Source organism: Pseudomonas alcaligenes (genome assembly GCF_014490745.1).
In the GTDB taxonomy this organism is placed as follows: Bacteria; Pseudomonadota; Gammaproteobacteria; order Pseudomonadales; family Pseudomonadaceae; genus Aquipseudomonas; species Aquipseudomonas alcaligenes_C.
On sequence record NZ_LZEU01000001.1, the window covers coordinates 1,304,832 to 1,527,223 of the forward strand.

A 222,392-nucleotide genomic window follows, 5' to 3' on the forward strand; every position below is an offset into this window, starting at 1 on the left:
CCGCCCTCGCGGCGCACGCCGAGCAATACGTGGCCCTTGGCGTAGCGGAAGGCATTGGTGAGGAAGTTCTGCAGCACCCGGCGCAGCAGGCGCGGGTCGCTTTCGATGCGCAGGCGGCTGCCGCGCAGGCGGAAGTCGACGCCCTGTTCCTGGGCCAGCACCTTGAATTCGGCACCGAGGGCGTCGAACAGGCTGCCGAGAGCAAAGGCGCTGATATCCGGGGCGATACGGCCGTTTTCCAGGCGCGAGATATCCAGCAGGTCGGTAATCAGGTCTTCGGCCGAACGCAGCGAGCTGTCCAGGTGGCGCACCAGTTCCTGGGCCTCGCGCGGCAGGGCTTCCTGCTGGTGGGAGAGGGCGGCGGAGAACAGCCGCGCAGCGTTCAGTGGCTGCATCAGGTCGTGGCTGACGGCGGCGAGGAAGCGGCTCTTCGACTGGTTGGCGCTTTCCGCCACGCCCTTGGCCTCGCCCAGTTCCTGGTTGAGCTGGGACAGCTCGCGAGTGCGCTCGTCGACCCGCTGTTCGAGGCCTTCGTTGGCTTCCTTGAGGTCGTGCTCAGCGCGGCGGAAGGCGGTGATGTCGGTGAAGCTCATGACGAAACCGCCGCCGGGCATGGGGTTGCCGATCAGCTCGATGACCCGGCCATTGGGAAACAGCCGCTCGGAGGTGTGCGCCTTGCCCTGGCGCATCCAGTACAGGCGCTTGCTGACGTGCGCCTCGACATCGCCGGGGCCACACAGGCCGCGCTCGGCGTTGTAGCGGATGATGTCGGCGATCGGCCGGCCGACGCCGATCAGCCCTTCGGGGTACTCGAACAACTCCTGGTAGCGGCGGTTCCAGGCCACCAGGCGCAGCGACTGGTCGACCACGCTGATGCCCTGGGTGATGTTCTCGATCGCCCCCTGCAGCAGGGCGCGGTTGAACTGCAGCACCTCGCTGGCCTCGTCGACGATGCGCACCACATCCTCGACCTGCATCTCGCGGCCTTCGATGGCCGCGCGCACCACGGCGCGAGTGCTGGAGGCACCGAGCACGCCGGCGAGCAGGCGCTCGGTGTGGGCGATCCATTCGCTGTCGGCGTTCTGGCTGGGGTTGAAGGGCCTGTCCTGCTGGTAGGCGAAGCGCACGAAGCTCTGCCGCGTGCGGTCTTCACCGACGAAGCGCGCGGCCAGCTGCATCAGGTCGGCCACCTGCACGGCCAGCAGGTTGCGCGAGCTGGGCTTGGCCGCCAGTTCCTGGCCGATGAAGCGCCCGGCCTGCCAGTGCTCGGAAACCCGCGAGCGGGTGAACCAGGACACCCAGGCGAACAGCAGGAAGTTGCCGGTCAGCGACAGCACCACGCCGCGGGTCAGCGGGTCGATGTCGAAGCCGACCGGGTAATACAGCAGCTCCGGCAGCAGCGGGAAGCTGTCCAGCGACCAGCGCAGGCCGCCGGCCACCAGCGGCAGCACCAGGGTGTAGAACCACAGCGCGCAGCCGGCGGCCAGGCCGGCGAACACGCCGCGGCGGTTGGCCTGCTTCCACAGCAGGGCGCCGAGCATGGCCGGGGCCAGCTGGCTGATGGCGGCGAACGACAGCTGGCCGATGGTGGCCAGGCTGGCGTTGGTGCCGAGCAGGCGGTAGCACACGTAGGCCAGCAGCAGGATCACCACGATGCTCACCCGCCGCGCACTGAGCATCCAGTGGCGGAAGGCCTCGAACGGCCGCTCGGCGCTCTGCCGGCGCAGCAGCACCGGCAGCAGCATGTCGTTGGAGACCATGGTCGACAGCGCCACCGCCTCGACGATGACCATGCCGGTGGCCGCCGAGGCACCGCCGATAAAGGCCAGCAGGGCCAGGGCCGGATGCGCTTCGGCCAGCGGCAGGCTGATGACGAAGGAGTCCGGCGCCACGCCAGCCGGCAGCAACAGTTGGCCGGCCAGGGCGATGGGAATGACGAACAACGCGGCCAGCAGCAGGTACGTCGGGAACACCCAGCGTGCCAGGCGCAGATCCTTGGACTCGATGTTTTCCACCACGGCGACGTGGAACTGGCGTGGCAGGCAGACGATGGCGGTCATCGCCAGGCCGGTCTGCACCAGCATCGCCGGCCAGCTCAGGGTCTGCTGCCAGAAGTCCTGCAGGGCGGGAGCCTGGCGGGCCTGGCCAAGCAGGTCGTCGAAGCCGTCGAACAGGCCCCAGGTGACGAAGGCGCCGACGGCGAGGAAGGCCAGCAGCTTGACCAGCGATTCGAAGGCGATGGCCAGCACCATGCCACGGTGGTGCTCGGTGACATCCAGGCTGCGGGTGCCGAACAGCACGGTGAACAGGGCCAGCACCAGCGACACGATCAGCGCGGTGTCCTGGGCGCGGGTCGGGCTCGGCGTGGCGCCGATCAGCAGGTTGACGCCGAGCACGATGCCCTTCAGCTGCAGGGCGATGTAGGGCAGCACGCCGACCAGGCAGATCAGCGCCACCACCACCGCCAGGGCCTGCGACTTGCCGTAGCGGGCGGCGATGAAGTCGGCGATCGAGGTGATGTTCTCCTGCTTGCTGATCATCACCATCTTCTGCACCACCCAGGGGGCGAACAGCAGCAGCAGGATCGGCCCCAGGTAGATCGGCAGGAACGACCACAGCTCGCCGGCGGACTGGCCGACCGCGCCGAAGAAGGTCCAGCTGGTGCAGTACACCGCCAGCGACAGGCTGTAGACCCAGGCGCGCATGCGCGGCGGCAGGGGCGTGCGGCGGCGGTCGCCATAGAAGGCGATACTGAACAGGGTGGCCATGTAGGTCATGGCGACCAGGGCGATCAATCCGCCGGACAGCGACATGCGAACTCCACGGGCAGGGCGCAGGCAACCGACGGGCGCAGTGGCCGGCCGGTTCGGCAAAGGGGCCGGAGGCTTCCGGCTTTTATCCAGTCTCGCACGTCATGGCCATGGCGTCAGGACGACCAAGGTCGCACTGGCCTTGAGCGGCCTGCCGCGGCCTGTTAGCGTGCGCGATCCTGGCCTGTCGGCCAGCATTTGTCCCGCGATCTTTTTGCCGTCAGCCTGTCTGATGTTGTTTTACGGAGCCTGACGATGTTCAACCCGCATCCCATTACCTTGCAGCAGGGCGCCTTGCGCCTAGAGCCGCTGCGCGAAGCCGATCTGCCGGGCTTGCTGGCGCTGGCCGAGGCCAACCGCGAGGCCCTGCAGTTCATCAGTGGCGCCTCGCGCCCGGATTGGTACCGCGATGCACTGGCTGGGCAGCGTGCTCAGCGCGCCGTGGTCTTCACCATTCGCCTGGCCGGCCAGCTGGTTGGCACCACGCGCTTCTGCGCCTTCGACGCCACCCTGCCGGCTGCCGAGCTGGGCTACACCTGGCTGGACAGCCGCGAGCACGGCCGCGGCCTCAACGCCATGATCAAGTACCTGTTGCTGCGCTACGCCTTCGAGGAGTGGCAACTGGTGCGGGTGCAGCTGCAGACGGCGGCGAGCAATGGCCGCGCCCAGGCGGCTCTGGACAAGCTCGGTGCCAGCCGCGAAGGCGTGCTGCGCAATCACTGCCGGCTGGCCGACGGCCGCCTCGACGACAGCCTGCTGTACAGCATCACCGACCGCGAGTGGCCGCAGGTCAAACGTCAGCTGGAGGCGCGCTTCGGCGCCTGAACATGGCCGCGACGCGCGAGCAGACCCGTTTCTGGCAGGCCGAGGGCGTGACCGGCGTCGAGCTGTTGCACGCCCACTATGTGCAGCAGCGCTTCGCCCCGCATGTGCACGAGGGCTTCGTATTCACCGTGATCGAGGCCGGTGCCCAGCGCTTTCGCCATCGTGGCAGCGACCACCTGGCGCCGGTGGGCAGCATGGTGCTGATCAACCCGGATGAGTTGCACACCGGTTCCAAGGCCCATGACGAAGGCTGGCGCTACCGCGCCTTCTACCCGGACAACCGCCAGGTGCTGGGCGTGCTCGACGAACTGGGCCTGGCCGCTGGCGGCATGCCGGCATTCGCCGCCAGCGTGCTGCAGGATCCCGAACTGCATGCCTGTTTCGCCGGCCTGCACCGTCTGCTGGATGGCGGCGCCAGTGTGTTGCAGCAGCAGACCGCCTGGCGCGAGGCGATCCTGCTGCTGTTCCAGCGCCATGCGCGCATTGCCACGCCGGCAGCGGCGGGGCGCGAGCCGCAGGCGGTGGCCTTGGCCAAGGAGCTGCTGGGCAGCTGCCTGGCCGAGCCGCCGTCGCTGGAGGAGCTGGCGACGGCGGTCAATCTGTCGCCGTTCCACTTCGCCCGGGTGTTCCGCCGTGCCACCGGCCTGCCGCCGCACGCCTGGCTCAAGCAGCGCCGCCTGGAGCAGGCGCGCGCGCTGCTCAAGTCCGGCTGCGCGCCGTTGGCGGTGGCCATGCAGCTGGGCTTTGCCGACCAGAGCCACCTGAACCGCCAGTTCAAGCAGGCCTATGGCGTTGCCCCGGGCGAGTACCGCAAGGCCTGCCTCGGCTGAGCACACGCTGCGCAAGATTGTTCAATACCGCGACTGCTGCGGCGGGCTAGCCTTCTTCGCTCAAGGAGGTTCCATGTCCCGTCACCACGAATTCTTCCAGGCCATGCGCGATATGCTGCCGATGCTGCTCGGCGCCATGCCGTTCGGCATCATCTATGGCAGCCTGGCCGGCGCCGCCGGGCTCACGCCCTGGCAGACCCTCGGCATGTCGGTGCTGGTGTTCGCCGGCTCGGCGCAGTTCATCGCCATCAGCCTGCTCGGCGGCGGCGCCACCCTGGCCGTGCTGTGGCTGACCACCCTGGTGGTCAACCTGCGCCACGCCCTGTACAGCGCCAGCCTGCAGCCCTTCGTGCGCCACCTGCCCAAGCGCTGGCGGGTGCCGCTGGCCTTCTGGCTGACCGACGAGGCCTTCGCCGTGGTGCAGCAGCGCTATGCCGAGAGCGATACCTCGCCGCACAAGCACTGGTATTTCCTCGGAGCGGCGCTGGCGATGTACATCAACTGGCTGGCCTGCACTCTGATCGGCCTGGTATTCGGCCAGGCGGTGCCGAACATCGCTGCCTGGGGCCTGGACTTCGCCATGCTCGCCACCTTCATCGGCATCGTCGTGCCGGTGCTGCGCAACCGCCCGCAGGTGGCGGCGGCGCTGGTGGCTGGCGGCGTGGCCCTGGCCTGCCACGCGCTGCCCTACAAACTCGGCCTGATGGCCGCCGCCTGCGCCGGCATTGTCGTCGGCGTGGTGCTGGAGCGTCGTTACCGTCTGCTGCAGGATGAGGTGTTCTGATGGACAACTGGCTACTGATCTTCGGCATGCTGGCGATCACCTTCGCCACCCGCTACAGCCTGTTCGCCTTCCCCGACCTGCGCTTCCCGCCGCTGGTGCGCCAGGGCCTGCATTACGTGCCCACCGCCGTGCTCACCGCCATCGTGGTGCCCGGCATGCTGCTGCCGGATGGCAAGACCTTGGCCCTGACGCTGGACAACGCCTACCTGCTGGCCGGCCTGGTGACCATCGCCATCGCCGCCCTGAGCCGCAATCTGCTGGCGACCATCGGCGGCGGTTTGTTGGTGTTCTTCCTGCTGCGCTGGGCGCTGGGGCAGATGCCGCTCTAGTCCTTTGGCAGGCACTGCCGAAAGCCGCACGCGGGTGTGGCTTTGTCAGGGGCAGATGCTGTCCAATGCAGGACGGTGTTTGCCTCTCTGACACAGGTACAAGGACGATGACCCAACACTCGCAATTCGCCCTGCTCGGCACTCGGCGTTTCCTGCCGTTCTTCGTGACCCAGCTGCTCGGCGCCTTCAACGACAACGTGTTCAAGCAGGGCCTGATCTTCGTCGTGCTGTTCGGCATGGCGTTCTCCGACAAGCAGGGCAGCCTGCTGGTGAACTTCTGCCACCTGCTGTTCATCCTGCCGTTCTTCCTGTTCTCCGCCCTGGGCGGGCAGTTCGGCGAGAAGTTCGCCAAGGACGCGCTGATCCGCATGATCAAGCTGGCCGAGATCGGCATCATGCTGGTCGGCGCCCTGGGCTTCTTCTACAACAACCTCTACCTGCTGTTGCTGGCGCTGTTCGGCATGGGTACCCACTCGGCGCTGTTCGGCCCGGTGAAGTACTCGATCCTGCCGGCGACCCTGCGTGAAGAGGAGCTGGTGGGCGGCAACGCCCTGGTGGAGATGGGCACCTTCCTGGCCATCCTGGCTGGCACCATCAGTGCCGGGCTGATCATGTCCGACAGCCATTCCGCCGGCCTGGTGTCGACCGCCATCGTGCTGGTGGCCGGCCTCGGCTACGCCGCCAGCCGGCAGATCCCGCGGGCAGCGGCGGCCATGCCGGAGCTGCCGCTGGACTGGAACATCTTCCGCCAGACCTGGGCTACCGTGCGCCTGGGCCTCGGCCAGCGTCCGGCGGTGTCGCGCTCGCTGCTGGGCAACTCCTGGTTCTGGTTCCTTGGCTCGATCTACCTGGCGCAGATCCCGGCCTACGCCAAGGAGCTGCTGCACGGCGACAAGAGCGTGATCACCCTGATCCTCACCGTGTTCTCGGTGGGTATAGCCCTAGGTTCGGTGCTGTGCGAGAAGCTCTCCGGACGCAAGGTGGAGATCGGCCTGGTGCCGTTCGGCTCGATCGGCATGACCCTGTTCGGCGTGCTGCTGTGGTGGCACTCCAGCGGCTTCCCGGCAGCCGAGGCGGCTCATGACTGGCTGGGCCTGCTGGGCATTGGTCAGGCCTGGTGGATTCTCGCCGACATCTTCGGCATCGGCGTGTTCGGCGGCTTCTACATCGTGCCGCTGTATGCGCTGATCCAGTCGCGCACGGCGGAGACCGAGCGAGCCCGGGTGATCGCCGCCAACAACATCCTCAACGCGCTGTTCATGGTGGTCTCGGCGCTGGTTGCCATGCTCCTGCTGAGCGTGGCCGGGCTGAGCATCCCCGAGCTGTTCCTGGTGGTGTCGCTGATGAACCTGGCGGTCAACACCTACATCTTCAAGATCGTTCCCGAGTTCACCATGCGCTTCCTCATCTGGATGCTCAGCCACTCGATGTACCGGGTGCGCCACGAGGGCCTGGAGGCGATCCCCGACGAGGGCGCGGCGGTACTGGTGTGTAACCACGTGTCCTTCGTCGATGCGTTGCTGATCGGCGGGGCAGTGCGCCGCCCGGTGCGTTTCGTCATGTACTACAAGATCTACCAGCTGCCGGTGCTCAACTTCATCTTCCGTACCGCCGGCACCGTGCCGATCGCCGGACGCAGCGAGGACGAGCAGATCTACGAGCAGGCTTTCGCGCGCATCGCCGAATATCTGGCGGCAGGCGAGGTGGTGTGCATCTTCCCCGAAGGCAAGCTGACCACCAGCGGCGAGATCGACGAGTTCAAGGCCGGGGTGGAGCGCATCCTCGCGGCCAACCCGGTGCCGGTGATTCCCATGGCGCTGCAGGGCTTGTGGGGCAGCTTCTTCAGCCGCGACCCGAGCAAGGGGCTGTTCCGCCGTTTCTGGTCGCGCGTCACCCTGGTGGCGGGCCAGCCGCTACCGGCGGACACTGGCCGACTGGTGCTGCAGGAGCAGGTCAGCCAGCTGCGTGGTGCTGTTCGTTGATCATGCCGGCATGAAAAAGCCCGCCAATCGGCGGGCTTTTTTGTGCCTGACTCAATGGCTGAGCTTGAGGCCGAGTAGCCCGGCGACGATCAGGCCGACGCTGAGCAGGCGCATGAGCGCCATGGACTCGCCGAACAGGATGATCCCGGCGATCACCGTGCCGATGGCGCCGACGCCGGTCCAGATCGCATAGGCGGTGCCCAGCGGCAGTTCCTTCATGGCTAGGCCGAGCAGGGCCAGGCTGAGGATCATGGCGCCCACGGTGAGCAGGGTAGGGATGGGGCGAGTGAAACCGTCGGTGTATTTCAGGCCGACGGCCCAGCCGACTTCGAACAGGCCGGCGAGAAACAGGATGATCCAGGACATAAGGTGCTCCGCGTACTGCTAAGGGATAGCGGGCCGTCCCGGATGAATACTCGAAAGGAGTCGCAGGGTCGTCCCTGCTCTGTGCGTTATTTTGCACAAGCCCCTGCACAGGGCAAGCTCAGTGGGATGAGCGGGCCCTGGCAGGTGTTGCCAAAGGTCTCCGCAGACCCCGTCTACGGCCTCCTGACTGTCGGCCAGGCAGCGTTAAAAGCAGCCTCGGAATGCTCATTTACAGCTCGTAAACTGCGCTTCCTCGGCCGCTTTTTCCTTGCCTGGCTTTAATTCAGAAGGCCGTAAACAGGTTCTGGGTCAGATACCCTCGGGGATTTCCTCGCCGCCCAGGGCCTCGAACAGCGCCGGCAGGAAGTCGCAGAAGGTCAGCATCATCAGGGTGAAGCTGGCATCCAGTTGGCCGAGGTTGTCGTCGCCGCCATCCTGGGCCGCCTGATCCTGCAGCAGGTCTTCGAAGCGCAGGCGCTTGACCACCAGCTTGTCGTCGAGGACGAAGGACAGCTTGTCCTGCCAGGCCAGGGACAGCTGGGTAACCAGCTTGCCGGCCGACAGGTGCAGCTGGATTTCCTCGCTGGTCAGATCCTGGCGCTTGCAGCGCACCACGCCGCCATCTTCGTTGACGTCGCGCAGTTCGCACTCGTCGAGCACGAAGAAGTCCGCGGCGGCCTGCTGCGCCTTGACCCAGTCGGTCATGGTGGCGGTCGGTGCCATCTTCACGCTCAGCGGGCGCACCGGCAGCGAGCCCATGACTTCACGCAGGGTCGACAGCAGGTCTTCGGCACGCTTGGCGCTGGCCGAGTCGACCAGAATCAGGCCGAGCTTGGGGGCGATGGCGGCGAAGGTGGCCGAGCGGCGCACGAAGGCGCGTGGCAGGAAGGACATGACGATCTCGTCCTTGAGCTGATCGCGCTCCTTCTTGTAGACCTTGCGCATCTGCTCGGCTTCGATCTGCTCGACCTTTTCCTTCAGGGCATCGCGCACCACGCTACCGGGGAGGATGCGTTCTTCCTTGCGCGCGGCCACCAGCAGGAAGTCGCCACTGACATGCACCAGCGGGGCGTCACCGCCCTTGCCGAAGGGCGCGATAAAGCCGTAGGTGGTCAGCTCCTGGCTGGCGCAGGAACGGGCCAGTTTGGTGGCCAAGGCCGCCTCGAGCGCTTCGGCGTCGAACGGCACGTCCTGGGTCAGGCGATAGACAAGCAGGTTGCGGAACCACATGGGGGCGACACTCCAATTACGCAAAGCGCGCATTATTCTCTGCCGGGGGCGATTGGCCAACCCATCGCTAAGCCTTTGGAACGCCTGCAAAATTTTTTTAAAAAAGAGCTTGCCAAGGTTCGGGTCGCTCTCTAGAATGCGCCCCACTTCGAGAGTGAAGGGTGATTAGCTCAGCCGGGAGAGCATCTGCCTTACAAGCAGAGGGTCGGCGGTTCGATCCCGTCATCACCCACCATCTCGCAGTTACGCGCAGCGGTAGTTCAGTCGGTTAGAATACCGGCCTGTCACGCCGGGGGTCGCGGGTTCGAGTCCCGTCCGCTGCGCCATATATAAGCCTTGGTTAGACTGAAGACCAAGACTGGAAGAAACGACCGAAAGGTCGTTTTTTTTTGCCTGCGATTTTTCCCCGCCATCAGGCCGCCGACTTTCGTCGTCGCCGGCTGAACTAATCCGTTTGCCAGGGTTCCTAAAGTGCCGTAGCCAGTGCTTGGCGCAGACTGCTAAGCTCGCGCTTTCTCTCCGGCCCTCGCGGCTATAACAAGGATCAAGCATGAAACAACATCGTCTGGCGGCTGCGGTTGCCCTGGTGGGCCTGGTACTGGCTGGTTGCGACTCGCAGACCAGCAATGTGGAACTCAAGACCCCGGCGCAGAAAGCCTCCTACGGCATCGGCCTGAATATGGGCAAGAGCCTGTCCCGCGAAGGCATGGACGATCTGGATCCCAAGGCTGTGGCCCTGGGCATCGAAGATGCCATCGGCAAGAAAGACGCGAAGATCAAGGATGAGGAGCTGGCCGAGGCCTTCGCCTTCCTGCAGAAGCGTTCCGAAGAACGCATGGCCAAGCTCAACGAGGAGTCGGCCCAGGCTGGCAAGAAGTTCCTCGAAGAAAACGGCAAGAAAGAGGGCGTGGTAACCACCAAGTCCGGCCTGCAGTATGAAGTCGTGAAGAAAGCCGACGGCGCCCAGCCGAAAGCCACCGACGTGGTGACCGTTCACTACGAAGGCAAGCTGACTGACGGTACCGTGTTCGACAGCTCCATCGAGCGTGGCAGCCCGATCGACCTGCCGGTCAGCGGCGTGATCCCGGGTTGGGTCGAAGGCTTGCAACTGATGCACGTTGGCGAGAAGTACAAGCTGTACATCCCCAGCGAACTGGCCTACGGCGCCCAGAGCCCGAGTCCGCAGATTCCGGCCAACTCGGTACTGGTCTTCGACCTCGAGCTGATCGCGATCAAGGATCCGGCCGCTGCCCCGGCTGCCCAGTAAGCCTTAGCATGCTGTTTTGCCAGCGCCCCGCTTAGTCGGGGCGTTGTCGTTTATGGGGTTCGGCAAAGGCTGGGGGCGCTCGACCTAGCAGTCGAAAAAGGGGGCTTATGCTGTGTGGGTGTTACGCTTATGCACATTGTGCCGGTTACCTGCCTTGTCACGACTGTTACAGTTTTCCCGAGCAATGCTCGGTCAGTAACCATTTGATTTTAATGATTTTTTTAGAGTGAGCAAAAAGTATCCGATCTGTCGTAAGGCCGCGTGGCGTGGGCATTTGCCAGGCGTGTTAGTGTTCTGTGCACAGGGTTATCCACAGCATTGGTGGATAACCAGGGCGGGCCCTTAAGGCATGCGGTTTGGCGGAGTGTGGGCATGAATATTGGCGAAAACCTGACGCGTTACCTGGCACCGGCCTCCCGCCTGCTAGCGGGGCGGCGGCTGCCCGTTTTGCTCTTGGCGGTGGCGCGCAAGGCGCGGGATGCGGGGCAGTTGCGTAGCGATCTGCAGCGTCTGTTGGGGCTGTGCATGGCCTGGTGGCGAGGCGAGTATCGCGCGATCAATGCGCAGGCCTTGCTCAGCGTGGTGGCCGGCCTGGTGTATTTCCTCACGCCGCTGGATGCCGTGCCGGACTGGCTGCTGGGTGCCGGGCTGCTCGACGATCTCGCCGTGCTGGCCTGGATCATGCGCACCTGGGCGGCAGAGCTGCAGGCCTATGAGGACTGGCGTGCGCAGCAGGACGCCACGCAGCTGCAACGTATCGAGCGTCTGCCGGCTGCGGGATAAGGGCGGCGGCCGAGGAGCGTGGCATGGCTCGCACGGCTGCACGGCAGGGCTGACCCAAGCCGGGGCAGGACTGTTAAGATGGCCTCTAGCAAGGGAGTGCCGGGTCAATCGGCACTGCTGTCCACGGAGAGTGGTAATGAGTGTGCAAGTGATCACCCGCAACGGTGAGCCCGAATATGCGGTATTACCCTGGAGCGAGTACCAGGCCCTGTTACAAGCTGCCGATCAAGGCCAGTGCGAGGTCGCAGAGCTGACAGACAGCGTGGCGGCCTTCAGTGAGCTGGCCAACCTGCGCGAAGCGCGGGGCATGTCCCAGGCCGACCTGGCGCGTGCGGTAGGGATCAGCCCGCACTACCTCAATCTGTTCGAGAGCGGCGAGCGTGTCCCCGACGGCGCTGTGCTGCGCGCCCTGGGACGAGTGCTCGGCGTGGCATCCTGGGAGCAGGCTTCTTGAGCGTGCGCATCCACCGCCAGCATTGGCAGGCGCTGCTGGGTGAGCTCGAGGATGCCCGTCGCCAGCGCCATCTGCTGACCTACCGTGCCCTGGTCGAGCGCCTGCAGCTGCCGACCCCGGCGATGCAGACCCTGACTGCCGCCCTCGAACACCTGGCGGCCCTGGATGCCAAGGCCGAGCGCCCGCTGCGCAGTGCCCTGGTAATCAGTCAGGGGGCCAGTCGCCTGCCGCGTACCGGCTTCTTCGAATGTGCCGCCCGCCTCGGGCGCTTTGCCGGGCCGTCCGACGGCATCGCCGCCGCCTCCTGGCATGCGGCCGAAGTGGCGCGGGTCTTCGAGTTCAGTTACCCCGAGGAAGCCTGATGCTCTGGCGTATCCGGGCCCGCTGCGGCTACTGGCTGGCACGGCGCCTGCTGGGCTGGGGCTGGCTGGTGCGCCAGCCGCGGGCCTGGGCCTGGATGCAGGGGCAGTACGCGCGCATGGCTGCCTTGGGTGATGTGCCGGCGCAAAGTTTCTACGGTCATCTGCTGCTGTTTCGCGGCCACGGCCTGGGGGCTCGCGAGGAAGGCCTGCGCCTGCTGCGTGAGGCGGCCAAGGCTGGCGATGGCAAGGCCGCTTACCAGGTCGGGCAGTCTGCCCTGGTCGGGGACACCCGCCAGGCAGCGGATGCCGCCGAAGCGGCGCGCTGGTGGCAGCTGGCCGCCGCGGCTGGCCATCCCCTGGCGGCACAAAGACTGGCCCGGCTCTACCGCGAAGGTGGCCCTGGCCTGGCAGCTGACGCACAACTGGCCGAGCAGTTCGCCCGCCAGGCCAGCGCCCTGGGGCTGTGAACTCAGGCCGACAGACTGAGGCTGTCGAGAATATGCAGGCTGTAGCCGGGAATCGCCTTGGCGTGGCGCTTGGCTTCCGAGGCCAGGCCGGCCAGTTGGCTGGCATCGAGCTGCGCACAGCTCTGCGGATGCAGGTGCACCACGCCGATCGACAGTGACAGCAGCGGGAACTCCTCGCGCCGGCCCTGGCGGTTGTGGGCGACAAAGCAGCCGGCCTGCAGATGTTCGTCACGGTAGAAGCGCCGGCACTGGCCCTGGAAGTCTTCCAGCAGGTGGTTGAGGCGCTTGCGCCAGTCCGCCGAGCCCAGTACCAGCAGGAAGTCGTCGCCGCCGATATGGCCGACGAAGTCGCGGCTGGGGTCGACCCGTTCGCTCAGGCACTGCGCCAGGCACAGCAGCACCTCGTCGCCCTTGGCGTAGCCGTAGAGGTCATTGAACGGCTTGAAGCTGTCGATATCCACGTAGCACACCACCGCCTCGCGCCCCTGCTGCAACAGGCGGCTAAGGCACTGCTGGATCGGCACGTTGCCCGGTAGCAGGGTCAGCGGATTGGCGTGGCGGGCCTGCTGGATCTTGCGCTCGGTGATCAGCTTGAGCACGTCGATCACCCGGCCGAGGCCACGGTAACGGCCGTGCTGGGTGATGATGAAGTCTTCCTCCATGCGTTGCCGGGCGCGGCTGGTGAGCAGGCGGCTGACCTGCTGCAGTGACTGGCCGATATCCACGGCGAGGAAGTCGCTGCTCATCAGTCGGCTGATCGGCTTGCGCGCGAACAGGTCGGTGGCGAAGGGCTTGAGCAGCGCCTCGGAGAGCGAGTGGCGGTGCACGATGCCGACCGGCTGATCCTGTTCGTCGAGCACCGCCAGGGAGTTGAGGTTGGCCTGGGCGCGGAAGGCTTCCAGCACCTCGGCGGTGGCGGTGGCCTGGCTCACTGCCAGTTGCTCGTTGAGCAGGGCACTGAGGTCGGTGTTGTCTTCGCTGAGCGCCGTAGCAGTGCTTTCCAGGCGCGGCAGCAGCTTGTGCGCATCGCGCGGCGGCTGCTCCAGCGGGCGGCTGAGCAGGTAGCCCTGCACCAGATCCACGCCCATCTCGGTGAGCACGGCCAGCTCTTCCACCAGTTCGATGCCTTCGGCGATCACCTGGGCGCGCGAGGCCTTGGCCATCTTCAGGATCGAGCCGACGAACTCGCGCTTGACCGCATCCAGGTGAATGCCGTCGATGAAGTGGCGGTCGATCTTCACATAGTCCGGGCGCAGCTCCGACCACAGGCGCAGGCTGGAGTAGCCGGCGCCGAGGTCGTCGAGGGCGATGGAGAAGCCCATGGCGCGATAGTGGTGCAGGGCCGTGTCGAGCAGGCTGAAGTCATCGATCGGCGCCTGTTCGGTCAGCTCGATCACCACCTGATCCGGGCTGATGCCGAGATCCTGCAGCAGGCGCAGGGTGCGCCCCGGCTGGTGGCTGGGTTCCAGTAGGGATTCCGGCGAGACGTTGAGGAACAGCTTGCCGTCCAGTTGCAGCTCGCGGAAACGCCGGCAGGCGCTCTTGCGCGCGGCCAGTTCCAGCTCGCTCAGGCGCCCGGCATTGCGCGCCACGCTGAACAGGGCGATGGGAGCGTGCAGCGGGCTGTTGGACGGGCCGCGGGTCAGGGCCTCGTAGCCGAGGATGCGTCGCTCGGAGAGCGAGACTATGGGTTGGAACAGGCTGTGCAAGTCGCCGTGAGCGAGGATCAGACCCAGTGCGCTCAACTGCTCGGTGACGGTCATGGTGATTTCCGCTGAAAACAAAAGGGCCGGTATCGCTACCGGCCCTTCATTTCACGACAACGCTGTGACGCTTTGATGACCGTCAGTGCTTGGCCACCGAAGTGTGCAGGCCGAGGAAGTCGAGCAGGATATGGCCGCTCTCGGTGAGGTAGGCGTCGTCTTCCGGTTTGGTCTTCACCGGTTCCACGGGCGTGTCCTCGTCGGTCTCTTCCTTGATCTCCTTGAGCAGCTCCTTGCCCTTGGCCTTGCGGTTGGCATTCTCCAGGGCCAGCTGACGGGCTTCGATGTCGGCGTGCTGGGCACGGCGCTTCTGCTCGTTGAGGCTGACGCTGGTCTGCTTCAGCAGCTCCTGGGCCAGGGCCATGCGCTCGCGGGTCAGGACGAAGTCCGGATCGGTCTGGGTGCGGGCCTCATGGCGGTTCTGCAGTTCGGTGAGGAACGGCTTGTACGGATTGCTCTCCGGGCCGATGGCTGGCTTGATGCTGTCCCAGGGCATGGCCTCGGGCAGGGCGCTCTCGCCAATTTCCTTGGTGTCGACGGTGTTCGGGTAGGCGATGTCCGGCAGTACGCCCTGGTGCTGGGTGCTCTGCCCGGAAACCCGGTAGAACTTGGCCAGGGTCAGTTTCAGCTCGCCATGGTTGAGCGGCTGGATGGTCTGCACGGTGCCCTTGCCGAAGGTCTGGCCACCGAGGATCAGCGCGCGGTGGTAGTCCTGCATGGCGCCGGCGAAGATTTCCGAGGCGGAGGCGGACAGGCGATCGACCAGCACGGCCATCGGGCCGTCGTAGAACACGCCGGGTTCTTCGTCGGCCAGCACGTCGACCTCGCCGTCGCTGTTGCGTACCAGCACGGTCGGGCCCTGGTCGATGAACAGGCCGGTCAGTTCGGTGGCTTCCTGCAGGGAACCGCCGCCGTTGTCGCGCAGGTCGATGACCACGCCGTCGACCTGCTCCTTCTTCAGCTCGCCGAGCAGGCGCTTCACGTCGCGGGTGGTGCTCTTGTAGTTGGGATCCTGGGCGCGGTACGCCTTGAAGTCCAGGTAGAAGGCCGGGATGTGGATGATGCCGAGCTTGTAGTCGCGGCCTTCATGCTTGAGGGTGAGCACCGACTTCTGTGCGGCCTGGTCTTCCAGCTTGACCTCTTCGCGTACCAGCGAGACCACCTTGCTGGTCATGTCGTTGGGCGCGTTGCTGGCCGGGATCACTTCCACCCGTACCTTGGAGCCTTTCGGCCCGCGGATCAGCTTGACCACTTCGCCCAGGCGCCAGCCGATCACGTCAACCATTTCGCCATCGCCCTGGGCCACGCCGATGATCTTGTCGGCCGGGGCCAGCTGCTTGCTCTTCTCGGCCGGGCTGGCCGGGATCAGGCGGGCAATCTTGACGTACTCGTTGCCGCCTTCGAGGGCCGCGCCGATGCCCTGCACCGACAGGCTCATGTTGATGTCGAAGTTCTCCGCGCTTTCCGGAGACAGGTAGTTGGTGTGCGGGTCGTAGGTTTCCGAGAAGGCGTTGATATAAGCCTGGAACACGTCCTCGCTGTTGCTCTGGTCGAGGCGCTTGCGCTGGTTCTGGTAGCGCTTGAGCAGCAGCTCCTGGATGGCCTTGGGTTCCTTGCCGGCAATCTTCAGGCGCAGCACTTCGTCTTTCACGCGCTTGCGCCAGAGGTCGTCGAGTTCGGCGTTGTCCTTGGCCCAGGGCGCTTTCTCGCGGTCGACCAGCAGGTCTTCGTCGATGCTGAAGTCGAAATGCTCGACGCCGCTCTCGAGCAGGGCGATCGAATAGTCCAGGCGCTCCTGGGCACGCTGCAGGTAGCGCCGGTAGATGGTGAAACCGGGCTTCAGGTTGCCGCTCTTGAGGAAGTCGTCGAACTTGGTCTGCCACAGGTCGAATTCGGCGATGTCGGCGGCGTTGAAGTAGCTGCGCGCGGGGTCGAGCATCTTCAGGTAGCCGGCGTAGATCTTGGCCGAGCGGGCGTCATCCAGCGGCGGCTTGCTGTAGTGGTGCAGGCGCAGCAGCTCCACGACGTTCTGGCTGGCCCGTACCTGTTCGGCGGTGGGCTGCAGGTATTCCCAGTTTTCCGGGCCGGTCTTGGCCACCGCTGGCAGGGCCTGCAGGCCGATGAACAGGGCGAGTGCGCTGGTAGGAAGAAGACGCAGCATGGTGATTCGACGCGATGGCAGTTGATAACGCATATTAGGCCGTATGTTCGGGCGCCGGTTCCATTCGAGCCTGGCGGCGCTAATGCAGAAACCCGGCGGCCAGCGAACTCCGGGAAGACCGCGGCAAGTGGGGGCGGGAACGAGGGAAAACTCTTGTCTCGACCCGGCCAATCCTGCTGCGACAGTCTTCCCCGGGCCTTGGCGTGCCGGGGGCTCAACTCACTATGGAGGCAGCATGAAGGCATTGCAAGGCGTTGAAGGGCACTTGGAGTGGGGTAACAGGCCGAGTCCTGCGTGTGATGTGGGCCAAGTCCGTATTCGGGTGGCCGCCGCCGGGCTGAACCGCGCTGATCTGCTGCAGCGCGCCGGTCTGTATCCGCCGCCGCCGGGGGCCAGCGACATTCTCGGCCTGGAGTGCTCCGGGGTGATCAGCGAGGTCGGCGCGGGCAGTGCCTGGAAGGTTGGCGACCGGGTCTGCAGCCTGCTCGCCGGCGGTGGTATGGCCGAGGAAGTGGTGGTCGATGCCAGCCATGTGCTGCCGGTGCCGGAAGGGTTGTCGCTGGCCGAGGCGGCGGCGCTGCCGGAGGTCTACGCCACCGCCTGGCTCAACCTGTACCAGTTGGCTGGGCTGAAGCCCGGCGAGAGGGTGCTGTTGCACGCCGGTGCCAGCGGCGTCGGCTCGGCGGCGATCCAGCTGTGCAAGGCCTTTGGCAATCCGTGCTGGGTCAGCGTCGGTTCGGCCGAGCGCCTGGCCTACTGCGAGGCGCTCGGTGCCCAGGGTGGTGCGTTGCGCGGCGAAAGCCTGGAGAGCCTGCGCGACCTGGGGCCATTCGACGTGATCCTCGACCCGGTCGGTGCCAACTACGCCGAGCTCAACCTGCAGTTGCTGGCGCGCGACGGACGCTGGGTGAATATCGGCCTGATGGGCGGCAGCAAGGCGCAGCTGGACATGGCGCTGCTGCTGGGCAAGCGCATCCAGCTGATCGGCTCGACCCTGCGCAACCGCGACGAGCAGTTCAAGGCCGACCTGCTGGCCGACCTGGGGCGCCAGGTCTGGCCGCTGTTCACCGAGGGTCGGCTCAAGCCGCAGCTGGAGCAGAGCTTCGCTGCCAGCGATGCCGAGGCCGCGTTTGCCGCGCTGGCGAGCAACCAGGTATCCGGCAAGCTGGTGCTGCTGCTCGACGAAAGCCTGGCGTAGCCGGCGCTGTAACGCACAAGGCCCGCTTTTGCGGGCCTTGTGCGTTATGCCGGGTTCATTTCCAGGCGAGGATTTCCCACCCCGCCTGCTCGGCATGGGCGCGCAGGGTCGGATCCGGGTTGACCGCGTGCGGGTGCGGCACCAGGGCTAGCAGCGGCAGGTCGTTGCGCGAGTCGGAGTAGAAGTGCGCGCCGTCCAGGCTTTCACCCTCGGCCGCCAGCCACTCGTGCAGGCGGGTCACCTTGCCTTCGCGGTAGGTCAGCACGCCACGGGTCTTGCCGCTGTAGCAGCCGTGCTGCTGTTCGGTGTCGATGGCCAGCACTTCCTCTATCCCGAGGCGCTCGGCGATGGCGCTGACCAGGAAGTGCGCCGAGGCGGAGATTACCAGCAGGCGATCGCCTGCCGCGCGATGTTGGGCCAGGCAGCGCATGGCGTCGCTGTAGATGATCGGCTCGATGACATCCTCGACGAAGGGGCCGACGACGAACTCGATTTCCTCCTCGGTGCGCCCCACCAGTGGTGACAGGGTGTAGGCCATGTAGTCTTCCATAGCCAGCTTGCCTTGGGAGTAAAGCGCCATCAGCTCCTGCTCGCGCTGCAGGAACGACTCGCCGTCGACCCACTGGATGTCGGCCATGTGCTGCGCCCAGAGTGAGGCACAGTCGCCGTGGATCAGGGTTTCATCAAGATCGAATATCGCCAGGGGCATCAAGCCACCTCCCGGATTGCGCTGCTGTCGATGCTCAGGCCGATGCGTTGGCCCTTGCCGTGCAGATTGTCGCCGCAGCGGTTGAGCACATCCACCACCAGTTCCACACCGTGGGCCTCAACGCGGTAGCGGATGACATTGCCGAGCAGGCTGTGGCCGCGTACCTCGGCCTCGATGCCACCCTGGGCGCCGAGCTGGATGGCTTCCGGGCGGATGGCGATACGGCCCTGCACCGGGCGTTGCAGCAGGCGGCTGGCGGCGTCGGCGTCGAGCAGGTTGTAGTTGCCGATGAAGCCGGCGGCAAAGGCATCCACCGGAGCGGTGTAGAGGGTTTCGGCATCGCCGCTCTGGACGATCTTGCCGGCGTTCATCAGGAAGATGCGGTCGCTCATGGTCAGCGCCTCTTCCTGATCGTGGGTGACGAAGATGGTGGTCAGGCCAAGGGTTTGCTGGATGCTGCGGATCTGCTCGCGCAGGAGTTTGCGGATGCGCGCATCCAGCGCCGACAGCGGCTCGTCGAGCAGCAGCAGGCGCGGGCGGGTGACCAGCGAGCGGGCCAGGGCCACGCGCTGGCACTGGCCGCCGGACAGCTGGTGCGGGTAGCGTGCGGCGAAGTCGCCCAGTTCGACCATGGCCAGGGCGTCCTGCACACGCTGGGCGCTTTCTTCCTTGCTGACCTTCTGCATGCGCAGGCCGAAGGCGACGTTCTGTGCAGCGGTCATGTTGGGGAATAGCGCGTAGCTCTGGAACACCATGCCGATGTCGCGCTTCTGCGGCGACAGCGGCACCAGATCCTGGCCGTCGAGGAGGATCTGCCCGCCGTCGACTTCGGTGAGGCCGGCGATGCAGCGCAGCAGGGTGGATTTGCCGCAGCCGGAAGGGCCGAGCAGGGTGACGAACTCGCCCTTGCCGATCTCGCAGTTGATGTCGCTGAAGATCGGTGTGTCGCCGTAGCTTTTGTGCAGGCCGCGGATACTCAGGTAACTCATGCTTTGTCCTTGTTCAGGCGGCTGGCCGCCCAGGTGAAGACCAGTACGAAGAAGAAGTAGGAAATCACCAGCGCGCTGTTGAAGTGGCCGCTGCTGTTTTTCATGTTGTTCAGGTACACCTGCAGGGTCTCGTAGCGCGTGCCGACCAGCAGGTTGGCGAAGACGAACTCGCCGAACAGGAAGCTGAAGGAGAGGAACAGCGAGACCATCAGGCCCTTGCGCAGGTTGGGCAGCACCACCAGGAAGGCCGCCTGCCAGGTGCTGGCGCCGAGCAGGTGGGCGGCGTCCATCAGGTCGCGCAGGTTGATCGCCTGCAGGTTGTTGGTGATGGCCCGGTACATGAACGGCAGGGCCACGGTGAAGTAGCAGCCGATCAGAATCCACGGCGTGCCGACCATCGCCAGCGGGCCCGAGCCGTAGACCTGCAGCAGGCCGACAGAGGACACCACCGGCGGCACGGCGAACGGCAGCAGGATGAGGATGTTCATCAGCCCGTCCAGGCGCGGGAAGTGGTAATGCACCACGAACAGCAGCGGCAGGATCAGCACGCTGGCCAGCAGCAGGGCGCCGAAGCACACCAGCAGCGACTGGCCGAAGGCAGCGAGGAAACGGACGTCGCTCCATAGCGCCAGGTACCACTTGAGGGTCAGACCGTCCGGCAGGATGGTCGCCGACCAACTGGTGGACAGCGAGTAGACCAGGGTGCCGGCCAGCGGCAGCAGCAGGATCAGGAACAGCAGCCAGACCACCACGCGGTGATACAGCGCCGCCGGCTTGGCTTCAGTGCGCGACATGGTAGCTCCTCTTCAGCAGCCACTGGTGCACGGCGGTGATCACCACCATCAGGCCGACCAGCAGCATGGCCAGGGCGCTGGCCATGTCCGGGTTGAGGCTGATGTCGCCGGCGACCATGGCGGCGATGCGGATCGGCAGCACGTTGAAGTTGCCGGTGGTCAGCGCATACACCGTGGCGTAGGCGCCCAGGGCATTGGCCAGCAGGATGACGAAGGTGCCGAGCAGCGCCGGGGTCAGTACCGGCAGGCCGATATGCCGCCAGAACTCCCAGGTGCCGGCACCGAGCAGCGCGGCGGACTCGCGCCAGTCCTCGCGCAGGGCGTCGAAGGCCGGGTAGAGCAACAGCACGCCGAGGGGGATCTGGAAGTAGGTGTAGAGCACGATCAGCCCGGTCTTGGAGTACAGGTTGAAGTCCTCGATCAGTCCGGCCTGCTTGAGCAGCAGGGTCAGCGCGCCGTTGAAACCGAGGATGATGATGAAGGCGAAGGCCAGCGGCACCCCGGCGAAGTTGCTGGTCATGTTGGAAAAGGCCATGACGAAGTCGCGCAGCTTCGAGTCCACCTGGCGCAGCGAGTAGCTGCCAAGCACGGCGATGAGGATGCCGAACAGGCTCGACCAGAAGGCGATCTGCAGGCTGTGCTCGATGGCCTGCAGGTAGAACTTGGAGCCGAAGGCCTTGGCGAAATTGCCCAGGCCCCAGCTGTCGCCGACGCGCAGGCTGTGCACGGCGACCCACACCAGCGGGGCGATCTGGAAGGCGATGAAGAAGACGGCGAATGGCAGCAGGCACAACAGGGCCAGCCATTTGCCGCGCAGTACGCCGGGTTTGCCAGCTGTCACTTGAGCAGTTCCTTGCACCAGGGTTTGTCGTGGGCCGCGCCGAGCAGGGTGCAGACGGTGCCGCACAGCTCGGTCTGCCGCGGCAGGGCGGCGGGATTGCGGCTGAAGGCATCGCCGACCACGAACAGCGGCACTTCGCGCTCTTCGGGTAGCAGGCCGTTGTGCGAGCGGTCGTTGTTCATGCCGTGGTCGGCGGTCACCAGTACCTGGTAGCCGGCGTCGAGCCAGCGTTGCAGGTATTCGGCCAGCAACAGGTCGGCGACGCGTGCGCTGTTGCGGTATTGCGGCGAGTCGAGGCCGTGCTTGTGCCCGGCGTCGTCGATGTTCATCGGGTGCACCAGGAGGAAGTCCGGGTTGTGCCGCTGGCGCAGGTGCTCCGCGTCGGCGAACAGGTGCGAGTCCGGGTAGTGGTCGGCGTAGTAGAAGTGACCATGCTGGATCGGCAGGGTCGGGTTGCTGGTGTGACGGTCGCGGGCGGCATCGAAGGGCGCGTGGTTATACAGCTCGCTCATCCAGTGATAGGCCGCGGCAGCGGTGGTCAGGCCAGCCGTGCGGGCGTAGTGGAAGATGCTGCGCTGGTTGGACAGGCGCACCACGTCGTTGTGCACGATGCCGCTGTCGATCGGCGCCACGCCGGTCATGATGCATTCGTAGAGCGGCCGCGACAGGGCCGGCAGCTCGCAGTCGAGCTGGTACAGCGCGGCGCGTCCGGCTCCGCAGTAGGCCTGCAGATGGCCGAGGGCGTGCCGGGCCACCTGATAGTTGAGGCCGTCGAGCACCACCAGGATGACTTTGTGCTTCATCACGCGGATTCCTGAATGAAGAATGCGGGGCCTGGCGGCTGCCAGACCCCGCAAGGTCGATCACTGCATCTCGATGATCACGTTTTCCTGCCACAGCTGTGGCAGCGCTTTCGAGGTGGCTTCCCAGGCGGCGGCATCCTTGATCGGCTGCACCTTGGCGTACTGCGCGTTCGGCAGCAGCTTGGCCTGCACTTCGGCCGGCAGGGTCAGGTGCTCGGCGCGGATCGGGCGGGCGTTGCCTTTGGCCAGGTTGATCTGCCCGGCGTCGCTCAGAATGTACTCGCGGGCCAGCTTGGCGGCGTTCGGGTTCTTGGCGTACTTGTTGATCACCGTGGTGTAGCCGGAGATCACCGAACCATCGGACGGGATCAGCACCTCGAAGCGGCTCGGGTCGATCTGGTCGCGGTAGGAGAGACCGTTGAAGTCCCAGACCACGCCGACTTCCACTTCGCCTTTTTCCAGGGTCTGGATGGTCGGGTTGGACAGGCCCAGGCGGCCCTGCTTGGCGATCTCGGCGAAGAAGTCCAGGCCCGGCTGGATGTTCTTCTCGTCACCGCCGTTGGCGATGGCGGCAGCCAGCACGCCGTTGACCGCCTGGGCGGCGGCGCTGACGTCACCGATGGCGACCTTGTACTTGCCCTTCTTCAGGTCGGCCCAGGAGTGCGGCACGTCCTTGACCAGCTGCTTGTTGACGATAAAGGCGATGGAACCGGTGTAGGCCAGCATCCAGTGGCCGTCCTGATCCTTGGCCCAGGCCGGGATCTGCTCCCAGGTGGTCGGTTTGTAAGGCTGGGTCACGCCCTGCTGCACGGCGATGGGGCCGAAGGCGGCGCCGACGTCACCGATATCGGCGGTGGCGTTGTCTTTCTCGGCGGCGAACTTGGCGATTTCCTGCGCCGAGCTCATGTCGGTGTCCATGTGCTTGAGGCCGTAGAGCTTGCCCAGGTCGACCCAGGTGTCCTTCCAGTTGGCCCAGCTGTCCGGCATGCCGACGCTGTTGACGGCGCCTTCCTTGCGGGCGGCTTGTTCCAGGCTCTTAACATCCTCGTTGGCCATGGCCTGGTTACCCAGAATAATGGCCGATCCCATCAGTGAAGCCAGCAGCAGGCGTTTCATGTGAAGCTCCTTAGCGTGGTTAGAGATTGGTCTAGATCAGCAAGACCCAGGCCAAATCTAGAGGCTTTGTATGACGCTTTTATGGCGAGGCTGCGACCCGATCCACTGTGCCGCTCCGCGCCAGCAAGCGTAGACCATGGCTAAGTAGCTGATTTGTCTGATATGTCGAAAGCCTTGTGGCATGCGCTATGCAGGCGTTTGGGCAGGCGTTCTGGCTGTCACCGAACAGTCATCTAGGCTGCCTAGCATGGCCGCACTGCCGAACTGACTTGCACCCTGTTGGTGCTGGTCTAGGCCAGATTGGAGAAAAGCATGCGCGACGAAGCGCCCCGTACCGTCACGGCCATCTGCCGCGCCCTGCTCGAACAGATCGAGCACGGCCTGCTGCCCCAGGGCGGCAAGCTGCCGGCCGAGCGCAAGCTCAGTGAGCTGTTCGAGACCACCCGCATCACCCTGCGCGAGGCGCTGGGCCAGCTGGAGGCCGAAGGGCTGATCTACCGCGAGGAACGGCGTGGCTGGTTCGTCTCGCCGCTGCGGCTGAACTACAACCCGCTGGTGCGCAGCCACTTCCACGCCATGGTGCGCGAGCAGGGGCGGCAGCCATCCACCGAAGTGCTGAGCGCGCGGCTGATGCCGGCGTCGCCGCAGATCTGCGAGAAGCTGGAGCTGCCGGCGCTGTCGGCGGTGCTGCAGATCAGGCGGGCGCGGCGCATCGACGGGCGCCTGGTGCTGTACGTCGAGCATTACCTCAACCCGGCGTATTTCCCGGGCCTGCTGGACTTCGACCTGACCGCCTCGCTGACCGAGCTGTATGCCAGCGAATACGGCATCCGCTATGGCCGGGTGGGTTTCGACATCCTGCCTACGGCACTGCCGGTGGAGGCGGCGTTGAGCCTCAAGGCCGCGCCGGGCAGCCCGGCGCTTTGTATCACCCGGGTCAACCGCGACCAGCACGGGCGGATCATCGACTGCGATCTGGAGTACTGGCGCCATGACGCCGTGCGGGTCAGCGTCGAAGTGCCGGATTGAGGAGGGGGTAGGACGCTTGATTCCCCTCTCCCCTTGGGAGAGGGGCTAGGGGTGAGGGGGCTGTAGGCAACTCACCCGCTTTCCCTCACCCCAGCCCTCTCCCGGAGGGAGAGGGAGTAGTCAAAAGCCGGGCGGGCAGATAGACCGGCTCACGCCAGCTCGGCGCTGGCGTAGAAGGCAGTCAGCACCCGTACCAGGTGAGCCAGATCATGGCTGCCGGCCAGTTCGCGGATCGAGTGCATGGCGAAGGTCGGCAGGCCGATATCCACGGTGCGTACGCCCAGCTGGCTGGCGGTGATCGGGCCGATGGTCGAGCCGCAACCCATGTCGCTGCGCACCACGAAGCTCTGCACCGGCACTTCCTCGGCCAGGCACAGGTGGCGGAAGAAACCGGCGGTTTCGCTGTTGGTGGCGTAGCGCTGGTTGCTGTTGACCTTGATCACCGGGCCGGCGTTGAGCTTGGGGCCGTGGTTGGCGTCGTGCTTGGCCTCGTAGTTGGGGTGCACGCCGTGGGCGTTGTCGGCCGATACCAGCAGCGACTTCTGGATGGTACGGACGAAGGCGTCGCCATCCGGCAGCACGCGGCGCAGCACCTGCTCAAGGAACGGGCCGTCGGCGCCGCAGGCCGAGCAGGAGCCGATTTCCTCGTGGTCGGTGCATACCAGCACGCAGCTTTCATCGCCCTCGGCTGCGAGCAGGGCCTGCAGGCCGGCATAGCAGGACAGCAGGTTGTCCAGGCGCGCACCGGCGATGAAGTCCTGGTTGAGGCCGATCACCGCGGCGCCCTGGGTGTCGTAGAAGCTCAGTTCGTAGTCCAGCACCGCGTCGGCGCTGATGCCGTGTTCCTCGGCCAGGCGCTCGGCCAGCACGGCGCGGAAGTCGGCGCGTTCTTCCCCGGCGAACTGGGCGAGGATCGGCGGCAGCTCGTTCTGCGCGTTGATCGCCCAGCCCTGGTTGGCCTCGCGGTTGAGGTGGATGGCCAGGTTGGGAATCACTGCGATCGGCTGTTCGAAGTCGATCAGCAGGCTCTGCACCTTGCCGCCTTCACGAAAGGTCACGCGGCCGGCCAGCGACAGGTCGCGGTCGAACCAGGGCGCGAGCAGGGCGCCGCCGTAGACTTCCACGCCGAGCTGGAAGAAGCCCTGGCGTTGCAGCTCCGGCTGCGGCTTGACGCGCAGGCAGGGGCTGTCGGTGTGCGCGCCGACCAGGCGCAGGCCGCCGTCCAGCGGGGCACGGTGGCCGAGGCGGAAGGCAATGATCGAGGAGTCGTTGCGGGTCACGTAGTAGCGTCCGCCCGGCTCGGTGTGCCAGGGCTCGCGCTCGTCCAGGGCCTTGAAGCCGGCGGCCTGCAGGCGCTGGGCCAGGCTACGGGTAGCGTGGAAGGGGGTGGGCGAGGCCTTGAGAAACTCGATCAGGCCTTGGTTCAGCTCTGCGCGCATAACGGACTCCGGACGACAATAAGCGCAGTTTATCGGATTCCGCGTGGCGTTTGGCAGGCGCTAGAACGGGGCCGGACACTCGAAGCGCAGGCGCTCGCCGGTTTGCGGGTGGGTCAGGCTGAGCATGCTGGCGTGCAGGCACAGGCGTGGCCAGGCGGCCAGGGCCTGTTCGTGGGCGTACAGGCCGTCGCCGAGCAGCGGGTGGCCGATCGACAGCATATGCACACGCAGCTGGTGCGAACGGCCGGTGATCGGCGTCAGCTCCACGCGGGCCCAGTCGCCACAGCGCTCCAGCACGCGCCAGAAGGTCAAGGCGTGCTTGCCGTGCTCAAAGTCGACCACGTGGCGTGGCTTGGTCGGTGGGTCGTAGCGCAGCGGCAGGTCGATGCTGCCGCTGTCCAGTTCCGGCTGGCCCCAGCACAGGGCGGTGTAGGCCTTCTCGGTCTCGCGGTCGTGGAACTGGCGCGACAGCTCGCGGTGGCTGTCGGCGTCGCGGGCGAGGACGATGATGCCGCTGGTTTCCCAGTCCAGGCGATGCACGATGCGCGCTTCCGGGTAGCCGTTTTCCTGCAGGCGAGTCACCAGGCAGTCGCGGTTGTCTTCCGCGCGGCCGGGCACCGAGAGCAGCAGGGTGGGCTTGTTGATCACCAGCAGGGCGGCGTCCTGGTGGAGGATCTGGATGTTCGACAGCGGCATGGGGAGACCCAAAATGAAATGGCGGCCATTAAGGCCGCCATGGTTCAACATCAGTGCAGTGAAAACGTAGCGAGCGAAGGTCAGGCAAGGCGAAATCAGGCGAAGAAGCGGAGTTTACATGCCGTAAATGAGCATTCTGAGCCTGATTTCAACGCTGCATCACCGAGCGCAGTAGTTTTCACCGATCCGGCAGGGTGATGTTGAGTTCCAGAATGGAGCAGCTGCCCTGGTTTTCCAGCGCCACGTGCACCTGATCCTGCTCGATCTTGACGTACTTGCGGATCACCTCGACCAGTTCTTTCTGCAGGGCCGGCAGGTAGTCCGGCTGACTGCGCTGGCCGCGCTCGTGGGCGACGATGATCGACAGACGCTCTTTCGCGATCGAGGCAGGGGTTTCCTTCTTGCGCTCACGAAAGAAATCGAAAATGTTCATTAGCGCGCTCCAAACAGGCGTTGCATGAGTCCTTTCTTCTGCACGTCGAGGAAGCGGTGGGGCACTTCCTTGCCCAGCAGACGATCGACGGCATCGCCGTAGGCCTGGCCGGCATCGCTCTGCTCGTCGAGGATCACCGGTACGCCCTGGTTGGAGGCTTTCAGCACGGCCTGGGATTCCGGGATCACGCCGAGCAGGTTGATGGCGAGGATTTCCTCGACGTCTTCCACGCCGAGCATTTCGCCCTTGGTCACGCGCTCCGGGTTGTAGCGGGTCAGCAGCAGGCGCTCCTTGATCGGCTCCAGGCCCTGTTCGGCGCGGCGCGACTTGCTGGCCAGCAGGCCGAGCATGCGGTCGGAGTCGCGTACCGAGGACACTTCCGGGTTGGTCACGACGATGGCTTCGTCGGCGAAGTACATGGCCAGGTGGGCACCGGTTTCGATACCGGCCGGCGAGTCGCAGATGACGTATTCGAAGTTCTGCGACAGCTCGTCGATGACCTTGCCGACGCCTTCCTTGGTCAGCGCGTCCTTGTCACGGGTCTGGCTGGCGGCCAGCACGTACAGGTTCTCCAGGCGTTTGTCCTTGATCAGGGCCTGGGTCAGGGTCGCTTCGTTGTTGATCACGTTGACGAAGTCATACACCACGCGGCGCTCGCAGCCCATGATCAGGTCGAGGTTACGCAGGCCGACGTCGAAGTCGACGATCACGGTTTTGTGGCCGCGCAGGGCGAGGCCGGTGCCGATGGCGGCGCTGGTGGTGGTTTTACCCACGCCGCCCTTGCCGGAAGTGACTACGAGGATCTTGGCCAAGGTGATTCACCCCAAATATATGAAAAATCGGGCAATCCGAGCCGCTAATACTGGCTTCCGGATGCCTTTTTGGTCCCTGAAAATTGGCCGCAGTATCCGTTAAAGGCGGGTGATGTTCAACACATCACCCGACAGGCTGACATGCACCGATTGGCCCCATAACGGATCGCGGCGCAGGTCTTCGGCGGTCTTGTACTGGCCGGCCACGGAAAGCAGCTCGGCGCCCATCTGCTGGCAGAAAATCCGCGCCTTGGCGTCACCTTTGACGCCGGCCAGGGCGCGTCCGCGCAGGGGGGCGTACACATGGATATTGCCGTCGGCGAGAAGTTCCGCCCCGGCGCTGACCGGCGCCAGCACTACCAGGTCCCCGCCCTGGGCGTAGATCTGCTGGCCGCCCCGCACCGGGGTGGTGATGATCTTGGTCGGCTTGACCGCCGGTTCGGCCGGTTTTTCCGGCTTTTTGCGCGCTTCCACCGGCTCGACCAGCTTTTCCCGCGCGCCGGACGGCGGCAGTACCGGCAGGTCGAGGGCGTTGGCCGTGGCGATGTCGTCCTCGCGATTGGCGCGGATGGCCAGGGTGCGCAGGCCGTGGTTGCGGCACAGCTCCATCAGCTTGGCCAGGTCGAGGCTGCCTTCGCCTTCCGGCAGCTTGTCGAGGGCCAGCACCAGCGGGATGTTCTGGAAGAAATTGGGGGCCTGGGCGACTTTCTCGGCCAGTTGCCGATCCAGGCGCTCCAGGTCGTTGTGCGCCAGTTCCAGCACGGTGATGGCGAGCATGCTGCCCTTGAGCTGGAACACGGGATCTTGGTCGAGGAGGTCGGCTTGGCTCATGGTCTACCCATTACTCTGAATCGGCACGACTTATAACGAGAAGGCCGCAGCGCCGCAAGCCGCGGCGGCGGCCTGTACGCGAGCCCGCCGACTTTGCCCGTGGTTTCTGTAGAATGCGGGGCTTTGTCGCCTGTCCGGAACCTTTCATGGAACGCCCGCAATTTCGCGCCTCTTTCCTTCATCCGCGCTTCTGGCTGCTGTGGCTGGGCCTGGGCCTGCTGTGGCTGCTGGTGCAGCTGCCCTATCGCTGGCTGCTCGGCCTGGGACGCGGGCTGGGCGGGCTGATGTACCGCGTGGCCGGCTCGCGTCGGCACATTGCCCGGCGCAACCTCGAGCTGTGCTTCCCGCAGCTGGACGCCGCCCAGCGCGAGCGCCTGCTCAAGGACAACTTCGCTTCGACCGGCATCGCCTTCTTCGAGATGGCCATGAGCTGGTGGTGGCCCAGGGCGCGACTGGCCAAGCTGGCCCATATCGAAGGGCTGGAGCATCTGCAGCAGGCCCATGCCCAGGGGCAGGGGGTGATCCTCATGGCCCTGCATTTCACCACCCTGGAGATCGGCGCGGCGCTGCTCGGCCAGCGCCAGACCATCGACGGCATGTACCGTGAGCACAGCAACCCGCTGTTCGACTTCATCCAGCGCCGTGGTCGCGAGCGCCACAACCTGGACGCCACGGCGATCGAGCGCGAGGACATCCGTGCCATGCTCAAGGTGCTGCGCGCCGGCCGCGCGATCTGGTACGCGCCGGATCAGGACTACGGCCCCAAGCAGAGCATCTTCGTGCCGCTGTTCGGCGTCCAGGCTGCCACCGTCACCGCTACCACCAAGTTCGCCCGCCTGGGCCGCGCCCAGGTGGTGCCCTTCACCCAGGAACGCCTGGCGGACGGCAGCGGCTATCGCCTGGTCATCCACCCACCGCTGCAGGATTTCCCTGGCGACAGCGAAGAGGCCGATTGCCTGCGCATCAACCAGTGGATCGAGCAGGCGGTCGGTGCGCTGCCCGCGCAGTACCTGTGGGCCCATCGACGCTTCAAGACCCGTCCCGAGGGCGAGGCTGCGCTATACCGCAAGCGGCGCTGAGAACCTGCTTACAATCTCCTGACTCGCGGCCATACCGCGTTTAAAGCGGCCTCAACAAGTGGCTTGCCGCTAACGCGCTTTAGCGCGGCCCGTAGGGCGAGTGCAACGAGTCATGCTCATTTACACCTCGTAAACTGCGCTTTTTCGGCCGTTTGATTCGCTGGCGCTCTCCCTTCGGGTCAGCCTTTGGCTGTTACTCCCGTTGGTCGTTGCGCCTTGTCTGGCTCTAATTCAGAAGATCGTAAACAGGTTCTGGGCGGCCCCCCTATACTGGCGCAAAGACCTGCGGGGATAGTCGATGAATCAAGCAGTACGCTCCGAAGTACCGACCACCGGGCTGATTCTTTCCGGTGGCGGGGCCAGGGCGGCCTACCAGGTGGGGGTGCTCAGCGCCATCGCCGATCTGCTGCCGGATGCAGCGCACAATCCCTTCCCGGTCATAGTCGGCACCTCGGCCGGCGCCATCAATGCCGTCGGCCTGGCCTGCGGTGCGCTGCACTTCAGCGAGGCGGCGCGGCGCCTGACCACGGTCTGGCAGAACTTCCATTCGCACCAGGTGTACCGCACCGACTGGCCCGGCGTGCTGCGCCAGGCCGGGCGCTTCATCGGCCACAGCCTGCTGGGCATGGGCGCCGATCTGCCGGTGGCGCTGCTCGACAGCTCGCCGCTGCGCAGCATGCTGGAACGCGAGCTGGATTTCTCCGGGATCGCCGCGGCGGTGCGCCTGCGCCGCCTGCGTGCAGTGGCGGTGACCGCCTTCGGCTACGAGAGCGGCCAGGCGGTGACCTTCTACCAGGGCCGCGCGGCCATCGATCCCTGGTTTCGTCATCGCCGTGTCGGCGTGCCGACCCGCCTGAGCCTGGACCACCTGCTGGCCAGCGCGGCGATCCCGCTGATCTTCCCGCCGGTCAAGGTCAACCGCGAGTACTTCGGCGACGGTGCGGTGCGCCAGTCGGCACCGATCAGCCCGGCCCTGCACCTGGGCGCCAGTCGCGTGCTGGTGGTCGGGGTCAGCGGCAATCCGCTGGGCAAGGGCGCCAACCAGCAGGTGGTGCGCCCGCGCAGCGGCAAGCCGCCAACCCTGGCGCAGATCAGCGGGCACATGCTCAACAGCACCTTCATCGACAGTCTGGAAGGTGACATCGAACTGCTCGAGCGGCTCAACCACATGAGCAGCCTGGTGCCGTCCGGCCTGCATCCGCGCGGCCTGGGATTGAAACCGGTGGAGGTGCTGGTGATCTCGCCGAGCCAGCCGCTGGATCAGATCGCCGCCCGCCACCGCCACGAGCTGGCCAAGTCCATGCGTCTGTTCCTGCGCGGCTCCGGGGCGACCAGGGCCAGTGGTGCCGGGGTGCTCAGCTACCTGCTGTTCGAACCGGGTTACTGCAACGAGCTGATCGAGCTGGGCTACCAGGACGCCATGGCACAGAAGGAGGCGCTGAGCCGCTTCCTCGGCCTGGCAACGCCGGTGGCTGCCGCCGACGAGATGCTGCTGCCACCTTCCAGTCGCTGAGGTTGTTCAGGCCTCGGTCAGCACGCCGTCGCGAAAATCGCGCAGGGCCTGCTCGATTTCCTCGCGGCTGTTCATCACGAAAGGCCCGTACTGCACGATCGGCTCGTGCAGCGGGGTGCCGGCGATCAGCAGTACCCGCGCGCCGCTGACGCTACCCATCTCGATGGCGCCTTTATCACTCAGACGCGCCAGGCGACTGCTGGCCACGCTGTGGCCGTTGACCGCCAGCTCGCCCTCGTAGACATACAGCATGACCCGCTGGCCATCGGCCAGGCGCGGGGCCAGGCGGCTGCCGGCCGGCAGCTGCAGGTCGAACAGCTGCGGCTGGGTGTGCGGACGCTGCACGGCACCGGCCTGCTGCACCTGGCCATCGTCGAAGTGGCCGGCGATCACCGTCACCGCCACGCCGTCTGCCGTGGTCAGCCGTGGAATTTCCGTGGGCGCGTAGTCGCGGTAGCCGGGTGTGCCCAGCTTGTCCTGCGCCGGCAGGTTGAGCCACAACTGGAAGCCACGCATCACGCCTTCCTGCTGCTCGGGCATCTCGCTGTGGATGATGCCGCGGGCGGCGGTCATCCACTGCACGCCGCCGCTTTCCAGCAGGCCGACATTGCCCAGGTGATCCTCGTGGCGCATGCGCCCTTCGAGCATGTAGGTGATGGTCTCGAAGCCGCGATGCGGGTGCGGCGGGAAGCCGGCGATGTAGTCGTCGGGGTTGTCCGAGCCGAACTCGTCGAGCATCAGGAAGGGATCGAAGCGTTCCAGGCCGGCGCCGCCGATCACCCGGGTCAGGCGCACGCCGGCGCCGTCGGAAGCGGCCTGGCCGATATGCTGGGAAACGACTTGGCGGAACTGGGTCATGGGGTACCTCCGGGGCGAGCGGCACCTGCTGGCCTGCTCGCGGTTAGGGAATGGTGCCCATGCTAGCGGGGTTGTTTGGATGGATGGTTGCTGTTTGTGCGCCATTCATATCGATTTAATCGATGTTTTTGTCCTTCACTCGGCAATCTGCAGCTTGCGTGCCTCGCGGTAGACGTAGCGCACCTTCTCGTACTCGAACGGGGTGTTGAGCTGGCCATAACGGAAACTGGTGCTGTAGCGCAGGTCGACCACCTTGAGGGCGGTGATCTCCGGATGGTCGTTGCTGACTTCGGCGACGTTCAGGTAATTGATCTGGTTTTCGGCGACGAAGTCGAACAGCTTGCCGCCGGTGTCGCGCAGGTTGGCCGGGCCGAGCAGTGGCAGCATGACGTAGGGGCCGTCCGGCACGCCGTAGAAGCCCAGGGTCTGGCCGAAATCCTCGTTCTGCTTGGGCAGGCCCATGCGCGTGGCCGGATCCCACAGCCCGGCCACGCCCAGGGTGGTGTTGAGCAGCAGGCGCCCGGTGGTGTTCAGCGAGCGTTTGCCCTTGAGCTGCAGCAGGCTGTTGAGCAGGTTGGGCACATCGCCCAGGTTGCTGAAGAAGTTGCTCACCCCAGTGCGCACGAAGCCCGGGGTGACGTAGCGGTAGCCATCGACCACCGGCAGGAACACCCACTCGTCGAAGCGATAGTTGAAGTGATAGACCCGCCGGTTCCAGGACTCCCAGGGGTCGTAGACCTGCAGGGCGTCGAGGCTGGCGCGCTCGAACTCGCGCTGGTCGAGATCGGGGTTGAAGTTGAGCTGGTCGAGCGGGTTGGTGAAGCCGTCCGCGTCGGCGGTCGGTTCGGCCTGGGCGACGCTGCAGCCCAGCAGCAAGGCGAGCAGGAGGAATTTCTTAGCCACGGAAGAACTCCAGCATGGCGTCGCTGTTGACGCGGTAGTTGAGGTTGCCGCAGTGCCCGCCATGCGGGTAGAGGATCAGACGCGGGCCGAAGGTGCGCCGCAGGAAGCCGAGGTCGCCGGGGCCGAGGATCAGGTCGTCGGCATTGTGCATCACGGCAATCTTGTCGCTGTCCCTGAGGTAGTCCTCGAGGGCGTACAGGCTGACTTGCTGCACCAGCTGCTCGAAGCTGCCGCCGTCGAACTTGCGCTGCCAGTGCGGGATCAGCTGCTGGTTCATGTAGCACTCGAAGTTGCAGCGCAGGGCACGTTTGAAGAACTGCGTGAGGCTGGTGCCCTCGCTGATCGGGTACTGGGTCGGGGTGATCAGGCCGCGGCGGTTGATCAGGTCGGAGGTGAAGGCGATGTCCGCCGAGGAGAAGCGGAACGAGCTGCCCACCAGCATGGCCATCTGCTCGTTGGACAGGCGCTGCTTGGACTGCTGGAAGTCGAACAGCAGGGCGTCGTCCATCTGCACATGGCCCTTCTGCTGGAAGTAGCGGGTCAGCTTGCCCAGCAGCAGCTCGAAATAGGTGGTCTTGTCGGTCACGCCCTTGGCCTGGGCCTGCACCAGGCGGTCGAGGTTGCTCACCGAGGTGTACAGGTTGACCGGCGGGTTGAGCAGCAGCACATGCTTGAAGTTGAAGCTGCGCAGGCTCTCGTCGAGCTTGCTGACGAAGGCCGCGTGCAGGCCGCCGAGGCTGTAGCCGGTGAGGTTGTAGTCAGTCACCTCGAGCTCGGGATGCTGGGCGCGCACGGCCATCATCACCCGGTACAGGTCTTCTGCGTCCTCGCTGGAGATGCCCGGGGTGGCGGTGCGCGAAGCGGCGCTCATGAAGTCGTAGCTGGTCGGCGAGGACAGTTGCACCACGTGGTAGCCGGCGCCGTAGAACAGGCGCTTGAGGTCTTCGGTCTTGCCGCTGGCGTAGTTGGCGCCGGTGCCGGAGATGATGAAGATCAGCGGCGCGGCGCCATCCTGGCGGGCCAGGCGGTAGCGCAGCTTGGTCACCGGCCAGAAGTTGTCCGGCAGCTCGAATTCGCGCTCGGGGCGCAGCTTGAGGTCGTAGTCGGCCTGGTCGATGGCGTCGTCGTTAGGCAGCACCGGGCGCAGCTCGGGCGGGGTGCCGGCGATGGTGGCTTCGAACGGGTTGCTGATCGGGTAGCTGTAGTGGCTGCCATTCGCGGCGGCGGCTGGCGCCTGCGTAGCGAACAGCAGGCCGCCCAGCAGGGCGAGGAGGGCGGTCAGGCGGGGCATGGCCATATCCCTTGGTCAGGAGGTTGCTGGGAGTGAATATCGCCGATGGGACAAGTGCAAGTGGCAAGAGTGCAATCAGCGCACGATCTGCAGGCTTTCCACCCAGATCAGCTCGCAGGCGCCGTCGCCGACGTCCTCGCGGCTCAGCGAGCTGAGCCAGTGGAAGCCGTCGTCGCCGTCCACGCGCACCAGTTGGCCGCGCAGGGCAATCTGCTGGCCGGCTTCGACCGTGGCCAGGGCCGTGGCCACTTCGGCAGTGGCCGGAATCATGTGCATGTTGGCGCTGTGGGTCTCGATGGCGCGGCGCTCGATGGGGAACTCGTCGACATGCCAGCGGTACCAGCGGTTGCCCTGGCTGATGTCGATGCGCGCCAGCACCTGTGGATCGGCCATCGGCCCCCAGCCGAGGGCCAGGTCGGTGGGTGAAACCGCCGCACCGCGGTCGTGGCGGTAGTCCTCGCGGCCCAGCACGAGCGCCTCGAGGGCGAAGGGTTGCAGTGGCGTGATGGTGTTGCGACCCAGGCGGTAGCTGCCATTGCTCAGCGGCTGGGCTGGCTCGGGCGGCGGGCGCAGCTGATCCCAGCCGAACCACAGGGCGGCGAGCAGGGCACAGGCGAGCAGCAGTCGGGAGCGGCGCATGCACAGGATTCTAGGTTCTGTACGAAAAGTCGTTGAGCGAAGGTCAGGCAAGGCAAAAGCCGGTGAGGAAGCGCAGTTTACGAGCGGTAAATGAGCATTCCGAACCGGTTTTTAACGCAGCATGGCCGAGCGCAGACACTTTTCGTATAGAACCTAGCGGGCCCGGCTTGCATTCATGTACCGGCGGATTAAGCTGGGCGCCGCTTTTTGCCCTCTGGAGTTGGCCCATGTCCCGTCCCGTATCGCTTTTCCTGCTGTTGCTGGCCCTGTCGCTGTGGCTGGCGGCCTGCTATGGCGTGCGTTTCGCCCTGATGGAGGATGGCCAGTGGGTTGGTCTGTGCGTGGAGCAGGCGCAGCGCTGGGAATGCCAGGCGCGGGCCGGCCTCGGCTGGCTGGTGCACTTCCGGGTGATCGCCTGGTCGGCGCTGCTGCTGGCCGTCCTGGGCTTCCTGCTGCCTGCCCGTGGTGGCCGCCTGCTGGCGCTGCTCGGGCTGTTCCTCGCCTTGCCGGCGCTGGTGCTGTACAGCGCCAGCCTGGCGGTGTTCGCTGCGGTACTGGCCGGCCTGCGCCTGGTGCGGGCCCCGGCCTGAACCACCCGGCAATAAAAAAGGGACGCCGCGGCGTCCCTTTTTCATGCCCGGCGTTTAGCCGCGTCTGACCCGCAGGCTGCGCCACAGGGCGGCCAGCAGCAGGCTGCTGGTCAGCGCCCAGCCGATGGCCTGCTGGTTGCTCAGGGTTTCCTGATACAGCTGGGGCACGATGCCGGCGCCGACCAGCACGGCCAGCAAGGCGATCTCGCGGCGCGGCCCGGCGACCGGGCGGCACAGGTAGACCAGTGCCGGCAGCAGGAGGGCGACGCTGGGGAAGCTGCGGTAGCGCGAGTCGAACACCAGCGCCAGCATCAGCACCGCACCGGCGAAGCCGGCAGCGGCCAGCCACCAGCCGGCGCGGGCCTGCAGCCAGGTGTACAGGCGCTCGCGCACGCCGCCACGGGCGGACAGGGCCAGTACCGCGTGGGCCAGTACCACCAGGTTCAGCCCCAGCAGGGCGGCGGCCCACAGCCATTCGCCGACGAAACGGCTGGTAACCCCGGCCAGTTCGGCCCAGCCCAGGGTGCAGGCGGCGCCCAGGGCGGCGGTCAGCGGCAGCAGCAGGGCGGCGCGGGGCGAGGCCGGGCGGCCACCAAGGAGCAGGGCGCCGGCGCCGAGCAGCAGGCTGGCGGCCAGCCACCAGGGCCAGTGCGGCAGGTTGGACACCGGCCCGGCGAGGATGCCTTTCTCCTGGCGGTCGGCGTCGAACAGGCCCCAGTAGCCGCCGACCGCGCCTTCGCTGTCGCGCTTCCACGGCTGGTCGAAGGCTTCGATCAGGTTGTAGTGCCAGCCGTTTTCCTCGGCCATCTTGACGAAGCCACGGATGAACAGCGCTTCGTTGACCCGGCTCGGCACGGCGGTTTCACGCTGGCGGCCCTCGCTCGGCCAGCCGGTTTCGCCGATCAGGATGTCCTTCGGCGCATAGGCCATGCCGAAGCTGCGGCGCACCTTGGCGACCTGCTCCAGGGCCTGCTCGATACCGCTCGGATCATCTTCCCAGTAGGGCAGCAGGTGGATGGTGATGAAGTCCACCGCCGGCGCGACTTCCTTGTGCTTGAGCCAGAACTCCCAGACGTCGGCATAGGTGACCGGCTGTTTGACCTGGGCCTTGACCTGGCCGATCAGCTTGGCCAGCTGAGCGCCGGTGACTTCCTTGCGCAGCAGGGTCTCGTTGCCGACGATCACCGCCTGCACCACGTCCGGGTTGGCGTTGGCGGCCTTGATCAGGGCGCTGATTTCCTTCTCGGTATCCACCGGGTTGGCGTTGACCCAGGCGCCCAGCAGCAGCTTGAGGCCGTGCTTGCGGGCCATCTCCGGGAGCATTTCCAGGCCGGTCATGGAGTAGGTGCGCACGCACTCGAAGCGCTTGGCCAGCTGGGTGAAATCGGTTTCCACCTGCTCCGGGTGGATGCTGAAGGGCTGGTCGAAGGGCGACTGATCCTTGCCGAACGGCGTGTAGGAGGCGCATTGCAGCTTGTGTTCGGCAGTGGCGGCATCGGCCAGTTGCACCGGGCGGCCGATGGCGTACCAGGTGGCGGCGAGTGCCGCGATGGCGAGCAGGCTGGCAAACAGGTAGGGAACGAGAGGAAAACGCGGGTTGTGGCTCATGGCGTGGCGCATCGTGGCGGCAAAGCCGCGCATCTTAGCGGATCGCGGCCCGCCACGGACAGTTCAGCGCAGTTTCACGCGTGATGGTGCAACCAGGCATGCCGGGGAATCGCCTCGGCAGCCCCGACCTGGCGGTTCTGCACCCTGGCCCAGGCCTTCTCGTGCAGGTAGAAGCCCACCGAGTTGCACAGCGGCTCGACCACGGCCACCAGGCCGCCCACGGTCAGGCTGCCGGTCAGGGCGTAGGCCACGCTGAAGGCGATGCAGAAGTGCATGAGGGTGAAGGTGATGGTCTTGAGCATGCTGGCGGTCTCCAACGAGAATCGTTCTTCGTTGGATGCAGGCTAGCCAGGCCGGTTGGCGCCGGGAAATGGCGGCTGTGCATGGCTCTCATAGCTTCAGACAATCGTAATTGGTCGGCTGATTGAGAGTGTGCGGTTATCAGCCTTCGCGCAGCTTGATCACATTGCTCGCCGCGCTGGGCTGGAATTCGCTGAGAAAACGTCCCAGCTCCTCCAGGGGCAGGGGTTTGCTGAACAGGAAACCCTGGATGAAGTCGCACTCCAGGCCGCGCAGGAAGTCCAGCTGCGCCTGGTTCTCCACCCCTTCGGCGACCACCTTGAGGTGCAGGGTGTGGGCCATGCCGACGATGGCCTGGACGATCTGCTGGTCGGCGTTGCTCTGCGACAGTTCCTGCATGAACGAGCGGTCGATCTTCAGGGTGTCCAGGGGCAGGCGGCGCAGGTAGGCCAGCGACGAGTAGCCGGTGCCGAAGTCGTCGATGGAGATGCTCACACCCTGCTCACGGATGCGCTGCAGCAGGCCCAGGGCCTGGGTCACGTTGCTCATCAGGGCGTTCTCGGTGACTTCCAGCTCCAGGCGCTGCGGGCGCAGGCCGGCACTCTGCAGGGCACGGGCGATCTCCCGGGGCAGGTCGTCGTGGCTGAGGTTGAGCGCCGAGCAGTTCACCGTTACGCGCAGTTCGGGCAACTGCTGCAGGTCGAGCTGGCGCAGATCCTGGCAGGCGCGGCGCATGACCCAGGTATCCAGCTCGGTGATGAAGCCGTTGGCTTCGGCGATGCCGATGAAGCGATCCGGAGCGAGCAGGCCCAGGCTGGGGTGCTGCCAGCGGATCAGCGCCTCCAGCTTGGCCACCTGGCCGCTGGCCATGTCGATGATCGGCTGGTAGTACAGCAACAGGCCGCGATCCTTTTTCAGCGCCTGGCGCAGCTCGCCTTCCAGTTCCAGCTCCATGGTTGCCTTGTTCTTCAGGTGTTCGCTGAAGAAGTGCACGCTGTTGCGTCCGCTGCCCTTGGACTGGTACAGCGCCAGGTCGGCATGCTTGAGCAGTTCGTCGCAGCTCTCGCCGTCGCGCGGGTAGACGCTGATGCCGATGCTGGTGGTCATCACCATCTGCCGGCCGGCCAGGGTGAGCGGCTTCTTCATCCGTTGCATGATGCGCTGGGCCAGGTTGCGGGCCTCTTCCAGGCGGTTGAGGCTGATCAGGATGCAGAACTCGTCGCCGCCGAAGCGGGCGATCACGTCCTTGTCGCGCAGGGCGCTGCGGATGCGCTCGGCCATGGATTTGAGCAGCTCGTCGCCGGCGTCGTGGCCGAGGCTGTCGTTGATCCGCTTGAAGTGATCGATGTCGAGAAACATCACCGCCAGTGCCTGCTGGCGCTGGGCATGCAGCTGCAACTGCTCGGCGAATACCTCGTTGAAGGCGCGGCGATTGAGCAGGTTGGTCAGTGGGTCGTAATGGGCCACCTTCTGCAGCGAGGCGCGGGCCTGGTCGAGCTGGCTAAGCAGGGAGCTGACCCGCAGCAGGTCGTGCTCCTTGCTCTGCAGGCGGCGGTCGGCCCAGGCCGCGCCGAGGCCGCTGCCGATGCTGAGCAAGGCGATCAGGGCGATGCTCAGACCCAGCTGCAGGCTGTTCTCGGTGCCCTGCAGCGCCAGCGGCGTGCCTTCGGGCACCACCATGTGCAGCGCCCACATACCGGTGAAGTGCATGGAGACGATGGCCCCGCCCATGATCAGGCTGGCCAGCAGCTTGAGCACCTCGTGCACGGCGCCGCTGCGGTCGCGGAAGAACAGCGCCAGCTGCAGGGCGGCCAGGCTGGCGGAAAAGGCGATCACCAGCGACAGCACGAACAGCGCCGGCTGGTAGTAGAGGGTGGCCTGCGAGCGGATCGCCGCCATGCCGATGTAGTGCATCAGGCTGATGCCCAGGCCAATGCACAGGGCCGCCTGCAGGCATTGGCGCAGATTCGGCTTGCTGTGCCCCAGCGGCTGCATGGCCAGTGCCGAGGCCAGCAGCACCAGAAGCAGAGAAACCAGGGTCGTAGGCAGGTCGTAGCGGATGGCGATGGGGGTCTGGAAGGCCAGCATGGCGACGAAGTGCATCGACCAGATGCCGCCGCCCAGGCACAGGGCACCGACCACCGACCAGTTGCGCCGGGCCTCCAGGCGCTCGGCGTGGGCCACCCGGTCGGCGATGCTAAGGGTGGCGTAGCCGGCCGCACAGGCCACCACGTAGGCCAGTATCACCAGCCCCGGCGAATGGCTGCAGTCGAGGATGAGCAGGCCGCCCTGCGGCGAGCCGATGAGAAAACGCAGTCCCAGCCATTCCATAGCGCTAAATCCTCTGGCACAGCCTACGGGGGGGGAAATCTGTGTTTCGAACTCAACCAGTATAGCCAGCGTCCAACCAAGGCCAGGGTTGGCGCGGCCTAAGACTTTGGTCGCGAGTGCGCGGCGGCTACGACTAAGGTCGTCTGTCGCCGCTCGGGCGTCGGCCTAGAGTGGACTCACCAGCAACCCGTGCTGCGGAGGACAACAACAATGAACGACAGCATCTACCAGCGGATTGAGCAGAATCCGCGCTTCCAGGAGTTGGTCGCCAAGCGCGAGCGCTTCGCCTGGATACTTTCCGCCATCATGCTCGGCCTGTACGTGGCCTTCATCCTGCTGATCGCCTTCGAGCCGCAGGTGCTCGGCACGCGCATCAGCGCGGACTCGCCGGTGACCTGGGGCATCCCCATGGGCGTCGGCCTGATCCTTTCCGCCTTCGTCCTGACCGGCATCTACGTCAAGCGCGCCAACGGCGAGTTCGACAGCCTCAACCAGGCCATTCTCGACGAGGTGCAGAAATGATCGCGCGTATTCTTTCCGCCATCGGCCTGCTGGCCGCGTCTCCGGCCCTGTGGGCGGCCGGTGCCATCGAGGGCGAGGTGCAGCGCCAGCCGCTGAACATTGCTGCCATCCTGATGTTCGTGATCTTCGTCGGCGCCACCCTGTGCATCACCTACTGGGCGTCCAAGCGCAGCAAGTCGGCGTCCGACTTCTACACCGCCGGCGGCGGCATCACCGGCTTCCAGAACGGCCTGGCGATTGCCGGCGACTACATGTCGGCGGCGTCCTTCCTGGGCATTTCCGCGCTGGTGTTCGCTTCCGGTTATGACGGCCTGATCTACTCGATCGGTTTCCTGGTCGGCTGGCCGATCATCCTGTTCCTGATCGCCGAGCGCCTGCGCAACCTGGGCAAGTACACCTTTGCCGACGTCGCCTCGTTCCGCCTCGGGCAGAAAGAGATCCGCACCCTGTCCGCCTGCGGTTCGCTGGTGGTGGTGGCCTTCTACCTGATCGCGCAGATGGTCGGCGCCGGCAAGCTGATCGAGCTGCTGTTCGGCCTCGACTACCACGTCGCGGTGGTGCTGGTCGGCATCCTGATGGTCTGCTACGTGCTGTTCGGCGGCATGCTGGCGACCACCTGGGTACAGATCATCAAGGCCGTGCTGCTGCTCTCCGGCGCCTCGTTCATGGCGCTGATGGTGATGAAGCACGTCGGTTTCGACTTCGCCACCCTGTTCAGCGAAGCGATCAAGGCCCACCCCAAAGGCGAGGCCATCATGAGCCCCGGCGGCCTGGTGAAAGACCCGATCTCGGCGATGTCCCTCGGCCTGGCGCTGATGTTCGGCACCGCCGGCCTGCCGCATATCCTGATGCGCTTCTTCACCGTCAGCGATGCCAAGGAAGCCCGCAAGTCGGTGTTCTACGCCACCGGTTTCATCGGCTACTTCTACATCCTGACCTTCATCATCGGCTTCGGCGCGATCCTGCTGGTCGGCACCAACCCGGACTTCAAGGACGCCACCGGCGCACTGCTCGGCGGCAACAACATGGCGGCCGTGCACCTGGCCAACGCGGTGGGCGGCAGCTGGTTCCTCGGCTTCATCTCGGCCGTGGCCTTCGCCACCATCCTCGCCGTGGTGTCCGGGCTGACCCTGTCCGGCGCCTCGGCAGTGTCCCACGACCTGTACGCCAGCGTGTTCAAGAAGGGCAAGGCCACCGAGAAGGATGAGCTGCGCGTATCGAAGATCACCACCGTGGTGCTCGGCGTGCTGGCCATCGGTCTGGGCATCCTGTTCGAGAAGCAGAACATCGCCTTCATGGTCGGCCTGGCGTTCTCCATCGCCGCCAGCTGCAACTTCCCGGTGCTGATCCTCTCCATGTACTGGAAGAAGCTGACCACCCGAGGCGCCATGATCGGCGGCTGGCTGGGCCTGCTCACTGCCGTCGGCCTGATGATCCTCGGCCCGACCATCTGGGTGCAGATCCTCGGCAACGCCACGCCGATCTACCCCTACGAGTACCCGGCGCTGTTCTCCATCGCCGTGGCCTTCGTCGGCATCTGGTTCTTCTCGATCACCGACAAGTCGGTTTCGGCCAGCGAAGAGCGGGCGCGCTTCTACCCGCAGTTCGTACGTTCGCAGACCGGCCTGGGGGCCAGCGGCGCCGCCGCGCACTGATCGGGTTTTCTCCGTGTGACTGGGCAGCCTGCGGGCTGCCCTTTTTTATGGGCGCGATTTGCCCGGCGGGACGACGTGCATCACTGCAAAACCTGCAGGCACCCCGTATCATCGCGGGCTGTTCAACCCGGACGAATGCAGAGGATTTTCACGGATGAAGACGTACCTGAAACACTGGGCCGGCCTGGCCCTGCTGGCCACCCTGGTCGTATTGGGCGGCTGTTCCTCCAAAGGCGGCGAAGCCTACGGTGGTGCACCCGCAGCTGAGGCGGCGCTCAGTGCGCCGCTGCAGAGCAAGACGGCCGGCCGCCTGCTGGTCTGGACGGCCGACTTCTCCCTGGAAGTGGCCGATGTGGCCAAGGCCCGCCAGCAGCTGAGCGAGCGCATCATCGGCCTCGGCGGCTATGTCGAGGAAACCAGCGAGTACGGCAGTGACCGCCAGAGCTTCGTCTTCCGTGTGCCCAAGGATCGTTTCGAGGCGGCCCTGAGCAGCGTGGAACAGAGTGGCAAGGTGCTGGCCCGCCACGTCAAGGGCGAGGATGTCACCGAGCAGTACGTCGACGTGGAAACCCGCCTGAACAACAACAAGGGGCTGCGTGACCGCCTGCGGGCGCTGCTGGCCCAGGCCAAGGACGTCAAGGACATCCTGCAGATCGAGAGCGAGCTGAACCGCGTGCAGTCCGAGATCGATTCCATGGAAGCGCGCATGCGCATCCTCAAGGATCAGATCCAGATGTCCACCCTCAAGGTCAGCCTGAGCCAGACCGAACCGCCCAAGCCGGCCACCATCTACGGGCCGCTGGGTTACCTGTACAAGGGTGCGGAATGGTTCGTCACCAAGCTGTTTATCATCCGCGAGTGAAGCGGCGCCTGCTGTGGGCCGGTGGCCTGTTGCTGGTGCCGCTGCTGGCCGGCGGCGGCTGGCTGTGGCTCAAGGCCGAGTACCGCAACGAGGCGGCCATCGAGGTGGCCAGCACTTTTCTCCGCCTGCTGCAGGAAGAGCGTCCGGACGAAGCCTTCGAGCTGGCCCTGGCCCGCGGCGGCCTGCTCAGCCGGGATCGCCAGCAGTTCAGCAAAAGCATGGATTACCAGCTGTGCAGCCGCCGGCCACTGGAGATGGTCTGGACTCATCCGCCACAGTCGCGCGGCAACCGCCTGCGCCGCTGGCTGGCCGGCACCGAGGTGGAGATGCCCAGCTTTACCGTGCATTTCGACGGCGCCTGTCCGATCTCCGTCGAGCTGCGCCGCGATGCCCAGGGGCGTTGGCGGGTATTCAACTTCCAGTCCACCGCCGGCTAGCCCTGGGCCGTTTGGCGGCCTCGCCCGTAGGGTGCGCATGGCGCAGCCTACGGAGAACAGATACTCGGGTTTTGGCTTGAGCGGCCGCGCCCGCTCGGGCATGGTTGACCCAGGTTCAGCACAAGGCAGTCCGTCATGACGACATTTCTGATCATCCCCGGCTATGGCGACTCCGGCCCCGAGCACTGGCAGAGCCTATGGCAGCAGAGCGATCCGCGCATGCAGCGGGTCGCCCAGCGCGACTGGTGGAACCCGGTGTGCAGCGAATGGGTGAGCAACCTGGAACAGGCGGTGGCCGCCAGTGGGCCGGATACCGTGCTGGTGGCCCACAGCCTGGGCTGCGGTCTGGTGGCGCACTGGGCGGCGCAGACCCGCCAACGCATCCGCGCGGCCATGCTGGTGGCACCGCCGGATCCGGAAGGCCCGGCCGCCGAGCTGAATATCGTCGGTTTCGTGCCGGTGCCCGACCTACCGCTGGCCTTTCCCAGCCTGCTGGTGGCCAGCAGCGACGACCCCTACAGCAGCCTGGAGCACGCCCGCGCCGCCGCCACCCGCTGGGGCAGCCGCTGGCACAACCTGGGCGCCTGCGGCCATATCAACGGCGACAGCGGCCTGGGCGACTGGCCCGAGGGCCGGGCGTTGCTGCAGTCGTTGCTGGCGTAAGCCGTCGCCCCGTTGTGCGAAACGGCTGACGCCGTGCCGCGATATTGCTAAGTTGGCGCCCCCGTCTTCGACTGCGCAGAACCACCGTGACCGAACAAGCCAAGAACCCGCTGCATGGCATCACCCTGGAGAAGCTGCTCACCGAGCTGGTTGCCCAGTACGGCTGGGAGGGGCTGGCCAAGCGCGTGGATATCCGCTGCTTCAAGAACGACCCGAGCATCAAGTCGAGCCTGACCTTCCTGCGCAAGACGCCCTGGGCGCGCAGCGAGGTCGAGGCGCTGTACGTGGCGCTGCGCAGCAAGGGCTGAGCCCCGCGCCACCTGGCGCTGTGCGGCCTGGTCAGCCCGGGCCTGCAGCGCTGTCTCCCAACCTTTCTCTATAACTGCCGGGCGCTAGCTGCTGCGCGCCTGCACGGCCGTCAGCGGGGCGCGGCACAGGCTGCTGGTGCCTGGCTCCAGGTAGGGCGTGAGGATCGGCGCCATGCCCTTGAGTACCTGCACCGGCAGCGCCGAGGTGAAGCGGAAGCCTTCCGCCGCCTGGCCGGGGACGAAGGCGGTGAGGGTGCCGAAGTGGTTGGCGCCCAGGTAGAAGACGAAGGTGGCGGTGCGGTTGATCGCCCGTGAGCTGAGCACCTGGCCGCCGCGGGTGGTGCTTTCAATGCGGTTGTCGCCGGTGCCGGTCTTGCCGCCCATGGTCAGCTTGCTGCCGTCGGCCAGCACGAAGGTGCCGGCCAGGCGCCGCGCGGTGCCGGCTTCCACCACTTGCGAGAGGGCTTCGCGCAGCGCCGCGGCGACCTCGCTTGGCAGCACCCGCTCGCCGCCCTGGTTGTCGTGGCTGAGCAGGGTTTCATAGGGGGTCTGCGCGGCGAAGTGCAGCTGGTCGATGCGCACGCTGGCCTGGCGCACGCCGTCGTTCTGGATGATCCCCATCAGCTCGGCCAGCGCCGCCGGGCGGTCGCCGGAGCTGCCGATGGCAGTGGCCAGCGACGGCACCAGGTGGTCGAACGGGTAGCCCAGGCGCTGCCAGCGCTGGTGGATGTCGAGGAAGGCCTCGACTTCCAGCAGGGTGCGGATGCGGCTGTCGCGGGCGCTCTTGTGGCGGGTCTTGAACAGCCAGCCGTAGACCTCCTGACGTTCCTCGGCGCTGGCCGCCACGGCGTCCTTGAAGCTGGCCTGCGGCTGTTCGATCAGGTAGCCCAGCAACCACAGTTCCAGCGGGTGCACGCGGGCGATGTAGCCCTGGTCGGGCAGGCTCCAGGCACCGGGGCCGTAGTCCAGGTAGAGGCTGTGGATCTTCTTGTCGGTGAGTTTCTCCTGCGGCACGTGGGCCTTGAGGAAGGCGGCGAAGGTGGCCTCGTCGACTTCCGGCATCAGGTAGCGGTGCACCGCGGCCAGGCGCACGGCGGTGTGGCGCAGGCCGTCGAGGAAGGTGTCGAGGCGCTCCTGGGCCGTCTTGCCCTGGTACTTGCGCCAGAAGCGCAGGAGGAAGGTGGTGCCCTCGCGGTCGGCGAAGCGCTTGAGGTAGTCGGCGCGTAGCGGATGCTGGTCGTCGCGCAGCAGCTCGGCGCTATTGGTCGCACCGTGGTAGGTGCTGTAGCGCACCAGGTCGCGTAGCAGGCGGATGAAGGGCAGGTTGATCGATTCGCGCAGGGCCTCGCGCAGGGTCGGGATACGGCCGTTGTCCTCGCGCTTGAAGTTGCTGAAAGTGTGCGCGCCGCCGCCGGTGAAGAAGGTTTCGTAGGGGCTGGCCGAGTATTTGCGATCGAGGGCCGCGCCGAGCATGGCGGCGAGCCCGGCCTGCGGGTTGCCGAGCAGGTAGTCGAGGGCCCAGCGGGTCAGGTGATCCTGCTCGGCCACCGTGATGCTGCGCAGCGCCTCGGCGCTCTGCCCGGTGTAACGCTGGTGCAGCTCGGCGATCACCTGCAGGTAAGTGGTGAGCACCCGCAGCTTGGCGGTGGAGCCCAGTTCCAGCTTGCTGCCCTCGTTGATGTCGAAGGGCTGGTCGGTGCTGTCGGTCTGTACCCGCACGCGGGCGCCGTCGGCGGTGCGTTCGAACAGGGTGAAGCTGTAGCGCACGTCGGCGGTTTTCTCCGGCGACAGCAGGCGCTCGCCGTACAGGCCGATCTGCTCGGCGAAGGCCGGGTCGGCCAGTTGGCGCAGGTAGACGCTGACCTGCTGCTGCAACTCGGCATTGAGGGTGCTGCTGGCGCTCAGGTCGAGGCGGTCGAGGTCGTACAGCGGCAGGTTGAGCAGGCTCGACAGGCGCGAGCGGGCCACGCTGATGCCCTTGTTGCTTTCCACTGCCTGCACCGCCGGCTGCTGGGCCAGGTCGCGAAAGTGCAGGCGCTGGGCCAGGGCTGCGTCGCGCAGGCGCCAGTCGATCACGCCGCCGCTGGCCAGCACGCGGATATGGCTGTCGGTCAGGCTTTCCAGTTCCTTGCGCCCCTGGGCCAGGTAATAGGAGGGGCGGCGCTGGGCGATCATCAGGGCCAGCACCTGGCGCAGCGCCAGGCCGCGCTCGGCGCTGCTGGCCAGCGGTGTGCGGGCCGGGTCGAGCAGGCTGTTGACCCGCTGGAAGTCGGCGCCGAACCACACCCGCAGGCCGTCGGCCAGGCCGTGCACCTCGCCGTAGCCGGGGGCGGCGGAGAGCGGCACGCTGTTCAGGTAGTCACGCACGATGCTTTGCCGTGCGGGGAGGGTGTCCGGCCCTTGCTGATAGGCGCGTACGCTGGCGGAAACCATCTGTCGCAGCTTTTCCATGGCCGACAGGGTCAGGCCGTCCGGCGAGTGGCGGTATTTCTCCAGCTGGGTGGCCAGGGTGCTGCCGCCGGCCGACTGCTCCTGCAGGGCGAAATTCTTGCCCACTTGCGACAGCGCCGCCCGGGCGAAGCGCGGCCAGTCCACTGCCGGGTTGGCCTGGGGCGGGTCGGGGTCGAGCAGGTGGCGGTTCTCGATGAACAGCAGGCTGCCGGCGATCAGCGGCGGGATATCGCTGAACTGGTGGTAGAGCTGCTGCGGGCTGCGGAACTGGTACAGCGGCAGGCCGCGGCAGTCCTCGATGTTCAGCCCGGCCTGGGTTTTCTCGCGAAACGGCGGGAAGTAGCCGCGCTGGCTGTAGTCGAGCAGGGCGGGGGAGAAGTTCGCCTGGGCGCTGATCAGGTAATGCCGCTGCTGCAGGCGCTCCAGCAGCAGCGGCAAGTGGGCGTAGCCCAGGCGCTTGTCGAACGGGCCGTCGATGGGGAAACGGATGGTTTCGCTCGGCCCGGGTTGCACGGCGTATGTCAGGCGCGCGGCGTACTGGCTGAACTCGCGGGCCTGCAGCTCTGCGGTACGCAGCTCGCGGGCGATAGCCAGGCCGAGGGCGATCAGGCCGGCCAGCAGGAACAGCCAGAAGGCAAGCTTCAGCTTGCGCCGTGGTGCGGGCTTTTTCGACGAATAAAGCGGCTCAGGAGCGCCCTCGGCGAGCGCGTTCTGCGGTGCATCGGATTGCCATAAAGCGCCCATAGTGAGATGGCCTGGCTACACACGAAGCTTGCTCTTGCTGCAAGCTTAGTCGGCCGTCACGCAGGCTGTTCAGCATCTTGCGGGCAGCCGATGGCGACGAACGGGAACAGCCGGCGACCAGTCTGCTTCACTGGTGCTGGGGCCGCAGCGGCCCGCACCTGACGACACTGGAGGAAAACGAGATGGAAAGGGGTTCCAGTCTGATTCCCTGCGTGCTTTACCGCGACGCCCCGGCCGCCATCGCCTGGCTGTGCCAGGTGTTCGGCCTGCGCGAACATCTACGCGTTTCGGCCGGCAACGGCCTGATCGAGCATGCCCAGCTGCTGCACGAGCACGGCATGCTGATGCTCGGTTCGCTGAAAGATGGCGACTACGGCAAGCAGATGCGCGAGCCGCGCGCGGTGGGCGGCAACACCCAGGGCATCTACCTGGTGTTGGCCGACCCCGATGCCGCCTATGCCCGCGCGCAGCAGGCCGGGGCGGAGATAGTGATTGCCATCAAGGATGAGGAGTATGGCGGTCGCGGTTTCACCTGCCGTGATCTGGAGGGGCACCTGTGGAGCCTGGGCAGTTATGACCCCTGGAGCGAATAGCGCGCCACTCAGAAGCGGCGCGCGCGATCCTTGGCATAGCGGCGCAGCACCCACTGGCCGGCGGGGCGGGCGTTGAGCTGGTCGAGGAAGCGCTGGGTCTCGCCATCGTGCCCGGCAATGCCTTCCCAGGGCGTGCCGGTCGGGGTGAACAGCGGGGCATAGAGCGCCGCGGCGGCGACATCGGCCAGGCTCAGGCGGTCACCGACCAGGTAGCGGCTCGGGTCACCGCCGATGCGCTGCTCGATCAGCTCGAGCCCGGCCAGCAGCTCGTCCCGGGATTTGGCCACCCGCTCCGGCGTCACGCCATAGAGGCGCTGTACGCCGTTGATCAGCAGCGGCTTCATCAGGTCGCGCAGGCCGAACCAGGGGCGGTAGACCTTGAGCATGGCGTGCATCACCGTGCTCCAGTCCTTGATCTGGCCATACAGCCAGCGCCGCACATGCACGCCGAGGCGGTCGAAGTGTTCTTCCAGTTCGAGCACCTGGGCGCGCAGTTCGGCATTCTTCGGCAGCAGCGGCAGGGCCGGGTAGTGTTCTTCCAGATGCAGGGCGATGCGCGTGGAGTCGCCGACCACCTGGGCGCCGTCCTGCAGGATCGGCAGGGTGGCGATGCCGGCCAGGCGCCGGCTGCGCATGCGATGCAGGGCCGGGAAGAGGTTGTCCACCCGGTAATCGAGGCCCTTGTGATCCAGGTGCCAGCGGGTTTTCTCGCAGTAGTGGGAGATCGGGAACTGATACAGGGTGCGCATCAATGGTGGCCTTGTGCCATTCAAGACAGGCCAGTGTAATCAATGATTAGCTGACTACCTAGTCGCTTTGATGGGCATTCTAGAGCGTGGCGGCCTCGAAGCTGTCGGCCTGCGCCATGCGCCACATGCGTGAGTAGAACTCGCCGGAGGGGCTGTCGCCGAGCAGCTCGCCGGGCTTGAGGAACACATGCAGCTGCGAGTACAGCTTGATCTCGCTGGCCGACATGCGCCGCACCAGGTGTTTGGCCTCGATCTGCGACGGGTGGCTGAGGCCGGCGGCGGCGATCATCTCGGCCAGGGCCTTGAGCGTGTTGCGGTGGAAGTTGTGCACCCGCTCAGCCTTGTCCGGCACCACCAGGGCGCGCTGGCGCAGCTTGTCCTGGGTGGCCACGCCGGTCGGGCACTTGTTGGTGTGGCAGCTCTGCGACTGGATGCAGCCGATGGCGAACATGAAGCCGCGTGCGGAGTTGACCCAGTCGGCGCCCAGGGCCATGACGCTGGCGATGTCGAAGGCGCTGACCATCTTGCCGCTGGCGCCGAGGCGGATCTTGTCGCGCAGGTTGAGGCCGACCAGGGTGTTGTGGACGAACAGCAGGCCCTCGCGCAGTGGTACGCCGATATGGTCGGTGAACTCCAGGGGCGCCGCGCCGGTGCCGCCTTCCTTGCCGTCGATGACGATGAAGTCGGGGAGGATGCCGGTCGCCAGCATGGCCTTGGCGATGCCCATGAATTCCCACGGATGGCCCAGGCAGAACTTGAAGCCCACCGGCTTGCCGCCGCTCAATTCACGCAGCTGGCTGATGAACTGGAGCATCTCCAGCGGGGTGGCGAAGGCACTGTGGCGCGCCGGCGAGATGCAGTCCTGGCCCATCGGCACGCCACGGGTCTGGGAGATTTCCGCGGTCACCTTGTGCTTGGGCAGGATGCCGCCATGGCCGGGCTTGGCGCCCTGGCTGAGCTTGATCTCGATCATCTTCACCTGGGCGCTGGTGGCCTGCTCGGCGAAGCGCTGCGGGTCGAAACGGCCCTGCTCGTCGCGACAGCCGAAGTAGCCGCTGCCCAGCTCCCACACCAGGTCGCCGCCATGTTCGCGGTGGTAGGGGCTGATGCTGCCTTCGCCGGTGTCGTGGTAGAAACCGCCGAGGCGGGCGCCCTGGTTCAGCGCGCGGATGGCGTTGGCGCTGAGCGAGCCGAAGCTCATGGCCGAGATGTTGAATACCGAGGCCGAATACGGCTGGCTGCACTGCGGCCCGCCGATGCTGACGCGGAAAGTGGCGGGGTCGCAGTGCTCGGCCGGCAGCATGGAGTGGCCGATGAACTCGAAATCGCTGCGGTAGACGTCGCTCAGGGTGCCGAACGGCTTGTCGGCGCTCTGGTTCTTCGCCCGCGCGTAGACCAGCGAACGCTGTGCCCGCGAGAACGGCAGCTTGTCGCCGTCGGCCTCCAGCAGGTACTGGCGGATTTCCGGGCGGATGGCTTCCACCAGGTAGCGGATATTGCCCAGGATCGGGTAGTTGCGGCGTACCGCCTGGCGGGTCTGCAACAGGTCGTTGATGCCCACCAGGCTGAGCGCGGCAGCGAGCAGGGTCAGCGGCCACAGCCAGCCATGGGCGCCGAGAAAGGGCAGGCTGAGCAGGGTGAACAGCACGCAGAAGGCGAAGAAGGCATAGCGGTTCAGCAGCGACAGGCTCATGCGAAGCTCCAGGGGCAAGGTGCAGCTAGAGCCTAGGTTCTGTACGAAAAGTCGTCGAGCGAAGGTCAGGCAAGGCAAAGATCGGTGAGGAGGCGCAGTTTACGAGCTGTAAATGAGCATGACTCGTTTCACTCGCCCTTCGGGTCGCGCTAAAGCGCGTTAGCTGCAAGCAGCTTGCCGAGCCGGTTTTTAACGCAGCATGGCCGAGCGCAGACACTTTTCGTACAGAACCTAAACCCTGGCACGACGAACTGCTAACACAGGGGCGCGGATATGGCGGGCGGGTGGGCTGCAACAGGCGGCATTCCGTTGCCTGTGGCCGGGAGTCGAGCGGCGGGGCTTACTTGCAGAGCACGATCATGCTGCGGCTGGAGAAACCGGCGGGGTTGAGGCCGAAGGCGAAATCGGCTGGATCGTCCTCGTCGCCCTGGTCTTCACCGGCGCGGGCGATCACCTTGTAGCCCTTGGGGCCACAGGCGCGGATGGCTTTCTCTTCGCATTTCTCCCAGCTTGAGGTGAGCCCGGAGCAATTGATATTGAGGCCCTTGCGGCCCTTCTTCTCGTACGTCTTGGCAGTCGCGGAACAGCCGGCCAGCGCCAGCACAACGATCAGCAGCACAAGCCTTTTCATTTCTTTCCCCAGCTGGCTTGTCTGTTTCCGGCAGGGCTATATGCCTGCCGCCCCCTTAAATCAACGGCTGCGCCGCGGCTCTTTTCTATTCGGTTGCCGCTGACGCCCTGGCAGGCCAGGGAAGCCGATGTGCTTGAGAAATATCACAAAGGCCGGGGGCAGGCGAGACAAAAAAAGTTTCAGATCAACTACAGGTTTTGCCCGTTTCATTCGTCATAAGGAGAAGGACGAAATTTTCACGCGAGAGCCACGATCATGTTCCCAGCCGAAAGGCTGCACAGGTCTGCGCAGGGGCGTTGGACAGGGAAGGCAGCCGCCGTTCGGTGGTGCTCAAGGCAGGGAGAAAGCATGGATACCAATCAGCGTCAGCAGTTGAAGATTCTGTTGCAGGAGGCCGGGTTGAAAGTCAGCCTGGTGCGCCTGAAGGTGCTCGAAGTGCTCCTGCGGGCCGAGCAGGACAGCCGTTCCCTGTCGTCACGGGCCCTGTTCACCGAGCTGCAGCAGGCCAGCGAGCAGATTTCCCTGATGACCGTGCGCCAGGTACTCTGCCGCTTGAACGCCTGTGGCCTGGTCGTGCGTCAGCGCGACGCCGGCTATCGCCTGAGCGCTCCGGCAGTGGCGGCTTGATGACTTTTGAGATCACTTGATCTCGCGCTCGCGTAGCATTGCCGGGGCGGTATGGCGATAGGCCGTGCCGCTCATCCCTGCAGTACCCCGGCGGAACCCGGGGTGTCGTCGAGTCAGCAGCGCGGGCGTGGCCAGGAAGGCAGCGGTTCGCGAGTCAGAAAGCCAAGAATCCATGCGTCAGCACAGCCGAGTCGTATTCCGTCCCGCCAACCGTCTGCAACTGCTCGAGCGCGCCAGTGGCGAACCGCTGGGGTTGATCGCCGACCTGTCGCTGGGCGGCCTGCGGCTGATCGCCGAGGGCGAGCTGGTCAGCGGCGCCTGCCTCCAGGCCAGCATCGAAGTGCCGGTACGCGAAGGCCGCTACCGCCTAGTGGAGGTGGATCTGGTCTGCCAGTGGTCGCGCCGCGCCGGGCGAGCCGGGCGTTACGAACAGGGCTTTGCCCTGGCCGCGCCGGCACCGGCGTTCGTCGAGCTGGTGGCCTCGCTCAAGGCCACCCAGAGCCTGTCGCGCAGCCTCAAGGTGTGAGGCTGGCGTAACCCGGGCTGTGCCTGAAGCCGGGGCTTAGCCCAGGCTGCCGAGAATGTTCACCGCCACCTTTTCCGGAATCTCGTTTTGCGACAGCACGTGCAGGCCGGGGCTGAACACCCGCGCGTAACGGGCCAGCAGCGGACGCAGCTGCGGCATCACGGTGAGGATCGGCGGATGGCCGTCCTTGCGCAGCTTCTCCTTCACCACCGGCATGGCGTTCTGCAACTGGTTGAGCAGGTGCGGCTCCACCGGGATGTTGTCCAGGCTCACCGGGCCGGCCTGCTGGGCGATGGACAGGGCGCTGAGCAGGGTGTTCTCCAGGGCATTGTCGAGGATGAACACGGTCAGCTCGCGGCGCTCGCCGGCAATGCCACTAACGATGCTGCGGCGCAGCGCGTAGCGCACATCGGAGGCCAGCAGCACCGGATCCTTGGTGGTTTCGCTGCCTTCGAGCAGGGTGGTGGCGATGGTCACTATGTCCTTGAGCGGCACTTCTTCCTGCAGCAGCTGGCGATACACGCGGTGCTGCTGGGTGAAGCTCAGCGCCGCCTTGAGGTGGTCGGCCAGCTTCGGCGCCTGCACCGTCAGGCGCTGCATCAGGTGTTCCACATCGTCGTGCTTGAAGATCTCCGGCAGGTGTTCGCGCACCACCTTGTTCAGGTGGGTGGCGATCACGCTGGCGCAGTCGATCACCTGGTAGCCGAGGTTGAGGGCGCGCGCCTTGTCCGGCGGCAGAATCCACACCACCTGCATGCGGTAGGCCGGGTCGGTGCCGAGGATGCCGTCGATCTCGCCGTACAGTTCGGGGCCGGGAATGGCCATCAGGCGGTCGGCGTGCAGCTCGGCACCGTCGATCCGCTCACCGTTGATATGGATGTTGTACTGCGCCGCCTTGAGCCTGAGGCTGTCGCGGATCTGCACTTCCGGGAGGAGGAAGCCGAGGCTTTCCGAGAGGGTCTGGCGTACTCCACGCACCCGCTGCGGCAGGGGCGCGCCGGAGGCCTCGTTGACCAGCCCGACCAGCTTGTAGCCGAGCGAGATGGACAGCCGCTCGACCAGCGGGATGTCTTCCCAGGCCAGGTTCTGCGCGCGCTCCTGATCCATCGCCTTGCTGATCGCTTCGGCCTGCTCGAGGGTCGCCGCTTCGCTCGGCGGCTCGGCCTGGGCCACGCGCCAGGCGATAAAGGCGATCAGCGCGGCAAAGCCGATAAAGGCCAGGTGCGGCATGCCCGGCACCAGGCCGAGCACCAGCACGATGCTGGCCACGGTGTACAGCAGCGTCGGCGAGGCGAGCATCTGCTTGTGCACCAGGCTGGTGATTTCCGCCGATTCGTTGACCCGGGTGACGATGATCGCCGCCGCGGTGGACAGCAGCAGCGCCGGAATCTGCGCCACCAGGCCGTCGCCGATGGTCAGCAGGGCGTACTGGCGGAAGGCTTCGCCGGCCGGCAGGTCGTACATCAGCACGCCGATGGCCAGGCCGCCGAACAGGTTGATCATGAGGATCAGGATGCCGGCGATGGCATCGCCACGGACGAACTTGCTGGCGCCGTCCATGGCCCCGTAGAAGTCGGCTTCCTTGGCCACTTCGGCACGGCGCTGCTTGGCTTCGTCCTGGCTGATCAGGCCGGCGTTGAGGTCGGCGTCGATGGCCATCTGTTTGCCGGGCAGGGCGTCCAGGGTGAAGCGCGCGGTCACCTCGGAGATGCGCTCGCCACCCTTGGTGATGACCATGAAGTTGATGATCATCAGGATCACGAAGACGATCATGCCGACGATGAAGTTGCCGCCGATCACCACTTCGCCGAAGGCCTCGATCACCTTGCCCGCGGCGTCCGTGCCGGTATGGCCGTGGAGCAGCACCACGCGGGTGGAGGCCACGTTCAGGCACAGGCGCAGCAGGGTGGTGACCAGCACCACGGTGGGCAGCAGGGAGAAGTCCAGCGGCCGCCGCGACGACACGCTGACCAGCAGCACCAGGATTGCCAGACCGATGTTGAAGGTGAACAGCACATCCAGCAGCAGCGGCGGCAGCGGCAGGATGATCATCGCCAGCACCGCCAGAACCAGCAGCGGGATGGCAATGCGCCCGCTGCGCAGGGTGAGGGTCAATTGCTGGAGTAGGGTCATGGTTGGGCTCGGCTCAGCAGTTCATCGGGGATTTCAAGGTTGCGTGCCAGCACGGCCGGCTGGCTCCTGCGCCCCTGGCGGAAGGCCTTGAGCTGCAGGATGTAGGTCAGGACATGGGCCACGGCCTTGTACAACTGGGCCGGGATCTGCTGGTTGACCTGGGTGGTGAAGTAGATGGCGCGCGCCAGCGGCGGCACCTCGAGGACTTCCAGGCTGTGGGCCTGGGCCATCTTGCGGATGTACAGGGCGGTCTCGTCGACGCCCCTGGCGATCACGTAGGGGGCCTGGGCCTTCTTCGGGTCGTAGCGCAGCGCCACGGCGAAGTGCACCGGGTTGACGATGACCACGTCGGCCTGCTTGATCACCCGGTTGATCTGCCGCTGCAGCAGCTGGCGCTGTACCTGGCGGATGCGCGCCTTGACCTCCGGGCGGCCCTCCTGGTTCTTGTGCTCTTCCTTGCGTTCCTGCTTGGTCATGCGCAGCTTCTTGCGGAAGAAGAAGTGCTGCAGCGGAATGTCGATCAGGGCGAACAGCACGAACACCAGCAGCAGGGTCTGCAGCAGGTCGTAGGTCAGGGCGAAGGCGCTGCCGATGGCCTCGCTCAGGTTGTCGCGCTGCAGGGCGATCAGCTTGGGCGTGGCCTGCAGGATCTGCAGGCAGGCCACCGTCACCAGCACGCCGATCTTCAGCAGCGACTTACCCAGCTCCACCCAGTTCTGCGTGCCGAACATGCGGCCCAGGCCGGTCAGCGGATTGAGCTTGGAGAACTGCGGGCTGAAATTCTTCGCGGCGAACACCCAGCCGCCCGGCACCAGGCCGAAGATCACCACCAGCAGCGGGGTGATCAGCAGCGGGGCGAGCATCTGGATGAACAGCAGCAGGTTGTGAGTGAGGATCAGGTCGAGGTCGTCGAGGCCGATCTCGCCGCGGTCGAGGTAGGCGAGCCGGAAACTCTGCTGCAGACCCTGGTAGAAGTGCAGGGCGCTGAACTTGAGGACATACAGGGTGACCAGCAGCGAGACGGTGGTGGCGAGATCCTTGGAGCGCGCCGTCTGGCCGTCCTCGCGGCTCTTCTTGAGTTTCTGCTGGGAGGCCTCTTCGGTCTTTTCCTGGGCACTGTGTGCATCAGCCACGGCCACCTCCGCGCAGCATCAGGCCGAGGTTGTCGAGCAGTTCGCGGCTCAGGTGCAGGTAGCTTTCCGGCAGGTGCGGCAGGGTCAGGTGGATGCACAGCAGGCCGGCCAGGATGGCCATGGGAAAACCCAGGGAGAACAGGTTGAGCGCCGGCGAGATTCGGTTGAGCAGGCCGAAGCAGAACTGCACCAGGGTCATGCAGAAGACGACCGGTAGGGTGATCAGCACGGCGGCGGCGAGCACCCAGGACAGTGCGTGGATCAGCGTCTCGAAACCCTCGTAGCGCAGGCCACTGCCCACCGGCCAGTAGACGAAGCTCTGGTACAGCACGCTGACCGCCAGCAGGTGGCCGTCGATGGCGAAGAACAGGAACACCAGCAGCACGAAGTACAGCTGGAACAGGATCGAGGACGACGACACCCCGTTGATCGGGTCGTTGTACACCGCCATGCTCAGGCCGAGCTGGGTCGAGACCACGTCGCCGACCAGGGTGAACACGGTGAACACCAGCTGCAGCGACAGGCCCAGCAGCAGGCCGATGGCGATCTGTTCCAGGGCGGTGAGCAGGCCGTGCAGCGACAGCGGGTCGATCTGCGCCGGCGCCGGCAGGGCGGCGGCCAGGGCCAGGGTCACGGCCAGCGCGAGCAGCAGGCGCACCTGCTTGGGCACGGCCTTGTGGCTGAACAGCGGGGCGAAGCTGAACAGCGCGAGGATGCGGCAGAACGGCCACCAGTAGCCCTGCAGCTGCTGCAGGTAGTGCCCGGCCTGAAAGATCGGTTCCCCGTGCATGGCATCAGCCGACCAGGTGCCCGGCCTGCTTGAAGGTCTCGATGAACAGATCGCTCAGGGTGCGCAGGATCCAGTGCCCGGCGAACACCAGCATGCCCAGGGTGATCAGCAGGCGCGGCAGGAAGCTGAGCATCTGCTCGTTGATCTGGGTGGCGGCCTGGAACACGCTCACCAGCAGGCCGCCGATCAGGCTTGGCACGATCAGCACGCAGACGATCAGGGTGGTGATGTGCACGGCGTTGGAGACGATTTCGACAGCGCTGTCCGGAGTGAGCATGGCGGGTACCTAGAACGGCTGCACGCTGGAGGTGAGGGTGCCCATCATCAGCGCCCAGCCATCGACCAGAACGAAGATCATCAGCTTGAACGGCAGCGAGATCATCATCGGCGACAGCATCATCATGCCCATCGCCATCAGCACACTGGCCACCACCAGGTCGATCACCAGAAACGGAATGAAGATCATGAAGCCGAGCTGGAAGGCGGTTTTCAGCTCGCTGAGGACGAAGGCCGGCAGCAGCAGGCTGAAGTCCAGCTCCTGCAGTTTTTCCGGCACCTTCTCGCCGGCCAGAGCGACCATGGTTTCCAGCGAGGTCTTGCTGGTCTGCGCCAGCATGAAGCGCGACAGGGTGTCCTTGGCCCGGCCCAGGCCCTGTTCCAGGGTGATCTGGTCGGCTTCGAACGGCTGGTAGGCGGTGCTGTACATCTCCTGCCAGACCGGGCGCATCACCAGCATGGTCAGGCACAGGGCGATGCCGATCAGCACGTTGTTCGGCGGGCTCTGCTGCAGGCCGATGGCCTGGCGCAGGATGGCCAGCACGATGATGAAGCGGGTGAAACAGGTCATCATCATCAGCATCGCCGGCAGGAAGCCGAGCAGGGTCATGACGATGAGGATCTGCAGCTTGACGCTGAGCTCCTGGCCGTTCGCCGTGTCGTTCAGGCTGAACAGCGAGACTTCGCCCCCTGCCGCCTGGGCCAGCAGCGGGCACAGGCCCGCCAGCAGCAGGCCCGTGCGGGCAAGGGTGCGTGCGCGGATCATGCGCGCAGGTCGCTCAGGCCGCTGCCGGACAGCTCGACGATGCGCAGGCCGTAGCTGCCATTCATCACCACCACTTCGGCCTTGGCGAACAGGGCGCCGTTGACCTTCACATCGAGCGGCTCGCCGGCCAGCTTGTCGAGCACGATCACGCTGCTGGCATCGACTTCCATCAGCTCCTTGAGGGAGATCTCGGTGGAGGCGACCTCCAGGGTGACGTTGACCGGGATCTTGCCGAAGAAGCTCAGATCCTGCTGCGGCAGGCTGGCGTCCGGCACGGACTCCTCGCTGACGGGGGTGGCCAGGGCCAGGTCGCCGTCGCCGATCAGGGCGTCGAAATCGTTATCGGAAAGGGAGCCGTTCATGGGTTTTTCACGCTCTCAAGGGAGGTTAGAAAGAGGGAGCCGTCGTCTTCGAAAATGCTGCCGCGGAACAGCCGCTGCTGGTTGACCCGCACTTCGCTGCGCTCCAGCAGGCGCACCATGAGGATGTCGCCCAGGCGCAGTTCGAGCACCTGTGCCAGCGGCATCTGCAGGGCGGCCACCACGCACTCCAGGCGCACCGGCAGGTGCTGGATATGGTGGGCCGGATTGCCACTCAGGCTACTGCCGGCCGGGCCGGTCAGGCGGGTGGTCAGCTCGTCGACCAGCTGGTTGTCCAGGTACAGGTAGATCGACGACTGGGTGCCGCTCAGGTGGCTGGTGTAGGTGAACTCGGCCACGTACTCCCAGACCGCCTGATCGAAATCGTTGTCGTGGTTGCTCAGCGGGCCGAAGGTCGAACCGGACAGCAGGCTGCGGGCGAAGATCTGCGTGATGTCCATACCCAGGCGCTGGCGCATGCGCTGCTCGGAGGTGCTGATCGGCGTCTGCTCGTGGCTGGGCAGCCCGGTGCCACCGTAGTAGCACTCCAGGGCTTCGGTCAGCAGCGGCCGGTCGATGGCGAAACCGACTTTGCCGAGGCTGGCCTTATAGATGCACTCGGGAGCACTTTCGCGCTCTTCGTGAACATCCACTTTATGCAGTTCGAGATTGATCCGGTAATTGCGCAGGAAATAGTCGCTGATTGCCCGCGGGTATTTGCTGGCAATTTCCCGAATGAATTGCGGAATCTTGTGATAGTGCCGGCCCAACTTCTGCGGTTTTAACCGGGTCAGACTTTCCGCGGGCACGCGATGATAGACTTTGGAGTGACCAGTCATGGTGCTGAGCCGTAATTCCTGATTTGCCCTGCAGGACATTCAATCGTCGCCGGACGATCTCTGCAGGAGACCCCGACAACACTGATACGCTGCTGCCGCATGGCAGGGGAAGCGCCTGTAGCCCTCGCTGGCCCTGGCTGGGCGCGGCTACTGGCATGGGCGAAGTCTAGGCGCGGAAGGGCTGAAAATTTAAATCAATAAATCTCAAATGGTGTCTTTGAGAACGCCTGCGGCGGCTTGATTTAATTTAAGCAGAAGTAATTTCGTGAATTTCGTCACTTTTGCTAGGTTGCCCTGCGTGTGACGGATTGGGGGCTTTGAAGTTCCCCGGAAGTTGTTCGCACAAGGCACTAAGGCGACCCTGTGTGGAGCCATATTAAATGCCAATGAAGAATTTTTTGCGCAGTAGCAGTTCACATTGCGCAGCCATGCATCCTTGATTGCCGAGTGTCGGCAGCGCGAACAGGTAATTGCCGTTGAAGTCTCTCAGCCAAGCAGTGAGTTATATGTCGCCGATGCCGGAGAACAACTCTGCCATTGTGGTCGGCACGCCGGCGCACGACAGTTATGCCTTGCTGGTGGACGGCCTGCGTCGCCAGGGTTGCCGGGTGCACAGCTGTGCCGCCCTGGCTGAACTGGACGGCCGCCTGCTGGCGGACGCCGGCCTAGTGTTCGTGTTCGCCAGTGGCCTGGCCACCGCCGAGCTGTATGCCCAGGTCGGCACCGTGGTGCGCCAGGCCGGGCAGGTCAGCCTGGTGCCGATCGTCGAGTACGTCGACCAGGAAAAAGCTGCCGCGCTGCTCGAACTGGGCTGTGTCGACTACCTGCTGTCGCCGTTCAGCGAGGCCCAGCTGGCCGCCCTGTTGCACCGTCACGAACAGGCTGCCGCGGCCCAGGAAGGCTTCGTCTCCTGCTCCCAGGCCGGCCGCCGCCTGCTGGCCATGGCCCAGCGCGTGGCGATGACCCGCGCGCCGATTCTGATCACCGGCGAAACCGGTACCGGCAAGGAGCTGATGGCGCGCTACATCCACCGTTTTTCCGCCGAGGGCGATGCGCCCTTTATTGCCGTCAACTGCGCGGCGATTCCCGAGCAGATGCTCGAGTCCATTCTGTTCGGCCACGAGAAGGGCGCCTTCACCGGCGCGGTGACCGCCCAGCCCGGCAAGTTCGAACTGGCCAATGGCGGCACCCTGCTGCTCGACGAGATCGGCGAGTTGCCCTTGGCGCTGCAGGCCAAGCTGCTGCGCGTGCTGCAGGAGCAGCGGGTGGAGCGCCTGGGCGGGCGCAAGGAGATTGCGCTCAATGTGCGCATCATCGCCGCCACCAACCGCGACCTGCAGGACGAGGTGAGTGCCGGGCGTTTCCGCGCCGACCTGATGTTCCGCCTCGACGTGCTGCCGCTGCATATCAGCCCGCTGCGCGAGCGCAAGGAAGATGTGCTGCCGCTGGCGCGGCGCTTCATCTGCCAGTACGCGCCGCAGGAACAGCAGCACGACCTGCTCACCGCCGAAGCCTGCCGTGCGCTGCTCGCTCACGACTGGCCGGGCAACGTGCGCGAGCTGGAAAACACCCTGCAGCGCGCCCTGGTGCTGCGCAACGGTTTGTTCATCCAGCCGCGCGACCTCGGTCTGCAAGGCGTGGCGCTGCCCGCCCAGGAGCCCGAGCGCAGTCCGCTGGCACTGGCCGAAGGCGGCAAGGCGGCGCTGCGGGCCAGCGGCAAGTGGGCCGAGTACCAGCATGTGATCGACACCATTCGCCGCTGCGGCGGGCACAAGACCCGTGCTGCGGAAAGCCTCGGCATGACCACCCGCGCCCTGCGCTATCGCCTCAACGCCATGCGCGAGCAGGGCGTCCAGCTTCCTCTTTAACCTTGCCCGGAGCACAAGCATGACCGCCATCTCGCAGATTCAGCAGGGCCTGCTCGGCCAGCTGGAGCAGTTCAGTCACATCGCCGAAGGCGCGGCGATCAGCCCGGCCCAGCTGCAGGGCAGCCCGGCCGCCGCAACCGGTATCGCGGACAGCTTCGAGCAGGCGCTGCGTGCGGTGGATGCCGACCAGCAGCAGGCCGGGGCAGCCATGGCCGCGGTGGACAGCGGCAAGAGCGAGGATCTGGTCGGCGCGATGATCGACAGCCAGAAGGCCAGCCTGTCCTTCACCGCTCTGCTGCAGGTGCGCAACAAGCTCGCCGGCGCCTTCGACGACATCATGAGAATGCCCCTCTGACGGGCCCGGGTAAGCCAACGTGCTGCAACTGATCAAGAGCAAACTGCCCGCCAGCGGCTTCAAGCTGGATCCGCGCCTGGGCCTGCTAGGCATGGCCGCGCTGGCCGCCGTGATGGCCATCGGCGTGGTCTTCTACCTGTGGCGCGACAACGAGTCGTTCCGTCCGCTGTACGGCGCTGGCGAGGCCTTCCCGGCCGCCGAAGCCATGCAGGTGCTGGATGCCGAAGCGCTGCCCTATCACCTGCACCCGCAGAGCGGGCAGATCCTGGTGCGCGAGGCCGATATGGCGCGTGCGCGCATGCTGCTCGCCGCCAAGGGCGTGAAGGTGGCGGTGCCGGCCGGCTACGAGCTGTTCGACAAGGAGGAGCCGCTGGGTACCAGCCAGTTCGTTCAGGACGTGCGCCTCAAGCGCAGCCTGGAAGGTGAGCTGGCGCGCACCGTGATGGCCCTCAAGGGCATCGAGCAGGCCCGCGTGCACCTGGCCCTGGAGGAGAACAGCTCCTTCGTGGTCAGCCGCCGCGACCCGGCCAAGGCCTCGGTGATGCTGCGCCTCAACCCCGGCTACAAGCTCAAGCCCGAGCAGGTGGCGGCCATCGTCAACCTGGTGGCCGGCAGCGTGCCGCAGCTCAAGCCCGAGGACGTCAGCGTGGTCGACCAGCATGGTGCGCTGCTCTCGCGCGGCATCGGCGCCTGGGGCGGGCCGTCGCAGAACTGGGAAGTGGTTGATGACTACCAGCAGAAGGCGGTGGCCAATATCGAACAGGTGCTGGCGCCGATCCTCGGCAACGGCAACTACCGCATCAGCGTCTCCGCCGATATCGACTTCAGCCAGAAGGAAGAAACCTTCCAGGCCTATGGCGAGGCACCGCGCCTGCGCAGCGAAGTGCTGCGCAACGAGAGCACCCTGGATCAGCTGGCCCTTGGCGTGCCCGGCTCGCTGAGCAATCGCCCGGCCCCGACGCCTGCGCCGGCACCGGCCGATCCGAATGCGCCGCCGACCGCCGAGGGGCTGAAGACCAGCAACCCGGCGGCCACCTCGACGCGCAACGAGACCACCCGCAACAACGATTTCGACCAGAGCGTCACCCACATCAAGTACCCGGCCTTTGCCCTGCGCCAGCAGAGCGTGGCGGTGGTACTGAATGCCGCCAACGCCCCCGAAGGCGGTTGGAACGACAAGGCGCGCGCCGACCTGGAAGCGATGATCAAGAGCGCCGTGGGCTTCAGCGACAAGCGCGGCGATGTGATCACCCTCAGCGTGTTCCCCTTCACCCAGGGCGATCTGCCGTTGGATGAGGCGTTGCCCTGGTGGGAGAAGGACTCGGTGCTCGGCCTGGTCAAGTTCGCCGTACTCGGCCTGATCAGCCTGCTGCTGGTGCTGCTGGTGGTACGCCCGGCGCTGCGCAACCTGACCCAGCGCAGCACCGTCACGGCGCTGCCGGCCGGGGAGCAGGAATACGCCCTGCCCAAGGAGGCCGAGCGGCGCCTGCAGTTCGCCAATGAGGAACTGGGCGGGGTGAACATTCTTGGCGAGCTCAACCCGCTGTCGGAAATCCGTCTGCCGGCGCCGGGCTCCGGTCTGGAACTGCAGGTCGAGCACCTGCAGATGCTGGCGAAAAACGATCCCGAGCGCGTCTCGGAAGTGATCAAGCACTGGATAGGGCGCAATGAAAGAGACCTCAAACCAGCCTAACGACGGGCGCGAGCTGAAACCGCGCGCCCCGGCGCGTGCGGTCGGCTCCATGGAGCAGGCGGCGATCCTCATGCTGAGCATGGGCGACGACATCTCCGCCGGCGTGCTCAAGCATTTCTCCCGCGAGGAAATCATCGGCATCAGCCAGGCCATGGCGCGCCTGTCCAACGTCAAGCAACCGATGGTCTCCGACGTGATCGGCCGCTTCTTCGAGGACTACAAGGAGCAGAGCAGCATCAAGGGCGCCTCGCGTGGCTACCTTGCCGGCATGCTCGGCAAGGCGCTCGGCGGCGAGATCACCCGCAACCTGCTGGACAGCATCTACGGCGAGGAAATCCGCGCCAAGATGGCCAAGCTGGAATGGATCGACCCGCGCCAGTTCGCCGCGCTGATCGCCAAGGAGCACGCGCAGATGCAGGCGGTGTTCCTTGCCTTCCTGCCGCCGGGCATGGCCACTGACGTGCTCGAGTGCATGCCGGTGGAGCGCCAGGACGAGCTGCTCTATCGCATCGCCAACCTCAGTGAAGTGAACAGCGACGTGATCGCCGAGCTGGAGCAGCTGATCGACCGCAGCCTCAGCGTGCTCTCCACCCAGGGCTCACAGGTGCGCGGGGTGAAGCAGGCGGCCGACATCATGAACCGCTTCAAGGGCGACCGGAACCAGATGTTCGAGTTGCTGCGCGCACACAACGAAGACCTGGTGACGCGCATCGAAGACGAGATGTACGACTTCTTCATCCTCTCGCGGCAGAACCCGGATGTGCTGCAGACCCTGCTCGAAGCCATCCCGCTGGAAGAGTGGGTGGTCGCCCTCAAGGGCGCCGAGCCGGCGCTGGTCAAGGCCATCCAGGGCGCGTTGCCCAAGCGCCAGGCGCAGCAGATGGAATCCATCAGCCGGCGTCAGGGCCCGGTGCCGCTGAGCCGCGTCGAGCAGGTGCGCAAGGACATCATGGCGGTGGTACGCGAGATGTCCGCCGAGGGTGAATTGCAGATCCAGCTGTTCCGCGAACAGACGGTGGAATGACGATGACGGTCAAGGTGATCAAGGGTGTCGGGCGCAACTGGCGGCCGTACCGCTTCCCGCCACGCGCCAGCGGCATGCCCGGCGGCGACTGGGGCGGCGATCCGGCGCAGTTGCAGCGAGCAGTGGCCGATGGCTTCCAGGAAGGTCTCGACAAGGGCTACGCCGAAGGCCTGCAGCAGGGCCGCGAGGCCGGCCAGCGCGAGGGCTACGACCAGGGCCGCCAGGAGGGCCAGCGCCGCGGTCGCGACGAGGGTCGCGGCGAAGGCCGCCAGGCCTTCGAGGATGCCGCACGGCCGCTGGAACAGGTGGCCGCGGAGTTCCGCCGTTTCGCCCAGGACTTCGAGCTGGCGCGCCAGGAACAGCTGCTGGAACTGGTGAAGAAGGTCGCCAAGCAGGTCATCCGCTGCGAACTGACCCTGCATCCGACCCAGTTGCTGAGCCTGGCCGAAGAGGCCCTGGCGGCCATGCCGGGCGAGCCGGGCGAGGTGCAGATCCTGCTCAACCCGGAAGAGTGTGCGCGTATCCGCGAGCTGGCGCCGGAACGCGCGGCGGCCTGGAAACTGATCGCCGATGAACGTCTGGGCCTTGGCGAATGCCGGGTGATCACCGCCCAGGCGGAGGCCGACATCGGCTGCCAGCAGCGTCTGGATAGCTGCATGGATGCCCTCGGCGACCACGTGCGGGCCGAGGCCTGACGATGGCCCTGGGCGAAGCCTTCCGCCTCGACGAGGCGCTGCGCACCCTCGATGCGGTGCCGCTGGCCAAGGTCAGCGGGCGCCTGGTGCGGGTTTCCGGGCTGCTCCTGGAAAGCCTCGGCTGCCGGCGCATGACCGGCCAGCGCTGCCTGGTCGAACAGGCCGACGGCAGCCTGCTGGAGGCCCAGGTGGTCGGCTTCAACCGCGACATCACCTACCTCATGCCGTTCAAGAAACCCATGGGCCTGACCGCCGGTTCGCGGGTGTTCCCGGCCGAGGAAGCGACGGCCTTGCGCATCGACGAATCCTGGCTGGGGCGGGTGGTCAACGGCCTCGGCGAGCCGCTCGACGAACTGGGCAAACTCAACGGGCGCGATGTGCTGCCGGCCGAGCTGCCGGCGGTCAACCCGCTCAAGCGCCGCCCGGTCGGCGAGGCGCTAGATGTCGGCGTGCGCGCGATCAATGCCCTGCTCACCGTCGGCAAGGGCCAGCGCGTTGGCCTGTTCGCCGGCAGCGGGGTGGGCAAGAGCGTGCTGCTCGGCATGATCACCCGGCAGACCAAGGCCGACGTGGTGGTGGTCGGCCTGATTGGCGAGCGCGGCCGCGAGGTGCAGGAGTTCATTCTCCATTCCCTCGGCGAAGAAGGGCTGCGCAAGGCCGTGGTGGTGGTGGCGCCGGCCAACGAATCGCCACTGATGCGACTCAAGGCTGCCGAGCTGTGCCACAGCATCGCCGCCTATTTCCGCGACCAGGGCCACGACGTTCTGCTGCTGGTCGATTCGCTGACCCGTTACGCCATGGCCCAGCGCGAGATCGCCCTGGCCCTCGGCGAGCCGCCGGCGACCAAGGGTTACCCGCCGTCGGTGTTCGGCATGCTCCCCGAGCTGGTGGAGAGTGCCGGCAACGGTGCCAGCGAGCGCGGCAGCCTGAGTGCGCTGTACACCGTGCTGGCCGAAGGCGACGACCAGCAGGATCCGATCGTCGACTGCGCCCGTGCCATCCTCGACGGTCACATCGTGCTGTCACGCCGCCTGGCCGATGTCGGCCACTACCCGGCCATCGATATCGCCGCCTCGGTCAGCCGCTGCATGAGCCAGGTCAGCGCCGCGCCGCAGCAGCGCGCGGCCCGCCAGTTCAAGGAGTTCTACAGCCTGTTCGAGAAGATCAAGGAACTGATCCCGCTCGGCGGCTACACCCCCGGCATGGATGCCAAGACCGACCGCGCGGTGCAGCTGGCCCCGGCCCTGGAGCGCTTCCTGCGCCAGGAAGTGGGCGAGGGCAGCGAGCTGGCCACCAGCATTGCCACCTTGCAGGGCATCCTCAAATAACATGAAAGAGCAGATCGAGACGCTGGCGCGCCTGGCCAGCCTGCGTGGCAGCCGGGTGCAGGAGATGCTGGGGCGGGTCAACTACCAGCGCAACCTGTGCCAGCGCTACCGCAACAACATCACCGGCCTGACCCGCCTGTGCGGCTTCTCGCTGCCGGTCAACACCTCGCTGCAGCGCAGCAACCAGCAGCAGTACAAGGTCACCCTGTACAAGATGCTGGAATTGCAGCGCCGCGAACTGGGGGTGGCCGAGCAGATGCTGGCGCGCATCCAGGGCGAGTTGCTGCAGGCGATGCGCAACGAGAAGGTCATCACCCAACTGATCGACAGCAAGATGGGCCAGTGGCAGGAGTTGCTGGCGCGCCAGGAACAGAAGATTCAGGATGGCCTGGCCGCCCAGGCCTGGTGGCGCGCCCAGGTGAGTTGAGCGGGCGTGGAAAAATCGATTTAAGTTTTCTCGCGAACGGGTCGCCTGTTTGCCTGTAACCACCTTTGTTGGACGTCATCATGGAAATCACCCGGCAATTCAAGCCCGCTTTCACCGCTCAGACCGAGAGCGCCAGTACGACCCGCCAGGCGCCGGCCAGTGCGGCGGCGAAGGCCGTCAGCCAGCCGGCCAGCGAGGGCCTGCCCCTGGAGCAGCTGCAGGAGGCCCTGGGCAGCCTGCCGGAAATCGACCTGAGCAAGGTCGAGGCGATCAAGCAGGCCCTGCAGCGCGGCGAGATCAGCGTCGATGTCGGCGCGCTGTCGCGCAGCATGCTGGCCTACCACAACGGCAGCGATGCGTGATCGAGCGGCGTGACCAGCTGCTGGCGGTGGTCGAGCGCGACATCCAGCACGACTGCACCGACTACCTCAGTCTGCGCGGCCTGATGCAGGAGCTGTACAGCCACCTAATGAGTCGCGACTGCCCGCGCATCGACCTGATCAATCACCAGGTCGAGGGGCTGGTCGAGGCCATCCGCCAGCGCGCCGAGCGGCGCAGCAAGGCGCTCGGCGCCTTTCGCCTGGAGATGGACGGCGAGGGCATGCAGTGCCTGCTCGACAGCTACCCGCCGGCGCGGCGCAATGCCCTGCAGCAGAACTGGCAGCAGCTCGGCCAACTGGCCGGCCAGTGCCAGCGCCTGAACGAGCGCAACGGCCAGCTGCTGGCCATGCACCACGACATCCTCAGCCAGCTCCTCGCCGCCCAGTCCGACGGCGGCCTGTACGTCCAGCACTAGCGCGTCCTGCCCGGCGCCGCTATGGCGGTGTCCCTCTATAGGTTTTTCCACCCTTTTCCCGAGTACGCCCTGGCTCTTGTGGCGCGGCCGTTGCCCTGTGCCTGCAGGGTTCGCCGGCGCTTAACAAAGGCGGCGCCAGGGTCGCCTTTATAGATCACCAGTCCGTTGTCCGGCGCAGGCGGAAGCAGGCCTTCCTGCTGTCTGTTCCAGCGCCGCTGGCGGAAGTTTTTCTTCTCCATTGCTCGATGCTATTTCCATGTAAATCAATGGCTTATGGCGTTGGCACCGATATTGCTCAATACAGCGCAAAGAGGTATTCGACATGGCAATTGATTCCGACTACGTCCAGCAGATGGCCACGCAACTGGCCCAGTACGACATCCAGGCCGCTCAGGCTCGGGCGACGCGCAGCCAGACGAAATACAACACCGAGTTGAAAGCGGTCAGCGATCTGAAGTCGGCATTGAGCACCTTCACCTCGGCGGTCAAGGGGCTCAAGAGCACCACCGGCAAGACCGACAGCATGCTGATCAACAGCGCCACGTTCAGCAGCGAGGGCTATGCCACCGCCAGTGTCGGCGCCAGTGCGGTCAGCGGCAGTTACGATTTCTTCGTCAAGCAGCTGGCCAGCAAGGATCAGATGGCGCTGCAGGGCCTTACCGACGCCGACCTGGGCAGCGGCAGCCTGACCATCGGCCAGGGCAGCGACTCGTTCAGCATCGACATGAGCAGCATTACCAGCCTCGACGGCCTGGCCAAGGCGATCAATGACGCCACGGACAACAGCGGGGTCAAGGCCACCCTGGTGCGCAGCAACGGCCAGGTCAACCTGGTACTGACCAGCGAGGAAACCGGCGCCGACCAGGCGATCAGCATCGGCAGCACCAACAGCACCGTGCAGACCGCCATCGACGGGCGCAAGCAGCTGTCCAGCGCCAAGGACGCCATCGTCTACCTGGGCGGCCAGAGCGGGGTCGAGCTGACCAACAGCAGCAACACCTTCGACGATGCCATCGCCGGCGTCAGCCTGACCTTCACCAAGGTCACCGGCCCCGACGACGAGCTGCTGACCCTGGATGTCGGTCAGGACACCAGCGCGACCAAGGACAAACTGCAGAAGTTCATCGATGCCTTCAACACCCTGATGACCAGCATCGGCTCGCTGACCAGCAGCGGCAGCGACACCACTGCGCGTGGCGTGCTGGCCGGCGATGCCGGGGTGATGGCGATCAAGTCGGTGGTCAACAACCTGATACGCACCGAGTTCGGCGGCACCTCGCTGATCAACTTCGGCGTCAGTGCCAGCAGCAGCGGCAAGCTGACCCTCGACACCACGGCGTTCGAGAAGGCCATCGGCAATGACCCGGATGGCTTCGAAACGCTGTTCACCGGCAAGGGCAACCTGATCGACAGCCTGGACAGCTCGCTGAAGATCTACACCAGTGCCAGCACCGGCATGCTCACCACGCGGGTCAATAGCCTCAACGAGCGCCTGAGCAAGATCAACGAAGACTTCGAGACCCTGCAGCTGCGCTACGACAGCTCCTACAGCCGCTACCTCAAGCAGTACACCAACCTCATGCAGGTCATGACCTCCATGGAACAAACCACCGGCCTGTTCGTATGAATCCCTACAACCTGAATGACGGTTTTGACAGCTACCGCTCGGTCGACCTGGAGGCCAAGGCGGCTTCTTCCTCGCCCTACCAGCTGGTGCTGATGCTGTTCGACGGCCTGCTCGACGAGCTGGCCCGCGCCCGCGGCCACATCGAGGGCAAGCGCTACCAGCAGAAGGGCCGTTCCCTGGAGAAGTGCCTGAACATCCTCAACGGCCTCAGCAGCGCTCTCGATTACGAGGGTGGCGGCGAGGTGGTGCAGGGCCTGGCGCGGCTCTACGACTACTGCATCTACCGCATCTCCGAGGTCAGCGTGAGCCTGTCGCTCGCCGACCTGGACGAAGTGGTACGCCTGCTCGGTGTGCTGCGCGAGGGCTGGGAGGGCGTCAGTGCCGCCCGTTGATGAAGACTGCCGGCAACTGCTCGAGCTGTATCGCCAGCTCGAGCAGGTGTTCGGACGCAAGGATTGGGCGGCGCTGGCCAGCACCGACCTGGCGATCCGTCGGCAACTGCAGGCACTGGTCGGGCGCGGGCAACTGAGCCCGGAAGCCAGCTCGGTGCGTCAGCGCCTGCAGCAGCTACATGCCCAGGCCTATGCGGCCTGTGCCGATGAATGTGAACGACTGCGGCGTCTGCTGCTGTCGCACCTGGATTACGCCGAAGGGCGCTCGGCCTACCTGCAGGTCGATTCACTGCGCAGCAGGAGCTGAACGTGTTGCAACTGATGACGAGCCCGGCCCAGCCGGCCGCGGCCCAGGCCGCTGACGCACTGCCGATGCCGAACCCGGCCGGCCAGGCCAACCAGGATGGTGCGCTAGCGCCTGCCCAGGCCTTTGCCGTGCTGGCCGAGATTCCGGCCGAGCCGGCGGTGGACGCAGCGCCGCTGCTACCGGCGCTCTTGGCCGAGGGCGCTGTGCTGCCCGCGGAGCTGGTGGACGCCGCGCAGCCGGCCGAGCGCGTGCCAGCGGATGCGGCGCTCGAGCAGCCGCCCGGCGCGCAGCAGGAGCTGACGGCCGAACAGTGGCTGCTGAGCATGCTCGGTCAGCAGCAGATCCAGGTCGCCGCCCGTGAGAGCGCGGCACCGACGAACCCTGGCGCGGTGGCCAGCATGCGTCTGCCGGCCGAGGGCGGCCTCAGTCGCCAGACGCAGGTAGCCGCGCCGGCGGCGGATGCGGCGAGCCAGCAGCCGGCCACTCAGCTGCCGCCGGCTACCACCAAACACGCCGGGGACGAGGCACTGGCCGCATTGCTGGCCCGACTGCCGGCCCAGGCCGGCGAGGCGCCAGCCGCCGCGCCGGCGACTGGCGATGCCGCCAGTGCCGCGCTCGGCAGCAGCCTGCTGAGCCAGGCCACGCTGGCCAGTCCGGCGCAGGTCGGCGAGCCGGTTGGCAACGCGGCGGCGCCGAGCCACCTCAATCAGCAGCTCAAGCTGGAGTCGCCGCAGGCCAAGTGGGGCGAGCAGATGCTCGGCGCCCTGCGCGACAACGTCGAGCTGCAGCTGCAGCAGAAGGTGCAGAGCGCCACCATTCGCCTCGATCCGCCGGAGCTGGGCAGCCTGGAGATTCTCCTCAGCCACGAGTCAGGCCGCCTCAACGTGCAGATCGCCGCCGGCAACGGCGACGTCGCCCGCCTGCTGCAGCAGACCAGCGAGCGCCTGCGCCAGGAACTGGTGGGGCAGAACTTCCTGCAGGTCAACGTGCAGGTGTCCGCCGACAGCCAGTCCGGCCAGTCCGGGCAGCAGCAGGCGCGCACTCGCTGGCAGGCCGAGGAGCCGGTGCTGGCGGCTGCGCCGCAGGCCGCCGAGCCGGCTGCTACGGCGCGCACGGAACGGGCAGGCCGCGACGTGCTGGTCACGGTGTAAGGCCATTCATCAACGGCGTCCGCCACGGGCGGGGGCGATTTTTCAGCAGATCTGGACAGCGAGTTTCTTATGGCAATGCCGCGGGTCATTCTTCTCATGCTCTTCCTCAACATGGCCGTGGTGCTGGGTGGGGTAGTGACCAACTACCTGCTGCTCAAGCCGCTGCTGCATGGCGGCCCGGCACCGGCTGCGGCCGCTCCGGCGGCTCCGGGTGGCGAGGCGCAGGCGGGTACCGATGGCGCCATCGCCGAGGTGGCGGCGGGGGCGGAGGGCGCCGAGGAACCGGGCGAGTACACCTTTTTCCCGGTGCAGAAGGTCATCGTCAGCCTGCGCGGCGAGCAGGGCGAGCACTACTTCGTGCTTGACCTGGTGCTGCAGGCCGAGGCCGAGGCCGACAAGAAGAAGCTCGAGCAGGCCGACCCGATGGTGCGCAGTTCGGCGGTGGCCTATCTGTCGTCGCTGAAGTTCGAGGAGCTGCGCGCCCTGCCGATTCCCGAGTTGCAGGGGCGCCTGGAGACGGCCCTGCTGGCCGACTTCGCCGGGCGCAAGGTGCTGGCGCCGTTCCAGCACGTGCTGGTCAGCAAGATGCTGGTGCAGTAAGCCGCCATGCATGCCGTCGACTACGACTATGCCGCGAGTGCCGCGCCGCGTGCCCTGTTCGCACCGGGTGCCGAGCAGCGCTGGGTGCGCCAGTACCTGCCGCTGGTCAAGCGCATCGTCAGTCAGCTGTCGCTGCAGGCCAGCCAGGTGCTGGATTGCGAGGACATGGAGCAGATCGGCCTGATGGGCCTGCTCGAATGCCTGCGCCGCTACGGCGAACCGGATGAGCAGTTCGGTCGCTTCGCTGCCCTGCGCATCCGCGGCGCCATTCTCGACGAGCTGCGCCGCCAGGACTGGCGTCCGCGTCAGTTGCGCCAGCAGGTGCACAAGGTGCGCGACAGCATCCGCAGCCTGAGCCGCCAGCTCGGCCGCGCGCCGCTGGAAGAGGAAATCCTCGCCCATACCGGGCTGGAGGCGAAGGACTACCAGGAGTTTCTCTGGGCCGATTCCTCGGAGGCCATCGAGAGCCTCGACGAGCTGTTGCAGAACGGCCATGAAAGTTTTCCCGAGGCCGGCGACGGCCTGGAAGAGCGGCTGATCAAGGAGCGCCTGCTGGAGCAGGCGCTGAGTCAGTTGAACGAGCGCGAGCGGTTGATCCTCACGCTGTATTACCAGCACGAGCTGAGCCTCAAGGAGATCGCCCTGGTGCTGGATCTGACCGATGCGCGGGTGTGCCAGCTGAGCAAGCAGGCGCTGACCAAGGCCTGCCGTTTTTTAACCGATAAAACCTAGTTGTGATGCCATGCAGAAACTAATCGGAGCGTTGATCATTGTCGCCTGTGTGCTGGGCGGCTACACCATGGCCCACGGCGAGCTGGCGATGCTCTGGCAGCCGGCCGAGATGCTGATCATCCTGGGGGCCGGCATCGGCACCCTGGTGGTGGCCAACCCCAGGGAGGTGCTGCACGAGATGTGCGTGCAGCTCAAGGGCGTGTTCGTCTACAAGCGCCGCGGCGAGGAGTTCCAGCGCCAGTTGCTGATGATGCTCTACGAGCTGCTGGAGATGGTCGATGCCGGTGGCCTCAAGGTGCTCGACGAGCATATCGAGAACCCGGAGCAGAGCGAGCTGTTCGCCAAGTACCCGCTGATCCTTCAGGAAAACAACCTGATGGCCTTCGTCGCCGACAACTTCCGCCTGATGGCCATGGGCAAGATCAGCGCCCATGAGCTGGAAGGTTTCCTCGAGCAGGAACTAGAGGCCATGGAGCACGCCCTGCTGCAGCCGGCGCGCTCGCTGCACAAGGTAGGTGAGGCGATGCCGGGCTTCGGTATCCTTGCCGCGATCATGGGTATCGTCATCACCATGGGCAACATCGGCGGCTCGGTGGCCGAAGTCGGCGCCCATGTGGCGGCGGCCCTGGTCGGTACCTTCCTCGGCATCTTCTGCTGCTACTGCCTGATGGATCCGCTGTCCAACGCCATGACCCAGCGGATCAAGACCGAGCTGTCGGCCCTCGAATGCGTACGCACCACTCTGGTCGCCCATGTGGCCGGCAAGCCCACCCTGCTGGCGGTGGACGCCGGGCGCAAGCTGATCGAGCAGGACGTCAAACCGGCCTTCAAACTGCTGGAAACCTGGGTGACCCAGTACGAAGAAGAGCGGGACGCGGCAGCATGAGCATGAGGGGCAAGGCGGCCAGCAAGGATCGCGAGATCATCATCAAGCGGCGCCGCAAGGGTGGTCATGAAGAGGCCCACGGCGGAGCCTGGAAGGTAGCGTTCGCCGACTTCACCATGGCCATGATGGCGCTGTTCATGGTGCTGTGGATCGTCCAGCCGCAGAGTCACATGGAGAACCCGGCGTCCGGAGAGCTGCAGAGCAACCCGCTGGTCGACGGCGGTGCCGGGGTGTTCGACGGCTCCAGCAAGAATCCCATCGAGCTGGACGGCCTGCCCATGCCGGTGCGCCCGCAGCTCCTGGCCCAGGGCGCCGGCAGCGAGCACGAGGCCGTGCCGGCCAAGCCCGCCGCAGCCCAGGCCGATCCTGCGCAAGCAGAGGCCGGCAAGGACGAGCAGGAACCGCGGCACTACCGCTCGAATGCCGACCTGGAAGAGCTGGCGGCGCTGATCCGCCAGGTCTCCGGCAAGGTCGATGCGCTGGCCAATATCGAGGTGAACGTGGTGCCCCAGGGCCTGCGCATCCTGATCAAGGATGACCAGCAGCGCTTCATGTTCGAGCGCGGCAGCGCCAACCTCGATCCGCATTTCAAGACCCTGCTGGGGGCGCTGGCCGGGGTGCTGGCCAAGGTCGACAACAAGCTGATTCTCAGTGGTCACACCGATGCTGCGCAGTACCGCGGCAAGGCCGGCTACAACAACTGGAACCTGTCTGGCGACCGCGCCCTGCGTGCGCGCAACGTGCTGGTGGACACCGGCCTGCCAGCGGCCAATGTGCTGCAGGTGACCGCCCAGGCCGATGGCATGCCGCTGCGCCCGGACGACCCACTGAACGGCGCCAACCGGCGCATCGAGGTGCTGCTGCTGACCGACAGCGCGGAGAGCCTGTACCGCCAGCTGTTCGGCGAGGGTTATGCCCAGGTGCAGTATTCGCAGCAGGGTGCCACCTTCGTGGCCGGCTCCAGCGCGGCGCCGGCCCAGCCGGTGGCACCCGCCGAGCCCGCTGCCGCCGCGCCGGCGGCCAAGCTCTGAGGCCTTACAGGCGCGGCGTGCTGGCGTTGCTCGGGCAGTACACCTGGCGGGTTTCCACGGCCAGGTAGCAGTGGCCGATCGGCCGCAGATTGAGGGTGGAGTTCTGCTCGCTGGCGTACAGCAGGTTGAACAGCAGGTCGTTGTCCAGGCTGCTGGACTTCTCCAGCTCGGTCACTTCACCTTTTTCCACCCGCAGGCGCAGGCGGTCGAAGAAGCCTGATTCGACGCTGCCCGAGGTACGCAGGATGGTCTGCCCCTGGCGGGTCATGGCGTAGAAGTGGCCATCCTTGATCAGCAGGCTGTGGATGACTTCCAGCACCGTGCCATCGCTCTGCACCACGTTGCCGGCCGACTGGTAGCGGCCATTGAACTCGCTGCTGGACTGGAAGTTCAGCCACAGGCTGGCCAGGGCGGCGAGCAGGCCGGCCAGCAGCAGCGAGCCGCCGAGCAGCCAGCGGCAGGCGCCCTTGGCGAACAGGCGCTTCATTGCACGCAACTCCGTAGCTGGCTATCGCTGAGGGTGGACAGCTGCGACTCGTGGATCATCATCCAGCGCGTCCTGCCGTCGGCCCGCTCGCAAAGCATCTCGTAGAACCCGGACATCTTGCCCAGGCGAAAACGCGTGGGCTGGGTGCTGAGCGCAGCCAGGCGCTGCGCCAGTTCGGCGGTTTCCACCTGCAGGGCCTGCACGCCGACGCGACTGGGGTTGGCATAGACAAAATGCTGGCTGCCGATTTCGTGCTCCTCGACCTGCACTTCGGTCTGGAACAGCGAGTAGTAGATATAGCCGGCGGTGATCAGGGCCAGAGCGCCGAGGGCCAGGGCGAGCAGCAGCAGGCGCTGGCCATGACGTGGCGCGGCGGGCAGTTGCAGGCTGGCGACGACGGCTGTGGCGGCTGCCTCGGGGGAGAAGTTGGCGGCGCCGGCCGGTTCGGCCGGCACCTGGCTGACCAGGAATTTGGGGTTGAGCATGTAGCCGCGGCGCGGCAGGGTCTGGATGATCTCGCGCTTCTTTTCGTCGCCGAGCAATTGCCGCAGGGTGTAGATCTGCTGGTTGAGACTGCCTTGGCCCACCACCCGGTCGCTCCAGGCGTGGGCCAGCAGCTCGTCGCGCGGCACCACTTCCCCGGGAAAACGCAGCAGGCGCTCGAGCAGGCGGCTGCCGGAATAGCCCAGGTCGACCTTTTCCGCATGGTTCTCGCGCTGCAGTACCAGTTGGTACAGCGCGGGGTCGAAGAGCGCATGGCAGTCGTCCGCCCGCCCGGTCTTGATCACCAGGGCCGGGCTGGGCTCGTGCGTCGCGAGTCGCGGCATGAAAAGGCTCTTTGTAGTGGGATTGTGTCGAACATGGCACGCCATGTGGGACGTTAGTTTCAAAAAGGCGACATTTTGGCGTCAGCAAAATGTTGCTGCAAGTAGTGTTTCCCTATTCGATGCGTTCACAGCTTGGGTAATTGGCTAATTGCGCGCACGCCGATTTTTCGCTAGGCACAGCCTAACGAGCAGCGTCAGAGATAGGTAAAGCACAACGACAGAAACCCCGCACGAGGGCGGGGCTTCTGTATCGTCTTGCTGACAAGGCGGGCCGAGGCCCGCGGCGTGATCAGCCCAGCAGGGACATGACCATGCCCGGCATCTGGCCGGCTTGTTTCAGCATGGAGATGCCGGACTGCAGCAGCATGCTGTTCTTGGTCATGGTGGCGGACTCGGAAGCGAAGTCGGCATCCATGATGGTGCCGCGGGCCACGTCGGTGTTGTCCTTCATGTTGGCCAGGTTGTTGGCGGTGTGGTTCAGGCGGTTGATGCTGGCACCGAACTGGGCGCGCAGCTCGCCGACGGCGTCCAGAGCGTCCTTGACCAGGTCGATGGTGGCGTTGGCGGCACCGGTGATCTCGGTACCGGCGGTGGCGGCGCTACCAGCGGTGTAGACGGTTGACATGCCGTCCAGAGCGTCAGTCAGGGTCTGTACCGAGTCGGTACCGGCAGCGGTCAGATCCAGGGTCATGGTTTCGGCAGCGGTGGCGCCGATCTGGAAGTCAACGGCAGCGGCGAATTTACCGGCGCTGTTGTCCTTGCTGAACAGGGCTTCGCCAGCGTAGCTGGTGTTGTCCATGACGTTGGCCAGTTCTTCGCCCAGCTGGTCGTATTCGGCCTGCAGGGAGTCCAGGTCGTCGGCGCTGTTGGTGCCGTTGGCGCCCTGGGTGGCCAGGTCTTTCATGCGCTGCAGGATGTCGGTCATTTCGCTGAAGGCGCCTTCTGCGGTCTGCAGCAGGGCAACGGCGTCGTTGGTGTTGCGCATGGCAACGCCCATGCCGCGGGACTGAGCGTTCAGACGGGTAGCGATCTGCAGACCGGCGGCGTCGTCGGCGGCGCTGTTGACGCGGTAGCCGGTGCCCAGGCGCTGCTGGTTGGTGGACAGTGCGCTGTTGGTCTTGGTCAGGTTGGTTTGGGTGACCAGAGCGGAGTAGTTGGTGTGGATCGACAGAGCCATGGTGGTAATCCTTCGTGCAAGTGGGCTTGTGTGAAGCTGGCTTTGATCGCCTGCTGAAGGAGTAAGGCGACAAGCCGTGCACGGGGATTAAATGGATTTCGATAAATTCTTGGCGTCTGTGCTTTGACCGGCTCTAACGCGGGCCTGGCGACCCGCGCAGCGGCTCACTGGAAGGTGCTGCTGACCACGCCTTCTTCTATCACCTTGGCATCGATGACCTTCTCGCTGCCGAGGTTGCGCACGCGAATCACATCACCCAGCTGACCATTGCTCAGGGCCTCGCCGCTGGCGCTGGCCTGGATGCCGTCCTGGCTGGCGCGGATGGTCACGCGCTGGCCGCGTTTGACCAGCAGGGCACTGCTCAACAGGTTGGGGCTGAGCAACTGGCCGGCGCGGATGCGGCGCTTGGCGCTCATCCCGGCCACCTGGTCGGGGCGGGTGAAGAAACCGCGCGGCGCCTTGGCGATATTCAGTGGCTGCAGCTTGAGGTCGGCGGCGCTGATGGTCTGGCCGCGTTCGAGGATGCCGCTGGCATGCACGGCCGGCAGGAACACCGTGGCCTGGCTGTACACCGTCAGCTGCCAGCCCGGCGCCTGGGCGCAACGCACCAGGAAACGCTGGCGCGCCAGGGGCGAGGGATCGTCGCCCTGGCGCTCGACCTGCAGGGCCTGAGGGCAGGCCGCGGCTGGCAGGTTGCCGACCAGTTCATGGCTGATCTGCTGCTGCATGCCCTGCCAACCTTCGCGCTGCGCCTGCTCGTCGAGCAGTTGCTGCAGTGCCGCGCCGGCGGCCTGTTCGATCTGCTCGCGGGGCGTCTCGGCGGCCAGCACGGCATTGCCGAGCAGGAGCAGGAAGAGGGCGGAAGCAGCCTTTCCGCATGCCCGCGCGGGGCACCCGGAAAGCGGAAGAGACGCTCCTTTCCGGTTTTTGTGATTCTTGAAATTTATCAATGAAATCAAATACATATTTTTAAATTCAAGGTCGGCATGGTTTGTGCTCAAGAGCCTGTCTGCAACGATTTGCCGAGAGGTGAGATGTCATGAGTATACGGGTAGAGGAAGCGCTGGGCGTTCACGTGCGCGCCCTCGATCTGCGCATGCAGCGCAGTGAAATTCTCGCCGCCAACCTGGCCAACGAGGATACCCCCGGCTTCCAGGCGCGGGATATCGACTTCGCCGGCGAGATGCAGCGCCTGGACAGCGATGCGGCCCTGCAGATCGCCAGTGCCGACGATGGCGCGGCGCTGAAGTACCGCCTGCCCGGCCAGCCGGCCCAGGACGGCAACACCGTCGAGCTGAGCGTCGAGCAGGCCGAGTTCTCGCGCAACTCGATGGATTTCCAGACCGGCCTGACCTTTATCGGCATGCAGTTCCGCGGCCTCAAGCAAGCCATCGAAGGACGTTAAGCACATGGCATTCGATTCCATCTATCGCATCGCCGGTTCGGCGATGAACGCGCAGACCGTGCGCCTCAACACCGTGGCCAGCAACCTGGCCAACGCCGACTCGGCCGCTGCCAGCGCCGAAGACGTGTACCAGGCGCGCAAGCCGCTGTTCGCCGCGGTGTACGAGAACGGCGAGCTGAGCCGCAACGCCGGCATGGGCGGTGCCCATGTGCAGGTGCTCGACGTGGTCGCTTCCGGCAACGATCCACAGCGCCGTTACGAGCCGGCCAACCCGCTGGCCGATCGCGACGGCTACGTGTTCTACCCGGACGTCAACGAGATCGAGGAAATGACCGACATGATGTCGGCCTCGCGCAGCTTCGAGACCAACGTCGAAGTGCTCAACCGGGTGAAAAGCATGCAGCAGGGTCTGCTCAAGCTGGGAGAAGGCTGATGGCCAGCGTCAACGCAACCGGTACCAGCGGCAGCAGCCTGAGCAACGACAACGCCCTGCCGACGCAGGCGGTCAACCTCGGCGAAGTGTCCGAACTGGAGAACAACTTCATCAGCCTGATGGTGGCCGAGATCCAGTACCAGGATCCGACCAACCCGGTCGACAGCACCCAGTTCATCAACCAGTACTCGCAGCTGTCGCAGGTGCAGAGCCTGGAGAACCTCAACACCATCCAGAAGAACAACCTGGTGCTGGCGGACAACCTGCAGAACCTCACCGCCGCCGGCCTGGTCGGCCAGCAGGTGATGGTCGCGACCGACCGCGTGGAGCTGGACGGGCAGACCCTGAATGGCCAGGTCAACCTGGAGCACGCCTCGTCCACCACCACCCTGCAGCTCACCGATGCCAGCGGCAAGGTCAGCGAAATCCAGCTCGGCCCGCAGCCGAGTGGCCTGCTCAGTTTCAGCGTCGATCCGGCCGCCCTGGGCCTGGCCAAGGGCAGCTACCAGCTGGCGGTGAAGACCAGCAGCGGCGAGACCCCGCAGGTGGAAGTCAGCGGCACGGTCGGCAACGTGCGGGTCAGCAGCGATGGCCCGGTGCTGGATATCGCAGGCATCGGTGCGGTGCCGTTCTACAACCTGGTCGAGTTCGGCGCCACCAGCCGTTCCGCCTGATCCCATTCGTTCCGGAGACCTCAGTCCATGAGTTTCAACATTGCCCTGACCGGCCTGAATGCCGTCAGCGAACAACTCGACACCGTCAGCCACAACATCGCCAACGTCGGCACCGTCGGCTTCAAGTCCTCGCGCACCGAGTTCGGCAGCGTCTACGCCGACAGCCAGGCGATGGGCGTGGAAGTGCTCGGCAACACCCAGAGCATCAGCCTCGGCGGCTCGCTGACTTCGACCAGCCGCAGCCTCGACCTGGCCATCTCCGGTGGCGGCTTCTTCGTGGTCAAGAACACCACCGGCGAGCAGCAGTACACCCGCGCCGGGGTGTTCGGCACCGACACCAGCAACTACGTGGTCAACAGCTCCGGCCAGCGCCTGCAGGGCTACCCGACCGACGCCAATGGCAACCTGCAGACCGGCACCATCAGCGACCTGCAGCTGAAGACCGGCAGCCTGCCGGCCAAGGCCACCGACAGCCTGAGCTTCGTCGCCAACCTGGATGCCGACGAGACGGTGCCGGCCGCCGCCTTCGATCCGACCGACGCCAGCACCTACAACTCCACCTACACCACCAAGGTCTACGACTCCCAGGGCAAGGAACACACCCTGACCCAGTACTTCGTCAAGACCGCCGACAACGCCTGGACCAGCCGCAACTACGTCGATGGCACGGCATCCGGCAACACCAACCTGACCTTCGACTCGGCCGGCATGCTGGTCACCCCGGCGGCGCCGGTCACGGTCAACGCCGCCGGTCTGCCGGGCGGGGTTAACCCGCTGGCGATCGCTGTCGACTTCAGCGGCACCACCCAGTACGGCTCCGACTTCGCCGTCACCACCAACAAGGCTTCCGGCTACGCCTCCGGCGAGCAGACCGGCCTGGCGGTGGACGAGGGCGGGATGATCTACGTCAACTACAGCAATGGCGAGCGCCTGCTGCAGGGCCAGGTGGTGCTGGCCAACTTCGCCAACGCCGAAGGCCTGAAGAACGTCAGCGGCACCGCCTGGACCGAGACCAGCGGCTCCGGTGCGCCGCTGATCGGCGCCCCCGGTGTCGGCCAGTTCGGCGCGGTGATCACCGGCGCCCTGGAAAGCTCCAACGTCGACCTGACCGCGCAGCTGGTCACCCTTATGGAAGGCCAGCGCAACTACCAGGCCAACACCAAGGTGCTGACCACCGACAAGGAACTCAACCAAGTGCTGTTCAGCGCAATCTGAGGCTGACCCATGGATCGTCTGGGCTACACCGCGATGACCGCCGCCAGCCGCACCATGAGTGCCCTGGGCGTGCGCGCCAACAACCTGGCCAACGTCAACACCCCGGGCTTTCGCGCCGACATGGAGCGAGCCAAGGAAGTCGACGTGCAGGGCTTCGGCTATGACAGCCGGCACCTGGCCGTGCCGGAAGGCAGCGGGGTCAACCTGACCCCCGGCACCCTGATGGCCACCGGCCGCGACCTCGACTTCGCCATCCGCGGCCAGGGCCTGATCGCCCTGCAGGATGGCAACGGCGAGGCCTATACCCGTCAGGGCAACATGCTCATCGATGGCGAAGGACGGCTGACCATCGGCGGCCGCCAGGTGCTCGGCGAGGGCGGCCCGATCGTTCTGCCGGAGTACGACAGCGTGACCATCGGCAACGATGGCACGGTGTCCATCGTGCCGCGCGGCGACTTCGTCAGCGCCGAGGTCGATCGCATCAAGCTGGTCGATGCCGGCGCCAGCGAGCTGCTGAAGAACCAGGCCGGCCTGCTGGTGCGCAAGGACGGCCAGCCGGCCCAGCCCAGCGAGGACGTGCGCCTGGTCAGCGGTCATCTGGAGAGCAGCAACGTCTCGGCCATCGACCAGCTGACCGCGACCATGAGCCTGAACCGTCTGTTCGAGACCCAGGTAAAGATGATGAAGGCCGCCGAGGATCTGTCCGAGGCCGGCAACCGCATGATTCGCGGTTAAGGAGAGCAGCATGAGTTCCGCCCTTTGGGTCAGTAAGACCGGCCTGGCCGCCCAGGACACCGCCCTGTCCACCGTTGCCAACAACCTGGCCAACGTCAACACCACCGGTTTCAAGAGCGACCGCGCGGTGTTCGAGGATCTGTTCTATTCCATCGACCTGCAGCCCGGTGCCCAGGCCGACGAGGTCAACACCGTGCCTTCGGGCATCCAGCTCGGCAGCGGTGTGCGGGTGGTCGGCACGCAGAAGGTGTTCACCGAAGGCAGTATGCAGACCACCGGCCAGCCGCTGGATCTGGCCATCGTCGGCCGCGGCTTCCTCCAGGTCGAGGCGCCCAACGGCGACACCTACTACACCGAGAACGGCCAGCTGCAGCTGAATGCCGAAGGCATGGTGGTCAACAGCCAGGGTCTGCCGCTGGTGCCGGCCATCGAAGTGCCGACCGGCAGCAGCAGCTTCACCGTCGGCAGCGACGGCATCGTCACCGCCATCCTGCCGGGCGACACCACGCCCAGCGAGCTGGGCCAGATCACCCTGGTCAACTTCACCAACCCGGCCGGCCTCGAGGCCCTCGGCGGCAACCTGTACAAGGAAACCGTGGCCAGCGGCGAGCCGGTGGAAGGCGTGCCGGGCGAGGAAGGCCTGGGCACCCTCAAGCAGGGCGTGCTGGAAGGCTCCAACGTGCAGGTGGTCGAGGCCATGGTCAACATGATTGCCATCCAGCGTGCCTACGAGGCCAATGCCAAGGTGCTGGACGCCGCGTCCGGCATGCAGCAGTTCCTCAACCAGACCGTCTGATCGCCATGAAAGCTTCCCTGATCCTGTGCGGCGCACTGCTGCTGAGCGGCTGCGCCAGCTTCAACGAAATGCTCCCGGACGAAGACTCCAGCGCCTACCAGCCGCTGGATCTGGACTACAGCCTGCCGCCGACCACCGGCGGCGGCCTGTACCGCTCCGGCTACGGCGGCTCGCTGATCCAGGATCAGCGCGCCCTGCGCGTCGGCGACATCCTCACCGTGGTGCTGGAGGAGGAGACCCAGTCGAGCAAGAGCGCCGGTACCAGCTTCGGCAAGGAATCCAGCCTGGCGGTGGGCATTCCCACCGTGCTCGGCCACGACTACGACCAGCTGGAAAGCTCGGCCGAGGCTTCGCGCGATTTCGACGGCTCGGCCAAGAGCTCGCAGCAAAACTCCCTGCGCGGCTCGATCGCCGTCACCGTGCACCGCGTGCTGCCCAACGGCGCCTTGCTGGTCAAGGGCGAGAAGTCCCTGCGCCTGAACCAGGGCGAAGAGTTCATTCGCCTCACCGGCCTGGTGCGGGTCGACGACATCAACCGCTTCAACCAGGTGTCTTCGCAGAATATCGCCAACGCGCGCATCTCCTACGCCGGCCGCGGCGTGCTCAACGACAGCAACTCGGCCGGCTGGCTGACGCGCTTCTTCACCAGCCCCATCTTTCCGCTCTGAGGCGACGCCGTTCATGCGCCCGATCTATTTCTTCCTCACCTCGCTGCTGCTGTGCTGGCCGCTGGCGGCGCGCGCCGTGCCGCTGCTCGACCTGGCGGACGTCGAGGGCATCCGTGGCAACCAGCTGATCGGCTACGGCCTGGTGGTCGGCCTGGACGGCACTGGCGACAAGAACCAGGTGAAGTTCACCAGCCAGTCGGTGGCCAACATGATCAAGCAGTTCGGCGTGAACCTGCCGGCCAACGTCGACCCCAAGCTGAAGAACGTCGCCGCGGTGATGGTCACCGCCGAGGTGCCGCCGTCCTACAGCCCGGGGCAGACGGTGGACATCACCGTCGCCTCGCTGGGCGATGCCAAGAGCCTGCGTGGCGGCCAGCTGCTGATGACCCCGCTGCGTGGCGTCGACGGCGAGACCTACGCCCTGGCCCAGGGCAACCTGGTAGTCGGCGGCCTCAACGCCACTGGCCAGAGCGGTTCCAGCGTGGCGATCAACAGCGCCAACGGCGGCCGCATCCCCAATGGCGCGACCGTCGAGCGGATGATCCCCAGCGACTTCGCGACCCGCCCGGACATCATGCTCAACCTGCGTCAGCCGAGCTTCCAGACCGCGGCCAAGGTGGTCACCGCCCTCGAGCGGGTATTCGGCCCCGGCGTGGCCCAGGCCCTCGACGGCACCAAGGTCAGCGTGCGCGCACCGCAGGCGAGCAACCAGCGCACCAGTTTCATGGCCCTGCTGGAAACCGTGGAGGTGGAGGAGGGCCGCGAGCGTCCGCGCGTGGTGTTCAACAGCCGCACCGGCACCGTGGTGGTCGGCCAGGGCGTACGGGTGAAGGCCGCGGCCGTGGCCCACGGCACCCTCACCGTGACCATCAGCGAGAACCCCCAGGTCAGCCAGCCGAATGCCTTTTCCCAGGGCCAGACGGCGGTGGTGCCGAAGTCCGACGTGGAAGTCAGCCAGGACAAGAACGCCATGTTCAAGTGGCCGGACGGTGCCAGCCTGGAAAGCATCATCAACACGGTCAACAGCCTGGGCGCCACCCCGGACGATGTGATGAGCATCCTCCAGGCGCTGGAACAGGCCGGCGCCCTGAATGCCGAACTGATAGTGATCTGAGCCATGAGCATCGTTTCCCTCACGCCGGCGATCAATGCCGCGCGTACCCAGCAGGCTCAGGGCGGCGACCCGCGCGAGCAGCTGCAGGCCGCCTCCGAGCAGTTCGAGGCGTTGTTCCTGCAGCAGATCCTCAAGCAGATGCGCAAGGCTGGCGACGTGCTGTCGGCCGGCAACCCGATGCGCAGCCGCGAGCTGGACACCATGCGCGACTTCTATGACGAAGCCCTGGCCGAGCACCTGGCCACCAGCAAGCAGACCGGCATCGCCAACCTGCTGGTCAAGCAGCTGTCCACCGCCGGCGCCGATCCCGAGCAGCTCGCCGCGGCCACCGAGGCGGCCCGCTCGGCCCCTCTGGCGCGCAGCTCGATCAGCGCCCGCCAGCCGCTGGCCAGTACCTGGCAGCGCAGCGTCGAGGTGGTCAGCCAGGCCTGGCAGCGCGGCAGCGAGGCGCTCGGGCAACTGGTCGACAGCCTGATCCAGCACGAGTCGTCCGGCGATATCGCCGCCGTCTCGGCCAAGGGCGCCCGCGGCCTGATGCAGCTGATGCCGGACACCGCGCGGGAGATGGCGGCCAAGCTCGGCCTGGAGTTCGACGAGCAGCGCTTGACCCGCGACGGCGCCTACAACAAGCAGCTCGGCGTGGCCTACCTGAACGAGATGCTGGAGCGCTACGACGGCCACCAGGCGCTGGCCGTGGCGGCCTACAACGCCGGCCCGGGCAAGGTCGACGAGTGGCTGCAGAGCAACGGCGATCCGCGCAGCGGGCAGATCGGCACCGAGGCCTGGGTGCAGCGGATTCCCTATGAGGAAACCCGCAACTACACCCGCAGCATCCTCCAGGATCTGCGCCGCGACGCGGCGGTCGGCACCCCGGCGCCGGCGGTGCAACCGCTGCGCCTGCCGGCAGGCATCGAAGCCCGCGAGGAGCGCCTGCGCGCCGGCGAGCTGCTGGGGCTGGCGGCCAGTCGCCGCCCCGACCTGGGCGAGCCGACAGCGCGCGCCGGCGAGCAAGGATTTAAGCCGCAGGCCGATTCCGTCGCCTATCTGCAGAGAACGGCGGATTCGGCGCCGACGCTGCAGCATCAGTCGCGTTCCGCAGCCTTCGCCCAGCCGATCCGCATAGAGCCTAAAGGGAGCCTGTCGTGACCAATTTGACCCAGATCGCCTACAGCGGCGTGCGTGCCTCGCAGATCGCCCTGTCGGTTACCGGGCAGAACACCGCCAACGTCAATACTCCCGGTTTCAGCCGCCTGAGCACGGTGATGAGCTCCGTCTCCGGGCAGGGCAGCCGCAGCGGTGGTGGGGTCGAGGTGACCAGCATCCGGCGCATCTCCGACGACTTCCTCAACCAGCAGTTGTGGCGCGCCAGCACCTCGCAGAACTACTACAGCACCTCGCAGCAGTACCTGACGGCGCTGGAGGAGCTGATGGCCGGCGACGGTTCGAGCATCAGCAACGGCCTGGACAACTTCTTCGCCGCCCTCAGCGAGGCCAGCGCCACCCCGGATTCGGTGGCCCTGCGCCAGCAAATCATCGGCGAGGCCGGCAACCTGGCCCAGCGCTTCAACACCCTGGGCAGCAACATCTATACCCAGCTGCGTTCGCTGCAGGAGCAGCGCAGCGCAATGGTCAGCGAGATCAACGGCCTGACCAGCAACATCGCCCTGCTGAACAAGAAGATCGTCGCCACCGAGGCCGCCGGCGCCGACACCTCGGCCCTGCAGGATCAGCGCGAGAGCCTGGTTACCCAGCTCAGCAAGTTCGCCAGCATCCGCACCAACAGCGCCGCCGACGGCTCGCTGTCGGTGTCCCTGGCCAACGGTCAGCCGCTGGTGGCGACCGCCTCGGCGGCGCAGCTGAGTGTCAGCCTGACCGCCACCGGCGAGCAGGAGATCGGCCTGTCGTTCGCCGGCACCACCTTCTCCCTCAGCCAGGACAACCTCGGCGGCTCCCTCGGCGCGCTGTACGACACCGAGTACCAGGTGCTGCGTCCCAACCAGGACGCCTTGAGCGAAATGGCCGAGCAGCTGGCGCAGATGGTCAACGACACCCTGGCCACCGGCTATGACCTGAACGGCAACCCCGGCCAGCCCCTGCTGCTGTTCAGCCCCGGCAGCAGCGCCAACATGCTCAGCCTCAGCGGCCTGCAGCCCAGCGAGCTGGCGCTGTCCGACACTGCCGGCGAGACCGGCAACAACGGCACCCTGCTCGAGCTGCTGGAGCTGCGCAACCAGAGCATCACCGTTAGCGGCAACCTGGTCAGCGTCAACGACGCCTATGCCGGGCTGATCGGCCAGGTGGCCAGCGTCAGCCGGCAGAACGATGCCGACCTGACCACCGCCACCACCGTGGCCAGCCAGGCCCAGGCCCAGCGCGACAGCGTCAGCGCGGTGAACCTGGACGAGGAGGCGGTCAACCTGATGACCTACCAGCAGGCCTACCAGGCCAACATGAAGGTCATCAGCACCGCCAAGGATCTGTTCGACACCATGCTCGCGGCCTTCTGAACCGCGCCCCTGGTCTAACCCCCTTTACCGAGAACAGCCATGCGCATCAGCAACTCCCAGACCACCTCCGTCATGCTCAGCTCGATGAACCGCAACTCGTCCGAGCTGGCCGAGCTGATGCAGCAGATGTCGAGCAGCGAGCGCATTCTCAAGCCCTCGGATGACCCGATCGCCAGCGTGCGCCTGCTACGCATCCAGCGTGCCGAGGCGAGCCTGACCCAGTACGGCAAGAACATCACCAACGTCTCCGGCAACCTGTCGATCCAGGAAGCCAACCTGCAATCGAGCTCCGACACCATGCTGGAGGTGCGCGACCTGCTGCTGTGGGCGGCCAACGGCGCGAACGCTGCCGCGGATCTGAGCGCCATGGCCGGCGAGCTGTCGAGCCTGGAAGGCACCCTGCTGAGCTACCTCAATGTGCGCGACGAGGAGGGCCGCTACCTGTTCTCCGGCACCCTCACTGACCGCCCGGCGGTGGTCTACGACAGCGTCACCGGCACCTACAGCGCCAATGGCAACGACAAGACCCGCCAGGCGGCGGTGGCCAACGGCGTGCTGGTCGAGGAGAACGTCGCGGTCAGCGCCATCTTCGGTTCCAGCATGGACTTCCTCAATGAGCTGCACGGCGTGGTCGCCCTGCTGCAGGATCCGGCCCTGGATCCGACCGATCCGGCGACCAAGCAGCAGATCCGCGATGCCATCGACCTGCTCGACAGCACCCACGGCAGCGTGCTCGGCAGCATCACCGAACTCGGTGGCCGGCAGAACACCCTGACCCTGCTCAACACCAGCAACCAGGATGTCTCGCTGGTCAACCAGCAGATCGAGGGCGAGCTGTCGGAACTGGACTATGCCGGTGCCAGCATCGACCTGAACAACTACCAGCTGGCGATTCAGGCGACGCAGAAGACCTACCTGAAGATCAATGACCTGTCCCTGTTCGATCTCCTCTAAGGACGCGCCATGAAGGTTGAGAAGCCGCTCTCGGCGATTGCCGCCCTCGATCCCCAGGAACGCCGCCAGGCGGTACTGCGCGACGCGCCGGTGCCGCGTGCGCGCCAGGCCGAGAGCAGCCAGAACGAGGTGCCGCAGGGCGAGCGCACGCGCAGCAAGGGTGCCGGTTTCAATCTGCAGCTCAACCAGCAGTTGTCGTCCATGCAGTCGGCGCAGAGCTACCTGGACGACCTCAGCGGGCGCCTGCGTCAGCTCAAGCTCAGCCTCAGCCGCGAGCTGACCACGGCCCAGTCCGGCGGCGACAAGGAAGCCCTGCAGCAGGCCATGCAGCAGGTCAACCAGCTGCTCGAACAGCGCAGCCAGCGTTCGGCCAACACCCTCGACGCCAACCTCAAGCTGCGCCTCAACGAACCGGTGCGCAGCCGCTTCAGCCTGCAGGGCCTGGAGTCGCTGCAGAACGTTCAGGAATCCGGGCGCGAGACCCTGCTGTTCAGCGCCGGGCGGCAGTCGTCCGAGCCGATTGCGGTGGTGCTCGATGACAACCTGAGCCCCGAACAGGTGCTCCGCCGCTTCAACGCCGGACTCGGCCAGCTCGGCATTCGCGCCGAGCTGGAGCAGGGCGGGGCGCTGAAGTTCTCCGCCCGCGAGAGCGACTGGCAGGAACTCAAGGGCCAGCTGAGCGTGCAGGGCGAGGACAAGCTGTTCACCAAGACCGCCAGCCAGCGGGTGCAGAGCACGGAGGAGCAACTGCTGAGCTTCCCCGCCGAACTGAATGCCGAGACCTACCGCGAGCTGCGGCGCATGCTCGACTCGGTGGTGGCGGCGCTGGACAAGGTCGGCGCGGTGCGCGACCAGCTCAACCACCGCCAGCAGGAAATCCGCGAGTTCCTCGCCCGCCAGGCCGACAGCGACGAGCGCCAGTGGGCGGCGGACTATGCCAATTCGGTGTTCAATCTGATGAACCGCGCGCCGTCCAGCTACTCGGCGGTGACCCAGACCGTGGTGGCGCAGGCCAACATCAGCCGTTTTGCCGTGGTCAGCCTGTTGTCATAGGGCGGCTGGCCACGCGTTTTATTCACCCGGTTCTAAAGAACTATTGCGTCAGTCCGGGGGCGCGCCGATGCTCGGGGTGAGCTAGCCCGGCCTGCGCCCATGCACCCAACATCCCCGCTCTGTCCGCCGTCCCTGTCGGTGCCCCTGTGGCACCGGCAGGCCAACGGCTGCCTGGTCGGCGCCGTGCAGCAGCCCGGTGCGGCGCGGGCCGCGCTGATCGTCGAGGTGGCGGCTGGCAGTCACGACGAGCCGCCGGCCTGGCCGGGGCTGGCGCACTTGCTCGAGCACCTGCTGTTTCTCGGTGGCGCCGGCTACCTGGCAGAGCAGCGCCTGCTGCCCTTCGTCCAGGCCTGCGCCGGGCGGGTCAACGCCAGCACTCGGGCGCGCCACAGCGAATATCACTGCGAAGTGCCGGCGGCCCTGCTCGAGGAAGCCGGCCTGCGTTTGCTGGATATGATGGTTCGGCCGCGCCTGGCGGCAGACGAGCTGGTCGGCGAGAGCCAGGTGCTCGAGGCCGAATACCAGGCGCGGGCTGCCGACCCCCAGCAGCAGGGCCTCAGCGCCCTGCTTGCGGGCCTGGCCGATAGCCACCCATGCCGGGCCTTTGTCGCCGGCAACGCGGCCAGCCTGGCGCCCCGGCCGGCGGAGCTGCAGCAGGCGTTGAGCGACTTTCACCGGCGCTTCTACCGGGCTGGTGCCTGCCGTCTGCTGCTGGTCGGCCCGCAGGGCGCGGCGGATCTGCTGGCGCTGGGAGAGCGTCTGGCGCAGCAGCTGGACGGAGCGGCGGCCCCCGCATGCGAGGCTGTGCCGGCCCTGTTGCCGCTGCGCGCGGCGCATTGGCAGCTGGGCCAGTCCGGCGGGCCGCCGCGGATCTGGCTGGGGCTGGTGTTCGAGAAGCGGGATGCGGACTTGCGTGCGCACCTGCAGCTGCTGGGCGAACGCCTGGCCAGCGCGCTGCCTGGCGGCCTGCTGCATGGCTTGCGCCAGGCCGGGCTGGCCGATGAGCTGCGGGTGCTGCCGGCCTACCAGCATGCCGGGCAGGCGCTGCTGGCCCTGGAGCTGTTGCCGGGCGTGAGCGGTGCGCAGCGCTGTGCCCGGGTGCGTGGCGCCGTGCTGGACTGGCTGCGCCAGGGCGCCGCCGCAGAGTCCTGGAGCGCCTGGCTGAGCGCTCGCGCCCAGGCCTTGCCCTGGCGCCTGGCCAGCCTGGCGCCGCTGGAGCTGGGGCGCTTCTGGCTGACCGAAGAGAGGGGGGCGTTGGCGCCCGATGCGGCGGGCATGGCTGCACTGCTGCAAGGCTTCACCCCGCAACAGTTGCTCAGCGTGCAGGCCGAGACCGGCCTGCAGCTGGATTCGAGCGAGGCCTGCGGTTTCCACCTGCCGCTGCAGGCGGCGACCCTGGCTGAACAGACCGGCGCGCTGCCGCTGCTGCCCTGTGGCGGCAATCCGCTGCTGGCGCCGGTCAGCTTCAACGCCGTGGCGCCCGCGCCGGCGCTGCAGCAGGTGAGCTGTGCAGGCACGCAGGCGGTGCTGCTGCTGCGCTGGCAGTTCCGCGCTGCGGCGCCAGGACTGGCGGCCCAATTGCTGCTGCGCGAGACCCAGGAGGCGGCCCGCGAGCTCGGCCTGCAGCTGGCCGGTCAGCCTTGCGCCACGGCCTGGCAACTGCGCATCCAGGGCGCCGCGGCGCTGTTGCCGCAGGCCCTGCAGCAGTCCCTGCAGAGCCTGCGCGCCAGCGTGCCGGCAGCCGAACTGGCGCGCCTGCAGACGCAACAGGCGCTGCGCACGGCGGGCGAGATGCCGATCCGTCGCCTGCTGCAGTGGCTGCCGCAGATATTGCTGGCGGATGCGGCGGACACTGGTGCGTTACCGGCGGACTGGGATACGGCACGCTGGCAGGGTCTGCTGGTGGGGCCGCAGTCGATCGGCCCGGCCTTGCCGGCGCTGCCAGGAGTGCCTGAACCCGGTACGCCGCGTGCGCTGCTTGCCAGCGGCCGCCACTGGCACCAGTTGCCGGCCACGGCGGGCGACTCGGCGCTGCTGCTGTTCTGCCCACTGCCGAGCCCCCAGGTGGCGGACGAGGCCTGCTGGCGCCTGCTCGGGCGCCTGCTGGCGCCGGCCTTTCACCAGCGCCTGCGGGTCGAGCTGCAGCTGGGCTACGGGCTGTTCTGCGGTTACCACGAAGTCGATGGGCAGGGCGGGTTGCTGTTCGCCGTGCAATCGGCCAAAGCGGTACCTGCGGAGCTGCTGGCGCAGATCGAGGCGTTTCTCGCCTCCCAGTGCGTGCGCCTGGCACTGTTGTCGCTGGATCAGCTGCACAGTGTTAGCCGGCAGCTGCAGCAGGATCTGCAGGCCCAGGGCGCCGTCGAGTTGGCGGCGCTGCTCTGGCCGCACTGCCTGGCCGGCCACGGCCCGGCACGCCTGGCCGCCTTGTGCGCGGCACTGCCGGCACTGACAGCGACAGCCCTGGCTGAGGCCCTCGCGGCCCTGATCCAGGAGCAGTCGCCCTGGCTGCTGCTGGCCTGCCCAACGATCTGAGCTGCTGTTGCGGCGGCTCATTGCACCCCGCGCCTTGACCCTTCTCCCTCCCTACGCTGCGCCCCGGCGGGCCCGCGGTCGGGCACTTTGCGTCTGCCGCTCTACGACTTCGGTGCTGCCCCTGTCTGGAGGTCTTACGACCGAGGCCTTGGCCGTTCCGGCCGGGTGGGAGCGGGTCGCAATGCGCGCGCCCCCGCGACCCTGCCAAAGCACGAGATAACCGCGGCCATGGCAGCCTGTGGCCGCTGCCGGGCGCTTTCGATAATCGCCTCCGCCACGACTCACAGAAGTCGTCCCCACACTGCGGAGAGCGATATGAACAACAACAAGACAGCCCCAACCCGATTCCTGCCCCTGGCGTTGGGTGCCGCCGTTGCCCTGGGCCTGGCCCAGCAGGCAGCCGCCGATATCATGCTGTACGACAAGGACGACACCACCTTCTCCACCGACGGCTATATCAACGCCTTCTACGTCAACAGCGACGTGGATCGTGACGACGATGTCTTCGATCGTCGCCAGTCGCGGGTGAAGATGGGCTTCCTGCCCAACTGGATCGGCTTCAACTTCGGCAAGCAGGTCGACGACCTCAAGCTGGGCGGGCGCTCCTCGTTCTGGGTAACCATCAACGATGGCGAGCAGAACGGCACCGACACCGCCATCGACGTGCGCCAGTTCTACGGCACCGTGGCCAACCCTGAGTGGGGTGAAGTGCTGATCGGCAAGGACTTCGGCCTGTTCTCGCGCTCCAACATCTTCCTCGACGAGCTGCTCGCCGGCTTCGGCAACTCCAGCGACACCCTCGGCCTGGTGGATGGCAGTGGCGTGTCCTTCGGCAACATCGGCACCGGCTACCCCTATCCGTTCCCCACCTCGCAGATCACCTACCGCAACAACAATCTGGTGGAAGGGCTGCGGGTGGCGGTTGGCATCATGGATCCGATCGACTCCAACCAGATCGACCAGGACGCCAGCGACGGTCTGGACGACAAGGCCTACCAGGACAACCCGCGCTACGAGTCGGAAGTCAGCTATCAGTTCGATGTCGGCGACGCCAAGATCTACTCCTGGGTCAACGGTGGCTACCAGACCTCGGAAAACACCAACGACGAGGTCGACAGCGTTACCTCCAAGGGCCTCGGCTACGGCGTGCAGGCCAAGCTCGGCGGCCTCTCGCTGACCGGCTCCGGCTTCCAGGCCAAGGGCATCAACCCGTTCTTCACCAACAACGCCGGCGAGGCGGTGCTGCGCGAGATCGACAGCGACGGCTACCTGCTGCAGGGCTCCTACACCTTCGGCAAGAACCGCGTGGCGCTGTCCTACGGCAAGACCGAGGACGACGGCAACGGCCTGGGTACCGCCGCCGACTACGAGACCCGCGGCATCGCCTATTTCCGCACCATCAACGACAACCTCAAGCTGGTCGCCGAGTACAACCAGTACGAGATCGACGCCAGCGAGGGCAGCGGGCTGAACGAAGACACCGACACCTTCGCCGTGGGTGCGGTGCTCAACTGGTAAGCGCCAGACCAGCATTGTGATGTTCCGTTTGGGAGGACTCGATCCTCCCTTTTTTGTCGGGAGACAACCCATGCTTGGACTCTGGAGTGCCTACAGCCAGACCTTTCTGTTCTGGCTGTGCCTGGGCACCACGCTGGTCTTCGCCCTGCCGATCTTCTGCTGGCCGCTGCACTGGGCCCGCCTGATGGGCTGGACGATTCCGCAACACACCCACCTGGCGATCTACTTCGGACGCTGTCTGGGAGCCTTCATTCTGATCGTGGAAGCGCTGATGCTGCGCGCGGCGCTGACGGGGGAAGCCATGAATGTCGTGTTCGAGATGCTGGCGGCGGTAGCCGTGCTGATGATCGCGGTGCACCTGTATGGCGCCATCCGCCGTATCCAGCCGCTCAGCGAGACGCTGGAGATAGGTTTCTACAGCGGCATGCTGGTGCTGGTTCTGCTGTGCTGGCCGCTGGCGACGCACATCTGAGTGGTGAGGTAGGGGGCGTACCGGCCGGCGCCGCTACTTTCGGACGAGGCGCCTCGCTACCCAAGTAGCATGGGGGCGGGTGCCCGGCCTTTCTAGAATGACCCCGTCGACAATAGGTGTATGGGGTAGCCCGATGCAGCAACTGCAATCTGCCGGCGTGGTCACGGCCGTGTCCCATGCCCGTGATGCGGAAACGGTGGCCCAGGAGCTGGCGCGGCAACTGATCCACCCGCACCTCGGCTTCGTGCTGTTCTTCTGCTCCGCCGAGTACGACCTGGCCAGCCTGGGCCTGGCGCTGCAGCAGTATTTCGGCGGCATCCGCGTGGTCGGCTGCACCACGGCCGGCGAGATCACCGTGCAGGGCTACGGCCAGGGCTGCATCAGCGCGGTGGGTTTCGATCACCGCAATTTCTCCATTGCCAGCGCACTGATCGACGAGATGGATCGCTTCAACCTGATCGATGCCCAGCAGCTGGTCGAACAGCTGGTGGGCGACTGCCGCGGCAATGCCCTGGCGCCGATCAAGGATCACAGCTTCGCCCTGACCCTGCTCGACGGCCTGTCCAGTCGCGAGGAAGTGGTGTTAGCCGCGCTCAGCGCGGCGCTCGGCGATATTCCGCACTTCGGCGGCTCGGCCGGCGACGACAATCATCTGACCTGCACCCACGTGTACTACGACGGCGCCTTCCACAGCGGCGCGGCGGTGGTGGTGCTGGTCAATACCTGGCTGGACTTCGAGGTATTCACTACCCACCACGTCGAGCCGCGCGGCGAGAAGCTGGTGGTGACCCGCGCCGACTCCGAGTCGCGGCGGGTGCTGGAGCTCAACGCCGCGCCGGCTGCCGAGGAGTACGCGCGGCTGATCGGCGTGCCGCTGGCCGAGCTGGACATGCGCACCTTCGCCGCTCATCCGCTGGCCGTGCGGATCAAGGATCAGTACTACATACGCTCGATCCAGCAGGTCAACGCGGATCGCAGCCTGACCTTCTACTGCGCGGTGGAGAACGGCATCGTCCTCACCGCGATGGAACCGGGCGCGCTGCTGCCCAACCTGCAGCAGCAGTTCCAGCGCCTGCGTGCGCGCCTCGGCCCGCCGCTGCTGACCATCGGCTGCGATTGCGTGCTGCGCCGTCTGGAGCTGACAGGTGGCAGCGGCCTGCAGGAGGTCTCCGCGTTCCTCTGCGAGCAGCGGGTGATCGGCTTCAACACCTACGGGGAGCAGTTCAATGGCATGCATATCAACCAGACCTTTACCGGGGTCGCCATTGGACGTCCCGACCATGGCCAGGGAAGCTGAACTGGAGGCGCGCATCGCCGAGCTGGAGGCGCAGAACGCCCGCCTGCGCACGATCAACGCGGCGCTGATCGAGCGGGTCGAGTCCGGCCATTCGCTGCGCTCCGACGGCTACGCGGCGTTCCAGTATTCGGTGGTACTGGCCGAGCAGGTGCGCGAGCGCACCGACGCGCTGAACCAGACCCTGACCGAGCTGAAGTCCAGCAACCAGCTGCTCAGCGCCGCACGCCAGCGGGCCGAGACGGCGCACCAGCACCTGATCGATGCCATCGAGAGCATTTCCGATGCCTTCGTGCTGTTCGACAAGGAGCAGCGCATCGTCCTGTTCAATAGCCGCTTCAAGGAGTTCTGGTCGCGCACTCGCGCGCGCATCGGCAGCGGTACCCGCCTCAGCGAGATCAAGCGCCTGGCGCAGAGCACCGGGCTGATAGTCGAGGAACAGCGCGGCCGCGGCGACGGGCACATGGTCTACCGCCTGATCAACGGGCGCTGGGTACAGGTCAGCGAGCGCGCCACCCGCGAGGGCGGCCTGGTGATCCTCTACACCGACATCACCGAGCTCAAGCAGAGCGAGACCCAGCGTCGCGAGCAGGCCCTGGCGCAGAAGTCGCGGCTGCTGCAGCGGGCGGTGGACAACCTGTCCCAGGGCGTGGCGATGGTCAACGACGAGGGCCAGCTGGAGCTGTGGAACCATCGCTTCCTGCAGCTTTGCGGCCTGGCGCCGATCGAGGCGCACCGGCCCTTCGCCGAGGTGATGGCCGACAGCGAGCTGCGCCTGCTCACCCCGGACAGCCGCGACGAGCAGGGCGCGCCACTGCACGAGTGCGAGCAGCGCCTGTTCGACGGGCGCATGCTCGAAGTGCGCACCCATCCGCTTCCGGCCGGCGGCTTCGTCAACACCTTCACCGACATCACCGAGCGCTGCCGCCAGGCCGAGGCATTGAGCGAGAGCGAGCGCTGGGTGCGCCTGATCACCGACCAGGTACCGGCGCTGATCGCCTACCTGACCGCCGACCTGGTCTACGAATTCACCAACAAGGTCTACGAGGAGTGGTACCACTGGCCGCGCGGCAGCCTGCTCGGGCGCAACCTGCGCGAGGTGCACAGCGAGGAGCACTGCCGGCGCCTGCAGCCCTACATCGACCGCGCCCTGGACGGCGAGAGCGTCAGCTTCGAGGTCACCGAAACCAACCTCAGCGGCCAGGAGCGCGGCATGCTGCGCTCCTACGTGCCCAACCGCCTGGCCAGTGGCGAGGTGGTCGGCATCTTCGTGCTGATCCGCGATATCACCGAGCGCCGGCGCACCTCCGAGGCCCTGCACCAGGCCTACCAGAACCTCGAGCAGCGGGTGCGTGAGCGCACCGCCGAACTGACCGCGCTGAACAGCCAGCTGCGCCGCGAGATCGATGAACGCAGCCAGGCCGAGGCACGCCTGCGCGAGGCCAAGCGCGAGGCCGAACTGGCCAACCTGTCGAAGACCAAGTTCCTTGCCGCCGTCAGCCACGACCTGCTGCAGCCACTCAACGCCGCGCGGCTGTTCACCAGCGCCCTGCTGGAGCAACAGCAGGCCTCGGGCGGCGGGCTGATCCGCAATATCAGCAATTCGCTGGAAGACGTGGAGAACCTGCTCGGCACCCTGGTGGACATCTCCAAGCTGGACGCCGGGGTGGTCAAGCCGGATATCTCCAGCTTCGCCGTCGGCGACCTGCTCGGCAACCTGGCCGCCGAGTTCCGCCAGCTGGCCGGCAGCGAGGGCCTGGAGTTGCGCTTCGTGCCCAGCTCGGCCTGCGTGCGCAGCGATATCCAGCTGCTTGCGCGGATCCTGCGCAACCTGCTGACCAATGCCATTCGCTACACCGCCAGCGGACGCATCCTGCTCGGTTGCCGGCGCCGCGGGCAGAGCCTGTCGATCGAAGTGTGGGACACCGGCATGGGCATCGCCGAGGACAAGCTCGGCGAGATCTTCCAGGAGTTCAAACGTGGCGATAACCAGTGCCACCAGGATCGCGGCCTGGGCCTGGGCCTGGCCATAGTCGACAAGATCGCGCGCATGCTCGGCCACCGCGTGCGGGTGGCCTCGCGCCTGGGGCAGGGCACCCTGTTCGCCCTCGAGGTGCCGCTGACCCGCCGGGTCAGCCTGCTGCAGCAGCGCCAGGAGGTATTGCCGCTGGCCGGCGAGGCGCTGCAGGGCGCACGTATCTGGGTGCTGGATAACGATGCGGCGATCTGCGCCGGCATGCGCACCCTGCTCGAAGGCTGGGGCTGCCAGGTGGTCACCGCGCTGTCCGAAGACGACCTGGCGCGCCAGGTCGACAACTACCACGCCGGCGCCGACCTGCTGATCGCCGACTACCACCTCGACGACGGCCGCGATGGCGTGCAGGCGGTGACCGCCATCAACGCCCGCCGCGGCGAACCGCTGCCGGCGCTGATGGTCACCGCCAACTACAGCAACGAGCTCAAGCAGAGCCTGCGCGAGCTGGGACATACCCTGCTGCACAAGCCGGTCAAGCCGCTGAAGCTGAAGACCACCCTGAGCCACCTGCTGCTGCAGGGGCGGCGCTAGAGCTGGTTCAGGCCCTGGCCTTGGCCAGCAGGATCAGGGCAATCCCACCCAATACCGCCACTGAGGCGAGCAGCAGGCGCAGGCTGAAGGCTTCGCCCAGCAGCAGGTTGCCGGCCACGGCGGCGATGATGGGGACGCTGAGCTGCACGCTGGCCGCCTGCATGGCGCGCAGATGGGGCAGGGCGGCATACCAGATGGCGTAGCCGATGCCCGAGGCCAGCGCACCGGAGAGGATGGCGTAGAGCGCGCCGAGTCCGTCCCAGCCGAGCTGGTGCCGGTACAGCGCGATGAGGGGCAGCAGGGCCGGCAGGCTGCGCAGGAAGTTGCCGGCGGTGGCGGCCAGTGGGTCGGCGTTGCCGCGCCCGAGCAGCGAGTAGAAGGCCCAGGCCACGCCGGCCAGCACCATCAGGCCGGCAGCCTGGGGTGAAGGTGCGCTGGCGCCGGGCAGCAGGAGAAACAGCAGGCCGCCGAGGGCGCTGGTCAGGCCGAGCAGTTGCAGCGGACGCAGCCGTTCGCCGTGCAGCCAGCCATAGCCGAGCATGCTGGCCTGCACCGCGCCGAACAGGATCAGTGCGCCGCTGCCGGCATCCAGCTCGACGTAGGCAAAGGAGAAACCGGCGGCGTAGCCGAACAGCGCCAGGGCCGAGCGCCAGTCGCCACGCAGCGGCCCCTGGCGGCGCAGCAGAACCAGCAGGGCCAGCACCAGGGCGCCGGAGCACAGGCGGATGGCGGTGAAGCTGGCCGGGTCGAGGGCGCTGTCACGCAGGGCCGCGCGGCACAGCAGGGAGTTGCCGGCAAAGGCCAGCATGGCCAGTGCCGTGAGCACTACGACACGCAGCATCAGCGGCGCAGGTAGGCAGCGAAGTCGATGTCACCGGCGCTGAGGATCGCCTGCACCCGGTTGTGCACATTGAGTTTGCGCAGGATTGCCGAGACATGCGCCTTGACCGTGGTCTCGGCGATATCCAGGTTGTAGGCGATCTGCTTGTTCGACTCGCCCTTGGTCATCCGCTCCAGCACCAACAGCTGCTTGCGGGTCAGCGCCTGCAGCAGTTCCGGGGGGATGCTCGGCTCGTCGTGGCCGTGGCGGCGCGGGCTGCTCTTCTGCGTGCGGATGATGTCGGAAGGCAGGTAGACGTTGCCGTTGAGGATCTGCTCGATGGCCTCGGTCATCTGCGCGCGCGGCGAGGACTTGGTGATGAAGCCGACGGCGCCGTAAGTGATGGCCTGCAGCACGATCTGCTTGTCCTGCTCGGCTGAGACGATCACCACCGGGATGGTCGGCGCCTCGTTGCGCAGGTTGATCAGGCCGTTGAGGCCGTGCATGCCGGGCATGTTCAGGTCGAGCAGAATCAGGTCGAGGTCGTCATGCTCCTGGGTCAGTTCCAGGGTGCTGTCGAGATCGGCGGTCTCCATCACCGCGCTGCCGGGGAAACCATCGCTGACCACGTTGTGGATGGCCTCGCGAAACAGCGGGTGATCGTCGGCGATGAGGATCTTGTACATGGCCTTTAGACCTCGTTCTTATGATGGTTGTGCAGGCTGCCCGAGGGCGTCTGCTCACGGCAGTGCAACAGGCTCGGCGGGGTTTAGCGGCAGGCCGGCCTGTTGCCAGGCATCGATACCGTCACGGTACCAGTAGAGGTTGCTGTAGCCCAGCGCACGGGCGCGTTTGACCGCGTTCCACGATAGCCAGCAGTCGGATTTGCAGTAGAACACCAGGGCGAGGTTGCTGCGCTGGTCGCTGGCGCGCGCCAGGTTGTCGGCGAAGTAATCCCGCCACAGCGGCTCCAGGTTGCCGTCGCCGGTGTTGGCCAGCCAGATACTGCCGGGCAGGTTGGCGTGTGGCGGCTGGTCGGGGACAAAGCGCTGGTTGAGCCATTGCTGGCGGAACACATCGACCAGCACGGCTTCCGGGTGCTCGTGCAGCAGACGCAGCAGGGCGGCGGTATCCAACGTGCGGGCACCCTCGGCGCTGGCCGGGGTGGGGCTGCGGTACTGGCTCTGGCGATAGCCCTCGGCGTTGAACAACGCTTCCGGTTCGGCCATGGCCGGGCCGTGCAGCAGGCACAGGGCGAGCAGGGGTGGGGGCAGCAAGGTGGTGAGGATCGACTTCCGCATGGCAGGCTCCCGGGTCGATTTTATTGCCTCATTAGAGCCACAGCGCCCTACTTGTGGGAATGCTACGTTGGGGAGGGAAAACTAAGACCTAAGTACTGGTTTTGCCTCCCGCAGCCTGTTGCGGATTGCCCGTAGAGCGTATGGCGCAGCCTAGGCAGCCTAGGCAGCGTTGCGGCGCAGGGCGGCATGCTGTGGGTTGAAACTGAGCACGGCGAGCACGCCGAACAGCAGGGTCAGGCCCAGGCAGACCGCAGCGGCCAGCAGATTGCAGCGCAGGTAGAGGGCGTAGCGCACCAGCTCCACGGCATGGCTGAACGGGTTGAGCGCACACAGCCAGTACAGCCACTCGCTGGCCTCGCGCATCTTCCACAGCGGGTAGAGCGCCGAGGACAGGAAGAACAGCGGGAAGATCACGAAATTCATCACCCCGGCGAAGTTCTCCAGCTGGCGGATGCCGTTGGACAGCAGCAGGCCCAGGGCCGCCAGCAGCAGCGCCACCAGCAGCAACGCCGGTAGTGCGGCGAGCAGGCCCCAGGCCGGCGGCTGCACGCCATAGAGCCAGGCCACGGCGAGGAAGGCATACACCTGCAGCAGGGCGACCAGCGCCGTGGCCAGCAGCTTGCAGGCCAGCAGGAAGGCGCGTGGCAGCGGGCTGGTCAGCAGCACGCGCATGCTGCCCATCTCGCGGTCGTAGACCATCGCCAGCGAGCCCTGCATGCCGCTGAACAGCAGGATCATGCAGGCCAGGCCGGGGACTATGTAGGTCTCATAGGTGATGTAGGTGTCGTAGGGGGCGATGATGGCGATGCCCAGGGCGGCGCGGAAACCGGCGGCAAATACCAGCAGCCACAGCAACGGGCGCACCAGGGCGCTGAACAGGCGGGTGCGCTGCTGGATGAAGCGCAGCCACTCGCGCAGCAGGATGCCGCGCAGGCATTCGCCGTAGGCGCTGTTCATGCGCTGGCTCCCGTACCGGTAAGGCGGGCGAAGGTCGCGGCCAGGTCATGTTCGCTGGCGCTCAGCTGGGCGGCATTGCCCTGGGCCACCAGGCGCCCGCGGCTGAGGATCAGCAGGTCGTCGTCGGCCGCCACTTCGTCGAGCAGGTGGGTAGTCCACAGCACCGCCAGACCGTCGTCGCGGCACAATTGGCGCACGTGGCTGTTTAGCGCCGCGCGGCTGGCCGGGTCGAGGCCGCTGCTGGCCTCGTCGAGCAGCAGCAGGCGCGGGCGATGGAGCAGGGCGCGGGCGATCTCCACGCGCCGGCGATGGCCGCCGTTGAGCAGGCGCACCTTGTCATGGCGGCGCTCGCTGAGCTCCTGGCGGGCCAGTTCCTGCTCGATCCGCGTTTGCGCCAGTTGCCGCGGCAAGCCGTGCAGGGCGGCGTGGTAGCGCAGGTTCTGCTCGACGCTGAGGTCGAGATCCAGGGTGCTCTGCTGGAACACCACGCCGAGCTGGCGCAGTACCTCGCGCGGCTGGCGGCGCAGGCTGTGGCCGTGTACCCGGATATCGCCGCGCTGCAGGTGGTAGAGGCGGGTAAGCAGGGCGATCAGGGTCGACTTGCCGGCGCCGTTGGGGCCGAGCAGGGCGGTAAAGCGCCCGGCACCGCAGGCGAAACCGATGCCGTCGAGGGCCTGGCGCGGGCCGTAGGCAAAGGCCAGGTCGGCGACTTCCAGGGCGGCGCTCATGGCGTGACCACCACGCCCCAGGGGTAGCGGCCGACCTTGATCGACTTGCTGACCTTGAGGCTGTCGACGTCGATCACCGAGACATCGCCGCTGATCCCGTTGGTGGCCAGCAGCAGTTTCTCGTCGGGACTGAAGGCCAGGTGCCAGACACGGCGGCCCACCAGCAGGTAGGCGAGCACCTCGTAGCTGTGGGCATCGACCACCGCCACATGGTTGGCCGGGCCTAGGGCGACGAAGGCGTACTTGCCATCGCGGCTCAGCTTGACCCCGACCGGCTGCACCTTGTCCGGGTGCACGCCCTTGATCTTGAAGCCGATCACCTTGAGCGGCTGGCGCGTGGCGACATCCACCACGGTGACGGTGCCGCCGATTTCCGCGCTGGCCCACAGCTGCTTGCCGTCCTGGCTGAACTCGACATGGCGCGGGCGCTGGTCGACCAGGGTGCTGTCCACCAGGCTCTGCGTGGCGGTGTCGATCCAGTGCAGCATGTTGGTGGTTTCGCTGGTGTTGACCGCCCAGCGGCCGTCCGGGCTGACGGCCATGCCTTCGGGCTCGACGCCAACGTCGATCTGGCCGAGCACCTTGTCGTCCACTGTGTCGACCACGGTGACCAGCGCATCGTCCTCGTTGGAGATGTACAGCCAGCGGTCGTTGGGGTGCAGGGCGAACTGCTCGGGGTCGGCGCCGGAGGGCAGGTTCTTGATGATCCGCCGGCTGGCCAGATCCATCACCTGCACGGTGTTGGAGTCGCTGGCGCAGATGTACAGCAGCTGGTTGTCGCGCGACAGCGCCAGGCCGCGCGGGCGCTCGCCGACCGCCAGGGTCTCGGTGACCTGCAGGGTGGCCAGGTCGATCACGCTGATGCTGTTGTCCTTCTCGTTGGAGACGTAGGCAGTGGCGGCGTGAACCGGGCCGGCGAGCAGGGCGCTGGCGAACAGGGTGGCAAGCGGGAAACGGGGCATGGCGGCAATCCTTCGGGTCATGGGCGGGAGGGCGGAGTGCCCGGTTCAGCGGCGCTGCGCGCCAGCAGTTGCGCGGCTTGCCGGTCATTCCAGGCATTGGCGCAGTCCTCCAGGCGCGCCTGGCGATCCTCGCCCCGCGCAGCGGCCAGGCGGGCGTACAGGCAGGGCAGGCGCTGGCTGCTGACCAGGTAGGCGCTGCGCAGGGGCTGCTCCGGCGGCGGCAGGCTGACCGCCACGCCGCCGCCGAGCAGGGCCGGCAGCAGGCCGGCGAGAAGCAGTTTCACAGCGCCGCCTCGGCCAGGTGGCAGCGGCTTTCCGGCTGGTCGTAGCCGAGGGTGTCGAGTTCGCTGAACGGGTGCAGGAAGCCATCCTGGGGCGAGGTGGTGACCAGTGCGCGCGGCTGCACCACGGGAATCGGCTGGCGCAGCTGGCCGTCCCAGCTGCGGTAGCTCAGCTTGCGACCCTTGAAACCGTCGATCGGCAGGTCGGCGGACAGCGCCAGGTTGCGGATTTGCGCGGCATCGCCGTTGCGCAGGCGGGTGACCGCCGTGGCGATGCTGCGCACGGCGATCCAGGCGGCGAAGTCGCGGTCGTTCATCCAGCGCCCGGCCAGGGCCTCGAAGCGCTTCTGCAGCTGCGCCGCGCCGTAGGTTTCCACCGTCTTGTGCCAGCCGGTGGGCACCAGGCCCTGGGTGCCGGCCACCGGGCGCGGGTACCAGGTCTGGTAGGGCACGTACTCGCCGAAGTCGCCACGCTCATCGGCCACCAGCACCACGTCGTATTCCTCGGTCTGGGTGAACAGCGGCATCTCGGCCTGGGCGCTGCGGCGCTGGTCATTGTCGAAGCTCCACGGCTTCTCGGCGACGATGCGCAGGTCAAAGCGCTTGGCCGCGCGGCGCAGGGCGGCGGCGTACAGCTGGTCGTCCGGCGTCTGGCCGACGATCAGCAGCAGGCGCGACCACTGGCGCAGGGCGAGGAACTGCAGCAGGGCGTCGGCCAGCATGGCGCGGTTGGGCAGGCTGTGCAGCACATTGGCCAGGCAGGCCTCGCTGCGCAGGCTGTCGTCGGCGCTGCCGGCATTGAACAGCAGGCTGTCCGGCAGGGCGGCGGAAAGAGCACGCAACTGCTCGGCCGGGGTGTTGACCACGAACAGGCGCAGCCCTTGCTGGTGCAGGCGCTGCGCCTCGGCCAGCAACTGCTCGGGGCTGGCGGCCGCGACGCTCTGCAGGCTGTAGCTGTGCTGGAGGAAACGCCCGGTGCTGTTGCTGTCGATGATCGCCAGCTCGGCGCCGCGCCGGCCGGCATCCTCCGGTTCGGGGATGACGTTGGACAGCAGCGGGCCACGCGCCTGTTGCCAGCTCAGGTAGGCGATCTGCACCTGCAACGCCTGCGCCTCGGCGGCCTGGCTCTGGGTGGCGACCAGGGCGGCGCTGGCGAGGGCGCACAGGTAGACCAGGGCATAGGTGACGAGCTGGCGCATGGCAGGGACTCCGCGAGGGGTGTCGCCAGCATAGGAACAGAGCCTCAGGCCGCGAAATATGCAGAAAGTAGCGAGCGGGCGGTACCAAGGTAGTAGGTCGCGCGGCGGGGCGAGCCCCTAGCATGGCGGGCGAGCCTACCCCTGCCGGAGCTGCATCGCCGCCATGCGCACCCTCAAGACCCTGGTTCTGCCGCTGCTGCTGATCGCCAGCATGATCGGTTTCGACAGCCTGCGCCTGGCCGGCGAACGGCTGCTCGGCGCAGTGGCCGGGGTGGCGGTGTTCGACCGCCGCTAGGCCGCCAGGGCCCGTGGCGCGCGGTGCGCACCGCAAGAGCTAGTACCAAGGGAGGAGGGGCTGGCCACCAAAGCAGCATTCTGCGGGGCATGGCTGCTTCCTACCATGGGGCCAAGGCGCTCGTAGCGGGTGCCTGCCTTGCTCAGCAACTCGAAGAGGTTGGAAGTCATGAACAACAAGAACGCATTGCATGCCCTGCTGGTCTGGGCCGGTTTGGGCTTTTCCGCCCTGGCCATGGCCCATGGCGATGTCACCCCGCAAGCGGTCAATACCGAAGGTCTGGAGCAACTGGGCAAGGAGTGGCGTGACGAGAACCCCTACCGCGCGCCGTATGCCAACAACAAGCAGGCGATCGAGATCGGCACCTCGGCCTACACCCAGAACTGCGCCCGCTGCCACGGCCTGGAGGCGATCTCCGGCGGTATCGCACCGGATCTGCGCATGCTCGATCCGGGCATCGAGGGTGACGAGTGGTTCAAGGAGCGGGTAATCAACGGTGCGGTACGCGACGGTGCGGTGTACATGCCGAAAATGGCTGACTACATCAGCCAGGAAGGCCTCTGGGCGATCCGTACCTACCTGGAAAGCCTGCACGTGGAAGAGTGACCGCCATGCGCCTGCTCACGCTGTTGTGTGCCCTGCTGCTGTGCTGCGCCCAGAGCCAGGCGCAGGTGCGCACCTACGATGACATGCTCGCCTCGGGCGTGCTCAAGGTGGCGGTCTACGAGAACTTTCCGCCCTACAGCTTCGTGCGGGATGGTGAGGCGCGCGGCGTCGATGTCGACCTGGCGCGGCGTCTGGCCGAAGGGCTGGGGCTCAAGGCCGAGCTGCTCTGGGTCAGCCCCGGCGAGAAGCTCGACGATGACCTGCGCAACTTCATCTGGAAGGGCCATTACCTGCGCCCCGGGGTGCTTGCCGACGTGATGCTGCGGGTGCCTTACGACCGCGAGTACTCCAACCGGCGCAACGATGTCGGCGAGCTGGCCAACGAGCAGGTGGTGATGTTCGGCCCCTATCAGCGCGAGCGCTGGCAGGTGGTGCACGACACCCGCCGGCTGCCGCAGGTCGACACCATCGGCGTGTTCCAGTACCACCGCATCGGCGTGGAGCTGGACAGCGTGCCGTCGTTCTACCTGACCTCGGTGCTGGGTGGCCGCCTGAGCGCGAAGACCGAGCATTTCCCCAGCACCCTGGCGGCCTTTGCCGCGATGCAGGCGGGGCAGGTGGATGCGGTGATGGCCCTGCGCGGCGAGCTGGACTGGCTGTGCTTCGAGGCCGGAGATGCGCAGCTGCACAAGGCCGACAACGCCTACCCCAACCTCGGCCAGCCGGCCTGGGATATCGGCATGGCGGTACACGAGAGCAATCGCCAGCTGTCCAACGCGCTCGACGGCCAGCTCGAGGAGCTGATCCGCGGTGGCGAGATGGCAGCGCTGTATGGCCGCTACGGCCTGCACTACGAGTTGCCGGGGTTGTACCAGGACGTGGAGTAGGCGGCCGGCATACCGGCAGGGAGGCGTGATGCACAGACGTGGAGTGCTCGGTGGCCTGTTCGGCCTGCCGCTGCTGGCCTGGGGCGCAACGCGCGACCCGATGCCTTCGGTGATGTGGGATTACCACCGGCTGCGCCTGCTCGGCGACGGGCCCTTCGTGTTCGACGAGCGGGTGCGGGTCAACGTGCCGCCCTTCGCCGAAGATTCGCGACAGGTGCCGGTGGAAGTCGATGCGCGGGCCTTGCCCGGCGGCTTCAGTCGCCTGCTGCTGTGGGCCGAACTGAACCCCATTCCTCATGTGCTCAGCCTGTACCCGAGCGCCGAGCTGCTACCCGTGCTGGCGGTGCGTATCCGCATCGAACAGGCCACGCCGATCCGTGCTGCGCTGCTCGGCGAGGATGGCGTCTGGCATGTCGGCTCGGCCTGGATCGACGCTGCCGGTGGTGGCTGCACCGCGCCCAGCGTGGTGCGCGCCCAGCCCGGCTGGGAGGAGCGCCTGGGGCAGATCCATGCCGGCCGTTTCGAGCGTGCCGGCAACCAGCGCCTGCGCCTGCAGGTGGCGCACCCGATGGACAATGGCCTGATCGGCGGCGTGCCCGAGTTCTACCTCGACCGTGCCGAATTGCGCAGCGCGGACGGCGAGGTACTGGCGCGCCTCGATCTGTTCCCGGCGGTCAGCGAGAACCCCACCCTGACCCTGGAGGTGCATGGCCATCGCGACCTGCAGCTGTGGCTGCACGACAACAACGGCAACGAATTCCTGGCGGCGCTATGACTTCTCGCGAACTGTTCGGCCCGTCGCGCCTGGGCGGCTGTCTCGCCCTGCTGCTGGTGCTCGTCGCCCCACTGGCGCGCGCCGAGCTCGCCTATCACCTGCAGCCGCGACAGATCGCCCGCGACACCTGGCTGGTGGAGGGCAGCACGGAAAACTTCGCGCAGAGCAACGGCGGCAATATCGTCAACGTCGCCTTTATCGCCACCAGCGCTGGCGTGCTGGTGATCGACAGTGGCCCCTCCAAACGCTATGGCGAGGCCCTGCGCCAGGCGATTGCCGCCACCACCCAGCAGCCGGTCAAGCTGCTGATGCTGACCCACCACCATCCGGATCATGTGCTGGGCAACCAGGCCTTCGCCGATGTGCCTATCGCTGCCCTGGCTGGCACCCGCCAGTTGCTCGAGGAGCAGGGCAACGCCATGGCGGAGAACATGTACCGCCTGGTTGGCGACTGGATGCGCGGCACCGAAGTGCTGCTGCCCAACCAGACCCTGGAGGACGGCAGTTTGCAGTTTGGCGATCACCACCTGCGCCTGCTGGCCCTGCGCGGCCATACCGGCGCCGACCTGGCGATCTACGACGAGAGCAGCGGGGTGCTGTTCGCCGGCGACCTGGTGTTCTACCAGCGCGCCCTGACCACGCCGAACAGTCCAGGGCTGGATGTGTGGCAGGCCGATATCGAGCAGCTGCAGGCGCTGCCCTGGACGCTGATCGTCCCCGGCCACGGCCCGCTCGCCCGCGACCGCCAGCCCTTGATGCAGATGCGCGACTACCTCGGCTGGCTCGACCAGCTGCTGCGCGATGGGGCGGCACAGGGCGCGGACATGAACGACCTGCTGCGCGCGCCGATCCCCGAGCGCTTCAGCAGTATCAGCCTGACCCGCTACGAGCTGACCCGCAGCATCAGCCACCTGTATCCCAAGTACGAGCAGCAGGGCTGGCGGCGGGTGGATCAGCAGAAGTAGGTTGCTTCAGACCGGCTCGTCGGCTTCTGGCGATACCTGGGATTTGTCCTTGAGCAGTAGCAGGATAAGCAGGCCAATGATGCTGAGGAACGGTAGCAGCACGCCGAGCCAGCCGGAGCGGCCCTTGGACTTGGCATAGGCCCAGAACATCAGCAGTACCGACAGGCTGGTCAGGTACATCAATGCATGCGGCGCACCGCCGGGGCCCCAGACATTGCCGTTGAGTGAGCCTTGTCCCAGGTAGGTGATGGCCGCGAAGGACAGGAGGGTGCCGCACAGGGCGGCGTTGGCGATATTGCGGTAGGCGCGGATCATGCAGGACTTCCTTGCTCGGGCTGAAGGGGGTTAGTGCAGTGCGTAGGGCGGGTGAAACCCGCGTGTCGATGCGCGGGTTGTTCTCTCCCTGAATGGCACGATCAGCGGGCCGCCGCTTTGGCCCGAGCTGCGTGCAGCTTCTTGTAGCTGTCGATCAGGCGCAGGTGCTTGTCGAGGCCTTCCAGTTTCATGCTGGTCGGCGTCAGGCCATGGAAGCGCACGCTGCCGTCCACCGAGCCGATCGCCGCGTCCATCCGCTCGTTGCCGAACATGCGGCGGAAGTTGGTCTCGTAGTCGGCCAGCTCCAGCTCGTCGTCCAGTTGCACTTCCAGCACCGCGTTCACTGCCTGGTAGAACAGGCCGCGCTCGACGGTGTTGTCGTTGTACTGCAGGAACATCTCCACCAGCTCCTTGGACTCGTCGTATTTCTTCAGCGCCAGGTGGATCAGCAGCTTCAGCTCGAGAATGGTCAACTGGCCCCACACCGTGTTGTCGTCGAACTCGATGCCGATCAGCGTGGCGATAGTGGTGTAGTCATCGACCTCGCTGTTCTCCAGGTTGCGCAGCAGGGATTTCAGACCGCGGTTGTCCAGGCTGTGCAGGTTGAGGATGTCGGCGCGGAACAGCAGGGCCTTGTTGGTGTTGTCCCAGACCAGGTCTTCCACCGGATAGATCTCCGAGTAACCGGGCACCAGGATGCGGCAGGCATTGGCACCGAGGTCGTCGTAGGTCGCTACGTACACTTCCTTGCCGAGATCCTCGAGGATGCCGAACAGGGTGGCGGCTTCCTGGCTGTTGGAGTCTTCACCCTGGCCGGAGAAGTCCCACTCGACGAATTCGTAGTCGGCCTTGGCGCTGAAGAAGCGCCACGACACCACGCCGCTGGAGTCGATGAAGTGCTCGACGAAGTTGTTCGGTTCGGTCAGCGCCAGGCTGTCGAAGGTCGGCTGCGGCAAGTCGTTGAGGCCCTCGAAGCTGCGGCCCTGGAGCAGCTCGGTGAGGCTGCGCTCCAGCGCCACCTCGAAGCTGGGGTGCGCGCCGAACGAGGCGAACACGCCGCCGGTGCGCGGGTTCATCAGGGTCACGCACATCACCGGGAATTCGCCGCCCAGCGAGGCATCCTTGACCAGCACCGGGAAGCCCTGGGCTTCCAGACCCTGGATGCCGGCGACGATGCCGGGGTACTTGGCCAGCACCTCCTGCGGCACGTCCGGTAGGGCCAGTTCCTCTTCGAGAATCTCGCGCTTGACCGCGCGCTCGAAGATTTCCGACAGGCACTGCACCTGCGCTTCGGCCAGGGTGTTGCCGGCGCTCATGCCGTTACTGAGGTAGAGGTTTTCGATCAGGTTGCTGGGGAAGTACACCACCTCGCCGTCGGACTGGCGCACGAACGGCAGCGAGCAGATGCCGCGCGCCTTGTTGCCGGAGTTGGTGTCGTACAGGTGCGAGCCGCGCAGCTCGCCCTCCGGGTTGTAGATGGCCAGGCAATGCTCGTCGAGGATTTCCTCCGGCAGCGCGTCCTTCGGCCCCGGCTTGAACCACTGCTCGTTGGGGTAGTGGACGAAGTCGGCATTGGCGATCTCCTCGCCCCAGAACTGGTCGTTGTAGAAGAAGTTGCAGTTCAGTCGCTCGATGAACTCGCCCAGCGCCGAGGCCAGCGCACTTTCCTTGGTCGCGCCCTTGCCGTTGGTGAAGCACAGCGGCGACTGCGCATCGCGGATATGCAGCGACCAGACGTTGGGCACGATATTGCGCCAGGAGGCGATCTCGATCTTCATGCCCAGGCCGGCGAGGATGGCCGACATGTTGGCGATGGTTTCTTCGAGGGGCAGATCCTTGCCGAGGATGCGCGTGCCTTCGCCTTCGGTCAGCGCCGGCATCAGCAGGGCCTGGGCATCGGCGTCGAGGTTGTCGACCTCCTCGATGATGAAGTCGGGGCCGGTCTGCACCACCTTCTTCACCGTGCAGCGGTCGATGGAGCGCAGGATGCCCAGGCGATCCTTGTCGGAGATGTCCGCCGGCAGCTCGACCTGGATCTTGAAGATCTGCTTGTAGCGGTCTTCCGGGTCGACGATGTTGTTCTGCGACAGGCGGATGTTTTCCGTGGGGATATTGCGCGTTTGGCAGTACAGCTTGACGAAGTAGGCCGCACACAGCGCCGAGGACGCCAGGAAATAGTCGAACGGCCCCGGTGCCGAGCCATCGCCCTTGTAGCGGATGGGCTGGTCGGCGATCACCGTGAAGTCATCGAACTTGGCTTCGAGACGGAGGTTGTCGAGAAAGTTGACCTTGATTTCCATGGGGCAGTACCGGCGCGCGAAACAAAATGGCCGCCATTATCCGGGTTTTCCGGGGAAAGTCCTGCCCGAACCTGCGAGCGGTCATGTGGCTGGTGGCAAGGTACGGGCGCGAGGGTGGGTGGCAATCGGGCGCCAGAGCTCTGCGTAGGGCGCGCACGGCGCACCCTACAAAGGCGGGGCGAGACTATTGCAGGGTCAGGTTGTCGCCGCGTTCCTGCTGCCAGTCGTCCAGGCTCGGCGCGGCCTGTTCGCCGGCCATGCGGTGGATGACTTCGAAGTAGTCCTGCTTGTAGGGATCGCGCATCACTTCGGCGCGGCTGCGCACACGCACGGCATAGATGCTCTGCACGTTCTGGTGGTCGAAGGCGCGCCACTGCTGTTCGTCCTTGAGCAGGCTGTAGCTGTGATCCTCCAGGGCGCCGATCAGCTGTTCGCTGTTCAGGCTGCGGCTGCGGCTGCGCTGCACGGCGTCGGCCCACTGGCGGACGATGGCGTAGGCCGAGGCGGTGGTGCTGCCGGGGTACTCCTGGTACTCGGCGATGTAGCGCTCGACGAAGTCCTGGCCGATAGGGTTGTTGTCCTGCCGGGGCAGATCCCAGGTCCAGGCCAGGGTGCCGATCACGCCTTCCATCACGACCGGGCCGGCCTGCTGCACCACGCTCTTGGTCAGGTTGGGCACTATCACCTGTACCTGCTTGTGCAGCTGCATGTTGTGCAGCATGCGCATGCTGCGCTGCAGGTTGTCGCCGAGCAGAACCAGCACCAGGACGTCGGCCTTGCTGGCGGCGGCCTTTTCCAGGGCCTGGCGGTACTGCTCGTGGCGCACCAGGCCGCTGGGCAGGTTGCTGTGGCCGTGGCGGGCGCGGTCGGTGCTGCCGGTGGCGCGGCGCAGGGCGTCTTCCATGCTGCGGCCCCAGGCGTCGTCGATGCTGATGTAGTAGTAGTGCCGGCGCGGCATGTGCCAGCTGAGGTATTCGCCGAGTACGCGGGCGCTCATCCAGGCACTGTTGGATTCGCGGAACAGGTAGCGGTGGCCGTTGAGGCCGGTGACGTCGTTGGCATAGCTGAGGGTGGCGAAGTACAGCAGACCCAGCTCGCGGGCGCGCTGGCCGGCGGCGATGGCCTCTTCGCTGGTGGCGCCGCCAAACACCATGCGCGCGCCCTGGGCGACCAGGCGATCGACGTTGTCACGAGCCTGCTCGGCACGCGAGGCGGTATTGGCGCTGAGCAGTTCCAGCGGCTGGCCGAGCACGCCGCCGCTGCGGTTGATATCGGCGACGGCGAGCAGGGCACCGCGGCGCAGCTCCAGGCCCTCGTCCTTGTAGTTGCCGGTGCGCGGGTAGTTGAGGCCGATCTTCAGGCTGGGGGCGGCGTGGGCCGGCAGGCCGCAGAGGGCGGCGAGCAGCAGGCAGGCAAGCGGGCGAAGCATGGGGCACTCCTTGTGCGTGGGGGAGTGCCGTTGTACGGAGGTGCGCCGCCTGTCGCCATGCGCCCTTGGGGGCGGCTGGCCGGCACTTAGGTCTTCGGTCACGCGGTGGAGGCGCATGCCGGGTGGCATGTTGCGCGGCGGGGTATTGCTACCAAGGGAGTATGGAATTCGGCACTGCGGTCAATTGTTGAGCAGGCGCGGCGAACCAAGAATCTGCGGCAGACCGGGAAAATTTCCCGGGCACAACAACAAGCCCGTAGAGGTAGCCGCAATGAAACACAACGGTCTCACCCAGCCTTTCGTTTGCACGGCGCTGTTTGCCGCGATGAGCCTGGCCAGCCTGTCGGCCCATGCCGCGGTCAGCGATGAAGACATCAGCGCCAGTGGCAAGCGCACCGATCAGGTGGTGGTCAACGGTATCAACCAGCAGGGCCAGCGCTACAGCACCCTGGATACCCTGAACAGCAGCAACGTGCAGGAACTGCGGCCGGTCTGGGCGCTGTCCTTCGGTGGCGAGAAGCAGCGCGGCCAGCAGGCCCAGCCGATGATCAAGGATGGCGTGATCTATGTCACCGCCTCCTACTCGCGGGTGTTCGCGGCCGATGCGCGTACCGGCAAGAAACTCTGGCAATACGATGCGCGCCTGCCCGACGGCATCATGCCGTGCTGCGACGTGATCAACCGCGGCGTGGCCCTCTACGGCGACCTGGTGATCTTCGGCACCCTCGACGCCAAGCTAGTGGCACTGAACAAGGACACCGGCAAGGTGGTGTGGAAGAAGACCGTGGCCGACTACAAGGCTGGTTACTCCATCTCCGCGGCGCCGCTGATCGCCAAGGGCAAACTGATCACCGGCGTGGCCGGCGGCGAGTTCGGCGTGGTCGGCAAGATCGAGGCCTACGACCCGCAGAATGGCGAGCTGCTGTGGACCCGGCCGACCGTGGAAGGCCACATGGGCTATGTCTACAAGGATGGCAAGGCCGTGGAGAACGGCATCTCCGGCGGCGCCCCGGGCAAGACCTGGCCGGGCGATCTGTGGAAAACCGGCGGCGCGGCACCCTGGCTGGGCGGCTTCTATGACCCGACCACCGATTCGCTGTTCTTCGGCACCGGCAACCCGTCGCCGTGGAACTCGCACCTGCGTCCCGGCGACAACCTGTTCTCCTCCTCGCGCCTGGCGCTGAATCCGGAAGACGGCTCGATCAAGTGGCACTTCCAGACCACCCCGCACGACGGCTGGGACTACGACGGCGTCAACGAACTGGTGTCGTTCGACTACCAGGACGGCGGCAAGACCGTGCAGGCCGCGGCCACTGCCGATCGTAACGGCTTCTTCTACGTGCTCGACCGCACCAACGGCAAGTTCATCCGTGGCTTCCCCTTCGTCGACAAGATCACCTGGGCCAAGGGCCTGGACAAGGACGGCCGGCCGATCTACGACCCGACCCATCGTCCTGGCGCACCGGGCGCCGAGAAGAAGGGCAGCTCGGTGTTCGTCGCACCGTCCTTCCTCGGTGGCAAGAACTGGATGCCCATGGCCTACAGCCAGGACACCGGGCTGTTCTACGTGCCGTCCAACGAGTGGGGCATGGACATGTGGAACGAGGGCGTGGCCTACAAGAAGGGCGCGGCCTACCTCGGCGCCGGCTTCACCATCAAGCCGCTGAACGAGGACTACATCGGCGTGTTGCGCGCCATCGATCCGAAGAGCGGCAAGGAAGTCTGGCGCTACAAGAACTACGCACCGCTGTGGGGTGGAGTGCTGGCGACCAAGGGCAACCTGGTATTCACCGGCAACCCGGAAGGCTACCTGATGGCCTTCGACGCCAAGAGCGGCAAGAAGCTCTACCAGTTCAACACCGGCTCGGGCGTGATCGCCTCGCCGATCACCTGGGAAATGGACGGCGAGCAGTACGTCACCGTGCTGTCCGGCTGGGGTGGTGCGGTACCGCTGTGGGGCGGCGAAGTGGCCAAGCGGATCAAGGATCTGGATCAGGGCGGGATGATCTGGACCTTCAAGCTGCCCAAGGCAGATGCCATCGCCAAGCGCTGATCGCACCTGACACGCACAAGCCGGCCACGCGCCGGCTTGTTCGTTTGTGCCCCGGCCAAAGCGGCCGTCTACGACCAAGGCACCATGGCCCGCCGCTGCGGCGCGGCGCCTAATGCTGCGACAACCAGAACAGGGCCGACGTCTGCAGTGGCCCGATGCGAGGTGCGCGATGTTCGCCCAACGATGGCTTTCCCTGCTGCCCGGCCTGCTCCAGTTGCTCGGGCTGCTTCTGCTGCTGTACTGGCAACCGCGTGGCTGGCTGGCGCTGGCCGCCTGCGTGCCGCTGCTGATCCTGTTGCTCGGCCTGCCGGCGCTGCTTCGTGGGCGGCGCTCGCCGGAGCCGGCAAGCACGGCCGACGAGGCGCTGGCCGGGCTCAGCCGCGAGCTGTCGCAGACCACCACGCACAATGCCCTGTCGGCCGCCGAGGTGGCCTATGCGGTGAAGCAGCTGGCCGCGCGCCAGGCCTCGCAACTGCAGGGTGCGGCCAGCATAGTGGCCAGCGCCGAAGTGATGATCGCCACCGAGGAGCAGACCCGCGTGCTCGGCCAGCAGGCCCTGGCGGCTGCCTGCGCGGTGCGCCACAGCAGCGACGACGGGCGCCAGGTGGTGCAGCAGAGCATCCAGCGCATGCACCAGCTGAGCGAGCGGGCCAGTGCCAGCCGCGAGCTGATCGAGGCCCTCAGTCAGCGCAGCGAGGATATCCAGCGGGTTACCCAGGTGATCCAGGCGATTGCCAGCCAGACCAATCTGCTGGCGCTCAACGCGGCCATCGAGGCGGCGCGGGCCGGCGAGTACGGGCGCGGTTTCGCGGTGGTCGCCGACGAGGTGCGCGGGCTGGCCGGGCGCACCGCCAGCGCCACCGAGGAGGTCGGCCAGATGGTCGGCGAGATCCAGCGCCAGACCGCCGCCGTGGTCGAGCAGATCCGCCAGCTGGCCGTGGATCTGACGGCCGGGGTCGGCACCGCCGAGCAGGCCGGCAGCAGCCTGGAGCATATCGCCGGGCTGGCGCAGGGGGTGGAAAGCCAGCTCGGCGAAATCGCCCGTGGCACCGAGGTCAATCGCGAGCAGCTGGGCAGCCTGTTCGCCGCCGTCGAGCAGATGCGCGTCGAACTGCTCGACAGCGAGGCCGACACCCGCCGCCTGGGCGCCGCGGCCGAGCGCCTGGAAGGGCAGGCCGAGCAGATCAGCGAACGACTCAGCAGCGTGGCCCTGGACGACTACCACCAGCGCGCCTATGACCTGGCCCGCGATGGTGCCGCAGCGATTGCCGCGCAGTTCGAGAAGGATCTCGATAGCGGGAAGGTCAGCCTCGACGATCTGTTCGACCGCCACTACCAGGAGCAGCCCGGCACCTTCCCGAGCAAGTACCGCACACGCTTCGATGCCTACACCGACCGCGTCCTGCCGGCCATCCAGGAGCCCCTGCTGAGCGGCCACGAGGGCCTGGTGTTCGCCATCGCCTGCACCGCCGAAGGCTATGTGCCGACCCACAACCAGGCGTTCAGCGCGCCGCCCACGGGCGACCGCCAGCGCGACATGGCGGCCAGTCGCAGCAAGCGCCTGTTCAACGATCGCACTGGCATCCGCTGCGGCAGCCACCAGCAGCCGCTGCTGCTGCAGACCTACACCCGCGACACCGGCGAGCTGATGCACGACCTGTCGGTGCCGATCCATATCCGCGGCCGCCACTGGGGCGGCTTGCGCCTGGGCTACAAGCCGCAGCAGGCGCTGCGCGGCGAGCCAGTGCGGGATGGGCTAGGGTCAACGGCGCGACCGCCGGCGCACCGCTTCCAAACATCTACTACCAAATGAGGAGCGCTTCTGGCCCTTGGGCGCATACCCGCGCCGCAGAGCGGCTGCAAAGATTCGACCATGACCTGTCCCATGCCCGGTGCAGGCTCCAACAGTAGAAGAGAGGCCCATCATGATCTATGCACAACCCGGAACCCCAGGTGCTGTGGTGTCCTTCAAACCGCGCTATGGCAACTTCATCGGCGGCGAATTCGTGGCGCCGCTCAAGGGCGAATATTTCACCAACACCTCGCCGGTCAACGGCCAGGTGATCGCCGAGTTCCCGCGCTCCACGGCCGAAGATGTCGAGAAGGCCCTGGATGCCGCCCATGCTGCCGCCGATGCCTGGGGTCGCACTTCGGTGCAGGCTCGCTCGCTGGTGCTGCTGAAGATTGCCGACCGCATCGAGGCCAACCTCGAAGCCCTGGCCGTGGCCGAGACCTGGGACAACGGCAAGGCCGTGCGCGAGACGCTGAACGCCGACGTGCCGCTGGCCGCCGACCACTTCCGCTACTTCGCCGGCTGCATCCGTGCCCAGGAAGGCAGCGCCGCGGAGATCGACGACAACACCGCTGCCTACCACTTCCACGAGCCGCTGGGCGTGGTCGGGCAGATCATCCCGTGGAACTTCCCGCTGCTGATGGCCGCCTGGAAGCTGGCCCCGGCCCTGGCCGCCGGCAACTGCGTGGTACTCAAGCCGGCCGAGCAGACCCCGCTGTCGATCATGGTGCTGGCCGAGCTGATCGGCGACCTGCTGCCGCCGGGTGTACTCAACATCGTCCAGGGCTTCGGCCGCGAAGCCGGCCAGGCCCTGGCCACCAGCACGCGCATCGCCAAGATCGCCTTCACCGGCTCCACCCCGGTGGGCTCGCACATCATGCGTTGCGCGGCCGAGAACATCATCCCGAGCACGGTCGAGCTGGGCGGCAAGAGCCCCAACATCTTCTTCGAGGACATCATGCGCGCCGAGCCGGCGTTCATCGAGAAAGCCGCCGAAGGCCTGGTGCTGGCCTTCTTCAACCAGGGCGAGGTGTGCACCTGCCCGTCGCGCGCACTGGTGCAGGAGTCGATCTTCGAACCCTTCATGCTCGAGGTGCAGAAGAAGATCAAGGCGATCAAGCGCGGCAACCCGCTGGACACCGAAACCATGGTCGGTGCCCAGGCGTCCCAGCAGCAGTACGAGAAGATCCTCTCCTACCTCGACATCGCCCAGCAGGAAGGCGCACAGCTGCTCGCCGGCGGCAACTCCGAGCGCCTGGCCGGCGATCTGGCCAGCGGCTATTACATCCAGCCGACCCTGCTCAAGGGCCACAACAAGATGCGCGTGTTCCAGGAAGAGATCTTCGGCCCGGTGGTCGGCGTCACCACCTTCAAGGACGAGGCCGAGGCCCTGGCCATCGCCAACGACACCGAGTTCGGCCTGGGCGCCGGCGTGTGGACCCGCGACATCAACCGTGCCTACCGCATGGGCCGCGGGATCAAGGCCGGCCGCGTGTGGACCAACTGCTACCACCTGTACCCGGCGCACGCCGCGTTCGGCGGCTACAAGAAGTCCGGTGTCGGTCGCGAGACCCACAAGATGATGCTCGACCACTACCAGCAGACCAAGAACCTGCTGATCAGCTACGACATCAACCCGCTCGGCTTCTTCTGATCGACCTTGGCTGCGGTCGGTGCCTGGCACTGTCCGCAGCCTTTTTTTCATCGTGCACAGGGACTGTGCGGATCGGTCGGCAGGCTGCACTGGGCGGCCGGCGAGCGGCGCATGCGCGGTTCGCTGGCAGCGTTTACCCGTCGACGGATCGTCATCGGCGCGGCCCATGGGTCGCGCTTTTTTTTACCCGGAATTCCCCTGGGGGCAGCGCGCGCAGCGGCTTCTGCTGTCCGGATGCGCACGGCGTACAGAAGCCTGCGGGCCTACCAAGGTCAGCGCAATCTACTCCCAAAGTACCATTTGGCCGCCTGCCGTCCGGGGGCTTAATGGAGTTGCCGGAATGCCCCGGCGGCATAACAAGAGGAAGTTGCGATGTGGACTAAACCCGCCTTCACCGACCTGCGCATTGGTTTCGAAGTGACCCTCTACTTCGCCAATCGCTGAGCCCCGTGCCCCGGTTCTGCCGGGGCCTTCCGTCGGTACCTCGCCATGTACATACAGATTCTCGGCTCCGCCGCTGGCGGCGGTTTCCCCCAGTGGAACTGCAATTGCCGCAACTGCCACGGGCTGCGCAGCGGCAGCCTGAAGGCGCGGCCGCGCACCCAGTCGTCGATTGCCCTGTCCGATGACGGCGTGCACTGGATCCTGTGCAACGCCTCGCCGGATATCCGCGCGCAGATCGATGGCTTCGCCCCCCTGCAGCCGGCCCGCGCCGTGCGTGACAGCGGCATCGCCGCGGTGATCCTGCTGGACAGCCAGATCGACCACACCACCGGCCTGCTCAGCCTGCGCGAAGGCTGCCCGCACCAGGTCTGGTGCACGCAGATGGTCTACCAGGATCTGAGCAGCGGCTTTCCGCTGTTCAACATGCTACGCCACTGGCCGGGCGGCGGCCTGCACTGGCAGCCGATCGACCTGACCGGCAGCTTCATCGTCCCGGCCTGTCCGAACCTGCTGTTCACCCCGCTGCCGCTGGACAGCGCGGCGCCGCCCTATTCGCCGCACCGCAACGACCCGCGCCCCGGCGACAACATCGGCCTGCTGGTGCGCGACCTCAACACTGGCGGCACGCTGTTCTACGCCCCCGGCCTGGGCCGGGTAGACGAGGCGCTGCGGGCACGCATGGCCAGCGCCGACTGCCTGCTGGTGGACGGTACCTTCTGGCAGGACGACGAAATGATCCGCTGCGAAGTCGGCAGCCAGCTCGGCAGCGCCCTCGGCCACCTGCCGCAGAGCGGCGCCGGCGGCATGCTCGCGGTGCTCGACGGCCTGCCGGCGCGCAAGGTGCTGATCCACATCAACAACACCAACCCGATCCTCGACGAGAACTCGGCCGAGCGCGCCGAGCTGAGTGCGCGTGGCATCGAGGTCGCCTTCGATGGCATGAGCATCGAGTTGTAGGGCATGCGGGGCCGCACTGGCCGCGCGCAGCAGAACCTAGACCGGATGAGCCAGGCGCAAGCCCGGTACCCGGCGGAGAAGACGATGAACCAGACAGCCATGAGCCCCAGCGAATTCGAGCAGGCCCTGCGTGCCAAGGGCGCCTGCTATCACATTCACCACCCGTTCCATGTCGCCATGTACCAGGGCCGCGCCAGCCGCGAGCAGATCCAGGGCTGGGTGGCTAACCGCTTCTACTACCAGGTGAACATCCCGCTCAAGGATGCTGCGATCCTGGCCAACTGCCCTGATCGCGACACCCGCCGCGAGTGGATCCAGCGCATCCAGGATCACGATGGCGCCCCAGGTGAGGAGGGCGGCATCGAGGCCTGGCTGCGCCTGGCCGAGGCAGTCGGCCTGCAGCGTGAGCAGGTGCTGTCGCAGGAGCTGGTGCTGCCCGGGGTGCGCTTCGCCGTGGATGCCTACGTCAACTTCGCCCGCCGCGCCAGCTGGCAGGAAGCGGCCAGCAGCTCGCTGACCGAGCTGTTCGCCCCGCAGATCCACCAGTCGCGCCTGGACAGCTGGCCGCAGCACTACCCGTGGATCGATCCGGCCGGCTACGACTACTTCCGCAAGCGCCTCAAGGAAGCGCGCCGCGATGTCGAGCATGGCCTGCGCATCACCCTCGAGCACTACCGCACCCGCGAGGCCCAGGAACGCATGCTGGAAATCCTGCAATTCAAGCTCGACGTACTGTGGAGCATGCTCGACGCCATGAGCATGGCCTACGAGCTGGAACGCCCGCCCTACCACACAGTGACCCGCGAACGGGTCTGGCACCGGGGGATCGCGCTATGACTGCCGTGCTCGCCGACACCACTCGCCGCCCGCTGCCCGGGCCTGCCGAGGCACCGCCGCGTGCCGCTGACGGAGACTCGACCTTGAACGATTGCATCCTGCTCAAAGTGCCGAGCATCCGCCGCGGCTTCCGTCTGCAGTTCGAGCCGGTGCAGGGCTGCCACGTGCTGCTCTACCCGGAGGGCATGATCAAGCTCAACGACAGCGCCGGCGAGATCCTGCGCGAAGTGGACGGCCGGCGCTGCGTGGCGACCATCATCGCCGACCTGCAGGGACGCTTCCCGGAAATCCCGGGTATCGACGAAGACATCCTGGCGTTTCTCGAGGTGGCCCATGCACAGTTCTGGATCGAGCTTCAGTAAGCCCGGGCATGAGCCCGGCCCGCCGTTCTGGCTGCTGGCCGAGCTGACCTACCGTTGCCCGCTGCAGTGCCCGTACTGCTCCAACCCGCTGGACTTCGCCCGCCAGGGCGAGGAGCTGTCCACGGCCGAATGGATCGAGGTATTTCGCCAGGCCCGAGAACTGGGCGCCGCCCAGCTGGGCTTTTCCGGTGGCGAGCCGCTGGTGCGCCAGGACTTGCCGGAGCTGATCCACGCGGCCCGCGAGCTGGGCTACTACACCAACCTGATCACCTCCGGCATCGGCCTCACCGAAGCCAAGGTGGCGGCCTTTGCCGAGGCCGGGCTGGATCATATCCAGATCAGCTTCCAGGCCGCCGACGAGGAGCTCAACAACCTGCTCGCCGGCAGCGGCAAGGCCTATGCGCAGAAGGTCGCCATGGCCCGTGCGGTGAAGGCCCACGGCTACCCGATGGTGCTCAACTTCGTCACCCACCGGCACAACATCGACCGCATCGAGCAGATCATCGAGCTGTGCCTGGAGCTAGAAGCCGACTTCGTCGAGCTGGCCACCTGTCAGTTCTACGGCTGGGCCCAGCTCAACCGCGCCGGCCTGCTGCCGAGCAAGGCGCAGCTGGAGCGTGCCGAACGCATCACCAACGAGTATCGGGCCAGGCTGGCGGCGCAGAATCATCCGTGCAAGCTGATCTTCGTCACCCCCGACTACTACGAGGAGCGCCCCAAGGCCTGCATGAACGGCTGGGGCAACCTGTTCCTCGACGTCACCCCGGATGGCACCGCGCTGCCGTGCCACAGCGCGCGCCAGCTGCCGGTGCAGTTCCCCAATGTGCGCGAGCACGACCTGCGCCATATCTGGTACGACTCCTTCGGCTTCAACCGCTTCCGTGGCGATGACTGGATGCCCGAGCCCTGCCGCAGCTGCGACGAGAAGGCCAAGGACTTCGGCGGCTGCCGCTGCCAGGCCTTCCTGCTCACCGGCGATGCCAGCAACGCCGACCCGGTGTGCAGCAAGTCGGCGCACCACGGCCAGATTCTCGCCGCGCGCGAGGAGGCCGAGCACGCACCGCTGGGGCTGGAGAGCCTGACGTTCCGCAATGAAAAAGCCTCGCGGATCATCTGCAAGGCCTGATGCCGGCATGGGTAGCCATGACGCGCTCGAGCCATCCTGGTCGGCTTCCCAGGCCGCCGCGGCTGCGCGTGATTTCGCCGAGCTGCATGCCGCCCATGGCGGCCTGCTGTGGGTCGAGTTCGATCCCGTTCAGGCGCGCTGTGCGCTGCTGTGGTGGCACGTCGGCCAGCGCCGCGAGCTGACGCCGCCCGGCTTCTCGGTGCGCAGCAAGGTCTACGAGTACGGCGGTGGCGCCTGTTGCCCGACCGCCACGGGCGTGGCTTTCGTCAACGAGGCGGATCAGCAGGTCTACCACCTCGAACTGGCGCCCGGCAGTAGCCCGCAGGCGCTCGGCGGGCGCCCCGGTTGCCGCTATGGCGACCTGGCTTTCGTCGCTGCCTGGCAGGCGCTGCTGGCCGTGGAGGAAAGCCGCGAGGAAGGCGCAGTGCTGCACCGCATCGTGCGCCTGGGCCTGGATGGGCGCCGCCGGGTGCTGGTGGAGGGCGCCGACTTCTATGCCGCACCGACTGTCGATGCACAGGCCAGGCGCCTGGTGTGGATCGAGTGGCAACGCCCGCACCTGCCGTGGACGACCACCCGCCTGTACCAGCGCCAGTTCGACGGGCAGGACTGGGGGCGTAGCGAATGCCTGGCCGGCAGTGCGGGCGGCGAATCCCTGCAGCAGCCGCGCTTCGATGCTCAGGGCCGGCTGTGGGTGATTTCCGATCGCCAGGGCTGGTGGCAGCCCTGGCTGTGCGAGCCGGGCGCCAGTAGCCCGCTGATGCCACCCCACGACCATGCACCGGCACCCTGGCAGCTGGGCGGGCGCAGCTTCCTTGCACTGGAGTCGGGCGGCTTGCTGGCCAGCCGCAGCGAGCAGGGCGACGCTGTGCTGGTGGAATACCTGCCCGATGGTGGCGAGCGCCGCCTGGCCGGCGAGTTCCGCCGCTTCCGCGCCCTGGCGGCGGATGCCGGGCATTTCTACTGCATCGCCGGTTCGCCGCAGCGCTTGCCGGCGGTACTGGCGATAGCCCGGGATAGCGGCCAGGTGCAGGTTCTTGCCGGCGGCGAGGAGCCGCTGGCGCCCGCGCAGCTGTCGTTGCCCGCGGCCTTCAGCTACCCCAGCGGTGCCGGCGAAACTGCCCATGGCTACTTCTACGCCGCCCAGGGCGGCGAGCCCAACCCGCCGCTGCTGGTGTTCCTGCATGGCGGGCCGACGTCGGCCTGCTACCCGGTGTTCGATGCACGCATCCCGTTCTGGACGCAGCGCGGTTTTGCCGTGGCCGACCTCAACTACCGTGGCAGCAGTGGCTTCGGCCGGGCCTACCGGCTGCGCCTGCAGGAAAGCTGGGGGCAGATCGAGGTGGAGGATATCCGCGCCGCCATCGCGCACCTGGCGGCAGCCGGGCACATCGACCCGGCGCGGGTGTTCGTGCGCGGCGCCAGTGCCGGTGGCTACAGCGCGCTGTGCGCCCTGGCCCGGCTACCCGGCCTGCGCGGCGGCGCCAGCCTGTACGGGGTCAGCGACCCGCTGGCGCTGCGCCGGGTTACCCACAAGTTCGAGGCGGACTACCTCGACTGGCTGCTTGGCGACCCGCAACGGCACCCCGCTCGCTACCGCGAGCGCACACCGCTGCAGCAGGCCGGGCGTATCCGCGTGCCGGTGATCTTCTTCCAGGGCGGGCGCGATGCCGTGGTGGTGCCGCAGCAGACCGAAGCCATGGTGGCGGCCCTGCGCGACAACGGCGTGGCGGTGGAGTACTGCCTGTTCGCCGACGAAGGTCACGGCTTTCGCCAGGCCGTGCACCTGGCCGAGGCGCTGCAGCGCGAGTGGCATTTCTACTGCGCGCTGCTGGCCTCGACCTGAGCGCGGCAGCCCAGGCCGGACGCCGCTTCCCCATGGGGCCAAGGTCGCATTGCAAAGGTGGGGGATTTCAGTAGGCTGGAATCATCGCCAATAACAACAATGCAGGCTGTGGTCATGAGCCAACCCCTGAGCGCTCTGCGCAAATTCGTCTCCCCGGAGATCATCTTCGGCGCCGGCAGTCGGCATAGCGTCGGCAACTACGCCAGCAACTTCGGCGCGCGCAAGGTGCTGGTGGTGTCCGACCCCGGTGTGCAGGCCGCCGGTTGGGTGGCCGATGTCGAGGCCAGCCTGCAGGCCAATGATCTGGACTACTGCCTGTATACCCAGGTCTCGCCCAACCCGCGGGTGGAGGAGGTGATGCAGGGCGCCGAGCTGTACCGCAGCGAGGGTTGCAACGTGATAGTCGCGGTCGGCGGCGGCAGCCCGATGGATTGCGCCAAGGGCATCGGCATCGTGGTTGCCCACGGCCGCAGTATCCTCGAGTTCGAGGGCGTGGACACCATCCGCGTGCCCAGCCCGCCGCTGATCCTGATTCCCACTACCGCCGGTACCTCGGCGGATGTCTCGCAGTTCGTGATCATCTCCAACCAGCAGGAGCGCATGAAGTTCTCCATCGTCAGCAAGGCGGTGGTGCCCGATGTGTCGCTGATCGACCCGGAAACCACCCTGAGCATGGATCCGTTCCTCTCCGCCTGTACCGGCATCGACGCCCTGGTGCATGCCATTGAGGCCTTCGTTTCCACCGGCAGCGGGCCGCTCACCGACAGCCATGCGCTGGAGGCCATGCGCCTGATCAACGGCAACCTGGTGCAGATGATCGCCAACCCGACGGACATCGTCCTGCGCGAGAAGATCATGCTCGGTAGCATGCAGGCCGGGCTGGCCTTCTCCAATGCCATTCTCGGCGCCGTGCATGCCATGAGCCACAGCCTCGGCGGCTTCCTCGACCTGCCCCACGGCCTGTGCAACGCGGCGCTGGTCGAACACGTGGTGGCGTTCAACTACAGCGCCGCGCCGGAGCGCTTCAAGGTGATTGCCGAGACGTTCGGCATCGATTGTCGCGGCCTCACCAGCAACCAGATGCGCGAGCGCCTGGTGCAGCACCTGATCGGCTTCAAGCGCGCAGTCGGTTTCACCGAACACCTGGGCGGGCAGGGCGTCAGCCTGGCCGATATCCCGTTCCTCTCGCGCCACGCCATGGAAGACCCCTGCATCCTCACCAACCCGCGGCAATCCAGCCAGCGGGATGTCGAGGTGGTGTATGCCGAAGCCCTCTGACAGCCGCAACGAGGCCCTGGCCGGCCTGCTCGGCCTGGGCAGCCAGTCGGTACGCAAGAGCCACTACCCGGAACTGCTGGCGCGCCTGGAAGAGCTGGAAACCGAGCGCAACCGCTACAAATGGCTGTTCGAGAACGCCGTGCACGGCATCTTCCAGGCCAGCCTGGGCGAGGGCCTGCAGGCCGCCAACCCGGCGCTGGCGCGCATGCTCGGCTATGCCGATGCGCAGCAGATGCCATGGAGCCTGAGCGACCTGGCCGAGCAGCTGTTCGTTGCCGGCCGCGCCGAGATGCAGCAGATCCGCGCCACCCTGGAGCGTCAGGGCAGCCTGCTGGGCTACGAGACCTGCCTACGGCGGCGCGACGGCAGCACCATCACGGTGATCATGAACCTGCTGGTCAAGCCGGACGAGCCGGGGCTGTTCGAGGGTTTCGTCGCCGATATCAGCGAGCGCAAGCAGGCCCAGCAGCGCCTGCAACAGCTCAACGACGAGCTGGAACAACGGGTGGTCGGCCGCACCGAGGAGTTGCGCCAGGCCCGCGATGCGGCGCAGGAGGCCAACCACAGTAAGGACAAGTTCCTCGCCGCTGCCAGCCACGACCTGCTGCAGCCGCTGAATGCCGCGCGCCTGCTGATCTCCACCCTGCGCGAGCGGTGCCTGCCCGACGCCGAACTGACCCTGGTGGAGCGCGCGCACCATGCCCTGGAAGGCGCCGAGGAGCTGCTGGCCGACCTGCTGGATATTTCCCGTCTGGATCAGGCCGCCGTACGCCCCGATCCGGCGGTATACCGCCTCGATGAACTGCTGGCGCCGCTGGCCTCGGAGTTCCAGCCGGTGGCCGAGGCTGCCGGCCTGCGTCTGCGTCTGCGCCTGCACGCTCCGGCGCTGGCGGTGCGCACCGACCTGCGCCTGCTCTCACGCATCCTGCGCAACCTCTTGAGCAATGCCTGTCGCTACACCCGCGAGGGCGGCGTGCTGCTGGCCGCCCGCCGGCGCGGCGAGCATGTGCGCCTGGAGGTGTGGGACAGCGGCCAGGGCATTCCGGCCGACCAGCTGCAGGCGATCTTCCAGGAGTTCAAGCAGCTGGAGCTGGCGCGCGGCCAGGAGCGCAAGGGCGTGGGACTGGGCCTGGCGATTGTCGAGCGCATCGCTACCATCCTCGGCTGCCGGGTCGAGGTGCGCTCGCGACCGGGGCGCGGCTCGGTGTTCGCCCTCGAGGTGCCGCTGGCCGCCACCAGCGAGCTGCCGGTCAAGACCGAGCGGGCCGAGCCGAGTCTTGGCGATCCGCTGCCGGGGCGGCGTCTGCTGGTGCTGGACAACGAGCCGAGCATTCTCGAGAGCATGGCCGCGCTGCTCGGCCAGTGGGGCTGCCAGGTGCTCACTGCGCAGGATCAGACCCAGGCCCTGGCCGTGCTGCAAGGCCAGGCGCCGGAGGTGATACTCGCCGACTACCACCTGGACGACGGGGTGACCGGCTGCGAAGTGGTGCAGGGGCTGTGTCAGCACTTCAGCCGCGACATTCCGGTGGTGATGATCACCGCCGACCGCAGCGAGCGCTGCCTCAGCGAGCTGCAGCACCGCAACATCCCGTTGCTCAACAAACCGCTCAAGCCAGGCAAGCTGCGCGCGGTACTCAGCCAGTTGCTGGGCTGAGGGCCGTCTTCGCTCAGTCCACCCGGTGCAGGGTGTTGAGATGGTAGAAGGTCACGCGGCCGCCTTCGCTGGCCGCGCCGTAGTTGTCCTGCACATAGGCGCCGGCCTTGAAGTACAGCTGCTGCCGGCCCCAGCTGCTGCTCAGCTGGCGGTAGTAGGAGCCGTTGTCATCGTCGCTGTCGATACGGATGCCCAGGCGTCCGCTGCGGGTGATGCGCAGCTGGTAGCTGAAGCGCTCGTCGAGCGTGACGTTCTCGACCAGGGTGATGTTCTGCACATCACTGTCGCCCGGCTGCTTGCGCAGCAGCGCCTCGATCCGGCCCGTGCCGTTCACATAGTGATACTGCAGCTTGAGCAGGGGATCGTTGGCACTGCCCGGTTCGTCCTTGCTGTGGATCTGGCCGATCACCAGCTTGTTCTTGCTCGGCACCTGCTGCACCGACAGCACGGCGCTGAGGATGTTGTCGGCGTCGTCGTAGTACCAGTTGTGCAGCGTGCCGTCGCGGTGAGTCTCGCGCAGTTCGCTACGCGGGTAGCGGGCGCTGGCGGTACGCGAGCCGTTGACCGGCACCCAGAAGACCACGCTGCTGCCCTGGGGGCGGAAGTACTGGCTGCTGTAGCCGGCATTGAGACGTTCGGTGCTGATCAGGGTGGCCGAGGAAGTGGCGGGAACGCTGAGGTTCCAGGTCGTCAGGTCGAGCATGGTGGGCGCTTGCCTTGTCTGTCGAAAGTGATTCCGACCGCTCTAGTCCGGCAAGTTCAGGCGTTGTGCAGATTCTGGACGAATGGTGCCGCTGCTGCGCCAGAAAGCAGAAGCCCTGCAGGGCAGGGCTTCGGGACGTTCGTTTGGAGTGGCGGGCGGCTAGGCGGCGGCCGAATTGCCGATCAGCATGCCGTGCTGCACGCGGAACAGGTGCCCGCTGATGCGCAGGGTGAACGGCTCACGGGCGACTATCACCGCTCCGTCCTGCAGCAGCCCTTCGATGTGTTGACGCAGCGCGAGAAACTTCCGTTGTTCCTTCATCGGAAACCTCCTGTGTGGGTTTAGATGAGCGTACCAAGCTTTGTGACGGATTCGACATATGTTGCCCGGCTAAAGCGTGATTTGTTTCACGTTTCTGGCTGGCTATCGGCCATCTTCTGGGCTAGCAGCCGTGTAGGCGGTCGAGCGGGGGGCCGAAGAGGTAGGCGTGGCGGCCAGATTTTTCGCTGGACTAGATAGGGGCAGAAAGCAAAAAGCCCTGCAGGTGCAGGGCTTTTTGCTTTGGGATTCTGGAGCGGGTGAAGGGAATCGAACCCTCGTTATCAGCTTGGGAAGCTGGAGTAATGCCATTATACGACACCCGCTTTTGCGGGGGACTTTGTACCAGAATCGCCTGTGCAGGTGAAGCCGCAGCGCAAGAAAAAGCCGCTGTGCCTGGCGAGCGCCAGCCGGCAGCAGCGGGGCGGGCCGCTGCCGGTGCGCCGGTTCAACCGACCAGGGCGCTGTCTTCCAGAACCGCGGCCTGGCGCTGGCGGCTGCCGAGCGGTGGCAGCAGGAAGGCCAGCAGGGCGTCGCGGGTTTGCAGCCAGGCGGCCTTGTGTTCCATGTCGAGGAAGTGGCCGGCCTGGCCGATGGTGCGAAATTCGCAGTGCTGTACATGCTGGGTGAACATGCGGGCATCCTGCGCGGTGGTGTATTCGTCCCACTCGCCGTTGACGAATAGCAGCGGAATTTCAATCTGCCCGGCGAAGCTGATGCACGAACGGCCGCCGTTGTTCAGCACGTTTTCCACGTGGAAGCTCATCTGGTCGTATTCGTAGCGCTCCAGCCCGGTGACATGCCGGTGGTTGTAGCGTTTGAACAGTGACGGCAGGTGTTTGCCAATAGTGCCGTTGAGCACCATGCCGATGCTTTCACGGTCGTACTCGCGCATGACGATCAGGCCGCTGCGCAGGTAGCCGAGCATGGCCGAGTTGACGATGGGCGAGAACGAGTTGATCACCGCGCGTTTGATTCGCCGCGGTTTACGGGCCAGGGCTTGCAGGGTCGCGATGCCGCCCCAGGAGAACGACAGCACGATGTCGCAGGCGAAGTGCTCGACCAGCTCGAGGAGGATGTCGGCTTCCTCTTCGCGGCTCATGAAGCGGGTGTGTTGATTGTGTTCGCGCGACTGCCCGGCATAGGGCAGGTCGAACAGCACCACGTTGAAGTGGGGGTGGAGATAACGCACCGTCTGCGCGAAGGATGCCGTGGTCGACAGCGAGCCATTGACCAGGATGATGGTCTGCTCGGCGCTGTCGGCGCGATAGAACTCCGTATAAACGCGGTATTGCCCCTGAATATCCAGCACAGCGGTTTCTGCTTTCATCTTGCATGCCCCTGAGTACGGCGTTGCGGGCGCGCAGCCGCAATGGTTCGGCTGCGCGAGCGTAGACAGGTAGGCATATGCCTGGATAACGGGGCCTTGGTCGGCGGGTACTGGCTGGCCGACGATTGTTGTTAGCGGCGGGGTGTTTTTCCGATCCGGGGCATCGACCAGTCAGGCTCGATGTGGGCAGACCCGTTTGCGGCGCCGTGGCGCCTTCGATCTGGAAAAAAGCTTCTTAGATGTTTTGTGAGACTTATCGGTCACATAAAGACCGTTGAGTGGATTCAAGCAGGCTTGTGTTACCGATGCAAGTCAGTCGTGCGGCTGCGCGCCGATCTTCTGCCGGACGGTCTATGCCTCAGACCAGAGCGATTTCCGCGGTGCTGAGCGGGCGGTATTCGCCGGGGCGCAGGGCGGGGTCGAGAGCCAGCGGGCCCATGCGTTCGCGGTGCAGGCCGATGACCTTGTTCTGGAAGTGGCCGAACATGCGCTTGACCTGGTGGTAGCGGCCCTCGTGCAGGGTCAGCAGGGCGCAGTGGTCATCCAGTATCTGCAGCTCGGCGGGCAGGGTGGTGAGGTTCTCGTAGGCGAAGTACAGGCCGCGGGCGAATACCTCGGCGTACTCGGCGGTGATCGGCTGTTCGGTGCTGACCCGGTAGACCTTGCCCAGGCGGCTGCGTGGTTCGGTGAGGCGGCGCGACCACAGGCCGTCGTTGGTGATGAGCAGCAGGCCGGTGGTGGTCAGGTCGAGGCGCCCGCCGATATGCAGCTCGTGCTTGTCCGGCTCGTCGAGCAGGTCGAGCACGGTGCGGTGCTCGGGGTGTTCGGTGGCGCTGACCACGCCGGCCGGCTTGTTGAGCATGAAGTAGCGTGCCGGCTTGCCGGCCTGCAGCAGTTCGTCGTCCAGTTCGATGCGGCTGAACTCGCGCACCTCGAAGCGAGCATCGCTGACCGTCTGGCCATCCACCCGCAGGCGCCCGGCGGCCAGCAACAGGCGCGCATCGGCGCGGCTGAAGCGCGGCAGGTTGCTGAGGAAACGGTCGAGGCGCATGACTACTCGGGCTGGCCGTGCTCGGCCAGGGCGCGCAGGCAGTTGGGGCAGAGGCAGCTCTGTTCGCGCCACTCGGCGGGCAGCTCGTCGAGGGCGCCGGGCGCGAGCGGGGTATGGAAGCACCAGCAGTCCTGCACCGGTGCGTCCTGCCCGGCCTGGGCGCAGTGGTTCAGCTGGCCGCAGCGCGGGCAGCGTGTCGCATCGCTCATTGCGCCAGCCCGAAGGGCTCTTCGCAGACGCGGTTGCGTCCGGACTGCTTGGCCCGGTACAGGGCGCGGTCGGCGCGGGCGATCAGGCGGTCGAGGCTGTCCTCGCCATGCACTTCGGTCAGGCCGATGCTGGTGGTGATGCGCAGGTTGACGCCGTTGAACTGGAACACGGCCTGCTCGGTCTGCTGGCGGATCTTCTCGGCCAACTGGCGGGCGGTACTGGCGCCGGTGTCCTTGAGCAGCAGGATGAATTCCTCGCCACCCCAGCGGCAGATGATGTCGGACTGCCGCAGGTTGTCCTGCAGGGCCACCGCGAAGCCGCGCAGCACCTGGTCGCCGGCCAGGTGACCGTGGGTGTCGTTGAGCTGCTTGAACAGGTCGAGGTCGATCAGCAGGGCACTCAGCGGGTGCTGGTTGCGCTGCGCCTCGTGCAGGGCCTGGCTGGCCAGCAGGTCGAAGCCGCGGCGGTTGGGCAGGCCGGTGAGCACGTCGGTGGTGGCCAGGGCGGCGATGCGCTGCTGATAGCGGCGGGTGGCCAGGTAGACCAGGGCCAGCACCACGTTGCTGATCAGGGCGCAGATCAGCAGGTTGAGGTAGAGGCTGTGGCGGATGCCGGCGAGGGCGCCTTCCTCGTGCTTGTCGACGAACAGGTACCAGTCCAGCTCGGGGATATAGCGTACGTTGAGGAAGTGGCTGCGATCATGTTCCTGGTAGCTGAAGCTGCCGCTCTGCGGCTTGGGCAGCAGGCTGTCCAGGCCGGTAATCTCGCTCAGCGCCTGGCCGCGGCGGGCCCCCTGCGGGCCGCCCTGGGCACCGGTCAGCACCAGGCGGCCATTGGCGTCGGCGAAGTACACGCTGCGCCCGTAGCGCTGCTGATAGTCGTCCACCAGCTTGACCACCGCGTCCACGGTCAGGCCGACCCCGGCCACGCCAATGAAGTTGTTCTGGTAGTCGAACACCTTGAAGTTGATGAAGAAGGTCAGGCGGTCGCCGTTGGCCATGTCCGGGTCGACGCTGATCTCGTAGGGCTCGCTCATGCTGCGCACACGGAAGTACCAGGCATCGCGCAGCACGTCTTCGTGCACCTGCTTGAGCACGCCCTTGGCCTGGTAGTAGGTGTGGGTCTGTTCCGAGATAAAGAAGCTGGTGAAGGTGCCGTAGTGATCCTGGATCTCGCGCAGATAGCGGGTCATGGGCTCGGCATTCTGCTCGCCGGCCAGGGCCCAGTCGCGCAGGAAGGTGTCGCGCGACATCATCGAGGCGATCAGTGTCGGGCGGATCAGATCCTTCTGGATCTCCGAGTAGATATTGTCCGAGGTCAGCGGCAGCTCGGTGTTGACGATGTTGTGGCGGATGCTGTCGCGCGAGGCGTAGTAGCTGACCAGGCTGGTGGCGAGAAAACCGCCCAGCAGCAGAAACATCAGCAACAGAAGCAGCGTGACTTGAGCCTTGCGGGACGTGCTGAGCGGCATGAAGGAGGTGCCCTGGTGGGAGTGCGCCATGCTAGCGTGCCGCGCGGGCCGGCGTCACCGACCGGCGCGGAATTTCCTGCTGGCAAATGGTCGCGGCCAGCGCCTCAGGCCTTGCTCTGCAGGTAGGCCTTCCAACCGCCGAAGCGAGTGATGTCCTCGGCACCGGCCAGTCCATACGGCTCGCAGATAAAGCCGCTTTCCCAGCTGCCATCGGCCAGCTGCACCTTGCCCAGGCCCAGCGGTGCGGGGATGCCGGTGAGGAACGAGCCCAGCTCGGCGCTCGGCAGTTCCCAGACCTCCACGGCGATGGCCACGCCGCCCTCGGCGACGCGCACCATGCCTGGACGCAAGGGCGGGCCGCCGGCCAGGGCGTACAGCTGGTAATCCGGCGAGCTGTGGGTGGCCTGCAGCAGGCGGCCGCCGCGTTGCTTGAGTTGCCAGTTCAGCGGCAGGCCATCGAGGTGCGCACCGCACACCACCACGCGGGCGCGATCGTTGCGGGCGACGGTGGCCGGGGCTGGCGCATCCAGCGTGCGCGCGCCGGCCAGCGGCAGGCCGTGCTGGCGCTGCAGGCCGGCGGCCAGGCTGAGCAGGTACTGGTCGGTGAAGGCGCGGCCGAACAGGGTCACGCCCCACGGCAGGCCGTTGCCCATAAAGCCGGCCGGCACCGCGACTGCGGCGTAGTCGAGCATGTTCATGAAGTTGGTGTAGTAGCCCAGATCCGAGTTGCGCTTGACCGGCTCGGCGTGCAGTTCGTCCAGCGTCACCGGGCGCGGGTAGGCCGGGGTGAGGATGCAGTCGACGTCGGCAAGGATGCGGTCGCAGATGGCCTTGAGTGCCTGCAGGCGGTACTGGGCGCGGAAGGTGTCGACGCCGCTGACGCTTGGCGCCTTTTCCAGCACGGCCTTGATCACCGGCAGCACGGCGTCCGGCTGCTGCTCGATCAGCGCGCCGGCGACGCTGTAGCGCTCGGCGACCCAGGGGCCTTCATAAAGCAGGCGCGCGGCTTCGAGGAAGGGCGCGAAGTCGATTTCCACTGCTTCGCCGCCGAGGGCCTTGAGCTGCTCGATGCTCTGCGCGAACAGCGCCGGGCTTTCGTTGCAGCCGAGGAACTCCAGCTGCGCCGGTACGCCGAAGCGGAAACCGGTGCGCGGCTTGCCGAAGGCGCTGGCATCGTTCCACAGCGGGTTGGTACGGCTGTATTCATCGCGGGCATCCCGCTTGGCGGTCAGCGCCAGCAACTGGCTGGCCTCAAGAGCTGTGGCGGTGAAGTAGGTGACGCAGTCCAGGGTGCGGCATGCCGGCACCACGCCGGCGGTGGAGAGCAGGCCCTTGGTGGCCTTGAGACCGACCAGGTTGTTCAGCGCCGCCGGCACGCGGCCGCTGCCGGCGGTGTCGGTGCCGAGGGCGAAGCTGGCTACGCCGAGGGCCACGGCCAGCGAGGAGCCGGCGCTGGAACCGCCGGACGGGTAGTCCGGGTGCACGCTGTTGCGGCATTCGCCATAGGGCGAGCGGGTGCCGTTAAGGCCGGTGGCGAACTGGTCGAGGTTGGTCTTGCCCATGGGCACGGCGCCGAGGGCGATCAGCTGGGCGACCAGGGTGGCGCTGGTTTCGGGCACATAGGCAAAGGCTGGGCAGGCGGCGGTGGTCGGCACGCCGGCCAGGTCGATGTTGTCCTTGATGGCGAAGGGCACGCCGAACAGCGGCAGCTCGGCCGGCGACTTGCCGTCCAGCGCAGCCAGGTAGGGTTCCAGTTCGGCCACGCTGAGCAGGTGGATGAATAGCTTGAATTCCGGGTTGAGCGCAGCGGCCTTGGCGTGCAGGGCGAGGATCAGCTGGCGCGGGGTCAGGCTGCTGTCGGTGTAGGCGGCTTTCAGGGCGCCGAGGCGCAGATCGAATTCGTGTTTCATCGGGCTTCCTCGTGTCTTGCGAGTTCGTGCTGGATCGAGAGAGCGTGACCCAGCCTAGGGTTCGTTCCCTCTCCCTTTGGGAGAGGGTTAGGGGGAGGGGCCTGCGTCGCCGTCAACGGCCCCTCACCCCGGCCCTCTCCCGGAGGGAGAGGGGGTAGTCCGTGTAGGCGGATGGTGTTCTTCCGTCCACCACTCGGCTCAGCTTCAGGCTTCTTCCAGCACCACCACGCGCTGGCCGGCGCGCACCGGCGAGCCGGGTTGCACGCGCACCTCGCGCACCACGCCGTCGCGCGGGGCGGTGAGGGGGATTTCCATCTTCATCGACTCGAGGATCACCAGCACATCGCCGGCCTTCACCGAGTGGCCTGCCTCGACCTGTACCTGCCAGAGGTTGCCGGCGATATGGCTGTCGATGCTGTGCTGGCCGGCGGTGAGCGGGGCGTCATCGCCCAGATCGGCGGCTACTTCCTCGCTCTCGTAATGGGCCTGGCCGGAGGCGATCCAGCGCTGGCGTTCGGCGTCGAAGGCGGCGCGTTGCTGGCTGCGGAAGGCGTCGATGCCTTCGGCTTCCTCGGCGAGGAAGTCCTGGTAGTCGGCCAGGGCCAGTTCGCTGTCTTCGATGCGCAGTTCATAGCGGCCGAGGGGGAAGTCGCGGCGGATCTGCAGCAGCTCTTCGGCCCCCACCGGGTAGAAGCGGATCTGGTCGAAGAAGCGCAGCAGCCAGGGCTTGCCGTGGAAGGCGGCGACTTCGCGGTAGCGGTTCCACATCTGCAGGGTGCGGCCGACGAACTGGTAACCACCGGGGCCTTCCATGCCGTACACGCACATGTAGGCGCCGCCGATGCCCACCGAGTTCTCGGCGGTCCAGGTGCGCGCCGGGTTGTACTTGGTGGTGACCAGGCGGTGGCGCGGATCCAGCGGCGTGGCCACCGGCGCACCGAGGTAGACATCGCCCAGGCCCATCACCAGGTAACTGGCGTCGAACACGGTCTTGTAGACCTCGTCGAGGTTGGGCAGGTCGTTGATCCGGCGGATAAATTCCAGGTTGCTCGGGCACCAAGGCGCGTCCTTGCGCACCGTGGTCATGTACTTGTCGATGGCCAGCTGGCAGGCCGGGTCGTCCCAGGACAGCGGCAGGTGGACGATGCGCGACGGCACCTTGAGGTCCTGGGCGTTGCACACTGCGTCCCACTCGCCGATCACCACCGCCAGCAGGTTGGCCAGCGACAGGGTTTCCGGCTGGTAGTGCACCTGCAGTGAGCGGATGCCCGGGGTCAGGTCGATCACGCCCTTGAGGTTCTTGGCTTCCAGTGCCTGCATCAGCGCATGGCCGCGGAAGCGCAGCACCAGATCCAGCTCGGCCTGGCCGATTTCCAGCAGCAGGTGGGTGTCGCCGGAGAGGCGGGCGACCAGGCGCTTGTCCTGGCTGCCGATATCGAGAATCACCGGCGGCTCCAGCGGGATCGGCTTCCAGTTCACTGCCACCGCTTCCAGTCCGGCGACTTCCGCCTTGCGTGCCTTGGCCAGTTGGCGCGCGGTGTCGATGTTGACGGGTACGAAGCGCAGCTTGTCGCCTGCCTTGAGCTGGCCGAGTTGCCAGAGGTCGGCCTCGATGATGGTCACCGGGCAGACGAAGCCGCCCAGGCTCGGGCCGTCCGGGCCGAGGATCACCGGCATATCGCCGGTAAAATCGACGGCACCAATCGCATACGGGTTGTCGTGGATATTCGACGGGTGCAGGCCGGCTTCGCCGCCGCTGTCGCGCACCCACTCCGGTTTCGGGCCGATCAGGCGCACGCCGGTGCGGCTGGAGTTGAAGTGCACTTCCCAGTCGGTGGCGAGGAAGGTGTCGATATAGGTCGGGGTGAAGTATTCCGGCGCGCCGTGCGGGCCGTAGATCACGCGGATTTCGCGGACGGCGGGCAGGGCGGTGCACAGCTCTTCGGGCAGCTGCGCGCCGTTGTCCGCATCGCTCAAGGCCGGGATATGCAGTACGTCGCCGGCACGCAGGGCGCGGCCGCCGTGGCCGCCGAACTGACCGAGGGTGAAAGTGCTTTTCGAGCCCAGGTATTCCGGCACCTGCAGGCCGCCGCGCAGAGTCAGATAAGACCGTGCGCCGCTACCGGCGATGGTGCCGAGGCTCAGGGTGCTGCCGGCCTTGATCAGCAGCGCGGTGTTCAGCGGTTGCGCCACACCATCCACACTCAGCGGGATTTGCGCACCGGTCACCGCCACCACCGCATCGGTGTTGAAGCGCAGCAGCGGGCCGCTCATGGTGATTTCCAGGCCGGCGGCGCCTTCGGCGTTGCCCAGCAGGCGGTTGCCCAGGCGCAGCGCGCGGTCATCCATCGGCCCCGACGGTGGCACGCCGACTGCCCAGTAGCCGAGGCGGCCGGGGAAGTCCTGCACTGTGGTCTGGGTGCCGGCGGAGAGCACCTCGAAGGTATGCGCCTGGTAGGTCAGGCTTTCCAGGCAGCGAGTCCAGGGCGAGCCGCTGGCGAAGGGCGCGTCGACCAGGATCTGCCGCAGGTACTGGCTGTTGGTTTCCACGCCGTACAGCAGGGTATCGGCCAGGGCCTGGTTCAGCGCGGCGCTGGCTTCGGCACGGGTCGGTTGCCAGGTGATGACCTTGGCAATCATCGGGTCGAAGTAGGGTGGGATCTCGCAGCCGGCTTCGACCCAGGTGTCGATGCGCAGCGCCTTGCCGTCGGCCGCCGGGAATTGCACTGCAGTCAGCAGGCCGGGGCTGGGCTGGAAGTCGCGGCCCGGGTCTTCGGCGTACAGACGGGCCTGGATGGCATGGCCGCTGGGTTTCAGGTTCTTCGCCAGTTCGCTCAGCGGCGCCAGATCGCCGGCCGCCAGTTCGATCATCCAGCGCACCAGGTCGACGCCCCACACCTGTTCGGTGACGCCGTGCTCGACCTGCAGGCGGGTGTTCACTTCGAGGAAGTAGAAGCGCTCGGCCTCGCTGTCGTAGACGAATTCCACGGTGCCGGCGCTGCGGTAGCTGATTGCCTTGGCCAGCTTGATCGCTGCCGCGCACAGCTCGTCGGCCATGCCGGCCGGCAGATTGGGTGCCGGGGTTTCTTCCAGCACTTTCTGATTACGCCGCTGCACCGAGCAGTCGCGCACGCCGAGGGCCAGCACTTCGCCGGCGCCATCGCCGAATACCTGTACTTCCAGGTGGCGGGCGCGCTGGATGTACTTCTCGATGAACACGCCGCTGTCGCTGAAGTTGTTCTGCCCCAGGCGCTTGACCGCCTCGAAGGCGTCGGAGAGTTCGGAGGCCGAGCGGCACACGCGCATGCCGATGCCGCCACCGCCGGCGGTGCTTTTCAGCATCACCGGGTAGCCGACTTCCTCACCGGCCTTGAGTGCGGCGTCGAGGTTTTCCAGCAGCTCGGTGCCTTCCAGCATTGGCACGCCGTGCTGTTTCGCGAGTGATCTGGCGGTGTGTTTGAGGCCGAAGACGCGCAGCTGCTCCGGGGTCGGGCCGACAAAGGCGATGCCGGCGGCCTCGCAGGCCTCGGCGAAGGCGGCGTTCTCGGAGAGGAAGCCGTAGCCGGGATGGATGGCTTTGGCACCAGTCTGCTTGGCCACGGCGAGGATCTTGTCGACCACCAGATAGGTATTGGAGGCCGGGCCTTCGCCGAGGCTGAAGGCCTCATCGGCCTGCTGGATATGCAGGCTGGCGGCGTCGGCCTCGGAGTACACGGCCACGCCCTGGACGTCGAGCGCGCGCAGGGTGCGCAGGATGCGGCAGGCAATGGCACCGCGGTTGGCGATCAGGAGTTTGTCGAACATTTGCTGGCCCTCGAAAGGGTTGGCGGGCCGTCCCGCCGCTATTCGGTCTGCACCCCGGTCGTCCGGGGTGATTTGCGGAGTTGGAGTCCGCGCTGTTCTTAATCCCCTCTCCCTTTGGGAGAGGGTTAGGGTGAGGGGCTTTCAGTGTTGGATCGGGCATCCCTCACCCCCGGCCCCTCTCCCGGAGGGAGAGGTGAGGAAGCGCTCAGACACTGCCCCGAGCGGCTCTGGCATAGCTGGTACAGCCACAGGCGCAGGCGAGCAGGGCCCCCAGCGCTCCGGACGGAGTCCGGAATAAACCGGTTCAGTCCCATACCAGCACCTCGGCCGGGGTCGGGTTCCAGCCGTTGCACGGGTTGTTCAGTTGCGGGCAGTTGGAGATCAGCACGATCACATCCATGTGCGCCTTCAGCTCGACGTACTTGCCCGGCGCGGAGATGCCGTCCTCGAAGGTCAGGCCGCCCTCGGGCGTCACCGGCACGTTCATGAAGAAGTTGATGTTGGCGCCGATGTCACGCTTCTCCAGGCGGCCGTCGTGCAGGCTGGCGCGCAGGAAGTTGTCGCGGCAGCTGTGCATGTAGCGCTTGTCCAGGGCATAGCGCACCGTGTTGCTTTCCTGGGCGCAGGCGCCGCCGAGGGTGTCGTGGCGGCCGCAGGTGTCGGCCACTATGGTCAGCAGCGGATTGCCCAGGTTGGAGTAGAGAACGCTGCCGCTGGTGAGGTAGACATTGTTCTGCTTGCGCAGGGTGCGCTGCGGGTCGTAGCGCTCGCGCGGGTTGCGGGCGCTATAGAACAGGGTGTCGACCGCCTGGTTGCCTTCCAGGTCGAGCAGGCGCAGGGTCTGCCCGGCCTTGACCTCGAACAGGTAGGGCTCGCCGGCCGGGATCACATGGCGGAACACGGCGGTTTCGGGGTGCAGGGAGCTTTCGATCACGGACATGGTGCAACCCTCAGATATACAGGCGTTCGGTGTTGTGGAAGCCGCGGCCGTTCTCCGGGCGCGAGGTGCGGCAGAGCACGCTGATGCCGTCGCTTTCCACCTTGCGCCAGCTCAGTTGTACCGGCTTGGGCGCGTACTGCGGATTGGGGTCGAGCGGGTGCTGCAGGGCGGTGAGCAGCACCAGGCAATCCATCGGCGCATACAGCTCGAGGTAGTCGCCGGCCTTGGAGTTGCCGGGCTCGAAGTGGAAGGCGCCGTTGCCGTCGACCGTCACCTTGCTGAACAGGTTGAGGGTCATCAGCAGATCCTGCAGGTTGAGGTTCCACTTGCCCATTTCCACCAGCAGGTTGTCCACGCCGTTGCGGAAGAAACCGTTGCGCAGTTCCTGGTAGCGCCCGGCGCCGTACTTCTCGGCGACCTCGGCAGCCGACAGCACGCCGCCGAAGCTGTCATGCCAGCCGCAGGTGTCGGCGGTGATGGCGGCCAGCACGCGGCCCATGTCCGAGTACAGGCAGTGGCCGGCGGTGAGCTTGGCGGTGTGCTGGCCCTTGAGGGTGTCCGGCAGGTTGAGGCGCTCGCTTTTCTCGGCGGCGCTGAGCAGTAGCAGGCTGACGTTGGCGCCACCTTCCAGATCGGTGATGCGCAGCAGCTGGCCGCGCTTGAGAACGAAGGAGGTGTGGCCGCCGCCGGGTACGACTTCCTCGTACAGGCTGGGCAGCAGACTCAGGGATGCGCTCATGGGATCTCCTTACAGGGCCGGTTGCAGCTTGCCGGTGACATGCGCCGGCAGCTCCGCGACGGCTGCGCGGGTGGCGCGGCGGTCGCTGTTGAGGGGGATGTCGTAGGTGATGCGCGCGCCGAAGGCGTTCGGTGCGTGCGGGTCGATGCGGGTCTTGTCGAACACCAGCAGGCGGGTGCCGAGGCTGAAGCCCTCGGAGAGGTCATGGGTGACCATGAACACGGTCAGCTTGGTCTCGTGCCACAGCTCCAGCAGCAGGCTGTGCATGTCCTTGCGGATGCCCGGGTCGAGGGCGCCGAAGGGTTCGTCGAGCAGCAGCACGCGCGGTTTCATGATCAGCGCCTGGGCGATGGCCAGGCGTTGCTGCATGCCGCCGGAGAGCTGGCTGGGGTATTTGTCCAGGGCGTGGCCGAGGCCGACTTTGTTGAGGATCACTTCGGCCTGGGCGCGGGCCTCGCGCTTGGCGGCGCCGAACAGGCGACCGAGCAGCGGCGAGCGTGGCAGTTCCAGGCCGATGGCGACGTTGTCCAGCACGGAGAGGTGGGGGAACACCGAGTAGCGCTGGAACACCACACCGCGGCTGGCATCCGGCTCGGCCACCAGCGGCTGGCCGGCGAGGAGGATTTCGCCACGGCTGGCGCGTTCCTGGCCCAGCAACAGGCGCAGGAAGGTCGACTTGCCGCAGCCGGAGGCGCCGACCAGGGTGCAGAATTCGCCTTCGTTGATGCTCAGGTTTAAACGCTCAAGCACGACCTGATCGCCGTACTCCTGCCAGACGTTCTTCACCTCGATAAAGGCGCCTACTACGCCGCTCTCTGTAGGTTTCATGCCTTGGCTCCTTCATACCAGGGGAAGCACAGGCGGGTGAGCTGGCGCAGGCCCAGATCCATCAGCCAGGCGAGCAGGGTGATCCACACCACGTACGGCAGGATCACGTCCATGGCCATGTAGCGGCGTACCAGGAAGATGCGATAGCCGAGGCCGTCGGTGCTGGCGATGGCTTCGGCAGCGATGAGGAACAGCCAGGCCGAGCCGAGCACCAGGCGCAGGGCGATCAGCAGGCGCGGCAGCAGCTGCGGCAGCACCACGCGCAGGATCAGCGTCCAGGTGCTGGCGCCGAGGGTCTGCGCCTTGATCAGAATTTCCGTGGGGATTTCGCGGGCGCGCTGTTCCAGGTCGCGGGCCAGCACCGGGGTGATGCCGATCACGATCAGCATCACCTTGGACAGCTCGCCGAGGCCGAAGACGATGAACAGGATCGGCAGGATCGCCAGCGGCGGAATCATCGACAGCACGGTCAGCAGCGGCGACAGCGGGGCGCGCAGCAGCGGCAGGATGCCGGCGGCGATGCCTAGGCACAGGCCGGCCAGGGCGGCGATGCCGATGCCCAGGCCCAGGCGCGACAGGCTGGCGGTACTGTCTTGCCAGAACAGGTAGTGGCCGCTGCGCTTGTCCTCGCTGAAGGCCAGGCGATCGATGGCGCTGGCCATCTGGCTGGCGCTGGGCAGCAGCTTGTCGTTGGGGTTGTCCGTCAGCCGCGCCGCCGAGCCGGTGAAGTAGGCGAACAGCAGCAGGGCGAAGGGCAACAGGAGCAGCAGCAGGCGGCCGCCGCGATCCGGGTGTCGGTTGATCAGGCGCATGGCGTTCCTCGGGATTCGACATTCCCCTCTCCCAGGGGGAGAGGGGGCTAAGAGCCAGTGCTCTTACAGCTTGCCGTCGGCCGCCATCTGCATGAACGTCGGGTCGAAGCGCAGCTTGAGGTTGCCCTTGTCGCCGGTGCTGACGTCCTTGGCGAAGGCCATGCCGACGGCGTCGGCGCCTTGTGCACCTTCGCCGAGCAGGCCGTGGGTGAAGGAGAACTCGGCCACCTTGCTCATGGTCGCCGGCAGTTTCGCGCTGTTGGCGAAGGCCACCGCATCCTTGGCGCTGTAGAACATCTTGGTGGCGGCGAGCTGCGCTTCGTAGCCGGCCAGGTCGGTACCGGAGGCCTTGGCCATGTGCTCGCGGGCGGCCTTGCCGGCGGCCGAGTCGGCGCTCATGGTGGCCATGATTTCGTACCAGGCACCGGTCAGCGCCTTGCCCAGCTCGGGGTTGTCCTTGAGGGTCTCGCTGTTGACCACCATCAGGTCGATGATCTCGCCGGGAATCTGGCTGGAGTCGAACACCTTGGTCACCGCCGGGGTGGCTTCGATCTCGGCCAGCAGCGGGTTCCAGGTGGCCACGGCCTTGACGTCATCGGTGGCGAAGGCGGCAACCATGTCGGCGTCGGAGGTGTTGACCACCTTCAGGTCTTTCTCGGCCAGACCGGCACGCTCCAGACCGCGGGCCAGCAGGTAGTGGGACACGGACAGCTCGACCAGATTGACGTCCTGGCCCTTGAGGTCGCCGAGGGTCTTCTTCTCGCCCTTGATGACGATGCCGTCGTTGCCGTTGGAGAAGTCGCCGACGATCAGCGCGGTGCTGTCCACGCCACCGGCGGCGGGAATGGTCAGGGCGTCCATGTTGGTCATGGTGCAGCCGTCGAACTGGCCGGCGGTGTACTGGTTGATCGACTCGACGTAGTCGTTGAGCTGTACCACGTCGATGGCGATGTCGTACTTCTTCGCCCACTTGTCGACGATGCCCTGGGCCGCGCCGTATTCCCACGGCATCCAGCCGGCGTAGATGGTCCAGCAGACGTTGAAGTGGTCTTTCTTCTCGGCGTGGGCAGGGATGCTCAGCGCGGCAGCGAGGCCGGCGGCGATCAGCGAGGAGAGCAGGGGCTTGCGCATGGTGAACCTCCAGTTCAGGGAATACGGGCAGGAGCGGCGCGGCACTGGCCTGAATCATCAGGTGGCGCGTTCTCCCGGGCTTTTGTCCCGCCGTGTAACCCCGAACGAGGTCGCCGACTCTCGGACCAGCCACTCGCCTGTCTCTCTGGAGAACGGCGAGCCGGAACCCTAGTCAGCCATTGCAAGTTGTAGTGCCGCACCCCTTGCGGGGAGCTTCTGCATGTCTGCTGCAAAGCGAACATCGTGCCAGGTGTCGCGAGCCCCGCCGGGCAAGGCTTTGCCGGCGTGGAGGGGGCTGCATGCCCTGGCAGGGTGCGCACTTGTGGTGCGCGGTGTTCGCTGTTGGTGCTTGATGGTGGGGCTCAGAGCTTGTTGTCGGTGGCCATCTGCATGTAGGCCGGGTCGAAGCGCAGCTTGACCTGCGCCGAGCTACCCAGCACGCGGCTACCGCTGAAGGCGATGCCCAGGCTCTGCAGGCCGTTGCCGTCGCTGCCGAGCAGCTTGTGGGCGTCGGCGAAGTCGGCCACCCGCTCCATCAGTGCCGGCATCTTCTCGCTGCTGGCGAAGGCCAGGGCCGAGCGCGGGGCGTAGAACGAGCGGATGGTCTTCAGCTGCTCGTCGAAATCCGCCGGGGTGGTGTCGGCAGCTGCGGCCATCTGTGCCCGGGCGGCCTGGCCCTGTTCGTTGGGCAGGCCCATCAGGCGCATGCCTTCGAACCAGGCGCCGGTGAGGGCGCGGCCCAGTTCCGGGTGGGCGGCCAGGGTGTTGCTGTTGATCACCAGCAGGTCGAGGATTTCCCCGGGAATATGGTGCGAGCTGAACACCTGCACGCTGTCGCCGTCCTGGCGCAGGTCGGCGAGGATCGGGTTCCAGGTCACCAACGCATCGCCCTTGCCGCTGCGCCAGACCTGGGCCAGATCCTTGTCCGAAACGTTCTCGACGGTCACGTCGCTTTCGCTCAGGTGGGCCCATTCCAGGGCGCGGCTGAGCAGGTAGTGGGACACCGAGTTCTCCACCAGGAGGATGGTCTTGCCCTTGAGATCCTTGAGTTCCTTGTTGTTGCCGCGCACCAGGATGCCGTCGGCACCGGCGGAGAAGTCGCCGACTATCAGCGCGGTGGAGTCGACGCCGGCAGCGGCCGGAATCGTCAGGGCGTCCATGTTGGTCATGGCGCAGGCGTCGTACTGGCCGGCGGTGTACTGCTCGATGGAGGCGACGTAGTCCGGCACCTGTTCGACCTGGATCTCGATGCCGTACTTCTTCGCCCATTTGTCGATGATGCCCTGGTCGGCCATGAAGCCCCACAGCATCCAGCCGGCATAGATCGACCAGCACACCTTGTAGCGTGGGGTTTCGGCGGCCTGGGCGGGTTGTTGCAGAAGCAGCAGGGCGAGCAGGGAGCAGGCGGTAAGACGGGCAAACAGGGAGCGGTGCGGCATGAAGACCTCGGGCGATAAGCGGGGGACAGGATGACGGCAGGGCTGCTGCGCGTTCTCCCGGGCTTTTGTCCCTCCGTGTGACCCCGTACGAGGTTGTCGACTCTCGGACCAGCCACCTGCCTGGGGCAGGTCGGAACCCTAGTCGACCATTGCATCATCTTGTCTGGCGAACACCCGCCATGGGCGGGTAGGTGCAGTCGGCTGCATAGCGAATGGCGTGCCAAACCGCTCTGGTGCGCTGTGCTGCGGCCTGCGGCGTGGTCAGCGGGAATTGTCGTGGCACGGCTGCGTCGAGTTGGTGCGGGCGTGCCTTGCAATGGTGCGGCCAGGGGCGAGGGGAGGGTGACGCGGCGCCGCGCAGGGCGTTTTTTCGCGGGGCGGTGCTGGTGGGTAGTTTGCTTTGACAGGCGCGGTCGGTTGTACAGGATTTTTCGGAAAAAACGCTCGTCCGGCTAGCGCAGTGGCGACTTGACATCAAGCGTTAATAACGCTGTAGAATTGACGCAATTCTAAAAAAGAATATTTGATTTGTTGATTTTTTGACACAAATGGCTCCCTGAGCTGCCTTTTTAAACTGCCGTCACTCAGCCCAGCAGTGTGTAGATATGAGTAGTTCGAGCGATATCTCCAGTTTGTTCCAGCAGTTTGGCGGTGGTTCGAGTCAATATCAGGAAATCACCCAGGCCGAGAGCGAGCGCGCTTCCCGCGAACGCTGGCCGGGCATGGCCAGGGGCGCTGTGCCGGTACCGGCGCTGAGCCAGCCGGCCGTGAGTGCAGCGGCGGCGTCGGCTGCCGAGGCGGTCGACGTGGCGCCAGCCGCTGTGGTTGACGAGCCAGCACCTGCCGCTGTCGAAGTCGAAGCTTCTCCCGCTGTCTCCGCCTGGTCGGCCCAGGGCCTGCAGAGCCTGCTGGCCAAACTGGCCGAGGAAACCCGTGCGCCGCAGTCGCAGCCGGCTGCGCCAGTCGTAGCGCCGCTACAGCGGGCGCGCCCGCGGCTGGAGCAGATCAAGATCATCGCCGTGGTGTCGGCCAAGGGCGGGGTGGGCAAAAGCACCCTGGCCGCCAACCTGGCCGCGGCCCTGCAGAAGGCCGGGCGGCCGGTGCTGGCGCTCGACCTCGATCCGCAGAATGCCCTGCATCACCATTTCCAACCCGCTGCCGGGCAGGCGCCTGCGCCGCAGCAGGGCATCGCGCAGTTCGCCGAGGATTGGCGCGAGCTCGGCGTGCCGAGCAGCAACGGCGTGTTCGTGCTGCCCTACGGTCAGGTCGATGAGCCGCAACGCCGCGCCTTCGAGCAGCAGCTGGACAGCGATCCGCTGTGGCTGGCCCATCGCCTGAGCGACCTGCAGCTGGCCGAAGGTGCGCTGGTGATCATCGACACCCCGCCGGGGCCGTCGCTGTATCTGCAGCAGGCCCTGGCCGTGGCCAACCTGGCCCTGGTGGTCAGCCTGGCCGATGCCGCTTCCTACACCGCACTGCCGCTGATCGACGGGCTGATCAAGACCTACGCAGCGGGGCGCGACAGCTTCGCCGGCAGCGCCTACCTGATCAACCAGGTCGACAACTCGCGGCAGCTGAGCAAGGACATCACCCAGATCATGCATGGCCTGCTGGGCCAGCAGGTGCTTGGCAGCGTGCACCGTGATCAGTCGGTGAGCGAGGCCCTGGCCTATAACCGCTCGGTGATGGATTACGACCCGCACGGTCGCGGCAGCCACGACATCCTCGAGTGTGCCCAGGCCCTGGTGGGCCGCCTGGTCAGCGTTTCCCGAGTCGAGCAGCCGGCATGATCCGGCGACTCACGGAGGCTGGCGCCCTGGCGCCGGCCTCGGGCCTCTCTCGGCTGCTCGCCAGGCCACTGCTGCAGAACCTGCTGGCACTGCTGGCGCTGGCGCTGCTGGTGGTACTGATCGCCGCGCCGCTGGATCTCGAGCAGCAGATGCTGTTTACCGCCGCCTGCATGGCGGCGGCGCTGTTGTTGCGCCGCCGTGGCAGCCGCCTGGCGATCCTGGCGATGATCGTGATGTCGGTGATCGCCTCGCTGCGCTACCTGTACTGGCGCCTGACCTCGTCGCTGGGTTTCGACAACCTGGTGGACATGCTGTTTGGTTACGGCCTGGTGCTGGCCGAGCTCTACGCCATGCTGGTGCTGCTGCTGGGCTACCTGCAGACCGCCTGGCCGTTGCAGCGCAAACCCTATCCGCTGCCGGCGGATACTAGTCTGTGGCCCAGCGTCGATGTGTTCATCCCGACCTACAACGAGCCGCTGGACATCATCAAGCTGACCGCCTTCGCCGCCCAGGCCATCGACTGGCCGAAGGACAAGCTCAACGTCTACGTGCTGGATGACGGGCGCCGCGCCGAGTTCCGCGAGTTCTGCGAGTCGGTCGGCATCGGCTACATCATTCGCCCGGACAACCACCACGCCAAGGCCGGCAACCTCAACTTCGCCCTGACCCAGACCGCGGGCGAATACATCGCCATCTTCGACGCCGACCACGTACCGACCCGTTCCTTCCTCCAGGTCGGCATGGGCTGGTTCCTCAAGGATCCGCAGCTGGCCATGCTGCAGACCCCGCACTTCTTCTTCTCGCCCGACCCGTTCGAGAAGAACCTCGACACCTTCCGCAACGTGCCCAATGAGGGCGAGCTGTTCTACGGCCTGGTGCAGGACGGCAACGACCTGTGGAACGCCACCTTCTTCTGCGGCTCTTGCGCCATCATCAAGCGCGGCCCGCTGGAGGAGGTGGGCGGCATCGCCATCGAGACGGTGACCGAGGACGCGCACACCGCGCTCAAGCTCAACCGCCTCGGCTACAACACCGCCTACCTGGCGATTCCCCAGGCTGCCGGCCTGGCTACCGAGAGCCTGTCCGGGCATATCGGCCAGCGCATCCGCTGGGCGCGAGGCATGGCGCAGATCTTCCGCACCGACAACCCGCTGCTGGGCAAGGGCCTCAAGCTCGGCCAGCGGCTGTGTTACCTGAACGCCATGCTGCACTTCTTCTACGGCCTGCCACGCCTGGTGTTCCTCACCGCACCGCTGGCCTACCTGCTGTTCGAGGCGCAGATCTTCCAGGCCCCGGCGCTGCTGATCATGGCCTACGCGCTGCCGCACATCCTGATCGCCAGCGTCACCAACTCGACCATCCAGGGGCGTTTCCGCCACTCGTTCTGGAACGAGGTCTACGAGTCGGTGCTGGCCTGGTACATCATGCGCCCGGTGCTGCTGGCGATGGTCAATCCCAAGTTCGGCAAGTTCAACGTGACGGCCAAGGGCGGGGTGATCGACGAGAGCTACTTCGACTGGAAGATGGCGCGGCCCTACATCGTGGTGCTGCTGCTCAACCTGCTCGGAGTGGTAGTGGGCCTGGCCAAGCTGGGCTTCGACCCGCAGGCCAGCGCGGTCACCCTGCTGATCAACCTGACCTGGACGCTGTACAACATCATCATCAGCGCCGCCGCCGTGGCGGTGGCCGCCGAGGCGCGCCAGGTGCGCGCCGAGCCGCGAGTGTTCGCCACCCTGCCGGCCACCCTGGGTCTGGCCAACGGCAAGACCATCGTCTGCAGCACCAGTGACTTCTCCCAGCGCGGCGTCGGTATCAACCTGCCCGAAGGCGCACAGGTGCAGCGCGGCGAACAGGTGCAGGTATCGCTGTTCCGCGATCAGCACGAGGCCGTATTCCCGGCCACCGTGGTGTTCAGCCGCGGGCAGACCCTGGGCCTGAACTTTCTCGAGCTCGACCTGCAGCAGCAGAGCGAGCTGGCCCGCATGACCTTTTCCCGCGCCGACACCTGGGCCTCCACCTGGGGCAAGGGTGCGGTGGATACCCCGCTGGGTGCCCTGGCCGAAGTCTCCGGCATCGGCTGGCGCGGCATCCGCCTGCTGTCCCGTGCCTCGCTGCAGGTACTGGTTCTCCAGCTGCGCTCCCTGTTGACCGCCCGTACCAATCCGAGGAACTCATGAGCCGCATACGCAACGGAATGTCATCCGCCTGGTTTGCTTTGTCGCTGCCGCTGTTGCTGGCCGTGGCTGCTCCGGCCTGGGCCGAGGAAGCGGGCGAAGTGCCGGCCGAGGTGGTCGAGGAGAGCGCCGCTGCGGCGCCGGTCGAGTTCGTGCCGAGCTACAGCGCCACGCTCAAGCAGCTTGGCGCCAACTACCCGATGCACCTGCGCGGTATCGAGGGCAGCGACAGCGTCAGTTTCGACGTGCGTGCCGACCAGGTGGTGACCCGCGCCCGGGTCAACCTCGAATACAGCTACTCGCCGGCCCTGCTCAGCGACCTGTCGCAGATCAACGTGATGGTCAACGACCAGGTGGCGGCCAGCCTGCCGCTGCCCAAGGAAACCGCCGGCACCCTGCAACAGCAGCAGGTGGAGATTCCGGCGCACCTGATCACCGAGTTCAACCGCCTGACCCTGCAGCTGATCGGCCACTACACCATGATGTGCGAGGATCCGCTGCACTCCAGCCTGTGGGCCAAGATCAGCAACAGCAGCCAGCTCGAGCTGGAGACCACCCAGATCGCCCTGCCGGACGATCTGAGCAAACTGCCGCTGCCGTTCTTCGATGGCCGCGATGCACGGGCGCTGGAGCTGCCCTTCGTATTCGCCGGCACCCCGGACAACCGTACCCTGGAGGCCGCCGGGGTGGTCTCCTCGTGGTTCGGCGCCCTGGCCAGCTACCGCGGCGCGCGTTTCCCGGTCAGCCTCGGCCAGCTGCCGGAGAAGGGCAACGCCATCGTCCTGCTCAGCGGCGCCACGCCCATCGCCGGTATCGAGGCGCCGCAGGGCGACGGGCCGAGCCTGAGCCTGCTGGCCAACCCCAACGACCCGTACGGCAAGCTGCTGCTGATCAGCGGCCGCGATGGCGAGCAGCTCAAGCAGGCCGCCCAGGCCCTGGTCAGCGGCAGCAAGCTGCTGTCCGGCGCCAGCGCGCGCATCGAGCAGGTGGCCAGCCTGCAGCCGCGCCAGCCCTACGATGCGCCGAACTGGCTGCCCAGCGACCGCCCGGTACAGCTCGGCGAGCTGAGCGAGGCCAAGCGCCTCAGCGTGTCGGGCTACGACCCGGGCACCATCAGCCTGCCCATGCGCCTGCCGCCGGATCTGTTCGACTGGCGCGCCAAGGGCGTGCCGCTGCACCTCAAGTACCGCTACACGCCGCAGCCGGTGTCGACCAACTCGTCGCTGCTGATCAGCCTCAGCGGCAAGTTCATCAAGTCGCTGCCGCTGCCGTCGCTGGAGCACCTGAAGGACAACCAGTCGCTGCTGGCCAAGCTGGAAGACGACAGCCTGCTGCAGGAAAGCAACCTGCTGCTGCCGCTCAGCAGCCTGCCGCTGCAGGCGGATCTGCAGCTGCGCTTCATGTATGACTACATCAAGCAGGGCGACTGCCGCGACATCATCATCGACAACATGCGCGGCACCATCGAGCCGGATTCCACCCTCGACCTCAGCGGCTACGAGCACTTCATCGCCATGCCCAACCTGGGCGTGTTCCAGAGCAGCGGCTTCCCCTTCACCCGGATGGCCGACCTGGCGGAAACCGCGGTGGTCATGCCCAACGGCGCCGGGGCCGAGGAGTTCTCCCTGTACCTGGGCCTGCTCGGACGCTTCGGTGATTCCACCGGCCTGCCGGCCAGTGGCGTCAGCGTGACCCAGGGCGACGACGATGCCGCCCTGCAAGGCAAGGATCTGCTGGTGCTGGCCTCCGGTGCCAACCAGCCGCTGCTGCAGCGCTGGGCCGACCTGCTGCCGGCCAGCCTGGACGGGCGCTCGAGTTTCGAGCTGTCCGACCTGGTGCACCGCGTGCGCTCCTGGGTCAGCTCCGACAGCCGTGCCAACCTGCGCCAGGCGCGCAGCAGCCTGGCCCTGGGCACCGGTGGCGCCGGCGCCTACCTGACCGGTTTCGAGTCGCCGCTCGACAGCGGCCGCAGCGTGGTGGTGATCGCCGCCGCCAGCCCGGACAAGCTGGCCGATGTCGGTGCGGCCCTGCGCGGCGGTGAGGACTACGACCAGTCGATCCAGGGCAGCCTGGCGGTGATCAACGGCAAGCGCATCAGCTCGCTGGTGGCAGACGAGCAATACCATGTCGGCGAGCTGGGCTGGTTCCGCTATCTGCAGTGGCTGCTGTCGCGCCACCTGGGCTGGATGCTGCTGCTCACCGCACTGGGTGTCGGCCTGGTCAGCCTGCTGCTGTTCGTCAGCCTGCGTGCCCGTGCGCGCGCCCGTCTGAGCGATTGAGGCAGCCATGCGCAGACGTCTCCTGAGTCTGTGCGCCGGTGTGCTGGCCTTCCTGGCCAGCAGCGCGGCGCCGGCTGCCTGCACGGTCGACTGGCCGCACTGGCAGCGTTTCGCCGAGCGCTGGATCCAGCCTGACGGACGGGTGCTGGAGTCCAGCCTGGAGAAGAACCACAGCACTTCCGAAGGGCAGTCCTATGCGCTGTTCTTCGCCCTGGTGGCCAACGACCCGGCGCGCTTCGACAAAATCTGGCGCTGGAGCCGCGAGAACCTGGCCGGCAACGATCCGCAGAACATCCTGCCGGCCTGGCTGTGGGGGCAGGGCAAGGATGGCAGCTGGAAAGTGCAGGACGCCAACTCGGCCTCCGACGCCGACCTGTGGTTCGCCTACACCCTGCTCGAGGCCGACCGCCTGTGGCACAAGCCGCAGTACCGCGCCGATGCGCTGAGCCTGCTGGGCCAGATCAAGAAACAGGAAACCACCGAGCTGCCGGGCCTGGGCCCGGTGCTGCTGCCGGGGCCGATCGGCTTCTCGCATATCGACCACCTGTGGCGCCTCAATCCCAGCTACCAGCCGCTGCCGCTGCTGCGCCGCCTGGCCGCCGTCGATCCCAAAGGGCCCTGGGCGGCCATCGCCAAGCACAGCGTGCGCCTGCAGCAGGAAGCCGGCGAGCACGGCTTCGCCGCCGACTGGGTTGGCTACCGCGCGGTTTCCGACAGCGCGGGGCTGTTCACCACGGATCCGATGAAGGGCGATATCGGCAGCTACGATGCCATTCGCGTCTACCTCTGGGCCGGCATGACCAACCCGGCCGACCCGTTGGCCGCGCCGCTGCTCGCCAGCCTGGACGGCATGGCGCGCGCCACCGCCTCCACCGGCATGCCGCCGGAGAAGGTGGATATCCGCAGCGGCCTCGGCCAGGGCACGGCGCCGTCCGGTTTCTCCGCCGCCCTGGTGCCGTATTTTCAGGCCAAGCAGCAGCCCTGGCTGGCCGACCTGCAGTACCAGCACGCCCTCGGCGCGCTGGACAAGTGGCAGGCCGGCAGCGGCCCCGCCCCTTTCTATTACGACTACATGCTGAGCCTGTTCGGCCTCGGTTGGGCTGATCAGCTCTACCGCTTCGCCGCCGACGGCCGCCTGCAACCGCGCTGGGAGACTCCATGTTCCGCTACCGCCCACTGACCCTGGCACTGTTGGCCACCCTGGCCCACGGCAGCGTCCAGGCCGAGGCGGAAGATCCGCGCAGCCTGCTGATCCAGCAGGGGCATTTCTGGCAGGCCCAGGAAAAACCCAAGCGTGCCACCGAGGTGTGGAACAAGCTGCTGCTGCTCGACGCCGGCCAGCCCGATGCGCTGTACGGCCTGGGCCTGATCGAGGTGCAGGAGAAGCGGCTGGCGCAGGCTGGTGGCTACCTGCAGCGCCTGCAGGCACTGCAACCGGTGCCGCGCCAGGCCCTGCAGCTGGAGCAGGATATTCGCCTGGCCGATCCGGCCAACCAGGCCCTGCTCGACGAAGCGCGCCTACTGGTGGAAAACAGCGACCGGCCGCAGGCGGCCGAAGTCTACCGCCGCGCCTTGGGCGACCAGCCGGGGCAGGGGCAGATCGGCCTCGAGGTGTACAACAACCTCGGCTATGTCGACGGCCACTGGGCCGAGGCGCGCAGCGGCCTGGAGCGCCTGCTGCGCGAGTCGCCCAGCGATCCGTACATCGCCCTGTTCCTCGCCAAGCACCTGGCCCGCCATGAAGACTCGCGCACCGAGGGTGTCCGCGCCCTGGCCAAGCTGGCCCAGCGCGAGGACATCGGCGGCGACGCCGACGAGAGCTGGCGCCTGACCCTGACCTGGATGGGCCCGCCGCAGAAGGCCCAGCAGCCGCTGTTCGAAGAGTTCCTGCGCAGCCACCCGGACGACGAGGAAATCCGCGCCCAGCTGGAGAAGGGCCGCAGCCAGCCGAGCACTGCCGGCGGCAGCCAGTGGCGCCGTGATCCCGTGCTCGACCGTGGCCTCAAGGCACTGGAGAAGGGCGACCTCGCGGTGGCCGAGCGCGACCTCACGGATTACCTGAAGAGCCATCCCAAGGATGCCGACGCCCTCGGCGGCCTGGGCATCCTGCGCCAGCGCCAGGAGCGTTTCGAAGACGCCGAAGTGCTGCTGACCAGCGCGGTGAAGCAGGGCGGCGGGCGTTCCTGGCAGAGCGCGCTGGACGATGTGCGCTACTGGTCGCTGCTGCAGCGTGCCCGCGATAACCTGGCGGGTGAGCGCAGTAGCGATGCCCGCCAGCAACTGGAACAGGCGCGCAAGCTCAAGCCCAAGGACGCCGAGGCCCTGCTGAGCCTGGCCGAGCTGCAGGCCCAGCAGGGCGAGCTGGCGGCGGCCGAGGCGGGCTTCCGCCAGGCGCTGGCCCAGCACAGCCAGGAGACCCGCGCGCTGCGCGGCCTGGCCCAGGTACTGGGCGACCAGGGCAAGCCCGAGGAGGCGCTGAGCCTGCTCGAACGCCTGCCCAAGAGCGAGCGCGACAAGCTCGGCGGCCTCGGCCAGCTGCGTGCCGAACAGGCGCTCCAGCGGGCCAAGGCGGCCGAGCAGCGGGGCGACAGCCAGGGCATGCGCCGCGAGCTGGAAGCGGCCCTGCGCGACGACCCGAACAACGCCTGGGCGCGCTTCGCCCTGGCCCGCCTGTATGTCGACCTCGGTGCGGTGGATGAAGCCCGCAGCCTGATGGATGGCCTGCTCAAGGCCCGCCCGAATGACCGCGATGCGCTCTACACCAGTGCCCTGCTGTCGATCCAGCTGCAGGAGTGGAAGCGTGCGCAGACCACCCTGGCGCAGATTCCGCGCGAGGCGCGCAACGCCGACATCAACCGCCTGGTCGCCGAAGTCGATTTCAACCTGCAGCTGCAGCAGATCAACGAGCTCAGCAGCAACGGCCGCAAGGCCGAGGCGCGCGCCTTCCTCGGACGCATCGAAGCCCTCGCCGAAGGCAAGCCGGCGCGGCTGTCGGCCCTGGCTTCGGCTTATGCCGATGCCGCCGATCCGCAGCGTGCCATCGCCATCATGCGTGACCTGCTGGCGCGCAGCCCGCGCACTGACCTGTCGCTGACCCTCAGCTATGGCCGGGTGCTGCTGGAGGCCGAGCAGGATGCCGAAGTGGCCGCGCTGCTGCGCGACCTGCAGGGCCGCAGCATGACCGCCGAGCAGCGCAAGCAGTACGACGACCTGCTGTTCTATTACCGCGTGCGCCAGGCCGAGCAGCTGCGCCAGCGCGGCGAGCTGGCTGCCGCCTACGACACCCTGGCGCCGGCCCTGGCCCAGCGCCCGCAGGATCGCCTGGCGGTTTCCGCCCTGGCGCGCATGTACGGCGCCAACGGCGATACCGGCAAGGCCCTGGAGCTGTTCAAGCCACTGGTCAAACGTCATCCCGACGATGCCAACCTGCTGGTCGGCGCCGCCGACATGGCCGCCCAGGAGGCCGAGAACGATTACGCCGAGGATGCTCTGGAGCGGGCGCTGAAGCGCGCGCCCAACGATGTCGACATCCTTACCACGGCAGCGCGGGTGTACCGCTACCTGGGGCGCACCGGCAAGGCTGCCGAGCTGCTGAAGAAGGTCGTGGCCCAGGAGAAGCTCGAGCAGACGCCGAGCTTCGCCGCCAGCACCGCGCCGGCCGCGGCGCCGCGCAACCCCTTTGCCGGCATCGGCTCGGCCGCCGCCAGCGGCGAGGCGATTCCGGCGCCGGCGCAGAGCCTGGCGCTGGCCGACGAGCCGGTGCCTGCGCCGGCCAGCCGCAGCATCCCGACCCCGGTTGGCGGCAGCGCGCTGCTGGCCGCCGAGGAGCCGGCCTACCGCGCCGCGCCGCAGCCGCTCAGTCGCCAGCCGCAGCCTGAGACCAATCCCTTTGTGGTGGCCGCCGAAGACGAAGAAGAGATAGATCCGCGTGCCGGCATGAGCGAGGCGGCACGCGCCCTCGACGATATTCTGCAGCAGCGCAGCCCCTACCTGGTACAGGGCGTGAGCGGGCGCAGCAACGACAGCGAATCCGGCCTGAGCAAGCTGACCGCTGTCGAAGCGCCGTTCGAGGCCAGCATGCCGCTGGGCGACAACCGCCTGGCCGTGCGGGTGACGCCGGTGTCGCTGAACGCCGGCAGCCTCGATGAGAATGCCTACGACCGCTTCGGCGGTGGCCCGGCCGCCTCGCTGGCCAAGCCGGGCGTATCGCCGGGCTCGCAGAAGGATTCCGGGGTCGGCCTGGCCGTGGCCTTCGACAGCCCGGGCGAAGGCCTCAAGGCTGACCTCGGCACCACGCCGCAGGGCTTCCTCTACAGCACCGCAGTCGGCGGCGTCAGTCTGGAGCGTGCCTTCGCCGGCAGCCCGGATCTGCACTGGAGCGCCAAGGTTTCGCGGCGCGCGGTCACCGACAGCCTGCTGTCGTTCGCCGGCGCCGAGGACAAGCGCACCGGCCAGCAGTGGGGCGGGGTCACCGCCAATGGCGGACGCGCGCAGCTGGCCTACGACAACCGCGAGATGGGCGCCTATGCCTATGGCGGCTGGCATCGCCTGCTGGGCAACCATGTCGAGGACAACGACCGTGCCGAGCTGGGCACCGGCGTGTACTGGTACCTGCAGAACGACGAGAACAGCCAGTCCACCATCGGCCTCGACCTGCTGGGTATCGGCTATCAGCAGAACCAGGGCTACTTCACCTATGGCCACGGCGGCTACTTCAGCCCGCAGACCTTCTTTGCCCTTGGCGTGCCGGTCAGCTGGGCCCGTCGCTACGAGCGCCTGACCGTCAAACTCAAGGGTTCGGTGGGTGTGCAGCACATCCGTCAGGACGATGCCGACTTCTATCCGGATGACGACAAGCTGCAGGCCGCCGCCAGCAAGGCCCTGGGCTACGACGCCGTATACGAGGGCTCCAGCGATACCGGCATCGGCTACAACCTGTCCGGCGCGGCCGAGTACCGCCTGGGCAGCAACTTCTTCGTCGGTGGCCAGGCCGGGGTCGACAACGCCCAGGACTATCGCCAGTGGAGCGGCGGTCTGTACCTGCGCTACATGCTCGAAGACCAGACCGGCCCGCTGGCGCTCCCCGTTTCCCCCTATCAATCCCCTTACGCGAACTAGGAAGGTTTTTCGATGGCATCTTCACTGCTTGCCGGCCTGTCGATCCTGATCATCGGCGACAGCCACATGGCCACCCCCAACTACCTGATCGGCGGCCTGCACGACGACCTCCTGCGCAAAGGCGCCAACGTCCACTCCATCGGGATCTGCGGGGCCAACGCCGGCGACTGGCTGAAAGTCTCGCCGGGTGGTTCCTGCGGCGCCGCCGAACGGCGGGGCAAGGAACCGGCGGTGGTGCTGCACGGCAAGGCCAGCACCACGCCGATCAGCGAGCTGATCGCCAAGGACAAGCCGGATCTGGTGCTGATCGTCATCGGCGACACCATGGCCGGCTACGACAAGCCGGCGTTCCCCAAGGCCTGGATCTGGCAGCAGACCACCAGCCTGACCAAGGCCATCGCCGCGACCGGCACCCAGTGCGCCTGGATCGGGCCGAACTGGGGCACCGAGGGCGGCAAGTACGGCAAGACCTACGCCAAGGTCAAGCAGATGTCGGCTTTCCTCTCGGCCAACGTGGCGCCATGCAGCTATGTCGATTCGCTGAAGTTTTCCCAGCCGGGCCAGTGGGCCACCACCGACGGCCAGCACCTCAACGTGCAGGGCTACCAGAAGTGGGGCGCGGCCATCAGCGGCGCGCTGGAAGACGTGCGCAAGAACGCCAAGTAATACGTTGCCCAATCCCTTATTCGCATTGATCTAGTCGAGGAATCCTTCGATGTCCGCTTCCGTACTTGCCGGCCTGAGCCTGATGGTTCTGGGCGAGAGCCACATGAGCCTGGCCAACCACCTGACCGAGCCGCTCAACGCCGCCCTGGTCGCCCAGGGCGCCAAGGTGCACTCCATCGGCGCCTGTGGCGCCAGCGCCGCCGACTGGCTGATCACCAAGAAAGTCGACTGCGGTGCCGTGCAGGATGACAACGGCAAGCTGCTGATCAAGGGCAGCGGTGCCACCACCACGCCGATCAAGGAGCTGATCGCGCAGAACAAGCCCGACGTGGTGGTGCTGGTCATCGGCGACACCATGGCCTCCTACGACAAGCCGGCGTTCCCCAAGGCCTGGGCCTGGCAAAGCGTGACCAACCTGACCAAGGCCATCGCCGCCACCGGCACCAAGTGCGTGTGGGTCGGCCCGGCCTGGGGCAAGGTCGGCGGCATGTACAAGAAGAACGACCAGCGTACCCAGCTGATGTCACAGTTCCTCGCCGCCAACGTGGCGCCGTGCAGCTATGTCGACTCGCTGCAGATGTCCAAGCCCGGCCAGTGGATCACCACCGACGGCCAGCACTTCACCGTGGCCGGCTACAAGGCCTGGGGCAATGCCATCGCCGAAGCGATGAGCAAGCTGCCGGCGGCCAGCCTCAAGGGGAGCAAATGATGAACCGTAGCCTGCACGCGCTGGCCGGCCTGACCGGGCTGCTGAGCCTGGGCCTGGCCCAGGCCGCCGAGATCCCGCTGTATCCCACCGGCCCCAGCGAGGACGCGGCCTTCCTGCGCTTCGTCAACGCCGGCGAGCAGGTCCTGGAGCTGAAAGCCGATGGCAGCGGCGCCAGCCTGCGCCTGGAAGGCGCCAAGCACGCCTCGGACTACCTCACCGTGCCGGCCGGCAAGCCGATCAAGGGTTCGCTCAGCCTGAACGGGCAGCAGCAGGCGCTGGATGTCAGCGTGGCGCCGGGTGAGTTCGCCACCGTGGTCGGCATTCCGGCGGCGCAGGGCCTGAACCTGGTGACCGTGCGCGAGCAGCCGGACGACTTCAACGCGCTCAAGGCCTCGCTGGCCCTGTACAGCCTGGACGCCAGCTGCACCGATGCCGGCCTACAGGCCGCCGGGCGCAATGTCGACATCTTCAAGGGCGTGGCCAACGGCAGCCTGCAACGGCGCTCGATCAACCCGCTGAAACTGTCGGTGCAGCTGCGCTGCGGCGGTGCCTCGGTGGGCGCGCCGGTGGATCTCGGCGAACTGGCCGCCGGCCAGCGCTACACCCTGTTCCTGCTGCCGTCGGCCCAGGGGCCGCGCCTGCTGCAGGCCGAAGACACTCTGGCTAACTGATACGCACACATGGTTTTCGCCTCCCTCGAGTTCCTCATCCTGTTCCTGCCGGCCTTCATGCTGGTGTATTCGCTGGTCAGGCCGGGGGGGCGCAACCATGTCCTGCTGTTCGGCAGCTGGTTCTTCTACGGCTGGCTGAGCCCGACCTTCCTCCTGCTGCACGTGGTGCTGACGGTGGTCGGCTGGCTCGGCGGCCTGCTGGTCGACCGTACCCGCGAGGAATCGCGCCAGCGCATCCGCCTGCTGGCGGCGCTGATCGTGGTCAACGTGCTGGTGCTGTGCTGGTACAAGTACGCCAACATCCTTGCCGCCACCTTCAACGAGTTGCTGACCTCCTACGGCGCGCTGCCGTTCGAGTGGCAGAAGGTGGCGCTGCCGGCCGGCCTGTCGTTCATCGTCCTGCAGGTGATTTCCTACCTGGTCGACGTACACCGGCATACCGTGCCGGTGGAGCGCAGCTTCGCCAACTTCGCCACCTACCTGGCGATGTTCGGCCATTCCATCGCCGGTCCGATCATCCGTTACGACTGGGTGCGCCAGGAGCTGGTGCAGCGCTACTTCAACCCGCTGAACTTCGCCCTCGGCGCGCGCCGCTTCATGATCGGCATGAGCATGAAGGTGCTGGTGGCCGACAGTCTGTCGCCGCTGGTGTCGGTGGCCTTCGCCTTGGAGCAACCGTCCTTCGTCGATGCCTGGATCGGCTGCCTGGCCTACTCGCTGCAGCTGTTCTTCGACTTCGCCGGCTACAGCGCCATGGCCATCGGCCTGGGCCTGATGCTCGGCTTCCACTTCCCGGAGAACTTCAACCGGCCGTACTGGGCACGCAATATCCAGGACTTCTGGCGGCGCTGGCACATCTCGCTGTCCAGCTGGCTGCGCGACTACCTGTACATCGGCCTGGGCGGCAACCGCTTCGGCACCTGGAAGACCTACCGCAACCTGTTCCTGATCATGGCCATCGGCGGCCTGTGGCACGGCGGCGACAGCTGGAACTACGTAATGTGGGGCGCTGCGCACGGTATCGCGCTGGGCATCGACCGCGCCTGGGGACGGGCAGGGCTGCCGGATCTGCCGGCTTGGCTGGCGCACAGCATCACCCTGCTGTTCGTGTTCCTGGCCTGGACGCTGTTCCGCGCGCCGACCTTCGATGCGGCGCTGAGCATGTACGCCGGCCAGTTCGGCCTGCATGCCTTCGCCCTCGGCGATGCGCTGGCCGCGACCCTGCGCCCGGCCCATGGCATTGCTGCGGCACTCGGCGTGATCTGCCTGCTGCTGCCGCTGCTGCAGAGCCGCTGCGAGGCGCGCTTCGGAGCTAGTCTGGTGTTCCGTGTGGTCGGCGCACTGTGGCCGGTGTGCGGCTTCCTGCTGGCGTTCGCCCTGATTGCCAGCCGGGAAACCGTGCCCTTCCTGTACTTCCAGTTCTGAGGCGGCTGAGCATGTCGAACAAAGACTCTTCCATCGCCCCGGTACCGCCGAGTGCCACCATGATCCGCCTGAGCCCGCCGGCCGGGCTGGTGATGTTCGCCTTCCTGTTGGCCGGGCTGACCTGCACCCTGTGGGCGATGTTCGTCAGCGGCAAGGTCGACCTGCTGCCGGCAAAGATCAGCTGGGATGATGTGCGCAACGGCGAGATCACCCACCGCATCGCCCGGGAGCTGACCAGCGTGCCGTTCGCCAAGCGTGCCGCCGACCTGGAGCGGGCCGCCAGTTGGCTGGCCATCGGCGACACCGGCAGCCGCGTGCGCCAGGGTTGCCCGGGCTGGCTGTTCCTCGCCGATGAGCTGAAGCTTCACCCGCACGCGCAGGCCAATGCCGAGGCGCGGGCGCACAAGGTCGCCGAGCTGCACGCGCAGCTGGCCAAGCGCGGCATCCAGTTGCTGGTGGCCGTGGTGCCGGACAAGAGCCGTATCGCCGCCGAGCAGCTGTGTGGCATTGCTCGTTCGCCGCAGCTGGTGGCGCGGGCGCAGAACTGGCAGGCGGCGCTGCAGGCGAGCGGGGTGGCGGTGCTGGATCTGGCGCCGTTGCTGCAGCCGCTGGGCAGTGCAGCCTACCTGCGTACCGACACGCACTGGAGCGAGGCGGGCGCGGATAGCGCGGCCCGGGCTATTGCTGCGCGCATCGCGGCACTGGGTGTCAGCGCCACGCCGGCCAAGCAGTACCTGGCCGAAGCTGGCGCGGCGGCGGTGCGCCCCGGCGACCTGGTGCGCCTGGCTGGCCTGGACTGGCTGCCGGCCGGGCTGCAGCCGCCCCAGGAGCAGGTCGCCGCGACCCGCATCGAAGAAGCGGCGGGCGCGGAGGGCGCGCTGGGCGAGGACGATCTGTTCGGCGACAGCCAGCTGCCAAACATCGCGGTGATAGGCACCTCGTTCTCGCGCAACTCCAACTTCATTCCCTTCCTCGAGCGCGCGCTGGGCGCCAGCGTCGGCAACTTCGCCAAGGACGGCGGCGAGTTCTCCGGCGCAGCCAAGGACTACTTCGCCAGCCCGGCTTTCCAGCAGACGCCGCCGCGCCTGCTGGTCTGGGAAATCCCCGAGCGCGACCTGCAGTCGCCGTACCAGGACGACATCGTCCTCGGCCAGCCCTGAACGGCAGCGGTGCTCCGGCCGTGAGCACCGCCGTTCGTCCGCTGTAACAACTGGACATGGATTTTGCCGGCGTGCGCCACGCACGCCGGCACTTGCCCGTGGTCTGACTTTACAGGAGCAATCCTGGGCGCCGGTATTCGCTGTCGCCGTCCCTGCGGTCGAAGGAGGCCGCCATGTCCAGCCGATCAATCCTGATTGCAGTACTGGGTCTGACCCTCAACGGTTGCGCCGTCTACGACTATGACGACGACTACGATTACGACAACCGCTACTACGGTGGCAGCGGCTACAGCGTGCAGCGCTACGAGACGTACCCGGTCTACCCGGTGTACCAGCAGCGCTACTACCGCTATGACTACCCCCGTTATGACAGCCACCGCTACTACGTCGAGCCGCGCCACGATGGTCGTTATGACGGTCGTTACGACGGCCGCTATGAGCGCCATCACGATGACCACCGCGGCCACGACCACCCGCGACCGATGCCGCAACAAGGCTACCGCCCGCCGCAACAGGGCTGGGATGGCCATCGCCAGGTCGACCGCGGCCATGACCGTCGCCCGCAGCTGTCCATGCCGGGCAATGGCGGCTGGCAGCCGCCCCAGGTGGTACGCGGGCATGAGCGCAATCAGGAACGACGCCAGCAACCCCGTCAGGAGCAGCGCCACAACAACCGGCAGATCCTGCAGGAGAATGGCATCCGCCGGCCTTACTAGCTCTTGAATAGGGCGCAGCCTGGGTACAGCCTCGGCGATCTGTCGAGATGGAGTTGAGTTGCTTGAATCGATCCCTAAGCACCCGGCCGGCCCCACGGGGCCGGCACGGGCATGCTTCAGTGATCGATCTTGATGGTCGGGTCGGCGCCGGCGACCAGTGAGTTGATCACCGCCGCCGGCGTGGCACCCAGACCCAGGCTGGGGTCGTTGAGATTGATGCCGTCCAGCTGGATGCTCAGGTCGGCATTGCCGCCGCCGGCCTCGAGATGGCCGCTGCTGCTGATCAGCAGGCTGTCGCCGCTGGCGCTGACCTGGATGTAGCTGCTCAGATCGACGGCGTGCTCCTCGCCCTGCAGCAGGTCGCTGAGGTCGAGGCGGTCTTCGCTCAGGTTGAAGTCCTTGATGCTGTCGCTGCCGGTATCGCCGGCATGCCAGACAAAGGTGTCGCGGCCGCTGCCGCCCCACAGCTGGTCGTCGCCGCTGCCGCCGATGAGGATGTCGTCGCCGGCGCCGCCGAACAGCGAGTCGGCACCGCCTTTGCCTTCCAGGTGGTCGTTGCTGCCCAGGCCGTTGAGGCTGTCGCTGCCGCTGCCACCCAGCAGCACATCGACCCCGGCGCTGCCGTTGAGCGTGCCGTTGCCGCTGATCGGCACGATGGTCTGCACACTGCTGCCGATGCTGATCAGCAGGTTGGCGGTGGAGCTGTCGCCGTCGGCCTGGGTCAGGGTGTAGCTGAAGCTCTCGCTCTGGCCGACATTGGCCAGGTTGGCGAAGGGCGTGTAGCTGTACTGGCCGTTGGCATGGATGGTCAGCTCGCCGTAGCTGCCGGTGACCGTGGTCGAACCGCTGAAGCTGGTGCCGTTGATGGCGCTGAGCAGGGCGCCTTCGCTGCCCAGGCTGTCGACGGCGCCCCAGGCATGGTGGCTGGACGGATCCTGGTTGGCCTCGCTGATGACGTTGCCGCTGAGGGTACTGGCCTGGGTCGTGGTGGTGCTGAGGATATCCAGGCTGATGTTGTCGATGCGCACTTCGGCGGTCTTGTTGAGCGTCTGGGTCAGGGTGTTGTCGACCAGGCCGAACTCCAGGCGATAGGTCTCGCCCAGGGCGCCGCTGCTCAGGGTGCGGCTGATGGTGGTGTCGCCGTCGGCCACGCCCAGGCTGCCGGAGAAGACCGCCACGCCGTTGCTGTCGAGCAGGCGCCAGGTGAAGCTGTCGCCGAGCTTGAACTGGTTGCCGCTGCTGTCGGTATCCAGATCCACGCTGAAGCTCAGGGTGGCGCTCTGGTTGGCGGCCAGGCTGAAGGTCGGGCTGAGCACGCGGCTGCCGCTGCTGTCGAGGTTGCTGGTCTTGCTGTCGGTGATCACCAGCTGGTTGCCGCTTACATCGGCATCGCCGGTCACTTGCCACTGGCTGGCGCTGGGCGTCTGGCTGGTGACGTTCTTGGTGCCGGCGGCCAGGTTGCCGTTGTTGTCGAACACCCATTGCGCCACACCCGGGTTGGACATGTTGGTGCTGCTGAAATTGGCCAGCACGATGGCCGGGGCGTTGTCGCTCTGCACCACCTGCTGTACCAGGGCCAGGCCGCTGTTGTCGTAGGCGCTGACTTCGCTGCGATCCTGCAGAGTCAGGTTGAGGGTGGCGCTGTCCTGGCTGCCGTCGGCATCGGCGATGGTGTAGATCACCTGGAAGTGGGTGTCCTCGGCGACATCCAGGCCGGCCACCGGGTTGAAGCTGTAATTGCCGGTGACGGCATCGATGCTCAGGGTGCCGATGCTGGCGCCGAGGTCGAGGTTGTAGTGGCTGCCGTCGAAGTTGGCGGCGACATCGCCAATGCCGTCGCCGTCGCTGTCGAGCATGACCGCGACGACCTTGGGGGTGGCGGCGCCATCGGCACCGAAGTCGTCGGCGATGCTGCCGGAGATGCTGCCGTCCAGCAGGCCGCCCTCGAACACCGGCACGGTGCCCTGCAGCGCACCCTGCAGATCCAGCGGGTCGGCCACCACCAGGGTGTTGCTGTTGTGGGTGCTCTGGGTCTGCACGATCTGCCCGGTCAGGTTCCAGCTCAGGCTGGGGTTGCCGTCCGGCGACCAGGCCACGGTATCCAAGTTGCTCTGCGCGTAGTCGCTGGTGACATCGCTGCCGATGCCGACGGCATAGGCGGCGTCGATGTCGTTGTCTTCGAGGAAGTCGACCCAGTCGGCGCGCTCGCTGGCGGATACCGAGGTGCTGCTGGACACCGTGCCGAAGGCGGTGGCCGGCAGGCCGTCGGAGAGGAAGTAGACGTAGGTGTGGTCGACGTCCGCCGGTGTGCCGTAGTTCTGCTGCACCTGCTGCAGGGCGCTGTCGTAGTCGGTGCCGTTGCCGGTGCCGAGGCCCTGGATGGTGCTGATGGCGTCGGCCGGGCTGAACCAGCCCTGGAAGGTGGCGCTGCCGTTGAAGGTCACCAGCATGACGTTCTGCAGGCTGCCGCCGTAGCTGTTGATCAGGTTCTCCACGGCGTCCTGGGCCAGGGCGAAGCGGGTGGTGGTACCGCCGCCAGGCAGGCTGACAACGCCGCCGAACTGCGGGTCGACCATGCTGCTGGAGGTGTCGAGCATGATCACCAGGTTGACCGTCTGGCTGGGCGCGCCCTCGACCAGGCTGATGCTGTCGTCCACCGCCTGCGGCACGGCATCGGCCACGTTGAGGGTGACGCTGGCGTCGCTGCTGTAGTCGTCGCCATCGAAGGCCTGGTAGGTGAAGCTCGGTGCCGGGCCGTCGTTGTCCGAGTCATAGTCGGCCGGCGGCTGGTAGCTGAGGCCGCCGCTGGCGGCGTCGGCGGCGCTGATCACCGCGCTGCCGGCGGCGACGGCAGCGGCAGTCACCGCGACACCGTTGATCAGCAGGCTGCCGTGTTCCGGCAGCGAGGTGATGCGGAAACTTTCCACCGCATCGCCGCTATCCGGGTCGCTGCCGCCGAGGCTGAGGGTTACCGCCGCGCCGCCCTGGACGGCATCGGCCGCAGAGTCCGTGGCCAGTGGTGCGTCGTTGCTGCCGGTCAGGTTGATGGTCAGTACACCGTTATCGCTGGCGCCGTGTTCGTCGGTGACCTGGTAGGGGATGTCGAGGGTCAGCAGCTGGCCGCTGGGCAGGCTCTGGTAGTCCGGGTGCGCAGGATCAAAGCTCCAGTTGCCCTGGGCATCCATGCTGAAACCGGCGGGCAGGCTCTGCCCCGTCGGGTTGAAGGTCAGCTGGGCGCCATTGTCCACGTCGCTGGCATCCAGGATGCCGGCAATGGGCGCGGCGCCCTCGCTGGCTGGCACGGCCTGGCTGGCACTGGCGACCGGGGCATCGTTGGTACCGGTCAGTTGGATGACGATATCGCTGAAGTCCGTGCCGCCATGGCCGTCGCTGATGCTCACGCGATAGACCAGGGTCAGCACCTGGCCCTGGGCCAGATCGTCGAGCTGCCCGGCCGGTACGCTGTAGGTCCAGTTCACCTGGCCAGCGCCATCGCCCGTGCTGTCATCGCCAAGGGTCGGTGTCAGGCTGCCACGCTCGGCAGTGGCCAGGCCGGTCAGCGAGTCGCTGGCGGAAAGCAGGGTGGCGCTGACGGTGTGGCTGTCGAGCAGGTCGACGTCGGTAAAGCTGAGGCTGCCGCTGCTGGTCAGGTCGCCTGTGTTCTCGTCGGCACTGCCGTCCGGACGCTCAAGTACACCATTCATGATGGCGCCCGGCAGGGAGACCTGTAGCTGGTAACCGTTGCCAGCGGGGATGGCAATGCTAGGGAAAGCCGCGACGGCTATGTAGTAGGTGCCAGGCTGGCTGAAGGTGTAGGTCAGGAATGAATCGTAGTGGTGCACACTGCCGCCTGCGCCAGCACTCAGATTACCTTCGTCGTCATCCGTGGCCAGCAGGTTGCCATTGGCATCGTAGAGGTTGAGCCAGGCGTCGAAGCCGCCTGTTGGCAGCAGGGCGTAGTCGATATCGAAGGTGGCGGTGGCGCCGGCGCTGGTGACGGTGAACTGGTAGTAGTCGAAGGCATTGTCGCCGGTGGAGCTGATGGAGACGAACGGGGTGGTGGCCGAGTTGGCCACATCGGCATCGTTGCCCAGAACGAAGTGGCCATCCAGGTTGATGGCGTTGGCCAGCGCGTGGTTGTCGAGGCCCTGTGGCTTGTCGATCAGGCCGCTGCCGTTACCGACACCCACGGAGCTCTGGATGATCGGCGCATCGTTGGTGCCCACCACGGTGATGGTCAGGGTGGTGTCGACCTCGCTGCCCTGATCGTCGCTGACCTTGACCGGGATGCTCAGTTCCAGCTCCTGGCCGCTGGCGAGGTAGTCATAGGCCGAGTGACTGGGGTCGAAGCTCCAGCTGCCATCGCCATTGAAGACCAGGCCCGGCTCGCTGGCCGTGGTGCTGAACTGCAGCGGCGTGCCGGCCGGTTGATCGACATCGCTGGCAAGAATCTGGCCACTGGCCAAGGCTGCGCCTTCGAAGACCTCGACACTGGCGGGGGGCGCTGTGGGCGCGTCGTTGACCGGGGTGACTTCGATGGCCACCGAGTCGCTGCTGCTGTCGACCCCGTCGCTGGCGACGATGCTCAGGTTGTCCGGGCCGTTGTAGTCGGCCGCAGGGGTGTAGTGCAGCTGGGCCATGGCGTTGTTGATGGCCGCGGCGCTGCCGGTGAGGATGAGGGTGGCGGTGCCATCACCACTGACGCCGGCGCCGAGCAGGTTGAGGCCGACGTTGAGCACGCCGTGGTCGACGCTGAGGGTCACGGTCAGGTTGTCCGCATCCGGGTCGAGCACGCCGAGGGCGTTGCTGGTGGCCAGGGAGAACACCTTGCTGGTGTCTTCGGCGGTGGTCTGGTCGCCGGGTACGTGGACGACGGGGGCGTCGTTGACCGGGGTGATCAGGATATCCAGGGTCGAGCTGACACTGGCGCTGCCGTCGGAGACGGTGTAGGTGATCTGCGGCACGCTGCCGCTGATGCCGGGCAGCGGGGTGAAGCTGTACTGGCCGTCGGCGCCGATGGTCAGGGTGCCGACCAGCGGGATCTTCACCGGGGTATCTACCGCGTAGCTGGTCAGCGGGAAGTCAGTGAGGTGGAAGCCGGTGATGCTCAGGCTGTCGCCGTCCACGTCGCTGGCGTTGTCCAGCAGGTTGCCGCTGACCGTGTTGTCTTCCAGGCCGCTGGTGATCTCGGGCGCATCGAGGGGCGCATCGTTGACCGGGGTGACGGTGATGTTCAGCGAGTTGTCGACGCTGACCTGGCCGTCGCTGCTGCTGATGCTCAGGGTTTCCGGGCCGTGGTAGTTGGCGTCCGGGCTGTAGGTCAGCTGGGCCAGGGCGTTGTTGATGGCGGCCGGGCTGCCGCTGAGGGTCAGGCTGGAGGTGCCGTTGCCGCTGAAGGTCACGCCCAGCAGGTTGAGGCCGAGGGTCAGCACGCCATGTTCGACGCTGAGGGTGGTGGTCAGGTTGTCCTGGTCGATGTCGAAGGCGCCGAGCGCATTCTGGGTCAGCAGGGAGAACACCAGCGGGGTGTCTTCGGCGGTGATCTGCCCCTCGGGCAGCACGTGGAAGGGGGCGTCGTTGGTCGCCTCGATGCTGATGCCGAAGGTGGCTTTGCTGGTCGCGCTGCCATCGCTGACGGTGTAGGTGAAGCTGGGTACCGGGCCGGAATAGTTGGGCAGCGGGGTGAAGCTGAAGTCGCCGTTGGCATCGACCTGCAGGCTGCCGACCAGGGGGATGGTCACCGGGCTGCCGATCGGCAGGCTGATGAAGGGCAGCAGGGTCAGGCTGAGGCCGGTGATGCTCAGGCCATCGCCGTCGGCATCGCTGTCGTTGCTCAGCAGGTTGCCGCTCAGGCTGCCGCCTTCGACCAGGCTGAAGCTGTCGGCCACGGCCTGCGGGGCGTTGTTCTGCGGCGGGGTTTCCGGTTCCGTCGGGCCCTCCGGTGGGGTGGGCGCAGCCGCGCTGGTGATGTCCGGAGTCAGTTCGTTGATGATCGTGCGCTCGCTGCCGGCCGGTGCAGTGGAGGCCGGCGCCTGGGTAGCGAAGCCGACGCTGGCCTGCAGGCTGCCGCCCACTGCGTCGAGCAACACGAAGCTGTGCCCGCCGCCAATGCCGCCGGCGCCGCCAGCACCACCGGCGTTACCGGGGCCGGCCGCAGTGGCTTCGAGTTCGGCGGTGGGGTCGGCACCGGCGGCGATAGCCTGCTGCAGGGCGCTCACCGATTGCTCGGCGGGGCTGGCGTCGGCGTCTTCCTTGGCTTCTTCCGGCTGCGCCGCCGACCACTGGGCATCGGCGCCAAGGTCGAGGGTCTGGCCGTTCTCCAGCTGCAGGCTGATCATGCCTTGCTGGCCGGTGAGGATTTCCTCGCCGCGCAGCAGGCGGTCGCCTTCGACCAGCAGACGCTGGAGACCTTCGGGGGATAGGGCGACGACCTGACCGGCAACCGATTTGACGACAGCAACGACACTGCTCATGGCGGACTCTCCTTCGTCTGACTGCATGGCTTCGGCCAGTCGCCCGGGCGGGCGGCTGTACCGCGCAATTTTTGTTGTGTGAAGTACGGCAAGAATGTCGCGTCAAAACTCCGGCTTATTGCTTTTGGCTATTGACTTAATGCCAAAGTATTGACCAATCGAGGGCCATGCTAAACAATCGATTTGGGCATGTCACTTTGATATTGCCGGCGGATCTGAGACTCTCCGATCAACGGTCATGTGGCCTTTGTGAAAAAGCCACAGGCCACGGCTGGCGCGGCTGACCAGTCGGTCATCGTGGTCTTGTGCAAGTCGTTGGAATTTAAAGAAAACGTCGTTTTTCGGCGTTTTCAGGGCGGTCGCCGAGGCAGCAGCGGGTAAAGCCGCTGAGCCGAAGCGGACGCCGACGAGCGCGATGCGGGCCAGGATGGCGCGCCAGCCGCAACAGGGAAGCAAGGGCAGGGGGAGGCGGCGCCGAGGATCGCGACAGCCCGCCGGATGGATCTGACAAGAGCTGAGAGTGTCCGCCGTGACGACCGAAAGCAGCCTGGCCACACCCTTGGGCGACCTGCGCGCCCTGCATGACGACCCCCTGCTGGACAGCCTGCTGGCGCTCTGTGCGCTGCATCGGCGCCCCGCCAGCCGGGCCCTGCTGAGCGCCGGCCTGCCGCTGCCGGCCCAGCGCCTGAGCGCCGACCTGCTGCCGCGCGCGGCGGCACGCGCCGGCCTGCAGGGGCGCTGGCTGCGCCGCAGCCTGGAGCAGATCCCGGCCATCGCCCTGCCGGCCCTGCTGCTGCTCAAGGACGGGCGCAGCGTGATCCTGCTGGGGCGCCAGGGGGCGCAGCTGCGCCTGCTGCTCAGCGAGAGCGAGGGCGGCGAAGTCTGTGTGGATCCGGCCATCCTGGCCGAGGACTACAGCGGCGAGGTGTTCTTCGCCCAGCCGCGGCACCAGTTCGACCTCGACCGCGAGAGCCTGATTCCGCGTACCCGCTCCTGGTTCCGCGACACCCTCAGGCGCTCGCGCTGGCTGTATATCGATGCCCTGGCGGCCAGCGTGCTGATCAACCTGATCGGCCTGTTCGCGCCATTCTTCGTGATGAACGTGTACGACCGGGTGGTGCCCAACCAGGCCCTGGCGACCCTCTGGGTACTGGCCGTCGGCATCGGTGGCGCCTACCTGTTCGACCTGCTGCTCAAGACCATGCGCGGGCTGTGCCTCGACCTGGCCGGCAAGAAGACCGACCTGATCATTTCCGCCAGCCTGTTCGAGCGCATCGCCGGCATGGCCATGAAATACCGCCCGGCGCGGATCGGCAGCTTCGCCCAGCACATTCACGAGTTTCAGGTGCTGCGCGACTTCCTCGCCTCGCTGACCCTGACCAGCCTGATCGACCTGCCGTTCACCCTGCTGGTGCTGCTGGTGATCGCCCTGCTCGGTGGTCACCTGGTGTGGATTCCGCTGCTGGCCTTCCCGCTGGCCCTGGGCATCGGCTGGCTGCTGCAGAAGCCCCTGGCCGAGAGCATGGAGCGCAGCATGGCGCTGTCTGCCGAGCGCCAGTCCGGGCTGATCGAAACCCTGGCCGGGCTCGACGCGGTGAAGGTCAACAACGCCGAGAGCGAGCGCCAGTACCAGTGGGAACAGACCATCGGCACCCTCGGCCGTCTGGAGCTGCGCACGCGCCTGCTGTCGAGCCTGGCGCTGAACATCACCGGGCTGATCCAGCAGTTGGCCGGGGTGCTGATGATCATCGTCGGCGTGCACCTGATCATCGCCGGCGACCTCAGCATGGGCGGCCTGGTGGCCTGCTACATGCTCAACAGTCGCGCCCTCGGCCCGCTCGGCCAGCTCTCCGGCCTGCTCACCCGCTACCAGCAGGCGCGGGTGAGCATGCACGGCATCGACCAGATGATGGCGCTGCCGCAGGAGCGCGAGCCCCAGGAGCGGCCGCTGACCCGCGCGCGGCTGCAGGGCGCCATCGAGTGCCGGCAGCTGGACTTCGCCTACCCGCAGCAGCAGAACGCCGCGCTGAAGAATATCGATCTGCTTATCCGCCCCGGCGAGAAGGTCGGCATCATCGGCCGCAGCGGCTCGGGCAAGAGTTCCCTGGCGCGCCTGCTGGTGGGCCTGTACCAGGCCGACGCTGGCAACCTGCTGGTGGATGGCGTGGACATCCGCCAGCTGGATGTCAGCGACCTGCGCCACAACATCGGCTACGTGCCGCAGGACATCCAGCTGTTCAGCGGCAGCCTGCGCGACAACCTGCTGTGCGGCGCGCGCTACGTCGATGACCAGCGCATGCAGCTGGCCGCCGAGCTGGCCGGGGTGCACGAGTTCGCCCGCCTGCACCCGCAGGGCTACGAGCTGGCGGTGGGCGAGCGCGGCCAGCAGCTTTCCGGTGGCCAGCGGCAGAACGTCGCCCTGGCCCGTGCGCTGCTGCTCGATCCGCCGATCCTGCTGCTCGACGAGCCCACCAGTGCCATGGACAACACCGGCGAGGAACGCCTCAAGCAGCGCCTAGCTACGGTGATCGCCGACAAGACCCTGCTGCTGGTGACCCACCGCACCTCGCTGCTCAGCCTGGTGGATCGCCTGGTGATCATCGACCGCGGGCGGATCGTCGCCGACGGGCCCAAGGCCGAAGTCATGGATGCACTGAAGAAGGGGAGGATCGCCGGTGTCTGATGTCCTGTTCGGTGCGCAGCTACGCGCCTATTTCAAGGGCCGCGAGGCCCTGGCCGGGCAGCCCCTGCCGGAAGTGCGCAAGGCGCTGATCGAGGATGCGCCGCGCCTGGTGCGGCTGACCATCTGGGTGCTGGTGGGATTTTTCCTGTTCGCCCTGCTGTGGGCGCACTTCGCGGTGATCGACGAGGTCACCCGCGGCGACGGCAAGGCCATCCCCTCGTCCAAGCTGCAGAAGATCCAGAACCTCGAGGGCGGCATAGTCGCCGAGCTGTTCGTCCGCGAGGGCCAGGTGGTCGAGGTGGGCGCGCCGCTGTTGCGCCTGGACGATACGCGCTTCGCCTCCAATGTCGGCGAGACCGAGGCCGATCGCCTGGCCCTGGTGCTGCGCACCGAGCGCCTGGGGGCGGAGGTCGAGGGGCGTGAGCTGGTGTTGCCGGCGAAGGCTGTCGAGGCCGTGCCGCACCTGGCGGCCAGCGAGCAGGCGCTGTTCGAGAGTCGCCGCCAGCAGTTGCGCAACGAAGTCGGTGGCCTGGAGGAACAGCTGGTGCAGCGCCAGCAGGAGCTGCGCGAGTTCACCGCCAAGCGCGACCAGTACGGCCGCAGCCTGGGCCTGCTGCAGCAGGAAATCGCCATGTCCGAGCCGCTGGTGGCCAAGGGTGCCATGTCCCAGGTCGAGCTGCTGCGTCTGCGCCGTTCCGAAGTGGAGAACCGCGGCCAGCTGGATGCCACGCGCCTGGCGATTCCGCGTGCCGAGTCGGCGATCAAGGAGATGCAGCGCAAGATCGACGAGACCCAGGGGCGCTTTCGCAGCGAGGCGCTGACCGAGCTCAACGAGGCGCGCACCGAGCTGAGCAAGATCCAGGCGACCGGCAAGGCCCTGGAGGATCGGGTCAACCGCACCCTGGTCACCTCGCCGGTGCGTGGCATCGTCAAGCAGCTGCTGGTCAATACCATCGGCGGGGTGATCCAGCCGGGCAGCGACCTGGTGGAGATTGTGCCGCTGGACGACACCCTGCTGGTGGAGGCGCGCATCCGCCCGCAGGACATCGCCTTCCTCCATCCCGGCCAGCCGGCGGTGGTCAAGTTCACCGCCTACGACTACACCATCTACGGCGGCCTGCAGGCCAAGCTGGAGCAGATCGGCGCCGACACCATCACCGACGAGGAAGGCAACAGCTTCTACCTGATCCAGCTGCGCACCGACAAAAGCCACCTGGGCAGCGTCGAGCATCCGCTGCTGATCATCCCCGGCATGGTCGCCTCGGTGGACATCATCACCGGCAAGAAGAGCGTGCTCAGCTACCTGCTCAAGCCGATCCTGCGGGCCCGCTCGGAGGCGCTGCGCGAGCGTTGATGCAGGCCCCGTTGTAGGGGCCTGGGTGGGCGAGCCGTTAGCCGCACACGGTAGTCGTCTGGACTGGATTCCCGCCTGCGCGGGAATGACGAGTAAACCCGGTGCCGTGCTCTATTGCCGTCATTCCCGCGTAGGCGGGAATCCAGCCCGGCAGCGAGATCAGCCGGCATGCTCTGGTAGGGCGGGTGTAACCCGCGTTGCCTGTGCCGCGGATTGCACCCGCCCTACGACTCAGCACCGCTTGGTTCTCCTCGTCATTCCCGCGCAGGCGGGAATCCAGCCCGGCAGCGAAATCAGCCGGCATGCCCTGGTAGGGCGGGTGCAACCCGCGTTGCTTTTGTGCCGCGGATTGCACCCGCCCTACGACTCAGCACCGCTTGGTTCTCCTCGTCGTTCCCGCGCAGGCGGGAATCCAGCCCAGCAGCGAGATCAGCCGGCATGCCCTTGGTAGGGTGGGTGCAACCCGCGTTGCTTTTGTGCCGCGGATTGCATCCGCCCTACGACTCAGCACCGCTTGGTTCTCCTCGTCATTCCCGCGCAGGCGGGAATCCAGTGGTTGGCGGCAGCGGCCTATTCGACAAACAGCTTCTGCACTGCCGAGAAGTCCAGCTTGCCATTGCCCTGTTTGAGCAACAGACGGTACAGCTGCAGGGCCAGGGCGCCCATCGGCGTGCTGCTGGCGGTGGCCTGGGCGGCCTCCTGGGCCAGGCCGAGATCCTTGGCCATCAGCTCGGCCATAAAGCCGCCGCTGTAACCCTTGCTGGCCGGCGCGTTTTCCATCACCCCGGGCCAGGGGTTGTACTTCTCCAGCGTCCAGTTGCCGCCGGAGCTCTGCCGCATGATCTCCGCCAGCACCGCCGGATCGAGGCCGCTGGCCACGCCCAGGGCCATGGCCTCGGCGGTGCCGATCATCTGCACGGCGAGTAGTTGGTTGTTGCACACCTTGGCCACCTGGCCGGCGCCATCCGGGCCGGCGTGGAAGATGTTCTTGCCCATCGCGGCGAGGATCGGCCGGGCCTTTTCCAGGGCCTCCGCCTTGCCGCCGACCATGAAGGTCAGGGTGCCGGCGGCGGCGCCGGCGGTGCCGCCCGATACCGGCGCATCGAGCATGCCGATGCCGCGGGCGGCGGCTGCCGCGTGCACCTTGCGTGCCGCGTCCGGGGCGATGGTCGAGCATTCCAGCACCAGGCTGCCGGGGACTATCTGGGCGAGCAGGCCGCCATCGCCCAGGTACAGCCCTTCGACATGCCGGCTGGCCGGCAGCATGCTGATCACCACCGTGGCATCGCGCACCGCATCGGCGGCGCTGCTGGCCGGGCTGGCGCCTTCGGCCACCAGTTCGTCGACGGCAGCCTGCACCAGGTCGAAGACTTTGAGGCGTTGGCCGGCCTTGAGCAGGTTGCGGGCCATGGGCAGGCCCATGTGGCCGAGGCCGATAAAGGCGATCTGGGTCATTGTTGTTGTTCTCCTCGTATGTCCTCGTTTGTAGGAGCGAGCTCTGCTCGCGAAGCGGGCAGTGCCGGGGACATTCGCGAGCAGAGCTCGCTCCTACAGGGTTAGAGATCGGCCAGCGGGTGCGGGCCTTCCCACAGCGGCGCGAAGTGCGCCTCGATCACCGCTGCGGGAATGCTTGCCACGTCTGCCCAGTGCCACTTCGGCGCCTGATCCTTGTCGATCAGGCGGGCGCGCACGCCTTCGGGAAATTCCGGGTGGCGGCAGCAGTTCAGGCTCATCGCATATTCCATGCGGAATACTTCGCCCAGCGACAGGTGCCTGGCGCGCTGGATCTGCTCCCAGACCAGATGCGCGGTGAGCGGGCAGCCCTCGGCCAGGGTCTTGGCGGCGCGTGCCAGGGGCAGGTCGCTGTCGCCCTGCAGAGTGCTGAGGGCGTGCCAGGCGCCGGGCAGGTCGGCGACGTCGAGCAGCCCATCGATGCGCTCGCGGCGCGGCAGCCACTGGGCCTGCGGCAGGTCGGCGCGGGCGTCCTGTTCCAGGGCGCGCAGCAGGCTGGTGAGCTGGGCCGGAGCCTGCTCCTGCCAGTTCATCTGCACCAGGCCTGCGAGCAGCAGTTCCTGCTGGTCGTCGCGCAGGAAGCGGTCGGCCAGGTTGAGGTCGAGGGCGTCGCGGGCGTTGATGCCGCTGGCCGTCAGGCCGAGGAACAGGCCGAGCCTGCCCGGCAGGCGGGCGAGGAACCAGCTGCCGCCGACATCCGGGTACAGGCCGATGTTGATCTCCGGCATGCCCAGGCGGCTGCTCGGCGTGACGATGCGCACGCTGGCGCCCTGCATCAGCCCCATGCCGCCGCCCAGCACATGGCCGTGGGCCCAGCACAGCAGCGGTTTCGGGTAGCTGTGGATGAGGTGGTCGAGGCGGTATTCGTCGGCGAAGAAACGCCGCGCCAGGGGGGGCACCTCGCCGGGATGCTCGCGGCATTGCTGCACTAGCTGCACCACGTCGCCGCCGGCGCAGAAGGCCTTGGGCCCGTTGCCGCGCAGCAGCACACAGGCGATGGTCGGATCGGCGGCCCAGGCGCGCAGGCGGGCATCCAGCGCCTCGATCATCGGCAGGGTCAGGGCGTTGAGGCTCTTCTCCGCATCCAGGCTGGCGATGCCGATGCGGTAGCCGTGCAGGCCGGGGCGTTCTTCGAAATGCACATTCATGAGGGCAACCTTGCTCATGTTGGTAGGAGCGAGCTCTGCTCGCGAATCAGACGGTGCCGACTTGTTCGCGAGCAGAGCTCGCTCCTACGGTTATTTATTGCGCCACTGGGCGTCGCGTTTCTCGAGGAAGGCATTGACCCCTTCGCGGGTGTCGTCGGCGTCGAACAGGTCGACGAAGCGCTCGCGCTCTTCCGGCAGCCAGGTATTCGGCCCGCGCTGGCGGGCGCCCTGAATCAGCGGCTTGATGGTGCGCACCGCCACCGGGCTCTGCCGCGCCACCTTGGCCGCCAGCAGCAGGGCGGTGCCACGGGCTTCGCCGCTGTCCACCACCTGCTCGACCAGGCCGATGCGCAGGGCGGTTTCGGCGTCGAGGCGCTCGCCGCAGAGGATCATGCGCTTGGCCCAGCCTTCACCGACCAGCCAGGGCAGGTGCTGGGTGCCGCCGGCGCAGGGCAGCAGACCTACGGTGGCTTCCGGCAGGGCCATCTGCGCCTGGCGCTCGGCGATGCGGATATCGCAGGCCAGCGCGCACTCCAGGCCGCCGCCCATGGCGTAGCCGTTGATCGCGGCAATCGATACGCCGCGGAAATCGCGCAGGGCCTCGAAGGCTTCACCGAAGCGCCGTGCCATCTCGCGGGCGCGGGCCTTGTCACCGTCGGCGAATAGGTTGAGGTCGGCACCGGCGCTGAAGAACTTGCTGCCCTGGCCAGTCACCACCAGGGCGTAGATGTCGTCGTCGCGGTTGAGGTGCTCGACCAGCTGCTTGAGGCCGATCAGCGAGTCGCGATCCCAGGTGTTGGCCGGCGGGTGGTTGAGGGTGATCAGCGCGGTGTGGCCGTGCTTCTCCACGGTGATCTTGTGGGTCAGGTCGAAAACCCCGGGTTTGTAGGCTTCGATGGCAGTGGTCATGAATGATCCTCGTATGTGGTGCTCCCTCTCCCTTTGGGAGAGGGCTGGGGTGAGGGTGCCCGGGGCGACTCCGCCCCTCCCCCCCGGCCCCTCTCCCGGAGGGAGAGGGGAGTCATAAGGCTACAACAGGCGATCAAGCATGCCGCCCTGTTCCAGCAGGCGGCGGGCGATGATCACCCGCATGATCTCGTTGGTGCCTTCGAGTATCTGGTGCACCCGGCTGTCGCGCACCCAGCGCTCCAGCGGGTAGTCGTTGAGGTAGCCGTAGCCGCCGTGCAGCTGCAGCGCCTCGTTGCACAGGGTGAAGCAGTGGTCGGTGGCGAAGCGCTTGGCCATGGCGCAGTACAGGCTGGCCTCGGCGTGGGCGTGATCGAGCTTGTGCGCGGCCAGGCGCACCATCTGCCGGCTGGCGGTGAGGTCGGTGAGCATGTCGGCCAGCTTGAACTGCAGGGCCTGGAATTCGCTGAGCGCCTTGCCGAACTGCTTGCGCTCCTCGACGTAGCGCAGGCTCTGTTCCAGCGCCGCCTGGGCCGCGCCCAGCGAGCAGCTGGCGATATTGATGCGGCCGCCGTCCAGGCCCTTCATGGCATAGACGAAGCCCTGGCCTTCCGGGCCGATGCGATTGCCGGCCGGGATGCGCACGTTCTCGAAGGTGATGGTGCGGGTCGGCTGGGCGCGCCAGCCCATCTTCAGTTCGTTGCGCCCGTACTTCACCCCCGGTGCATCGCCCGGCACCAGGAAGCAGGACACGCCCTTGGCGCCGTCCTCGCCGGTGCGCGCCATGACGATCAATACGTCCGTACTGCCAGCACCGGAGATAAAGCACTTGCTGCCATCCAGCACGTACTCGTCGCCGTCGCGCTTGGCGCGGGTGCGCAGGCGTGCGGCGTCGGAGCCGGCGTCCGGTTCGGTCAGGCAGTAGGAAGCCAGCAGCTCGCCACTGGTCAAACGCGGCAGCCAGGCCTCCTTGAGCGCGGCATCGCCGAACGAGGCAAGCATCCACGAGGCCATGTTGTGGATGGTCAGGAACGCCGTGGTGGCGATGCAGCCGGCGGACAGTTGCTCGAAGATCAGCGAGCTGGACAGCCGCGACAGGCCCAGGCCGCCGTCTTCTTCCTTGATGTACAGGGCCAGGTAGCCCTGGGCGGCCGCACGCTTGATCACCTCGACCGGGAAGTGATGATCGCGATCCCAGTCCGCGGCATGGGGTGCCAGCTCGCGCGCGGCAAAGGCGCCGGCGCTGTGCACCAGCAGGCGTTGTTCGTCGCTCAGTTCAAAATCCATAGCCAATCCTCAGCGGGGAAGGGGTGTTCCCTGGCAGGCAAGCAGGCCGGCGGGTAGCCAGCCTGCTGCGGGTTCATTTCAGTTGAATGGTCATGTTCGGGCCAGTCACTGGCGTGTCGTCGAACCAGCGGCTGGTGACCGTCTTGGTCTCGGTGTAGAAGCGCACCGCCTGCTTGCCGTAGGCGTGCAGGTCGCCATAGAACGAGCCCTTCCAGCCGGTGAAGGAAAAGAACGGCAGCGGCACCGGAATCGGCACGTTGATGCCCACCTGGCCGACTTCCACCGCGTGCTGGTAGTGCCGCGCGGCACCGCCGGAGCGGGTGAAGATGCTGGTGCCGTTGCCGTAGGGGCTGGCGTTGACCAGCTCGATGGCCTGCTCCAGGGTGTCGACCTCCATGCACACCAGCACCGGGCCGAAGATTTCTTCGCGGTACAGGCCCATCTTGGTGGTCACGCCGCGGAACAGGGTCGGCCCCAGCCAGTTGCCGTTGGGGTAGCCCGGCACCTCACAGTGCGAGCCGTCGACCAGGCACTGCGCGCCTTCGGCCTTGCCCTCGGCGATCAGGCGCAGCACGCGCTGGCGTGCCTGCTGGCTGATCAGCGGGCCGTAGGCGGCGCTCGGGTCTTTCCAGTAGCCGGGCTTGAGCTCGGCGATCTGCGCCGCCAGCTCATCGATCCAGGCTTTCGATTCGCCGACGAATACCGCCACGCTGATCGCCATGCAGCGCTGCCCAGCTGCGCCGCAGCTGGCGCCGAGCAGGTTGCTGATGACCTGGTCCTTGGGCGCGTCGGGCATGATCACCATATGGTTCTTGGCCCCGGCGAAGGCCTGCACGCGTTTCAGGTGCTGGGTGCCGGTGCGGTAGATGTGCTGGCCCACCGGCACCGAACCGACGAAGGAAATGGCGCGCACATCCTCGTGTACCAGCAGGGCATCGACCACCTCGCGGCCGCCATGCAGCACCTGCAGCACGCCCTTGGGCGCGCCGGCCTCGATAAACAGCTCGGCCAGGCGGTTGGGGGTCAGCGGATCCTGTTCGGACGGCTTGAGGATGAAGGTGTTGCCGCAGGCGATGGCCAGCGGAAACATCCACAGCGGGATCATTGCCGGGAAGTTGAACGGGGTGATGCCGACGCACACGCCGAGCGGCTGGATATAGCTGGCGGTGTCGATCTCGCGGGCGACGTTCTCGACCGTCTCGCCCATCATCAGGCTGCAGATATTGGCCGCGTGCTCGGCCACCTCAATGCCGCGCCAGACATCGCCCTTGGCGTCGGCGAAGGTCTTGCCGGTTTCCCCCGCGAGGATCTCGGCCAATTCGTCGTGGTGTTCCTTGAGCAGATGCTGGTAGCGCAGCATCAGCCGCGCGCGCTCTGGCACCGGTACTTCGCGCCAGGCGAGGAAGGCGCTCTTGGCGCTGGCGATGGCCGCCTCGATCTCGTCGGTAGTGGCCTTGGGCGCCAGGGCCAGGACTTCCTGAGTGGCCGGGTCGGTCACTTCGATCAGTTCGCGGGAATGGCTGGTCTGCCACTCGCCGGCAATCAGTTGGGGGATCACGCGGGCCATCAGGTTTCTCCTGAATCTACTTTTTGTGCCCTTGTTATAGCCACTGCCCGACAGCTTGTGGATTGACGATCTTGTCGCCGGGATGGACGATCTTGGTATTCATGATCGAGAGCCTGCCTGTGAATACCGCAGTGGAAACCTCCAACTGGCCGTTGCCGGCCAACGGCCTGCGCTTTATCACCCCGCCGCGCCTGCGTCGCCTGCTGGCGCGCCAGCCGCTAGCTGCGGGCTGCTTTCCATTGGCCCTGGGGTTCTACCCGGAGGCGGCCGGGCACCGCATGCAGCGCCAGCAGCCGGACGACCATCTGCTGATCTACTGCCGTGCCGGACGCGGCTGGCTGGAAACCGAGGATGGACGATTGGAGGTTGGCGGTGGCGATCTGCTGCTCTTGCCCAAGGGCCAGGCCCACACCTACGGCGCCGATGCCGAACGGCCCTGGACGCTGTATTGGGTGCATTTCGACGGCAGCCTGTGCGACGACTTCCTGCGCCTGCTCGGCCCGGCGCGCCTGCGCCGCATCGGCGTGCAACCGCGCCTGCTGGCCGACTTCGATGCGCTGCTCGGCCTGCATCGCCAAGGCCTCAACCTGCCGCACTTCATCCATGCCGCGCACCAGCTGCAAGCCCTGCTCAGCTCCCTGGCGGTGCTGCCGGCGCGGGCCAAGCTCAAGTCCGGGCGAGTGCTGGACGTGGACGCGGTGCAGGCGGTGATGCGCGCGCACCTGCATGACAACCTCAACCTCGACGAGCTGGCGGCGCAGTTCAAGCTGTCACGCTTCCATTTCGCCAAGACCTACCGCGCGCTGACCGGCCATGCGCCGATCCAGGACTTCATCAACCTGAAGATGGCCCACGCCTGCCGCCTGCTCGACCAGGGCTCGTTGGAAGTGCGGCAGATCGGCGAGCAACTGGGCTACGACGACCCCTATTACTTCTCGCGCCTGTTCCGGAAGGTGGTGGGCATGGCGCCCAGCCATTATCGGGCGCTGCATCAGGGGTGATGGCGTCGCGCAGGGTTGGGGGCGGGGGAGCCGAGGTGGTAATTTCGGCTCCCGCTCAAGCGCACCGAGGAAGTCCTATGTACCCAAGCGCAAAGCTGTGTGCCGCGCTACTACTGCTGGCCGGCAGCCGCTTGGCGCTGGCCGATAACGCTGCGGCGGCCATCGATGCGCTGGTGCAGAGCGCTGCGGCAGAGACGATGCAGCAGCACCAGATCCCCGGCCTGGCCATCGCGCTCAGCGTCAATGGCCAGTCGCACTACTACAACTACGGTGTGGCCTCCCGGCAGACCGGGCAGGCGGTGAGCAGCGATACCCTGTTCGAGATCGGCTCGGTCAGCAAGACCTTCACCGTTACCCTGGCCGCATACGCCCAGGCCAAGGGTCAGCTGTCGTTGTCCGACCAGGTCGGCAAGCACCTGCCCGAGCTGCAGGGCAGCCCGTTTGCCGAGGTGACGCTGGTCAACCTGGCGACCCATACCGCCGGCGGTTTTCCCCTCCAGGTGCCGGAGGCGGTACACGACAACGCCCAGCTGCTGGACTACCTCAAGGCTTGGCAGCCGCAGTACTCCGCAGGCAGCCAGCGTACCTACGCCAACCCGAGCATCGGCATGCTCGGCGTGATCGCGGCCAAGAGCCTGCACCTGCCCTATGCCGAGGCGCTGGAGCGGCAGCTGTTTCCCGCCCTGGGCATGCCCAACAGCTACCTGCGGGTGCCGGCGAACAGGCAGGCGCTCTATGCCCAGGGCTACAGCAAGGACGATGCGCCGGCCAGGCTGAATCCCGGGGTGCTGGCCGACGAGGCCTATGGGGTGAAGACCAGCGCCAGGGATCTGCTGCATTTCGTCGAGGCCCAGCTGGGCCACACCGAGCTGCAGCCGCAACTGGCACAAGCGCTACGCGCTACCCGTACCGGCTACTTCACCCTGGGGGCTATGACCCAGGATCTGATCTGGGAGCAGTACCGCTACCCGGTCGCGCTGGAGGCACTGCTGCAGGGCAACTCCAGCCAGGTGGCCTACCAGAGCCATGCGGTCAACCCGCTGCAGCCGCCGTTGCCGGCGCAGGACGCGGTGTGGGTCAACAAGACCGGCTCGACCAATGGCTTTGGCGCCTATGTGGCGTTCGTGCCGGCCAGGCAGATCGGCATCGTGCTGCTGGCCAACCGCAACTACCCCAACGAAGCCCGGGTGCGTCTGGCTTACCGGATACTCAGCGCATTGGAGTGAGGGGCTTTAAGGCCTGGGGCCGCACTGGCCGACAATTGGCACAAATGCTCCATCTGCTCGGGCCATTACTGCATTCGTACCGGCCCCAGTTGCGCCTGCAGGGCCGGGCGGCGAGCAGGTATTACCGGGCATTGCGCTGAGGGTAGAGTTGCCGCAGGAGGGCTGGAGCGGGACAGATAACGGCCAGGTGGGCACTAGTGTTTACCGGGCTCCATGGCCTTGACGCCAAAGGATGCAGCTAGCCCAAGACTTGCCTACGAAGTACACGCTAGGAACCGGTTTGTTACGACCGCCTGCCCGGTGCAACCTCTGAGAAAGGCCCAATTGCAATTACTTGAGCATCTAGACCCTGGCTGTGCTCCAAATACCTAACGATTAAGCTAACAGGCGAGCAAAAGCGTAGCTTTTGCGAGTCCAGTGAGCGACTTGTTATAGGTCATATGTCATCAAGGTGTCTTCCAATGAACTCGGCGGAAGACATCCACGCTTGCTTGATTTCCCCTGAGTCAGGGTCTTTGTACCATGCACTGTTCCAACTATTAGAAAAGCTCCACTCCCAAGAAACGCGCTTGCCTTTCACATAGTCCGTCTTGGTTGTTGGGAAAATTCGGTAGAATGTTTTTGCCCCGCTAGGTGAAGAGCTTTTTAGTATCACGCCCTTTCCGATTTCAAAGATGCTCTTGCACTCAGGGTCTGAGTAGATGGCAACTCCTGGGTTATGTATCCAATTAGCTTCGCGGGGTAGCGAGTAAAGAGACTTTAAAATAGAGACCCCGGAGTCTATTGCGCTCAGAATGTTTCCGTCGTCTGCTGTGCCCCCATGAATAAGCTTGTTGCGTGTTTCCCAGAATAATTTGAGGCTGCTAGGGACGTGCCGAGGGAAGCTATAATGTGAATCAAGCTCTGATATTGCCTGCATTAATGAAATGTTTTTTCTTCCATCAAGAAGCCCCAGGCATGCCATTGTGTGCCTGGTTTCTCTTTCAATTTCTGCAGCTAGCAATAATAGAGCCGCCTTGGGAGATCTGGCCGCCTCTTGTATTATAGATTTTATTGTTTCTTCTTCTCTGCTGGCAGCTGCATTTTCGGTTGCTGTGGTTGGTTGCTGCTTGCTTGGAATTTCGGAAACTTCCTTCGACAGAATATTTGCAGATTCGTGAAGTTTATTTAAGGATTCACTCAGCTCCACTTCTTGCCCTAAGAATGTGCCTTTTTTGATTCTTGCTATTGCGCTTGAAATGTCCTTTCTAAATAGAAATATGGCCGAGAATGCGAAGATCGGCCAAAGAAGCGCTGATATTGAGTTTAGGATTTCGGCAACATACTTCATTTGTGTGCTGACCTATAACGATTAAGCTAAGGGGCGGCGGAACGCCGTCCCAGCGAACGAAGTGAGCGCTTTGAGCGCATTGTTAGGAGACTGCATGCGCGAGCTCCGATTGTTTGATTTCTACATCGAAACCGGATTCCAGCTCCAGAATAAATGTTGGTTCTGGGCTGAGAGATATAAGAGAAGCTAGCGAGCCTTTGCTGCCGGCGTGCGCGCCACTTACGACAAGCACGAAATCATTATGCTGATAGGCCACACCAGAAATTGGTGTATGGCTAAGGAACGCTTGATTGAGCTGCACAGACTCCACAAAAGCTCCTAACGATTAAGCTAAGGGGCCGGCTTCGCCGGTCCCAGCGAACGGAGTGAGCGCTTTGAGCGCATTGTTAGCCGACATGTTGCACATGCCATTGCTGTATGTCGCTAAGAAACTGTTCTTGTGCTGCAGGTTCTAGGAAGGCTCTAGCTGGGATTATGAGAGCATTTCCATTGGTTCCGGTTATAACAATATTGCCTGCTTCCGTTTGGATGGAGGCTACCTCGGCCCAAGTGCGAGATCCAGAGTGTTTACCAATTTGAGTATGCCAGCCTTCTCGCCCTACAGTGAGAGTACGCTCCTTGCTCTTGAATGTAAGCTGGGGGTAGACCGCCATTACTATGGTTGTTAGTGGAAGAGTGGTAGCAAAGTAGAGCGCTAGAGTACTAAGGCTCGGATGGGCAAAGCTGGATTTTGCCAAACATAAACTGAGAACAGCGGCCAGCAGGATATGCACGCGCCATAACTTGGCTCTCCATGCTTGCCAGTACCAATGCCAAACTTCGGTGCGGGATGAGCTATAGCGAATTGTATGATTCATGGCGGCTAACGTTGGACGTAACCGGCCTGCGCAGGCGGTGCGGAGCTCCGCTTGCGCAGGTCCGCGTTGACGGACTTGTTAGGTATTGCCACCAACCACCGCCAAATAGTTGCTTAAACACTCAATCACGGTTGAGTCATTGAACACGATACCCAAATCGATCATCTGCTGAACTTCGGCGATTGCTACTTGAGCAGTTGGAACTTCCTTGATCTTGATGTCACCTTGTTCTGTGCGTTGAAATACCTGAGCCAATATGCCCAAGAAAAACGCGCGGCTCCCTGCATAAAGATTGCCGGCCTTGTCGGGGTAGCTACCCGCGTAATAGATAAATACAGGACTACCGCTTGAGCCGGGAAAAACTGACGCATCGATTAGAAACTTTGGCTCACCTTGAAACGGAACATAGTAGGGGGTTGCGGTAATTCCCTTTCGAACAACAGGAAGCAGATTCTTTGAATCCCAGATGCCACTGGGGTATCCAATAAAGACAACATCCTCGACTGGGCCAATGTATTTTTCGATGTCCTCAGCCTTTGGACTAGTCTCATTAACGATATTCTTCCAGAGCACCTGATTACCGGCTGCCTCAAGGTCTGTAATTATTTTCGAGATGTTCATTGCGGCGACATCGACAGCCGCAGACGGGTGCCCAATGAAGTTTGCTTCATTGAATGGAATTGTGTAGCCCTCGCCTGGGACAACGACCTTTTCGCCGTCTTTGATAACAGCTTTTCGGAGAACAAAATTTCCTGCTACTACACCGGCAACCACATGTTTGTTAGTCACGACAAATAGTCGTTCCTTGTGCATGTAGAGAAATCCGGTTCCCACAGAGGTGCCAGCTTTAGTAGCACCTTCTAAGCGGACGGTCAGATACAACAACTGTTCAGCGAGAGATTCCATAGCAATACCTAACGTTTGGTTAAGGGGCCGGCTTTAGCCGGTCCCGCAGTGAGCGAAGCGAACGACTTGAACCAATTGTTAGAGGGCATGCACCAACGCCGCTGTGTCGAATGCAAGAAAGTCGCCAGACTCTAAATCCTCGTAAGTACAGGCCGTTCCGTCGTAGCAGTAATTTCCGTGTTGAAATTCTGTGTGTACACGCAGAGAGCCAGTGGTTGATTTTAATGACTTTGGCGGCGCCGAAAATGAGAGAACAATAATGTTTCGTGGGTCGTTGCGAAGAATGCTGCTGGGGCGATTGCCAGCTAAAAACTCAGAGATAGCTATTTTTTGAAGCTGAGCAGAGAGCTGTGACCAGAATTCATTGGCCTCAGTATTTCCAAGATCGCTTCCATCCCATGCAATTTCGGTTACGGATACTGTGGTTGGCCCGAGTTGCTGCACTGCCATGTGCTGACCTCTAACGATTAAGCTAACGGGCGGCCAAAAGCGCAGCTTTTGGACGTCCAGCGAACGGAGTGAGCGGCAGTTGAGCGCATTGTTAGGCACCAGCTTTGTTGTTGGAGTGCTTGAAGGCTTTGACGCTGAAGTACAGAAGGACCATCGAAAGGATACCGGTTAAGACCCAAAGTACAGACGCAAATGAAGCCCAGCGGCAACGCAGATTGTCGTGAAAGAACGAGAACTGTGCGTTGCACTCGATTGCTGCAAGGCTACTTGAAGAAAACACCCAAAACAGGCAGTACCAAGAGGCCAGAAAGGTCAGCACTGACAGAGCTAACAGAATGATTCCCTTCGTCATGCCTTACTCCTACCTATTGGTGCCTAACGTTTGGCTAAGGGGCCGGCTTCGCCGGTCCCGAGTGAGCGGAGCGAACGACTTGAGCCATTTGTTAGGCTATCCAGTTTAACTATTGCTGTTATCTGACTTGGCTCAAGCTCTTGCGCAGCTGCCCATCTTTTGGTTGAAGCGGCAAAAAATTAATCTTTCCATAGCCAGATTGAATTATGGTCTCAATAATTACTCCAGATGGAGGGTGGGTTGTTTCGCCTAGAACAAAAACATCATAAAGTGCGTTTGGAGGCTGATAAAAGTAAATAATTGCATCTTGGGCGTGATTATTTGGAAGGTACACCCCTCCTTTTATTTGAAGTCCTGCGCCTATTGTTCCGCCACATTCAGTCGTCAGTAACTCAGATGAAACAGGAGTTTTGGGGCCTATGTAGAAGATGCCATTTTTGTCTTGGAATTCTGCTATATAGTTGCCTGGCGCGAGAGAGTATTTAATGCGTGGCTTACACATGCCACCGTACTGCGCTGTGTAAGTGTAAGGTCGATCAATACTTATAGTAATGTCTTCTGGAGTCGGCTGCAGGCTTTTAGGGTCTATCTCTGTGGCGCAACCAGTGATGGTGCAGATAATAACTGCTAAAAATATTTTTTCCTGTAGAGGTTTCATGCGTTTCCAGTTAAATGTTGTTTGCCTAACGATTAAGCTAAGGGGCGACGGAACGCCGTCCCAGCGAACAAAGTGAGCGCTTTGAGCGCATTGTTAGATACCACCTTGCACCGCCGAAAGTAGCTCACTCTTGCTTGCTATGGATGGAGTGTTTACCCCGCACAGTATGTGCCCGACATCAATTCCATAAGGGGCGTTTAGAGCCTGCTCCAATGTAGTTCCGGCTACCGTAACTTCTTCTAATTGGTGTACCCCGATGCACTGATAGGTGGTGAGATCGCCGGGGCCATCATGATTTGAGTCACTGAATCCTTCCACCATGCCAAAGGCCCTCTCACAGGCGGCCTCCGGGCTCTGAGCCGAGAAGAGCTGGGCACAAAGGTAATGAACGCTAGAGTGCTTAAGGACAGTCTTTTGTGATGGATCGGAGAACCAAAGATTCTCCTCGCGAAGGACGAAGTGAGCAACGAACAAGCGCACTCGGAATCTCCAGTGGTACCTAACGTTTGGTTAAGGGGCCGGCTTTAGCCGGTCCCGAGTGAGCGAAGCGAACGACTTGAACCGCTTGTTAGGCATCAGGTGTCGACCTTGGTAAATCGATTAAGGAAATCGAGCGAGTTGACATATTTTTGTGCGGCTTCTGGTGGCGATTTTTTTTGCATGGTTTCTAGAGCTTTGCGGTATGGGTTCTTTCCGTTCACTGTGCCGTTGTTGAACGCGAACGCATACAAATATTCGGCCTCAGCTTTCCTGAGGATTTTCCGGTCGGAGACCTTTCGATAATGAGCCCTTTGCTCTAAAGGCAAGTCGTCTTTCAATTTTTCTTCAACGCTTGGCGCTAAACAAAAACCAACCCAGTCGAGGGCCTCACCGTACCGGTGGGCTTCGATAAGTGCTGGGCCTACGAATACGTTCTGTTTGGCCTGCGAGTAGAGCTTGCCGTGGCTGATGCACCCTCGAACAGGAATATTCTTTAAGATAAGCAACTGAAAGAATATTCTTGCAGCACTCTCTACATGTGCAAAGTCCTGCAGACTGTCAGAGCGCGAGTAGATGATGAAAGTATCTGAGAACCACGAGTTAAGCAGCCCAGCCTCACTCTTGCCAAATTTACAGGCCTTGCGCATCTGCTCAAGTGCCTCGGAGTAAATAGGTAAGACTTCTTCAATAACGCTCGTACTAACGAGATTTGTGAAGCCTAGTAGGTCTAAGTAGGCGAACCATCGGTCGCGATATCGAAGTGGTCGATAGATGAGCTCGGTCATGGATTTGCCTAACGATTAAGCTAACGGGCGGCCAAAAGCGCAGCTTTTGGACGTCCAGCGAACGAAGTGAGCGACAGTTGAGCGCATTGTTAGGCGCGATACCACTCACCGCTTTTATATTTTTCAGGTATCTCTTGCTCAGATGGATTTTCATATCCGAGCTTTTCTAGCTCATCGAACCATTGGTCACGCTTTGATTCAGGTAGTCTTGAGCCGCACCAGGGACAAAATTTGATCGTGATTGAAGATGTGCCACCATCATGAATAACTATCCCGTACTCATTGAATTTATCAGAGTACTTGATTAGGTGGTCTGGGCATTCAAATACACCAGTATGAAGATCACACCTGTGATTTACCTGGCTTTTCATTTGCCCACAGCAGTGATTCATATAGTGCCTAACGATTAAGCTAACGGGCGGCTAAAAGCGCAGCTTTTGGACGTCCAGCGAACGGACGTGAGCGATAGTTGAGCGCATTGTTAGGCTGCAACACATTGGGTGTAGGCTCATAACCATACCTCTCCGTTGTGGTCTTTTTCCTTGAGTTTCTTCAGAAGAAGCTCAGCTTGCTCTTTGCTCTTGCAAGCGACCATGAATCTGTTTTTTCCAGATTTATGATTCCAAACAGCAAAGTGTCCAGCTTTGGCGATGATGATTTCACATTCGCCTAGATTGTCTGGTATTTGAATCCTGGCCATCTTTGCTGCCTAACGATTAAGCTAACGGGCAGACAAAAGCGCAGCTTTTGGCTGTCCAGCGAACGAAGTGAGCGGCAGTTGAGCGCATTGTTAGGGGCACTCGATCTTTATGAGTTTTGCTAGCTCAACATTGTGCCTAACCGCAAAAGCTTGTGCGGATGGCTGTAAGTTTACAATTTCATTTGTACATAAATAGTCAGAGGTGCCAGGCATTGGCTTGGAGTAGCCTGCGGACATTGCACAGTTAGCCAGCTCTGGCGAGATGCCAACAATTTGTGCGCCGTAGCCATGCACAGCAAAAAAGCGTGGCCTTTCAAATGCAGACTCTTTCTTTGCTATCTCCTCCGGGTTTTCCTTAAGGAGGAGGCGCAGCTCTGCGAGCGTGGGTTCTTGCGGAGCGCATTCATCGGAAAATGCTGGCAAGCTGAGTATCAGGAGAGCTGCGATTGCTGAAAGTATGCGGATGGGCATGTTTTCCCTAACTATAAGTAGACGACACATGTGGGGTAATTTTTTACGCCACTTGTGTCGTATAACGTTCCTTGTCCATGCGTAACCTACTGAGCCCATTGGGTTGGGCGCTGAAACGCGACAATCGGCAATGGGGTAGACGCGACAAGACCTGCCTCGAGGCTACGTAATCGGTTGCAGTGTGTCTATGGAGACTCTGCCGCGTATCAGCTCCTGGCTTTGAGGTTTGCTGATAACGCAACACACGGAGTTCTGCGTGGGGTGAGGAGTGTGTTGCAGATGAAGTAAAGCCACAGCTCTAGCGCAGCGAATTCAGAAAACGCTGGGAAAGCTGCCGCTCAGTAGCAATTCTCAGCAAGAACCAATGCCGGGCTCAGACCCGTGCAATAGTCGCCAGCCCCGTCGCCACCAGCTTCTCCGCCCCATCCTTGACCGCAAACACATCGGCCCGGCACACGGCCTGGCGCTGGCCGGCCTTGAGCACTTCGCTGCGGCACACCAGGCGTTCGCCCAGAGCCGGGGCCAGCAGGTTGAGCTTGTACTCGCTGGTGACCACGTCGCCGACCATCGAGGCGGCGGCCCAGGCGCAGCCGCTGTCGACCATGAAGCCGACCACCGCGCCGTGCATGTAGCCGTGGTGCTGGCACAGATCCGGGCGGCTGCGTACCTGCAGGCTGACCTTGCCCGGTTCGAAATCGAGCAGTTCGGCGCCCAGCAGCTGGGCGAAGGTGGAGTGTTGCAGGGCCTGTTCCAGGCGCTCGCGGCTGATACCGGTGGCTGTGCTCATGCTGGCTGCTCCGCTGGGTGAGACTTGCAGTCTTGTCCCGCCTGGCGGGAGCGGCAATCTGCATCCAGGGGCGTGATGGCGCGGCATCAGGTTGTTGCGTAGGGCGGGTGTAACCCGCGAGGGACAAGACGCGGGAGTGGTCTGCCAACCTTGACTTGCCCCTGTGCCTTCCCTAGCGTGCCGTCTTTGTTTTTAGCGCAGGAACATCCCATGAGTGTCGACGACCGCATCAAACTCGAACCGGGCTGGAAGGAAGCCCTGCGCGAGGAGTTCGACAAGCCCTACATGACCGCCCTGGGCGAGTTCCTGCGCAGCGAGAAGGCCGCCGGCAAGGTGATCTTCCCGCCGGGGCCGATGATCTTCAATGCGCTGAACTCCACGCCGCTGGAGCAGGTCAAGGTGGTGATCATCGGACAGGATCCCTACCACGGCCCGGGCCAGGCCCACGGCCTGTGCTTCTCGGTGCAGCCGGGGGTGCCGGCGCCGCCCTCGCTGGTGAATATCTTCAAGGAACTGCAGCGCGACCTGAATATCGACATTCCGGCCCACGGTTGTCTGCAGAGCTGGGCCGAGCAGGGCGTATTGCTGCTCAATACCTCGCTGACCGTGGAGCAGGCCAATGCCGGCTCCCATGCCGACAAGGGCTGGCAGCCGTTCACCGACAAGGTGATCGAGGCGGTCAATGCGCGCCCGGGCAACCTGGTGTTCCTGCTCTGGGGCGCCCATGCGCAGAGCAAGCAGAAGCTGATCGACAGCACTCGCCACCTGGTGCTGAAGTCGGCGCATCCGTCGCCACTGTCGGCCTACCGTGGCTTCCTCGGCAACGGCCACTTCAGCCGCACCAACAAGTACCTGGAGCAGTGCGGCCTCACTCCGATCGACTGGCGACTGCCGGCTCTGCAGGGCTGACACAAGCCAGGCCGTCGAGGTCTTCGCGCAGCTGCCCAAGGCGCTGCTGCAGGCGCTGGCGCTGCTTGGCGTCGGCGCTGTTGATCAGGCCGGCGAACAACTCGGCCAGCGCCGTCTGCGAGCGCTCGAACTGCTCGCGATAGGCTGGCGTCCAGAACTCCGTGCGTTGTTGCAGCAGGTGCTGCAGGCGCTGGGCGAAGTCAGCGCCGCGGCGGTCGTCCACCGTTGCGGCAAAGGCTTGCTGCCAGCGCGCGCGGTTGTCGAACCAGTCCTGATTGTTCAGTTCCGGCTGCTGCGCCCAGTGTGCGAGCAGCGCCTGCTGCTGTTCCGATAGCTTGCCGAACCAGGGCTGCAGACGTTCCTGCATGCGCTCCTGGCGCTCGGCGATCTGCTGCTCGGGTGGCGGGTCGAGGAAGTCCTCGCGCAGTTGCTGGTCTTCCTCGGCCATGCGCTGCCTGAGGTGCTGCACCTGCAGCGGGCTGAGGCCGCCGAGCAGCTCGCTGAGGGTCGGGGTGAACTGGATGAAGACGGCATCGAGGGCCTGGCGGAACTGGTCGAATTGCGCCGCGAACTGCTCCGGCTCGACCTGCGCCTGGCCGGCCAGCTCTTCGCTGCGCTGCAGCCAGGCCGAGTAGGCCGGCAGCTGTGTGCTGCAGTGCCAGCGCAAGTGCTGCTGCAGGCGCGGCTTGAGCCAGCGCTTCTGCTGGCTGCTGAGGTCGAGGTAGTCGTCGAGCGACCAGCTGATCAGCCAATCCAGGTGGCGATAGCCCAGATCCAGGCGGCTGCAGGCGCCCAGCAGCAGGCACAGACAGAACAGGGCGATAAGGTGGCGGCGCAGGGGCATGGCGGGACTCGCGCATGGGCTGTAGGCAAGAAGATAGAACAGCTGTGTGGCAGTAAGGTTCAGCCAGACACACGCGCTAAAAAAAGACCCGCACAAGGCGGGCCAAACGTGGTGCGGGGAAGTGTTTCAGCCGCTGCTGCGCCTGAGCCACCAGCGGAAGGCCGGTTCGGCGAGAAACAGCACGCAGAGCAGGCGCAACACCTGCAGCGCGGTGACCAGCGGTACCGAGAGCGCCAGGGCCTCGGCGGTCAGGCTCAGTTCGGCGATGCCGCCGGGCATCATGCCGAGCATCAGCGAGCGATGATCGAGCGCGCTGAACCAGCCCAGCGCTTCGGCCGCCAGGGCGGCAGCGAGCATGCCCAGGCTGGTGGCCAGCAAAACGCGGGCAGCGAAGGCCGGCGCATGGCGCAGAAAGCTGCGCTCGAAGTGGCAACCCAGGGCGCTGCCGATCAGCCACTGGCCGATCTGGCTGGAGCCCTGCGGCAGGCTCAGGTCGAGATCGAACAGCACGCAGCAGACGGCGCTGAACAGGATCGGCCCGAGCAGCCAGGGGTTGGGTTGGCGCAGCCGTTGCCAGAGCAGGGCGAACAGTGCACCGCCCACCAGCAACAGGGCCAGCCAGCGCCAGTCGAGCGCGCCGCCCTGATGCTCGACGGGCAGGGGGCCGGCGACCAGCCACTGGAACAGCGCCGGCACGCTGAGTACCACCAGCAGCAGGCGCAGGCTCTGCCCGGCGGCCACCTGGCTGCTGAGCGCGCCGTTGCGTTGGCCTAGGTTGACCATTTCGCTGGCGCCGCCGGGCATGCTGGCGAAGAACGCGGTGGCGCGGTCGGCGCCGCCTTGGCGCAGCAGGCCGATGCCGATCAAGCAGGTAAGGCTGGTGGCCAGGGCGCCTGCGAGGATCAGCCCGCCATGGCTGGCGATCTGTTCCAGCACCGCCGGGCTGAAGTGCAGGCCGATGCCGGTGCCGACCAGCCACTGCCCGGCCTTGCGCGCGCCGGGCACTTCGCCGAGATCGAGGCCGGCCAGGCAGCGCAGCAGGATCACCGCCAGCAAGGAGCCGACCATCCACGGCAGCGGCCAGCCGACCAGGCTGGCCAGCCAGCCACCGGCGGCGCCGACCAGTGGCGTCAGTAGCCAGTTAGGCATGCGCGGCCCGCAGCGAGCGGCGCTTGCGCAGCCAGCGCAGGCCGGGCAGGGCCAGCATCAGCGCGGCCAGGCCCCACAGCGCCATGCTGATCGGGCTGTGCCAGAGGATCGCCAGATCCCCATTGCTGATCGACAGGGCGCGGCGCAGGTTGGACTCCATCAGTTCGCCGAGGACGAAGCCGAGGATCAGCGACGACAGCGGGAAATCCATCTTGCGCAGCAGGTAGCCGAACACGCCGAGGCCGATCATCAGCACCAGGTCGAAGGTGGTGCTGTGCACCGCGTAGACCCCGACCAGGCTGACGATGGTGATGGCCGGCACCAGGATCCAGCTCGGCACGCTGAGCATGCGGGCGAACAGGCCGACCAGCGGGATGTTCATCACCAGCAGGATGACGTTGCCGATGAACAGCGAGGCGATTAGGCCCCAGACCACGTCCGGTTGCTGCTCGAACAGCAGCGGGCCGGGGGTGATGTTGTACAGGGTCAGGGCGCCGATCATCACCGCCGTGGTGCCCGAGCCGGGTACGCCGAGGGTCAGCATGGGGATCAGCGAGCCACAGGCCGAGGCGTTGTTGGCCGCTTCCGGTGCCGCCACGCCGCGCAGGTCGCCTTCGCCGAAGCGGCCTTTGTCGCCGGCCATGCGCTTCTCGCTCATGTAGGTGATGGCGCTGGCGATGGTCGCCCCGGCGCCCGGCAGCACGCCGATGACGAAGCCGGCCAGGGAGCTGCGCACCGTGCTCCACCAGGTGAAGGCGAACTCCTTGGCGTTGAACAGCATGCGTCCGCTGGCTTTCACCGCCTGCTGGCCAGTGCTGGTGTGCTCCAGCATCAGCAGCACTTCGCTGACGCTGAACAGGCCGATCACCACGATGACGAACTGGATGCCATCGGACAGGCCGATGCTGTCGAAGGTGAAGCGGTACACGCCGGTGGTGGCATCTACCCCGACCGTGGCCAGGCCCAGGCCGATCAGCGCGGCGAGCAGGGTCTTCACCGGTTTGTCACCGACCATGCCGCCCAGGCAGGCGATGGCGAACACCATCAGCATGAAGTACTCGGCCGGGCCGAAGGCCACCGCCCAGTTGGCCAGGATCGGCGCGAACAATACGACGCCGATGGTGGCGATGGTGCTGCCGATGAATGAGCTCATCGCCGACAGCGACAGGGCGATGCCGGCCTTGCCCTGGCGCGCCATGGGGTAGCCGTCGAGGGTGGTCATGATGGCCGCGGCATCGCCCGGCACATTGAGCAGGATCGCCGAGATGCGCCCGCCGTACTCGCAGCCGAGGTACACGGCGGCCAGCAGGATCAGCGCGGTTTCCGGCGGCAGGCCGAGGGCGAAGGCCAGCGGCAGCAGGATAGCCACGCCGTTGATCGGGCCCAGGCCCGGCAGCAGGCCGACCACGGTGCCGACGAAGGCGCCGAACAGCGCCACCAGCAGGTTGACCGGGCGGGTGGCGACGTCGAAGCCCTGCAGCAAGAAATTCAGCGTTTCCATCTCAGCTCTCCACCAAGGCTGCGAACACGCCGAGTGGCAGCGGCACGTCGAGCAGGTAATCGAAAAAACCGTAGAGCAGCACGCCCATCAGCAGGCCGCTGACGGCGCTGAGCAACAGGCGGCCGCCGAACAGCAGGCCAAGACTGAATCCGGCCAGCGCGGTGCTGAGCACGAAGCCCAGCGGCTCGAACAGCAGGGCATAGGCGAGCAGGGCGCCAACGCACAGGGCGACCTTGCGTGCCAGCGCCCAGGAGATCGGCAGGGTCGGCTCGCCATTGGGCTTGCACAGCAGCCACAGCGCGGCCACGGTCATCAGGGTCAGGAGCAGCAGCGGGTAAGCGCGCGGGCCGACCGGGTCATACGAGAAGGGTGCCTGGAAGCCCCAGGCGACCACGGCGAGAAAGGCGCAGACGAGCAGCCAGACCGCAGCGAACAGGCGGACATACATGAGAAGTTCCTCGCAAGGGAGCGGAGGGAGCGGAGGGAGCGACGGAAAGGCAAGGCGGAAAGCGGCGAGGGCGGGGAGTTTAGTCAGCTAAATGACTCGCCCGAGCCGCTTTCCAACGCAGCATTTCCTAGCGCAGCAGCTTCCCTATTTGGCTAGGCCGAATTCGCCGGCGAGCGCCTTGTAGTCCTGCACCTGCTTGAACACGTAGGCCTGCAGCTGGTCGCCGGTCATGCTCAGGGGGAACAGGTCGCGCTGTTCGCGCAGCTTGGCGAACTCGGGGCTGGCCAGCAGGGTGTCGAACTGGCTCTTCCACCAGGCGAAGTCGGCATCGCTGACTTCCGGGCCCATGTAGAAGCCACGGATCACCGGCCAGGTGATGTCGAAGCCCTGCTCCTTGGCGGTGGGGATACCGCTCAGCTTACCCGGCAGGCGCTCGTCGGAGAGCACGGCGAGGATGCGGATCTTGTTCGCCGCCAGCTGCGGGGTGACTTCGCCAAGGCCGCTGGAGGTCACCTGTACGTGGCCACCGAGCATCGCGGTAAGGGTTTCGCCGCCACCCTCGAAGGCCACATAGCGCAGCTGCTGCGGATCGATGCCGGCGAGACGGGCAAGCAGCGCGGTCTGCATCCAGTCCTGGCCGCCGATGGTGGCGCCGGCACCGAAGACGATGCTGCCGGGGTCTTTCTTCAGCGCTGCGACCAGGTCGCCGAGGGTCTGGTAGGGCGAGTCGGCCCTTACCGAGATGGCGCCGTAGTCGGTGCCGATGCCGGCCAGCCAGCGCACGGCGTGTTCGTCGTAGCGGCCGAACTTGCCCTGGGCCAGGTTTAGCAGGGAGCCGGAGGAGAAGGCGGTGATGGTGCCGGCGTCCTTCGGCCGCTGGGCGACCACCGCGTTGTAGGCCACTGCGCCGACGCCGCCGGGCATGTAGGTGACGCGCATCGGCGCCTTGAGCAGGCCGTTGTCCTTGAGGCCGCTCTGGGCCAGCTTGCAGGTCAGGTCGAAACCGCCGCCGGGTTTGGCCGGGGCGATGCACTCGGGGCGCTTGGGTTCGGCAAACAGCTGGCTGGACAGCAGCAGGCCGCAGGTGAGCAGGGCGACGCGGGACAGGGCAGTCTTCATCATCGGGTCTCCGGTGGAGTTTTATTGTGGCTCAGGTGGTAGCGGATCGGCAGTCGACGACTGGCGATCAGTGACTCGCTCGCGGGGCGGGCGAAGAGGGGAAATCGGGGCGGGCCTGGGCGGCGGTGCGGTGCGGGTGGCACGGCGGGCGAGGCGAACGGGCAGGCGCGGTGGCCTGCTGCAGGGCAGCGTGCATCGGTGGTCTCCATTTGTTGTTCTTGTCGCACCGACGCAACCACGCAGCCGGCACTTGGCGGGTGGTTCTAGCCACCCTGTCGCGATGCTAGGGGGCGAAACTTTCGCCAGCCTTTCAGCGTGAAAGAAAGTTGTAGAGGCGGTTAAAGCGGCTTTGCGCTGGTTACACTGAGGCCATAAGAACAAGCTGCGGAGTGCCCCAATCGTGCGAATCCTGCTGGTCGAAGACCATCTGCCGCTGGCCGACAGCGTGGCCCAGGCACTGCGTGGCGCGGGGCTGACGGTGGACGTGCTGCACGACGGCGTGGCCGCCGAACATGCCCTGGCCAGCGAGGACTACGCCCTGGCGGTGCTTGATGTCGGCCTGCCGCGGCTGGACGGTTTCGAAGTGCTGGCGCGCATCCGTGCCCGTGGCAAGGTGCTGCCAGTGCTGATGCTGACCGCCCGCGGCGAGGTCAAGGATCGGGTGCACGGCCTCAACCTGGGCGCCGACGACTACCTGGCCAAGCCGTTCGAACTGACCGAGCTGGAGGCGCGGGTCAAGGCGCTGCTGCGCCGTAGCGTGCTCGGTGGTGAAGCCCAGCAGCGCTGCGGGGCGCTGGTGTATGACCTGGGCACGCGGCGTTTCAGCCTGCACCAGCAGGTGCTCAGCCTGACCTCGCGCGAGCAGTCGGTACTGGAAGCGCTGATCGCCCGCCCGGGGCGAGTGATGAGCAAGGAGCAGCTGGCCGACCAGGTGTTCGGCCTGGACGAGGAAGCCAGCGCCGACGCCATCGAGATCTATATCCACCGCCTGCGCAAGAAGCTCGAAGGCGATGCGGTGCGCATCGTCACCTTCCGTGGCCTGGGCTACCTGCTGGAGGCGGTGAGTGACTGAGCCGCGTGCCGGCAGCCTGCGCGGTGGGCTGCTGCGCCGGCTGGCGATCCTGCTGGCGATCCCGCTGCTGATCGGCAGCATCAGCGCCTACTGGAACGGCCGCGCCGCCGCCGACGCGGCCTACGACCGCACCCTGCTGGCCTCGGCCCGGGCCATCGCCGACGGTCTGTATGCCGACGATGGCACCCTGCGCGCCGATGTGCCCTATGTGGCGCTGGACGTGTTCGCCTACGACAGCGAAGGGCGCATCTTCTACCAGGTCAACGACCTGCAGGGACGCCTGGTCTCCGGCTACGACAACCTGCCGGCACCGCCGCCCGGCACCAAGCGCACTGACGATTACCCGGCCCTGGCGCGTTTCTACGACGGCGAGTTCGATGGTGTGGGCGTACGGGTGGTCAGCCTGCTGCAGCCGGTCAGCGAGCCGGATATCAACGGCATGGCGGAAATCCGCGTGGCCGAGACCGAGGGGGCGCGCGAGCGCATGGCGCGCAGTCTGTTGCTCGATACTCTGTGGCGCATGGGCCTGCTGGCGCTGATCACCCTGGCCCTGGTGTGGCTGGCGGTAAGCGCCGCGCTGCGTCCGCTGGAGCGTCTGCGCGGGGCGGTGGAGGAGCGTCAGCCGGATGACCTGCGGCCGTTGCCGATGGTCGAGGCACAGGACGAACTGCGCCCGCTGGTGGCGGCGCTCAACCACTTCACCGAACGCCTGCGCCTGCAGTTCGAGCGCCAGGCGCAGTTCATCGCCGATGCCTCCCACGAGCTGCGCACACCGCTGGCGGCGCTCAAGGCGCGTATCGAGCTGGGTTTGCGTGAAAGCGAGCCGAGCCTGTGGCGCAGTACCCTGGAAAAGGCCGCGCAGAGCACCGACCGCCTGACTCACCTGGCCAACCAGCTGCTTTCCCTGGCGCGCATCGAGCGCGGCGCGCGGGCCATCGCCGAAGGTGGCGCGGAGCGGGTCGACCTGGCCCAGCTGGCTCGCGAGCTGGGCATGGCCCTGGCGCCGCTGGCCCATCAGCGTGGCATCAGCCTGGCGCTGGAGGCGGAGGAGGGGGTGTATATTGATGGCGAGCCGACCTTGCTCAACGAGCTGATCTACAACCTGGTGGACAACGCCATGACCCATACGCCCAAGGGCGGCGACGTGATCCTGCGGGTGCTGCAGCCGGCGCTGCTGGAGGTGGAGGACGACGGCCCGGGCATTCCAGCGGAGGAGCGCGACAAGGTGTTCGAGCGCTTCTACCGCAGCAATCCGCAGGTCGGCGGGGCCGGGCTGGGCCTGGCGATAGTTGGCGAGATCTGCCGCGCACACCTGGCCCAGGTCAGTCTGCACGACGGGCGCAGCGGCGGGTTGCGGGTGCAGGTCAATTTTCCTGCGGTCTAGGGCACCAGGCTCACTGGCTGCTGCACTTCCAGCAGGTATTGCGCCACCTTGCCGCTGTTGCGCAGTTTCTGCAGACCCAGGTTGAAGCGCTGCAACAGCGCCTCGTTGCCGGCCACCTTGCGCGACAGCAGCAGATGCAGGGTGTCGCTGTTCAGTGGCAACGGGTGGAAGGTCAGCTGGCGGCGTTCGGCGGCGCTGAACTTGCTGTGCAGCAGGTCGAAGGCCACCACTTTGTCCATCGGCAAGACATCGAGGCGCCCGGCCAGCAGCATGCGCAGAGCCAGTTCCTCGTTGCTCAGGCGCTGCATCTGCACCTGGCCGCTTTTTTCCGCTTGCTGGAAAGCCGCGCCGTAGTTGTAGTCGATGGCGCCGCCGATGCGTTTGCCTTGCAAGTCGCTGATCTGCTGCCAGTCGAAGGGGTGATCCTGGCGGTGGAAAAAGTAGTAGCTGGTATCCACTACTGGATCGCTGATGAAAAAAATCTGTTCCTTCTCGGGGCTGCGCCGCCATACGGCGGTGCCGGCGCTGTTGCCATTGGCGGCAGTGCGCAAGGCACGGGGCCAGGGATAGAACAGCCATTTCACCTGGATGCCTTCAAAGGCGAAGGCTTCCTCGATGATGCGCGAGACGACGCCGTGGTAGGGGAGGTGTTCGCCGAGATAAGGACTCCACTCGCCATTGGTCAGGCTAATGGTTTCGGCGCGGCTGATGCTGCAGAGAGCAAGAAACAGCAGGGGCAGCAGGCGCATGCGGATGTCCTCACGGGCTGAACGGAACTGCGACCGATCCTTCGATCTGCGTACCGCCCGGGCGTTGGGTCGCCCGGATTTCTGTTCAGCTTAGAGGGTAATCCGCGCTCTATTACTGCAGCATGCTGGTGGCCGCTTCCATGGCGGCGGAGAGGTCTTCGTCGGCCTGCATGTCGACGTTGGGGTCGAGACCGAGCTTGGCGAAAGCCGGGATCTGGCTCCAGTCGAGCTGGGTGTAGGGGTGCTCGCTGCCCAGGTAGCTCTGCAGGGTGGCGACCTGGACGATGTCGACGTAGTCGACCTTCGGCGAGTTGCGGGTGAAGTCCAGGTGCTGGCCCGGCACCATGGCGATCGGCTCGGGGAACTCCCAGGCACGCAGGATCTTGTCACCGATGATCGGGTGGATCTTCTCGATCACGTGGTTGAGGCTGATGGAGTCGGCCAGCAGCTCGTTGTGTTCTTCGGCGTAGGTGAGGATCGGCAGGATGCCGATCTGGTGCACCAGGCCGGCGAGGGTCGCCTGGTCGGGCAGCAGGCGGGTGTAGTGTTTGCACAGTACGTGGCAGATGCCGGCGATTTCCGTGCTTTTGTTCCACACTTCGCGCATCTTGCGATCGACCACGTCGCTGGTGGCCTGGAACATCTGCTCCATCGCCAGGCCGGTGGCTAGGTTGCAGGTGTAGTTGATGCCGAGGCGGCCGACGGCCATCTGCAGGTCGGTGATTTCCTTGTTGGTGCGCAGCAGCGGGCTGTTCACTACCTTGATGATGCGGGCGGTAAGGGCGGCGTCGTTGCCGATTACCTTGCTCAGGGCCGGGATGCTGATATTCGGGTCTTCCGCTGCCTCGCGCACCTTGAGCGCTACTTCGGGCAGGGTCGGCAGCACCAGTTCATCGTTTTCGATGGCCTGGATCAGTTCCTGTTGGACTTTCTCGGCAAGCTTGCTCATCTCGGCTCTCGTGTCGCTGGATCGCTTCAGTCTAGGCGCAGAAGCGTTCATCGTTCAGGGATTGCCCGGGTTGTACCGCGTTTGCCCGGGGTCATGCATCAGCTTTTTTACCTAGCGCTGGATTTCGCGATCTGCATCCAGCTCGTAGGGCAGTTCCAGCAGGCTCAGGCTTGGGCCTTCGGCGCTGCCCAGGTGGATGCGGCCATCGTTCTTCGCGTCTTCCTGCAGCACAGCCAGCAGCTCCACGCCTTGCCCGGCCTGGGCAGCCAGCACCACTTCGCCGACGCTGGAGCCGTGTACCGGCGAGAACAGCTCGACGCCCGGCTGCGGCAGTTCGCCGGCTACCAGGCTCAGGCGATAGAGACGCCGTTTGAGCTTGCCGAGATACTGCATGCGCGCGACGATTTCCTGGCCGGTATAGCAACCCTTCTTGAAACTCACGCCGCCCAGGGCTTGCAGGTTGATCATCTGCGGGATGAACAGCTCGCGGGTCGGGCCGAAGACCTGGCCGATGCCGGCGCGCACCTGGGCCAGCAGCCAGTCGTTGAGCGCTGCCTGGGGCAGGCCGGAACTCAGCAGGGCCTGCAGGCGCTCGGCCTCGGCAGCCGGTGCCCACAGCTCGGCACGGCCATCGGAAAGGCGCAGGGCGATCAGGTTATCGACGCGCGCCAGGCTGTCGGCGCCGGCCGGCAGTTGCAGGCCGAGGCCGGTCAGGACGCTGTCACCGGCGCTGAGGCCGAAGCGTACCCAGGCGCTGGTTTCGTCGCTGAGGGTCGATTTGGAGAACACCGCATATTTCTTCAGATCGGCCAGCTGGCTGTCCAGCAGTTCGCTGGCCAGGGCCAGCAGGTAGCCGTCCCCCTCGGGCAGGATGCGGAAGCTCGAGGTCATGCGCCCCTTGGGCGTGCAGCGTGCGCCAAGGCTGCTGGTCTCGGCACCGAGGTAGTTGAGGTTGCAGGTGACCTGGCCCTGGAGGAACTTGCTGGCGTCAATGCCGCGTACAGCAAGCAGGGATTCGTGGGTCAGGGTGCAGAAAAAGGCGGAGTCGGCCATTGGCGCTCGCAGTTTGAAAAGTCCGGGGCGCCATCATAGAGCCGCGCTGCCGGCTTGTCAGCGGGTGCCGAGCTCAGCTGCGCTCGCTATACTGCGCACCTTTCCACAGGAGCCGATGTATGGCCGACGCTACCGAACTGAATCGACTCTTCTGGCACAGCCGCCGCGGCATGCTGGAGCTGGACGTATTGCTGGTGCCCTTCGTCAAGGAGGTTTACGCCACCCTGGATGCCGAGGATCAGGCGCGCTACCGCAAGCTGCTGGAGTGCGAGGATCAGGACATGTTCGGCTGGTTCATGCAGCGCGACGAGCCGCAGGATCCCGACCTGCTGCGCATGGTTCGCATGATTCTGGATCGTGTCCAGCCCAAGTAAGGTTTTCGAATGCCACTGGCAGGCTTCACGCCTGCTGCTGGCGGTCTATCTGCTGGCCCAGTTCCTGGCGCTGGCAACCCTGCTGATCGTTGCTATTCCGCTCTGGGCTCGCGGCCTGGGTATGCTCTGCTGCCTGTTGCATGCCATCTGGGCCCTGCCGCGTCAGTTACTGCTCAGTCATCCGCAGGCCGTTACCGGCCTGCGCCACGATGACGACGGCTGGCAGCTGTGGAGCCGGGCGGCGGGCTGGCAAGCGGTGCAGCTGCGGCCGGACAGCCTGGCCCTGCCACTGGCAGTAGTACTGCGTTTTCGCCTGGCCGGGCAGTGGTGGGTGCGCGGTCTGTGCATTCCCCGCGATGCGCTGGCGCGGGATGCTCATCGGCGCTTGCGAGTGCGACTGAAGTTCAGCCGGCGTAGGTGGGCGGCGCCAGAATAGTGTCGCGGGCTTCCGGCAGTAGCCCTGGGTAGTCCAGGGTGTAGTGCAGGCCGCGGCTCTCGTGGCGCTGCATGGCCGACTCGATCATCAGCTCGGCGACCTGGGCCAGGTTGCGCAGCTCGATCAGGTCGCGGCTGACCTTGTAGTTGGAATAGAACTCGTCGATCTCGTCGAGCAGCAGGCGCACACGGTGCTGGGCGCGCTGCAGGCGCTTATTGGTGCGCACGATGCCGACGTAGTCCCACATGAAGCGCCGCAGTTCGTCCCAGTTGTGCGCGATGATCACGTCCTCGTCGGAGTCGGTGACCTGGCTGGCGTCCCAGGTCGGCAGGCTCTGCGGCATCGCCACCTGGTCGAGTTGGGCGACTATGTCCTGTACCGCCGAGCGGGCGTAGACGAAGCATTCCAGCAGCGAGTTGCTGGCCATGCGATTGGCGCCGTGCAGGCCGGTGAAACTGGTCTCGCCGATGGCGTACAGGCCGGGCACGTCGCTGCGCCCGTGCTGGTCGACCACCACGCCACCGCAGGTGTAGTGCGCCGCCGGCACCACCGGGATGGGCTGGCGGGTGATGTCGATGCCAAAGGTCAGGCAGCGCTCGTAGACGGTGGGGAAGTGCGCTTTGACGAAGTCGGCCGGCTGGTGGCTGATGTCCAGGTACACGCAGTCGATACCCAGGCGCTTCATCTCATGGTCGATGGCGCGGGCGACGATGTCGCGTGGGGCCAGCTCCTCGCGGGCGTCGAAGCGCGCCATGAAGCGTTCGCCATTGGGCAGCTTGAGGTGGGCGCCTTCGCCGCGCAGGGCTTCGGTAATCAGGAAACTCTTGGCCTGCGGGTGGTACAGGCAGGTCGGGTGGAACTGGTTGAACTCCAGGTTGCCGACCCGGCAGCCGGCACGCCAGGCCATGGCCACGCCGTCGCCGCTGGCGCCATCGGGGTTGCTGGTATAGAGGTAGACCTTGGCTGCGCCACCGGTGGCAAGGATGACGAAGCGCGCATGGTAGGTGTCGACCTCGCCGCTGTTGCGGTTCAGTACATAGGCGCCGAGGCAGCGCTGGCCGGGCAGGCCGAGCTTGCGCTCGGTGATCAGGTCGACTGCCACGCGCTGCTCCAGCAGCTCGACATTGCTGCGCAGGCGGGTCTGTTGCAGCAGGGTATTGAAGATCGCTGCGCCGGTGGCATCGGCGGCGTGGATGATGCGCCGGTGGCTGTGGCCGCCCTCGCGGGTGAGGTGGAACTCGAAGCCGCCGTCCTCGCGGTCGTTTTCGTTGTCGCGGGTGAAGGGCACGCCCTGCTCGATAAGCCATTCGATGGCTTCGCGGCTGTGCTCGACGGTAAAGCGCACGGCATCGATGCGGCACAGCCCGCCACCGGCATTGAGCGTGTCCTCGACATGCGATTGCACGGTGTCGGCATCATCCAGCACGGCGGCGACACCACCCTGGGCCCAGTAGGTGGAGCCGTTGGCCAGGTCGCCCTTGCTCAGCACGGCGATGCGCAGGTGCTGGGGCAGGGTCAGGGCGAGGGTCAGGCCGGCAGCGCCGCTGCCGATCACCAGAACGTCGTGCTGATAGTGTTGGCTCATGTCTACTCAGGGTTCCCGCGTAAAGGCGCCGCCTAGTATATAGAGGGGGTGGGCGGCACAATAGCTGGCTTATGACCGAGCATGCCGCTCGGGAACTTTCTTAGTCGTTCAGGTTCCATAAGCCATCGCCGATGGCTAAATGGCATCTATCGGTCGTTTCTGCGTGCGCGCTCGGCGGCCTATAACGATTATTCAGCGGCAGGGCAGCGGCTCTGTTGCAGTGTTTTCTGCAGGTGCCCAGGCAATGCAGGAAGCTTGTTTGGAGGGGAGAACTTTTGCGAAGTGACCGAGTCTATCTTGGCAGAGAGATGAACGGGTCAGTGCAGAGCTCCTCCGAATACCAAGAGGAGTATTCATGCTAACCCAGGAAGACGATCAGCAGTTGGTCGAGCGGGTGCAGCGCGGCGACAAGCGGGCCTTCGATCTGCTGGTGCTCAAGTACCAGCACAAGATTCTCGGCTTGGTCGTGCGCTTTGTGCACGACAACCATGAGGCTCAGGATGTTGCCCAGGAAGCCTTTATTAAGGCTTATCGCGCGCTTGGCAATTTTCGCGGTGACAGCGCCTTTTATACCTGGCTGTACCGTATCGCCATCAACACGGCGAAGAACTATCTGGTGTCGCGCGGTCGGCGGCCGCCAGACAGTGATGTCAGTGCCGAGGATGCGGAGTTCTACGACGGCGACCATGCTCTGAAGGACAACGAGTCACCGGAACGGATGCTGCTGCGCGATGAGATCGAGGCCACCGTGCATCGCACCATCCAGCAGTTGCCCGAAGATTTGCGCACTGCTCTGACCCTGCGCGAGTTTGATGGTTTGAGTTATGAGGACATTGCCAGTGCCATGCAGTGTCCGGTCGGTACCGTGCGCTCACGGATCTTCCGTGCCCGCGAGGCCATTGATAAGTCCCTGCAACCCTTGTTGCAGGAAGCCTGAGACAGCGGCGACAGCCAAGAGAGGAACCACCATGAGTCGTGAAGCCCTACAGGAATCGCTGTCCGCGGTGATGGATAACGAAGCGGATGAACTGGAGTTGCGTCGGGTGCTGGCAGCCAGCGACGACGGCGAGTTGCGTGCGACCTGGGCACGCTACCAAGTTGCCCGTGCGGTGATGCATAAGGAGCTGCTGGAGCCGCGCCTGGATATCGCCGCAGCGGTTTCCGCTGCACTGGCCGAAGAAGCCGTACCGGCCAAGGCAGCGAACGGCTCCTGGCGCACTCTCGGGCGCCTGGCCGTGGCGGCGTCGGTGACGCTGGCGGTGCTGGCTGGCGTGCGCTTCTACAATCAGGATGAGCTGGGTGGTGCCCAGCTTGCCCAGAACGCGCAGCCAGGCCTGAGCCTGCCGCAGATGCAGGCCCAGGGGCCGGCCGTTCTGGCGGGTTACAGCGAGGGTGAAAGCCTGATGCCGCAACGTCCTGCCAGCCAGCTGTCTTCGGCCAACTGGCAGCAGCTGCGCCTGCCGACCTACCTGCGTCAGCATGCCCAGCAGGCCGCGGCCACTGGTGCGGATTCCGCACTGCCTTACGCCCGTGCCGCCAGCCTGGAAAATCGCTGAGGGGGTCTATGCGCGCCATCCCGTTCATCGCACTGCTTGGCTGGCTGGCGACTCCTGTCGTCCAGGCAGCCGATGCACAGGAGTGGCTGCAGCGGATGGCTCAGTCCTCGCAGCAGAGTTTCCACGGCACCTTTGTCTATGAGCGCAACGGCAATTTCTCCACCCATGCGATCTGGCATCAGGCTGGCGCGCAAGGTGTGCGTGAGCGCCTGTTGCAACTCGATGGGCCGATCCAGGAAGTAGTGCGGGTCGATGGTCGGCCGCAATGCGTCAGTGGCGGCCTGGCCGATGAAGTGCCCGACGTGCAGTGGCCGGCGCCGCATCTGCAGGCGGCCCAGCTTGGCCAGCGTTACGAGTTTCGCTTGCTGGGCAAGTCGCGCATTGCCGGGCGTGCTGCCGTCGTGCTGCTGCTGGTGCCGCGCGACCAGCATCGCTATGCCTTCGAGCTGCACCTGGACGAGGAGACGGCGCTGCCGCTCAAGTCGCTGCTGATCAGCGAGAAGGGGCAGTTGCTCGAGCGCTTCCAGTTCGTCGATCTGGACCTGTCCGCCGTGCCGGGCGATGAGGTGCTGCGCCCCAGCGAGGGCTGCAAGCCGGTTGCCCTGAGCAAGGTGGCGGAGCTGGCGCAGTCCTGGCGGGCTGGTTGGCTGCCGCCGGGTTTCGAGCTGAAGCAGGCGTTGCAGCGTCCCAGTCCGGCCTCGGCGGATCCCGTGGCCTGTCTGATGTATGGCGATGGCCTGGCGCGCTTCTCGGTTTTCCTCGAGCCACTGCGTGGTGCTGTGGTGGATGAGTCGCGCAATCAGCTGGGGCCGACCGCCGTGGTTTCCCGGCGCATGAGTACGGCAGATGGCGATGTGATGGTTACCGTGGTGGGTGAGATCCCGCTGGGAACTGCCGAGCGGATTGCCTTGTCCATGCAGGAGCCAGCTGCGACCGCTCAGGCGCAGTGATGGGCGCATGCCGGTGCGCTGAAGGGATGTCGGGGCGGGATGGCCTGGGTCTTGGTGCCAATGGCCGCTGCATTCTGCGGGGCGGCCTGTTTCGTACGTAAACGCTTGTTCCTTCCTTGATGGAGCTGCAGTAAATGCTGAACCTGAAATCCTCTTTGTCCGGCCTGCTGGCCTTGCTGCTGCTGGGCCAGGTTGTTGCGGCGCATGCCGAGTTGCCGGAGTTTACCGGGCTGGTCGAGCAGGCCTCGCCGGCAGTCGTGAATATCAGTACCCGACAGACCATCGCTCAGCGCGATGTTACCGTGCGCGGGCAGATGCCCGATCTGGAAGGTCTGCCGCCGCAGTTTCGCGAGTTTTTCGAACGCAGCCTGCCGCAGGCCCCGCGCGGGCAGGGCGGGCGTCAGCGCGAAGCGCAGTCGCTGGGCTCGGGCTTCATCATCTCGGATGACGGCTATGTGCTGACCAACAACCATGTGGTGGCCGACGCCGACGAAATCATCGTACGCCTGTCGGATCGCAGCGAGCTTAAGGCCAAGCTGGTTGGCGCCGATCCGCGTACCGATGTGGCCCTGCTCAAGGTCGAGGGCAAGAACCTGCCGACTGTGAAGATCGGCAAGTCCGATGACCTCAAAGTGGGCAGCTGGGTACTGGCCATCGGCTCGCCGTTCGGCTTCGACCATTCGGTGACGGCGGGGATCGTCTCGGCCAAAGGGCGCAGCCTGCCGAACGAGAACTATGTGCCGTTCATCCAGACCGACGTGGCGATCAACCCCGGCAACTCCGGCGGTCCGCTGTTCAATCTGGATGGCCAGGTGATCGGCATCAACTCGCAGATATTCACCCGTTCCGGTGGCTTCATGGGGCTGTCGTTTGCCATTCCCATCGATGTCGCCATGGACGTTGCCAGCCAGCTCAAGTCCGACGGCAAGGTCAGTCGCGGCTGGCTGGGCGTGGTGATTCAGGAAGTGAACAAGGATCTGGCCGAGTCCTTCGGTCTGGAGAAACCGGCTGGCGCCCTGGTGGCCCAGGTGATGGAAGATGGCCCGGCGGCCAAGGGCGGCCTGCAGGTCGGTGATGTGATCATCAGCCTGAATGACCAGCCGATCATCATGTCGGCCGATCTGCCCCACCTGGTCGGGGCGATGAAGGCGGGTAGCAAGGCGACGCTGGCGATTGTGCGTGGCGGCGAGCGCAAGGAACTGCAGCTGATCGTCGGCAGTCTGCCGGAGGATGACGACGAACTGGTTGCCGCGGGCGACGCGGGTGTCGAGCGCAGCAACAACCGCCTGGGTGTTGCCGTAGCCGAGTTGAGCGACGAGCAGAAGAAGGCGCTTGATCTGCGTGGCGGGGTGGTGATCAAGGAAGTGCAGGACGGCCCGGCGGCGCTGATCGGCCTGCGTCAGGGTGATGTGATCACGCACCTGAACAACCGGGCGATCGATTCGCTGCAGACCTTTACCCAGATCGCCAAGGATCTGCCGGTCAATCGCTCGATATCGATGCGCGTCCTGCGCCAGGGCAGGGCCAGTTTCATTACCTTCAAGCTTGCCGAATAAGCCGGCAGCAGGCAGTCGAGGGGCGGTTCTACCGCCCCTTTTTCTTGCCGGCGGCCGGTGGCTGTGGGTGACGCGGGCTGCGCCGATCGGGTAGAATTCCCGGCTATTTTTCGGTGGGCAGCCTGCCTGCGGCTTTTTTGAGTGTCGATCCGTGAGTGACCTGAGTCATATCCGCAATTTTTCCATCATCGCCCACATCGACCATGGCAAGTCGACCCTGGCCGACCGCTTCATCCAGATCTGCGGCGGTTTGTCCGAGCGCGAGATGGAGGCTCAGGTTCTGGACTCCATGGATCTGGAGCGCGAGCGCGGCATCACCATCAAGGCCCACAGCGTTACCCTGCACTACAAGGCGCAGGACGGTAAGACCTACCAGCTGAACTTCATCGATACCCCCGGTCACGTCGACTTTACCTACGAGGTGAGCCGCTCCCTGGCCGCCTGCGAAGGCGCGATCCTGGTGGTGGATGCCGGCCAGGGCGTCGAGGCCCAGTCCGTGGCCAACTGCTACACCGCCATCGAGCAGGGCCTCGAGGTCATGCCGGTGCTGAACAAGATGGATTTGCCCCAGGCCGAGCCGGAGCGGGTCAAGGACGAGATTGAACACATCATCGGCATCGACGCTACCGACGCCGTACCCTGCAGCGCCAAGAGCGGCATGGGCGTGCTTGATGTGCTCGAGCAACTGGTCAAGGTGATCCCGGCGCCCGAAGGCGACATCGAGGCGCCGCTGCAGGCGCTGATCATCGACTCCTGGTTCGACAATTACCTGGGTATCGTTTCCCTGGTACGGGTCAAACATGGCCGGATGAAGAAAGGCGACAAGATCCTGGTCAAGTCCACCGGCAAGGTGCACCAGGTCGACAGCGTCGGCGTGTTCACCCCGAAACACACCGAAACCAGCGATCTCAAAGCCGGTGAAGTGGGCTTCGTGATCGCCGGTATCAAGGACATTCACGGTGCGCCGGTGGGCGACACCCTGACCCTGTCCAATACCCCGGACGTGGATGTGCTGCCGGGCTTCAAGCGCATCAAGCCGCAGGTCTACGCCGGCCTGTTCCCGGTCAGCTCCGACGACTTCGAGGACTTCCGCGAAGCGCTGCAGAAGCTGACCCTGAACGATGCCGCCCTGCAGTACGAACCGGAAAGCTCCGATGCCCTGGGCTTCGGCTTCCGCATCGGCTTCCTCGGCATGCTGCACATGGAGATCATCCAGGAGCGCCTGGAGCGCGAATACGACCTGGATCTGATCACCACTGCGCCGACCGTGGTCTTCGAAGTGGAGATGAAGAACGGGGAGACGCTGTACGTCGACAACCCGTCCAAGCTGCCCGACCCATCCGGCATCCTCGACATGCGCGAGCCGATCGTGCGCGCCAACATCCTGGTGCCGCAGGAGCATCTGGGCAACGTCATCACCCTGTGCATCGAGAAGCGCGGTGTGCAGCGTGATCTGCAGTTCCTCAGCAGCCAGGTGCAGGTCTCCTACGACCTGCCGATGAACGAGGTGGTGCTGGACTTCTTCGACCGCCTGAAGTCGGTGAGCCGCGGCTATGCCTCGCTGGACTACAGCTTCGACCGCTTCCAGTCGGCCAACCTGGTGCGTCTGGACGTGATGATCAACGGCGAGAAGGTCGACGCCCTGGCGCTGATCGTGCATCGTGACCGCGCTCATCACAAAGGCCGAGTACTGACCGAGAAGATGAAAGAGCTGATCCCGCGGCAGATGTTCGACGTGGCGATCCAGGCAGCCATCGGCGGCCAGATCATTGCCCGTACCACGGTCAAGGCATTGCGCAAGAACGTATTGGCCAAGTGCTACGGCGGCGACGTCAGCCGTAAGAAAAAACTGCTGGAGAAGCAGAAGGCCGGTAAGAAAAGGATGAAACAGGTCGGCAGTGTGGAAATTCCACAGGAAGCCTTCCTCGCCGTACTCAAAGTGGATAGCTAAGACCTATGTCGTTCAACTTCCCGCTTATTCTGGTGATCGCCGTTGCGGTATGCGGCGTGTTGGCTCTGCTCGACCTGCTGCTGCTGGCCCCCCGCCGGCGGGTGGCGATTGCAACCTACGAGGGGCAGGTCGCTGAGCCCGACGAGCAGGTGCTGCAGCAGCTCAATCGCGAGCCGCTGCTGGTGGAGTACGGCAAGTCCTTCTTCCCGGTGCTGGCCATCGTGCTGGTGCTGCGTTCCTTCCTGCTGGAGCCATTCCAGATTCCGTCTGGCTCGATGAAGCCAACTCTGGAGGTGGGCGACTTCATCTTGGTCAACAAGTTTGCCTATGGCATTCGCCTGCCGGTGCTGGACACCAAGGTCATCGAGGTGGGCAATCCGCAGCGCGGCGACGTGATGGTGTTCCGCTATCCCAGCGACCCCAGCGTCAACTACATCAAGCGGGTGGTGGGGCTATCCGGTGACCGTATCCGCTATACCAGCAACAAGCGCCTGCTGATCAATGGCGAGCCGGTGACAGAGCAACTGCTCGGCGAAGAGCCAGGCAGCCTCGGCAGCGTGGTGCTGTACAAGGAAAAGCTGGGCGAGGTCGAGCATCTGATCCGCAAGGAAATGCGCCGCTACCGCATAGAGCCCAATACCGAGTGGGTGGTGCCGCAGGGCTACTACTTCATGATGGGCGACAACCGCGACAACTCCAATGACAGCCGCTACTGGAACGATCCGAAGATTGCCAAGGATCTGCTGGGCATGGTGCCGGATCGCAATATCGTCGGTAAGGCCTTTGCTGTCTGGATGAGCTGGCCCGAGCCCAAGCTGCGCAGCCTGCCGAACTTCTCCCGGATCGGTCTGATCCACTAATCGTGAAAAATGCGCAGTGCTGTTCAACCGGACGGCACCTGCCTATATATAGTCATGCCGCTCGCCTGCGGGCATAACAACAACACTGACAATTGGGGTCGAACATGACATTGGTTCGTTCGCAGAAAGGTATGTCCATGCTGGGCTGGATGGTTGTTCTGGTTCTGGTGGCATTCTTTGCCAGTACGGGGTTCAAGATGTTCCCCCATTACATGGATTTCTGGTCGCTGGAGAAGTCGATCATGGCGGTGGATACCGATCGGGCCCTGGAAGTTCATACCGTCCAGGACTTCTACAGCCATGTCGGGAAAGGCCTGATGGTCAACGGCATTCGCGATATCGACCTGGACGATGTTCTGGAGATCAAGCTGGAGAACAACGAGTTTCTCGTGCACCTGAAGTATGAGAAGCGCGAGCCGCTGATCGAGAACCTCGATCTGGTGGCCACCTTCGATAAAGAATTCCGCGTAAGAGCACAGTGAGTACTTCGCTAGCTCGCCTCGAGCGTCAGCTCGGGTATACCTTCAAGGATCAGGAGCTGATGCTCCTGGCCCTGACTCATCGTAGTTTTGCCGGGCGCAATAACGAGCGCCTGGAGTTCCTCGGCGACGCCATCCTCAACTTCGCGGCCGGCGAGGCGTTGTTCCAGCGTTTCCCGCAGGCGCGCGAGGGCCAGTTGTCGCGTTTGCGCGCACGTCTGGTGAAAGGCGAGACACTGGCCGTGCTGGCTCGTGGTTTCGATCTTGGTGAATACTTGCGCTTGGGCTCCGGCGAGCTGAAGAGTGGTGGTTTCCGGCGCGAGTCGATCCTGGCCGATGCGCTTGAGGCGCTGATCGGCGCCATCTATCTGGATGCCGGCATGGAGGTCGCGCGCGAGCGGGTGCTGGCCTGGCTGAGCAACGAGCTCGACGGCCTCACCCTGGTGGATACCAACAAGGATCCGAAGACCCGCCTGCAGGAGTTTCTGCAGTCGCGTGGTGCTGAGCTGCCGCGTTACGAAGTGGTGGACATCCAGGGCGAGCCGCATTGCCGGACTTTTTTCGTGCAGTGCGAGATTGCCCTGCTGAGTGACAAGACCCAGGGCCATGGCGCCAGCCGGCGCATTGCCGAGCAGGCCGCCGCGGCTGCTGCCCTGGTGGCGCTGGGCGTGGAGAACAGTAATGACTGATGCACCCGTTAGCCGTTGCGGCTATGTCGCCATTGTCGGCCGTCCCAACGTGGGCAAGTCGACCCTGCTCAACCATATCCTTGGGCAGAAGCTGGCCATCACCTCGCGCAAGCCGCAGACCACCCGGCACAACATGCTCGGCATCAAGACCGAGGGCGAGGTGCAGGCCGTCTACGTCGACACCCCGGGCCTGCACAAGAACAACGACAAAGCGCTCAACCGCTACATGAACAAGACCGCATCGAGCGCCCTGAAGGATGTCGATGTGGTGGTCTTCGTGGTCGACCGTACGCGCTGGACCGACGAGGATCAGCTGGTGCTCGAGCGTGTCCAGTACGTTCAGGGGCCGGTGATCCTGGCGGTGAACAAGGCGGATCGCCTGGAAGACAAGGCCGAGCTGCTGCCGCATCTGGAATGGTTGGCGCAGCAGTTGCCGAATGCCGAAGTGGTGCCGATCTCCGCCCTGCACGGGCAGAACCTCGATACCCTGGAGCGCCTGGTGGCGGAGCATCTGCCGGAGTCCGAGCATTTCTTCCCGGAAGACCAGATCACCGACCGCTCCAGTCGTTTCCTCGCCGCCGAACTGGTGCGCGAGAAGATCATGCGCCAGCTCGGTGCCGAGCTGCCGTACCAGATCACCGTGGAGATCGAGGAGTTCAAGCAGGAAGGTCGCATCCTGCATATTCACGGCCTGATCCTGGTCGAGCGTGACGGCCAGAAGAAGATCATCATCGGCGACAAGGGTGAGCGCATCAAACGCATTGGCCAGGAGGCGCGCAAGGACATGGAGGTGCTGTTCGACTCCAAGGTCATGCTCAATCTGTGGGTCAAGGTCAAAGGCGGCTGGTCCGACGATGAGCGGGCCCTGCGTTCGCTGGGCTACACCGACATCTGAGCCATGCAGGCCAGCACGCAACCGGTCTACGTGCTGCATAGCCGCGCCTACCGCGAGAGCAGTGCGCTGGTTGATCTGCTCACCCCGCAGGGGCGCATGCGCGCGGTACTGCGCGGTGCGCGGGGCAAGGCCGGTACCCTGGCTCGCCCGTTCATTCCGCTGGAGGTCGAGCTGCGCGGTCGCGGCGAGCTGAAGACCGTCGCGCGCCTGGAGGCTGGCGGGGTGCCCAACCTGTTGAGCGGCGCTGCCCTGTTCAGCGGCCTGTACCTCAATGAGCTGCTGATTCGCCTGCTGCCGGCGGAAGACCCTCATCCAGCCCTGTTCGAACATTACGCGCTGAGCCTGCAGGCACTGGCTGCCAATCCGCCGCTGGAGCCGTTGCTGCGCGCCTTCGAATGGCGTCTGCTGGACGAGCTGGGCTATGGTTTTGCCCTGGATTGCGATCTCACTGGCGCGCCGGTGCTCAGCAGCGGCCTCTATCGGCTGTTGCCAGAGGCTGGCCTAGAGGCGGTGGAGCAACTGCAGCCGGGCTTGTTCCAGGGCGCTGATCTGCTGGCCATGGCCCAGGCCGATTGGGCCTCTCCAGGCGCCCTGGCGGCGGCCAAACGCCTGATGCGCCAGGCCCTGGCACCTCATCTGGGCGGCCGACCGCTGGTCAGCCGCGAACTCTTCATGAATCTCAAGGAACCTGCCCGTGACTGAAGCCAACCGCATTCTCCTCGGCGTCAACATCGACCACGTCGCCACCCTGCGCCAGGCCCGCGGTACCCGTTACCCCGATCCGGTCAAGGCCGCCCTGGATGCCGAGGAGGCCGGTGCCGACGGCATCACCGTGCACCTGCGCGAGGATCGCCGGCATATCCAGGAGCGTGATGTGCGCCTACTCAAGGAGGTGCTGCAGACGCGCATGAACTTCGAGATGGGCGTGACCGATTTCATGCTGGAGTTCGCCGAGAGCGTACGCCCCGAGCATATCTGCCTGGTGCCGGAGACCCGTCAGGAGCTGACCACCGAAGGCGGGCTGGACGTGGCCGGACAGGAGGAGCGAATCAAGGCGGCGGTGCAGCGCCTGAGCCGGCTGGGCTGCGAGGTGTCACTGTTCATCGACGCCGATGAGCGGCAGATCGAAGCGTCGCGCCGTGTCGGTGCGCCGGCCATCGAGCTGCATACCGGCCGCTACGCCGATGCACACTCGCCCGAGGAGGCCGCCCGCGAGCTGGCGCGCATCCGCGACGGGGTGGCCTGCGGCCTGGCCCATGGGCTGATCGTCAACGCCGGCCACGGCCTGCACTACCACAACGTCGAGCCAGTGGCGGCGATTGCCGGTGTGCACGAGCTGAATATCGGCCACGCCATCGTCGCCCACGCGCTGTTTGTCGGCTTCAAGGGCGCGGTGGCGGAGATGAAGCAGCTGATCGTGGCGGCTGCCGCGCGCGGCTGAGGCCGCTTCCGGCGCCGCCTTTGGGCGGCGCCAAGCGCCTAGATCAGGCGCCGGAACTGGTGCCAGCGTTGCTGCACGGCCATTGCCCAGTCCGGCGTGGCATTGCCGATACCGGCGATCTCCAGGCGTGGATGGTGGGCGACGATATGGTTGAGGATCGGCTCCTGGGTCGGCTTCACGTCGACGAAGAACAGGTGCTTGCCTTCGTGCAGGCGTTCGGTGAAGCGGCGGAAAGCGTTGTTCGGCTGCTGCAGGCCAAACAGGCTGCCCTCCCAGACGCTGAAGCCGATCATCACCACTGCCAGGAAGATGAAGGGCACCCAGCCGGCCGGGGTATCGCTCCAGCCGTTTAGCCAGGCGGTGAGCAGTACCAGGGCGGCCAGGGCGATGCCGATCAGGCTGCCGATCTGTCCAGAGTGGACGACGTCCTGCTTCATGAATGACGACACGTCATGCAGGTGATGGTGTTCGACTTCGGCATCCTGCTCACTCAGCACGTGAATCTGCTCGGTGCTGATGCCGCTGGCTTCCAGCTCGCTCTCGAGTTGTTCCAGCTCGTCCAGATTGTCACTGATGTAGAAGTGCCGGTTCATAGCACACCTCCCGTCTCGTGGTGGTCGGGCCCCCATCATTGGCCATAAGCGGCCTGACTAGAGTGTAGCGCCGTGTTCACTGGCCTGGACGGCGGGGGGCTGAGCGGAGTCGCAGGTGGGATCGATGATGGTGCAGTTGCGCCCGGCGCTCTTGGCCTGATAGAGACACTGGTCGGCGCGGTGCAGCAGGTGCGGCCAGGACTCGCCGGGGAGCAGCACGGCGCCGCCGATGGAAACGCTGACCGGCCCGCCGGGGCTGCGCAGGGCGTCGCGCACCAGGGCCTGCAGGTTGGCGGCGGCTGCCTCCAGGCCGCTCAGGTTGGTGTCGGGCAGGAGCAGAAGGAACTCTTCGCCGCCGACGCGGAACAGGCGGTCGGCCTTGCGCGAGCCGGCCTTGATCAGGGCGACGAAGCTCACCAGAACCTGATCGCCAGCCGGATGGCCGTAGCAGTCGTTGATCTGCTTGAAGTGATCCAGATCCATGGCCAGCACGCTGTAGCTGCGGCCATGGCGGCGCTGGCTGGAGGCGGCGATCTTCAATTCCTCGTCCATCGCCCGGCGGTTGCGGGCGCCAGTCAGCGGGTCGCGGATGGCGAGGATCTGCAACTGCTCGCGCTGGTGACGGGTGCGGTAGGCGAAGATGAAGGTCAGTACCCCGGCCATCATGTTGGTCACCAGGAAGGACACCATCTGGTAGTCGCTCTCGAACACGCTGCCCGGTTGCCAGAGGGCATGACCGACCAGGCCGAGCAGAACCAGCAGGGTGGCGGCGATGGCCTTGCCGGGGGAGACCATGAAGAAGTTGAAGAGAATCAGCGGGTAGATCCAGAACAACCCGTTGACCCCCAGGTTGATGGCGATCAGTGTCGAGCCGACGGAGAAGATGCTGGCCAGGTAGATCCCCGGCTTGACGGTATCGCCGGTACGCCAGGCATAAAGCACGGCGAACAGGGTGGAGAGGACGATGATGGTGTCAGCGCAGCCGACCAGGTAGTTGCCGTGCAGCAGGCGATAGACGGCATAGGGCGAGATACCCAGCACGCCAAAGAACCCCATCAGCGTAATGATGGAGAGCTGGAAGTCATTCCGCAGTCGCTTGAGCATCGGCGCGATCCCGGGCCTTCGGCCGCATTCTTATACTGCCTAGGATGCAGAGCTTTGCTCGGTCGAGCAAGGGCGGGGGAGGCAAAGTGCCAGCATGTTGGCAAAACTGGCGAGTGACGCAAGGGCCAGCCTGTTGCAGGCCCTTCGCTGCGGGGGGTTACTTCTTGCCAATGACGATATGGCGGCTGGGCGTGTTCGACTGGCCGCTGACGCCTTTGGCGATCTGCTGGATTTCCCCACCGGATTTGAGGAAGGCGGCGACCTGGGCCTCGATAGACTCGCTGGTTTCCACAGCTGGCTGCGGCTTGGGCTTCTGCTGGGCGGCTACTTTGACTCGCATATCGCTCTCCACTGCCTGAGGGTACGGCAGGTAAAAATGACGGAAATAAAAAACCGGCCCAGAGGGCCGGTTTCGTGACGCCCGTAAGTGATTAGATCACTTGTACGTCGTCGGCTTGCATGCCTTTCTGACCCTGCACGGCCACGAAAGAAACCTTCTGGCCTTCTTTCAGGCTTTTGAAGCCAGCGCTCTGGATCGAGCGGTAGTGTACGAACAGGTCGGCGCCGCTTTCCGGGGTGATGAAGCCGAAGCCTTTTTCATCGTTGAACCACTTAACGGTGCCAGTTTGACGTGCGGACATGGAATATCTCCTTGAACAAAGTGAACACGGCGCTGGAACAGCCCAGGCCATGACTGAGTGCAAAGAGTAAGGAAACCGATGGAAGGTTGGACCGAGATCTAAACCGGTCGATTTGCGGTGACACATGCAGCACAGTCCGAGCACCTTACAAGTTCGGGGGCGAAAAGCCTAATTTTTTTTCACTAATCTGCCGAGCGGAGGGCCGCTCTAGGATGAGAGGGCGGATCAGTTCGGCTTGCCCGGACAGTGGCGCAGATCGATCGAGCCCACATAGGGGTTGCCCCAGCCCATCACACAACCGAGCTGCAGGTTGCGTTGGCGCTCCCAGCTCTGCACCGGGTACTGCTTGTGCCAGGCCTCGAACAGCTGGCGCTCCTGACGCGACAGGCGCACGCCATAGCGTTGGCTCATGTAGAAGTAGGTGCGCGCGACCATGCCGCGCACCTTGGCCCTGGGCATGGCCTTGCGGCTCTTGAAATCGATCACCATCGGACAGGCGCCGTACTGCCCGGGTTTCTGCGGTAGCCAGGCGTAGGAGAAGTTGCTGCGGTCGCCGTTGACCTCGCCGACACTCGGCACCAGGTTGAACAGATCCGCCTCGGCGCGCTTATAGGTGTTGTCCGTGCTAGCGCACTGGCGGCGGCCGCCCTGCTGCCAGCAGCGCCGTTGATGGCCGATGACCCAGGCCGGCATGATGTGCTCCCACTCGATGCGTGCGGCACGCTGGGGATTCTTGCGCGGCACGTAGCCGCAGCTGCGCAGATCCACCTGCTTGCCGCTGTAGCGACAGCCGCAATAGAACTCCACCGACTGCCGGGCATAGAGCTTCCAGGCGATCTTCTTGGCCTCGCTGAAGGTGCGTGGGGCGGCGGCCTGGAGGGAGCAGGGCAGGGCGAACAGCAAGGCAAGCAAGGCGGCGGCGTGGCGCATGGGCATGAATACGGCATCCCGTAAAAGCGCGGCATGATAGCGAGCACCCGCGCTTTGCCAAGGCTGGCAAGACAGTGGCCAGAGCTGTCCGCGGGCGCCAAACGGCGTAGCATCGGGGAAAACCGTGAGGGCCATGGCATGAACGCGAAACTTCTCTGGGGGCTGCTGGCGGCTGTCGCCACCCAACCGCTGCTGGCCGGCGAGGTCGCCCGGCAACCTCGGCCAGGTGTGCCCGCCGAATATGTCAGCCCCGGAGCCAGCGGCAGCATCGGCAGCTCCAGCCGCACGCAGAGCTACGAGATCTACGGCGGGCAGGCGCTGCCCGAATCGGGCTATGGCCAGCAGAGCCACAGCTACGGCAGTTCCAGCGTGGAGCAGCGCGGCAGCATTCGGCAGAGCACCGAATACCCAGGTGGCTACTCGGTGGAGCGCTATCCCGGGCAAAGCACGCAGGAGAGTCAGCGTCAGTACTGACCGCGCAGTCGGCCAATCTCGACTGTTTAACACTTCCTGCGCTCTGGGCTGACAGCCGCCCTGCGACGCAGCATCATGCACGTTCGTGCAGTTATGAGGTTCCAGCAGTCATGCCGATGACGCTTACCGAGCAGTCCCTGGGGTATGCGGCGCAGAGCGTCGCGGGTCCGGTTCGCGCACACAACGAAGATGCCGTGCTGTGCTGTCCCGAGCTGGGTCTGTGGGCCGTGGCCGACGGCATGGGCGGGCATGCCTGCGGCGAAGTGGCCAGTGCCATGGCCCTGCAGACGCTGCGCGAAGTGATGGCCGCGGGCGGCGTTCTGGACGAGGCCATCCATGCCGCCAATGCGGCCATCCTCGCGGCTGGCCAGCAGGCTGGCGGGCGCAGCATGGGCACCACGGTGGTGGCGGTGAGCTTCGCCGGCAGCGATTTCGACCTGGCCTGGATCGGCGACAGCCGCGCCTATCGCATCGGCCTGGGCGGCATCGAGCAGCTGACCCGCGACCACAGCTGGGTGCAGGCGATGATCGATGCCGGCGAGTTGAGCGTGGCCGAAGCGCGCCACCATCCGCGGCGCAACCTGGTGACCCAATGCCTGGGGCAGAGTGAACTGGTGCTGCAGGTCGACCGGGTACAGGGTTCGCTGGCGCCGGGCGAATTGCTGCTGCTGTGCAGCGATGGCCTCACCGGCGAGCTGGACGATGAACAGATCCGCCAGCTGTGCGGCAGCGCCGCGACCCTCGATGAACTGGTCGAGCAACTGATAGGGCTGGCAATCCAGGCAGGGGGCAAGGACAATATCTCCTGCATCGTGCTGGGGCGTAGCGTCCCGGAATCGGCGGAGATCGACACCAGACCGCGCAGTTTCCTCAGCCGCCTGCTCAACCCCCGTAAGCACTAGACCCCAAGATACCGATCGAATGAGCGACAGCTTGCTTGAGATACCCGGCTACCGCGTGCATGGCCAGCTGGGCAAGGGCGGGATGGCCGAAGTCTACCTGGCCACCCAGGAATCGCTGCACCGCAAGGTAGCCATCAAGGTGCTGCTGCGTGCCGAGGACGAGGCTTTCAGCCAGCGCTTCGTCAAGGAAGCGCACATAGTCGCCTCGCTCAATCATCCTTCGATCATCACCATCTACGATATCGACCGTCTGGCCGATGGCCGTTACTACCTGGCCATGGAGTTCTTCCCCGGTGGCGACCTGGCGCGGCGCAAGGGCGAGCTGTTCGCTCCCGAGCGAGCCCTGGAGATCATTCGGCAGATCGCCAGTGGTCTGGCGGTGGTGCACGACAAGGGCCTGGTGCATCGCGACGTGAAACCGGCCAACATCCTGTTCCGAGATGACGGCACTGCGGTGCTCACCGACTTCGGCGTGGCCAAGGATCTGGATCTCGACAGCGAGCTGACCCAGTTCGGCGTCGCCGTTGGCAGCCCCGCCTACAGCAGTCCCGAACAGGCCCAGTGCCAGGCGCTGGACGCGCGCAGCGACATCTACAGCCTCGGCGTGATCCTGCTGGAAATGCTCACCGGCACCAATCCCTATCGCGGCGGCAACTACACCCAGACCGTGATGAACCACGTGCAGATGGCCATGCCGGAGCTGCCCGAGGCGCTGTGGGCGTTCCACGAGCTGCTGGCGCGCATGCTGGCCAAGCAGCCGGACGAGCGCTTCGCCGATTGTCGGGCACTGCTCGCCGCGCTCGACGAGATCGAACTGAGCGACCTGGACGAGACCCAGGTGCGCCCGGCGCTGGCCGTGGCCAAGCCGGCGCCCCAGGTGCCAGCCAGCACCGGGCCAGTCGCCACTGCGCCGGCGACCAAGCCAGCGCGGCGGCGTTCGGCAATGCCGCTGCTGGCCGGCCTGAGCGTGCTGGTGTTGCTCGCCACCCTGACCTTCACCTGGCTCTACCTGCGCGAGCGGGCGCAGATCAACGAGTTGCTGGCCCAGGCTGAGCAGCGCTTTGCCGCCGGCCAGCTGGTGGCGCCGGAGCAGGACAGCGCCGAGTACTTCTTCAACGCCGTACTGCAGCTGGACGACGACAACGACGACGCCCTGGCCGGCCTGGAGCGGGTCAAGGCCAGCCGTATTGCCGCCTTCATCGGCCTGGCCGAGCAGCGCCTGGCCGATGGCCTGCTGCTGCAGCCGGAGCAGGACAATGCCGACTACTACTATCGCCAGGCCCTGGCCATCGACGCCAACCACGCCGGCGCTCTGGACGGCCTGCAGAAGGTGCTCGATGCGCGGATCGCCCAGGCCCTGCAACGGGCCGAGCAGAGCATCGCCGACAAGCGCCTGCTGCTGCCCGAGGAAGACAGCGCGGTGTACTACTACCGGCAGATCCTCGGCTGGGCGCCGGATAACGCCGAGGCCCTGGCCGGGCTGCAGCATGTCGCCGGGTTGTACCGCGACATGGCCAACGCCGCCTACCGACGCAGCGATTTCCCCGGCGCTCTGGCCATGATCGAGCGTGGCCTGCAGGCCCAGCCGGACGATGCCGAACTGCTCAGGATGCAAGGCGAACACCAGCAGTTGCTCAGCGCTGCGCGAGCCAGCCGGGCGCGCGCCGAGGCGACCCGTGCGGATAACGAAAAAGCCGCCGACAGCAACCCGATCAAGCGCGTCTGGAATAATCTGTTCGGCCAATAAACAGACGCCCACTCTGCACAGGAACCTCGCTGCCATGCTCAAGCTGCATTTCAAGGACAGTCGCCAGGCCCCCATCTGGCTGGTCGAGGAGCGTTTCACCATCGGTCAGGATCGGCGCAACCAGCTGGCCCTGAGTGACGAGGGGATTGCTGCCTTCCACGCCGAGATCCGCCAGGAAAGCGGCCTGTACTACATCAGCGATTGCGACAGCGAGAGCGGTACCTTCGTCAACGACGAGCGCATCAGCGCCCGTTACCAGCTGCGTTCCGAGGATCGCGTACGGCTGGGCGAGGTCGAGCTGCTGCTGGTCGACCCGGCCAGGAGCAAGCCCAAGGCCGAGGCCACCCAGCGCTGGTTCCTGCAGGTGATCAAGGGCGAGCACGAGGGCAAGAAGTTCCACGTCAGCGGCTCGATGACCTTCGGCCGCTCGGTCAAGTGCGAGCTGTGCTTCAGCGATGCCGAGCTGTCGCGCCGGCACTGTGAGTTCTTCCTCAAGGGCGACGTGCTGGAGGTCAAGGATCTGGCCTCGGCCAACGGCGTGCTGGTCAATGGCGAGAAGACCAGCGCGGCGGTGCTGCAGCCCGGTGACCAGGTGCGCATGGGCAGTGTGACCCTGCTGGTGATCGGCCCCAAGGTCGAGGTGCAGCAGGCCGAAGACGAAGACGCCACCCTGTTCATCCAGGCCGTCGACCTGCCCAAGCCGGCCAAGCCGAGCGCCACCACGCAGGCCGATGGCAAGCCAGTAGGTGGCCGCCCGGCAGCCACACCCAACCCCCTGCGTGCTGCGGCCCAGACCGGTGCGACTGCCCCCGCCGCGAGTGCGCCGGCCAATGCCGACGGCAAGTCGCGGTTGGTGCTGGTGGTGGGCGTCGTCCTGTTGCTGGCTGGCGTGGCGACGGCGCTGCTACTGCTCTAAGCACTGCCGGCGCGGTGCCAGCCTTACGGCGCCTGATCCGTGAGTAGCCCTGGCGCGGTTTGCCGCTGCCTCACGGGGCTTCAGCCGGTAGTCTTGTCGGCTGAACCGAGACGGATATCAGGAGTGCCTGTGAGAGCCTTTGCCCTGTTGTCGTGCGCCTGGCTGCTGGCCAGTCTGCCACTGCCGGCCCTGGCCTGGTCGAACCATGCCCTGGGCAGCCTGCTGGCCCTGCAGCAGTTGCCGGGGATCAACCAGGAAGTGCCGGCCGAACCGCTGGAGGCCTTCCTCGCCGACCAGGCGCCGGCGCTGGAGCGCCTGCTCGACGAGCAGGAGGCCTATGCCCGCGAGCATTTCGCCCAGTATCCGCCACGCCCCGATGCGCTGCGCTGGCGTGCCACTGACCAGGGCGACCGGCGCCAGGCGTTTATCCATGCCTTGCGCATCAATCCCGAAGTCCGCCTGGCCAGCTTCATCCAGCAGCTGCCCGGGCAGGACAGCGGCGGCCGGCCCAGCCTGCCGACGCAGCAGGTGCTGGTATTCGACAAGGTCGGCCCGTGGAGCCAGTGGCACTACCTGGCCCTGCAGCCGAACGAGCCGGTCAGCGCCCTGCAGGTGCTGGCCAGCGCCGCCGACGAGCCGGACTACGGCCATGACATCAACCTGTTCAGCGACAACCCCGGTGCGGCCGGCCAGCAGTACAACTTCGGCACCCAGCCGTTCGGCGACGCGCGCTTCCAGTATTCCTCCCAGGCGCCGTTCCATATCGGCTACTACCACGAGTCGGCGCTGATCTTCGCTGCCGCGCCCTATCTGCAGCGCACCCTGCCGCACTGGCGGGTCTACCAGTACAGCGGCCTGGCCCGGCTGGCCTTTGCCAGCGGCCATCCCTACTGGGGCTACCGCTTCCTTGGCTGGACGCTGCACTACCTGCAGGATCTGACCCAGCCCTACCACGCCAGCGTGCTGCCGGGCGTGGACACCGCCGGCATGGTGCTGATCGCGGCCAAGGCCGAGGCCGGCTACCCGGAGGATCGCGAGGCGGCGATCAAGCGCGTGGCCGACCGTCATACGGCCATCGAGCAGTACCAGTTCAGCCGCATGGAACTGCTGCTGCGCCAGGGCCCGGCGGACAGCCCGCTGCTCAAGGCCTACGCCGATGGCAGCCAGGATGGCGACTACCCGGCCTTCGATACCGACTATGCGGCGCAGGTGGTGGCCGCCGAGTCCCAGGCGCGGGCTGCCGAACTGGACGAGCTGATCGGCCGCTGGCTGGCCACGCAGCCAGCCAGTCCGGGCTTCAGTGCCAGCAATGAGCTGCCCAAGAACGTGGCCGATCCGGCCCTCGATCAGCTGCTGGTCGAGCTGTTCCGCCACTTCGGCGCCCACAGCCGCAACACCGTGCGCGCCCTGGCACCGGTGGCGCAGTAGTGGTTGTGTGGGCGTCACGGTGGATAGCGGTAGGGCGGGTTAAATTCGCGTAGAGGCCCGCGCGGGTTGCCCCTGCCCTAGGTTGCAGCGCGCAGAAACTGGCCGTAGCCGCGCACCTGGCCGAAGTCGCTGGCGAACTCGCCACTGCGGTAGGCCACACGGCCGTTGATCAGGGTGGCCTGCACCGCATCGCCGCGGTTGACCATGCGCTGCAGTCCGTCGAAACCTTCCATCGGCGCCTCGTGGTAGCTCTCCAGGCTGGTATCCAGGCGCTGCGGGTCGAGCACCACGATATCGGCGCGTTTGCCCACGGCCAGGTGGCCGGCGTCGATGCCGAACCAGGTGCCCAGCTCGCCGGTCAGGCGCCACACCGCCTGCGCCACGGGCATGGCCGGCGCGCCGCGCTGCTCGCCGTCGCGCACCAGCTTGAGCAGGCGCACGGCGAAGTTGTAGAAGGCCATGTTGCGAATATGCGCGCCGGAATCGGCGAAGCCGATCAGGGTCGCTGGCTCGGCCACCAGCTTCTCCACCACCTCGGGCCGGTGGTTGGCGATCAGCGTGCGCCAGCGCAGGCGCGGGCCGTGCTCGGCCAGCAGGTCGAGGAACAGGTCGCCGGGGTGCATGCCGCGCGCCTTGGCCAGCTCACCGACACTGTGCCCGGCCAGGCTGGCGTCCGGGCAGTCGACGATCCAGGCGTCGTCGAAGTCGCGGTGCCACACCCGCGGGCCGAAACGCTTGTCGACGTCATGACGGAACTGGCGGCGATAGTCCGGATCGCGGAACAGCTCGCTGCGCAGATCCTGGCTGGCCAGGTGCAGGGCCGCCTCGCCCGAGGGAAATTCCTCGAACACCACGAATTCCATGCCGTCGGCATAGGTGACGAAGGGCACCGGCAGGGTCTGCCAGCGGAAGTCGGCGCGGGTCAGGCGCGCCAGCCAGCGGGTCAGCGGGCCGAGGATCGGTGCCAGCCACGGGTCGGCCTTGACGTCCATCAGGGTGATCAGGGTGGTCTTCAGTGGCTTGCGCAGCAGGCCCATGCTCTCCCACAGGAAGGCGAACACATTGAGCTTGGTCACCAGGTTCGGCGCGCCCTGGTGGATTCGCCCACGCCGGCGCAGCACGCGGTTGAGGCGCACGTACTCGCGCCAGGGCGCGTACACCGAGGGCAGCGACTTGGAGCGCTGGCGCTCGCCGTCGAGCTTGTCCCAGGGGTTGGTCATGCTCGACAGGCCGAGCAGGCCGGCGTCCAGGGCTTCGTCGAGCAGCTGCTCCATGCGCGTCAGCTCGGCTTCGCTGGGGCGCACCTGGGCATCCACTGCGCGCTCCAGGCCGAGCACGGCCACGCGCAGGTCGGAGTGGCCGAGAAAGGAGCTGACATTCGGCCCCAGCGGGTGGCGGTCGAGAAAGGCCGCGTAGTCGGCGGCGCTGTGCCAGTTCTTGCGGGCCTGCAGCAGCGGCAGCACATGCTCGCGCGGCACCGATTCGACGCGGGTGAACAGATCCGAGCAGTCCTCGGGCGCCGACAGCACCATGCTGATCGAGCAACTGCCGATCAGCACCGTGGTCACCCCGTGACGTACCGATTCCTTGAGCGCCGGGGCGGCCACCAGCTCGGCGTCGTAGTGGGTGTGCATGTCGATGAAGCCGGGCATCACCCACTGGCCGGCGGCGTCGATCACCTCGGCGCAGGCACTTTCATCCAGCGCCTCGCTGCTGATGGCGGCGACCTGGCCGTCGCGCACGCCGATATGGCGCAGGCTGCCTGGCGCGCCAGTGCCGTCGAAAAACAGGCCGTTCTTGATCAGCACATCGAACATGGCGGGCACTCCTTATTGTTATGCGCTCAAGCATAGGAGCAGCCAGGCCGGGCAACAGGCGGTGAATGTGCACAACAGCCGGGCGTTTCGGTCAGCCCGGCTGGGTGTGCACCTGTGGCAGCGCCCGGCGCATGGCCTTGATCGGCGGCAGGTCGGTGCGGCGCAGGTAGACGTGCAGCGGCTCGGCGATGTTCAGGCGCTCGTCGATGTTCTGCTCGACCAGCAGCTGCAGGCGCTCGCGGCTGAGGCGCATGACCTCGCCGGTGACTGGTGTCCAGACGAACTCGCAGCTCGGCATGATGCTCTCGGCCGCCACGTCGAGGCCGAAGGAGTCTTCGCTGAAGCGCACGATGTGCTGGCCGGTCTTGCCGTTGAAACCGACGAAACCCTGCAGGGCGTCGGCGGCGTTGCAGATGCTGGTGGACGTGATGCTCATGGATAAACCTCGCGGGTCGGGGCGAACGGGGGCATGCACGGTGGGTACGGCGCTGGCGCCGCGAAAGAGTTATGCGCGGATGCTAAGGCGCGGTCGGCAGCGCATCTTGTCGCCGGTCAATGAAAGTGCGCGGCGGGCGGGTTCAGGCCTGAACGTGGCGGGCCAGGGCGGGCAGCACCTGCTCCACCAGCAGGGGCGCCAGGTCGGCAGCAGGTGGGCTGCTCAGGTCGTGCCAGCGCAGTTCTTCCAGCTCCGCGGCGGGGCTGACCGGGTGGGGCAGGCGTGCGATGAAAATGTGCGCATCGAGCTGGGTATCCGGCTCGTTGGCTGCTGCGGCCTGGAAGCGGCCGAGCGCTTGCAGCTGGGCGTCGTCCAGTTGCAGGTCGAGCTCTTCGCGCAGTTCGCGGTGCAGGGCGGTGTGCGGGCTTTCCCCCGGCTCGAGCTTGCCGCCGGGCAGCATGAAGGCGCGGGTGGCGCGCTTGCGTACCAGCAACAGGCGGTCGCTAGTGTCCAGCAGGCAGACGGCGGCGATCAGCAGGACAGATGGGGTTGGCGGGTTGCGGTTCACTCAGGTCGCGCTCAGCCGTTGCAGCTCGCGGCGCACCATGCCGGCATATTCCGACGGAGTGAGGTGGTAGAGCTGGCCGGCCACCCAGTCCAGCCAGCGCGGGCCGAGAACCTCGCGCTGTTGCAGCAGGCGCCGGGCTTCGGCCTCGGCGCGTGCGGCATGCTGCTGGTGGAACTGGCTGCGGCTCACGCGCGGGGCTTAACCAGCCAGACCGACGTAGACGTTCTGCACGTCGTCGTGGTTGTCGAGGGCTTCGAGGAAGGCTTCGACTTCTTCCATCTGCGCGTCGCTCAGACCGCTCACCGGGTTCTTCGGCATGTAGCCGATCTTCGCCGAGTTGACGGTGAAACCATGCTCCGGCAGGGCCTTGCACACGGCGTCGAGGTCGGTCATTTCGGTGACGAACAGGGTGTCGCCTTCATCCGACGGCTCGAAGTCCTGGGCGCCGGCTTCGATGGCGGCCAGTTCGGGATCGGCATCGCCTTCCGGCGAGGCTTCGATCATGCCGACATGGTTGAAGTCCCAGGATACCGAGCCGGAAGCGCCCATCTGGCCCTTGCGGAACAGTACGCGGATCTCCGCTACGGTGCGGTTCACGTTGTCGGTCAGGCATTCGATGATCACCGGCACCTGATGCGGGGCGAAGCCTTCGTAGGTGAGGCGTTCGAAGTTGACGGTCTCGCCGAGCAGGCCGGCGCCTTTCTTGATCGCGCGCTCCAGGGTGTCCTTGGGCATCGAGGCTTTCTTGGCCGCGTGCACGGCAACGCGCAGTTTGGCGTTGGTGTCCGGGTCGGCGCCGTTACGGGCGGCGACCATGATCTCTTTCACCAGACGGCCGAAAATCTTGCCGCGGGCGTTGGCTGCGGCTTCTTTAGGTTTGGCTTTCCACTGTGCGCCCATGACATCTCTCTCGCTTGCTGCGGGTGGGGAATTCGCTGGCCGGCGGTTGCCGGATCAAGGCGGCGATTCTAGCCGGTCGCACGGGCGGTGGCACCTGCCAGCTGACCTGCAGTGCCGAAGAGGTGCCCGGCGCCAGGCTGGCGCCGGGGCAGGCGGGGGTTACGGAGCGGGGGTGTGGCTGCCGAGCAGGGTGGTGCCGGTTTTCCTCTCGCGCTTGGCCATGCGTTTTTCGTGGGCGCTCTTGAGGGGTTTCTTCTTACCCTCTTTGTGCGCGTCATGGTTCTTGCTCATGTCTGTCACCTCGGTGGTCTATGGGGAGAAGTACGAGCTTTTTCGGTCATTCCCACCTCCCAGGCTGCCTGAACCTGCATGGAGGCAATGCTGTGGCTGAAACAAGCATAGCCCCGTCCGGGGCTATGCGCGGGTGCGGCAGGCTCAGGCAGAGAAACCGCCGTCGATCATTAGGCTGGCGCCCGTGATGTAGCCCGCTTCCGGGCCGGCCAGGTAGGCGACGAAGCTGGCGATTTCCTCGACCTGGCCGTAGCGGCCCAGGGCCATGACCGGTTTCAGCGAGGTGGCGAAGTCGGTGTTGTCCGGGTTCATCTCGGTGTCCACCGGGCCGGGCTGCACATTGTTCACCGTGATGCCGCGCGGGCCGAGGTCGCGGGCCAGGCCCTTGGTCAGGCCGACCAGGGCGGCCTTGCTCATGGCGTACACGGCGCCGCCGGCGAAGGGCATGCGCTCGGCATTGGTGCTGCCGATGCTGATGATGCGGCCGCCGTCGTTCATGTGGCGCGCCGCTTCCTGGCTGGCAATGACCACGCTTCGCACGTTGATGCTCAGGGTGCGGTCGAGGTCGTCGATGCTGAATTCCTCGATCGGCGCCACGGCCAGTACGCCGGCGTTGTTGACCAGGATGTCGAGCTTGCCGAAGGTCTTCACCGCTGCGCCGATGGCGCTGCGGATCGCCTGTTCGCTGGCGCTGTCGGCGCGGATGGCCAGGGCGCGGCCGTCGGCGGCTTCGACTTCACGCACCAGGGCCTGGGCGCTGTCGGCGGACTGGCTGTAGGTGAAGGCCACAGCGGCGCCGTCACGGGCCAGGCGCTTGACGGTGGCGGCGCCGATGCCGCGCGAACCGCCTTGGATGAAAGCGACTTTGTTGCTGAGGGGCTGGATGTTGGTGGTCATGGTTGTCTCCGAAAGTAGCAGGGGGTTGGGTGGTTGCTGGAGCTTAGTATCTGCCCCTGATTTGCACTTGATTAGCCAGTAATTTGTGGTTTCTTTCGATAGCAACGGTTTATAGTCAGGCCATGGATACCCTCAATTGCATCGACTGTTTCGTCCGTAGCGCGGAGGCCGGCAGCTTCGCCGAGGCCGCGCGGCGCCTGGGCCTGACCCCGGCGGCGGTGGGCAAGAACGTGGCCAGCCTGGAGGCGCGCCTGGGTGTACGCCTGTTCCAGCGCAGTACGCGCAGCCTGACCCTGACCGAGGCCGGCGAGCGTTTTCTGCAGGAGTCCTCTCCCGGACTGGCTAGCCTGCAGGCGGCCATGGCCAACCTGGTCAGCGCCCAGGGCCAGCCGGCCGGCGCGCTCAAGGTGAGCATGGGGCTGGCGTTCGGGCGCTATTACATCCTGCCGCTGCTGGAGGAGTTCCTGCGCCGCTATCCGGCTGTGCAGCCCGACTGGCATTTCGATAACCGGGTGGTGGATCTGATCGCCGAAGGCTTCGACGCGGCCATCGGCGGCGGTTTCGATCTGGCGCCTGGCGTGGTGGCGCGCGAGCTGGCGCCGGCGCACCGGGTGCTGCTGGCCTCGCCGGCCTACCTGGCCGAGCACGGCGAACCGCGCACTCCGGCCGAGCTGAGCGAGCATGCCGGCATCCTCATCCGCTCACCGCAGACCGGCCGGGTGCGTTCGTGGATGCTGCGCAACCGCGCCGGCCAGCAGGCGCCCATCGACCTGCAGGTGCGCATGACCCTGGGCGACCCGGAAGCCGCCTGCCAGGCCGCGCTGATGAGCCTCGGCATCACCCTGGTGAGCATGCCGCATGCCTTGCCGCACCTGGACAACGGCAGCCTGCGCAGGGTGCTGCCGGACTGGTACGTGGACACCGGCATCGTCTCCATCCACTTCGCCGCGCAGAAGCTGTTGCCGCAGAAGACCCGGGTGTTCGTCAACTTCGTTGTCGAGCAGTTCCGCCTGCAGGGCTTGGACAAGCGCTTTTCGGCGATATGAGACGGTGCGAAGGCTTTTGTAGGGTGCGCTATGCGCACCAGAAACTGCAGATAGCCAAGGTGGCGCACCCTACGAGAGCAGCATAGTTTCTAGACGACTGCACTCAAGGTGAATATCGGCAGATACAGCGCCAGCAGTGTCAGGCCGATCAGCAGCCAGGTGGCAAGCGCGCCCAGCAGCAGGCCGAGGCTGCTCCAGCGTTCGCGCAGCCACAGCCAGAGGCCGAGCCACAACAGATAATTGGCCAGCGCAGTGCGCAGAATGTTCCACAGTGCCTGGGGATGTTCGATGG

214 protein-coding genes, 3 tRNA genes and 2 riboswitches (2 of these 219 cut by a window edge) are annotated in these 222,392 nt (G+C 65.8%); of the genes, 114 read left to right on the forward strand and 103 right to left on the reverse strand.

Going from position 1 to position 222,392, the window contains the following annotated elements; translation table 11 throughout:
- On the reverse strand, positions 1–2,813 hold the 5' portion of the coding sequence (locus A9179_RS05785; RefSeq protein ID WP_187804884.1) for a hybrid sensor histidine kinase/response regulator. Its footprint begins 658 nt before the window's first position; 2,813 of the gene's 3,471 nt are visible here — the first part of the coding sequence; its start codon is at positions 2,811–2,813; its stop codon lies beyond the left edge, outside the window.
- 252 nt (positions 2,814–3,065) lie between these two features.
- Between A9179_RS05785 and A9179_RS05790 the strand changes: the two genes are divergently transcribed.
- The 5 genes from A9179_RS05790 (at position 3,066) to A9179_RS05810 (ending at position 7,560) form a co-directional block, all read left to right on the forward strand.
- The gene (locus A9179_RS05790) at positions 3,066–3,635 is read left to right on the forward strand and encodes a GNAT family N-acetyltransferase (RefSeq protein ID WP_187804885.1); all 570 of its coding nucleotides are present in this window, start codon (positions 3,066–3,068) and stop codon (positions 3,633–3,635) included.
- A gap of 2 nt (positions 3,636–3,637) precedes the next feature.
- A complete protein-coding gene (locus A9179_RS05795; RefSeq protein ID WP_187804886.1) occupies positions 3,638–4,465 on the forward strand; it encodes a helix-turn-helix transcriptional regulator in 828 nt (275 codons plus the stop codon).
- Between the two features lie 73 nt (positions 4,466–4,538).
- Positions 4,539–5,249 carry an AzlC family ABC transporter permease gene (locus tag A9179_RS05800; RefSeq protein WP_187804887.1) on the forward strand — a complete coding sequence of 237 codons (711 nt, stop codon included), beginning with the start codon at positions 4,539–4,541 and terminating at the stop codon, positions 5,247–5,249.
- Positions 5,249–5,578 (forward strand): AzlD domain-containing protein, encoded by a 330-nt coding sequence (locus tag A9179_RS05805; RefSeq protein ID WP_187804888.1) that lies wholly within the window; start codon positions 5,249–5,251, stop codon positions 5,576–5,578. The genes A9179_RS05800 and A9179_RS05805 overlap by 1 nt, the downstream gene beginning before the upstream one ends.
- A gap of 107 nt (positions 5,579–5,685) precedes the next feature.
- Complete coding sequence (locus tag A9179_RS05810) at positions 5,686–7,560, forward strand: 1-acyl-sn-glycerol-3-phosphate acyltransferase (RefSeq protein WP_187804889.1); 1,875 nt, start codon at positions 5,686–5,688, stop codon at positions 7,558–7,560.
- A 51-nt stretch (positions 7,561–7,611) separates the two neighbouring features.
- Here the strand turns inward: A9179_RS05810 and sugE are convergent, their stop codons facing one another.
- Both sugE and rdgC read right to left on the reverse strand, forming a co-directional pair.
- Positions 7,612–7,926 carry a quaternary ammonium compound efflux SMR transporter SugE gene (gene sugE, locus A9179_RS05815; RefSeq protein ID WP_187804890.1) on the reverse strand — a complete coding sequence of 105 codons (315 nt, stop codon included), beginning with the start codon at positions 7,924–7,926 and terminating at the stop codon, positions 7,612–7,614.
- A gap of 309 nt (positions 7,927–8,235) precedes the next feature.
- A complete protein-coding gene (gene rdgC / locus A9179_RS05820; RefSeq protein ID WP_187804891.1) occupies positions 8,236–9,156 on the reverse strand; it encodes a recombination-associated protein RdgC in 921 nt (306 codons plus the stop codon).
- A 159-nt stretch (positions 9,157–9,315) separates the two neighbouring features.
- Here rdgC and A9179_RS05825 point away from each other — a divergent pair.
- The 7 genes from A9179_RS05825 (at position 9,316) to A9179_RS05855 (ending at position 12,489) form a co-directional block, all read left to right on the forward strand.
- A tRNA-Val gene (locus A9179_RS05825) sits at positions 9,316–9,391 on the forward strand.
- A 14-nt stretch (positions 9,392–9,405) separates the two neighbouring features.
- Positions 9,406–9,482: transfer RNA gene (locus tag A9179_RS05830), tRNA-Asp, on the forward strand.
- A 224-nt stretch (positions 9,483–9,706) separates the two neighbouring features.
- Entirely contained in the window at positions 9,707–10,423 is a 717-nt protein-coding gene (locus A9179_RS05835; protein WP_187804892.1) for an FKBP-type peptidyl-prolyl cis-trans isomerase, read from the forward strand.
- A gap of 372 nt (positions 10,424–10,795) precedes the next feature.
- A complete protein-coding gene (locus A9179_RS05840; protein ID WP_187804893.1) occupies positions 10,796–11,206 on the forward strand; it encodes a DUF1232 domain-containing protein in 411 nt (136 codons plus the stop codon).
- A gap of 136 nt (positions 11,207–11,342) precedes the next feature.
- Positions 11,343–11,660, forward strand: coding sequence for a helix-turn-helix domain-containing protein (locus A9179_RS05845; RefSeq protein WP_187804894.1), 318 nt, complete (start codon positions 11,343–11,345; stop codon positions 11,658–11,660).
- Positions 11,657–12,022, forward strand: a complete 366-nt coding sequence (locus A9179_RS05850) for a hypothetical protein (protein ID WP_187804895.1) — start codon at positions 11,657–11,659, stop codon at positions 12,020–12,022. Before A9179_RS05845 ends, A9179_RS05850 begins: the two co-directional genes overlap by 4 nt.
- Positions 12,022–12,489, forward strand: a complete 468-nt coding sequence (locus tag A9179_RS05855; RefSeq protein ID WP_187804896.1) for a sel1 repeat family protein — start codon at positions 12,022–12,024, stop codon at positions 12,487–12,489. The genes A9179_RS05850 and A9179_RS05855 overlap by 1 nt, the downstream gene beginning before the upstream one ends.
- Before the next feature lie 2 nt (positions 12,490–12,491).
- Here the strand turns inward: A9179_RS05855 and A9179_RS05860 are convergent, their stop codons facing one another.
- Both A9179_RS05860 and A9179_RS05865 read right to left on the reverse strand, forming a co-directional pair.
- A complete protein-coding gene (locus A9179_RS05860) occupies positions 12,492–14,252 on the reverse strand; it encodes a bifunctional diguanylate cyclase/phosphodiesterase (protein WP_187804897.1) in 1,761 nt (586 codons plus the stop codon).
- A gap of 82 nt (positions 14,253–14,334) precedes the next feature.
- A complete protein-coding gene (locus A9179_RS05865; protein ID WP_187804898.1) occupies positions 14,335–16,413 on the reverse strand; it encodes a carboxy terminal-processing peptidase in 2,079 nt (692 codons plus the stop codon).
- 235 nt (positions 16,414–16,648) lie between these two features.
- Here A9179_RS05865 and A9179_RS05870 point away from each other — a divergent pair, with 235 nt between their 5' ends.
- Positions 16,649–17,611: an NAD(P)H-quinone oxidoreductase gene (locus A9179_RS05870; RefSeq protein ID WP_187804899.1), complete on the forward strand. Its 963-nt coding sequence runs from the start codon at positions 16,649–16,651 to the stop codon at positions 17,609–17,611.
- Positions 17,612–17,666: 55 nt separating this feature from the next.
- Here the strand turns inward: A9179_RS05870 and A9179_RS05875 are convergent, their stop codons facing one another.
- Genes A9179_RS05875 through A9179_RS05900 form a run of 6 tightly spaced genes read right to left on the reverse strand, consistent with a single transcriptional unit; the run spans position 17,667 to position 22,863 of the window.
- A complete protein-coding gene (locus A9179_RS05875; RefSeq protein WP_187804900.1) occupies positions 17,667–18,320 on the reverse strand; it encodes an HAD family hydrolase in 654 nt (217 codons plus the stop codon).
- Complete coding sequence (locus A9179_RS05880; RefSeq protein ID WP_187804901.1) at positions 18,320–19,309, reverse strand: ABC transporter ATP-binding protein; 990 nt, start codon at positions 19,307–19,309, stop codon at positions 18,320–18,322. The genes A9179_RS05875 and A9179_RS05880 overlap by 1 nt, the downstream gene beginning before the upstream one ends.
- On the reverse strand, positions 19,306–20,103 hold the full coding sequence (locus A9179_RS05885) for an ABC transporter permease (RefSeq protein WP_187804902.1): 798 nt from the start codon (positions 20,101–20,103) through the stop codon (positions 19,306–19,308). The genes A9179_RS05880 and A9179_RS05885 overlap by 4 nt, the downstream gene beginning before the upstream one ends.
- Positions 20,090–20,944, reverse strand: coding sequence for an ABC transporter permease (locus tag A9179_RS05890; protein WP_394354714.1), 855 nt, complete (start codon positions 20,942–20,944; stop codon positions 20,090–20,092). The genes A9179_RS05885 and A9179_RS05890 overlap by 14 nt, the downstream gene beginning before the upstream one ends.
- The gene (locus tag A9179_RS05895) at positions 20,941–21,747 is read right to left on the reverse strand and encodes an alkaline phosphatase family protein (RefSeq protein ID WP_187804903.1); all 807 of its coding nucleotides are present in this window, start codon (positions 21,745–21,747) and stop codon (positions 20,941–20,943) included. Before A9179_RS05895 ends, A9179_RS05890 begins: the two co-directional genes overlap by 4 nt.
- Before the next feature lie 60 nt (positions 21,748–21,807).
- Complete coding sequence (locus A9179_RS05900; protein ID WP_187804904.1) at positions 21,808–22,863, reverse strand: ABC transporter substrate-binding protein; 1,056 nt, start codon at positions 22,861–22,863, stop codon at positions 21,808–21,810.
- Positions 22,864–23,175: 312 nt separating this feature from the next.
- Here A9179_RS05900 and A9179_RS05905 point away from each other — a divergent pair, with 312 nt between their 5' ends.
- Positions 23,176–23,892, forward strand: coding sequence for a UTRA domain-containing protein (locus A9179_RS05905; protein WP_187804905.1), 717 nt, complete (start codon positions 23,176–23,178; stop codon positions 23,890–23,892).
- A gap of 149 nt (positions 23,893–24,041) precedes the next feature.
- Here A9179_RS05905 and A9179_RS05910 read toward each other — a convergent pair whose 3' ends face one another.
- The 5 genes from A9179_RS05910 to minC form a co-directional block, all read right to left on the reverse strand.
- The gene (locus A9179_RS05910; RefSeq protein WP_187804906.1) at positions 24,042–25,331 is read right to left on the reverse strand and encodes a M18 family aminopeptidase; all 1,290 of its coding nucleotides are present in this window, start codon (positions 25,329–25,331) and stop codon (positions 24,042–24,044) included.
- Between the two features lie 60 nt (positions 25,332–25,391).
- A complete protein-coding gene (locus A9179_RS05915) occupies positions 25,392–26,027 on the reverse strand; it encodes an RluA family pseudouridine synthase (RefSeq protein ID WP_187804907.1) in 636 nt (211 codons plus the stop codon).
- A gap of 178 nt (positions 26,028–26,205) precedes the next feature.
- Positions 26,206–26,460, reverse strand: coding sequence for a cell division topological specificity factor MinE (gene minE / locus A9179_RS05920; RefSeq protein ID WP_137971440.1), 255 nt, complete (start codon positions 26,458–26,460; stop codon positions 26,206–26,208).
- Complete coding sequence (gene minD, locus A9179_RS05925; RefSeq protein WP_187804908.1) at positions 26,460–27,272, reverse strand: septum site-determining protein MinD; 813 nt, start codon at positions 27,270–27,272, stop codon at positions 26,460–26,462. Before minD ends, minE begins: the two co-directional genes overlap by 1 nt.
- A 99-nt stretch (positions 27,273–27,371) precedes the next feature.
- Positions 27,372–28,103 carry a septum site-determining protein MinC gene (gene minC, locus A9179_RS05930; RefSeq protein ID WP_187804909.1) on the reverse strand — a complete coding sequence of 244 codons (732 nt, stop codon included), beginning with the start codon at positions 28,101–28,103 and terminating at the stop codon, positions 27,372–27,374.
- 146 nt (positions 28,104–28,249) lie between these two features.
- On the opposite strand from minC, the gene A9179_RS05935 reads away from it, so the two are divergent.
- A complete protein-coding gene (locus tag A9179_RS05935; protein WP_187804910.1) occupies positions 28,250–29,182 on the forward strand; it encodes a lipid A biosynthesis lauroyl acyltransferase in 933 nt (310 codons plus the stop codon).
- 298 nt (positions 29,183–29,480) lie between these two features.
- The gene (locus tag A9179_RS05940) at positions 29,481–30,695 is read left to right on the forward strand and encodes a patatin-like phospholipase family protein (protein WP_187804911.1); all 1,215 of its coding nucleotides are present in this window, start codon (positions 29,481–29,483) and stop codon (positions 30,693–30,695) included.
- A gap of 6 nt (positions 30,696–30,701) precedes the next feature.
- Here A9179_RS05940 and A9179_RS05945 read toward each other — a convergent pair whose 3' ends face one another.
- From A9179_RS05945 to A9179_RS05960, 4 genes are all read right to left on the reverse strand, one after another.
- The gene (locus A9179_RS05945) at positions 30,702–31,553 is read right to left on the reverse strand and encodes a pirin family protein (protein WP_187804912.1); all 852 of its coding nucleotides are present in this window, start codon (positions 31,551–31,553) and stop codon (positions 30,702–30,704) included.
- 135 nt (positions 31,554–31,688) lie between these two features.
- On the reverse strand, positions 31,689–32,456 hold the full coding sequence (locus A9179_RS05950; protein WP_394354715.1) for an MlaA family lipoprotein: 768 nt from the start codon (positions 32,454–32,456) through the stop codon (positions 31,689–31,691).
- Positions 32,449–33,747, reverse strand: coding sequence for an alpha/beta fold hydrolase family protein (locus A9179_RS05955; RefSeq protein WP_187804914.1), 1,299 nt, complete (start codon positions 33,745–33,747; stop codon positions 32,449–32,451). The genes A9179_RS05950 and A9179_RS05955 overlap by 8 nt, the downstream gene beginning before the upstream one ends.
- Positions 33,748–33,822: 75 nt before the next feature.
- Positions 33,823–34,386 carry a hypothetical protein gene (locus tag A9179_RS05960; protein WP_187804915.1) on the reverse strand — a complete coding sequence of 188 codons (564 nt, stop codon included), beginning with the start codon at positions 34,384–34,386 and terminating at the stop codon, positions 33,823–33,825.
- Positions 34,387–34,613: 227 nt separating this feature from the next.
- Here A9179_RS05960 and A9179_RS05965 point away from each other — a divergent pair, with 227 nt between their 5' ends.
- Complete coding sequence (locus A9179_RS05965; protein WP_187804916.1) at positions 34,614–34,976, forward strand: hypothetical protein; 363 nt, start codon at positions 34,614–34,616, stop codon at positions 34,974–34,976.
- Positions 34,977–35,030: 54 nt separating this feature from the next.
- On the opposite strand, the gene A9179_RS05970 is transcribed toward A9179_RS05965, so the two are convergent.
- The 3 genes from A9179_RS05970 to A9179_RS05980 all read right to left on the reverse strand — a co-directional run bounded on the left by A9179_RS05970 (position 35,031) and on the right by A9179_RS05980 (position 39,215).
- Positions 35,031–36,584 (reverse strand): glycoside hydrolase family 17 protein, encoded by a 1,554-nt coding sequence (locus A9179_RS05970; RefSeq protein WP_187808516.1) that lies wholly within the window; start codon positions 36,582–36,584, stop codon positions 35,031–35,033.
- A gap of 74 nt (positions 36,585–36,658) precedes the next feature.
- On the reverse strand, positions 36,659–36,886 hold the full coding sequence (locus A9179_RS05975) for a DUF2061 domain-containing protein (RefSeq protein ID WP_187804917.1): 228 nt from the start codon (positions 36,884–36,886) through the stop codon (positions 36,659–36,661).
- A 139-nt stretch (positions 36,887–37,025) separates the two neighbouring features.
- The gene (locus tag A9179_RS05980; protein WP_187804918.1) at positions 37,026–39,215 is read right to left on the reverse strand and encodes a putative bifunctional diguanylate cyclase/phosphodiesterase; all 2,190 of its coding nucleotides are present in this window, start codon (positions 39,213–39,215) and stop codon (positions 37,026–37,028) included.
- 210 nt (positions 39,216–39,425) lie between these two features.
- On the opposite strand from A9179_RS05980, the gene A9179_RS05985 reads away from it, so the two are divergent.
- The 6 genes from A9179_RS05985 to A9179_RS06010 all read left to right on the forward strand — a co-directional run bounded on the left by A9179_RS05985 (position 39,426) and on the right by A9179_RS06010 (position 43,662).
- Positions 39,426–39,737, forward strand: a complete 312-nt coding sequence (locus A9179_RS05985; RefSeq protein ID WP_187804919.1) for a DUF485 domain-containing protein — start codon at positions 39,426–39,428, stop codon at positions 39,735–39,737.
- Positions 39,734–41,392, forward strand: a complete 1,659-nt coding sequence (locus tag A9179_RS05990; RefSeq protein WP_187804920.1) for a cation acetate symporter — start codon at positions 39,734–39,736, stop codon at positions 41,390–41,392. Before A9179_RS05985 ends, A9179_RS05990 begins: the two co-directional genes overlap by 4 nt.
- A gap of 154 nt (positions 41,393–41,546) precedes the next feature.
- On the forward strand, positions 41,547–42,254 hold the full coding sequence (locus tag A9179_RS05995; protein WP_187804921.1) for a DUF4349 domain-containing protein: 708 nt from the start codon (positions 41,547–41,549) through the stop codon (positions 42,252–42,254).
- Positions 42,251–42,691 carry a hypothetical protein gene (locus A9179_RS06000; RefSeq protein ID WP_187804922.1) on the forward strand — a complete coding sequence of 147 codons (441 nt, stop codon included), beginning with the start codon at positions 42,251–42,253 and terminating at the stop codon, positions 42,689–42,691. Before A9179_RS05995 ends, A9179_RS06000 begins: the two co-directional genes overlap by 4 nt.
- A 135-nt stretch (positions 42,692–42,826) precedes the next feature.
- Positions 42,827–43,354 (forward strand): RBBP9/YdeN family alpha/beta hydrolase, encoded by a 528-nt coding sequence (locus tag A9179_RS06005; protein ID WP_187804923.1) that lies wholly within the window; start codon positions 42,827–42,829, stop codon positions 43,352–43,354.
- Positions 43,355–43,440: 86 nt separating this feature from the next.
- Positions 43,441–43,662 (forward strand): VF530 family protein, encoded by a 222-nt coding sequence (locus A9179_RS06010; RefSeq protein ID WP_187804924.1) that lies wholly within the window; start codon positions 43,441–43,443, stop codon positions 43,660–43,662.
- Between the two features lie 84 nt (positions 43,663–43,746).
- On the opposite strand, the gene A9179_RS06015 is transcribed toward A9179_RS06010, so the two are convergent.
- Positions 43,747–46,857 (reverse strand): transglycosylase domain-containing protein, encoded by a 3,111-nt coding sequence (locus A9179_RS06015; protein ID WP_187804925.1) that lies wholly within the window; start codon positions 46,855–46,857, stop codon positions 43,747–43,749.
- 182 nt (positions 46,858–47,039) lie between these two features.
- Here A9179_RS06015 and A9179_RS06020 point away from each other — a divergent pair, with 182 nt between their 5' ends.
- On the forward strand, positions 47,040–47,450 hold the full coding sequence (locus A9179_RS06020) for a VOC family protein (RefSeq protein ID WP_187804926.1): 411 nt from the start codon (positions 47,040–47,042) through the stop codon (positions 47,448–47,450).
- An 8-nt stretch (positions 47,451–47,458) separates the two neighbouring features.
- Here the strand turns inward: A9179_RS06020 and A9179_RS06025 are convergent, their stop codons facing one another.
- The 3 genes from A9179_RS06025 to A9179_RS06035 all read right to left on the reverse strand — a co-directional run bounded on the left by A9179_RS06025 (position 47,459) and on the right by A9179_RS06035 (position 50,523).
- Entirely contained in the window at positions 47,459–48,199 is a 741-nt protein-coding gene (locus A9179_RS06025) for a glutathione S-transferase family protein (RefSeq protein ID WP_187804927.1), read from the reverse strand.
- A 79-nt stretch (positions 48,200–48,278) separates the two neighbouring features.
- Positions 48,279–49,892: an FMN-binding glutamate synthase family protein gene (locus A9179_RS06030; RefSeq protein ID WP_187804928.1), complete on the reverse strand. Its 1,614-nt coding sequence runs from the start codon at positions 49,890–49,892 to the stop codon at positions 48,279–48,281.
- Between the two features lie 340 nt (positions 49,893–50,232).
- Positions 50,233–50,523 carry a hypothetical protein gene (locus tag A9179_RS06035; protein ID WP_187804929.1) on the reverse strand — a complete coding sequence of 97 codons (291 nt, stop codon included), beginning with the start codon at positions 50,521–50,523 and terminating at the stop codon, positions 50,233–50,235.
- A gap of 348 nt (positions 50,524–50,871) precedes the next feature.
- Here A9179_RS06035 and A9179_RS06040 point away from each other — a divergent pair, with 348 nt between their 5' ends.
- Positions 50,872–51,150, forward strand: coding sequence for a transcriptional repressor (locus A9179_RS06040; RefSeq protein WP_187804930.1), 279 nt, complete (start codon positions 50,872–50,874; stop codon positions 51,148–51,150).
- A gap of 172 nt (positions 51,151–51,322) precedes the next feature.
- Positions 51,323–51,676 carry a PilZ domain-containing protein gene (locus tag A9179_RS06045; RefSeq protein ID WP_187804931.1) on the forward strand — a complete coding sequence of 118 codons (354 nt, stop codon included), beginning with the start codon at positions 51,323–51,325 and terminating at the stop codon, positions 51,674–51,676.
- Between the two features lie 36 nt (positions 51,677–51,712).
- Here the strand turns inward: A9179_RS06045 and A9179_RS06050 are convergent, their stop codons facing one another.
- From A9179_RS06050 to A9179_RS06080, 7 genes are read right to left on the reverse strand one after another with little or no spacing between them, the layout of a single operon-like run.
- The gene (locus A9179_RS06050; RefSeq protein WP_187804932.1) at positions 51,713–53,809 is read right to left on the reverse strand and encodes a flagellar biosynthesis protein FlhA; all 2,097 of its coding nucleotides are present in this window, start codon (positions 53,807–53,809) and stop codon (positions 51,713–51,715) included.
- Positions 53,806–54,942 (reverse strand): flagellar type III secretion system protein FlhB, encoded by a 1,137-nt coding sequence (flhB, locus tag A9179_RS06055; protein ID WP_187804933.1) that lies wholly within the window; start codon positions 54,940–54,942, stop codon positions 53,806–53,808. The genes A9179_RS06050 and flhB overlap by 4 nt, the downstream gene beginning before the upstream one ends.
- The gene (fliR, locus tag A9179_RS06060; protein WP_187804934.1) at positions 54,935–55,732 is read right to left on the reverse strand and encodes a flagellar biosynthetic protein FliR; all 798 of its coding nucleotides are present in this window, start codon (positions 55,730–55,732) and stop codon (positions 54,935–54,937) included. Before fliR ends, flhB begins: the two co-directional genes overlap by 8 nt.
- A 4-nt stretch (positions 55,733–55,736) precedes the next feature.
- On the reverse strand, positions 55,737–56,009 hold the full coding sequence (locus tag A9179_RS06065; protein ID WP_187804935.1) for a flagellar biosynthetic protein FliQ: 273 nt from the start codon (positions 56,007–56,009) through the stop codon (positions 55,737–55,739).
- A gap of 9 nt (positions 56,010–56,018) precedes the next feature.
- Positions 56,019–56,774, reverse strand: coding sequence for a flagellar type III secretion system pore protein FliP (gene fliP / locus A9179_RS06070; RefSeq protein WP_187804936.1), 756 nt, complete (start codon positions 56,772–56,774; stop codon positions 56,019–56,021).
- A complete protein-coding gene (gene fliN, locus A9179_RS06075; protein WP_187804937.1) occupies positions 56,771–57,136 on the reverse strand; it encodes a flagellar motor switch protein FliN in 366 nt (121 codons plus the stop codon). The genes fliP and fliN overlap by 4 nt, the downstream gene beginning before the upstream one ends.
- Positions 57,133–57,972: a FliM/FliN family flagellar motor C-terminal domain-containing protein gene (locus A9179_RS06080; protein ID WP_187804938.1), complete on the reverse strand. Its 840-nt coding sequence runs from the start codon at positions 57,970–57,972 to the stop codon at positions 57,133–57,135. The genes fliN and A9179_RS06080 overlap by 4 nt, the downstream gene beginning before the upstream one ends.
- Before the next feature lie 515 nt (positions 57,973–58,487).
- Between A9179_RS06080 and A9179_RS06085 the strand changes: the two genes are divergently transcribed.
- From A9179_RS06085 to A9179_RS06165, 17 genes are all read left to right on the forward strand, one after another.
- Entirely contained in the window at positions 58,488–59,840 is a 1,353-nt protein-coding gene (locus A9179_RS06085; protein ID WP_262410670.1) for a sigma-54 dependent transcriptional regulator, read from the forward strand.
- Positions 59,841–59,859: 19 nt separating this feature from the next.
- Positions 59,860–60,195, forward strand: coding sequence for a flagellar hook-basal body complex protein FliE (locus A9179_RS06090; RefSeq protein WP_187804940.1), 336 nt, complete (start codon positions 59,860–59,862; stop codon positions 60,193–60,195).
- Positions 60,196–60,214: 19 nt separating this feature from the next.
- Positions 60,215–61,888 carry a flagellar basal-body MS-ring/collar protein FliF gene (gene fliF / locus A9179_RS06095; RefSeq protein WP_187804941.1) on the forward strand — a complete coding sequence of 558 codons (1,674 nt, stop codon included), beginning with the start codon at positions 60,215–60,217 and terminating at the stop codon, positions 61,886–61,888.
- Positions 61,863–62,912 carry a FliG C-terminal domain-containing protein gene (locus A9179_RS06100; RefSeq protein WP_187804942.1) on the forward strand — a complete coding sequence of 350 codons (1,050 nt, stop codon included), beginning with the start codon at positions 61,863–61,865 and terminating at the stop codon, positions 62,910–62,912. The genes fliF and A9179_RS06100 overlap by 26 nt, the downstream gene beginning before the upstream one ends.
- 2 nt (positions 62,913–62,914) lie before the next feature.
- Positions 62,915–63,607, forward strand: coding sequence for a flagellar assembly protein FliH (gene fliH / locus A9179_RS06105; RefSeq protein ID WP_187804943.1), 693 nt, complete (start codon positions 62,915–62,917; stop codon positions 63,605–63,607).
- A 2-nt stretch (positions 63,608–63,609) separates the two neighbouring features.
- Complete coding sequence (gene fliI, locus A9179_RS06110; RefSeq protein ID WP_187804944.1) at positions 63,610–64,935, forward strand: flagellar protein export ATPase FliI; 1,326 nt, start codon at positions 63,610–63,612, stop codon at positions 64,933–64,935.
- 1 nt (position 64,936) lies between these two features.
- Positions 64,937–65,362, forward strand: a complete 426-nt coding sequence (locus A9179_RS06115) for a flagellar FliJ family protein (protein ID WP_187804945.1) — start codon at positions 64,937–64,939, stop codon at positions 65,360–65,362.
- 80 nt (positions 65,363–65,442) lie between these two features.
- Positions 65,443–65,724 carry a flagellar biosynthesis anti-sigma factor FlgM gene (gene flgM, locus A9179_RS06120; protein WP_187804946.1) on the forward strand — a complete coding sequence of 94 codons (282 nt, stop codon included), beginning with the start codon at positions 65,443–65,445 and terminating at the stop codon, positions 65,722–65,724.
- Complete coding sequence (gene flgN / locus A9179_RS06125; RefSeq protein ID WP_187808517.1) at positions 65,724–66,158, forward strand: flagellar export chaperone FlgN; 435 nt, start codon at positions 65,724–65,726, stop codon at positions 66,156–66,158. Before flgM ends, flgN begins: the two co-directional genes overlap by 1 nt.
- Before the next feature lie 322 nt (positions 66,159–66,480).
- A complete protein-coding gene (gene fliD, locus A9179_RS06130; RefSeq protein WP_187804947.1) occupies positions 66,481–67,785 on the forward strand; it encodes a flagellar filament capping protein FliD in 1,305 nt (434 codons plus the stop codon).
- Positions 67,782–68,177, forward strand: coding sequence for a flagellar export chaperone FliS (gene fliS / locus A9179_RS06135; RefSeq protein ID WP_187804948.1), 396 nt, complete (start codon positions 67,782–67,784; stop codon positions 68,175–68,177). The genes fliD and fliS overlap by 4 nt, the downstream gene beginning before the upstream one ends.
- Entirely contained in the window at positions 68,164–68,484 is a 321-nt protein-coding gene (locus A9179_RS06140) for a hypothetical protein (protein WP_187804949.1), read from the forward strand. Before fliS ends, A9179_RS06140 begins: the two co-directional genes overlap by 14 nt.
- A gap of 2 nt (positions 68,485–68,486) precedes the next feature.
- On the forward strand, positions 68,487–69,635 hold the full coding sequence (locus A9179_RS06145) for a flagellar hook-length control protein FliK (protein ID WP_187804950.1): 1,149 nt from the start codon (positions 68,487–68,489) through the stop codon (positions 69,633–69,635).
- A 69-nt stretch (positions 69,636–69,704) separates the two neighbouring features.
- Positions 69,705–70,235, forward strand: coding sequence for a flagellar basal body-associated FliL family protein (locus A9179_RS06150; RefSeq protein ID WP_187804951.1), 531 nt, complete (start codon positions 69,705–69,707; stop codon positions 70,233–70,235).
- A 6-nt stretch (positions 70,236–70,241) separates the two neighbouring features.
- Positions 70,242–70,967 carry a FliA/WhiG family RNA polymerase sigma factor gene (locus A9179_RS06155; RefSeq protein WP_187804952.1) on the forward strand — a complete coding sequence of 242 codons (726 nt, stop codon included), beginning with the start codon at positions 70,242–70,244 and terminating at the stop codon, positions 70,965–70,967.
- A gap of 10 nt (positions 70,968–70,977) precedes the next feature.
- Positions 70,978–71,853, forward strand: a complete 876-nt coding sequence (motA, locus tag A9179_RS06160) for a flagellar motor stator protein MotA (protein WP_187804953.1) — start codon at positions 70,978–70,980, stop codon at positions 71,851–71,853.
- Positions 71,850–72,884, forward strand: a complete 1,035-nt coding sequence (locus A9179_RS06165; RefSeq protein ID WP_187804954.1) for an OmpA family protein — start codon at positions 71,850–71,852, stop codon at positions 72,882–72,884. Before motA ends, A9179_RS06165 begins: the two co-directional genes overlap by 4 nt.
- Before the next feature lie 4 nt (positions 72,885–72,888).
- Here A9179_RS06165 and A9179_RS06170 read toward each other — a convergent pair whose 3' ends face one another.
- The 4 genes from A9179_RS06170 to flgA form a co-directional block, all read right to left on the reverse strand.
- A complete protein-coding gene (locus A9179_RS06170) occupies positions 72,889–73,371 on the reverse strand; it encodes a hypothetical protein (RefSeq protein WP_187804955.1) in 483 nt (160 codons plus the stop codon).
- Positions 73,368–74,198: a winged helix-turn-helix domain-containing protein gene (locus A9179_RS06175; protein WP_187804956.1), complete on the reverse strand. Its 831-nt coding sequence runs from the start codon at positions 74,196–74,198 to the stop codon at positions 73,368–73,370. The genes A9179_RS06170 and A9179_RS06175 overlap by 4 nt, the downstream gene beginning before the upstream one ends.
- A gap of 289 nt (positions 74,199–74,487) precedes the next feature.
- Positions 74,488–75,375 carry a lateral flagellin LafA gene (gene lafA, locus A9179_RS06180; RefSeq protein WP_187804957.1) on the reverse strand — a complete coding sequence of 296 codons (888 nt, stop codon included), beginning with the start codon at positions 75,373–75,375 and terminating at the stop codon, positions 74,488–74,490.
- 164 nt (positions 75,376–75,539) lie between these two features.
- Positions 75,540–76,103 (reverse strand): flagellar basal body P-ring formation chaperone FlgA, encoded by a 564-nt coding sequence (gene flgA / locus A9179_RS06185; protein WP_262410537.1) that lies wholly within the window; start codon positions 76,101–76,103, stop codon positions 75,540–75,542.
- On the opposite strand from flgA, the gene A9179_RS22935 reads away from it, so the two are divergent.
- The 18 genes from A9179_RS22935 to nahK all read left to right on the forward strand — a co-directional run bounded on the left by A9179_RS22935 (position 76,083) and on the right by nahK (position 95,311).
- Positions 76,083–76,328 (forward strand): hypothetical protein, encoded by a 246-nt coding sequence (locus tag A9179_RS22935; RefSeq protein ID WP_262410538.1) that lies wholly within the window; start codon positions 76,083–76,085, stop codon positions 76,326–76,328. The genes flgA and A9179_RS22935 overlap by 21 nt on opposite strands.
- An 86-nt stretch (positions 76,329–76,414) precedes the next feature.
- Positions 76,415–76,780 (forward strand): flagellar basal body rod protein FlgB, encoded by a 366-nt coding sequence (flgB, locus tag A9179_RS06190; RefSeq protein WP_187804959.1) that lies wholly within the window; start codon positions 76,415–76,417, stop codon positions 76,778–76,780.
- Positions 76,781–76,784: 4 nt separating this feature from the next.
- Positions 76,785–77,213, forward strand: a complete 429-nt coding sequence (gene flgC, locus A9179_RS06195) for a flagellar basal body rod protein FlgC (RefSeq protein WP_187804960.1) — start codon at positions 76,785–76,787, stop codon at positions 77,211–77,213.
- Entirely contained in the window at positions 77,213–77,887 is a 675-nt protein-coding gene (locus A9179_RS06200) for a flagellar hook capping FlgD N-terminal domain-containing protein (RefSeq protein ID WP_187804961.1), read from the forward strand. The genes flgC and A9179_RS06200 overlap by 1 nt, the downstream gene beginning before the upstream one ends.
- Positions 77,888–77,914: 27 nt before the next feature.
- A complete protein-coding gene (flgE, locus tag A9179_RS06205) occupies positions 77,915–79,102 on the forward strand; it encodes a flagellar hook protein FlgE (protein WP_187804962.1) in 1,188 nt (395 codons plus the stop codon).
- 9 nt (positions 79,103–79,111) lie between these two features.
- A complete protein-coding gene (locus tag A9179_RS06210; protein WP_187804963.1) occupies positions 79,112–79,837 on the forward strand; it encodes a flagellar basal body rod protein FlgF in 726 nt (241 codons plus the stop codon).
- 10 nt (positions 79,838–79,847) lie between these two features.
- Positions 79,848–80,633 carry a flagellar basal-body rod protein FlgG gene (flgG, locus tag A9179_RS06215; protein ID WP_187804964.1) on the forward strand — a complete coding sequence of 262 codons (786 nt, stop codon included), beginning with the start codon at positions 79,848–79,850 and terminating at the stop codon, positions 80,631–80,633.
- 5 nt (positions 80,634–80,638) lie between these two features.
- On the forward strand, positions 80,639–81,301 hold the full coding sequence (gene flgH, locus A9179_RS06220; protein WP_187804965.1) for a flagellar basal body L-ring protein FlgH: 663 nt from the start codon (positions 80,639–80,641) through the stop codon (positions 81,299–81,301).
- A 13-nt stretch (positions 81,302–81,314) separates the two neighbouring features.
- Positions 81,315–82,415, forward strand: a complete 1,101-nt coding sequence (locus tag A9179_RS06225) for a flagellar basal body P-ring protein FlgI (RefSeq protein WP_187804966.1) — start codon at positions 81,315–81,317, stop codon at positions 82,413–82,415.
- A 3-nt stretch (positions 82,416–82,418) separates the two neighbouring features.
- On the forward strand, positions 82,419–83,561 hold the full coding sequence (locus A9179_RS06230; protein ID WP_187804967.1) for a lytic transglycosylase domain-containing protein: 1,143 nt from the start codon (positions 82,419–82,421) through the stop codon (positions 83,559–83,561).
- Positions 83,558–84,922, forward strand: a complete 1,365-nt coding sequence (gene flgK, locus A9179_RS06235; protein WP_187804968.1) for a flagellar hook-associated protein FlgK — start codon at positions 83,558–83,560, stop codon at positions 84,920–84,922. Before A9179_RS06230 ends, flgK begins: the two co-directional genes overlap by 4 nt.
- A gap of 39 nt (positions 84,923–84,961) precedes the next feature.
- Positions 84,962–85,876, forward strand: coding sequence for a flagellar hook-associated protein FlgL (gene flgL, locus A9179_RS06240; protein WP_187804969.1), 915 nt, complete (start codon positions 84,962–84,964; stop codon positions 85,874–85,876).
- A gap of 9 nt (positions 85,877–85,885) precedes the next feature.
- Positions 85,886–86,929: a hypothetical protein gene (locus tag A9179_RS06245; protein ID WP_187804970.1), complete on the forward strand. Its 1,044-nt coding sequence runs from the start codon at positions 85,886–85,888 to the stop codon at positions 86,927–86,929.
- Between the two features lie 99 nt (positions 86,930–87,028).
- Positions 87,029–89,461 carry a pyrroloquinoline quinone biosynthesis protein PqqF gene (gene pqqF / locus A9179_RS06250; protein ID WP_187804971.1) on the forward strand — a complete coding sequence of 811 codons (2,433 nt, stop codon included), beginning with the start codon at positions 87,029–87,031 and terminating at the stop codon, positions 89,459–89,461.
- 315 nt (positions 89,462–89,776) lie between these two features.
- On the forward strand, positions 89,777–90,979 hold the full coding sequence (locus A9179_RS06255) for a porin (RefSeq protein ID WP_187804972.1): 1,203 nt from the start codon (positions 89,777–89,779) through the stop codon (positions 90,977–90,979).
- 70 nt (positions 90,980–91,049) lie between these two features.
- Positions 91,050–91,451: a hypothetical protein gene (locus tag A9179_RS06260; RefSeq protein ID WP_187804973.1), complete on the forward strand. Its 402-nt coding sequence runs from the start codon at positions 91,050–91,052 to the stop codon at positions 91,449–91,451.
- Positions 91,452–91,584: 133 nt separating this feature from the next.
- The gene (nosP, locus tag A9179_RS06265) at positions 91,585–92,748 is read left to right on the forward strand and encodes a nitric oxide-sensing protein NosP (RefSeq protein WP_187804974.1); all 1,164 of its coding nucleotides are present in this window, start codon (positions 91,585–91,587) and stop codon (positions 92,746–92,748) included.
- Complete coding sequence (gene nahK / locus A9179_RS06270) at positions 92,678–95,311, forward strand: hybrid sensor histidine kinase/response regulator NahK/ErcS' (RefSeq protein WP_187804975.1); 2,634 nt, start codon at positions 92,678–92,680, stop codon at positions 95,309–95,311. Before nosP ends, nahK begins: the two co-directional genes overlap by 71 nt.
- 7 nt (positions 95,312–95,318) lie before the next feature.
- On the opposite strand, the gene A9179_RS06275 is transcribed toward nahK, so the two are convergent.
- The 8 genes from A9179_RS06275 to A9179_RS06310 form a co-directional block, all read right to left on the reverse strand.
- On the reverse strand, positions 95,319–96,152 hold the full coding sequence (locus tag A9179_RS06275; RefSeq protein WP_394354716.1) for a DMT family transporter: 834 nt from the start codon (positions 96,150–96,152) through the stop codon (positions 95,319–95,321).
- Complete coding sequence (locus tag A9179_RS06280; RefSeq protein ID WP_187804976.1) at positions 96,152–96,817, reverse strand: response regulator transcription factor; 666 nt, start codon at positions 96,815–96,817, stop codon at positions 96,152–96,154. Before A9179_RS06280 ends, A9179_RS06275 begins: the two co-directional genes overlap by 1 nt.
- 54 nt (positions 96,818–96,871) lie before the next feature.
- On the reverse strand, positions 96,872–97,432 hold the full coding sequence (locus A9179_RS06285; RefSeq protein WP_187804977.1) for a PQQ-dependent catabolism-associated CXXCW motif protein: 561 nt from the start codon (positions 97,430–97,432) through the stop codon (positions 96,872–96,874).
- Positions 97,433–97,591: 159 nt separating this feature from the next.
- Positions 97,592–98,389 carry an ABC transporter permease gene (locus tag A9179_RS06290; protein ID WP_187804978.1) on the reverse strand — a complete coding sequence of 266 codons (798 nt, stop codon included), beginning with the start codon at positions 98,387–98,389 and terminating at the stop codon, positions 97,592–97,594.
- A complete protein-coding gene (locus tag A9179_RS06295; RefSeq protein ID WP_187804979.1) occupies positions 98,386–99,117 on the reverse strand; it encodes an ABC transporter ATP-binding protein in 732 nt (243 codons plus the stop codon). The genes A9179_RS06290 and A9179_RS06295 overlap by 4 nt, the downstream gene beginning before the upstream one ends.
- Entirely contained in the window at positions 99,114–100,079 is a 966-nt protein-coding gene (locus A9179_RS06300; protein ID WP_187804980.1) for a YVTN family beta-propeller repeat protein, read from the reverse strand. Before A9179_RS06300 ends, A9179_RS06295 begins: the two co-directional genes overlap by 4 nt.
- A gap of 17 nt (positions 100,080–100,096) precedes the next feature.
- Complete coding sequence (locus A9179_RS06305) at positions 100,097–100,363, reverse strand: hypothetical protein (RefSeq protein WP_187804981.1); 267 nt, start codon at positions 100,361–100,363, stop codon at positions 100,097–100,099.
- Positions 100,360–101,559 (reverse strand): ABC transporter substrate-binding protein, encoded by a 1,200-nt coding sequence (locus tag A9179_RS06310; RefSeq protein ID WP_187804982.1) that lies wholly within the window; start codon positions 101,557–101,559, stop codon positions 100,360–100,362. Before A9179_RS06310 ends, A9179_RS06305 begins: the two co-directional genes overlap by 4 nt.
- 163 nt (positions 101,560–101,722) lie before the next feature.
- Between A9179_RS06310 and A9179_RS22940 the strand changes: the two genes are divergently transcribed.
- The 5 genes from A9179_RS22940 to A9179_RS06330 all read left to right on the forward strand — a co-directional run bounded on the left by A9179_RS22940 (position 101,723) and on the right by A9179_RS06330 (position 105,087).
- Positions 101,723–101,854 (forward strand): hypothetical protein, encoded by a 132-nt coding sequence (locus A9179_RS22940; RefSeq protein WP_262410539.1) that lies wholly within the window; start codon positions 101,723–101,725, stop codon positions 101,852–101,854.
- A 168-nt stretch (positions 101,855–102,022) separates the two neighbouring features.
- On the forward strand, positions 102,023–102,460 hold the full coding sequence (gene pedF / locus A9179_RS06315; protein WP_187804983.1) for a cytochrome c-550 PedF: 438 nt from the start codon (positions 102,023–102,025) through the stop codon (positions 102,458–102,460).
- 5 nt (positions 102,461–102,465) lie between these two features.
- Complete coding sequence (locus A9179_RS06320) at positions 102,466–103,347, forward strand: substrate-binding periplasmic protein (RefSeq protein ID WP_187804984.1); 882 nt, start codon at positions 102,466–102,468, stop codon at positions 103,345–103,347.
- A 28-nt stretch (positions 103,348–103,375) separates the two neighbouring features.
- On the forward strand, positions 103,376–104,122 hold the full coding sequence (locus tag A9179_RS06325) for a quinoprotein dehydrogenase-associated SoxYZ-like carrier (RefSeq protein ID WP_187804985.1): 747 nt from the start codon (positions 103,376–103,378) through the stop codon (positions 104,120–104,122).
- Complete coding sequence (locus A9179_RS06330) at positions 104,119–105,087, forward strand: quinoprotein relay system zinc metallohydrolase 1 (protein WP_187804986.1); 969 nt, start codon at positions 104,119–104,121, stop codon at positions 105,085–105,087. The genes A9179_RS06325 and A9179_RS06330 overlap by 4 nt, the downstream gene beginning before the upstream one ends.
- Before the next feature lie 6 nt (positions 105,088–105,093).
- Here A9179_RS06330 and A9179_RS06335 read toward each other — a convergent pair whose 3' ends face one another.
- From A9179_RS06335 to A9179_RS06345, 3 genes are all read right to left on the reverse strand, one after another.
- Positions 105,094–105,402 carry a hypothetical protein gene (locus A9179_RS06335; RefSeq protein ID WP_187804987.1) on the reverse strand — a complete coding sequence of 103 codons (309 nt, stop codon included), beginning with the start codon at positions 105,400–105,402 and terminating at the stop codon, positions 105,094–105,096.
- A gap of 101 nt (positions 105,403–105,503) precedes the next feature.
- Positions 105,504–107,702, reverse strand: a complete 2,199-nt coding sequence (locus tag A9179_RS06340) for an OsmC domain/YcaO domain-containing protein (RefSeq protein WP_187804988.1) — start codon at positions 107,700–107,702, stop codon at positions 105,504–105,506.
- A gap of 184 nt (positions 107,703–107,886) precedes the next feature.
- Positions 107,887–109,131 carry an ABC transporter substrate-binding protein gene (locus A9179_RS06345; protein WP_187804989.1) on the reverse strand — a complete coding sequence of 415 codons (1,245 nt, stop codon included), beginning with the start codon at positions 109,129–109,131 and terminating at the stop codon, positions 107,887–107,889.
- A gap of 271 nt (positions 109,132–109,402) precedes the next feature.
- Here A9179_RS06345 and A9179_RS06350 point away from each other — a divergent pair, with 271 nt between their 5' ends.
- The 11 genes from A9179_RS06350 to A9179_RS06400 all read left to right on the forward strand — a co-directional run bounded on the left by A9179_RS06350 (position 109,403) and on the right by A9179_RS06400 (position 123,134).
- Positions 109,403–111,184, forward strand: a complete 1,782-nt coding sequence (locus tag A9179_RS06350; RefSeq protein WP_187804990.1) for a methanol/ethanol family PQQ-dependent dehydrogenase — start codon at positions 109,403–109,405, stop codon at positions 111,182–111,184.
- A 169-nt stretch (positions 111,185–111,353) separates the two neighbouring features.
- Complete coding sequence (locus A9179_RS06355; RefSeq protein WP_187804991.1) at positions 111,354–112,997, forward strand: methyl-accepting chemotaxis protein; 1,644 nt, start codon at positions 111,354–111,356, stop codon at positions 112,995–112,997.
- A gap of 112 nt (positions 112,998–113,109) precedes the next feature.
- The gene (gene exaC / locus A9179_RS06360; RefSeq protein WP_187804992.1) at positions 113,110–114,630 is read left to right on the forward strand and encodes an acetaldehyde dehydrogenase ExaC; all 1,521 of its coding nucleotides are present in this window, start codon (positions 113,110–113,112) and stop codon (positions 114,628–114,630) included.
- Positions 114,631–115,002: 372 nt separating this feature from the next.
- Positions 115,003–115,074: a pyrroloquinoline quinone precursor peptide PqqA gene (gene pqqA / locus A9179_RS06365; RefSeq protein ID WP_072432761.1), complete on the forward strand. Its 72-nt coding sequence runs from the start codon at positions 115,003–115,005 to the stop codon at positions 115,072–115,074.
- 45 nt (positions 115,075–115,119) lie between these two features.
- Positions 115,120–116,031: a pyrroloquinoline quinone biosynthesis protein PqqB gene (pqqB, locus tag A9179_RS06370; RefSeq protein ID WP_187804993.1), complete on the forward strand. Its 912-nt coding sequence runs from the start codon at positions 115,120–115,122 to the stop codon at positions 116,029–116,031.
- 84 nt (positions 116,032–116,115) lie between these two features.
- The gene (gene pqqC / locus A9179_RS06375) at positions 116,116–116,868 is read left to right on the forward strand and encodes a pyrroloquinoline-quinone synthase PqqC (RefSeq protein WP_187804994.1); all 753 of its coding nucleotides are present in this window, start codon (positions 116,116–116,118) and stop codon (positions 116,866–116,868) included.
- 83 nt (positions 116,869–116,951) lie between these two features.
- Positions 116,952–117,230: a pyrroloquinoline quinone biosynthesis peptide chaperone PqqD gene (gene pqqD, locus A9179_RS06380; protein WP_262410676.1), complete on the forward strand. Its 279-nt coding sequence runs from the start codon at positions 116,952–116,954 to the stop codon at positions 117,228–117,230.
- The gene (pqqE, locus tag A9179_RS06385) at positions 117,202–118,356 is read left to right on the forward strand and encodes a pyrroloquinoline quinone biosynthesis protein PqqE (RefSeq protein ID WP_187804996.1); all 1,155 of its coding nucleotides are present in this window, start codon (positions 117,202–117,204) and stop codon (positions 118,354–118,356) included. The genes pqqD and pqqE overlap by 29 nt, the downstream gene beginning before the upstream one ends.
- Before the next feature lie 7 nt (positions 118,357–118,363).
- A complete protein-coding gene (locus tag A9179_RS06390; protein WP_262410540.1) occupies positions 118,364–120,202 on the forward strand; it encodes an alpha/beta hydrolase family protein in 1,839 nt (612 codons plus the stop codon).
- Positions 120,203–120,316: 114 nt separating this feature from the next.
- Positions 120,317–121,480 carry an alcohol dehydrogenase-like regulatory protein ErcA gene (gene ercA, locus A9179_RS06395; RefSeq protein WP_187804998.1) on the forward strand — a complete coding sequence of 388 codons (1,164 nt, stop codon included), beginning with the start codon at positions 120,317–120,319 and terminating at the stop codon, positions 121,478–121,480.
- Complete coding sequence (locus tag A9179_RS06400; RefSeq protein ID WP_187804999.1) at positions 121,464–123,134, forward strand: PAS domain-containing hybrid sensor histidine kinase/response regulator; 1,671 nt, start codon at positions 121,464–121,466, stop codon at positions 123,132–123,134. Before ercA ends, A9179_RS06400 begins: the two co-directional genes overlap by 17 nt.
- A 13-nt stretch (positions 123,135–123,147) precedes the next feature.
- Here A9179_RS06400 and A9179_RS06405 read toward each other — a convergent pair whose 3' ends face one another.
- The 15 genes from A9179_RS06405 to A9179_RS06475 all read right to left on the reverse strand — a co-directional run bounded on the left by A9179_RS06405 (position 123,148) and on the right by A9179_RS06475 (position 139,820).
- Positions 123,148–123,837, reverse strand: a complete 690-nt coding sequence (locus A9179_RS06405) for a polysaccharide lyase family 7 protein (protein WP_187805000.1) — start codon at positions 123,835–123,837, stop codon at positions 123,148–123,150.
- A 159-nt stretch (positions 123,838–123,996) separates the two neighbouring features.
- Positions 123,997–124,158 (reverse strand): hypothetical protein, encoded by a 162-nt coding sequence (locus A9179_RS06410; protein WP_187805001.1) that lies wholly within the window; start codon positions 124,156–124,158, stop codon positions 123,997–123,999.
- A gap of 249 nt (positions 124,159–124,407) precedes the next feature.
- Positions 124,408–124,481, reverse strand: a tRNA-Gly gene (locus tag A9179_RS06415).
- 122 nt (positions 124,482–124,603) lie between these two features.
- Positions 124,604–125,485 (reverse strand): alpha/beta fold hydrolase, encoded by an 882-nt coding sequence (locus A9179_RS06420; protein ID WP_187805002.1) that lies wholly within the window; start codon positions 125,483–125,485, stop codon positions 124,604–124,606.
- Positions 125,486–125,843: 358 nt separating this feature from the next.
- Positions 125,844–126,536, reverse strand: a complete 693-nt coding sequence (locus tag A9179_RS06425; protein WP_187805003.1) for a pseudouridine synthase — start codon at positions 126,534–126,536, stop codon at positions 125,844–125,846.
- A 2-nt stretch (positions 126,537–126,538) separates the two neighbouring features.
- Entirely contained in the window at positions 126,539–126,745 is a 207-nt protein-coding gene (locus tag A9179_RS06430; RefSeq protein ID WP_187805004.1) for a cysteine-rich CWC family protein, read from the reverse strand.
- The gene (locus tag A9179_RS06435) at positions 126,742–128,217 is read right to left on the reverse strand and encodes a sensor domain-containing diguanylate cyclase (protein WP_187808519.1); all 1,476 of its coding nucleotides are present in this window, start codon (positions 128,215–128,217) and stop codon (positions 126,742–126,744) included. The genes A9179_RS06430 and A9179_RS06435 overlap by 4 nt, the downstream gene beginning before the upstream one ends.
- A gap of 104 nt (positions 128,218–128,321) precedes the next feature.
- Positions 128,322–130,127 (reverse strand): allophanate hydrolase, encoded by a 1,806-nt coding sequence (gene atzF, locus A9179_RS06440; RefSeq protein WP_187805005.1) that lies wholly within the window; start codon positions 130,125–130,127, stop codon positions 128,322–128,324.
- Positions 130,128–130,331: 204 nt separating this feature from the next.
- Positions 130,332–133,931 (reverse strand): urea carboxylase, encoded by a 3,600-nt coding sequence (uca, locus tag A9179_RS06445; RefSeq protein WP_187805006.1) that lies wholly within the window; start codon positions 133,929–133,931, stop codon positions 130,332–130,334.
- A gap of 304 nt (positions 133,932–134,235) precedes the next feature.
- On the reverse strand, positions 134,236–134,871 hold the full coding sequence (locus A9179_RS06450) for an urea amidolyase associated protein UAAP2 (protein WP_187805007.1): 636 nt from the start codon (positions 134,869–134,871) through the stop codon (positions 134,236–134,238).
- Between the two features lie 10 nt (positions 134,872–134,881).
- Positions 134,882–135,610: an urea amidolyase associated protein UAAP1 gene (locus tag A9179_RS06455; RefSeq protein WP_187805008.1), complete on the reverse strand. Its 729-nt coding sequence runs from the start codon at positions 135,608–135,610 to the stop codon at positions 134,882–134,884.
- Positions 135,611–135,619: 9 nt separating this feature from the next.
- A complete protein-coding gene (locus A9179_RS06460; protein WP_187805009.1) occupies positions 135,620–136,438 on the reverse strand; it encodes an ABC transporter ATP-binding protein in 819 nt (272 codons plus the stop codon).
- Positions 136,435–137,250, reverse strand: a complete 816-nt coding sequence (locus A9179_RS06465; protein WP_187805010.1) for an ABC transporter permease — start codon at positions 137,248–137,250, stop codon at positions 136,435–136,437. Before A9179_RS06465 ends, A9179_RS06460 begins: the two co-directional genes overlap by 4 nt.
- Before the next feature lie 63 nt (positions 137,251–137,313).
- Entirely contained in the window at positions 137,314–138,381 is a 1,068-nt protein-coding gene (locus tag A9179_RS06470; RefSeq protein ID WP_187805011.1) for a putative urea ABC transporter substrate-binding protein, read from the reverse strand.
- Between the two features lie 69 nt (positions 138,382–138,450).
- A riboswitch (guanidine-I (ykkC/yxkD leader) is annotated at positions 138,451–138,564 on the reverse strand.
- A 179-nt stretch (positions 138,565–138,743) separates the two neighbouring features.
- On the reverse strand, positions 138,744–139,820 hold the full coding sequence (locus A9179_RS06475; RefSeq protein WP_187805012.1) for a putative urea ABC transporter substrate-binding protein: 1,077 nt from the start codon (positions 139,818–139,820) through the stop codon (positions 138,744–138,746).
- Positions 139,821–139,872: 52 nt separating this feature from the next.
- Positions 139,873–139,973, reverse strand: a riboswitch (guanidine-I (ykkC/yxkD leader).
- A 452-nt stretch (positions 139,974–140,425) separates the two neighbouring features.
- Between A9179_RS06475 and bcsQ the strand changes: the two genes are divergently transcribed.
- The 11 genes from bcsQ (at position 140,426) to A9179_RS06530 (ending at position 156,528) form a co-directional block, all read left to right on the forward strand.
- The gene (bcsQ, locus tag A9179_RS06480) at positions 140,426–141,610 is read left to right on the forward strand and encodes a cellulose biosynthesis protein BcsQ (RefSeq protein WP_223123176.1); all 1,185 of its coding nucleotides are present in this window, start codon (positions 140,426–140,428) and stop codon (positions 141,608–141,610) included.
- The gene (gene bcsA, locus A9179_RS06485) at positions 141,607–143,787 is read left to right on the forward strand and encodes a UDP-forming cellulose synthase catalytic subunit (protein ID WP_187805013.1); all 2,181 of its coding nucleotides are present in this window, start codon (positions 141,607–141,609) and stop codon (positions 143,785–143,787) included. The genes bcsQ and bcsA overlap by 4 nt, the downstream gene beginning before the upstream one ends.
- On the forward strand, positions 143,784–146,063 hold the full coding sequence (gene bcsB / locus A9179_RS06490; RefSeq protein ID WP_262410541.1) for a cellulose biosynthesis cyclic di-GMP-binding regulatory protein BcsB: 2,280 nt from the start codon (positions 143,784–143,786) through the stop codon (positions 146,061–146,063). Before bcsA ends, bcsB begins: the two co-directional genes overlap by 4 nt.
- 7 nt (positions 146,064–146,070) lie before the next feature.
- Positions 146,071–147,243: a cellulose synthase complex periplasmic endoglucanase BcsZ gene (gene bcsZ, locus A9179_RS06495; protein ID WP_187805014.1), complete on the forward strand. Its 1,173-nt coding sequence runs from the start codon at positions 146,071–146,073 to the stop codon at positions 147,241–147,243.
- Positions 147,222–151,181 (forward strand): cellulose biosynthesis protein BcsC, encoded by a 3,960-nt coding sequence (locus A9179_RS06500; protein ID WP_187805015.1) that lies wholly within the window; start codon positions 147,222–147,224, stop codon positions 151,179–151,181. The genes bcsZ and A9179_RS06500 overlap by 22 nt, the downstream gene beginning before the upstream one ends.
- A 12-nt stretch (positions 151,182–151,193) precedes the next feature.
- The gene (locus tag A9179_RS06505; RefSeq protein ID WP_187805016.1) at positions 151,194–151,847 is read left to right on the forward strand and encodes an SGNH/GDSL hydrolase family protein; all 654 of its coding nucleotides are present in this window, start codon (positions 151,194–151,196) and stop codon (positions 151,845–151,847) included.
- A gap of 49 nt (positions 151,848–151,896) precedes the next feature.
- Positions 151,897–152,556 (forward strand): SGNH/GDSL hydrolase family protein, encoded by a 660-nt coding sequence (locus A9179_RS06510; protein ID WP_187805017.1) that lies wholly within the window; start codon positions 151,897–151,899, stop codon positions 152,554–152,556.
- Positions 152,556–153,227 carry an alginate O-acetyltransferase AlgF gene (locus A9179_RS06515; protein ID WP_394354717.1) on the forward strand — a complete coding sequence of 224 codons (672 nt, stop codon included), beginning with the start codon at positions 152,556–152,558 and terminating at the stop codon, positions 153,225–153,227. The genes A9179_RS06510 and A9179_RS06515 overlap by 1 nt, the downstream gene beginning before the upstream one ends.
- 9 nt (positions 153,228–153,236) lie before the next feature.
- The gene (locus tag A9179_RS06520; RefSeq protein WP_187805019.1) at positions 153,237–154,652 is read left to right on the forward strand and encodes an MBOAT family O-acyltransferase; all 1,416 of its coding nucleotides are present in this window, start codon (positions 153,237–153,239) and stop codon (positions 154,650–154,652) included.
- Between the two features lie 11 nt (positions 154,653–154,663).
- Positions 154,664–155,812: an alginate O-acetyltransferase AlgX-related protein gene (locus A9179_RS06525; RefSeq protein WP_187805020.1), complete on the forward strand. Its 1,149-nt coding sequence runs from the start codon at positions 154,664–154,666 to the stop codon at positions 155,810–155,812.
- Positions 155,813–155,985: 173 nt separating this feature from the next.
- On the forward strand, positions 155,986–156,528 hold the full coding sequence (locus A9179_RS06530; protein WP_187805021.1) for a hypothetical protein: 543 nt from the start codon (positions 155,986–155,988) through the stop codon (positions 156,526–156,528).
- Between the two features lie 116 nt (positions 156,529–156,644).
- On the opposite strand, the gene A9179_RS06535 is transcribed toward A9179_RS06530, so the two are convergent.
- Complete coding sequence (locus A9179_RS06535; RefSeq protein WP_187805022.1) at positions 156,645–163,001, reverse strand: retention module-containing protein; 6,357 nt, start codon at positions 162,999–163,001, stop codon at positions 156,645–156,647.
- Positions 163,002–163,530: 529 nt separating this feature from the next.
- On the opposite strand from A9179_RS06535, the gene A9179_RS06540 reads away from it, so the two are divergent.
- Positions 163,531–165,684: a type I secretion system permease/ATPase gene (locus tag A9179_RS06540; protein WP_316851850.1), complete on the forward strand. Its 2,154-nt coding sequence runs from the start codon at positions 163,531–163,533 to the stop codon at positions 165,682–165,684.
- Positions 165,677–167,038, forward strand: coding sequence for an HlyD family type I secretion periplasmic adaptor subunit (locus A9179_RS06545; RefSeq protein ID WP_187805023.1), 1,362 nt, complete (start codon positions 165,677–165,679; stop codon positions 167,036–167,038). The genes A9179_RS06540 and A9179_RS06545 overlap by 8 nt, the downstream gene beginning before the upstream one ends.
- Positions 167,039–167,608: 570 nt before the next feature.
- Here A9179_RS06545 and mmsB read toward each other — a convergent pair.
- From mmsB to A9179_RS06570, 5 genes are all read right to left on the reverse strand, one after another.
- On the reverse strand, positions 167,609–168,493 hold the full coding sequence (gene mmsB, locus A9179_RS06550) for a 3-hydroxyisobutyrate dehydrogenase (RefSeq protein WP_187805024.1): 885 nt from the start codon (positions 168,491–168,493) through the stop codon (positions 167,609–167,611).
- A 101-nt stretch (positions 168,494–168,594) separates the two neighbouring features.
- Positions 168,595–169,698 (reverse strand): enoyl-CoA hydratase/isomerase family protein, encoded by a 1,104-nt coding sequence (locus A9179_RS06555; RefSeq protein ID WP_187805025.1) that lies wholly within the window; start codon positions 169,696–169,698, stop codon positions 168,595–168,597.
- Positions 169,699–169,788: 90 nt separating this feature from the next.
- Positions 169,789–170,607 (reverse strand): enoyl-CoA hydratase, encoded by an 819-nt coding sequence (locus A9179_RS06560; RefSeq protein ID WP_187805026.1) that lies wholly within the window; start codon positions 170,605–170,607, stop codon positions 169,789–169,791.
- A gap of 120 nt (positions 170,608–170,727) precedes the next feature.
- The gene (locus A9179_RS06565; protein WP_187805027.1) at positions 170,728–171,891 is read right to left on the reverse strand and encodes an acyl-CoA dehydrogenase family protein; all 1,164 of its coding nucleotides are present in this window, start codon (positions 171,889–171,891) and stop codon (positions 170,728–170,730) included.
- 73 nt (positions 171,892–171,964) lie between these two features.
- Complete coding sequence (locus A9179_RS06570) at positions 171,965–173,458, reverse strand: CoA-acylating methylmalonate-semialdehyde dehydrogenase (protein ID WP_187805028.1); 1,494 nt, start codon at positions 173,456–173,458, stop codon at positions 171,965–171,967.
- Positions 173,459–173,559: 101 nt separating this feature from the next.
- Between A9179_RS06570 and A9179_RS06575 the strand changes: the two genes are divergently transcribed.
- Positions 173,560–174,459 (forward strand): AraC family transcriptional regulator, encoded by a 900-nt coding sequence (locus tag A9179_RS06575; RefSeq protein WP_223123177.1) that lies wholly within the window; start codon positions 173,560–173,562, stop codon positions 174,457–174,459.
- A gap of 77 nt (positions 174,460–174,536) precedes the next feature.
- Positions 174,537–175,685 (forward strand): class C beta-lactamase, encoded by a 1,149-nt coding sequence (gene ampC / locus A9179_RS06580; protein WP_187805029.1) that lies wholly within the window; start codon positions 174,537–174,539, stop codon positions 175,683–175,685.
- Positions 175,686–176,121: 436 nt separating this feature from the next.
- Here the strand turns inward: ampC and A9179_RS06585 are convergent, their stop codons facing one another.
- From A9179_RS06585 to A9179_RS06630, 11 genes are all read right to left on the reverse strand, one after another.
- Entirely contained in the window at positions 176,122–177,015 is an 894-nt protein-coding gene (locus tag A9179_RS06585) for a hypothetical protein (protein ID WP_187805030.1), read from the reverse strand.
- An 82-nt stretch (positions 177,016–177,097) separates the two neighbouring features.
- A complete protein-coding gene (locus A9179_RS06590) occupies positions 177,098–177,325 on the reverse strand; it encodes a hypothetical protein (protein WP_187805031.1) in 228 nt (75 codons plus the stop codon).
- A gap of 625 nt (positions 177,326–177,950) precedes the next feature.
- Entirely contained in the window at positions 177,951–178,778 is an 828-nt protein-coding gene (locus A9179_RS06595) for a S1 family peptidase (protein ID WP_187805032.1), read from the reverse strand.
- Between the two features lie 78 nt (positions 178,779–178,856).
- Complete coding sequence (locus A9179_RS06600) at positions 178,857–179,228, reverse strand: hypothetical protein (RefSeq protein WP_187805033.1); 372 nt, start codon at positions 179,226–179,228, stop codon at positions 178,857–178,859.
- Between the two features lie 91 nt (positions 179,229–179,319).
- On the reverse strand, positions 179,320–179,580 hold the full coding sequence (locus tag A9179_RS06605; RefSeq protein WP_187805034.1) for a hypothetical protein: 261 nt from the start codon (positions 179,578–179,580) through the stop codon (positions 179,320–179,322).
- Positions 179,581–179,698: 118 nt separating this feature from the next.
- On the reverse strand, positions 179,699–180,238 hold the full coding sequence (locus A9179_RS06610; protein WP_187805035.1) for a hypothetical protein: 540 nt from the start codon (positions 180,236–180,238) through the stop codon (positions 179,699–179,701).
- 575 nt (positions 180,239–180,813) lie between these two features.
- Positions 180,814–181,503, reverse strand: coding sequence for a hypothetical protein (locus A9179_RS06615; protein WP_187805036.1), 690 nt, complete (start codon positions 181,501–181,503; stop codon positions 180,814–180,816).
- Between the two features lie 89 nt (positions 181,504–181,592).
- On the reverse strand, positions 181,593–181,895 hold the full coding sequence (locus A9179_RS23160) for a DUF6980 family protein (protein WP_394354718.1): 303 nt from the start codon (positions 181,893–181,895) through the stop codon (positions 181,593–181,595).
- A 116-nt stretch (positions 181,896–182,011) separates the two neighbouring features.
- The gene (locus tag A9179_RS06620; RefSeq protein WP_187805037.1) at positions 182,012–182,203 is read right to left on the reverse strand and encodes a hypothetical protein; all 192 of its coding nucleotides are present in this window, start codon (positions 182,201–182,203) and stop codon (positions 182,012–182,014) included.
- 90 nt (positions 182,204–182,293) lie between these two features.
- A complete protein-coding gene (locus A9179_RS06625; protein ID WP_187805038.1) occupies positions 182,294–182,704 on the reverse strand; it encodes a hypothetical protein in 411 nt (136 codons plus the stop codon).
- 343 nt (positions 182,705–183,047) lie between these two features.
- A complete protein-coding gene (locus A9179_RS06630) occupies positions 183,048–183,461 on the reverse strand; it encodes a PaaI family thioesterase (protein ID WP_187805039.1) in 414 nt (137 codons plus the stop codon).
- A gap of 210 nt (positions 183,462–183,671) precedes the next feature.
- Between A9179_RS06630 and ung the strand changes: the two genes are divergently transcribed.
- Positions 183,672–184,370 carry a uracil-DNA glycosylase gene (ung, locus tag A9179_RS06635; RefSeq protein ID WP_187805040.1) on the forward strand — a complete coding sequence of 233 codons (699 nt, stop codon included), beginning with the start codon at positions 183,672–183,674 and terminating at the stop codon, positions 184,368–184,370.
- Here ung and A9179_RS06640 read toward each other — a convergent pair.
- From A9179_RS06640 to A9179_RS06660, 5 genes are all read right to left on the reverse strand, one after another.
- Positions 184,330–185,214 (reverse strand): DUF6279 family lipoprotein, encoded by an 885-nt coding sequence (locus A9179_RS06640; RefSeq protein WP_187805041.1) that lies wholly within the window; start codon positions 185,212–185,214, stop codon positions 184,330–184,332. The two genes, ung and A9179_RS06640, sit on opposite strands and share 41 nt — an antisense overlap.
- Before the next feature lie 126 nt (positions 185,215–185,340).
- The gene (locus tag A9179_RS06645) at positions 185,341–186,363 is read right to left on the reverse strand and encodes an AbrB family transcriptional regulator (RefSeq protein ID WP_187805042.1); all 1,023 of its coding nucleotides are present in this window, start codon (positions 186,361–186,363) and stop codon (positions 185,341–185,343) included.
- Positions 186,356–187,864: a tripartite tricarboxylate transporter permease gene (locus tag A9179_RS06650; RefSeq protein ID WP_187805043.1), complete on the reverse strand. Its 1,509-nt coding sequence runs from the start codon at positions 187,862–187,864 to the stop codon at positions 186,356–186,358. The genes A9179_RS06645 and A9179_RS06650 overlap by 8 nt, the downstream gene beginning before the upstream one ends.
- Position 187,865: 1 nt before the next feature.
- A complete protein-coding gene (locus A9179_RS06655) occupies positions 187,866–188,312 on the reverse strand; it encodes a tripartite tricarboxylate transporter TctB family protein (RefSeq protein WP_187805044.1) in 447 nt (148 codons plus the stop codon).
- 144 nt (positions 188,313–188,456) lie between these two features.
- Complete coding sequence (locus tag A9179_RS06660) at positions 188,457–189,431, reverse strand: Bug family tripartite tricarboxylate transporter substrate binding protein (protein ID WP_187808524.1); 975 nt, start codon at positions 189,429–189,431, stop codon at positions 188,457–188,459.
- 400 nt (positions 189,432–189,831) lie between these two features.
- Here A9179_RS06660 and A9179_RS06665 point away from each other — a divergent pair, with 400 nt between their 5' ends.
- Positions 189,832–190,503, forward strand: coding sequence for a response regulator (locus A9179_RS06665; RefSeq protein ID WP_187805045.1), 672 nt, complete (start codon positions 189,832–189,834; stop codon positions 190,501–190,503).
- Positions 190,496–191,887 (forward strand): sensor histidine kinase, encoded by a 1,392-nt coding sequence (locus A9179_RS06670; protein WP_187805046.1) that lies wholly within the window; start codon positions 190,496–190,498, stop codon positions 191,885–191,887. The genes A9179_RS06665 and A9179_RS06670 overlap by 8 nt, the downstream gene beginning before the upstream one ends.
- On the opposite strand, the gene A9179_RS06675 is transcribed toward A9179_RS06670, so the two are convergent.
- The 3 genes from A9179_RS06675 to ygfZ all read right to left on the reverse strand — a co-directional run bounded on the left by A9179_RS06675 (position 191,884) and on the right by ygfZ (position 194,638).
- Positions 191,884–192,636 (reverse strand): substrate-binding periplasmic protein, encoded by a 753-nt coding sequence (locus A9179_RS06675; protein WP_187805047.1) that lies wholly within the window; start codon positions 192,634–192,636, stop codon positions 191,884–191,886. The genes A9179_RS06670 and A9179_RS06675 overlap by 4 nt on opposite strands.
- 112 nt (positions 192,637–192,748) lie before the next feature.
- Positions 192,749–193,585, reverse strand: coding sequence for an HDOD domain-containing protein (locus A9179_RS06680; protein ID WP_187805048.1), 837 nt, complete (start codon positions 193,583–193,585; stop codon positions 192,749–192,751).
- Between the two features lie 111 nt (positions 193,586–193,696).
- Entirely contained in the window at positions 193,697–194,638 is a 942-nt protein-coding gene (gene ygfZ, locus A9179_RS06685; RefSeq protein WP_187805049.1) for a CAF17-like 4Fe-4S cluster assembly/insertion protein YgfZ, read from the reverse strand.
- Between the two features lie 119 nt (positions 194,639–194,757).
- On the opposite strand from ygfZ, the gene A9179_RS06690 reads away from it, so the two are divergent.
- Together A9179_RS06690 and A9179_RS06695 are read left to right on the forward strand one after the other, a co-directional pair.
- Positions 194,758–195,012, forward strand: coding sequence for an FAD assembly factor SdhE (locus A9179_RS06690; RefSeq protein ID WP_187805050.1), 255 nt, complete (start codon positions 194,758–194,760; stop codon positions 195,010–195,012).
- The gene (locus tag A9179_RS06695; protein ID WP_187805051.1) at positions 194,996–195,448 is read left to right on the forward strand and encodes a protein YgfX; all 453 of its coding nucleotides are present in this window, start codon (positions 194,996–194,998) and stop codon (positions 195,446–195,448) included. The genes A9179_RS06690 and A9179_RS06695 overlap by 17 nt, the downstream gene beginning before the upstream one ends.
- On the opposite strand, the gene nadB is transcribed toward A9179_RS06695, so the two are convergent.
- Complete coding sequence (gene nadB / locus A9179_RS06700; RefSeq protein WP_187805052.1) at positions 195,417–197,033, reverse strand: L-aspartate oxidase; 1,617 nt, start codon at positions 197,031–197,033, stop codon at positions 195,417–195,419. The genes A9179_RS06695 and nadB overlap by 32 nt on opposite strands.
- A 355-nt stretch (positions 197,034–197,388) precedes the next feature.
- Here nadB and rpoE point away from each other — a divergent pair, with 355 nt between their 5' ends.
- The 11 genes from rpoE (at position 197,389) to pdxJ (ending at position 207,410) form a co-directional block, all read left to right on the forward strand.
- Positions 197,389–197,970 carry an RNA polymerase sigma factor RpoE gene (gene rpoE, locus A9179_RS06705; protein ID WP_187805053.1) on the forward strand — a complete coding sequence of 194 codons (582 nt, stop codon included), beginning with the start codon at positions 197,389–197,391 and terminating at the stop codon, positions 197,968–197,970.
- A 31-nt stretch (positions 197,971–198,001) separates the two neighbouring features.
- Entirely contained in the window at positions 198,002–198,589 is a 588-nt protein-coding gene (locus A9179_RS06710; RefSeq protein ID WP_187805054.1) for a sigma-E factor negative regulatory protein, read from the forward strand.
- An 8-nt stretch (positions 198,590–198,597) separates the two neighbouring features.
- Positions 198,598–199,539, forward strand: a complete 942-nt coding sequence (locus A9179_RS06715; RefSeq protein ID WP_187805055.1) for a MucB/RseB C-terminal domain-containing protein — start codon at positions 198,598–198,600, stop codon at positions 199,537–199,539.
- Positions 199,540–199,673: 134 nt separating this feature from the next.
- Positions 199,674–201,095, forward strand: coding sequence for a DegQ family serine endoprotease (locus A9179_RS06720; protein ID WP_187805056.1), 1,422 nt, complete (start codon positions 199,674–199,676; stop codon positions 201,093–201,095).
- Between the two features lie 151 nt (positions 201,096–201,246).
- A complete protein-coding gene (gene lepA / locus A9179_RS06725; protein ID WP_187805057.1) occupies positions 201,247–203,046 on the forward strand; it encodes a translation elongation factor 4 in 1,800 nt (599 codons plus the stop codon).
- A 5-nt stretch (positions 203,047–203,051) separates the two neighbouring features.
- A complete protein-coding gene (gene lepB / locus A9179_RS06730) occupies positions 203,052–203,906 on the forward strand; it encodes a signal peptidase I (protein ID WP_187805058.1) in 855 nt (284 codons plus the stop codon).
- 104 nt (positions 203,907–204,010) lie between these two features.
- Positions 204,011–204,388 (forward strand): DUF4845 domain-containing protein, encoded by a 378-nt coding sequence (locus tag A9179_RS06735; protein ID WP_187805059.1) that lies wholly within the window; start codon positions 204,011–204,013, stop codon positions 204,386–204,388.
- Positions 204,385–205,074 (forward strand): ribonuclease III, encoded by a 690-nt coding sequence (rnc, locus tag A9179_RS06740; protein WP_187805060.1) that lies wholly within the window; start codon positions 204,385–204,387, stop codon positions 205,072–205,074. Before A9179_RS06735 ends, rnc begins: the two co-directional genes overlap by 4 nt.
- Positions 205,067–205,969, forward strand: a complete 903-nt coding sequence (gene era / locus A9179_RS06745; RefSeq protein ID WP_187805061.1) for a GTPase Era — start codon at positions 205,067–205,069, stop codon at positions 205,967–205,969. The genes rnc and era overlap by 8 nt, the downstream gene beginning before the upstream one ends.
- A gap of 3 nt (positions 205,970–205,972) precedes the next feature.
- Positions 205,973–206,671 carry a DNA repair protein RecO gene (gene recO, locus A9179_RS06750; RefSeq protein WP_187805062.1) on the forward strand — a complete coding sequence of 233 codons (699 nt, stop codon included), beginning with the start codon at positions 205,973–205,975 and terminating at the stop codon, positions 206,669–206,671.
- Positions 206,664–207,410, forward strand: coding sequence for a pyridoxine 5'-phosphate synthase (gene pdxJ, locus A9179_RS06755; RefSeq protein ID WP_187805063.1), 747 nt, complete (start codon positions 206,664–206,666; stop codon positions 207,408–207,410). The genes recO and pdxJ overlap by 8 nt, the downstream gene beginning before the upstream one ends.
- A gap of 38 nt (positions 207,411–207,448) precedes the next feature.
- Here the strand turns inward: pdxJ and A9179_RS06760 are convergent, their stop codons facing one another.
- The 5 genes from A9179_RS06760 to A9179_RS06780 form a co-directional block, all read right to left on the reverse strand.
- Complete coding sequence (locus A9179_RS06760) at positions 207,449–208,003, reverse strand: magnesium transporter (protein ID WP_187805064.1); 555 nt, start codon at positions 208,001–208,003, stop codon at positions 207,449–207,451.
- Between the two features lie 57 nt (positions 208,004–208,060).
- The gene (locus tag A9179_RS06765; RefSeq protein WP_187805065.1) at positions 208,061–209,107 is read right to left on the reverse strand and encodes a GGDEF domain-containing protein; all 1,047 of its coding nucleotides are present in this window, start codon (positions 209,105–209,107) and stop codon (positions 208,061–208,063) included.
- Between the two features lie 157 nt (positions 209,108–209,264).
- The gene (locus tag A9179_RS06770) at positions 209,265–209,447 is read right to left on the reverse strand and encodes a hypothetical protein (protein WP_187805066.1); all 183 of its coding nucleotides are present in this window, start codon (positions 209,445–209,447) and stop codon (positions 209,265–209,267) included.
- Positions 209,448–209,538: 91 nt separating this feature from the next.
- Positions 209,539–209,748, reverse strand: coding sequence for a cold-shock protein (locus A9179_RS06775; protein ID WP_187805067.1), 210 nt, complete (start codon positions 209,746–209,748; stop codon positions 209,539–209,541).
- Between the two features lie 225 nt (positions 209,749–209,973).
- A complete protein-coding gene (locus tag A9179_RS06780; protein WP_187805068.1) occupies positions 209,974–210,684 on the reverse strand; it encodes an endonuclease in 711 nt (236 codons plus the stop codon).
- 132 nt (positions 210,685–210,816) lie between these two features.
- Between A9179_RS06780 and A9179_RS06785 the strand changes: the two genes are divergently transcribed.
- The 5 genes from A9179_RS06785 (at position 210,817) to A9179_RS06805 (ending at position 216,145) form a co-directional block, all read left to right on the forward strand.
- Positions 210,817–211,152, forward strand: coding sequence for a hypothetical protein (locus A9179_RS06785; RefSeq protein ID WP_187805069.1), 336 nt, complete (start codon positions 210,817–210,819; stop codon positions 211,150–211,152).
- A gap of 110 nt (positions 211,153–211,262) precedes the next feature.
- Entirely contained in the window at positions 211,263–212,054 is a 792-nt protein-coding gene (locus tag A9179_RS06790) for a PP2C family protein-serine/threonine phosphatase (protein WP_187805070.1), read from the forward strand.
- Between the two features lie 19 nt (positions 212,055–212,073).
- Positions 212,074–213,801 carry a serine/threonine-protein kinase gene (locus A9179_RS06795; RefSeq protein ID WP_187805071.1) on the forward strand — a complete coding sequence of 576 codons (1,728 nt, stop codon included), beginning with the start codon at positions 212,074–212,076 and terminating at the stop codon, positions 213,799–213,801.
- Positions 213,802–213,835: 34 nt separating this feature from the next.
- Positions 213,836–214,717 carry an FHA domain-containing protein gene (locus tag A9179_RS06800; RefSeq protein WP_187805072.1) on the forward strand — a complete coding sequence of 294 codons (882 nt, stop codon included), beginning with the start codon at positions 213,836–213,838 and terminating at the stop codon, positions 214,715–214,717.
- A 129-nt stretch (positions 214,718–214,846) separates the two neighbouring features.
- Positions 214,847–216,145, forward strand: a complete 1,299-nt coding sequence (locus tag A9179_RS06805) for a phospholipase C/P1 nuclease family protein (protein ID WP_316851817.1) — start codon at positions 214,847–214,849, stop codon at positions 216,143–216,145.
- Between the two features lie 77 nt (positions 216,146–216,222).
- Here the strand turns inward: A9179_RS06805 and A9179_RS06810 are convergent, their stop codons facing one another.
- From A9179_RS06810 to A9179_RS06835, 7 genes are all read right to left on the reverse strand, one after another.
- Positions 216,223–217,962, reverse strand: a complete 1,740-nt coding sequence (locus tag A9179_RS06810; RefSeq protein WP_187805073.1) for an N-acyl-D-amino-acid deacylase family protein — start codon at positions 217,960–217,962, stop codon at positions 216,223–216,225.
- A 91-nt stretch (positions 217,963–218,053) separates the two neighbouring features.
- Complete coding sequence (locus tag A9179_RS06815; protein ID WP_187805074.1) at positions 218,054–218,398, reverse strand: DUF2025 family protein; 345 nt, start codon at positions 218,396–218,398, stop codon at positions 218,054–218,056.
- Positions 218,399–218,540: 142 nt separating this feature from the next.
- A complete protein-coding gene (locus tag A9179_RS06820; protein WP_187805075.1) occupies positions 218,541–218,966 on the reverse strand; it encodes an NUDIX hydrolase in 426 nt (141 codons plus the stop codon).
- Entirely contained in the window at positions 218,967–219,155 is a 189-nt protein-coding gene (locus tag A9179_RS06825) for a hypothetical protein (protein ID WP_187805076.1), read from the reverse strand.
- Between the two features lie 9 nt (positions 219,156–219,164).
- Complete coding sequence (locus tag A9179_RS06830; RefSeq protein WP_187805077.1) at positions 219,165–219,866, reverse strand: YebC/PmpR family DNA-binding transcriptional regulator; 702 nt, start codon at positions 219,864–219,866, stop codon at positions 219,165–219,167.
- Positions 219,867–220,025: 159 nt separating this feature from the next.
- Complete coding sequence (locus A9179_RS22945; protein ID WP_262410545.1) at positions 220,026–220,157, reverse strand: hypothetical protein; 132 nt, start codon at positions 220,155–220,157, stop codon at positions 220,026–220,028.
- Positions 220,158–220,301: 144 nt separating this feature from the next.
- Positions 220,302–221,054, reverse strand: coding sequence for a 3-oxoacyl-ACP reductase family protein (locus A9179_RS06835; protein ID WP_187805078.1), 753 nt, complete (start codon positions 221,052–221,054; stop codon positions 220,302–220,304).
- A 122-nt stretch (positions 221,055–221,176) separates the two neighbouring features.
- Between A9179_RS06835 and A9179_RS06840 the strand changes: the two genes are divergently transcribed.
- Positions 221,177–222,100: a LysR family transcriptional regulator gene (locus A9179_RS06840; RefSeq protein ID WP_187805079.1), complete on the forward strand. Its 924-nt coding sequence runs from the start codon at positions 221,177–221,179 to the stop codon at positions 222,098–222,100.
- 89 nt (positions 222,101–222,189) lie between these two features.
- Here the strand turns inward: A9179_RS06840 and A9179_RS06845 are convergent, their stop codons facing one another.
- A protein-coding gene (locus A9179_RS06845; RefSeq protein ID WP_187805080.1) for a hypothetical protein crosses the window boundary here: on the reverse strand, positions 222,190–222,392 show its 3' portion. It continues 184 nt past the right edge of the window; only the last 203 of its 387 coding nucleotides appear in the window; its start codon lies off the right edge, out of view — the gene reads right to left on this strand; it ends in the stop codon at positions 222,190–222,192.

What these genes read in the sequence shown, in the direction of transcription:
- A9179_RS05790 (WP_187804885.1), top strand. Translation starts at nt 3,066, where the DNA reads ATGTTCAACCCGCATCCCATTACCTTGCAGCAGGGCGCCTTGCGCCTA.
- A9179_RS05795 (WP_187804886.1), top strand. Translation starts at nt 3,638, where the DNA reads ATGGCCGCGACGCGCGAGCAGACCCGTTTCTGGCAGGCCGAGGGCGTG.
- A9179_RS05800 (WP_187804887.1), top strand. Translation starts at nt 4,539, where the DNA reads ATGTCCCGTCACCACGAATTCTTCCAGGCCATGCGCGATATGCTGCCG.
- A9179_RS05805 (WP_187804888.1), top strand. Translation starts at nt 5,249, where the DNA reads ATGGACAACTGGCTACTGATCTTCGGCATGCTGGCGATCACCTTCGCC.
- A9179_RS05810 (WP_187804889.1), top strand. Translation starts at nt 5,686, where the DNA reads ATGACCCAACACTCGCAATTCGCCCTGCTCGGCACTCGGCGTTTCCTG.
- sugE (WP_187804890.1), bottom strand. Translation starts at nt 7,926, where the DNA reads ATGTCCTGGATCATCCTGTTTCTCGCCGGCCTGTTCGAAGTCGGCTGG.
- rdgC (WP_187804891.1), bottom strand. Translation starts at nt 9,156, where the DNA reads ATGTGGTTCCGCAACCTGCTTGTCTATCGCCTGACCCAGGACGTGCCG.
- A9179_RS05835 (WP_187804892.1), top strand. Translation starts at nt 9,707, where the DNA reads ATGAAACAACATCGTCTGGCGGCTGCGGTTGCCCTGGTGGGCCTGGTA.
- A9179_RS05840 (WP_187804893.1), top strand. Translation starts at nt 10,796, where the DNA reads ATGAATATTGGCGAAAACCTGACGCGTTACCTGGCACCGGCCTCCCGC.
- A9179_RS05845 (WP_187804894.1), top strand. Translation starts at nt 11,343, where the DNA reads ATGAGTGTGCAAGTGATCACCCGCAACGGTGAGCCCGAATATGCGGTA.
- A9179_RS05855 (WP_187804896.1), top strand. Translation starts at nt 12,022, where the DNA reads ATGCTCTGGCGTATCCGGGCCCGCTGCGGCTACTGGCTGGCACGGCGC.
- A9179_RS05860 (WP_187804897.1), bottom strand. Translation starts at nt 14,252, where the DNA reads ATGACCGTCACCGAGCAGTTGAGCGCACTGGGTCTGATCCTCGCTCAC.
- A9179_RS05865 (WP_187804898.1), bottom strand. Translation starts at nt 16,413, where the DNA reads ATGCTGCGTCTTCTTCCTACCAGCGCACTCGCCCTGTTCATCGGCCTG.
- A9179_RS05870 (WP_187804899.1), top strand. Translation starts at nt 16,649, where the DNA reads ATGAAGGCATTGCAAGGCGTTGAAGGGCACTTGGAGTGGGGTAACAGG.
- A9179_RS05875 (WP_187804900.1), bottom strand. Translation starts at nt 18,320, where the DNA reads ATGCCCCTGGCGATATTCGATCTTGATGAAACCCTGATCCACGGCGAC.
- A9179_RS05880 (WP_187804901.1), bottom strand. Translation starts at nt 19,309, where the DNA reads ATGAGTTACCTGAGTATCCGCGGCCTGCACAAAAGCTACGGCGACACA.
- A9179_RS05885 (WP_187804902.1), bottom strand. Translation starts at nt 20,103, where the DNA reads ATGTCGCGCACTGAAGCCAAGCCGGCGGCGCTGTATCACCGCGTGGTG.
- A9179_RS05895 (WP_187804903.1), bottom strand. Translation starts at nt 21,747, where the DNA reads ATGAAGCACAAAGTCATCCTGGTGGTGCTCGACGGCCTCAACTATCAG.
- A9179_RS05900 (WP_187804904.1), bottom strand. Translation starts at nt 22,863, where the DNA reads ATGAAACGCCTGCTGCTGGCTTCACTGATGGGATCGGCCATTATTCTG.
- A9179_RS05905 (WP_187804905.1), top strand. Translation starts at nt 23,176, where the DNA reads ATGCGCGACGAAGCGCCCCGTACCGTCACGGCCATCTGCCGCGCCCTG.
- A9179_RS05910 (WP_187804906.1), bottom strand. Translation starts at nt 25,331, where the DNA reads ATGCGCGCAGAGCTGAACCAAGGCCTGATCGAGTTTCTCAAGGCCTCG.
- A9179_RS05915 (WP_187804907.1), bottom strand. Translation starts at nt 26,027, where the DNA reads ATGCCGCTGTCGAACATCCAGATCCTCCACCAGGACGCCGCCCTGCTG.
- minE (WP_137971440.1), bottom strand. Translation starts at nt 26,460, where the DNA reads ATGAACATTTTCGATTTCTTTCGTGAGCGCAAGAAGGAAACCCCTGCC.
- minC (WP_187804909.1), bottom strand. Translation starts at nt 28,103, where the DNA reads ATGAGCCAAGCCGACCTCCTCGACCAAGATCCCGTGTTCCAGCTCAAG.
- A9179_RS05935 (WP_187804910.1), top strand. Translation starts at nt 28,250, where the DNA reads ATGGAACGCCCGCAATTTCGCGCCTCTTTCCTTCATCCGCGCTTCTGG.
- A9179_RS05940 (WP_187804911.1), top strand. Translation starts at nt 29,481, where the DNA reads ATGAATCAAGCAGTACGCTCCGAAGTACCGACCACCGGGCTGATTCTT.
- A9179_RS05945 (WP_187804912.1), bottom strand. Translation starts at nt 31,553, where the DNA reads ATGACCCAGTTCCGCCAAGTCGTTTCCCAGCATATCGGCCAGGCCGCT.
- A9179_RS05955 (WP_187804914.1), bottom strand. Translation starts at nt 33,747, where the DNA reads ATGCCCCGCCTGACCGCCCTCCTCGCCCTGCTGGGCGGCCTGCTGTTC.
- A9179_RS05960 (WP_187804915.1), bottom strand. Translation starts at nt 34,386, where the DNA reads ATGCGCCGCTCCCGACTGCTGCTCGCCTGTGCCCTGCTCGCCGCCCTG.
- A9179_RS05965 (WP_187804916.1), top strand. Translation starts at nt 34,614, where the DNA reads ATGTCCCGTCCCGTATCGCTTTTCCTGCTGTTGCTGGCCCTGTCGCTG.
- A9179_RS05970 (WP_187808516.1), bottom strand. Translation starts at nt 36,584, where the DNA reads ATGAGCCACAACCCGCGTTTTCCTCTCGTTCCCTACCTGTTTGCCAGC.
- A9179_RS05975 (WP_187804917.1), bottom strand. Translation starts at nt 36,886, where the DNA reads ATGCTCAAGACCATCACCTTCACCCTCATGCACTTCTGCATCGCCTTC.
- A9179_RS05980 (WP_187804918.1), bottom strand. Translation starts at nt 39,215, where the DNA reads ATGGAATGGCTGGGACTGCGTTTTCTCATCGGCTCGCCGCAGGGCGGC.
- A9179_RS05985 (WP_187804919.1), top strand. Translation starts at nt 39,426, where the DNA reads ATGAACGACAGCATCTACCAGCGGATTGAGCAGAATCCGCGCTTCCAG.
- A9179_RS05990 (WP_187804920.1), top strand. Translation starts at nt 39,734, where the DNA reads ATGATCGCGCGTATTCTTTCCGCCATCGGCCTGCTGGCCGCGTCTCCG.
- A9179_RS05995 (WP_187804921.1), top strand. Translation starts at nt 41,547, where the DNA reads ATGAAGACGTACCTGAAACACTGGGCCGGCCTGGCCCTGCTGGCCACC.
- A9179_RS06005 (WP_187804923.1), top strand. Translation starts at nt 42,827, where the DNA reads ATGACGACATTTCTGATCATCCCCGGCTATGGCGACTCCGGCCCCGAG.
- A9179_RS06015 (WP_187804925.1), bottom strand. Translation starts at nt 46,857, where the DNA reads ATGGGCGCTTTATGGCAATCCGATGCACCGCAGAACGCGCTCGCCGAG.
- A9179_RS06020 (WP_187804926.1), top strand. Translation starts at nt 47,040, where the DNA reads ATGGAAAGGGGTTCCAGTCTGATTCCCTGCGTGCTTTACCGCGACGCC.
- A9179_RS06025 (WP_187804927.1), bottom strand. Translation starts at nt 48,199, where the DNA reads ATGCGCACCCTGTATCAGTTCCCGATCTCCCACTACTGCGAGAAAACC.
- A9179_RS06030 (WP_187804928.1), bottom strand. Translation starts at nt 49,892, where the DNA reads ATGAGCCTGTCGCTGCTGAACCGCTATGCCTTCTTCGCCTTCTGCGTG.
- A9179_RS06035 (WP_187804929.1), bottom strand. Translation starts at nt 50,523, where the DNA reads ATGAAAAGGCTTGTGCTGCTGATCGTTGTGCTGGCGCTGGCCGGCTGT.
- A9179_RS06040 (WP_187804930.1), top strand. Translation starts at nt 50,872, where the DNA reads ATGGATACCAATCAGCGTCAGCAGTTGAAGATTCTGTTGCAGGAGGCC.
- A9179_RS06045 (WP_187804931.1), top strand. Translation starts at nt 51,323, where the DNA reads ATGCGTCAGCACAGCCGAGTCGTATTCCGTCCCGCCAACCGTCTGCAA.
- A9179_RS06050 (WP_187804932.1), bottom strand. Translation starts at nt 53,809, where the DNA reads ATGACCCTACTCCAGCAATTGACCCTCACCCTGCGCAGCGGGCGCATT.
- fliR (WP_187804934.1), bottom strand. Translation starts at nt 55,732, where the DNA reads ATGCACGGGGAACCGATCTTTCAGGCCGGGCACTACCTGCAGCAGCTG.
- A9179_RS06065 (WP_187804935.1), bottom strand. Translation starts at nt 56,009, where the DNA reads ATGCTCACTCCGGACAGCGCTGTCGAAATCGTCTCCAACGCCGTGCAC.
- fliP (WP_187804936.1), bottom strand. Translation starts at nt 56,774, where the DNA reads ATGATCCGCGCACGCACCCTTGCCCGCACGGGCCTGCTGCTGGCGGGC.
- fliN (WP_187804937.1), bottom strand. Translation starts at nt 57,136, where the DNA reads ATGAACGGCTCCCTTTCCGATAACGATTTCGACGCCCTGATCGGCGAC.
- A9179_RS06080 (WP_187804938.1), bottom strand. Translation starts at nt 57,972, where the DNA reads ATGACTGGTCACTCCAAAGTCTATCATCGCGTGCCCGCGGAAAGTCTG.
- A9179_RS06085 (WP_262410670.1), top strand. Translation starts at nt 58,488, where the DNA reads ATGCCGGAGAACAACTCTGCCATTGTGGTCGGCACGCCGGCGCACGAC.
- A9179_RS06090 (WP_187804940.1), top strand. Translation starts at nt 59,860, where the DNA reads ATGACCGCCATCTCGCAGATTCAGCAGGGCCTGCTCGGCCAGCTGGAG.
- A9179_RS06100 (WP_187804942.1), top strand. Translation starts at nt 61,863, where the DNA reads ATGAAAGAGACCTCAAACCAGCCTAACGACGGGCGCGAGCTGAAACCG.
- fliH (WP_187804943.1), top strand. Translation starts at nt 62,915, where the DNA reads ATGACGGTCAAGGTGATCAAGGGTGTCGGGCGCAACTGGCGGCCGTAC.
- fliI (WP_187804944.1), top strand. Translation starts at nt 63,610, where the DNA reads ATGGCCCTGGGCGAAGCCTTCCGCCTCGACGAGGCGCTGCGCACCCTC.
- A9179_RS06115 (WP_187804945.1), top strand. Translation starts at nt 64,937, where the DNA reads ATGAAAGAGCAGATCGAGACGCTGGCGCGCCTGGCCAGCCTGCGTGGC.
- flgM (WP_187804946.1), top strand. Translation starts at nt 65,443, where the DNA reads ATGGAAATCACCCGGCAATTCAAGCCCGCTTTCACCGCTCAGACCGAG.
- fliD (WP_187804947.1), top strand. Translation starts at nt 66,481, where the DNA reads ATGGCAATTGATTCCGACTACGTCCAGCAGATGGCCACGCAACTGGCC.
- fliS (WP_187804948.1), top strand. Translation starts at nt 67,782, where the DNA reads ATGAATCCCTACAACCTGAATGACGGTTTTGACAGCTACCGCTCGGTC.
- A9179_RS06150 (WP_187804951.1), top strand. Translation starts at nt 69,705, where the DNA reads ATGGCAATGCCGCGGGTCATTCTTCTCATGCTCTTCCTCAACATGGCC.
- A9179_RS06155 (WP_187804952.1), top strand. Translation starts at nt 70,242, where the DNA reads ATGCATGCCGTCGACTACGACTATGCCGCGAGTGCCGCGCCGCGTGCC.
- motA (WP_187804953.1), top strand. Translation starts at nt 70,978, where the DNA reads ATGCAGAAACTAATCGGAGCGTTGATCATTGTCGCCTGTGTGCTGGGC.
- A9179_RS06165 (WP_187804954.1), top strand. Translation starts at nt 71,850, where the DNA reads ATGAGCATGAGGGGCAAGGCGGCCAGCAAGGATCGCGAGATCATCATC.
- A9179_RS06170 (WP_187804955.1), bottom strand. Translation starts at nt 73,371, where the DNA reads ATGAAGCGCCTGTTCGCCAAGGGCGCCTGCCGCTGGCTGCTCGGCGGC.
- A9179_RS06175 (WP_187804956.1), bottom strand. Translation starts at nt 74,198, where the DNA reads ATGCCGCGACTCGCGACGCACGAGCCCAGCCCGGCCCTGGTGATCAAG.
- lafA (WP_187804957.1), bottom strand. Translation starts at nt 75,375, where the DNA reads ATGGCTCTGTCGATCCACACCAACTACTCCGCTCTGGTCACCCAAACC.
- A9179_RS22935 (WP_262410538.1), top strand. Translation starts at nt 76,083, where the DNA reads ATGGCTGATCTGCTGCTGCATGCCCTGCCAACCTTCGCGCTGCGCCTG.
- flgA (WP_262410537.1), bottom strand. Translation starts at nt 76,103, where the DNA reads ATGCAGCAGCAGATCAGCCATGAACTGGTCGGCAACCTGCCAGCCGCG.
- flgB (WP_187804959.1), top strand. Translation starts at nt 76,415, where the DNA reads ATGAGTATACGGGTAGAGGAAGCGCTGGGCGTTCACGTGCGCGCCCTC.
- flgC (WP_187804960.1), top strand. Translation starts at nt 76,785, where the DNA reads ATGGCATTCGATTCCATCTATCGCATCGCCGGTTCGGCGATGAACGCG.
- A9179_RS06200 (WP_187804961.1), top strand. Translation starts at nt 77,213, where the DNA reads ATGGCCAGCGTCAACGCAACCGGTACCAGCGGCAGCAGCCTGAGCAAC.
- flgE (WP_187804962.1), top strand. Translation starts at nt 77,915, where the DNA reads ATGAGTTTCAACATTGCCCTGACCGGCCTGAATGCCGTCAGCGAACAA.
- A9179_RS06210 (WP_187804963.1), top strand. Translation starts at nt 79,112, where the DNA reads ATGGATCGTCTGGGCTACACCGCGATGACCGCCGCCAGCCGCACCATG.
- flgG (WP_187804964.1), top strand. Translation starts at nt 79,848, where the DNA reads ATGAGTTCCGCCCTTTGGGTCAGTAAGACCGGCCTGGCCGCCCAGGAC.
- flgH (WP_187804965.1), top strand. Translation starts at nt 80,639, where the DNA reads ATGAAAGCTTCCCTGATCCTGTGCGGCGCACTGCTGCTGAGCGGCTGC.
- A9179_RS06225 (WP_187804966.1), top strand. Translation starts at nt 81,315, where the DNA reads ATGCGCCCGATCTATTTCTTCCTCACCTCGCTGCTGCTGTGCTGGCCG.
- A9179_RS06230 (WP_187804967.1), top strand. Translation starts at nt 82,419, where the DNA reads ATGAGCATCGTTTCCCTCACGCCGGCGATCAATGCCGCGCGTACCCAG.
- flgL (WP_187804969.1), top strand. Translation starts at nt 84,962, where the DNA reads ATGCGCATCAGCAACTCCCAGACCACCTCCGTCATGCTCAGCTCGATG.
- A9179_RS06245 (WP_187804970.1), top strand. Translation starts at nt 85,886, where the DNA reads ATGAAGGTTGAGAAGCCGCTCTCGGCGATTGCCGCCCTCGATCCCCAG.
- pqqF (WP_187804971.1), top strand. Translation starts at nt 87,029, where the DNA reads ATGCACCCAACATCCCCGCTCTGTCCGCCGTCCCTGTCGGTGCCCCTG.
- A9179_RS06255 (WP_187804972.1), top strand. Translation starts at nt 89,777, where the DNA reads ATGAACAACAACAAGACAGCCCCAACCCGATTCCTGCCCCTGGCGTTG.
- A9179_RS06260 (WP_187804973.1), top strand. Translation starts at nt 91,050, where the DNA reads ATGCTTGGACTCTGGAGTGCCTACAGCCAGACCTTTCTGTTCTGGCTG.
- nosP (WP_187804974.1), top strand. Translation starts at nt 91,585, where the DNA reads ATGCAGCAACTGCAATCTGCCGGCGTGGTCACGGCCGTGTCCCATGCC.
- nahK (WP_187804975.1), top strand. Translation starts at nt 92,678, where the DNA reads ATGGCATGCATATCAACCAGACCTTTACCGGGGTCGCCATTGGACGTC.
- A9179_RS06275 (WP_394354716.1), bottom strand. Translation starts at nt 96,152, where the DNA reads ATGCTGCGTGTCGTAGTGCTCACGGCACTGGCCATGCTGGCCTTTGCC.
- A9179_RS06280 (WP_187804976.1), bottom strand. Translation starts at nt 96,817, where the DNA reads ATGTACAAGATCCTCATCGCCGACGATCACCCGCTGTTTCGCGAGGCC.
- A9179_RS06285 (WP_187804977.1), bottom strand. Translation starts at nt 97,432, where the DNA reads ATGCGGAAGTCGATCCTCACCACCTTGCTGCCCCCACCCCTGCTCGCC.
- A9179_RS06290 (WP_187804978.1), bottom strand. Translation starts at nt 98,389, where the DNA reads ATGAACAGCGCCTACGGCGAATGCCTGCGCGGCATCCTGCTGCGCGAG.
- A9179_RS06295 (WP_187804979.1), bottom strand. Translation starts at nt 99,117, where the DNA reads ATGAGCGCCGCCCTGGAAGTCGCCGACCTGGCCTTTGCCTACGGCCCG.
- A9179_RS06300 (WP_187804980.1), bottom strand. Translation starts at nt 100,079, where the DNA reads ATGCCCCGTTTCCCGCTTGCCACCCTGTTCGCCAGCGCCCTGCTCGCC.
- A9179_RS06310 (WP_187804982.1), bottom strand. Translation starts at nt 101,559, where the DNA reads ATGCGCCAGCTCGTCACCTATGCCCTGGTCTACCTGTGCGCCCTCGCC.
- A9179_RS22940 (WP_262410539.1), top strand. Translation starts at nt 101,723, where the DNA reads ATGCGCACCCTCAAGACCCTGGTTCTGCCGCTGCTGCTGATCGCCAGC.
- pedF (WP_187804983.1), top strand. Translation starts at nt 102,023, where the DNA reads ATGAACAACAAGAACGCATTGCATGCCCTGCTGGTCTGGGCCGGTTTG.
- A9179_RS06320 (WP_187804984.1), top strand. Translation starts at nt 102,466, where the DNA reads ATGCGCCTGCTCACGCTGTTGTGTGCCCTGCTGCTGTGCTGCGCCCAG.
- A9179_RS06325 (WP_187804985.1), top strand. Translation starts at nt 103,376, where the DNA reads ATGCACAGACGTGGAGTGCTCGGTGGCCTGTTCGGCCTGCCGCTGCTG.
- A9179_RS06330 (WP_187804986.1), top strand. Translation starts at nt 104,119, where the DNA reads ATGACTTCTCGCGAACTGTTCGGCCCGTCGCGCCTGGGCGGCTGTCTC.
- A9179_RS06335 (WP_187804987.1), bottom strand. Translation starts at nt 105,402, where the DNA reads ATGATCCGCGCCTACCGCAATATCGCCAACGCCGCCCTGTGCGGCACC.
- A9179_RS06340 (WP_187804988.1), bottom strand. Translation starts at nt 107,702, where the DNA reads ATGGAAATCAAGGTCAACTTTCTCGACAACCTCCGTCTCGAAGCCAAG.
- A9179_RS06345 (WP_187804989.1), bottom strand. Translation starts at nt 109,131, where the DNA reads ATGCTTCGCCCGCTTGCCTGCCTGCTGCTCGCCGCCCTCTGCGGCCTG.
- A9179_RS06350 (WP_187804990.1), top strand. Translation starts at nt 109,403, where the DNA reads ATGAAACACAACGGTCTCACCCAGCCTTTCGTTTGCACGGCGCTGTTT.
- A9179_RS06355 (WP_187804991.1), top strand. Translation starts at nt 111,354, where the DNA reads ATGTTCGCCCAACGATGGCTTTCCCTGCTGCCCGGCCTGCTCCAGTTG.
- exaC (WP_187804992.1), top strand. Translation starts at nt 113,110, where the DNA reads ATGATCTATGCACAACCCGGAACCCCAGGTGCTGTGGTGTCCTTCAAA.
- pqqB (WP_187804993.1), top strand. Translation starts at nt 115,120, where the DNA reads ATGTACATACAGATTCTCGGCTCCGCCGCTGGCGGCGGTTTCCCCCAG.
- pqqC (WP_187804994.1), top strand. Translation starts at nt 116,116, where the DNA reads ATGAACCAGACAGCCATGAGCCCCAGCGAATTCGAGCAGGCCCTGCGT.
- pqqE (WP_187804996.1), top strand. Translation starts at nt 117,202, where the DNA reads ATGCACAGTTCTGGATCGAGCTTCAGTAAGCCCGGGCATGAGCCCGGC.
- A9179_RS06390 (WP_262410540.1), top strand. Translation starts at nt 118,364, where the DNA reads ATGGGTAGCCATGACGCGCTCGAGCCATCCTGGTCGGCTTCCCAGGCC.
- ercA (WP_187804998.1), top strand. Translation starts at nt 120,317, where the DNA reads ATGAGCCAACCCCTGAGCGCTCTGCGCAAATTCGTCTCCCCGGAGATC.
- A9179_RS06400 (WP_187804999.1), top strand. Translation starts at nt 121,464, where the DNA reads ATGCCGAAGCCCTCTGACAGCCGCAACGAGGCCCTGGCCGGCCTGCTC.
- A9179_RS06405 (WP_187805000.1), bottom strand. Translation starts at nt 123,837, where the DNA reads ATGCTCGACCTGACGACCTGGAACCTCAGCGTTCCCGCCACTTCCTCG.
- A9179_RS06410 (WP_187805001.1), bottom strand. Translation starts at nt 124,158, where the DNA reads ATGAAGGAACAACGGAAGTTTCTCGCGCTGCGTCAACACATCGAAGGG.
- A9179_RS06420 (WP_187805002.1), bottom strand. Translation starts at nt 125,485, where the DNA reads ATGAAAGCAGAAACCGCTGTGCTGGATATTCAGGGGCAATACCGCGTT.
- A9179_RS06425 (WP_187805003.1), bottom strand. Translation starts at nt 126,536, where the DNA reads ATGCGCCTCGACCGTTTCCTCAGCAACCTGCCGCGCTTCAGCCGCGCC.
- A9179_RS06430 (WP_187805004.1), bottom strand. Translation starts at nt 126,745, where the DNA reads ATGAGCGATGCGACACGCTGCCCGCGCTGCGGCCAGCTGAACCACTGC.
- A9179_RS06435 (WP_187808519.1), bottom strand. Translation starts at nt 128,217, where the DNA reads ATGCCGCTCAGCACGTCCCGCAAGGCTCAAGTCACGCTGCTTCTGTTG.
- atzF (WP_187805005.1), bottom strand. Translation starts at nt 130,127, where the DNA reads ATGAAACACGAATTCGATCTGCGCCTCGGCGCCCTGAAAGCCGCCTAC.
- uca (WP_187805006.1), bottom strand. Translation starts at nt 133,931, where the DNA reads ATGTTCGACAAACTCCTGATCGCCAACCGCGGTGCCATTGCCTGCCGC.
- A9179_RS06450 (WP_187805007.1), bottom strand. Translation starts at nt 134,871, where the DNA reads ATGTCCGTGATCGAAAGCTCCCTGCACCCCGAAACCGCCGTGTTCCGC.
- A9179_RS06455 (WP_187805008.1), bottom strand. Translation starts at nt 135,610, where the DNA reads ATGAGCGCATCCCTGAGTCTGCTGCCCAGCCTGTACGAGGAAGTCGTA.
- A9179_RS06460 (WP_187805009.1), bottom strand. Translation starts at nt 136,438, where the DNA reads ATGAAACCTACAGAGAGCGGCGTAGTAGGCGCCTTTATCGAGGTGAAG.
- A9179_RS06465 (WP_187805010.1), bottom strand. Translation starts at nt 137,250, where the DNA reads ATGCGCCTGATCAACCGACACCCGGATCGCGGCGGCCGCCTGCTGCTG.
- A9179_RS06470 (WP_187805011.1), bottom strand. Translation starts at nt 138,381, where the DNA reads ATGCGCAAGCCCCTGCTCTCCTCGCTGATCGCCGCCGGCCTCGCTGCC.
- A9179_RS06475 (WP_187805012.1), bottom strand. Translation starts at nt 139,820, where the DNA reads ATGCCGCACCGCTCCCTGTTTGCCCGTCTTACCGCCTGCTCCCTGCTC.
- bcsQ (WP_223123176.1), top strand. Translation starts at nt 140,426, where the DNA reads ATGAGTAGTTCGAGCGATATCTCCAGTTTGTTCCAGCAGTTTGGCGGT.
- bcsA (WP_187805013.1), top strand. Translation starts at nt 141,607, where the DNA reads ATGATCCGGCGACTCACGGAGGCTGGCGCCCTGGCGCCGGCCTCGGGC.
- bcsB (WP_262410541.1), top strand. Translation starts at nt 143,784, where the DNA reads ATGAGCCGCATACGCAACGGAATGTCATCCGCCTGGTTTGCTTTGTCG.
- bcsZ (WP_187805014.1), top strand. Translation starts at nt 146,071, where the DNA reads ATGCGCAGACGTCTCCTGAGTCTGTGCGCCGGTGTGCTGGCCTTCCTG.
- A9179_RS06500 (WP_187805015.1), top strand. Translation starts at nt 147,222, where the DNA reads ATGTTCCGCTACCGCCCACTGACCCTGGCACTGTTGGCCACCCTGGCC.
- A9179_RS06505 (WP_187805016.1), top strand. Translation starts at nt 151,194, where the DNA reads ATGGCATCTTCACTGCTTGCCGGCCTGTCGATCCTGATCATCGGCGAC.
- A9179_RS06510 (WP_187805017.1), top strand. Translation starts at nt 151,897, where the DNA reads ATGTCCGCTTCCGTACTTGCCGGCCTGAGCCTGATGGTTCTGGGCGAG.
- A9179_RS06515 (WP_394354717.1), top strand. Translation starts at nt 152,556, where the DNA reads ATGAACCGTAGCCTGCACGCGCTGGCCGGCCTGACCGGGCTGCTGAGC.
- A9179_RS06520 (WP_187805019.1), top strand. Translation starts at nt 153,237, where the DNA reads ATGGTTTTCGCCTCCCTCGAGTTCCTCATCCTGTTCCTGCCGGCCTTC.
- A9179_RS06525 (WP_187805020.1), top strand. Translation starts at nt 154,664, where the DNA reads ATGTCGAACAAAGACTCTTCCATCGCCCCGGTACCGCCGAGTGCCACC.
- A9179_RS06530 (WP_187805021.1), top strand. Translation starts at nt 155,986, where the DNA reads ATGTCCAGCCGATCAATCCTGATTGCAGTACTGGGTCTGACCCTCAAC.
- A9179_RS06535 (WP_187805022.1), bottom strand. Translation starts at nt 163,001, where the DNA reads ATGAGCAGTGTCGTTGCTGTCGTCAAATCGGTTGCCGGTCAGGTCGTC.
- mmsB (WP_187805024.1), bottom strand. Translation starts at nt 168,493, where the DNA reads ATGACCCAGATCGCCTTTATCGGCCTCGGCCACATGGGCCTGCCCATG.
- A9179_RS06555 (WP_187805025.1), bottom strand. Translation starts at nt 169,698, where the DNA reads ATGAATGTGCATTTCGAAGAACGCCCCGGCCTGCACGGCTACCGCATC.
- A9179_RS06560 (WP_187805026.1), bottom strand. Translation starts at nt 170,607, where the DNA reads ATGACCACTGCCATCGAAGCCTACAAACCCGGGGTTTTCGACCTGACC.
- A9179_RS06565 (WP_187805027.1), bottom strand. Translation starts at nt 171,891, where the DNA reads ATGGATTTTGAACTGAGCGACGAACAACGCCTGCTGGTGCACAGCGCC.
- A9179_RS06570 (WP_187805028.1), bottom strand. Translation starts at nt 173,458, where the DNA reads ATGGCCCGCGTGATCCCCCAACTGATTGCCGGCGAGTGGCAGACCAGC.
- A9179_RS06575 (WP_223123177.1), top strand. Translation starts at nt 173,560, where the DNA reads ATGATCGAGAGCCTGCCTGTGAATACCGCAGTGGAAACCTCCAACTGG.
- ampC (WP_187805029.1), top strand. Translation starts at nt 174,537, where the DNA reads ATGTACCCAAGCGCAAAGCTGTGTGCCGCGCTACTACTGCTGGCCGGC.
- A9179_RS06585 (WP_187805030.1), bottom strand. Translation starts at nt 177,015, where the DNA reads ATGAAGTATGTTGCCGAAATCCTAAACTCAATATCAGCGCTTCTTTGG.
- A9179_RS06595 (WP_187805032.1), bottom strand. Translation starts at nt 178,778, where the DNA reads ATGGAATCTCTCGCTGAACAGTTGTTGTATCTGACCGTCCGCTTAGAA.
- A9179_RS06600 (WP_187805033.1), bottom strand. Translation starts at nt 179,228, where the DNA reads ATGGCAGTGCAGCAACTCGGGCCAACCACAGTATCCGTAACCGAAATT.
- A9179_RS06605 (WP_187805034.1), bottom strand. Translation starts at nt 179,580, where the DNA reads ATGACGAAGGGAATCATTCTGTTAGCTCTGTCAGTGCTGACCTTTCTG.
- A9179_RS06610 (WP_187805035.1), bottom strand. Translation starts at nt 180,238, where the DNA reads ATGAAACCTCTACAGGAAAAAATATTTTTAGCAGTTATTATCTGCACC.
- A9179_RS06615 (WP_187805036.1), bottom strand. Translation starts at nt 181,503, where the DNA reads ATGACCGAGCTCATCTATCGACCACTTCGATATCGCGACCGATGGTTC.
- A9179_RS23160 (WP_394354718.1), bottom strand. Translation starts at nt 181,895, where the DNA reads ATGAATCACTGCTGTGGGCAAATGAAAAGCCAGGTAAATCACAGGTGT.
- A9179_RS06620 (WP_187805037.1), bottom strand. Translation starts at nt 182,203, where the DNA reads ATGGCCAGGATTCAAATACCAGACAATCTAGGCGAATGTGAAATCATC.
- A9179_RS06625 (WP_187805038.1), bottom strand. Translation starts at nt 182,704, where the DNA reads ATGTGTCGTCTACTTATAGTTAGGGAAAACATGCCCATCCGCATACTT.
- A9179_RS06630 (WP_187805039.1), bottom strand. Translation starts at nt 183,461, where the DNA reads ATGAGCACAGCCACCGGTATCAGCCGCGAGCGCCTGGAACAGGCCCTG.
- ung (WP_187805040.1), top strand. Translation starts at nt 183,672, where the DNA reads ATGAGTGTCGACGACCGCATCAAACTCGAACCGGGCTGGAAGGAAGCC.
- A9179_RS06640 (WP_187805041.1), bottom strand. Translation starts at nt 185,214, where the DNA reads ATGCCCCTGCGCCGCCACCTTATCGCCCTGTTCTGTCTGTGCCTGCTG.
- A9179_RS06645 (WP_187805042.1), bottom strand. Translation starts at nt 186,363, where the DNA reads ATGCCTAACTGGCTACTGACGCCACTGGTCGGCGCCGCCGGTGGCTGG.
- A9179_RS06650 (WP_187805043.1), bottom strand. Translation starts at nt 187,864, where the DNA reads ATGGAAACGCTGAATTTCTTGCTGCAGGGCTTCGACGTCGCCACCCGC.
- A9179_RS06655 (WP_187805044.1), bottom strand. Translation starts at nt 188,312, where the DNA reads ATGTATGTCCGCCTGTTCGCTGCGGTCTGGCTGCTCGTCTGCGCCTTT.
- A9179_RS06660 (WP_187808524.1), bottom strand. Translation starts at nt 189,431, where the DNA reads ATGAAGACTGCCCTGTCCCGCGTCGCCCTGCTCACCTGCGGCCTGCTG.
- A9179_RS06675 (WP_187805047.1), bottom strand. Translation starts at nt 192,636, where the DNA reads ATGCGCCTGCTGCCCCTGCTGTTTCTTGCTCTCTGCAGCATCAGCCGC.
- A9179_RS06680 (WP_187805048.1), bottom strand. Translation starts at nt 193,585, where the DNA reads ATGAGCAAGCTTGCCGAGAAAGTCCAACAGGAACTGATCCAGGCCATC.
- ygfZ (WP_187805049.1), bottom strand. Translation starts at nt 194,638, where the DNA reads ATGGCCGACTCCGCCTTTTTCTGCACCCTGACCCACGAATCCCTGCTT.
- A9179_RS06690 (WP_187805050.1), top strand. Translation starts at nt 194,758, where the DNA reads ATGGCCGACGCTACCGAACTGAATCGACTCTTCTGGCACAGCCGCCGC.
- nadB (WP_187805052.1), bottom strand. Translation starts at nt 197,033, where the DNA reads ATGAGCCAACACTATCAGCACGACGTTCTGGTGATCGGCAGCGGCGCT.
- rpoE (WP_187805053.1), top strand. Translation starts at nt 197,389, where the DNA reads ATGCTAACCCAGGAAGACGATCAGCAGTTGGTCGAGCGGGTGCAGCGC.
- A9179_RS06710 (WP_187805054.1), top strand. Translation starts at nt 198,002, where the DNA reads ATGAGTCGTGAAGCCCTACAGGAATCGCTGTCCGCGGTGATGGATAAC.
- A9179_RS06715 (WP_187805055.1), top strand. Translation starts at nt 198,598, where the DNA reads ATGCGCGCCATCCCGTTCATCGCACTGCTTGGCTGGCTGGCGACTCCT.
- A9179_RS06720 (WP_187805056.1), top strand. Translation starts at nt 199,674, where the DNA reads ATGCTGAACCTGAAATCCTCTTTGTCCGGCCTGCTGGCCTTGCTGCTG.
- lepB (WP_187805058.1), top strand. Translation starts at nt 203,052, where the DNA reads ATGTCGTTCAACTTCCCGCTTATTCTGGTGATCGCCGTTGCGGTATGC.
- A9179_RS06735 (WP_187805059.1), top strand. Translation starts at nt 204,011, where the DNA reads ATGACATTGGTTCGTTCGCAGAAAGGTATGTCCATGCTGGGCTGGATG.
- era (WP_187805061.1), top strand. Translation starts at nt 205,067, where the DNA reads ATGACTGATGCACCCGTTAGCCGTTGCGGCTATGTCGCCATTGTCGGC.
- recO (WP_187805062.1), top strand. Translation starts at nt 205,973, where the DNA reads ATGCAGGCCAGCACGCAACCGGTCTACGTGCTGCATAGCCGCGCCTAC.
- A9179_RS06760 (WP_187805064.1), bottom strand. Translation starts at nt 208,003, where the DNA reads ATGAACCGGCACTTCTACATCAGTGACAATCTGGACGAGCTGGAACAA.
- A9179_RS06765 (WP_187805065.1), bottom strand. Translation starts at nt 209,107, where the DNA reads ATGCTCAAGCGACTGCGGAATGACTTCCAGCTCTCCATCATTACGCTG.
- A9179_RS06770 (WP_187805066.1), bottom strand. Translation starts at nt 209,447, where the DNA reads ATGCGAGTCAAAGTAGCCGCCCAGCAGAAGCCCAAGCCGCAGCCAGCT.
- A9179_RS06775 (WP_187805067.1), bottom strand. Translation starts at nt 209,748, where the DNA reads ATGTCCGCACGTCAAACTGGCACCGTTAAGTGGTTCAACGATGAAAAA.
- A9179_RS06780 (WP_187805068.1), bottom strand. Translation starts at nt 210,684, where the DNA reads ATGCCCATGCGCCACGCCGCCGCCTTGCTTGCCTTGCTGTTCGCCCTG.
- A9179_RS06785 (WP_187805069.1), top strand. Translation starts at nt 210,817, where the DNA reads ATGAACGCGAAACTTCTCTGGGGGCTGCTGGCGGCTGTCGCCACCCAA.
- A9179_RS06790 (WP_187805070.1), top strand. Translation starts at nt 211,263, where the DNA reads ATGCCGATGACGCTTACCGAGCAGTCCCTGGGGTATGCGGCGCAGAGC.
- A9179_RS06795 (WP_187805071.1), top strand. Translation starts at nt 212,074, where the DNA reads ATGAGCGACAGCTTGCTTGAGATACCCGGCTACCGCGTGCATGGCCAG.
- A9179_RS06800 (WP_187805072.1), top strand. Translation starts at nt 213,836, where the DNA reads ATGCTCAAGCTGCATTTCAAGGACAGTCGCCAGGCCCCCATCTGGCTG.
- A9179_RS06810 (WP_187805073.1), bottom strand. Translation starts at nt 217,962, where the DNA reads ATGTTCGATGTGCTGATCAAGAACGGCCTGTTTTTCGACGGCACTGGC.
- A9179_RS06815 (WP_187805074.1), bottom strand. Translation starts at nt 218,398, where the DNA reads ATGAGCATCACGTCCACCAGCATCTGCAACGCCGCCGACGCCCTGCAG.
- A9179_RS06830 (WP_187805077.1), bottom strand. Translation starts at nt 219,866, where the DNA reads ATGGGCGCACAGTGGAAAGCCAAACCTAAAGAAGCCGCAGCCAACGCC.
- A9179_RS22945 (WP_262410545.1), bottom strand. Translation starts at nt 220,157, where the DNA reads ATGAGCAAGAACCATGACGCGCACAAAGAGGGTAAGAAGAAACCCCTC.
- A9179_RS06835 (WP_187805078.1), bottom strand. Translation starts at nt 221,054, where the DNA reads ATGACCACCAACATCCAGCCCCTCAGCAACAAAGTCGCTTTCATCCAA.
- A9179_RS06840 (WP_187805079.1), top strand. Translation starts at nt 221,177, where the DNA reads ATGGATACCCTCAATTGCATCGACTGTTTCGTCCGTAGCGCGGAGGCC.